The organism is Halomonas sp. DP8Y7-1 (genome assembly GCF_019801685.1).
In the GTDB taxonomy this organism is placed as follows: domain Bacteria; phylum Pseudomonadota; class Gammaproteobacteria; order Pseudomonadales; family Halomonadaceae; genus Halomonas; species Halomonas litopenaei_A.
In genome coordinates, this window is sequence record NZ_JAHVIN010000005.1 from 748264 (window position 1) to 928221 (window position 179958).

Here is a 179958-nt window from a genome sequence, read left to right on the forward strand (position 1 = left end):
CTTGCCCGTCGATGTCTTGAGGAAGTCGGCTCCGCCGGCGATGGCCTGCTCGCTGGCGCGGCGAATCAGTGCCGGGTCCTTCAGCTCACCGGTCTCGAGGATGACCTTGAGGGTGCGGTCACTGGCGGCCGCCTTGCACATTTCCACCAGTTCCTGGCCGATCGCGTCGTCCCCTGCCAACAGCGCGCGGTAGGGAAAGACCACGTCCACTTCGTCAGCGCCTGAGGCGACGGCTTCGCGTGTGGCGCGTGCAGCCGCCATGATGTCGTCACCGCCATGGGGAAAGTTGGTCACGGTAGCAATCTTGACCTGCCCGCTGAGGTTATGGGCAGTCAGGGCGCGGCGTGCCGGCACCACGAACTGGGGGTAGACGCAGACCGCGGCCACGTTGCCCAGTGGCGTCTTGGCACGCTGGCACAGGGCTTCGACGACGGCATCGGTATCGTCATCATTCAGGCTGGTCAGGTCCATCAGGGAAAGGGCTTGACGGGCAACAAGATGGGGATTGAAGGTCGGGGTGGACATGAAAACGTGCTCCTGAAGCCACCAGGACCGCCATCGCGGCGGTCGGGGCATGAATGAAGGGAGAGGATCCGCCAGGCGTCAGGCGCCCAACGTCATGAAGAAGCCGGCGATGCAGGCCGACATCAGGTTGGAGAGGGTGCCGGCGAGGACGGCCTTCAGGCCCAGGCGGGCGATATCGTGCCGCCGACTGGGCGCGATGCTGCCCAGGCCCCCTAGCAGAATGGCGATGGAGGACAGGTTGGCGAAACCGCACAACGCGAAGGACAGTACCGCCGCCGTGTGGCCACTCATGGCCTCGCCGGTGGCAGCGACCATTTGCTCGCCGTCGATGTATGGCGCGAGGTTGATGAAGGCAACGAACTCGTTGACCACCAGCTTCTGGCCGATAAAGGAGCCTGCCAGCGTCGCTTCCTCCCAGGGAATTCCCAGCAGGAAGGCCAGCGGAGAGAACAGCCAGCCAAGGATCATCTCGAGGCTCAGACTGCTCATCCCGAACCAGCCACCGACACCACCCAGGATGCCGTTGAGCAGGGCAATCAAGCCGATGAAGGCCAGCAGCATGGCCCCCACGTTGGCGGCCAGCTGCAAGCCGGACGAGGCACCACCGGCAGCAGCGTCAAGCACGTTGGCGGGCTTGTCGTCTTCTTCGATGACGTCGGACACGCTGTCCGCCTTGTCCGCATTGGGATCTGTCTCGGGCATGATCAGCTTGGCAAACAGCAGGCCGCCTGGGGCGGCCATGAAGGAGGCGGCCACCAGGTATTCCATTGGAATGCCAAGCGCGGCATAGCCGGCGAGCACGGAGCCCGCGACCGAGGCCAGTCCACCGCACATGACGGCAAACAGCTGAGACGTTGTCATGTGGGCAATGAAGGGGCGGACCACCAGCGGCGCTTCCGTCTGGCCGACAAAGATATTGGCGGTAGCGGACAGCGACTCAGTGCGTGAGGTGCCCAAGAGCTTCTGCAGCGCACCGCCCAGTAGCCGGACGACCCACTGCATGATGCCGAGATAGTAGAGAACCGCGGTCAATGACGAGAAGAAGATGATGACCGGCAGCACCTTGACCGCGAACACGAAGCCCACGCTGTCCACGTTGGCGAGCCCGCCGAACAGGAAGGCGATGCCGTCATTGGCGTACAACACCACCTGGCTAACGGCGTCGGATACCGTCTTCAGCACCTTCTGACCCACAGGGACATACAGCACGAAGGCACCGAGGCCTGCCTGGATAAGGAAAGCGCCACCGACGGTTCTCAGCCGGATGGCACGACGGTTGTGGGAGAACGCAATGGCGATGGCAATCAGCGTGACCATGCCGACCAGGCTCATGAGCAATGTCATAGGTGTTTACGCCTTGGAAAATGTGACTTGGACAGCGCGATGGAAAGGAGCGGTCGTTGTCCTAACTCTCGAGCCTTCCATAGAGAGTAGATCATCGCACCGGCCGTCACGGGCGTGTGTTTGCCGCTGAGACAGATGCAGGTCATGAGTACCCTGAAGGGCCCTGGCATGCCATTGCCATGGGGGCGAAGAAATGACCTGGGTCACCGCTTGCCGCACCTGAGTCCAGAAGTTCGCGATGCATGATGATGGATTGGCCAGGCGTCGCTGCAGCGATCTGGCTGTCAATGGGATCATGTTAACATTTAATGTGAGAAAATTAACATTTGTGCAGTGGCGTTTTCTTCAACGCCGATCGCTGGCTGAACCCTGTAGTTCAGTGCATGCTTATTGAAAAACCATAACAGAAGGGCACGATGACGGTCCGCGCGGGGGCAAACGTAATGAATCAACGTAGTGTGCAACGGCAGGAGCGCTTGCTACAGGCGCTGGCTGGCGGTGGAAGCCTTCGCCTGGCCGACGCGGCCATGCTGTGTGGCGTTTCGGAAATGACGTTGCGTCGAGACGTCTCCTCCAAGGGCAGCCCCTTGATGTTGATGGGCGGGCATCTGGTGCGTCGTGACGATCCTCACTTTTCTCCCGTATACGACCTGGAGACCCAGCGGGATCGCGGTGTCGATATCAAGACCCGGCTTTGCCAGCGTGCCAGCAGCTACGTCCAGGATGGCGATACCCTGTTTATTGACTGTGGCACCACCTTGGTACCTATGGTGGCCGAGCTGGGACAACGCCGCCATCTGACCGTGGTCACCTATGCCTTGAACGTGGCCAACGCGGTCAGCCACCTCGACGGCGTCAGGCTGATTCTGCTGGGAGGCCTCTATCAGGGCGTCTCGCAATCCTTCGATGGTGAGGATGTGGCCCGTCAGATACGCAGCCTAGGCATCAATCGCGCCTTTCTGTCGGCCGCCGGCGTGCACCTCGAGCGGGGGCTCAGCTGCTTTCACTTTCATGAAATCATTCCCAAGCAGGCGGCCATCGAGACGGCGGCCCAGCGCATTCTAGTGTTCGATGACAGCAAGTGGGGCGTTCTGCGCCCGGCTTTCTTCGGGACGTTGTCCGATGCCGATATCATCGTCACCCACGGGGAAGCTGCTGCCGCAGCGTCGGCATCCCCGGAGATCGCGGCGCGAGTCGACAGCCCGCGCTGATCCTCCATGCTCCACCACGCAGCGTCGACGCCTTCGCCAGCCAACGGCACCCGCTGCCGCCAGTCTTGGGACTGGTAGTTGCCGGCTTAGTGTGCCGCAGGTGGCACTCGGCAAGTACCCAGTACCCAGTACCCAGTACCCAGTACCCAGTACCCAGTACCCAGTACCCAGTACCCAGTACCCAGTACCCAGTACCAAGTACGAGTGCGAGTGCGAGTGCGAGAGTGAGGGTAAGGGGAAAGGGAAAGGGAAAGGTAGGGGTAAGAGTCAGGGCCAAAGGGCATCGGACAGCGGGTCCCGTCAGATGGCCTCCCTGATGACAGCTGTCCGCCGTGGTGGAACCATTAACGCCTTTCCGCTGTCACTTGCACGGCACCTTGCGGTCACGCGCGTTGGTCTTCGTGGCAGCCTTTCTCTCTCGCCCTCGCTGGCCTTGGCTCTCGGCTTCTCACTCGGCTTCTCACTCGCCTTCTTGCGCGCGTTCTCTCTCGCCTTCCTACGCGGGCACCTTGAGGCCTGTGACGTGAGGTCGCATCCTCTGTGATCCTCGTCAAGGCTATGGCCCGAAGGCCGTGGCCTCGAGACATGACCCTGAACTGCATCAAGGAAAGGTGCGACACCCTGCGGCAAATCGTCGCTTCTCAAGTCGGGCTCTGCTGTCGACAATACGCACCGGTCGCGTTCCATCTCCTTTTTTGTCCTCGTAACGATCTCGTGTCGTGGTACTCGGATGAGTGGGGAGCGCGAGTTTCTGCGGGTTTCGATTGCGGATCGGCACATTTCATGCAGCTTTTGTGAAAGATGCATGCAATGTCTCTCCTCGTCGGGCCTGCATGTCCTGCGAGCCTGGGCTCGCTACCTATGGTCTTCCGCCGCCCTGACGAGGTTGCTACATGAGAAGAAAGTCGTACCTGCGCGTGCTCGGCCTAGTGCTGTTGCTGGCGCTGCCCCTGCTGTTGGCGGGCTGTGAGTCGGCGCTGCTCGACCCGAAAGGGGAGATCGGCCGTGAACAGCGTACCTTGATCCTCACCGCCTTCGGTCTGATGCAGATCGTGGTGATTCCGGTCATCGTACTCACTCTTTGGTTTGCCTGGCGTTACCGCCGTGGCAACACCGATGCCACCTATTCACCGGACTGGGCTCATTCCACCAAGATTGAGGCCATCGTCTGGTTTATTCCCTGCGTCATCATCGTCTTCCTGGCGCTGCTGACCTGGTACACCTCCCATAGCCTCGACCCGCACAGGACCCTCGAGGCCAAGGAAGGTCAGAATGAACCCATGGAAATCCAGGCAGTATCGCTGGACTGGAAATGGCTGTTCATCTATCCGGAACAGGGCATTGCCACGGTCAATGAGCTGGCCTTCCCCGAAGATACCCCCGTGCGCTTCCGGGTGACGTCGGGTTCGGTGATGAATGCCTTCTTCATTCCGCGCCTGGGCAGTCAGATCTATGCCATGGCGGGTATGGATAACGATGTCCACCTGATCGCCGAAGAGCAGGGCGTCTACCCCGGCCGCTCCACCAACTACAGTGGTGCAGGTTTCTCCGGGATGACCTTCGATGCCCACGTGGGCTCTGAAGCAGACTTCGAGGAGTGGGTCGAGAAGGTACGTTCATCCTCTCAGACGCTGACCTTCCCAGAGGAATACTACGACCTGGCCACGCCCAGCGAGGACAACGAGGTCGAGTACTTCTCCGAGATCACCCCGGCGCTCTACGAGCGCATCATCAAGAGCTTCCTGGCGGGCGGCAAGCACGCCGAGTTCGTCGAGACCTACGGCGGCGTTGTTCATGGTCATGGCGCAGGTGGTCACGGCGATGAGGACGAGTCCCATGGCGAGTCGCATGGTGAGTCCAGCAGCGCGGAGGCAGCGGAGTAAATCATGTTTGGAAAACTGACGTTAGATTCGATTCCGATCCAGGAACCCATCATCATGGTGGTGGCGATCGGTATTGCTCTGGGCGGCATTGCCGTCGTGGGCGGTCTGACCTACTTCAAGAAGTGGGGCTATCTGTGGCGCGAATGGATCACCTCCGTCGACCACAAGAAACTGGGCATCATGTATTTCCTGGTGGCCCTGGTGATGCTGATTCGCGGCTTCGCCGACGCCATCATGATGCGGACCCAGCTGGCCATGGCATCTGCCGGGGCCGAGGGGTATCTACCGCCTCACCACTATGATCAGATCTTCACCGCGCATGGTGTGATCATGATCTTCTTCGTCGCCATGCCCATGGTCATCGGCCTGATGAACCTGGTGGTGCCGCTGCAGATCGGTGCTCGCGACGTGGCCTTCCCGTTCCTGAACAACCTCAGCTTCTGGCTGTTCGTTGCCGGCGTCATTCTGGTCAACGTATCGCTGGTGGTGGGTGAGTTTGCCGCGACCGGGTGGTTGGCCTACGCGCCATTATCGGGGATAGAGTACAGTCCAAGCGTCGGCGTGGATTACTGGATATGGGCATTGCAGATATCCGGGATCGGCACGACCCTGACGGGCATCAACTTCTTCGTCACCATCCTGAAGATGCGTACCAAGGGCATGACCCTGTTCCGCATGCCCATCTTCACCTGGACGTCGCTGTGCGCCAACGTGCTGATCATCGCGTCTTTCCCGATTCTGACCGCCACCATCGCGATGCTGACGCTGGATCGTTACCTGGGGACGCACTTCTTCACGAACGACTTTGGCGGCAACATGATGATGTACGTCAACCTCATCTGGGCCTGGGGCCATCCTGAGGTGTACATCCTTATCCTGCCGGCCTTCGGTGTGTTCTCCGAGGTGATCGCGACCTTTGCGCGCAAGCGTCTGTTTGGATACGGCACCATGGTGTGGGCAACCATCGCCATCACCTTCCTGTCGTTCATCGTTTGGCTGCACCACTTCTTCACCATGGGAGCAGGGGCCAACGTCAACGCCTTCTTTGGCATCATGACGATGATCATCGCCATCCCCACAGGGGTGAAGGTGTTCAACTGGCTGTTCACCATGTACCGCGGTCGCCTGGAGTTCACCTCCCCGGTGCTGTGGACCATCGGCTTCATCATCACCTTTACCCTGGGTGGCATGACCGGTGTGATGCTGTCGGTGCCTGCGGCCAACTTTGTGCTGCACAACAGCCTGTTCGTTATCGCGCACTTCCACAACGTCATCATCGGTGGCGTGGTGTTCGGTATGCTGGCGGGTCTGACCTACTGGTTCCCGAAGGCCTTCGGCTTCATGCTCGACGAGAAGTGGGGCAAGCGCTCCTTCTGGTTCTGGATTACCGGCTTCTATGTCGCCTTCATGCCGCTGTACGTGCTGAGCTTCTTCGGCGCCGTGCGTCGCATGCAGTCCTATGACAATGGTGCCTGGCAGCCCTGGATGATCATCGCCTGGGTCGGCGCCGTGCTGATCCTGTGTGGCATTGCCTGCACCGTGATCCAGTTCTACGTCAGCATCCGTGATCGCAAGAAGAACCAGGACGTCACCGGGGATCCTTGGGACGGGCGTACCCTGGAGTGGGCAACTTCCTCTCCGGCGCCGTTCTACAACTTCGCGCATCTGCCGGAGATCAAGGACATCGATGACTTCTGGAACCAGAAGCAGGCCAACGGTGGCAAGGCTGGCGTGTCCAAAGGGCCGTACAAGGACATTCACATGCCCAAGTACACCTGGGAAGGTCCGGTGATCGGTCTGATTTCCGCGGTCTTCGGCTTCGCTCTGGTGTGGCATATCTGGTGGCTGGCCATCGTGGCCGCACTGGGCATGTTCGCTACCTTCATCGCGCGTGTCTTCAACACTGACGTCGACTATTACGTGCCCGCTGCGGAAGTCGAGCGTATTGAGCGCGAACACCAGAACCGTGTGGAGATGCAGGCATAACCATGGCTACCGATACACTCAATCAGCAAGGTCATGCCTCCGGGCATGACCATGATCACGACCACGATCATCACGATGCCGCGGGCACCAAGGTCTTCGGTTTCTGGGTCTACCTGATGAGCGACCTGGTGATCTTCGGATCACTGTTCGCCACTTATGCCGTGCTCCTTCGGGGCACGGCGGATGGTCCGACGCCGGGCGAGATCTTCGAGCTCCCGTTCATTCTGGTCGAAACCTTCCTGCTGCTGTTCTCGAGCTTCACGTACGGCATGGCCGTACTGGCCATGAACGCCAACCAGACCCAGAAAGTGCTGAAGTGGCTGGGGATCACCTTCCTGCTGGGCGCGGCCTTCGTGGGCATGGAGATCTACGAGTTCGCTCACCTGATCCATATCGGCTACGGTCCTGATCGGTCGGGCTTCCTGTCCGCCTTCTTCACCCTGGTCGGTACCCACGGTCTGCACGTGACCTTCGGTCTGATCTGGATTCTGGTGATGCTGATTCAGGTGAAGCAGCGCGGTCTCGACGATATGGTGCGCCCGCGCATCATGTGCTTGAGCCTGTTCTGGCACTTCCTGGATATCGTCTGGATCTGCGTCTTCTCCTTCGTCTACCTGATGGGAGTCCTGTGATATGAGCGGACACGCCAACGACCATCACAGCCATGGCAGCGTCAAGTCCTATGTGATTGGCCTGATCCTGTCCATCGTGCTGACTATCATCCCCTTCGGGGCGGTGATGACCGGTGCTTTCGACACCGGGGCGACCCTGATCCTGATCGTCGGTACCGCGGTGGCTCAGGTGCTGGTGCAGCTCGTGCTGTTCATGCACATGAACACCAAGGCTGATGAAGGCTGGAACTTCATGTCCTTCGTCTTCACCGTGGCGATCCTGGTTCTGGTCATCGGAGGTTCCCTATGGATCATGTACCACCTGCATCACAACATGATGATCGGCTGACGCCGACACCCATGATGTTCAGGGACACTCTTAAGGACTACCTCACGATCACCAAGCCGGGCATTATCGGCGGCAACGTGATCTCGGTACTGGGCGGCTACTTCCTGGCCGCCCAGGGCCAGTTCGATGTGGTGGTGTTTCTGTCAGCGTTGCTGGGCCTGGCCCTGGTCATTGCCTCGGGCTGTGCCTACAACAACGTTATCGACAAGGACATCGACGCCTTGATGGAGCGCACCCGCACCCGACCCCTGGTTCAGGGGCGGGTGAGCGAGGCGGCCACGCTGCGTTTTGCCACCTTGCTGGGTCTGGCCGGGTTCGGCCTGCTGGCGTTGGGGACCAATGCGCTGACGGTCGGTCTTGCCGCTTTCGGCTTCGTTATCTATGTAGGAGCGTACAGCCTCTACATGAAGCGTAATTCGGAATTCGGCACCCTGGTCGGCAGCCTGTCCGGGGCCGTACCGCCGGTCGTGGGCTACTGCGCGGTGACCGGTAGCTTCGATACCGGCGCCCTGACGCTGCTGGTGATCTTCAGTCTGTGGCAGATGCCGCATTCCTATGCGATTGCGATCTTCCGCATGGAAGACTACAAGGCGGCCAATATTCCGGTACTGCCGGTAGTTCGCGGTATCGGTACAGCCAAGCACCACATTCTTGGCTATATCCTGGCGTTCATCGGCGCGGCGCTGTCGTTGAGTCTTGCCGGCTATGCCGGGCCTGGCTACTTCATCGTGGCACTGGTGCTGGGGGTCTATTGGCTGTATATCGCGGCCAAGGGCTACCGCACGGACGACAACGTGCGCTGGGCCAGGCAGGTGTTCGGCATCTCGATCCTGACCATTACGGCGCTGAGTCTGATGATGTCACTAGACGCTACGCTGATGCCCAGCACGCCCATGTGGACCTCGCTGGCTGGCTAGAGCGATCCTCTGAGCCAAGGGCTGACACCGGTCCTTATGTACGTCTCAATGCCCCGCATCACATCAGTGATGCGGGGCATTGTCGTTGATGGAAGAAGAAAAATATTAGCCACAACTTGTACAGTATGTGTACAGGATGTACCTTTGATCGGGTAGCGAACCGAAAATTCGGTTCTATACTGCAAGTTATGGACAACGGAGACCCGTGGATCGAGCACCGATGCCGGGGCTCATTTCAGCGGTAGCAGGGGGGAGTCAGTATGCTGACACATGTCTGGGGATTGATGGCCCATCCGAATCGCGAATGGAGACAGATCAAAGAAGAGAGGGAGACGATAACGCATCTGTATGCGCATCACGTCCTGTTGCTGGCCGCCATACCGGTGATCTGTTCGTACATTGGTACGACGCAGGTGGGTTGGAGTCTTGGAGGTGGTACCACCATCAAGCTCAGTTACCTGGATGCGTTGGGGGCGGGTATCGCGTTCTACATCGTGATACTGGCGGCGGTGTACATCGTCGGCAAGACGATACGCTACTCGGCCAAGCGCTTTCCCAAGACCCCAAGCCAAAGCCAGTGCATCATCTTTGCCGGCTATGTGGCGACACCGATGTTCCTGAGCGGCATCGTCGCGGTCTATCCGATCATCTGGCTGTGTCTGTTGGCCGGGGTGATTGGCCTGTGTTACACCGCCTATCTGCTGTATCTGGGGATTCCCTCCTTCCTCGACATCAGCCGGAAGGAAGGCTTCGTGGTCTCGAGCACCACCCTCGCCGTCGGTGTGCTGGTGCTGGAAGCGCTGCTTGGCATGACAGTACTGCTGTGGGGCTACGGCGAGCGCATCATCCTGTCGTTGATCGGCTGAGAGTCAACCCGTGCAAGACCGCAGTGAGCACAATAGCGAGTACCATCAAGAGGGCGACGCGGCGGCGTCGCCCTCTTGCATTGCCCTCTTGCGTTGTCCTGTCGGGAAAGCCAAAAGATGAGCGATGGCTGACCCGTGGGCCAAGCCCTATCCCTTGATGCTGTCGAGGGCCTGCCGCAGGCTGGCGATGCTGCGCTCGGGCCGGTGCAGCTTGTCGAGGCCAAACAGGCCGATACGGAAGGTCTGGAAGTCGTCGCCTTCATCGCACATCAGAGGCACGCCAGCCGCTACCTGAAGGCCAGCGCCGGCAAATTTACTGACCAGGGCCGGGTCATCGTGGTAGCAGACGACGACGCCGGGAGCCTCGAAGCCGTTGGCAGCAACACTCTTGAAACCATACTCGGCCAGCAGCGCGCGAACGCTCTTGCCCAGGGCCCACTGTTCTTGCTTGACCTTGTCGTAGCCATAGGCGTCGGTCTCGCGCATGATCTCGCGCAGGCCTCGCAGGCTGTCCGTCGGCATGGTGGCGTGGTAGGCATGGCCGCCCTTTTCGTAGGCCTCCATGATGGTCAGCCATTTCTTCAGGTCTGCCGCAAAGCTGGTGCTCTGGGTCTCCTCGATGATTTCCCGCGCCTGGGCAGAGAGCATGACCATGGCGCAGCAGGGGGAGCCACTCCAGCCCTTTTGAGGCGCGCTGATGAGCAGGTCGACCCCGGTGGCTTCCATATCCACCCACACCGTTCCAGAGGCGATGCAGTCCAGCACCATCAGGCCGCCGTAGGCGTGCACCGCGTCGGCGACGCGCCGAATGTAGTCATCCGGCAGGATCATGCCTGACGATGTTTCCACGTGTGGTGCGAAGACGATATCGGGCTGCATCCGCTCGATGGCTTGCTCGACGTCTTCGATCGGGGCCGGTGCAAACGGTGAGGTAGGGTCGTTGTCGTCGAGGCGACGGGCCTTTTGCACGTTGAGCTCTGCCGGGATGTTGCCCATCTCCAGAATCTGATGCCAGCGATAGCTGAACCAGCCATTGCGGAGGACCAGAGCGCTGCGGTTCTGGGCAAACTGGCGTGCCACCGCTTCCATGCCGAAGGTCCCGCTACCGGGCACAATCACGGCACTATGCGCGTTGTATACCTGTTTCAAGGTGGTCGAGATGTCGCGCATCACGCCTTGAAAACTCTGCGACATATGGTTCAGGGCGCGGTCGGTGTAGACCACGGAAAATTCCAGCAGGCCATCGGGATCTACGTCTGGGAGCAGGCCAGGCATGAGGCACATCCTTTGAGTGGGCGTTGAACAAGCCGGGGCGCAGGGAGCCTCCGGTAGCGGCACCGGTCGACGATGCTCCGGTGCTCATTATTCTTCACAGCATACGGTCAAAGCGGTTCGACGACCAGTGGCCACAGGCACCGCAGAGGCCCATGGCGACCGACCGTGCGCAGTGATTCAGGCACGGTTATTCCATCTGGTGCTTTTTATCCTGCCTATCGGTCTAGCAGGGATTTCCGTTGAGTTATCAGCTGCTTCGTCGTTCGGGGCAGGGCACTGGGCAGGGTCCGGCTGGCGACCAAAGCAAACTTTGATCATGCTCAATGAGGCCGTGGAGGGGGATGAGCGGGGTTGAGCGGGAATGAGTGTGAGTCCAGCGGCGGCCCCACAAGCGTCACCCATATTGCGATGGCGATGGCCCGAAGAGCTCTTACTTTTCGCTTGGCGCGTATTCCTCCTTTGGCCTGCGCAAGACCAGGATCGTCGGCACCGCTGAAAAGCATGACGATGCCGATGAAGTGGACGCATCAGATCGAGGATGTCGATCATGAACGAGACACTGACATGCGCCTGTGACCACGGCGATCCGTCGTGGGAGGCGCTGGAACGACAATGGGTGGAGTGGGGACGGCGAAACCCTGAGCAGGCGACATGGCTGCTGGCCAAGATGGGCGAGCAGACATCGACGGGCGAACAGGGCCTGCAGGGAGCAACGCCGCCTGAAGATCTGGCGGCCGCAGGCCTGGGGCCTGACGGAGCGCCGCTGGTCGGCGCATCACCTGACGTCATGCCGCTGGCTCGTGTCGAGCTGAGCAACGGCAACACCATCGAGTTTGTCGGGGTGCGCGGTGACAGCAAGGAACCTGAAGTAGGCATGCGCGAGCTGGGACAGCTCGACCGTGCCACCGGCGCGACCTTCGCTGCCGAGAGGGACGTGACGGCGCTGGAACTTTATCTGCGACTTGCCCCCAAGGATGCCCCGGTACCCGACATGCTGCTGGAGCTGAATCCTGCGGTAGAGCGCAAGGCGTTCAAGCATCGTACGGTGGAGAGGGTCGAGGACGCCATCGAGGTGGACCTGGATGAACTGGGGATTGCGCCGGACATCGCCCGGGCCGGCCCCTCCTCGGGGGGCGGCCCCGGCCAGTCCTACTGCGTGCCCGGGGATGGCTATGACCTGTTTCGCAACCACAACTGCGAAACGGTGTCGTTTCCCAGTAACACCTGGTGGTGGTGCGATCCCGCTGCCCATTACTATCACCGGGATCGCTGGACCTCCAATCACAAGCGCCGCAACTCTGTCGGCGTCACCAGCGCATGCCACGGACCGGCAGCCACCCTGCACTATTACAAGAATGCCTTCGGCAACTGGAGGCACTTGCATACCTGGCATCTTGCTTCAGGGTACTGGCAGTGGACCCGTTACGAAGGCTTGTCCAAGCGTGATCGCTGGATTCGCCATCGCTGCGTGACCGGCGGCGGCAGCAGCTTTGTTCGCTGTGTCAGTTTCTTCTTCAACTGACGCCTTAGCCCCACAACGCTGGGCACCATCTAGGGTGTCCAGCGTCTTGCTGGCGGGCTTGTTCAAAGCCGACATCGCTCACCATCAGGCTATCGGTTGTCGGTGCTCTGTGGTGTCCTCGCCGGTGGCGTCCGACTCCGGCAAGGCGCCCTGATTGATGCGGGCAATGGCGGCTGCGGCGCGCTCCAGGGCGGGAAGGCAGTCCAGAGCACGCTGGCGGTCCATACGCATGACCGGGGCCTGAATGGCCAATCCCACATTGGAGACCCCGGCCGGATTCGGGGCAAGCACCGCGATGCACAGCAGACCTGGAAGAAACTCCTCATCATCGAAGGCGTAGCCGTCACGCTTGATCTGTTCGATTTCGGCTTCGATGGCATCGATGTCCGTCAGGGTGTTGCGGGTGAAGGCCTCCAGGGTGGCATCGGCCAGCAGACGCCGTCGCTGGGATGCGCCCATCTGGGCCAGAAACAGCTTGCCGCTGGCAGAGCAGTGGGCCGGCACCCGTGAACCTGGATGCAGGTAGAAACGCAGCGGTGCAGAGGTCTCGACGCGATCCAGGTAGAGCACCTCGCTGCCGGACAAGGCGGTGATGTTACAGCTTTCTCCCACCTCCCTTACCAGCTCGGCCAGCACCCCGTGGCGTGCCCCCTGGACCGTGTCGTTCAGCAGCAGCGTTTCGGCCAGACGGCGTAGGCGAGAGCCCTTGCTGTAGTGACGGTTGTCTGCCTCCCGCTGCAACATGCCGGAGTTCTCCAGCTGCTGAAGCATGCGATGCAGCGTCGGCTTGGGCAGTCCTGTTTCATCTACCAGGCTTTGCAGAGTGAAGTACTGGTCTTTCTCCGCGATGACCTCGAGCAGTGCCAGCAGGCGCTGAGCCGGGGTATCGCCTTCAATGATGCGCGTGTCGGCGCCGAGTGTGGTCATGGCAGGCCTCCCTATGCCGTGAAGTTTATCTGTTTCTGAAAAGAACGCAATTCGTACCGTTTTTTGAAATTCGTGTTGACTCCTCACCACTCGGCGGCTACCTTTGCCTCAAGTTCTAGAAAACGGAACTTATCGTATCGAAAAGCTTGATTTGGCTATCCAGAGCCTCGAGCCAAGACACAGGCCGCCAAGGCCGCCAGCACCCATTCTGTTCCCTGGAGGAGCTCCATGAGTCACAACGACAACACCCAAAACCGCCAGGTTGTGAAGGGCAAGCAGAAGATGACGCCCTCGGAAGCCTTCGTCGAAACCCTCGTTGCCAACGACGTGACCGACATGTTCGGCATCATGGGCTCGGCCTTCATGGACGCCATGGATATCTTTGCCCCGGCCGGGATCCGTCTGATTCCGGTGGTGCACGAGCAGGGTGCCGCCCATATGGCTGACGGCTATGCTCGCGTTTCTGGACGCCACGGCGTGGTCATCGGCCAGAACGGTCCCGGTATTTCCAACTGTGTGACGGGCATCGCGGCGGCTTACTGGGCCCATAGCCCGGTGGTCATGATCACCCCGGAAACCGGCACCACCGGCATCGGCCTGGGCGGATTCCAGGAGTGCAACCAGCTGCCGATGTTCCAGGAGTTCACCAAGTACCAGGGCCATGTGACCCATCCTGCGCGCATGGCCGAGTACACCGGTCGCTGCTTCGATCGCGCCATGGCCGAAATTGGCCCGACCCAGCTGAATATTCCGCGGGACTATTTCTATGGCGAGATCGAAGCCGAGATTCCCGAGCCCCGGCGTATCGATCGCGGTCCCGGTGGCGCCCAGTCGCTGGATGAGGCGGCTGCGCTGCTGGCCGAGGCCAAGTTCCCGGTGATCGTCTCCGGTGGCGGTGTGGTCATGGCCGACGCGGTGGAACAGTGCAGGGCCCTGGCCGAGCGTCTTGGCGCACCGGTGGTCAACAGCTACCAGCACAACGACTCCTTCCCGGCCAGTCATCCGCAGTGGTGTGGTCCGCTCGGGTATCAGGGCTCCAAGGCGGGTATGAAGCTGATCTCCCAGGCTGACGTGGTGCTGGCCCTCGGCACTCGCCTTGGCCCGTTCGGCACCTTGCCGCAGCATGGCATGGACTACTGGCCCAAGGACGCCAAGATCATTCAGGTCGATGCCGATCACAAGATGCTGGGGCTGGTGAAGAAGATCTCCGTGGGCATCTGCGGCGATGCCAAGGCTGCTGCCATCGAACTGAGCCAGCGCCTTGAAGGCCGCAACCTGGCCTGCGATGCGTCCAAGGATGAGCGCCTGGCCAAGATCAAGGCCGAGAAGGAAGCCTGGGAGAAAGAGCTCGACGAGTGGACCCACGAGCGTGATCCGTTCAGCCTGGATGCCATCGAAGAAGCCAAGGACGAGAAGCCTTTCTCCGGCGGCGAGTATCTGCATCCGCGTCAGGTCCTGCGTGAGCTGGAAAAGGCCATGCCGGAAGATGTCATGGTCTCCACCGATATCGGCAACATCAATTCGGTGGCCCACAGCTACCTGCGCTTCGAGAAGCCACGCAGCTTCTTTGCCCCCATGAGTTTTGGTAACTGCGGCTATGCGCTGCCCACTATCATCGGAGCCAAGACCGCTGCGCCTCATCGTCCGGCCATTGCCTACGCCGGTGACGGCGCCTGGGGCATGAGCCTGATGGAAACCATGACCGCCGTGCGTCACGGTATTCCGGTGACCGCCGTGGTGTTCCACAACCGCCAGTGGGGTGCCGAGAAGAAGAACCAGGTCGACTTCTATAACCGTCGCTTTGTCGCCGGTGAGCTCGACAACGAGAGCTTTGCCGAGATCGGCCGCGCCATGGGCGCCGAGGGTATCACCGTGGACCGCCTGGAAGATGTAGGCCCGGCCCTGAAGAAAGCGGTCGACATGCAGATGAATGAAGGCAAGACCTGCATCATCGAGATCATGTGTACCCGCGAGCTGGGCGACCCCTTCCGCCGCGACGCCTTGAAGAAGCCGGTCCGTCTGCTCGAGAAGTACCAGGACTACGTCTGATACCGGAGGCGGCGGACCCTGGAGTCTGATCGCCAAGCAAGACTCTCTCGTCCGGTATGACGACATTGCCCTGGCCTGGTGCCAGGGCTTTTTTTCATGTTCGTGATGCGCCACGACCGAGTCTGTCGACCCCTTTACCCCTGGGAGAGCGGTTGCGATGAAAGCGCTGAACCATATTCGTGAGATGGCCCGGCAGGACCCGAAACGCATCGTCTTGTGCGAAGGCGATGACCCCCGAGTGCTGAGGGCCGCCCTGACAGCGAGCGCAGCAGGCTACGCGCGCATTCAGCTGGTGGGCGAGCATAAGGTCATCCAGTCCCGGGCCGAAGCCGAAGGGCTTGAGCTGGATGCCATAGAGCTGATTGACCCCGCGGATTCCGAGCACACCGAGGGTCTGGTGGCGCTACTGCTGGAGCTGCGAGGGGCGAAGGGCATGACCCCTGAGGATGCCGCCACACGGGCGCGGGATCCGTTGATCTTTGCCAACCTGATGGTGCGCGCCGGGCTTGCCGACGGCAGCGTGGCTGGTGCCGTCCACACCACCGCCGATGTGGTTCGCGCCGCGATCCAGTTGATCGGCATGGCCCCTGGCGCCACCCTGGTATCCAGCTTCTTCTTGATGATGCTGTGCAAGGAGTTCCACAGCCTCAAGGGCGGCATGATCTTCTCTGACTGCGGCTTGGTGGTGGACCCGGATGCCGGGGCACTGTCCGAGATCGCCATGGCGGCTGCCGATAGCGCCGAAGCCCTGCTGGACGAGCCGGCCAGGGTAGCGATGCTGTCCTTTTCTACCAGTGGCAGTGCCCATCATGCGGCGGTGGACAAGGTTGTCGAGGCGGCGCGTCGGGTCAAGCAGGCGCGCCCGAGCCTGGCCATCGATGAAGACGTGCAGCTCGATGCTGCCATCGTGGCGGAGATCGCCGAGCGCAAGTTGCCGGAGTCCAAGGTCAAGGGCAATGCCAATGTGCTGATCTTTCCAGACCTTGAGGCAGGCAACATCGGCTACAAGCTGGCGGAACGCATCGGCGGGGCCGAGGCCATCGGGCCGCTGCTGCAGGGACTGTCGCGGCCTGCCAACGACCTGTCGCGAGGCTGCAGTGAGCAAGATATCGTCAACGTCATTGCGGTGACCACCGTCCAGGCCCAGCGCCTGTCGGTAGCGTAAACGGTATGGGGACGGCCAAGGAGGGGAGATGACACTGGTTCCTGAGGGAATGGCGCTGTCCAGTCTTGCGGCGGTGGTAGCGATCACCTTGCTGGCCGGCTACCTGCATACCGTGGCTGGCTTTGGTATCGGCATGATCATCATCGGAGTGGCCAGCGGTCTGGAACTTGTCAGCGTTGCCACCCTGGTGGCCGTTGTCAGCCTGATTACCCTGGTCAACAGCGCCGTGGCGCTACCTGGCAAACTGCATCACCTGGATGGGCGCCACGTGCTGGCGCTGGGTCTTGGCATCGTACCGTCCATCGGACTTGGCGTGTGGGCGCTGAACTGGCTGAGCGTCAGCGCTGAAGCTCTACTGATGCTGATGCTGGGGGCACTGGTGTTTTACGGAGGTCTCAGCGTTGGCCTCAGGCCCCGTCCGCGCGCACAGGTCTCGGCTCCTGCCGGCTTCGCCGTCAGCGGTGCGATGACGGGTCTGCTGGGGGGCATGTTCGGCATGCCGGGGCCGCCGGTCATCTACCACTGCTACCGCCAGCCGTTGCCTCGCGAGACGATTCGTCTGCTGTTGATCGCGTGTTTCGCCATGACCTCCGGGGTGCGCACCCTGTATGTCGGTGCCGGCGGCGGCCTCGACGCTCAGGTGTGGCTGCTGGCGCTGTGGACCCTGCCAGCGGCGGCACTGGCCACCTGGGCAGGGCGCCGCTATCCACCACCCTGCAGTGCTGAACTGCTGCGACGGGTCGCGATGCTGACCTTGATGATCATCGGCACTGGGCTGGTGATCGATGGCGCCATGGCGCTATGGCAGTACTGAATCGATGCCAGAGCTTTGCCCTGAGCCGACGGCATCCATACATCTATCGAATGCATCTGGAGCTGGCCTGTGAGAGCCAATATAGAAGAGGCGCCGCTGGGGGTGCTGTGCCTGGATTCGTCCTTTACCAAGCCCCTGGGACACCTGCGCCATCCCGATAGCTTCCGCCATCCGGTGCGCTACCGCGTGCTCGAGGGCGTTGATATTCCCAGGCTGCTGCACGCGCCCGGCGACGCCTTGCGCGACCTGTTGCTTGAGCAGGCACGGCAGCTGGAAGCGGAGGGGGTGTGCGCCATTGCGGGCAGCTGCGGCTTCATGGCGAGTTATCAGGATCAGGTCGCCGAGGCAGTGTCGGTGCCGGTGGTGCTCTCCAGCCTGACCTTGTTGCCCTGGCTTGCCGTCGTGCACGGGGGCCTTGGGCGGGTGGGGGTGCTGACGGCCGACGCAGGGGCATTGAAGGCGCAACATTTCCTGGGAGCGGGCTGGCAAGGGTCTCTTCCCGCGCTTGAAGGTCTCCAGGACGGGAGCGAGTTTCGGCAGGTGATCCTTGAGGGACAGCGTGATGATCTCGACATGGCGGCGATGGCGGAAGAGGTCGCGACTGCCACACGACGGCTGATGCGCAAGACCACGCTGGATGCCATCGTGCTTGAGTGCACGGACCTGAGCGCCTTTGCGGATGTGGTGCGCCGGGAGGCGCGCTGCCCGGTCTACGATATTGTCCCGGCGCTGGATCTGATCATTCGGGCCTGTGGCGGCAGCAGGTGAATATGCTTAGCCCGGTGTGCACCGTTCCGGCACGCCACGGTGTCCCTGCTCAGGCGTGAAGGGGCGCCAGGGCGCGCTTATGCCAGTGGGCCAGCCCCTTCTCGAGATAGGGCAGGAAGCGCTGGCATTGACGGGAGCTTGGATGAAAGCGCGGGGTGATGATGGCGATCTCCAGGTCGATGGCCGGCTCGAAGGGCACGATGGCCACGTCACAGTCCCGGCGCAGCAGGAAGCCCGCGGCAGAAACCGGGTCCACCAGCGCATGACCGATGCCAGCGCGCACCAGGCTGATGGCAGACGGAAACAGGTGTGTCTCGGCGGCGACATGCCAGCGGGCATCGGCCTGGCGTAGTGCCTGCTTCAGCTTGAGCGTGCTCTGGTGGTGCTCGTCCAGGGTGATCAGCGGCATCCCGTCAAGGTCCTTGGCCCCGACCACGGTGGCGGTAGCCAATGGGCTGTTCGCCGGTACCGCCAGATGCATGCGCAGGGTCAGATGCTTGACCTCCAGGTCACTGAGATCATCCTGACGTTCAATGACGCCCACATCGAATTGGCCTTCGGCCACCCAGTCGCGAATCTTGCCTGAGCTGAAGGTCTGCAGGGACAGCCGCGTATCGGGAAAGTCACTGAGATAGTCCGCCATGATCTGGGGCAGGGCGCTCGGTGAGAGTCCCGGCATGCAGCCGACAATCAGCTTGCCGGCGCGGCCCTGGCGAAGACCTTCGGCCAGCTCGTCCAGATGTGACACCGACGCCAGCACCCTGTCGACACCCTCCATCAGGTAGCGAGCCTCCGGCGTCAGCTCGGTGCCGTAGTTATTGCGACGGAACAGTAGAAAGCCGGCCTCCTGCTCCAGGTTGGCGATGGCGGAGCTCACTGCCGGCTGGCTGAGATCGAGTCGTCGTGCGGCCTTGCTGAGACTGCCGGTGTGCACGACCTCGCGAAATATCTGCAGCTGACGAAGAGGGTAGCGCAGCTTCATTCAGGGACTCCTGGGTAGGGTGGTGTAGGACAGGCTTCGCCGCGATGTGGCATGGGCCGATGTGGCTTCGCTTGCACTGCTGTCTGCGGTGCTGTCTGCGGTGCTGTCTGCGGCGTCGTTCGCGGCGACATGGTTTGGGCTCTTCCGCGGGAGGCGAGGGCCGCTAAAGCGCACGCGATATGGTCTAAGTTTTATCTATAGGTTCATAGGTAGATCAAAGTTGTTTTTATGACAAGGGTCGTCGAAGCTGACACCACCCCCCTACAACCATAACGAGGGTAGTTGCATGAATCCGATCGACCTCTGCGGACTGCTGCTGTACTTCGCGATACTGATCTACATCGGCTATCGCAGTGCCAAGAAAGTCTCTGACAGCGCTGACTTTGCGGTTGCCGGCAACAAGATCATCTGGCCGGTATTGTTCGCCACCTTGGCGGCGTCCTTTCTTGGTGGCGGTGCCTCAATGGGCCGTGCCGGCAAGTCCTTTGATGAAGGCTATGCCTTCATGTTCGCCGCTTCTGCCTTTCCCATTGCCACGGTGCTTGCCGGACTGTTTATCGCGCCCAGGCTCAAGCGCTACGTCAATGCCCATACGGTTGGCGACATCATGGCCCAGCACTTTGGCGCCAGTGCTCGCCTGTTTACCGGGATCTTCTCGCTGGTGTTCTGCGTCGGCATTCTAGGGGCTCAGGCCCTGGCCGTGGGCACCGTGTTCAACGCCATACTCGGCATCGACGTTGCCACTGGTATCTTGATCGGCATGGCCGTGGTGCTGGTGTATTCCACCATCGGTGGAATGTGGGCGGTCATCCAGACCGATGTAGTGCAATTTCTGATGTTGGCGATCTTCCTACCGGTCACCATGTTGATTGGGCTGCATGACCTCGGGGGACCTCAGGCATTGATCGAGCGCCTGCCGGAGGGCCACTTCAGCCTGATGGGTGACTATTCGCTGGGCATGTTCCTGTCGATCTTCATCGCCTTCCTGCTGGGCGAAACGCTGGTTCCCCCCTACACCCAGCGAGCCCTGTCGGCGCCGGACTCCCGCCATGCACGGATCGGCTATTCGGTGGCCGGTGGCTTCGGTTTCCTGTTCTATCTGGTCAGTGCCACCATCGGGCTGGTGGCGTTGGTGCTCTATCCAACGATCTCACCTGATCAGGCCATGCCGACGCTGATTCGTGATGCCCTGCCGGTGGGCATTACGGGGCTGGTACTGGCATCGCTATTGGCGGTGGTGATGTCGACCGCCGACTCCTACCTGAACTCCGCCGCAGTGATCTTCGTCAGTGATATCTACAAGCCCTTCATCGAGCCCACGGTCAGTGAGCAGAAGCGGCTGTGGATCGAGCGTCTGGTCAACCTGTTGATCGGCCTGGGTGCGGTAGTGTTCGCTCTGTACGCGACCTCGATCATCGATGCGCTGCTGCTCAGCTATGCGCTGTGGGCGCCGACCATTCTGCTGCCGTTCGTGTTCGCCGTGCTGTTCAACTTGCGCTGCACCCGCTCAGCTGTGGCGGCGATGCTGGCGGGCGCGTCGGTCACGATCCTGTGGAAGTGGGGGCCCTTTGACCTGCAGGCGGCTACTGGCTTGACCGCTCTGATCGCCGGTGTCATCGCCAATGTCTCGGTGTTTGTACTGGTCTACCAGCTGTTCCGTTCGGCTCCCGATGCTCCCGTCGTCGCCAAGACTCAATAAAGGAGACTCCCATGACCCTGTACGCTCTTGCCCTGTATGCCGTCAGTGCCGTCAGCATCCTTACCGCGGTAGGGGTGGGGATCGCCTCCTGGCGCTTCTACCGCGATAACTGAATCCCCGCTATCCACGCTATGCGCGTCCGGCCTGAACCACGGGCCGGACGTCAGTGTCCCCAAGGAGACATTGCATGAACACCATCGCCGTTGTGGGGGCAGGCATTGTCGGTCTGGCCGTGACGAGATCGCTCGTTGACGCCGGCTACCAGGTGCAGCTCTTCGATCCGGGAGCACCGGGGGAGGGCACCTCCCTTGGCAATGCAGGACTGATTGCCAACTACGCGACCTCGCCCATGGCCAGTATCGAGACCTTGAAGGCCCTGCCCAGGGAACTGGTCCGGCGTGACGCATCGTTATCGATTGATCCCCGCTATCTGTCGCGGCTGGCCAGTTTTGGGCCGCGTTTTATCCAGGCCGCCACACCCTCCCGCTTTGCCCGCCACAAGGCGGATCTGGTGGCGCTGATACAGGACGCCGTCAAGGCGCAACACCGCTTGCTCGAATCGCTTGACGCACCGGGCCTGTACGCGGATACCGGCTGCCTGCAGCTGGCGTATCGTGGGGATACGCTGTCTCAGTCGCTCGAGGCCTCTGCCGAGGCCAAGCGGGCCGATGGCGTCGACTGTCGCGCGCTGACGGCCGCTGACGTTCGCGACCTGGAGCCTGAGCTCAGCCCTGAGCGCCTGGAAGGTGCCTTGTTCTTTCCCTCCACACGTCACCTGAAGGACCCCTTGACCGTCAGTCGCACCCTGTGGCGCCGACTGGAGCGCGCCGGTGCGGTATTGCACCGTGCGCGCATCGAGGGACTGGCGCCTTGTGTCGATGGCGGGTGGCGTCTGGTCAGTGCTCTGGGGGAGCACCATGCCGATCAGGTGGTCATGTGCGCGGGCATGGCTAACCAGGCGTTGATGAAGTGGCTGGGGATGTCGCTGCCGGTGGTCAGCGAGCGTGGTTACCACGTGCGGCTCGACACGTCGGTATCGCTGACACGACCTGCGGGCTGGCTGGCCCACCATTTTTACGCCACACCGATGGAGGGCGGTGTGCGCCTGGCGGGCACCACCGAGTTTACCGCGCCGGAACGGCGTGCCGACCAGCGCCGCTGGGACCGCCTGAAGGGGTGGGGAGACGCCATGTTCGGTCGCTCTCTGACGCTGAGCGAGCGCTGGATGGGCGTTCGTCATTCCACCCCGGATGGTTTGCCTGTGGTCGGTCCCGTGGCCGGCAGGGAAGGGCTGTATCTGGCCTACGGGCACGCTCACCTGGGGTTGACCCTGTCCGCCCAGACCGGTGAGTTGATCCGCGCCATGATCGATGGCAACCCGCTGCCTGACTACGCACAACGGCTGTCGCCGGCGAGGTTCTAGAGAGGGCGCTCGTTTCCGTGAGCAGTGTCGATGGACACAGAGATTTTTTCTGGGAAATTTCGCGGTAGCCGGGGTTCGATACTCTTGGGCGAAGTTCTGAGGAGGTTAGTGTAGACCGTAGCCTTCGAACGTGATTCGCCTGTTGTTCCGCTGCGCTTCGATTTCAAGGCTAGTCAGGCGTCTGGGCAGGCTTATGGATGAGAATTCACTCCATAAGCTCCTGTGGACAGAGTGCTGCCCGCTTGACGTCCGCATCAGCATGGTTGGTGTAGATCAATCCATGAACCTGATCTCAAGGCTTGTACCGGCTGGATAAAGCGGATCTGCGGGGAGCTACTCGCACGAACATTGCAAAATGTGTCTAGTACGAGGGCTTTGGTGCCGAATGGCGGGGGGAAGAGCCAAGCGGTCATCTCTCGCTATCACCAAGTAAGTTAATCCCGAGACGTCTATGAATGACTCGAGGGTGAAATCGCGAGGAAGATACTAAAGTATTAGGAGATAATTTATATGACGGTTTTACGTGATTGTTGGTAGCAAGGTCGTGAGAGGATCAATTTGTCATGATGAGGCAGGTTACGACGTTGAAACTATGACGCGTGAGACATCGCCTGTATATGGCTGGTGCGTCTTGCATAGACGAAAAGACGTTAAAAGCTGAACTCATGTCGAGTAATGCTAAGCATTTAATTCTGTGTAGTGGTGAGGAGCCACTAGACGGGTTCACCCCCCCCCCTCCGCTTACTTGATTTGATTTCTGGGGTAGAGGAGGGGTGCGATCTTTTACATGGTGTTAGAAGTGTCGATTTGCATTTTAACTTCAGAGGTCGCTTCTCGTGAGGCAGTCAGCGTTATATAGGTTGGCGGTGCGTCTAGTAGGTTAATGAGAGTCCCACTATAGTGATTTTCGTACGCGAACAATAGGTAGTTTATCTGCGGTTTTCGGCTTTGAAATAGTGATTTTTACATCTTGTTGTTAAGGCAATGAGCGCAGTGATAGTGTTGCTCGAAGGCCGCGCCGCTCTGATCTCCGCCGCCGTCACCGGAAAAACCGATGGACGTTGCTGGCGAGCCGGTCAGTATGTGTACCACCTCAAGATTGCCATGGCGGCCATAGCGCGAGCCACTGACTGTTAAGACAAGGAGTCGGCTAATGAAGTTTGAAACCTTTCAGGCAGGGCAGTGGCTGCCCCAGTATCAGTACAAAAGCTTCAGCCCGGTGACGGTGAACAGAGAGTGGAGCTGGGAGGCCCCCCAGATCAACACCTTGCTGGAACGCGCTTCCCGCGCTTTGGCGGAGCTGGATGCCTTTACCTTGATCGTTCCGGATGTGGATTTATTCATCCAGATGCACATCACCAAGGAGGCCAACAACTCTTCTCGTATCGAAGGCACGCAAACCGAGATGGATGAGGCGGTACTGGATAGCAGCCAGTTGGCACCCGAAAAGCGCGATGATTGGCACGAAGTACAGAACTACATTCAGGCGATCAACGAAGCGGTCGAGGAGCTGGAGCGTCTTCCGTTATCCAACCGGCTACTCAAGCATACTCACGCCATCCTGATGCAGGGGGTACGTGGTGAGCACAAGTCTCCCGGGGATTTTCGTATCAGTCAGAACTGGATAGGTGGTAGTAGCTTGGTGGATGCAGCCTTTATCCCGCCTCATCCCAGTGAGGTGCCTGAGCTGATGGGGGATCTGGAACTCTTTTGGCACAACGATAGTGTCAACGTGCCGGAGCTGATCCGGATCGCTATAAGTCACTACCAATTTGAGACCGTCCACCCCTTCCTGGATGGGAATGGCCGTATCGGGCGGCTGCTGATCACCCTCTATCTAGTTAGCAAGGGCCTGTTACGCAAGCCCTCGCTGTACCTGTCAGACTTCTTCGAGCGCAACCGAGCCAGCTACTACGATGCGTTGACTCGTGTGCGGATGTCTAATGACATGGTCCATTGGGTCAAGTTCTTCCTATCGGCCATCATCGAGACCGCTGGTAAGGGCAAGGCCACCTTTACCGGGATCCTCGAGCTGCGCCAGGAAATGGATCGCATGGCCTTTGGCTACGGCAAGCGGGCCGAGAATGTACAGACTTTGCTCAGACACCTCTACAGGCGTCCTGCGGTAACGGCAGGACAGGTCAGCGAACTGCTGGAGGTGACGCATCAGACCGCCTCTGCGCTGCTCAACAGGATGGTCGAGGATAAGATGTTGAACGAGATAACTGGCTACCAGCGTAACCGGATATTTGTCTTTGAGCGTTACCTGCGGCTATTCCGGTCATGACTCTTCGAGAAAGTGTTTGTGTAACGCAGCGCCGACAAAACTGATAGACGTGACTCCATGTGTAAAGGTGCCAGCTTTTTCTTTACATATAACTGGCATGTGTAAGGCGAGGTGAAGTTGCTTCGCAGAGGGATGCCTACTCTGGGCATATCAAGGTCGCACACCCTGATAGCGGAGACGGGGTGGCCCGGGGACGTAGCAGTTGGCTCTGCCAGTTGGATGACACGCCCATTAGCCTGATCTTGTCCATCAACAGCGTGCACTTCTTGATTGGCGTTGAGCTATTAAGGACGACGCTTCAGGCTTGAAACTCGGTGACCACTTCACGCTGACCTCATCGCTTAAGACGGACGGGGATGGTATCGCAAGGCCTTACCTGGCGCTTGTCCCCCAAGCCTAATACCGCCGCTTCGACAGCATCAGCTCCACCACGTCATCCAGCAGGGTATTGTCCAGGGTCTGACCGATGTCGATGACTCGGTGTCTCGGATAGTAGGGGCTCAGGTCGAGACCGACGCCGAGGCCAACGATATCTATGGGGCCGGAACGACGACCGTTGCCGCCGCTGTACGTCGCCACCACCGAGCGCAGGTGGTGGTCGAGGTAGTGACGATCGTTGGCCAGGTTGGTGGCGCTATCCGAGGGGCTGCCGTCGGAGATCACGACCAGCAGGCGGCGGTTGACGTCGGCGCTCATCAGCCGCTGACAGGCCCATTGCACGGCTTCGCCGTCGATCCCTTCCTTGTAGATATCGGCCTTGAGCAGGGCCGCCAGTCCCAGCCGGGCGCGGCGCCAGGGCTGGCTGGCGTCCTTGATGATCAGATGGCGTGCCTCGTTGAGGCGTCCCGGGGCCGCGGGTCTGCCTGACCTGAGCCAGTCCCGTTGGGCACGGCCCCCATTCCAGGCGCCGGTGGTGAAGCCCAGCACCTCGCTGCTTACCCCCGCCATGTCCAGCGCCCGGGCCAATAGCTCCACCAAGGTAGCGATGGCTTCACCGTGGACCTTCATGGAACCGGAGCAGTCGATCAGCAGGCTGACTTGAGCATCGCTGACGGGTCGATGGCGTTCGCGGAGAAAGACGCGGCGCTCCTGGGGCGATGTCACGATCTGCGACAGTCGGCGCCCGTCGATCACGCCGCTTTCTTCGCCGTCGTTCCAGCCATCTCTCTCCACCACCGACAGATGACGCCGAAAGGCCCGGGCCAGCCGGCGCACGTTGACCTTCTGGGCGGCGAGCCGCTGATCCAGACGGTCGCGGTACTCCACCAGCAGCGCGTGCCGGACCAGGCTGTCGGCACGCCTTTCGCTGTCATAAGCCGTGGTGAAGGCGCGGTAGCGGTTGGCGTCATCTTCCAGTAGACGGCTTTGCCCGCTGAGCGCGACCGGGATCTCTTCCTCCAGGTCATCTTCACTGTCCAGCAGCAGGGCCAGGGCACGGCGAGGATCCTTGTCCTCCTGCTCGCGATCCTGCTGAGGCTCAAAGCCTTCCAGCTGGGCAGCTATCCAATCGGCGATGGCGTGGGCGTGACGCTGGAAGGCCGCTTGATCGTGACGCTCGCGTCGCAGTCCCGCCAGGGCGTGGCCGAGGGCCGGTACGATATTGGCCCGGGTGGCCTCCAGCATGTCCTCGAACGCTTCCAGCATCGGTGCCGCCATCAGCCGCGAGCGACTGATCTGAATCACGCAGAACAGCAACAGTCCGAGGGCAGTTTCGGTGAATTGCGCGTGATGGTAGTCCAGCGACCACTGTCGGAAGCGCTGTTCGAGGTTGCTCGCCATGCCCGGTGCCCCGGGGCCCAGCAAGGCTTCCACGCGGCACTGCTCCAGCCAGTCGTAGATCAGCCGTGGTTCGGGCTCTGCTGGCCGTAGGTGCTGGTGAAGCGCGTCGTTGCTGAAGCGCTCGCGCAGGGCCAGGGCATCGCTGACCGCGCGATAGCCCGTAATCGACAGGCAGTCATCGGCAAGCTTGAGGTGAGGGGCCCGCAGGGGGACTCGTCGTTGCCCGTGGTAGAGACGACGGCTGGCGTAGAACCAGCGGCTGTCGCCGGTGTGGGCTCGCAGTACCGCCGCCTCGATGTCTTCGAGATATTGCTGGCGCCGTGTTCTGGCCAAGGCGCTGGCGTGGGTCGCATCGCCTGGGGTCGTCATGATGCTGTACTGCCACCGTCGCCGCGGGCGATGGACTCGCTCAGTTCCTCATCGAAGCAGCGTTGGTAGAACTCCGCGACCAGAGCGCGTTCGTGCTCGTCGCACTTGTTAAGAAACGACAGGCGAAATGCCAGCGCAGGATCGCGGAATATCTCGCAGTTCTCGGCCCAGGTAATCACCGTGCGTGGCGACATCAACGTCGACAGGTCGCCGTTGGCGAAGCCCTTTCGGGTGAGTTCGGCCACCGCCACCATGGCGTCCACATGGCGCCGGCCACGCTCGTTGTCCTTGCTCGGCACCCTGGCGAGCACGATGTTCACTTCCTCGTCCCGCGGCAGATAGTCGAGCTTGGCGACAATGTTCCAGCGATCTACCTGGGCGTGGTTGAGCAGCTGGGTACCTTGATAGAGGCCGTCCTGGTTGCCCAGGCCCACGGTATTGGCGGTGGCGAACAGGCGAAACATCGGGTGTGGACGGATGACCCGGTTCTGATCGACCAGGGTGAACTGGCCATCGCGCTCGAGGATGCGCTGGATGACAAACATGACGTCGGGTCTGCCCGCGTCGTACTCATCGAAGATCAGGGCGACCGGCCGTTGAAGTGACCAGGGCACGATGCCCTCCTGGAATTCTGTGACCTGCACGCCGTCTCGGATCACGATGGCGTCCTTGCCCACCAGGTCGAGGCGACTGATGTGACCGTCCAGGTTGACGCGCACGCAGGGCCAGTTGAGGCGCGCCGCGACCTGCTCGATATGGGTCGACTTGCCGGTGCCATGAAGCCCTTGAACCATCACCCGACGGTTGCGGGTAAAACCCGCCAGGATCGCCAGGGTCACGTCCGGGTTGAAGCGATAGGCCTCATCCATGGCGGGCACATGATCGTCTCGCTGCGTGAATACCGGCACCTTGAGGTCCGAATCGATACCGAAGATCTCCCGGGCGCTGTGCCATTGCTGGGCGGGGAGGCTGTCATCGAGCAGGGAAGGGGCATCGGCCATGGTCGTGTGTCCTGGTGCGCTGCTGTGAAAGTGATGACACTATAGACGTGTTTTAAAAAATAACGCAAATTGTATCGAAAAATGAGATTTCAATGGTTTCTGGCCATCTTGGGATGAGTGGGGCGCCGTGAACAAGGGGGAGAAGCACATGCGGGATGTGATCGTGGTGGGTGGAGGCGTCATCGGCATGATGAGTGCCTGGCGTCTGGCACAAGCCGGCCTGACGGTGACGCTGGTAGAGCGGGGTCGTTGTGCCGGAGAGGCTTCCTGGGCCGGTGGTGGCATCGTTTCGCCGCTGTATCCATGGCGCTACAGCGCGCCTGTCTCTGCGCTGTCAGCGTTGTCTGAAGGCGTCTACCCGGCGCTGTGCCGCCAGCTATATGACGAGACCGGGGTCGACCCGCAGTTCACCCGGCATGGCCTGTTGTATCTCGCGGTGGACGATGCCGAGGACGCGCGACAGTGGGCGCAGCGCTTCGGCAAGCCATTGGAGGACATCGACGCCGATGCCATTTGCGGCCTCGAGCCAGGGCTCGCCGAGACCGATTGGCTGCGTCGGCAGCAGGGCGGGTTGTGGATGCCCACACTCGGCAGTTTGCGTAACCCGCGCCTGGGGCGTGCCCTGCGCGCGCGGCTGGAACGGGATCGCCGGGTCGAAGTCCGGGAGGATTGTGAGGTCATTGGATTCAGGCGCCGAGGCGATGACGTGGTCGGGGTAGAGACCGTGCAGGGTCGCATCGATGGGGGGCGCATACTGGTCTGTGGTGGAGCATGGAGCGGCGAACTGCTGCGGCGAGCCGGGGTTGGTCTGGCAGTCAACCCGGTCAAGGGACAGATGATGGTGCTCAAGCCCCCTTATGGTACTCGACCGCTCTCACGGGTGGTGCTGGCGGATGGGCGTTACCTGATCCCGCGTCGGGATGGACGCATTCTGGTGGGGTCCACCCTGGAGCACCAAGGCTTCGACAAGACCACCACCAGCGCGGCACGGGTGTCGCTGTATCGCAGTGCGGTGCGGCTGTTGCCAGCGCTTTCCAGGGCCAGTATCGAGCATCACTGGGCCGGCCTGCGACCTGGCTCTCCTGGCGGCATTCCTTTTATCGGGGAGGTGCCTGGCTGGGCTGGACTCCACGTCAATGCCGGCCATTTCCGCAATGGTCTGGTGCTGGCGCCCGCGGCGGCTCGACTCGGCGTGGAGTTGCTGTTGGGTGAGCGACCCTGCGTGGACCCGGCACCCTATCGGCTTGGGCACGACGCACACCATGTGCAGGATTCGGCGTCACCCGCAGGGCTGGCCCAATCGACAGCGAGCAACTGGTGCTAAGGGACGAGCGCTCGGGGCCTTTAGGCTCGGGGGTAGACGAGGCCAAGAGGGCCTCGCCAACACAATAACGATACTGCTCTAGGCGCTCAGTCGCGCTGTGAACAACAAGGAGAACCTCCATGAGCCAACCCGACGCCCAGTTTCTCGCCGATTTCGCCGATGCGCTCAACCGTCACGATATCGACGCGGTGATGTCGATGATGACCGACGATTGCGAATTCCATGCCGTGGCTGGCCCAGAACTGCTGGGCAAGACCTTTCATGGTCAGGAGCAGGTTCGCGCTGGACTCAGGGCGGCCTGGGAAAATGCCCCGGATGCCCAGTGGCTTGACGGGGTGCATCAGGTGATTGGAGATCGCGGCTACAGCGAGAGCACCTACTGTGGGACCACGGCCGATGGTATGCGCTCCGAGGCTCGCATGATCGATGCCTTTACCTTCCGCGACGGCAAGATTGCGGTGAAGAATGCCTTCCGCAAGCAGCGGCCGGCCACGCCGACTCGTCAGGGCTGAGGGTACCCCATTCGCGATCCGGGAGGAGCGACATGCTGGAGCTAAAGACCGCGGAGCAGCGAGCGTTGGATGCCACCGGCCAGGGGCCGCTGCAAGGCAAAGGTGCGGCGACGTCTGCGCGCGCCCCTTATGATCCTGCCTATGACCCGCTGACGGCGAAGCAGGTGGGTACCGGCTGTGACTATGCGCCCACTTACTGGGTCGCCACCGCCGGCGAGCCACCTGCCGACGACGGCCCCATTGAGTGCGATACCGATGCCGACGTGGTCATCGTTGGCTCGGGTTTCACGGGGCTGACCGCGGCGATCTTCCTGGCGGAGCGCTATGGCATCAAGGCCACGGTACTGGAAGCCAATCGGGTGAGCTGGGGCTGCAGCACGCGCAACGGTGGCCAGGCTCAGTGCGCCTCAGGGCGCCTCAAGCGCTCCCAGTGGATTGCACGTTACGGTCTCGATACGGCGCTCAAGCTGCATCGGGAATGCGTCGAGGGCATGCAGACGTTCAAGTCCCTGATCGCCGACATTGACTGCGATCCACAGCCCGGCGGGCATCTGTATATCGCCCACAAGGATCGGATGATGCCGGGCCTGGAGAAAGAGGCGCGACTGCTGCGGGACACCTTCGACTACGATGCGCGGATCATCGATGGCGACACCGTCAAGCGTGAGTGGGTGGGGGACAGTGAGGCGGCAGGCGCCATGCATGAGCCTGAGGGCATCGGTATTCATGCGGCAAAGCTGGCCTTTGGTTACCACCGCAAGGCACGTGCTCTGGGCGTCAAGGTACACCCGGCAAGTCCGGTTCTGGGCTGGGAGACCCGCGGCGACACGCACTACCTGCGCACACCGGGCGGTCTGGTCAAGGCGCGGGCGGTCGGGATTGCCACCGGGGGCTATATCACCGGTCAGCTCCACCGTTCGCTGCATAATCGGCTGCTGCCGATCCTGTCGAATTCCATGGTCACTCGCCCATTGACGTCCGACGAGATCGAGGCGACCGGGTTTCGCACGCGCCAGGTGCTCACCGACACGCGCATCCTGCGCCATTACTACCGACTGTTGCCCGACAATAGGGTGCAGATCGGCAGTCGCAGCGCGATTTCAGGTCGTGATGCGCCGAAAGAACGCTACGCCGCCATGCTCAAGGCCGATCTTGAGCGCAAGTTTCCGGCGCTGGCCGGTATCGAGATCGACTACTCCTGGTGGGGCTGGGTCGATGTCAGCCACGACATGATGCCGCGGATTCACCAGCCTGATCCCCGGGAAAGCGTGTACTACGCTCTCGGTTACGGTGGAAATGGGGTGATGTACTCGGCCCAGGCCGGCAAGCGGCTGGCACAGTGGATCGCAGGTGAGGGCGCTACCCTGGAGTTGCCGATCTTTACGTCCAAGCTTCCGTTTCCCAATCTGAGAGAGCGCATCGAGTCGCAGGCGTTTGCCCCTTTCCGCCGCGCTGGCCAGCGTTTTCTCTACCGCTACTACTACGTCAAGGACGAATTGCTATGACGACATTCGGCGACGCCGGTACCACGCTCTTGTAACGTGCGCTGTTGCCTCGCTGGGTCAAGGGAGCCAGGCCGTGCCCATCGGGACGGCCTGGACGTCGTTGTGATGTGGGGCGGCGGACTCGCCATCCCGTTCGCTCTAGAGTGGTCGGACGCGTAAGGCGTCGAACCCTCAATGCTCTGGCGGCAGCTGCTTGTCGAGCCGCTGCAGAAAGGCCGTTTGTACCGGCGTCAGCTCCCCTTCGCGCCAGGCCACTTCCGTGACCAGACTGTGTTGCACGCCTTCCAGGGGCACCATGGTTACCCCCTTGCGCAGGTAGTTGCTGGCGCACTCCAGATGCACGGTGACGCCAAAGTCACAGGCCACAAAGGCGAAGATCGTCTCACTGTTGAAGGTTTCCTGCGCCACCTTGGGCTCAAATCCCGCCTCGCGGCAGATCAACTCGAGCTTTTGACGGAAGTGGTGCCACATGCTGTGTGCGCCGAGAATGAACGGCTCGTGGGCGAGCTCCTCCAGGCGGATACTCCGGCGCTGTGCCAGGGGATGATGCTCGCTGACCGCAGCAATGAAACGGTCGCGCTGGATAGGACGTGAGCACAGGCCTGGGGTCAGCACAGGCCCGGTGACGAAGCCGAAATCCAGATGGCAATCCGTCAGATCCTGTAGCTGTGATGCCGTTGAACCGAAGTGCAGGTCAAAGTGGATATCCGGGTGCAGCCGGCGAAAGTCATCCAGCAATGCCGGCAGTTCCCCGGTGATGGCAAAGTCGGTGTAGCCAATGGCAAGGCGTCCCAGCTCCCCCCGTCCCGCTCGCTGTGTCTTGAGCACCGCCTCGTCCAGATGGCGCAGGATCTGGCGACTCTCCTCCAGCATGACGCGTCCGGGCTCGGTCAACCTGACCTGGCGGTTGTTGCGTAGCAGCAGGGTCTCGCCGATGGCCTCTTCCAGCTGAGCAATGGTGCGGCTGAGAGCAGGCTGTGCAACGTTGAGCCGCTCAGCGGCATGACGAAAGTGCAGGCAGTCAGCCACGGCGACAAAAGCGGAGAGATGGCGAAGTTCTATGCGCATTGATGCCTCATCGGTATCGCATGAAACCTAATTGATATTATACGAGCAACGACGGTGGTCCTAGGCTGAGAACATCCGCTTCACTTCCAATAACAACCGTCGGGTGACTCCATCATGCAAGATTCCTTTCACGGGGTAACTGCCTTTGCGCTGCTGGCCTTGATGCTATGGCTTGGCAGTCAGCTGCGCAGCCGCCTTGGCTGGCTGCGAGCCTCGCTGGTTCCCGCCAGCATTGTCGGTGGTCTGCTGGGTTTCTTGGCGCTGTCGCTGGGCCTGCTGCCTGGCTATGAGCCAGGAGATTTCACCGCGCTGACCTTTCACTTTTTTACCCTGAGCTTCATGTCCTTGTGCCTGACCGGAAGCGGGCGCCAGAGCGAGGCCGGCGGTGGCAGCATCTTTCGCGGCGGCATGTGGATGACCCTTGCCTGGAGCATCAGCCTGGGCCTTCAGGGCGTGATCGGTTTCCTCGTGGTCAGCGGCTACGACGCGGTGACCGGCAGCGAGATCAGCGCCTTTCTCGGTGCCATCGTCACCCATGGCTTCACTCAGGGGCCCGGACAGGCGCTGACCTACGGCACTATCTGGGAGAGCGAGTACGGCATCGCCAATGCCGCCCAGGTGGGACTTATCTATGCCTCGCTTGGATTCCTGATGGCCTTCGCACTAGGCGTGCCGTTGGCGCGACGCTATCTGTCCAAGGGACTGAACGCCAACCGCGCCTCACGCCTGGACGACAACTTCCGTCGCGGCTTCTTCACCCGTGCCGGCGAGGCGGCCGACGCGACCTCCTTGCCATCGATGGGGCGCATGATCTCCCACCCTGGCAATCTGGACTCCCTGGCCTATCACCTTGGTCTGCTGGCGATTGCCTATGTCGTCACGCACCTCTGGCTGACCTTTATCCAGGGGGTGATCGGTGACGCCACACCCTTCGGCATCAACGTGGGGGTGCTGTTCAGTCACAACCTGTTCTTCCTGCACGGTCTGGGCGTCTGCGTGCTGATGCGTATGCTCATTGACCGTCTTGGCCTCGCTCATCGGGTCGATGATGAGACGCTCAAGCGGATTACCGGCAGTTCGGTGGACTTCATGGTGGTGGGCACCCTGATGAGCATCCAGTTTGCCGTGCTTTACGCGCTGCTGGTGCCCATCCTGCTGGTCACGCTGGCCGTCACCTTGTCGACGCTGCTGGGGTGTCTGGTCATGGGGCGGCTGAGCGGCGAGCTAGGACCGGAGCGAACCGTGACGTCCTTTGGCTGCTGCTGTGGTTCCACCGGTACCGGGCTGCTTCTGCTGCGAATGATGGACGCCGACTTTTCCACCTCCGTGCCCAAGGAGCTGGCCTTCTTCAACCTGGCCATCGTGCTGGCGACGCTGCACCTGCTGATGATCTTCGCGCCGATCGCGCCGTCTCTGGGGGCAGGCACTTATCTGCTGGCCTTTGGTGGCACGGCGCTGGCCCTGGTCGCCTGTATCCCGCTGATGCTGATGTGGGGCCGCCACGGGCGAGATAGTTCGCCATCGTCAGGTTGGGCCGCCAGCGTCGACCAACCTGCATACACCAGCTCACCCGCCAGCCTTTCATCGACCGTGACCAAGGGAGCGTCTCGCTCATGAGTATCGTTGTCTATCCTGCTCGCCGCGTGCTGACCATGAATCCATCCCAGCCCCGGGCCACCCACGTCGCCGTGCACGATGACCGAATCCTGGCGGTGGGCGGCGCCGAGGATATGCCGAGCCATGCCCGCACCGATGATCAGTTTGCCGACAAGGTGATCCTGCCGGGCTTCGTGGAAGGCCACAGCCATGCCCTGGAAGGCGCGATGTGGGACTACCTGTACCTTGGATTCTTCCCGCGCCAGGATCATCTTGGCCAGCAATGGAGCGGCCTTGAGACCATCGCCCAGGTGCAGCAGCGCCTGCGCCAGCATGCGGCCACGTTGGACGAGGGGGAGCCGCTGATCGCATGGGGGTTCGACCCGGTCTACTTTCCAGGGCAGCGACTGAGTCGTCGAGAGCTGGATGAGGCCGTCGCAGACCGGCCGCTAGTGATCCTCCACGCCAGCTTTCACAGCATGACGGTTAATAGTGTGATGCTGGAGCTGAGCGGGATCGAGCAAGGCCCGAGGGTGGAAGGGGTACGACTGGATGACCAGGGACGGCCAAACGGTGAGCTGCAGGAAATGGCGGCCATGTTCGTGGTGTTCGATGCCATCGGCAATAACCTGTTCAATGCGGTGGCCTCGCCTCAGGCGCTCAAGCGATACGGCGATATTGCCAGTGCCTGTGGCGTGACCACCATCACCGATCTTTACAACCCGATGACCGACGAGGCCATCGAGGCCATGCGGGAGGCGACCCAGGCCGCCGATTTCCCGGTGCGGCTGGTGCCTGCCATGGGGGTATTGGGTTGGTCGGCGGAGGAGGGGATCGCGCGTCTACAGCGTGCCAAGACCTACAGTCATGACCGACTGGTGTTCGGCCCGGCCAAGCTGATGACAGATGGCTCGATTCAGGGCTACACCGCCCGCCTGAAATGGCCCCACTACCATGACGGCCACGCCAATGGCATGTGGAATGCCGACCCCGCCGCCTTGACGGAGCTGGTACAGGCGTACCATCAGGCGGGATTGCAGCTGCATATCCATACCAATGGAGATGAGGCCGTCGAACTGATGCTGGAGGCTCTGACCCAGGCGTTGACGCTGTGGCCGCGCCCCGATCATCGCCATACCCTGCAGCACTGCCAGGTCATCGACCACGCCCAACTGAGACGGGCTGCCCGGCTGGAGCTGTGTCTCAACATGTTCGCCAACCACATCTACTACTGGGGCGACATCCACTTGGAGCGCACGCTGGGGCCTTCTCGCTGCCAGCGACTGGAGCCACTGGCGTCTGCGCGACGCCTGGGCATCATGACCGCGATCCATAGCGATGCGCCGGTGACTCCTTTGGGGCCACTGTTTACTGCCTGGTGCGCGGTGAACCGCACCACCGCCAGCGGCCGTCGGCTTGGTGAGCAGGAGGCCGTCAGCGTTGAGGCCGCCCTTGAGATGATCACCCTGGGTGCCGCCTTCACCCTGGGGATGGATGATCGCGTGGGCAGCCTGGAAGTGGGCAAGTTTGCCGACATGGCCGTGCTGGATCAGGACCCGCTTGAACAACCGGCCGAAGCCCTGCGAGACATCAGGGTACATGCCACCATGCTGGGCGGGCGTATCCACCAACGCAAGGCAAGCCACACAGGATGAAGGTTGCTGACTCCGTCGCTGGCGACAGGGTGCCCGGCAAAGGGCAAGAGAGCGCGATGGATACGGCCGCCTGCAATGGGCATCAACAAAGGTAGATGAGATGGTCCATGACGATCTGGCAAGTGGTCCCATGGGGGCTGAGAGGATAGAAGGGGCTGAGGGAATAGTTCGGACTGAGGGAATAGTGCGGGCTGAGGCAATGGAAGCCGCCAGGGACAGCCTTGAGCCCGCAAGCATCCGTCCGCGGGGCTCAGCGCAGCGCAGTGCCCTCGAGGCGGTTCCGGTCACGGTCATCGCCGGTTTCCTGGGGGCAGGCAAGACCACCTACATCAATCGACGCCTGGCGGCGGGTGACGTGGTGGATGCGCTGATCCTGGTCAACGACGTCGGCAAGGTCAATGTGGATGTGGCATCGATCGATTACCGGGACGATCGCGTGCTGTCGTTGGCCAATGGCTGCGTCTGCTGCACCCTGGGCGGGACCCTGGCAGAGCAGCTGTCCCAGGCGTTGCGGCTGAAGGCCAGGCCCAGTGAGATACTGATCGAGGCCAGCGGTGTCGCCAACCCTTGGCGCATCGGCGACATCGCTCGACTGGCGCCGGGCTTGAGCCTTTCCGATACCGTGGTGCTGGTCGATGCCAGCCAGGCCCGGCGCCTGGCCCAAGACGTTCAGGTCAGTGACCTCTGGCACGCTCAGTTGTCGTCGGCGCGGCGCTTGTTGGTGAATCGTCTACCTCGGGACGAAGAGGATAGAGAACGCCTGCTGGCCTGGTTGGGAAAGCTGGCGCCAGGAGCCACCCTGGTATCGGAAACCGGGGCCTGGGACGATGGCGATGTCGCCGCTCAGTCATGTGGCGGCGCTGACAGCCAGCTTGACCGCACGATGGCGGGGTCTTCTGAGCATCCGGCGGGCGCCGACGCGTCAGGGGGCCACACAGATCACTCCGGGCTGAGGCAGCGTACCCTGCACTTCACCGGAGCGGTGGCGGCCGATCGACTGGTGACGGTGCTGGAGCGCTACCGCGATTGCCTGTATCGGGCCAAGGGCTTTCTCAGGCAGGCCGCGGGCGAAGGTGGCTGGTACAGCCTCCAATACAGCGGATCGCGAGGTCGTTGGCACCCCCATGGCCGTCCGGTGACTGGAGCGGTGTTGGTCTGTATCGGCCGCCAGAGCGAGGCATTTGACGGTCTGATCAAGGAGATTGAACAGCTCGAAGAGCCGCTTGAACATCTGATCGACCACCCATAGATCGCCACGCGGCCAGCCCGCCAGGGGACACCTGCATCAATGGCTGCGCCGCCGATTCGCTGCGTCGCGGGCGCCTAGCGCCTCATACCGCTTGGCTGGTGTATTCAGCGCTGCCCTAAGGGGCGATGGTGTGTGGAGCCGACGCTTAAGCGGATGTGCGTTCAGCCGCGATGCACCGGCGTACTTGCCTCTTGCCGCAGTGAGGGCAGCAGTGAGGCCAGACGCTCGATGCCGGCTTCGATGCGTGACTCGTCGATGGCAGAAAAACCCAGGCGCAGCGTGGGACGTGTCGGCTGGGTAAGGAAATGCACGTCTCCCGCTTCAAACAGCACGCCTTGCTCCTGGGCCAGACGCTTGAGCAGCCCGACGTCGGTGCTCTCGGGCGCTTCCAGCCAGAAACACGAGCCGCCAAAGGTGGAGCGGATCTGGAACTGAGGAAGGTGCGCTTCCAGGGCATCCCGCATCAAGTGCCAGCGACGTTGATAGGTCTGGCGTATCTGGCGCAGCAGAGCGTCGTGATAGCCCCGGTCGAGAAACAGCGCCACACTGCGCTGATTGTTGGTCGCTGGATGGCGAAGCATGAGGCGACGCAGGGCGCGCGCTTCAGCGATGAAGGCAGGGGGCGCCACCATGTAGCCGAGCCTCAAGCCAGGCGCCAGCGTCTTGGACAGACTCCCCACATAGATGACCCGACCGCTGGTATCCAGACTCTTGAGGGCGGGGGTCGGGTTGTCGATGAAGTTGGTCTCGCTCTCGTAGTCGTCTTCTATCACCAGGAAATTGTCGTGGTCGGCGCGTTCGAGCAGCTGTCGGCGACGCTCCAGCGGCAGGGTGACGCCGGTAGGGGATTGATGGCTAGGCGTCACATAGGCCAGATGGCAGCCGGCAAGTCGGTCATCGATCACCAGCCCCTGGTCGTCCACGTCCACCGCCAGAATATCGTCGGTAAAGGTGCGCGCAATGTTGACCATGTCGACGTAACCGGGGTTTTCCATGGCAAAGCGGCGCTGTGGCCCCAGGGTCAGCATCGCGCTGATCCACAGCGCCTGCTGCGCGCCCACCGTCACCAGGATTTCCTCGGGTCGTGCCCAGACGCCGCGGCGTGGCAGCAGGCGTTGATGAATCTGTTCGACCAGCAAGGGGTCGTCTTCACTCAGGTGGTCGGCAGACCAGCGGCGAATCGCCGGCACGCTCACCGAGTCACGACTGCACTCGCGCCAATGCTGGGTAGGGAAGAGGTTGGGATCGATCTGACCGTAGAGGAATGGGTAGTCGTAGTCGAGCCAGTCGGTCGGCTTGGTGATGCAGGGCTGCTGGGCGAGCCGGCGCGTCAGCAGTGATTCCCAGGGCAGCTCGGGTGCGGCCGCAGTGCGTGCGGCAGCGTGATTGTCGGCCCCGGTGGCGGCAACGCGCCCGGCCAGAATGTCAGGATTGACGAAGTAGCCGCTGCGTTCTCGGGCCACCAGATAGCCATCATCCAGCAGCTGGTCATAGGCCAGCATGACAGTATTGCGCGCGACGCCCAGCTCCTTGGCCAGGCGCCGGCTAGAGGGAAGCGCTTCTCCAGTAGGCAGATGGCCTTCGATGATCGCGCGGGCGATCTGCTCGCGCAGCTGGCACTGCAGGCTTTCCTTACGGTCGGCGTTGAGTCGAAACAGGGGGGCGCTCATTCCGCTGGTGCATTCCTGATAGTCATTATTGGCATTGTGGGGCGACGAAGAGATTCGCTACCGCTGCTTACGATCCTACAGACAACGCACGCTGTCGAGAGGAGCCGGGGGGCTGGCCCAAACGATGGCGGCGCGTTGGTCCTATGGGGTGCGCGTTTGTCGATAGAGAGTAAGCATCATGGTGAGGCGGCGAAGCCAACATGCCGCCGACCGCCCCTGAAATGAAACACCCGACACAATATTCCGCTCGATGCGGTACAACAATGATGGGAGTTCCTCATGCATTACCAGGCACCCTATACGCACCCCAAGTCCTCACGCGTTCTGCCGCGCGGGCTGGTTACCGGCTTGTCACTGGCGCTGCTGAGCGCTGGGACCACTGTCCATGCGGCGACCTGGAAGATGGCGCTGGGTGATGCCGCCGGTGGCACCCAATATGAGCTTGGATCGACCTTTGCCACCCTGATCGAGGAAAAGTCAGGGGGTGAGATCAACGTCGACCTGTTCCCCAACGGTCAGCTTGGCAGCGAGCAAGATACGGTCAACAACGCCAGCATGGGGCTGCTCGACCTGTCGGTGCTGGCGATCAACAATATCACCCCCTTTTCGCCAACGGTGGGGGTAATGACACTCCCCTATGTCATTCAGAGCCCCGAAGATGCCCGCACCCTGACCCAAGGCGCGATCGGCCAGGAAATGGTGGAGAACACCATTCGCGATGCTGGCGTGCGCATCCTCGGTTGGGCCTATTCGGGATGCCGACGGCTGACCAATTCGTCCCATCCGGTAGCAACCCCGGACGATCTGGATGGGCTGGTCATTCGCGTGCCCAAGAACGAGATCATGATCGCGGCCTATCAGGCCTGGGGCATCAACCCCAATCCTCTGGCCTGGTCGGAGACCTTCACGGCGCTGCAGCAGGGCGTGGTCGACGGTCAGGACAATCCCTACATCACCATTGATGCGATGAAGTTCTACGAGGTCCAGGATCATGTGACCGACAGCTGCTATGTGTTCTCCATGGAGCCGCTGATCATCAGCGAAGGCAAGTTCCAGAGCCTGTCCGAGGAACAGCAGCAGTGGGTGTTGGCAGCGGCTCAGGAGGCCACCGACCACAGCTATGACTACCTGCTTGCCCAGGAAGACGCCATCAAGACGCGCCTGGTAGAAGAGCACGGCATGGAAATCACCGAGCCTGCCGATGGCGAACAGGCCTGGATCGAACAGGCCACTGCCATCTGGCCCGACTTCTACGACAGCATTGGCGGCAAGCAAAAACTGGATGCCGCCCTGGCCGCTCTAGGACGTGACCCCGCTCCCTGAATAGCGTCCCTCGCCTGAATGTCCTTGAACCCTCCTGGTGCCCGGTGTCGGGCACCATGGCCGCCGACTCCACTGGCAGGGGCGGCGGCGACTGCTCGGAGGTCGTCGTGATGAAATGTGTCTGGAAGATGGTGGACAATCTCGAGAACTGGCTGTGTCAGTTACTGCTGGTGACCTTTGTTGTTCTCCTTTTCGCGCAGATTCTGCTGCGCAATCTGTTCAGCTACTCGCTGCCCTGGGCCGATGAGCTGGCGACCTACGCCTTTGTCTGGTTTGCCTATCTGGGCGCGGTGTACGCCGCCAAGAAGTCTGCCCATAACCGGGTGACGTTTCAGTTTCGCTTCCTGCCCAGGTGGGTGGGGCTTGCCTGTGGTGTGCTGACCGATCTGATCTGGGTCGGCTTCAATCTGGTGTTCATCTGGCTGAGTTACGACTTCGTGTTCCATCGGATGAACGACTTCTGGAAATCCCAGACCCTTGGGGTGCCGATGAAGGTGTTCTACCTGATCCTGCCGCTGGCATTCGTGCTCATGACGCTACGTATCGTGCAGAACAACTATGTGCGCTTTGTTCAGCATCGGGAGCCGGAAGACCCGGAGGCCGAAGCCATTGAGGAAGCACGGATGGCCGCACTGTCACCCTCGGCCGAGGAGAAGTAGCGATGGAGACCAGCCTGATCTACGTGCTATTTGGCGTGTTCTTTCTGCTGCTTCTGCTGGGGGCTCCGATTACGGTGTCGCTGGGTGTCGCCGCCCTGGCGACGTACCTGTGGCTGGGGGAAAACCCCATGGCCTTCGTCCAGATTGCCTTTACCTCGGTAGGCTCATTTCCGTTGATGGCATTGCCAGCCTTCATACTGGCGGGAGCATTGATGGAGGCTGCAGGCATATCCCGACGCCTGGTCGATATCGCGGAAGCCTTCGCGGGTCCGGTGACGGGGGGGCTTGCCGCCGCCACGGTATTTGCCTGCATGTTTTTCGGGGCCATCTCCGGATCGGGGCCCGCCACCACCGCTGCCGTGGGCATGCTGATGATCCCTGCCATGGCCAATCGTGGTTATGACCGCGGCTATGGTTCCGCCATCACCGCCTCGTCCGGTGGCTTGGGAGTGGTCATTCCGCCGTCGATTCCGATGGTGATCTTCGGGATTTCGGGCATGGGGCTGCAGCCCCCCGCCGAGGCCGTGGCGCAGCATGGCGCCTTCCAGAGTCTGTCGATTCCGAAGCTGTTCATCGCCGGTATCGTGCCCGGCATGGTCATTGCCGGTTGCCTGTTGACCATCAACTATGTGATCTCCAGACGCCGTGGCTATTCGGGGCTCAGTGATACCTGGTCCTGGGAGACCATTGGCCGCAGTCTGAAGCGCGGTGTGTGGTCGATTCTGGCACCGCTGATCATTCTGGGAGGTATCTACAGTGGACTCTTTACCCCCACGGAATCCGCCGTGGTGGCCATTGCCTACACCCTGATCGTCGGCATCTTCCTGCACCGCGAGCTGAAATGGAAACCCACGCTGAAGACCCTGGAGACGACTACCTGGATCACTGGCCGGGTGCTGCTGATCCTGTTCACCGCGACCGTCTTTGGACGACTGCTGGTCGAGCAGCGGGTTCCTGCCATCATTGCCGAGGGCATGCTGGGATTGACCGACAATCTGTATCTCATCTGGGCCATGGTGATCGCCTTCCTGCTGTTTGTCGGCATGTTCATGGAAACCCTGGCGGCCATCATGATCCTGACGCCCGTTCTGCTGCCCATCATGTACATGCTGGGCATGGATCCGGTGCATGTGGGCATCGTAGTGGTGTGCGCACTGGCCATCGGCTTCCAGACGCCGCCTCTGGGGGAGAACCTGTTCGTAGCGTCAGGTATCGGAGGATCGTCGATCGAGGAAATTTCGCTGAAGGCGCTGCCATTTGCCGCCGCATCGGTATTCGCGCTGTTCCTGATTGCCTACTTCCCGGCACTGTCGCTGTGGCTACCCGGGCTTCTTGGCTATTGACGTCGTGCAGGTGCCGCCGGGTCATGGCGGCGTCGCGGGCGCCAGTGTGAGTGTCGCCCTCTGAACTAGCCCTCTGAACTCGCCCTCTGAACCTCGCCGGGAACCGCCACGCCAGCGTCCCGGCCTGACACCCCATAGAGAGGTTGCCATGCCTACCACCATCTCACGTGTGCTGTGTTGCCTTGGGCTCAAGGATGACTGCCGTCAGGTCCTGGCCCATAGCCTCAGCCTCGCCAGCGCCTGCCAGGCAGAGGTTCACGTGTTGCACGCCGTCAAGTCACTCTCGGACGATGTGATGCAGACCCTCAAGGCCAACATTCGCGAACGACGCACTCTGGATGCGTTGATGGAACAGCGACGCGAACAGGCGGCACAGCGCCTAGATGAGTTTATCGAGGCGCTGCAGCAGGACTGGCTGGGGAGTTACCCGGCAGACAGCGAACTAAGCGGCCGACAGCGCGGTGACAAGGTATCCGCCGACTCGCCGAGCCACATGAGCCTGATCACCGCTCGTGCCGTGGTGGAGGGATATCCGGCGTCGGAAATCATCCGTTATGCCACCCGACATGATTGCGACATGATCGTCATGGCCACCAATAAACGGGGGTTCAGCGCGTCCTACGCCGGCAAGGTCACCAAGGGCGTGATCAAGCGTGCCAGCGTTCCAGTGGTGGTGGTGCCACCGGTGTGATCCTGTGGAAACAACCTGTTTAAAGAGCTCGTTAAAAAAGCCCTTTAAAAGAGCCCGGTGCAGCGTCACGTCTCGTCACGTCGCGCAGCGTCGGGCTCTTCATGTCGTCGAGCCCAGGGCCTCTCAAGATGAGACGCTGCTGGACCGCTTCTCAGCGCTGAAACGTTTCTTGCAGCTGGCCGGCGATACGGCGCATCAGCGGGGCCCACTCCATCAGCGAATCAATGGTGTGGCGCAGTCGCGGGGCGTGAATGGCGAGCGTCGCCTGGATACGGCCCGCTGTGTCGTAGATGGGCACTGCGATAGCCACCATGCCCTGAATAAACTCTTCGTTGTCGGTGCTCAGCTCGTTGGCGGCGATGTTCTCAAGGCGGCGTTCGAGTTCGTCGGCGTCGGTGGCGGTGTAGGGCGTGTAGGCCTCCAGCGGCAAGTGCTTGAGCAGCTGGCGGCGTTGGTTGGCGCCCATCAGGGCAAGAAACAGCTTGCCGCTGGCGGTGCAATGCAGTGGGATGCGAGAGCCCGGGGGCAGCTGGATGCGTACCGGCCAGTTGGTCTCCACCCGTTCGTAGTAGAGCACCTCGTGACCCTCCAGCAGGGTCAGGTTGCAGGTCTCGTTGACGTCTTCGGCGAGACGCTTGAGCAGCATCCGGCGCGGAGCCTTCAGGCTCTCGTTGGCGAGGACCCCCATGGCCATCTGATGCAGGCGATCTCCCGGCAGCAAGTGACGGCCCTCTGGGTCCCGCACGATCAGATCCTGTTCCTCGAGCTGCTTGAGCAGTCGGTGGAGCGTCGGCTTGGGGATGTCCAGCTGTCGTTCCAGGTCGGCGGCACTGACGCCATGCACGGCGGTGGCGATGCTCTCGAGCAGCATCAGACCCCGTTGCAGCGTGGAATTGGTCGTGTTGCGGGAGCTGTCGTTGGTCGGCATAGGCGATCCTTGGCGACGTCGAAATGAAAAACCTGACGTTCATGATAACGCGGCAAGCCCGGAGAGGCTTGCCGCGTCAGCGTGCACCGGTTCAAGCGATGTCATCCCACCAGCATCAGCGACAGGGCAGGCCATAGCGAGATGGCAATCCAGCAGCTGATCAACGCGATAAAGTAGGGAATAACGAACTTCACCAGTCTGAGGTAGGGAATGCCGGTGATACTGCTGGCGACGTACAGGTTGAGACCGAAGGGCGGCGTGACGAAACCGATGGCGGCACCGACCAGGAAGATCACGGCGAAGTGTATCGGATCGACCCCCGCATTCTGGGCGATTGGCGCAAGAATCGGGGCCAGGATGATGGTCACCGGCAGACTCTCGAGAATCATGCCCGCCAACAGGATCATCAGCATGCATGCGCCGAGGATGACGTAGTAGTTGCCCAGCCCGCTGAGCAGGGTCTCCAGCGCCTGCCCCGCACCCAACACCGACAGAAGCTGCTGCATGACCACCGAGATGGCGATCAGCGGTGCCAGCATGCCGGCGATCTGGCCGGAGCGCAGCATGATCGACGGCAGTGCCGTAAAGCGGATCTCGCGGGTGATCAGCAGCCCGGCAATCAAGGTGAAACCGACCGTGATCGCTGCCGCCTCGGTGGGCGAGAACTTGCCCGAATAGATGCCGTACAGCACCACCCCGATAGTCGCGAAGCCCAGGTAGGCGCGGCGTGCGAAGCGAGCGCTTTCTCCGCCCTTGAAGGGAATCAGCGTGCCCCAGCCGTGGCGCCGTGCGACCAGGTGGCAGGCCACCATCATGCCCAGCACCATCATCGCTCCGGGAATCATCCCGGCGATGAACAGATCGCTGATCGACAGGTTCATCATGAAGCCGTAGACGATAAAGATGATCGAGGGGGGGATGATGATACCTACGGTGCCGCCAGAGGCCGCGGTGGCCGCCGAAAAGCGCTCGTCATAGCCGTTCTTGACCATCTCAGGCTGCATGATGGAGCCAATCGTGGCCGTTGTACCGGCGTTGGATCCCGAGATCGCCGCAAACAGGCCGCAGGCGCCCAGGGTCGCCATGCCCATGCCGCCGCGCAGCCAACCCAGTACCGAGTAGGCAAAGTCGGACAGCCGCTTGGCAATGCCCGCGGCATTGATCAGGTCGCCGGTAAGGATAAACAAGGGAAGCGCCAACAGCCCGAAGAAGCTGAGCCCCTGGAACAGGGTGACGCCGACGTTGGCGAGGGTGAAGTCGATGATCAGGCTGGTGCCGACCACCCACAGCCCGATCACCAGAAAGATCGGGACCCCCAGCAGAAAGATCGTGGTACAGCCCGCCGTGACCAGGCCAATAAGCATGCCGTCAGTCATCACGCTTCTCCTAGTCCATGATGGACGGTTGCAGGTTGAAAGGTTCGCCTCGGCGGAAACGTGCGACGTCGGTCGCCAGATTCTGGAGGACGCGGTAGATGATCAGCACCCAGGCCAGCGGCGTGGCCAGGTAGAACCACCACTGCATGACATTGTCGGTGCCAGGCACAATGGCGAAGTTCATGTGCGCCAATTGCACTTGGATGAGGGTGAAATGGATGACCAGGGCGCCGAAGGCGATCCACAGCACCGCATCGAGGACCTGACAGGCGAACTGGCCTGAGTAGGGCAGGCGCATGCGAATCTCGTTGAGCGAGAGGTGGGTACGCTGCTTGACGTTGAGCGACGCGCCGAACCAGGTCAGCCACAGGAACAGCAGCACCGGAATACTGGTACTCCAGGGGGCTTGCAGGCTGAAGAAGAAGCGGCGGATGACCTCGACGAAGATGATGCCTGCCATTCCGCTGTAGGACACCAGAATGATGACCTTCTCCAGGTTGGCATCGATCCACTTCAGAGGCAGCAGCCAGGCGGGAGTCGAGCGGTTGGCGACGTCAGACGACGTCGCCTCAGCCGCGGTGGCCTTGTGATCGGTCATTACGCCCTCCACCAGCGCTTCGGCGCTACATTGACAGCCGCCATATCGCGGGGGATTTCGCGAGCAATGGTGTGAATCTCCTGGTAGATATCGATGTCGCCCGCCCAGCCATTCAAGCGCTCACGCCATTGCTCCCAGGGGCCCGGGTTGAACTCTGGCGCACATAGCTGCTCGGCCTGGGCGCGAATCTCATCGGATAGCGGCGCGACTCTCACATTGTTTTCTGCAAAGACGGTGCCCGCGGCAGGGTGTTCACTGGCGCCGACAATCTGGTAGCGACCGGCCTCGTTCATGCCCTGGGTAAAGATCTGCGCGGTATAGGCAGATTCCATCACTTGCTGCTGAAGTTCTGCGCCGAGGCTTTCGAACTTGGACAGATTCATGGCGGTATGCTCGGTGCCCGCAAAGAAGCGCAGGTCGACCGCTTGGGAGACCACCGGCGCCATGCCCGCGTAGGCCACCGCACTCATCCAGGTTTCCGCGCCATCCAGCAGCCCCTGCCGCAGTCCGTCCAGGGTCTCTTCCCAGGCCACCGGAACCGGATTGAGACCAAGCTGTTCCATGGCGATACGACCGAGCTGAGTGCCTGTCACCCGGTTCTTGGTGCCTTGCAGCACTTCCAGGCTGTCGACCAGCGGACGGTCCGCCCAGCTCTGGCCCATCATCAGTCCGCGCAGGTCGCAGTGGGTGAACAGGAACTGCAGGTTGTGGCGCTGGCGCATCGGTTCGCGCAGTAAGGCCTCGCTGCGGTGGTCGTAGAAGAAATGGAACATCGAGGCGACGCTCGGGAACATGTAGGCGAAGTCCAGCACGTTCAGGTAGGGCGCGCCGCCGGCGGAATTCTGGGTCGATGCCGAGAAGATGTCGACGATGCCCTGTTGTGCCTTGCTGACACAGTCGAGCTGGTTGCAGACCTCGTTGGACCCCATGAATTCGACGCGAATAGCGCCGTCGGTGCGCTCCTCGAGGTCCCGGGCAAAGAACAGCTGACCGGATTTCTGAATATCCAGGTTGCGCTCATTGAAGCCGGAGGCGCCGAAGCGTAGCTGGAACTTTGGCTCGCTGGCGTAGCGGCGCTGCTGCTCGGACTCCGCGGCGCGGGCAAGACTCGATGCGGTCAGGCCCGCGCCGAGGCCGCTGGCGGCCAATAGGGTAGACGTCATGCCGAAGCGACCGGAGATGTTGAGGAAGTCACGGCGAGACAGACGTGAGGGGAGAAGGCGTGAACTCATGTGTTGCTCCCAATGTTGTGGTTGGTGTCGGGATGCAGAAGGAGGCAGGCCATGGCGGGGCAATGCCTCCGGGCCGTTTTTCGGCCTTGACCACACCATAGATCGCCTTTTGGGTGTTGGCAATAAAATTGATTCTATTTGTCTCGATGTTGATATTTTTAGAAATGGGTCTACGATGTTTTGAGACAAAACGTCTCGTTTGAGTGAGAGCCATGACAACGACAACACCATCGTCAGACGTCTTCGACTACATCGTCGTGGGAGCCGGTTCCGCCGGCTGCGTACTGGCGAACCGTCTCAGCGAAGACCCGGAGGTTTCCGTACTGCTGCTGGAGGCAGGGGGATCGGACTGGAACCCTTGGATTCACGTGCCGGTAGGCTACTTCAAGACCATGCACAACCCGGCGACCGACTGGTGCTACCTGACGGACCCGGATGACGGCATCGATGGTCGGCGGCTGCAGTGGCCCAGGGGCAAGGTCCTGGGGGGATCGAGCTCGTTGAACGGTCTTCTCTATATAAGAGGGCAGCGTCAGGACTATGACGACTGGGCGGCCATGGGCAACCAGGGGTGGGATTACGCCTCGGTGCTGCCCTATTTCAAGAAGTCCGAGTGCCAGGAGCGCGGGGCCAATGCCTTTCATGGCACCGATGGGCCGCTCAAGGTGTCAGACCTGCGACTGCGTCGCGAGATCGCCGAGCGCTTTATCGAGGCCGCCAAGGCGGCGGGTATCCCCGAGAATCAAGACGTCAATGGCGAGACCCAGGAAGGAGTCGGCTACTTCCAGCAGACATCGTACAAGGGCTTTCGCTGCTCCACGGCCAAGGCATTCCTGCGCCCCGCGTTGAAGCGCCCCAACCTGACCCTGGTCAAACGGGCCCATTGCCAGCGCCTGCTGCTGGAAGGAAAGCGGGTGGTCGGCGTCGAGTACCGCCAGGGCAATGTGCTTCGTCAGGCCAGCGCTACTCTTGAGGTGCTGCTGTCGTCGGGTGCCATAGGCTCGCCGCAGATCCTGCAGTGCTCGGGTATCGGTGACCCACAGCACTTGGCCGATGTCGGCGTCGACTGCCTTCACGAGTTGCCTGGTGTGGGGGAGAACCTGCAGGACCATCTGCAGATTCGCCTGGTGTTCAAGACGCGTTGCCGAACGCTCAATGATGAGGTGCGCCATCCACTCAAGAAGCTGGCGGTGGGCACCCAGTATGCGCTGACCCGCACCGGGCCGCTGACCCTGGCCGCCAGTCAGGTGTGCATTTTCACCCAGTCGCGGGAAGGGCTGGACCGCCCTGACATCCAGTTTCATATGCAGCCGCTGTCCGCCGACAAGCCGGCGGAAGGGGTGCATCCGTTCTCGGCCTTCACCTCATCGGTGTGTCAGCTCAGGCCGACGAGTCGCGGACGCATCCGTATCACCAGTCCGGACCCGGCGGTCTATCCCTCCATCCAGCCCAACTACCTGAGCACCGATGAGGACTGCCGAGTGGCAGTAGACGCCATCAAGGTCGCCCGGCGTATCGCCGAGCAGGCTCCCCTCGCCGATGTGATTACTGACGAGTACGTGCCTGGACGTGCCTATCAAAGCGATGAGCAGTTGCTGGACGCCGCTCGCCGCTATAGCCAGACCATCTACCACCCGGCGGGCACCTGCAAGATGGGCAACGACCCACTGGCGGTGGTGGATGATCGCTTGAAGGTGCATGGGCTCCAGGGGATCAGGGTCGTCGACGCTTCGATCATGCCCATCATCGTGTCGGGGAATACCAATGCACCGACCATCATGATCGCCGAACGCGCGGCGGACATGATCAAGGCCGACCGCCAGACAAGGACGCAGGTCGCCTGAGTACGGCGCGCCGCCAGGACGTCTAGCTGGACTCATGCAAGGCCCGGCGCTGGTCCTAACTCCACCGCAGCGCCTGGGACAGCATGTGCTGCATGCAGTGCCGGCCGCAGCGGCCCCCGTATTGCTCACACCATGAAGACGCTGCCACGACGTGGCGATATCAACGACAACAGAGGACACGTCATGTCCCAGCCAACGACCCACGCCCCGAGCGACGCCCCAGACAGTGGGTGGAGGCGGCATCTGGAGCCCGCCAGGGCGCGTATGCCCGGCGTACTGATCTGTATCACCATCGCCCTCGCGACGACCTTCATCGCCGATCACTATGGTGGTCCAACCCTGCTGTACGCGCTGCTGTTCGGCATGACGCTGCACTTTCTCAGCGAGCAGGGCCCCTGTCTGCTGGGCGTCGAGTTCGCGGCTCGCACCATCCTGCGCCTGGGCGTGGCCTTGCTGGGCGTGCGGATCACGCTGGAACAGGTGGCCGAGCTTGGCATCGGTCCGGTGGTAACGGTAGTGGCCGGGGTCATCCTGACCATCGTCGCGGGTGGGGTGCTGGCGCGGCTGCTTGGCCTGCGCAATGACCTGGGCCTGCTGACCGGGGGATCGGTCGCCATCTGCGGTGCATCGGCAGCCCTGGCGCTGTCGGCGGCGATGCCTCGTAACGAGGTGGCCGAGCGCAATACCATCCTGACGGTGGTTGGCGTGACCACGCTATCCACGGCGGCCATGGTGCTGTATCCGCTGCTGGTGGGAGCGCTGGAGCTGAGCGACACCCAGGCGGGTATTTTTCTGGGCGGCACGATACATGATGTGGCCCAGGTCGTCGGTGCCGGCTATATGATCTCGGACGAAACGGGCGATATCTCGACCTTCGTCAAGCTGCTGCGGGTCGCCATGCTGGTGCCGGCGGTGATGGTCTTCATGCTGCTGTTTCGGCGAGCCAGGATGGCGGAAGGCGGTGCGGATGGCGCCAAGGTCCCCATGTTCCCGAGCTTCCTGATTGCGTTTGTGGTGCTGGTACTGATCAATAGTCTCGGCGTGATACCCCCGGTGATGGTGGAGGGTATGACGGACCTGTCGCGCTGGTGCCTGGTGACGGCGATTGCCGCGCTGGGGATCAAGACGTCGTTTCAGAAGCTGGCCGTGGTGGGGTGGAAACCGGTCATTCTGATGATTGCCGAGACGCTGTTCCTGCTTGGCCTGGTGCTGGTGTGCCTGTATACCGGTATCGCGGAGTGGTGACCGTGGAGGCAGGCGTGGCAGACAACCTAGCCCCGGCAACTCCGGGGCTAGGTGGTATCAGCGCCGAGATGCGGCGATCAGGACGCCAGTGGCGGCATTGACGTGACGGGAAACGTCGGCGGGCCGCTATTGTCCAGCCTGTATCGCCGTCAGCGCAATCGTGTAGACGATGTCTTCGACCAGGGCGCCCCGTGACAGATCGTTTACCGGCTTGTTGAGGCCCTGCAGCATGGGGCCGATGCTGACCACCCGGGCACTGCGCTGGACCGCCTTGTAGGTGGTGTTGCCGGTATTGAGGTCAGGGAAGACAAACACCGTAGCGCGCCCTGCCACCGGCGAGTCCGGTGCCTTTTGCCGGGCCACGCTGGCGATCGCCGCAGCGTCATATTGCAGAGGACCATCGATGGGCAGGTGTGGGGCTTTCTGGCGGGCGATGCGGGTGGCTTCTCGGACTTTGTCAACGTCAGCACCGGTGCCTGACTCGCCGGTGGAATAGCTGATCATGGCGACCCTGGGCTCGATGCCGAAGGCCTCGGCGCTGGCCGCACTCTGCAAGGCAATCTCGGCCAGCGCGTCGGCGTCCGGGTCAGGATTGACCGCGCAGTCGCCGTAGACCACCACCTGATCGGGCAGCAGCATAAAGAAAACCGACGACACTTGAGCATATCCGGGGGCGGTCTTGATCAGCTGAAAGGCCGGTCGAACGGTGTTGGCGGTGGTGTGTATCGCCCCTGATACCAACCCATCGACCTCGCCTTCCGCCAACATCATGGTGCCCAGAACCACACTGTCGTGAAGCTGGGCCTCGGCGGTCAAGGGGGTCAGCTTGCCCTTGCGCCGTTCCACCATGGGGGCGATGAAGCGGCAACGTTCGCTGTCGGGGTCGAGAATCTGCAGATCATCGGGCAATTCCAGGCCGCGGGCCTTGGCCACTTCCACAATGGCCTGGCGCTTACCCAGCAAGACGCAGTTGGCGATGCCGCGGCGTTGGCACAGGATGGCTGCTTCCAGGGTGCGTGGCTCATCCCCTTCGGGCAGCACGATGCGCTGGCGCTTTTGCTGGGCCATGCTGACCAATTGATGGCGAAAGGCCGCTGGAGACAGTCGGCGCTGGGTCTCGTCGTCCATCAATGCCAGCAGCCATTCTCGATCGAGGTGATCCGCCACAAAGGCGCTGATGGCCTCCGCCCGTTCCTGGTCATCCACCGGAATCCCACCGGGGATGTCGGTCAGTTTGGCTACCGTGGTGAAGCTGTCGGTATCGACGGACAGGACAGGCAGGCCGGAGGATAGTGCTGGCTGGCAGACGTCGATCAGCTGCTTGCTGGGGGTTTCGCCGTGGGTTAGCAGGAGGCCCGCCAGGGGCACCCCGTTCATGGTGGCGAGGGCAGCAGCCAGCAGGGTGTCGTCGCGATCACCAGGGGACACGATGAGTTCGCCCGGGCGCAATGCATACAGCAGATGCTCGGCGCTGCGGGCACCCAGGGTGGTATGGGCGACGCGACGTCTATCAGCATCACCGTGATGCAGGATCCTGGCGCCGAGGGCGCGGGCCACATCCAGGGTCCGCGGCGCGGTCAGCGCGGCGCGATAGGGTACCGCGGCCACTACCGGCAGGCTCTGCTCGGATGCCGTGGCCAGTTGGTCCTGCCAGTGCTGGCGGTGGGCGCTGGCTTCACGATCACTGACGGAGGCCAGGGTCTGATCGCTGGCCGAGTCATCGCCGTCACTGGGCAGGCGCATCAGAATGGTGCCGAGGGTACGCCTGGAACCCACCGCGTCGATGCTCTGGCGATGGAAGGCCAGGCTCTTGGCCAGCTCCTTCAGGTCGCTCGTCTGGCCATCGGCGACCAGAATCACCTGGGCGTCCAGGGCGCTGGCAAGACGTACATTGAGATCCAGGGCGTAGGCGTTCTTGCGCAGGGGGCGAATGCCTTCCACGACGATGAAGGCCGGCCGCTTGCCGGTCGCCGGTTTGGCGACCCGTGAATGGCGTTCGACGGCAAGCTCAAGCAGACCGTCGCTGTCATTTCTGCCCAGGTAGTGCTCCACGTCTTCCCGGGGCACTGGACGAGGCGAGCCGATGCCCAGGGTGCTGGCGACCAGCGAGCGAGCCCTTTCGGCGCTGTTGCTATCGTCATCGATGCCCTCTGCCTGGCTGAATGGCTGCAGGAAGCCTGCCTCCAGGCCCAGGGTATCCAGTGCGCGCAGCATTCCCAGCGCCGCAGAGGTCAGGGCGACCCCCTCATCCACCGGGATCAACAGCAGGGTACGGGGTTGCAGGCTCATACGGCTTCCTCGGACCTGTCGGCCAGTGCCAGACGGGTGATCAGTGCTCGGGTCTGGCTGGCGATATAGCCTTCTTCATCGGTGGGAATGACGCGGATTTCCGGCGAACCGGACTCGCTGGCGTCATGGATGGCACCTTCGCTGCCGCGCGCAAGAGCGCTGTTGGCAGCGCTATCGAGATGCACGCCCAGCGCCTTGAGGTGGCCCAGCGTGCGGGCCCGAATCAGCGACGAGTTTTCTCCTATGCCGCCAGTGAAGGCGATGCCATCGACCCGAGGAAGCGCGCAGGCGAGACCGGCCAGGGTCTTGGCCAGGCGATAGCAGAACACTTCGATGGCCAGGGTCGCGCCGGGGTGTCCTGCGCCTGCGGCCTGCTCCAGCTCGCGCATGTCATTGGTCAGGCCAGATACGCCGAGAAGGCCGCTCTTCTGGTTGAGCAGCAGGTCAATCGATTCCAGCGACATCCCTAGCTGGCGGGCCAGATGGAGGTGCAGGCCCGGGTCGACGTCGCCACTGCGTGTGCCCATCACCAGCCCCTCCAGGGGCGTCATGCCCATGCTGGTATCCTGGCTTTCGCCTTCCCAGACTGCGGTTGCGGAGCAGCCATTGCCGAGATGGGCGATCAGCCAACCTCCGTGTCCCCGCTCGCTGACCTCGGCCAGGCGCTCGCTGACGTAGGCGTGACTGGAGCCGTGGAAGCCGTAGCGCCGGATGCCGTGGCGCTGATACAGGTCTTCGGGAATCGCATAGCGGTAGGCGTGGGCCGGCAGGGTCTGGTGGAAGGCGGTATCGAATACCGCCACCTGGGGCAGGTGCTCGAACAGACGTCGGGTGGCGGTGATGCCATCCAGGTTGGCCGGGTTATGCAAGGGTGCCAGGCTGACGGTCTGGCGAATGGTGCGGACTACCGTGTCGTCCAGCAGCGTGGCGCAGGTGAAGCGCTCGCCGCCGTGGACCACCCGGTGCCCGATGCCGACGGGACGTTGATCACCCAGGTGGTCGAGGATGGTCTTGAGCGCCAGGGCGTGGGTGGCTCGAGGTAGCGAAATGTCACGCCGGTTGCCGTGCTCTTCTTCCAGCTTCAGGCAGGCATCGTGGCTGCCCAGGCGCTCAGCAATGCCTGATATCCGAGGTGCGCCAGGGGTCTGATCGACCAGCGCAAACTTGATCGAGGAGGAGCCGCAGTTGATCACCAGTATCGGGGCTTTCATGCCATCTCCAGAGAAAGACGCCTTGTTAAGGCGTGTAAACGGGGGGGGGGATGGCGGCGAATCTAGCACCGCGGCCGGTGCCTCATAATTGTCCTGGGGAGGTAGGGAGGGCCAGTTGCTGGTGGAACAGCACAGCTTGTGACGACCATCAAGTGACAGGGCAAAGAGGTTAGACTTTGGTAGCAATTTGTGCGATGCAGCGTGAAGGCTGCCGGCGGCCCTGAATCTCCGCCGCAGCATTCGCTTTGCGGCAGCCTCCTTCCCGCCCGCGGGGCCGCGGGCGGGAAGGAGGCCGTGATGGGCTTGCGTCAGACTTCCTTGTACAGGGCACCGCCTTGCTGGCGGAAGGCTTGTGCCTGCGCCTCCATGCCCGCCATGACCGCCTCGCTGTCGCCGTCCAGGCCGTTGTCGCGGGCATAGTCTCGGACTTCCTGGCTGATCTTCATGGAGCAGAACTTGGGTCCGCACATGGAGCAGAAGTGGGCCACCTTGGCCGCGTCCTTGGGCAGCGTCTCGTCGTGGTAGGCGCGGGCCGTGTCCGGGTCCAGGCCCAGGTTGAACTGGTCCTCCCAGCGGAACTCGAAGCGTGCCTTGGACAGCGCATTGTCCCGGCGCTGAGCGCCGGGGTGCCCCTTGGCCAGATCCGCCGCATGGGCGGCGATCTTGTACGTGATGATCCCGGTCTTGACGTCGTCCTTGTCGGGCAGGCCCAGGTGCTCCTTGGGGGTGACGTAGCAGAGCATGGCGCAGCCGTACCAGCCGATCATCGCCGCGCCGATGCCTGAGGTGATGTGGTCATAGCCGGGAGCGATGTCGGTGACCAGCGGGCCCAGGGTGTAGAAGGGCGCCTCGTCGCAGTACTCGAGCTGCTTGTCCATGTTCTCCTTGATCAGGTGCATGGGCACGTGGCCGGGCCCTTCTATCATCACCTGCACGTCGTGCTTCCAGGCAATGTGGGTCAGCTCGCCCAGGGTCTTGAGTTCGGCCATCTGAGCTTCGTCATTGGCATCTGCCACGGATCCCGGGCGCAGCCCATCGCCCAGCGAGAAGGCCACGTCATACTGCTTGCAGATCTCGCAGATCTCCTCGAAGTGGGTGTAGAGGAAGCTTTCCTGGTGGTGATAGAGGCACCACTTGGCCATGATCGAGCCCCCCCGCGAGACGATGCCGGTGACTCGGCCAGCGGTCAGCGGCACATAGCGAAGAAGCACACCGGCGTGGATGGTGAAATAGTCCACCCCCTGTTCCGCCTGCTCGATCAAGGTGTCGCGAAAGACCTCCCAGGTCAGGTCCTCGGCCACGCCCTTGACCTTTTCCAGCGCCTGATAGAGTGGCACGGTACCGATTGGCACCGGTGAGTTGCGGATGATCCACTCACGGGTTTCATGGATGTTCTGTCCAGTGGACAGGTCCATGATCGTATCCGCCCCCCAGCGAATCCCCCAGGTCATCTTGTCCACTTCCTCTTCGATGGAGGAGGTCACCGCAGAGTTGCCTAGATTGCCGTTGATCTTCACCAGAAAGTTACGCCCGATGATCATCGGCTCGGCTTCGGGATGATTGATGTTGGCCGGGATGATGGCACGTCCGGCGGCCACTTCCTGGCGCACGAACTCGGGGGTGATCTCATCCGGCAAACGGGCTCCGAACGACTGGCCGGGGTGCTGGTGGCCAAGTATCGCTTCGACCTCGTCACTGCCACGATAAGGGTCCTGAAGGGCCTGTCGACGTTGATTCTCGCGAAGTGCAATGAACTCCATTTCCGGTGTGATGATGCCGCGCCGCGCGTAATGCAATTGGGTGACGTTGCCCGGGCGGCCATCGGCGGTCCTGGTGGCGCGGCGTGGTGTGCGCGTCAGCTCGAAGCGCAGCGGTGCCAGCAGTGGGTCATTGGCACGCCGGCGGCCGTACTCGGAGGTGGGACCGTCGAGCCACTCGGTGTCGTTGCGCTCCTCAATCCAGGGCCTGCGCAACTCGGCCAGTCCCTTGCGCAGATCGACCTGTATCGCCGGGTCGGTATAGGGGCCTGAGGTGTCGTACACCAGTAGCGGTGGATTGGCTTCGTCGGCGCCTGAAGTGCGCGTCGGCGACAGGGTGATTTCGCGAAATGGCACCCGCAGGTCGGGGCGGGAGCCCTCTACATAGACCTTGCGAGAGCCTGGCAGGGGAGTGACGGCGGCCTGGTCGACCCTGGCCGTCTCGGCCAGGAAGTGGGCGTCATGGCGGGATCTCGGATGAGACGAGGGATGGTCGAGTGACATAGGTGGTTTCCTCTCACGGCGGTGCAGGGCAAGTGGCGTCGCCCTGATGGTGGTAATGGCACGTCGCGAGGGAGAAGGGGGCGTCGAGGCCGTGGCCGTGAGCGCTTGATCCCTACGCTGGTCCTCGCCTCGATGCCGTAACATCGGGGGTATCCCCAGATCAGGTTCAACGGGTCTCATGCGCTGCATGATCTCAGCCGCTGGCTGCGGCACCCCGTCAAGCGTTGCTGTTGTCAGCTTGTCTGTGTTGTCGAGCGCGATCGCCCAGGTCGATCGCCCAAAGGCGTCGCCAAGGTCAGTCGCTCAGCTCCAGTCCCATCTGCCAGAAGTCGGTCTCGAGACGGGTCGCGTCGCTAAAGATGCGCGCCAGCCGGTCGAAACGAGCGCTCGATACCTGGCTGAGCTGGTCGTCGAGCCAGTGCCTTTCGCGCACGGCCGAGGCCTGAAAGTCAGGGCTTGCGTACATGGTGATCCAGGCATCGTAGGGATTGTCGCCACCACGCAGCGTCTCGGGATGATCCGCCAGCCAGCGACCGATATCGGCGTAGCCGACCATGCAGGGCGCCAGGGCAACGTGCAGGTCCAGCAGATCACCACGACTGCCGGTGTCGAGGACGTAGCGGGTATAGGCCAGGGTGGCACGTGCCTCCGGTAGACGGCTGAGCTCGCTGTCGTCAATGCCCCATTCTCGGCAGTAGGCAAGATGCAGGCCCAGTTCGACCTCGAGGATCGTCTGCATCCCCTTGAAGGCCCCCTGCAAGCTCTCCAGGTCCTGGCTCTTGTAGGCAGCAAGGGCGTAGGCGCGTGAAAACTGCAGGAGAAACAGGTAGTCCTGCTTCAGATAGTGGCGAAAGCTGGCGTCATTCAGGTCGCCGCGCCCAAGTGCACGAACGAAGTCGTGCTCGGTATAGCGCCGCCAGTCGTCGCGGCAGGCAGCGATCAGATCGTTGAAGCAATAGCCCATGATAGCTCCGGCATAGTGGATCCGGTGGGCGGGGCAGAGAAGGACGGCGGGGAGGAAGGGCAGGCCCCCGCAGGGAAGGCGTGCCACCGCCTGATTCCCTACGCCGGTTCAAGGTGTGAGTCCACACCGCACCCGGATCAGGTTCCACGGGATCGGTGCTGTCGGGCCGCTACACCACGCTGGCCCTGCACCATCTCAGCCGGATTGACCGGCACCCCGTCAAGCGAGTCGACCGCAGTCTAGCACGCCCCTGCGGCTTTGCCAGACACCACTTTCGGATAGCATCGGAAGGGGGCGTCAAGGGAGGTTGTCGAGAGAGACTACCTAATGATGACGCCGCGGCCATGAGGGTCACGGCCGCGGCGTCCTGCACCGACGCTGATGATGGCTTATGATGGATCAGCGACGATCTGGCGTGGGGGTGTCGATCGGGTGGCCAGGGTCGCTGTGCACCTCAGCCGATTGATGGGGGCGTCGGAAGGACTGCACAGGCATGTCTCGGGGACGCTCGCTGGGGGGAGCGGCCGGCGCGCCCGATGAGGGTAGCTGACTCTCGATGTGTAGATCGGCGACGACCCTGGGGGGGCGTGTCTCACTGGGTACCAGCAGAAGCCCGGCGCGGGCCAGGCGGCGGCCGATGGTCAGGCTGGAGCTCCAGCGCACCAGCGGAGCCGCCAGCACCAGGCCGAGCCAGACGGGCGTCAGCCAGAGAAAGAAGCTCGGAGTGTAGGCCCAGGTGACAAGAGCCCACACCGCACCAATCAGCGACCACAGCCAGGTATGGCGGAAGGCTTCCCGCCAGGGCAGTGCCCGCCCCTCTCGGGATTGCGGGTCCCAGGCAACGGTACGACCGGTCAGCACCTGGATCACGAAACGGCTGTGGAAGACCATCATCAGCGGTGCGATCAGCATGGCGAACAGGGTCTCCACCAGCATGCTCAAGACCAGTTTTGGGCGTCCCCCGTAGCCCTCTGGATCCCGCATGAGACCAAGTATCAGTCCCAGCACCTTGGGCATCAGCAGCATGCCCAAGGTGCCGATCAACAAGGGAATGATCAGGTTGGGCGGAGCGATGGGCCAGTCAGGGAACAACTGCGAGCTGGCGGTGAAGAAGTTCGTGGGAACGAGAGCCCTGATCAGCGCATCGATGGTACTGATGACCAGGATCGCCAGCCACACCAGCGACGACAGGTAGGCCAGCGCGCCGAAGAAGAAGTGCAGACGGCTCAGCACATGCAGGCCGTGGCCATTCAGCAGGCGCAGATGCTGCAGGTTGCCCTGTACCCAACGTCGATCACGCTTGGCATAGTCGAGAATGTGGCTGGGCATTTCCTCATAGCTGCCGCCCAGGTCGGTGCGCATGCGCACCTGCCAGCCGGCTCGGCGCAACAGCGCTGCCTCGACAAAGTCATGACTGAGGATATCGCCACCCAGGGGCGGCTTGCCGGGGAGCTCGGGAAGGCCACAGGCGTCGGTGAACGCGTCCACCCGAATGATGGCATTGTGGCCAAAATAGTTGGCTGCGGTGGCGTGCCAGAAGCTCAGCCCTGCCGCCAGCATGGGCGAGTAAAGCGCGGCAGCGAATTGATTGCAGCGCCCGAACAGACTTTGCTGGCGCACGGGAATGGGCACCGTCTGAAGGAGCCCCAGTCGAGGATTGGCCATCATCTCGTCGATGAGCTCGACCACCGTGGTACCGCTCATCAGACTGTCGGCGTCGACCACCAGCATATAGTCGTAGTGGCTGCCCCAGCGGGTGCAGAAGTCGCCCAAGTTGCCTGCCTTGCGTCCTGCGTTGCTGTCCCGGTGGCGATAGTGCAGCCGGCAGTGGCCCTCGAGTCGCTGCTGCAGCGCTGCCATGGCGGCCTTTTCTTCCGCCACGACGGCGTCGTCGGTGCTATCGCTGAGCACGAAGGCCTCGACGTCGATGCCCTCCGGCAGCTCGCCAAGGTCCATGCAGGTCGTCTCGAGCCCAGCCGCGACCCGGGCCACGTCCTCGTTGTGGATCGGCATGACCAAGGCGGTGCGAGAGCGAGAGCCGGCGGGCCTCATCGGTCCGGGGCCACGCCGCTTGAGGCTCAAGGGGTCACGCCCAGTGAGGTGAAGCACAAACCCGATCACGGCGCTCCAGAAGGCCATGGTGATCCAACCGAAGGTGATCGCAAACAGCCCCAGGATGGCCATTTCCAGGGGAGTGATGCCCTCGACATACAGGATCTTGAACATGGTCCAGACACCCAGCGCGGTGGTGGCGGCAATGGCCATGCCTACCAGCGTTCTGCGCCACCGGGGCCAGGGGACTTCCGGGGTATGCTCGTTCATCGGGGACTCCAGATGCTGTTCCAGGTTTCGCTCAGGCGCTGGTCGCGCAGCATCAAGGTCAGGCGCAGGTCTGCCGGCGTTTCGCCGTCAGGCAGCAGCTTGAAGCTGGCCCGCCAGGTGTCTCCATCGGGCAGCGCTGTCACCTTGGTTTCCGTCGTCTCGCCACTGGACGTGGTCAGGTGCACGCTGACCGGCTGGCTCGCATCGAGACCCTCGAGCTCGCCGCCGCGGAAGTCGATGATGAACTGCCTGAGCTGTTCGTCGGGGGGATTGCTCTGACCGGGAATGCCACCCCAGCCCTGGCGTGACCTGACGACCCGCGCCAGGGGTTCCTCCATGGGGGTGTCAGCGAAGGTCCAGGTCTGATACCGATAGGTGCGTGACTCTCCCGCCTTGAGGGGCGAGGAGGGGACCCAGTAGGCCGTGATATTGTCGTGGGTCTCGCTGTCGGTCGGAATTTCGATCAATTCCACGTGGCCTTCTCCCCAGTCGCCAGCGGGCTGTACCCACTGACTTGGGCGGCGTTCGTAGCGGGCTTCCATGTCCAGATAGGCATCGAAGTGGCGCGGACGCTGGACCAGGCCGAAGCCCCTGGGAGAGGTATCCTGCAAGCCAGAGATCTGCAGGTCTGCGGGATTATCGAGAACGCGCCAGGTCCATTCGCCAGAACTGGTGGCCATCAGCAGCCCGCTGGAGTCATGCACGCGGATGCGATAGTCATCTTCTTCCTGCCGATCCATTTCGCCATGCAGGAACATGCTGGTCAGCGGGGCGACCCCGAGCTTTTCGACATCGCTGCGGGCGAACAGTCGCGCTTCGGTGTCGACGACAGTGTTCTTGCCAGGCGCAATCTCGAAGCGGTAGGCCCCGGCCAGCGACGGGCTGTCCAGCAGCGCCAGAACCGTCATACGATTGGCGTCAGCCTCAGGCTGGACCAGCCAGAACTCGCGAAAGGAGGGGAACTCTTCGCCCTGGGGCATGGCCGTATCGATCGCCAAGCCTCTTGCGGAGAGCCCGTAGCCCTGGTTTCTGCCCACCAGGCGGAAGTAGGAAGCGCCGAGGAATACGGCAAACTCGTCGTCGACATCCGCTCGGTTGAGCGGGTAATGCAGACGGAAGCCGGCATAGCCCTGGTCGCCGAGATCCAGTTCGGCCAGCTCAGCAGCATCGTCGTCGTAGCGAAAGCGCTGCTGCTCGAAGGGCAGGGTGCGCACCTCACCATCTTCGAGAAGATGGATATCGACCGGCTGGTCGTAGAGAAAGCCGGGATGGAACAGCTCCACCTGAAAGTTGCCGTGATCGCGCCAAAGCGCCTGTTCATCGCGGTAGCGAATCTGCCGGTAGCGGTCGTAGCCCATCTCGGCCACGGCGTCAGGCAGTGTACTCTCTGGCGCTTCGTAGGGCGCTTCGGCCAGGGTTCTCGCCTGATCGGTCACCTGTTCGAAAAGGCTGTCGGCATCCACCGCCAGCGCGGGTGCGCTGACCAGCATGCCGGCCAGTGCCCATGATGCAGCGGCCTTCCAGTGGGGGCGGCCGCGTCCACTGACGCGGGCTGACTCGGCTGGGTAGGCAGTGGGCGGTGTCGACCGTCCGCAGATGACTCGGGTGTTCACGTTCGCTCTCCTTGCGGCCTGATGGCACCGAACTGCCAGTGCTCTGTCAGGCGGAACCAGTGGGACGTTGGGCAGTGGGCGTCGGGACCTGTCACGGCTATCGCGGAGCCATCACGGTCTGCCGCGGATCGCCGTGATACGTGACCATCGCCGCGACTGCCGTTGCGGCGATGGTCGAGAGGCGGTCAGCCAGCAGGTCGCGTGTCTCACTTTGCCCATATTTGTGCTGAAACGGCTATCCATGCTCTCCACACTCTAGCCTATTGTCTGATGGTAAAGATGCAATAGATGGGTTCTACCTGCCTTTGAGAGGAGGTGGAAAGTGAGGTTCCGTGTCGTCTTCTGGCGACAAAATTGCGAAGAAATGTATCCCTGCGGATACATGTCGCAGGGGCAAGGGCAGGAGAGAAGGGGAAGGGGAAGAGACAGGGACAAGAGAATAGACAGGAGAAGAGACTGATTCGGCAGGTAAGGCGCGAGGCAGCAGGGGCGCCCGCGTTGGCGGGTGTCGGCTCGGCTGCGTCAGATGGCTACCACAGCCAGCTGTCCAGCCGAGGCGGCGGCAGCCGCCGGTGTAGCGCGCGCCAGCCGATGATGCAGCGAATCACGAACCAGGCACTGACCAGCAGTGGTGGCAAGGCCAGGCCGATGACCAGAACCGTCAGCACCGCCGCGGCGGCCCCATACACCAGGCCGATCCAGAAGGTTCGAATCAGGTAGTGATAGTGGGCCCGAAGCCACGGCGGGGCATCCTTGCGGTACACGTAGGCCACGATCAGCGCGATCAGCAGGGTCAGGAACCCGGTGACCAGGCCCGCCAGGTACATCACGTACAAGGCGTGCCCTACATGGGTGTCGCGGGAGATCGAGTCCTGAGGACGGGTCACTTCATATTCCTCGAACTGTACAGCCGGTGGCGGCGGAAGTCGGGATCGCCGCGCTGCTCTTCCAGGGTCTTGGTGAAGCGCTTGTACTCCCATTGGTACTGGGCGGGTTCGAGCGCGATGACCTCTTCGATGCTGGCATTGACACCGGTACAGGAGGTCGTCTCGTCGGCATCGTAGACCCGCTCGTCGGCGGCCAGGAAGTGCAGGGCAAACCCTCGCCCGGGTAGGCGCAGGGCGACGCCTGTCACCACCCGTGCTTCGGTGCGTCCCACCAGCTTTGGCAGCAGGGTGGCGGTATAGGCCGGGCGTCCGAAGAAGGGAGCAAAGACACCGCTGCCCCAGCTGGGCTCCTGGTCCGGCAGGATGCCGACGGCCTCGCAGCGCTTCAGCGCCTTGAGCAGGGCGGCGACCCCTCTTGGATTGGTCGGCACAAGGCTGGCGCCGCAGCGCTCACGTCCCGCACGGATGATGGGATCCAAGGGTGCCAGCTTGGGCGGCTCGTACATGGCGGTGAAGGGAAAGTGGCTGGACAGCCAGAAGTTGAGCACTTCCCAGTTGCCAAAGTGAGGCGCCAGGATGATGACCCCCTTGCCTTCGGCGCGGGCGTCATCCAGCAAGGCTCTGCCATGCACCTCGACGATGCTGTCAGCCACGCGCTGCGGGTCGCCTTGCCAGGAGAAGCCGAGCTCGAGCATGGTGGCGGTCGAGTGCGTGAGGCTGTCGCGAGCCAGCGATTCCCGCTGCTGCGGGCTGGCGTCGGGGTAGACGACCTCCAGATTCAGCCGAGTGACCGCGCGTTCGCGCTTGAGCAAGGGGTACGCCAGGCTGACGAGAACGCGGCTCAGCCGCCACAGTGAGGCGGGCGAGCAGTGCGACAGGAGGGTCCACAGGCGAGCGACGGCAAAGGCCTGCAGACGTTGTTGCCAGGGGAGTTGCATGATCAGATCAGCCAGCTTTCCAGGTTGTCCGGGGCACGCTTTTCCTGCAGGGCCTTGAAACCCTTCACACAGCGGACGATCAACCATACCGCCAGCGCCAGCAGCAACGGCAGCCCGATCAGGACGAAGGTCAGCAGGGAGGCGACGACCGCATAGACCAGTCCGATCCAGAAGGTGCGGATCTGGTAGCGATAATGCTGGTCCAGCCAGGCGGGGCCCTTGCCCTTGTACACATAGGCGATGACCACGCCGATCACGGCGGTGAAGCCGGTGACCAGGTTGGCCAGCAGCAAGGCGTAGCCGACCATGGCGATGGTGGTGTCGGCGCCAAAGCCCTCCGGCTCGGGGGGCGTGACGTGGGGAGACTGGGGCTCGAGGTCGCGCTGGCTCATCCGTGTTCCTTTCTGTGCATGTAAAACGGCTTCGCTATGATACCCAGCCTGTGCCGCAATGCCATGATGAACGGGGGAGATTCGTCGCTGGATCTTACTCGTTCCTCGGCCTCATCCCGCTCTAGACCTCACCGTGCTCCTGGGGTTCTCGCAGTGGGCGGCAGATCTCCAGCAGGTTGCCGTCGGGGTCTCTCAAGTAGAGCGACTCGATCTTGCCGGTGGCGCCCTGACGAGTCACCGGACCGAGCTCGATATCGACCGACAGTGCCTCCAGGTGTTGCTGGACGTCAGCAAGGGGCAGCTGGCTCTTGAAACAGATATCGAGGCTGCCGGGCGTCGGTGTGGCGGCGCGCGGGTGGACGTCGGTCGCGGTCCAGTGCAGACGCAAGGCCAGCTCGCCCAGCATCAGGTCGACACGTTCACGGTCTCGGTAGCGGACATCGAGTCCAAGCACGCGCGTGTAGAAGTCAACGGCGCGGGAAATATCGGTCACGGTGATGACCAGGTGATCAAGACCTGACAGCATGCCTTTCTCCACAAGTGAATCAAGCCTCAGAGAATACGACGATGCCGAGCTGTCCGCTATGCACAAACCCGACGACCCAGCATTTTCATTGGGACGGACAGCGCGACTACTTCCGCTGTCCGCGCTGTGACCTGATTGCCGTGCCGCCGGCTCAGCGTCTGGCGCCAGCCGCGGAAAAAGCGATCTACGACCAGCACGACAACCGCCCCGACGATCCCGGCTATCGGCGTTTCCTGGGACGGCTGTTCGGTCCCTTGAGCGAACGATTGCCTGCCGGGGCAAGTGGGCTGGATTTTGGCGCTGGCCCTGGCCCCACGCTGTCACTGATGTTCGAAGAGGCCGGCTTTTCGATGCGGATTCACGATCCCTACTACCACCCCTTCCCGCAGTGGGCAGAGGCGGAGTACGACTTCATCACGGCCACCGAGGTGGCTGAACATCTGTACGCCCCCGGTGAGGTACTGGCCAGTCTGGTGCAACGCCTGCGTCCCGGTGGCTGGCTGGGGTTGATGACCAAGCGCACACCGGATGACTTTGCCGGCTGGCACTATATCCGCGACCCTACCCATGTGGTGTTCTTCAGTGACGCGAGCTTTCGCTGGTTGGCCAAGCGGCTGGGCGTCACGCTGGAACTGGTGGGCTCGGATGTCGCGTTGCTGCAGCGGCCAGCGCGCTGACGTGGCTGTAATTTGTGCTTTGTCAACAAGGCGTTGCAGGAGCTCTGCAAAAGCGGCTCGAAAGCCGTTGACAGACGGACAAACGGGGGTATATTCGCCGCCCAAGAGTCGTCAATAACGCACCGCGACGGACGGACTCGATATGCCATCACTCACCCGCCGTCGTCGTCCGCGTCGTCCGCATCGCTGGAGCCCAGACCTGTCATGTCTCCTCAGCTTCTGGCCATGGCTCTGCCCCCTGTTCTGGGGCTGTTCATCCTTGGTATCGGCAATGGTTTTCTGTCGTCGCTGATTACCCTGCGGCTCGATGCTGCCGGGGAATCCCCGGTCGTGGTCGGCTGGGTATCTGCCGCCTATTTCATTGGCCTTGGGCTGGGGGCGCTGTTCAACGATCGCCTGCTGCTGGCCATTGGCCATATCCGCGCTTACGGCAGCTTTGCCTCGTTGGTCGCCGTGACCGTGCTGCTGCAAGGCTTGATGCTGGACCCGGTGGCCTGGTTCGGCTTACGTCTGATCGGTGGCTGGGCCACGGTGGGGGTCTTCCTGGTCATCGAAAGCTGGCTGCTGGCGTCCGGTGACTCCCAGGTTCGCGGTCGCCTGCTGGCGCTCTACATGATCGCGCTTTACGGCTCTGGCGTGCTCGGGCAGCTGTTGCTTGGCGTGACCCAGAACCTGGGGGACACCGCACCGTTCATGGTGGTGGGGGCGCTGGCTTCACTGTCGGTGCTGCCGATGGCGATGATTCCCCGCGTGACCCCGCTTCTGGACAAGATCGAACCCCTATCGCCGTTCCGGCTGATGGTGTTGACGCCGACAGGGGTCGTGGGGGCGTTTGGCTCTGGCATGCTGGCCGCTGCCGTCTATTCGCTGCTGCCGCTATACCTTCAGCGCAACGGTTTTGGCGTCGCGGATGTTGGCCAGCTGATGGCGGTCACGGTGCTGGGCGCCATGTTGCTTCAGTACCCGGTCGGACGCTGGTCTGATCGTCATGACCGGCAGACCGTGCTGATTCTTATCGGGATCTTCTGTCTGGCGATCTCACTGACGGTGCTGTTGGTGCCGTTGCCTTCCTGGGGGCTTGCGGCGCTGCTGTTCCTGCTCGGGGGTGGGGTGTTCTCGCTGTATCCGGTGTCCGTCGGTCACTCAGCTGACCGCGCCCCGGCCGGTGCCCTGGTGCCGATGAGCCAGGGACTGCTGCTGATCAGCGCGCTGGGCTCGTCGGTGAGTCCGCCTCTGATCAGTCCGGTCATGGCTGCGCTTGGCGACACGGCGCTGTTCATGTCCTTTGGTGCCTTGGGAGCTGCCCTGGTGCTGTTCTTCGCCTGGCGTCGTCTGGTGCGTCCTGCTCCGGTGCCTGTGGTGCCGTTCTCTGCGGCCACCCCGCTGTCCTCGGTGGGCGCGGAGCTGGTGGTCACCGACGAGTGGGTGCAAGGCGCCAAGGAGCACGAGCACATGGAAGACTTGTCAGACGTGGTGCCTGACGTGGATGTAGCCGAGCCTATCGTCGGGCCCCCGGTCGAAGAGGGACAGTACGTGGCCTACTTTGACGACGCCGGCTTCCACGATGGGGTGCTGCATCATCACGAGGCCACCGAGGCCGTCGATGAGCACGAGTCCGAAGCGGTCAAGGACACGACGGGGCCGGAAGCAACGTCCAGCGATCCGTCCACCGGCCATCCAACGGCGTCAGACTCTGCCTGCGGCAAGGCCAGCGGCACCTGACGTTCGGCGCCTGCGCTAGCGTGGGTGTCATCCGCCGCCCTTCGTTTCCCACTCAGCTACCTGAAAGACCGCGGGGGTGAAAGACGGCGGGGGTGAAACACGGCGGGGGTGAAACACGCCGGGGGGAGAGACGGCGCGGGGGTGGTCATTGCTCGAACAGCAGCTTGAACAGGGCGCGCCGCACTGCCGGCGTGGCCTGCTGGCGCGCATAGGCGAGCAGCAGGTCGTGGTGGTTGGGGTGGCGGGCGTTGCGGACCAGAATCTTGCGAGCTTGCTGAACAGGGGTGGTAGTCATGGGCGTTCCTCCGGGGACAAGGCCCATCGTGGGCCCTGGCATGGGAGGTAGTCGTCGCGAGGGACCTATCCTTGACGTTGCGCCCTGTGCTGCAACGCTAACAGGGCGGACAGGGCCCGCCACAGCGCCCCTGCGGCGGGTGATGGGTGATCAGTCGCTGTTCCCGTCGGCTGTCCTGTCCAGCTGTGCACGCCAATCCATGATGCGCTTGAAGCGCTCTTCCTGGCCGTAGTCAGACGGCTGATAGAACGCCTGAACGGGTAGCTCCTCCGGCCAGCAGTCGTGCTGGCTACCCGCTGGGTATCCGTTGGGTTCATTGTGGGCATAGCGGTAGCCGTCGCCATGGCCGAGGGACGCCATCAGTTTGGTCGGTGCGTTACGCAGGTAGGTGGGCACCTCCAGGCGTGGTTGTGACGCGACGAATGCCTGCGCCTTTTTCCAGGCCTGGTCGATGGCGTTGCTCTTGGGCGCCACCGCCAGGTGGATCGCGGCATGGGCGATAGCGCGCTGTCCCTCGTAGTCTCCCAGGCGCAGATAGGCGTCCCACGCCGACATCACCAGGGGCAGGCAGCGCGGATCGGCATTGCCGACGTCCTCCGAGGCAATCGCGGCCAGTCTGCGCACCACATCAAGAGGGTCACCACCGCCCTGAATGAACCTCGCCATGTACAGCAGGGCAGCATCTGGACGGGAAGATCGCACGGACTTGTGGATGGCCGATAACAGGTCATAGTAGGCATCTCCCTGCTTGTCGAAGGCGCTCGCCGTGTGGCCGATAACGTCGTCGAGCACCCCGGCCTCAAGCCGTTCTCCCGGGCCCTGGGGCGCGCTGGAGGGAACGGTGAAATCGCAGGCGGTCTCGAGCAGGCCTAGGGCGCGGCGTGCGTCGCCCGCGGCGGCCCTGGCCAGGGTGGCCAGTACCTCATCGTCGACCTGGATATTGCGCTGGCCAAGGCCTCGCTGTGTATCGCTCAGCGCTCGGCGCATCACCTGGATCAGGGCGTCGTCATCCAGGGCCTTGAGCACATGGACTCGCGCTCTGGACAGCAGCGCCGAATTGACCTCGAAGGACGGATTCTCCGTGGTGGCGCCAATCAGCGTCAGCAGGCCTGACTCCACGTGGGGCAGCAAGGCATCCTGCTGGCTCTTGTTGAGGCGGTGAATCTCATCCAGAAACAGCACCGTGGTCTGGCCTTGTCCCTGGGCCGCCCGGGCCCGCTCGACGACCTCGCGAATGTCCTTGACCCCAGCCATTACCGCAGACAGGTGTTCCAGGCGTGACTGGGAGGCGTGTGCCAGGATGTCTGCCAGGGTGGTCTTGCCGACTCCCGGGGGGCCCCACAGGATCATCGAGCGAAGTTGTCCGGCTTCCACCATGCGCCGCAGAGGCTTGCCCGGGCCCACCAGCGATGGCTGTCCCAGGTAGTCGTCGAGGGTTCTCGGGCGCATGCGCCAGGCCAGCGGCGCTGCGTCTTCCTGGTGGGCCTGTTGAAACATGTCCATCGCCGACTCCTGCTCAAATGGAAAAATGCGCCAGAGGTTAATGCTTAGGCGGATTGTAAGAAATCGTTCATTACTTATGTGGTGGAATTCGTCGGGCAGAAACGTGATTATGCGTCTAGGGTGATACATTCCGGTGTGTGATCGATCCGGAACCTGATCCGAGAAGGCCAGTCTAAGCTAGGGTGCCTTCAGCTCACGCTGACCACAGGAGGTTTCCGTCATGCCCATGCTAAAGCAACTGCGACGGGATCACGCCAACATGGCGCGCATACTGCACGTCCTGCAACTCAAGCAAAAGACCCTCGCTCAGGGAGAGCGGCCCAATTTCCAGCTTGTCAGGGAGGTGGTCGATTACATTCTCGACTACATGGCAGGCTTCACGCTGCCGCTGGAACAGATCTGCACCGATCGCCTCAGGGAGGTGGCGCCTGCCAGCGAAGACATCGCCGAGCGCCTCTCCGGAGACTACCGCAAGCTCAAGGCAAGGCTCTCCCGCCTGTCTCGCGACATCGACATGATTCTGATGGACGTCGCTGTTCCCATGGACCAGTTCTCCAGCGACCTGCGCGACTACCTCGACAGCCACCGGACCTACCTGCGCCAGGAGCGAGAAGAGCTGTTTCCGCTGATCAGCGAGCACTTCTCTGACGAGGACCTCGAACGGCTGGCGCATGCCTTGCCGGAACACGCCACCTCTGAGCTCGAGAGGCTGCAGGGGGCCTACCCGGAACTCTACGCAGAGCTCAGGGAAGAACCCATGCCGGCCTGACAGTCGGTGCGCCCGCAACCTTCCATCTGACACGTCACTCCAGGGTAAATGGCGGTAACGGCGGTGGCGCTTGACTCGCGCTGCTGCTGACTCCGCTGCATCCTCTCGGGTAGAATGGCGCCATGATGATCATGGCGCCATATCCTGTGTCTGCTCCCGTTCAATATCTTCTTCGTCGCCGTACCAAGGGCCCATCGTCGCCGAGGATGGGCCTTCGTGTGATCGTTGATGGCGTGGGGGACTGATGGCGGGTCCTGTACTGGTTTTCGACTCAGGGGTTGGCGGGCTGTCGGTGGTTCGGTCGCTGCGCCAGCACCTGCCCGAGACAGCAATGGCGTATTGCTGTGACAACGCCATGATGCCCTATGGCATCCGCCCTGATGACTGGCTGGTCCAGCGTATCGTTACGGTGTGTGCTGCCGCCGTCGACGCGACCTCTGCAGATACCCTGGTGGTGGCCTGCAATACCGCCAGCACGTTGGCGCTCAACGAGCTTCGTGAACGTCTTGCGCTGCCCGTGGTGGGTACCGTACCCGCCATCAAGCCTGCTGCGTTGGCATCACGCAGCGGCTGTCTGGCGTTGTTGGCCACCAGTGCGACGGTATCAAGGCCGTACACGCAGCGACTGATCGATAGCTACGCCCCTCATTGTCGGGTAAAGAAGGTCGCCGCAGATGCGCTGGTGACCCAGGCTGAGCACCAGCTGGCAGGGCGAGCGGTGGATCTTGAGGTGGTGCGTCACGCCCTGGCGCCGCTGATCGACGATCCGCTGGTGGATACGGTTGTGCTCGGCTGTACCCATTTTCCCCTGCTGTTGCCTTGGCTGGACGAGGTCATGCCGCGAGCCATCACCTGGATCGACTCGGGGGACGCCATTGCCCGGCGCACGGTTCAAGTGATGCAGCAACCCGATGCGCGCCAGGGAGCGCAGTGCGCCTGGCTGACGGCATCGTCGCCGGCGCTGGAGCCTGGGCTGTCGCGCTTTGGTTTCGACGCGGTTCGCCAGCTGCCGACGGTGTAAAGCGTCTGCCTGACGTGGAGCCTGTGCGTGCCAGCCTTGAGGCTGTCCGGCGGGGTCGGGCAGCGCTGGGCCGGGTTGCGCTGGGTCGGATAAAGCAGAGCCGGACATCCAATGTCGTCTTGATGTCGCCCTGATGCCGTCTTGATGTCGCCTTGGTCGCTGCTCGTTCTGGCAGTTCTTGATGAGAGCGCTTTATGACAGCGCTTTATGACAGCTCGTTTTGACGGTTCTTGCTGACAGCGCTTGCTGCCGACGCTGTCTGTCTACCCTGTTTTTCTCTGGTTTCTCTACTATCCAATGTTTGTTGCGGAGTCATTGTGGCCATACCTGTTGTTGACCCTGAACGCTATACCGAACAGCTAGACGCCAAGCGCGAGCGCCTGGAAGCTCAGTTTGCCCGCTTCTCGCCGCCGGCCCTCGAGGTCTATCCGTCACCGCCGAGCCACTATCGCCAACGCTGCGAGTTCAGGGTGTGGCACGAAGGGGATGATCTCTACTATGTGATGTTCGAGGTCAATCCCGACGATCCTTCTGACAAGGCGCTGGTGCGTATGGATCAGTTCGCCGTGGCCAGCGAGCGGATCAACGCCCTGATGCCAGCCCTGCTGGATGCCATACGCGACAACCCGGTGATGCGACGCAAGCTGTTTCAGGTCGAGTTTCTCTCGACGCTGGCGGGGGAAACCTTGGTCAGCCTGATCTACCACCGCCCGCTGGAGGACGACTGGGAGGCGGATGCGCGCGCGCTGGAGCAGGCGCTTGGAGTGATGATCATCGGCCGATCGCGCAAGCAGCGTATTGTGCTGACGCGCGATCACGTGTGGGAGCGTCTGGAGGTGGATGGCCGTACCCTGCACTACCAGCAGGTCGAAAACAGCTTCACCCAGCCCAATGCACAGATCTGCTCCGCCATGCTGAGCTGGGCCCGCGATGTCACCGCCGGGAGCCAGCACAGTGACCTGGTAGAGCTCTATTGCGGCAATGGCAACTTCACCATCGCGCTGGCCGAGAACTTCCGTCGGGTCCTCGCCACCGAGATTTCGCGCACATCAGTGGCCAGTGCCAAGGTCAATCTGGAGGCCAACCAGGTGACCAACGCCGTCGTCGCCCGGATGTCTGCCGAGGATTTCTCGGCTGCGCTGAAAGGGGACAAGGGCGGACGACGTGTCGACGAAATGGCCCTGGACGGCTATGACTTCTCGACAGTGCTGGTCGATCCCCCGCGGGCCGGCCTGGACGCCGACAGCTGCGCACAGCTGAGCGAGTATCAGCGTATCGTCTATATTTCCTGCAACCCTGACACCCTGGCCGACAATCTTGAACAGCTGACCCAGACCCATGATGTGGTGAGGTTTGCTCTGTTTGACCAGTTTCCTTTCACCCATCATTGTGAATGTGGCGTACTGCTGGAGCGCCGCTAGCACCAAGGCGCAAGCTGAGGCCGCTGTCAAGACCGATGCGCAACCGTCATGCTCCATGAGAAGGCGGGCATCTGGATGGGGGAGAGGAAGGGATTGCCGTAAGCTTGGCGACCATGCACTACGCTCGTCATAACCGTTCAACTGGCCACAGTGAAGTGGCCGCCGCCAACCGAGGTGAGGATGTTACACGTCGCACAGGATGACAGTCGCGAAGATCTGCTGAAGCAGCTCGAGGAAAGGCTCGAGGGGCGACTCGATCAGGACAAGGCCGGCCAGGTGAGTAACTTCGCTCGTCACTTCTACTCCACGATTCCGCTGGAAGATCTGACCGAGCGTCGCCTGGACGATCTCTACGGCGCCACTCTCTCGGTATGGCACTTCCTGCAGCAGTTTGACTCTGCCTCGCCCAAGGTCAAGGTGATGAACCCTGACTTCGAGGAGCACGGCTGGCAATCGACCCACACCTTCGTGGCCGTGTTGCATAAGGACATGCCGTTTCTGGTGGATTCCGTGCGTATCGAGCTGAATCGTCGTGGCATGACGGTGCATGCGATCCACAACTCGGTGCTGTCGGTGGCCCGGGACGAGCAGCACCGGGTGGTGCGCCTGGCCTCTCCGCGTGACAAGGACGCACCGGAGCAGCGCGAGTCGCTGATCGCCATCGAGGTCGACCGCCACTCCGATCCCGCCGAGCTGGCCGCCATCGAGCAGAGCCTGCAGGAAGTCTTGCAGGAAGTCCGCACTGCCGTGGCGGATTTCGAGCCGATGCGTGCGCGCATCCGCGAAGCCATCGATGAGCTGAACACCTGCTGCCCCGGACCGGTGAACAAGGACGACCACGCCGAGGCGGTGGCCTTCCTGGAGTGGATGCTGGAAGACAACTTTACCTTCCTGGGCTATGACGAATTCAGCGTCGATGGGTCCAATGGGGGGCAGAGTCTCAATCAAGTGGACGGCAGCGAACTAGGACTGTTCCGCCTGTCCGAGGCGCAGTATCGCCAGCGTATCCGCACCGACCAGGGGGTCGAGGGGGATCGTTACGTCCTGGTTCCGCAGCTGCTGTCCTTTGCCAAGAGCGCATTTCATGCGCGGGTGCACCGTCCGACCTACCCGGACTACGTCACCATCGATCGCTACGACGACCAGGGTAACGTGATCGGCGAGCGCCGCTTCCTTGGCCTGTTCACGTCCGGGGTGTACAACGACTCTCCGCGCCACATTCCGATCCTTCGGCGTAAGCTCAAGGCGGTCATGGACATTGCCGGCTTCAACCCCAAGGGCCATAACGGCAAGCAGCTGACGCAGATTCTGGAGGTCTATCCGCGCGATGACCTGTTCCAGATCGACACCGACGAGCTGGCGCAGACGGCACTGGGCATTCTCGACATCCGCGAGCGTCGCCGCGTGCGTCTGTTCATTCGCGAGGATCGCTTCGGCCAGTTCTACTCCTGCCTGGTGTTTGTGCCTCGTGATGTGTTCTCCACCGAGCTGCGACTGCGGCTGCAGCGCGTGCTGTGCGAGGAACTCGACGCTACCTTCGGTGACTTCAATACGTACCTGTCCGAGTCGGTGCTGGCACGTATCCAGTTCATCCTGCGCTTTAACGGAGAGGCGCCAAGCGACTACGACATCAAGGCGCTCGAAGAGAAGCTGGCCCGACTGGCTCGCAACTGGCGTGATGATCTGCTCAATGCGGCCATCGATGGATACGGCGAGGAACAGGCCAATCATCTGCTGGCCCGCTTCCGTGACGCTTTCCAGGCGGGTTACCAGGACGATTTCAGTGCCCGCACCGCGGTCTATGACCTGCAGCACATCGGCGAGCTCGACAACGGCAAGCCGCTGGCACTGTCGCTGTATCGGCTGATCGAAGAAGAGGGCAGCGGCGTCAATCTCAAGCTGTTCCACAAGGGCAGCCAGATTCCGCTGTCTGACGTTCTTCCGATGATGGAAAACCTTGGCCTGCGAGTGATCGGTGAGCGACCCTACGAGGTCGAAGCCGTGGATGCGAGCTACTGGATCCATGACTTCGATCTGGAGCATCACACGGCCACCGAGGTCAATCTGCAGGAGATGCGCAAGCCGTTTGTCGAGGCTTTCCAGCGTATCTGGGCCGGTGAGGCGGACAATGATCGCTTCAACCGCTTGATCATTGGTGCCAATCTGGATTGGCGCGAGGTCGCGATGCTGCGCTCCTATGCGCGCTACCTCAAGCAGATTCGCTTCGGCATCTCTCAGAATTTCATCGCCAATACGCTGGTCGCGCATCCGCACATCACCCGCGAGCTGGTGACCCTGTTCGAACTGCGCTTTGACCCAGAGGATCGTCCTGACGAAGGCGAGGTCGAGGCATGCGTCGAGCGCATCAACACCCTGCTCGACGATGTGGCCAGCCTCAATGACGATCGTCTGCTGCGCCGCTATGTAGAGCTGATCATGGCGACGCTTCGGACCAACTATTACCAGAAGACCGACGAGGGCGGCTTCAAGGACTACCTGGCCTTCAAGCTGGAGCCGTCCAAGGTGACGGGCATGCCCAAGCCGCGCCCGATGTTCGAGATCTTCGTGTGTTCTCCCAGGGTTGAAGGGGTCCACCTGCGCGGTGGCAAGGTGGCCCGCGGCGGCCTGCGCTGGTCCGATCGCCACGAGGACTTCCGCACCGAAGTGCTGGGGCTGGTCAAGGCGCAGCAGGTCAAGAACTCGGTGATCGTGCCGGTCGGTGCCAAGGGCGGCTTTGTCTGCAAGCGCATGCCCGAGGGGGCCGATCGTGAAACGGTGCAGAAGGAAGGCATTGCCTGCTATCAGACCTTCATTCGCGCCTTGCTGGACGTGACCGACAATCTGGTCGGCGGCGAGGTAGTTCCGCCCCAGAACGTGGTGCGCCATGATGACGCCGACCCCTACCTGGTCGTGGCGGCGGACAAGGGCACGGCAACCTTCTCTGATATCGCCAACGAGATTTCCCTGGAGTACGGCCACTGGCTGGGCGATGCCTTCGCCTCCGGCGGTGCCAACGGCTATGACCACAAGAAGATGGGGATCACCGCCAAGGGGGCCTGGGAGTCGGTCAAGCGTCACTTCCGCGGTCTTGGGGTCGACACCCAGTCCGACGAATTCAGTGTCGTCGGTATCGGCGACATGGCGGGCGACGTGTTCGGCAATGGCATGCTGTTGTCCGAGACCATTCGCCTGGTCGGGGCCTTCAACCACCTGCATATCTTCGTCGATCCGACGCCGGATGCCGCGTCCAGCTTCAAGGAGCGCAAGCGTCTGTTCGAGCTGCCTCGCTCCAGCTGGCAGGACTACGACGAGAGCCTGATCTCCGAGGGCGGTGGCATCTTCTCCCGTGCGGCCAAGTCCATCAGCATCACGCCGCAGATGAAAGACGCCTTCGGTATTACCGAGGACAAGCTGGCACCCAATGACTTGATTCAGGCCATGCTGCGCTCCCGCGTCGACCTGATCTGGAACGGCGGCATTGGTACCTACGTCAAGGCCAGTACCGAAACCGATGCCGAGGTCGGTGACAAGGCCAACGACGTGCTGCGCATCAATGGCAATGAGCTCAACTGCAAGGTAGTGGGCGAGGGCGGTAACCTTGGCCTGACCCAGCGTGGGCGCATGGAAGCTGCCACTCGGGGTGTGCGGGTCAACACCGACTTCATCGACAACGCGGGCGGGGTCAACTGTTCCGATCACGAGGTCAACATCAAGATCCTGATCGATGAAGTGGTGGCCAACGGCGACATGACCGAGAAGCAGCGTAATCAGCTGCTGGCGGACATGACCGAGGAAGTCAGTGAGCTGGTGCTGACCGACAACTATCGTCAGACCCAGGCGCTGGATCTCTCCGAGCGTCTGTCGCTGCAGGGCATCGGTCCCTATCGTCGCTTCATCAGCGAGCTCGAAGCCGCAGGTCAGATCGACCGTGAGCTGGAGTTCCTGCCGTCCGACGAAGAACTTCAGGAGCGGGCCGCCAACGATCAAGGCATGGTGTTGCCGGAGCTGTCGGTGCTGATCTCTTACGCCAAGAGCACCCTCAAGGGCGATTTGATCGCCTCGGACGTGCCTGACGACGAAGTGATTGCGCAGCATGCCGCGCGGGCCTTCCCCCAGAGTCTGGTGGAGCGCTACCGTGACCAGGTGTTCAGCCACCGCCTCAAGCGTGAAATTGTCGCGACCCAGCTGGCCAACGATCTGGTCGACCATATGGGCATCGTGTTCACGCGCCGGTTGATCGACTCCACCGGGATGGGACGTGCCGATATTGCCCGTGCCTACGTGATTGCCCGAGACAGCTTCCAGTTGCCGAAGCTGTGGGAACAGATCGAGGCGCTGGACAACAAGGTGTCCACGGACATCCAGTACAGCATGATGCTGGACCTGATGCGGATGATCCGCCGGGCGTCACGCTGGTTCCTGCGTAACCGTTCTGGCCAGTCTGCCGCGGATTGCATCGAGTACTTTGCACCGCGCATCGCTCAGCTGCAGGAGAACATCGGCAAGCGCCTGCGCGGTGAAGACCTCGAGGCCTGGCAGGCCCGTCGTGATGAACTGGTCGCCGCAGGAGTGCCTGAGGCGCTGGCATCGACCGTCGCCGCCACCGATAGCCTGTACACGGCGCTGGGTATTATCCAGACCGCGCGCCAGGTCAACGAGAAGCCGCAGAAAGTGGCCGAGGTCTGCTACGAGATCGGGGCTCGCCTGGAACTTCCCTGGATGATCCAGCAGGTGACCGCTCTGCCGGTGAAGGATGGCTGGCAGTCCAAGGCCCGCGAGACCTTCCGCGACGATATCGAGCGTCAGCAGATGGCCTTGACCGCCAGCGTGTTGACCATGGAAAGCGGTGCGCGTGATACCGCCGGGCGTGTCGAGCAGTGGCTCAAGCATCATGAGTCGATGCACAAGCGCTGGTGTCGTCTGATCAACGAGGTCGAGAGTGGCGCCCAGGGTGGCTTCCCGCTGTTCGCCGTGGCTGTGCGCGAACTGGTCGACCTGGCAGAGAGCAACAGCGAGGTGTAACCGCCATCACCCGCGCGCCGTCGAGGGCATCATACTGATGCCCTCACTGCCGCTGCCTGTTGGCAGTCGTTATGGTAGACGGCTGATGGTAGACAGCTGATGGTAGACAACAAGAAGGGCGCCCCTCGGGGCGCCCTTCTTGTGTCATGGCCGTTGCTGGAATGCTGATATCAGCGGCAGCTGATGCTCCAGATCGCCTTGAACTCGGCACTATCGTCGTTCAGCGCGGCCAGGTTGGTGTCCTCGCTGACGGTGCCGCCTTCGACCATGGCCTCAGCGCGTTCGCGCTTCTCGGCGCTGGTGTTGGGACCCAGCACTTGCTGCTCTTCAATGATGAACTCATCACGATCCTGGGCCTCGCACTGCTCCAGTGCGCGTTCCTTGGCCTCTTCCAGCGCCTCCTGACGATCATCGCCGAGTCCGGTGACGATGTAGTCGGTGCTCTGTTTTTCCATTGACGCGCTATCGCTGGCACAGCCAGCCAGGCCTACCAGAGAAGCGGCGCCCAGCACGAGCATCATGGAGCGGGTCTTGGTCATCATGCGGTCTCTCCTTTTTCCGTTCGGGACAGTGCAGACCGGCGCAATATCCGTGCGCCTTGGTGACCATGCTAACGAATACAGCAATCAGCACAAGAGTAGAGAGATTGCGACGCTATATGTCGCTTAAAGGAGACAGATGGCTGCCGTGGGTAACGAGGCGGTGCTGGGCATGAATTCGCGGCGGGCGATACAGAGCACAGGCCATCACCGGCCATCACCGCCAGAGAGGGGACCGCTCGCCCCACCCAGCCCGCAAGGGCTTGGTGGGGGCGATGCGGGTTAGAGCAGGAAGATGGTCGCCAGACCCAGGAATGACATGAAGCCGATGACATCCGTGACCGTGGTCAGGATGACCGAGCCCGACAGGGCCGGGTCGATGTTCATGCGCTTGAGAATCAGCGGAATCACGATGCCGCAGACGCCGGCAGCCAGCATGTTGATCACCAGGGCGGCGGCGATGATGGCGCCAATGGCCATGCTCTTGAACCAGAGGACCGCCAGTACGGCGACTACCAGCGCCCACACCACGCCGTTGAGCAAGGCGATGCCGACTTCCTTTCTGAGCAGCCAGTTGCTGTTGGTCTTGCTGATCTGTCCCAGGGCCAGACCACGGATGGCCAGTGTCAGAGTCTGACTGCCGGCGATGCCGCCCATGCTGGCGACGATGGGCATCAGCACCGCCAGCGCGACCACCTTCTCCAGCGCATCTTCGAACTGCCCGATGACCCACGCCGCCAGGAAAGCCGTCAGCAGGTTGATGCCCAGCCACACGGCACGGCGTTTGGCGCTGGGCAACACCGGGGCGAAGAGGTCTTCCTCTTCATCCAGGCCGGCCATGTTCATCAGCGCCTGTTCGGAGTTTTCCTGGATGACGTCGACGATATCGTCGATGACGATACGGCCGAGCAACATCCCATCGTTGTCCACCACGGGTGCCGACGTCAGGTCGTGGGTCTGGAACAGGGTGGCGACGTCGCGGGCTTTCATATCCCCCTGGATGACGTCGACGTCGGCGTCCATCAGCTCGACCACCGACGTTTCCTGGTCGTGGGAGACCAGTCGGGCCAATGGCAAGACCCCAACGAAGTGGCCGATGCGGTCCACCACCATCAGGTTGTCGGTGTTGTCCGGAATCGACTCCTTCCAGCGCAGGAAGCGCTGTACGGTTTCCAGCGTCACGTCCGAGCGCACCCCAATGGCGTCGGTGCGCATCAGGCGACCGGCGCTGTCTTCCTCGAACGACAGCGTCTCCTGCAGGCGTGTGCGCTGCATTTCGTCCATGGTACGCAGCATGTCCTCGGCCACCTGCTTGGGCAGGTCCTCGAACAGCTCGGCCAGGTCAGCGGTGTCCAGCGAGGCGGTGGCCGCCACGATTTCCTCTGGATCCATGTCCTCGATGAGGGTGCTGCGGACCTCATCGTGAACGTGCAGCAGTACTTCGCCATCGTCCTCTGATGGCACCTGTTCCCACAGCTTTATGCGCTCGCTCAGCGGCAGCGACTCAAGCAGCAGAGCTACCTCGGCAGGTTCGAGATCCTCGAGGACATCGGAGACTTCCTGCGAGTTTTCATCTTCCAGGGCCAGGTGGATGCGCGACAGCTGGCTTTCAAAGGTCTCGGTCACTTCTGTCATGGTCCCTCCCGGCATATGTTGCTGACTGACAAGGCAACGTTCGTGTCCTACGTTGATTGGGCAGAAGTCCTTTGCCACCAACGTGTGAATCAGGACACCAGTAGACCACAACTGTTTGCAAAGAAAAGGAGTTGCACATGGCCGGATCGAGCGAGGGCTACCATGAGCCGGTGGAAGAGCTGACGGCTCAGACCCGTGATTACCATCGCGCCATCGTGTCGCTGATGGAGGAACTGGAGGCGGTAGACTGGTACAACCAGCGCGTAGATGCCTGCAAGGACGACGATCTACGCAAGATCCTCGAACATAACCGCGATGAGGAGAAGGAACACGCTGCCATGACCCTGGAGTGGCTGCGTCGCAAGGATCCCGTCATGGACAAGTATCTGCGCGAGTTTCTGTTTACTGACGGCGATATCGGCCATTGAACGAGCGTTGACTGCCCCGGGGAGGAAAGCTCGCTGGGGCAAAATTCATGACCCTTGATGCAGGGCGTCGTCGTAAAGGCGTGGCTGCGCTATACTCGCGCCCGGCCGCACGCCCTCGTCTTTTTCTCGTTCCGGAGATGTCATGTACGATCTCGCCCGCTCTCTGCTGTTTCGCCTCGACCCTGAACGGGCTCATGACCTCTCGCTTACGTCACTGGACTGGGCGGCGCGGGTCAAGGCCACGCGATGGATGGCGGGAGCGCCGGTAGATGACCCGACCACCGTGATGGGGCTGACCTTTCCCAATCGTATTGGTCTGGCGGCCGGGTTGGACAAGAATGCTGACCACCTCGATGCGCTCGGGGCGCTGGGCTTTGGTTTCGTGGAAGTAGGCACCGTGACGCCGCGAGCGCAGTCCGGTAACCCCAAGCCGAGGCTGTTCCGGCTGCCGGAGCGCGGCGCGATCATCAATCGCATGGGCTTCAATAACCACGGTGTCGACCATCTGGTGGAGCGGGTCAAGGCCAGCCGCTATCGCGGCGTCATCGGCATCAATATCGGCAAGAACCTGACCACGGCGGTGGAAGACGCTGAGGCCGACTATCTCTACTGTCTCGAGCGAGTCCACGATCACGCCGACTATGTGGCAGTGAACATTTCGTCCCCCAATACGCCGGGATTGCGCAACCTGCAGTTCGGTGACCACCTGGACCGCCTGCTGGCCAGTCTGCGAGAAGCGGGAACACGCCTGGATAAGCGTAGCGGGCGCCGGGTGCCGCTGGCCGTCAAGATTGCGCCGGACATGGATGAGGATGAGGTGCGTCTAGTGGCCGGCGCGCTGGCCAGCAACGGTATCGATGCGGTCATTGCGACCAACACTACGGTATCGCGTGAGGCGGTGGCGGGGCTTGAACATGCCGACGAGCAAGGTGGCCTGTCAGGATGTCCGGTGCTGGATGCGTCCAACCGCGTCATCGCTCAGCTACGCGAGGCGTTGCCGCAGCTGCCCATCATCGGTGTCGGTGGTGTGGACAGCGGTCAGGCGGCGGTGTCCAAGCGGCAGGCTGGCGCGGATCTGGTGCAGCTCTATTCCGGCTTTATCTATCGTGGCCCGGCGCTGGTCCGTGAAACGGCCAGGGCGCTGGCGTCCAGCCGCTAGCGGAGCATCGCCAGGCAGGTTGTCTGGCGGGGCCGCGGGCAAGAGCGTGACGATGTTGCTGAAACAAGTGCTGCAGAATGTGGCAGCAAAAAGCCCATGGCACTGACGGCCATGGGCTTACGGGGTCTTTCCCTTACCTCAACAGTACAGCGTTATCAGAGCACCATGGGGTTCTTGTGAATGCCGGACACTCCTGTCATGCCCGACCACTGGTCCCCACGACCTTCACGCCAACCGCTCATCCAGTACTCCCGTAGATTGATGTCCTGGCTGGGGCAATCGTCTCGGGATCTACCCGAGAGGCCTGCCTTATAGCCGTGTACATAGGCGCGCTGGAAGCGATCACGTTTCTGTCGTTTCATGGGTCTACCTCGTGACAAAGGTACCAATCCGACCCGCTCCCGCCGTACATTGGGGAAGAGCGTGGAACGGGCCCGTGATGCCCAAGCCTTGCGATGTGCGTTCTAGCGTGAGAAGCACGAAATGAAGGCTTGTTGACAGGATCACATGTGTCGTATCTCGTAGCTACCATTTCATTGATAGCGTAAGCCACGAGCCGTTGTCGACGTTTGTTTTGTAACAACCTGTTCATCCAGCGGTCATTGAACGATTAGCCAAAAAATGACTCGCAGGATCATCATCACAGTAGGAGAAGCAAGTGCCTGAGAAGTTAGACCTTCTGGCGACCTGTCCACGCGGCATCGAGCAGTTGCTGGCCACTGAGCTTGCGACATTCGGTCTCGCCCCTGGTAAGTCCACCGTGGCGGGAGTCAACGCCGAGGGTGACCTCGAGGGTGCCTATCGAGCGTGTCTGTGGTCGCGTCTGGCCAATCGGGTCATCCTCTGCGTGGCTCGCGTCGAGGGGGTGGAAACTCCCGATTCCCTGCGCGACGCGGCAGCGGCCATTGACTGGCAGCGCCATGTCCGCCCCGGGGCGACCATCGCGGTGGACTTCCATGGTCGCAGCGAGCAGATCCGCCATACCCGTTTCGGTGCGCAGACGGTCAAGGATGGAGTGGTGGATCGCCTGACCGCCTCGGGCCAGGCGCGCCCCGATGTGGATACTCGCCAACCCGACGTGCGTCTATATGCACACCTTCACCGGGGGCGCCTGGTGCTGGGGATCGACCTGTCCGGCGATAGTCTGCATCGTCGCGGCTATCGTCGTGACACGGGCCATGCTCCGCTCAAGGAGAACCTGGCGGCGGCCCTGCTGGTACGTGCCGGCTGGCCTGAGTTGGCCAAGCAGGGCGCGCCCCTGATCGACCCCATGTGCGGTTCCGGGACGCTGCTGATCGAAGCGGCGCTGATGGCGGCGGACATGGCTCCCAACCTGTCTCGTGAGCGTTTCGGTTTCCATCGCTGGGCCGGGCACGACCGAGCTCTGTGGCAGGAGGTGCTGCGGGAGGCCCAGGCGAGAGCAAGCTTTGGGCGCAAGCGCGCGCAGTCGTCGATCTTCGGCTTTGACCAGAGCCCGCCCGCTCTGACGGCCGCCAAGACCAACGCCATGCGAGCCGGCATTCCGGCACTGATTCACCTGGATGGTGCCAGCGTGCAGCGTCTGTCACGTCCGCGGGTACTCGACCCTGAGCTGCCTGGACTGGTGATCAGCAACCCCCCTTATGGTGAGCGAATCGGCGAGCTGCCGGAACTGGTCAGGCTGTACTCGGATCTTGGTGTGCGCCTCAAGGCGGAATTTTCCGGCTGGCGGCTGGCGCTGTTCACCGGCAACCCAGATCTGGGACACCGCTTGGGAATGCGTGCCCACAAGCAGTATGCGCTGCGCAATGGGCCGTTGGACGCCAAGCTGCTGCTGATCGACATTGGCCAGCGTCGTGAGGGCGATGCATCTGCATCAGCGGAAGGGCTGACAGACAAGGCGACGGAGGCGAGGCCTGCGTCATCCTTCGACGATGCTGCGCACAATCCCCAGGGCAGTGCCAGCGCCGAGCCTAAAGGCGCACAGCCGCATCCAGGGCAGGGGCCAGAACACTCCAGTGCAGAGCGTGACTCCCGTCGAGAGGCAGGCGAGGCCGACAGCCAGGCACAGCCGGCTCGTAGTTCAGGCGCGCAGATGTTCGCCAACCGTCTGGAGAAGAACCAGAAGAAGCTGCGCAAGTGGCTCAAGCGAAGCGGTGAGCGTTGCTATCGCTTGTACGATGCCGACATGCCCGAGTACGCCCTGGCCATCGATGTCTACGGTGACCATGTGCATGTACAGGAGTATGCGCCGCCCAAGTCGATCGATGCCTCCCAGGCTCAGCGTCGGCTCTATGATGCCCTTGGCGTGATACCCGATGTGCTTGGCGTGGAGCCCGGCAAGGTCGTGGTCAAGCAGCGCCAGCGCCAGCAGGGCAAGTCGCAGTACGAGAAGCAAGGTCGCAGCGGGCAGCGTTTTCAGGTGAGCGAGGGGCAGGCGAGTTTCTGGGTCAACCTGCGTGACTACCTGGATACCGGTCTGTTTCTGGATCATCGTCCGGTACGTCGGATGCTCGGGGAAATGGCCGCGGGCAAGCGCTTCCTCAACCTGTTTTGCTATACCGCGACGGCGACGGTGCAGGCGGCACTCGGCAGTGGCAAGGAGGGTCAAGCCGGTGCCAGCGACAGTGTCAGTGTCGACATGTCCAACACCTACCTGGAGTGGGCCCGGGACAACTTCGCGCTCAACCGTCTCGACCCGTCACGCCACCGGGTCGTGCGTGACGACTGCCTGCGCTGGCTGGAGACGGCCAAGGGCGAATTTGATCTGATCTTCATGGATCCGCCGACCTTCTCGAACTCCAAGAAGATGGACGACACGCTGGATATCCAGCGTGACCATCCCCGCTTGGTCGAGCTGGCGATGGCGCGACTGGCCCCAGAGGGCACTCTGGTGTTCTCCAACAACCAACGCCGGTTCAAGATGGATGAGGCGTTGGAGCAGCATTTCGAGATCAAGGACATCTCACGCCAGACGTTTGATCCGGACTTCAGCCGGCGCCCCGACCTTCACCACTGCTTCTTGATTCGCCATCGGGCATCGTGATGGGGCGCTGGGTGATGATCACCACGCTGGGTTGCCACCTGTGCGAGCAGATGGCGGCGCTGGTCAAGACGCTGTCGGTGGAGGACATTGCCATCGACAGCGTCGAGATCAGCGACGATGAGGCGCTGCTGGAGCGCTTTGCCGAGCGCATCCCTGTATTGATCGACGAGACGCGCCCCGATGATGTGCTGGAGGGGCGTGTCGACGCCGACAGCGTGGCTCGTTGGCTGGATGCTCGCGGTCTGCTTGATCACAGCGCGTGGCGGGCGCTGGTCCAGCAGACTGAAGCGGGTGAGGCAGACCATGTCGTCGGCGCAAGGCTGGTACGGGGTAGGCGGGTATTCGGCGGTCGCTGACCAAGGTCATCGCCGACTGGCCAGGACGGCGGCTAGCTCCTGGCGGTAGGCCTGCGGGTGATCGTCCTGATGCTCGGGAAAGCGCCCCAGGGCAACGGCCAGGCTGAAGAAGCCGGGTCCAGGCAGGTGAGGGGGCTGGCGGCTGACCACCAGAGTGGCCAGCAAGGGGCGGCCCGCTGCCACGTCTTCGTGGATGGTGACTTCCAGCGCCTCGGCAACCCGGCGAATGGTCCGTGGTGGCATCAGCCCCAGTGCCTCGGCAGCCTGCTGGTAGGTCAGCGGTAGCTGGTGGGTCTCAGTGGCCTCCAGCAGGGCTCGCAAACGTGCTGCCAGTGCGTTGCTGGTGGTGGAGGCGTCAGCTGCCGGCATGTCAGTTGGCGTCCAGCAGCGACAGTTGACCGACGGCCTCACGCCCTTCAGGGCTGTGGTCATCGGCTTCCAGGACCTTGCTGAAACCGCGCGAGGTCAGGATGGTCTTTTCGTCTTCCAGCCACATCATGGCCTGGGCATAGTCATCGGCCAACTGATGCTTGAGCCCGCCGAACTGGGTGCCGATCTGCCCCCAGGCACGGCTGAAGATCCAGTCGCCGAACATGTCCTGATGCACATGCACAAGGACATAGTCATGGTCGGTTTCCCAGCGGACGATCACGGCGACTCCCGTCTATCAGCAGTGGTCGGCACCTGAGGGCCTCAAGCACCGTCTTTTTTCGGTTAAGATGGCCATTGTAAGCCCTTGAGGCTCATCCACAAATAGCCCGATCTTGGGTCGGGCTGTCGATTGCCCTGCCGCCAGGAACCGTTCATGAAGATTGTCGTCGACGCCAACGTGCCCGCTGCCGATGCTTGTTTTGGCCCGCTGGGAGAGGTGGTGCGCGTACCGGGACGCGAGATCAATGCCCATCACCTGGCTGATGCCAGCGCGCTGGTGATTCGTTCCATTACCCAAGTGGATGAGGCGCTGATCAACCAGGCGCGGTCGCTGGGATCGCCCTTGTCCTTCGTTGGCAGCTGCACCATCGGCACCGATCACGTCAGTCTCGAAGCCCTGGCGTCGAGTGGAATAGCCTTTGCCAGCGCGCCTGGCTGCAATGCCGAGCCAGTGGTGGATTATGTGCTGTCCGCTCTGGCCCTGGCCTGCGAGCGACGGGCCGAGTCGCTGCTCGATAAACGGGTGGGCATCCTGGGTGTCGGTAATGTGGGGGGGCGTCTGGCGGCGCGTCTGGCCGCCATGGGAGTGGCCCACGAGCTGTGCGATCCTCCCCGGTCAGACCGAGAAGGTCAGCAAGGGTTTGTCGATCTGGATACGCTGATCGAGCGCTGTGATGTGCTTTGCCTGCATACCCCGCTGGTCAAGGAGGGGGCCCACGCCACCCGACACCTGCTGGATGCAGGGCGCATCGAGGCCTTGAAACCAGGCAGCCTGCTGCTCAACGCTGGGCGCGGTGACTGCGTCGATGGGCAGGCGCTGAGCGCAAGGCTCGCGCGCGATAACGATATGACCGCCCTGCTGGATGTATGGGAGCGGGAGCCGGCCATCGATCTGACGCTGGCTCGCCAGGTAATGCTGGGCACTCCTCATATTGCAGGGCACAGCCTGGAGGGCAAGCTGCGTGGCACTCACCAGATCTATCAGGCCTTGGTCGAACACCTTGGTGTGGATGAGGTCGTCACGCTCCAGGAGCTGTTGCCTCCACCCGCGTTGGCGCGCATGACCTGGCAGCGAGCGCTGCCGGTCGAGGAGGTGCTGCGCGCCTGCATGCGCGCGGTGTATGAGCCCAGACGCGATCATGACCGGCTGGCCCAGGCGCTCGCTACCAGCTCGCCGGCTCAGGGGTTCGACCAGTGCCGCGCCAGCTATCCGCTGCGCCGCGAGTTCTCGACCCTGAGCGTCGAGTTGACGGGCGAAGCACAGCGGTTGGCCAAGGTGCTGTCAGGCGCAGGCTTTCGCATAGTGTGAGGCTGAGGCTGAGGCTGAGGAGGCAAGTCAAGCCGGGAGGCCATGGCCTTTGAGCACCCGTGGCCGGGAGCCTTGGGCACGCCTTTTTGGGCACGTCCCGCCTTGAAGGGCGGCGGGACGCATCCGGTGCGTGGTGGAGGTATCGTCGGGGACTGTCTTGGCCTGTTTCGGCCTGCCTTCGTCCTTTATAGCCCCATGGCAGAAGAGGTGGAGCGTCGTGGGTCGGCTCCGCCGTAGAAGGTGCCGTCCTCGATCATGATGGACTGAGCGGCGCCCATGGCTTCCTGCAGGCTGACGCTGTGGCCCATGTTCTCGAGCAGCTGGATGGTGTCCGGGCTGATTCCCTGCTCGATGCGGATCTCGTCAGGCAGCCACTGATGGTGAATGCGCGGCATGCTCACCGCAGCCTGGATGTTCATGCCATGATCGATGACATTCATCAGCACCTGCAGCGTGGTGGTGATGATCCGCGATCCGCCCGGACTGCCGGTGATCAGGAAGTTCTCGCCATCCTTCTTGACGATGGTGGGCGTCATCGATGACAGCATGCGCTTTTCAGGCTCGATCTTGTTCGCTTCGCCGCCGATCAACCCGTAGGCATTGGGTACCCCCGGTTTGGCGGAGAAATCGTCCATTTCGTTGTTGAGCAGGAAGCCTGCGCCATCCACCACGATACCCGAGCCATAGCTGAAGTTGATGGTGTAGGTATTTGAGACCGCGAGGCCGTTGCCGTCGGCGATCGAGAAGTGGGTGGTCTCGTTGGACTCGTAGGGCAGCGGGTTGCCGGGGGCGATATCGGCACTCGGCGTAGCCTGATCGGCGGCGATCTCGCTGCGCAGTTCAGCGGCATAGTCTTCTGAGGTCAGGCCGGCCAGGGGGACGTCGACGAAGTCGGTATCTCCCAGGTACTGCGAGCGATCGGCATAGGCGCGCTTCATGGCTTCGGACATCAGGTGGATGGTGCTGGCGGAGTTGAAGCCCAGCGCTCCGATGTCGTCGCCCTCGAGCATGTTGAGTATCTGCACGATATGGGCGCCGCCGGAGGAGGGTGGGCTCATGGCGTAGACATCATAGCCCCGGTAATTGCCGTGCACCGGCTCTCGCACCGTGGCCTGGTAGCTGGCCAGGTCTTCCAGGGTCATCATGCCATCGTGGCGTTCCATTTCGGCCGCAATCAACTGGGCGGTCTCGCCCTCGTAGAATTCCCTGGGTCCCTGTTCGGCAATTCGCTTCAGGGTGGCTGCCAGGTCTGGCTGGCGGTAGATGTCGCCTACCTCGTAACGAGAACCATCTTCCTTGAAGAACTTGGCGCGACTGGCTTCCCAGGGCTCAAAACGTTCACTGGCGCTCTCGATGCCATCGACGAACCGTTGCGGCACAGCGAAACCGTCCTCGGCGAGCTTGATGGCGGGCGCCAGCGTCTCGGCCAGCGTCATGGTGCCGTACTGCTCCAGCGCCAGGGCGAGTCCGGCAACCGTTCCGGGCACGCCGGCGGCGTTGTGGGTATAGCGGGACAGCTCGGCTACGGCGTCGCCGCTGTCATCCTGAAACATCGTTTCGTAGGCCGCCTTGGGGGCCTTCTCGCGATAGTCGATGGCGATCACATCGCCGCTTGTCTCATCGGAGATCAGCATGAAGCCGCCGCCGCCGATATTGCCCGAACGTGGCTGGGTGACAGCCAGGGCAAAGCCTGCCGTGACGGCGGCATCCACCGCGTTGCCACCGTTGGCCAGCACGTCGCGGGCCACCTCCGAGGCCAGGAAATGGCTGGTCGCGACCATTCCCCTGGTGCTCACTTCCGGATGGAACCGTTCGCCTTCGAGAATGGCTTGGCTGTCACTGAGCGCTGGGCTCGCGCTCAGGCTCAGTGATAGACCGATGGCTGAACCAGTGATGGTGGTGCGTAAACGGCGGGAGATCGACATGGCGTACCCCTCAGGTTGTCGGATCGTTGGGTGATGGAATGGTGGCACTGTCGAATGGTGCTGCGGCCATCAGGCATGACTCGCCGTTTTACTATTGACGCCCATGGACCACAGCGCAAATAGGGTTGGGCGCCAACAAGAGAGGTGTGCGGGTGTCGAAGGGAGCTGAGGGCGACCGGTACAAGCGCAGTGGCGAGGAGCCGGGGCCGTGGCAAGCACGACAAGAGGCGCGGTAGACCACAGCAAAAAATGATGCTGAAAAAGAAACACCCCCGCCGGCGGGACCGGCGGGGGTGTTGGCAGGACGGCGCTTTCGTCACTGACGGTAAGCGGCTTCCTTGAGGGCGCGAATACGATCGTCCAGCGGCGGGTGGCTGGCGAACAGTTTCTCCATCAGCTTGCGAGTCTGGCCGGTGGTAATGGCGAAGGCGGTCAGGGTATCCGGCATCTGATCGGGCATCTGGGTCTCGGCCTTGAGGCGTGCCAGGGCATTGATCATGGCGCCGGAGCCCGCAAGCTTGGCTCCTGCAGCGTCGGCACGGTACTCACGGAAGCGGGAGAACCAGGCGGCAATCATCGAGGCGAGAATGCCGAACACGATCTCGGCGACCATGACCACGGCGAAGTAGCCGAAGAAGCCAAGGCCTTCGTTGTCATCGCGGCGCAGGAAGCTGTCGACCAGCTGTGCCACCACCCGAGCGAAGAACATCACGAAGGTGTTCAGCACGCCCTGAATCAGCGCCAGGGTGACCATGTCACCGTTGGCCACGTGACCGATCTCGTGGGCCAGCACGGCCTTCACTTCTTCCGGCTGCATGCGGTTGAGAAGTCCCGCAGACACGGCGACCAGGGCGTCGTTCTTGTTCCAGCCGGTGGCAAAGGCGTTGGACTGCTGGGCCGGGAAGATACCGACCTCAGGCGTCTTGATGTTGGCCTCGCGGGCGAGTTCGGCCACGGTGTCGAGCAGCCACTTTTCGGTGGCGTTGGACGGGTTCTCGATGATCACGGTGCCGGTGGAACGCTTGGCCATCCACTTGGAGATGAACAGCGATACCATGGACCCTGCCATGCCGAACACAAAGCAGAAGATGAGCAGGCTGTTAAAGTTGATGCCCTGGGCGTTGAGGTACGGCTCCACGCCCAGCAATCGCAGGGTGATACTGGCGACCAGGATCACCGCCAGGTTGGTGCCCAGAAAGAGCAGGATTCTCATCATTGCCGACATTCTCCGTAAGGAAGGAAACCTGAAGAGCCCAGTGGCTCGACGGGGGAATCAGATGCTTAGATAAGCCCTGGGGCGCCAAGTTTCAAGCGCCCAGGCGTTGATCGCTCCATCGCTTGTCGAGCGAAGCGCAAGTGCCTGTCGGTTTGCGCCTGCCAGTGCGTGCCTGTGCTTGCCGATTTACTGGCGATAGCGCGACAGAAAACGGGCAAAGCGATCCAGCGCATCACCCAACTGGTCCGCCCAGGGCAGGGTAACGATGCGGACATGGTCCGGATCCGGCCAATTGAAGGCGGTGCCCTGTACCAGCAGGATCTTTTCCTGCAGCAGCAGGTCGAGTACCAGCTGCTGGTCATCCTGAATGTTGTAGACCTTGGGGTCCAGGCGCGGGAAGGCATACAAGGCGCCCTTCGGCGTGGTGCAGCTGACCCCCGGGATGGCATTCAGCTTTTCTACGGTAATGTCCCGCTGTGCCAGCAGTCGCCCACCGGGCAGGACCAGATCATTGATCGACTGATAGCCGCCAAGTGCTGTCTGAATGGCATGTTGCGCAGGCACATTCGCGCACAGGCGCATCGATGCCAGCATGGTCAGCCCCTGAATGAAGTCATTGGCTCGCTGCCGGGCGAGCGTGCCGGATAGCGTCATCCAGCCGCTGCGAAAGCCGGCGCAGCGATAGCTCTTGGACAGTCCATTCATGGTCACGACCAGCTGATCTTCACTGGCCAGCGCCCCGGTGGCCACGTGCACGGTGTCGTCGTAGAGAATCTTGTCGTAGATCTCGTCGGAGAACACCACCAGGTTGTGTTCGCGGGCGATGTCGAGCAGCTCGCGCAGTACCTCGGGGGGATAGACGGCGCCGGTCGGGTTGTTGGGATTGATGATGACAATGGCACGGGTGTGGCTGGTGACCTTGGCCCGGATATCATCCATGGCGGGCGCCCAGTCCGCCTGCTCGTCACACAGGTAGTGGACGCCACGGCCACCGGACAGATTGACGGCGGCGGTCCACAAGGGGTAGTCCGGGGCCGGAATCAGCACTTCGTCACCGTCGTTCAGCAAGGCCTGCATGGCCATGACGATCAGCTCTGACACGCCGTTGCCGATGTAGATATCCTCGATGCCAACGCCGGGGATCTCCTTGCGCTGGCATTCCTGCATGATGGCCTTGCGTGCCGAGTACAGTCCCTTGGAGTCGCAATAGCCCTGGGCCGTGGGCAGGTTGCGCATCACGTCCTGAAGAATCTCTTCCGGCGCTTCAAAGCCGAACGGGGCTGGATTGCCGATATTCAGCTTCAGAATGCGCTGGCCTTCGTCCTCGAGGCGCCTGGCGTGCTCCAGCACCGGGCCGCGAATGTCGTAGCAGACGTTATCCAGCTTGTGTGACTTTGAAAGGGTAGGCGTGTCCATGGCGCGGGTCTCGCAGAATCCGTTGTAACGTGCCCGCTGAGGGCGGGCCGGTCGTGTAGCCGTGTGTGGCAGGTCGTGATGGCCGTCTGCCGGGTAGTCAGTCTTCCGAGGTCGCACCACCCGATGCCGAGCTGTCGTCTGCTTCAGCCGGGGAGGCCTCGGCGCTGATGTCGTCGTCGGCAGGGGCATCCACCGGGATGTCATCCGGGGTTTCCAGCGTCAGTCGGCCGAGCTTGCCATCACGCAGCTCATGCAGCAGCACTTCGGCGCCACGATGCAGGTCAATTTCCCCGCCGGCACGCAGTCCCCCACGCTTGGCGGCGATATCCGCCAGGATGGCGTGGCCGTCGAAGCCAGCCTGGGCCATGAGGTCGGGACGCTCGTCACCATCTGCGTCGACCTTGTCCGCGTCAGGATGCGCGTCGTAGGCAGGCAGTGACGTCAATTTATAGCGTGACCTGAGGGCTTCTGGATAGCGCTTCGCCAGTTCGGCAGCGGTAATCAAGGCCACATCGACATAGTCGATAGCGGTGTCTCGGATGGCGCCGCTGGCGGCCAGGCGGTAGGCACTGGCCTGGTCCTCGATCTTGGGCCACAGCACGCCGGGAGTGTCGGTCAGGGCAACGCGACCCTGAATGCGCACCTTTTGCTGACGCTTGGTGACGGCTGGCTCGTTACCGGTCTTGGCAATGGTGCGGCCAGCCAGTCCGTTGATCAGCGTCGACTTGCCGACGTTGGGGATGCCCATGACCATGACCCGCACATCCCGGTCTGCGCGAACCTGACCGGCCAGTTCGTGACATAGCTTGGGGATGCGCTTCAGCTCGCGGGTGTTGGTCGTGGTCACCGCCAGCGCGCGGGTGTCTGGCTGTGCGTCGAAGAAGGCGGTCCAGGCGCGGGTGCCCTCCGGGTCAGCGAGATCGGCGCGAGACAGAATCTTCAGCACCGGCTTGTGGCGGGTCAGACTGGCCAGCATCGGGTTCGCGCTGGAGTAGGGCAGGCGGGCGTCGAGCACCTCGATCACCACGTCGATTTCCGGCAGCGCCTCCAGTATCTGACGGCGCGCCTTGTTCATGTGTCCCGGAAACCAGCCCAGCATCTCTTTCTCCTGCCTACTCTATAAGCGCAAATGACGCTCCATCTTAGGGAAACCCGAGTCAAATGTCGTCAGCAGAGATGCGGGCAGGCTGCTGAAGCTCGAGTCGATGCAGTAAGTGGGCGACCACGAGCCGCCGGGGTGGCCGTGGTCGCCAAGGGGCGGAAAGGGCGTGCTAGGTGCGCCAGGCGCTATTCACCTTCGTGAAAGTTCAGTGCCAGTGAGTTGATGCAGTAGCGCTGGCCGGTGTGTGTAGGGCCGTCGGCAAAGACGTGGCCGAGGTGGGCGTCGCAGCGCTGGCAGCTGACTTCGGTACGGCGCATGCCGTGTCGATGGTCGTCATCGAGCTGGATGCAGCTCTCGGACAGCGGCCGGTCGAAGCTTGGCCAGCCACAGCCGGCATCAAACTTGTGCTCATTCTCGAACAGGGGCGCGTTGCAGCAGGCGCAGTGATAGATGCCGTGGGTATCGGTGACGTGGTAGTCGCCGCTGAAGGGGCGCTCCGTGCCTTTTTCGCGAGTGACGTGATATTGCTCCGGGGAAAGCTGTGTCCGCCATTCGGCATCGGTTTTCTCGATCTTCTTGCGCATGGATGTTCTCCCGTGAGGTTCGACGCAGGCGCTCACTTCAAGCTAAGACGTTTATGGCCGTTTGACCAACCCGACGGTTTCACGCTGACCGTTCCATGGTGTACGTGGGGCTTACCTGTGAATACTGCGCTGGGTGTCGGCCTCATACGAGGCCCGTGTGTCTATGTACGTGTGCCTGTGTATGGGGCAAGCAGGACGGGTAATAGGGTGGATATATAGAGAAGGGCGTTGAATCGAACAGGAAAATCGTGACTCGGGGTTGACACTTTTCAGGGTGCTCAGTAACATACGCGCCACCTCGAGAGAGACGAGGCCGATGCGTCCCATTCGTCTAGTGGTCTAGGACACCGCCCTTTCACGGCGGGAACAGGGGTTCGAACCCCCTATGGGACGCCACTTCGACTCTTGAAAGGCCGGAATGCGGGAATAGCTCAGTGGTAGAGCACAACCTTGCCAAGGTTGGGGTCGCGAGTTCGAATCTCGTTTCCCGCTCCAATGCGTCCCATTCGTCTAGTGGTCTAGGACACCGCCCTTTCACGGCGGGAACAGGGGTTCGAACCCCCTATGGGACGCCACTTTCCGGTACAATTTGCGATGCGTTTGCGGGAATAGCTCAGTGGTAGAGCACAACCTTGCCAAGGTTGGGGTCGCGAGTTCGAATCTCGTTTCCCGCTCCATGCGTCCCATTCGTCTAGTGGTCTAGGACACCGCCCTTTCACGGCGGGAACAGGGGTTCGAACCCCCTATGGGACGCCACTTCGCAACGCAGCAGAGGGACGTCGACAGCTGTCGCGGTCTCTGCATCGATAGAGCGGGAATAGCTCAGTGGTAGAGCACAACCTTGCCAAGGTTGGGGTCGCGAGTTCGAATCTCGTTTCCCGCTCCAAAAATTATTGGCCTGTTGCCTCGGCGGCAGTGCCTGACAAAAAAAGGGCCCCCGGGCCCTTTTTTTGTGCTTTCTGGATGGTCTGACTCGCTGTGCGTATCTCTTGTCATGCGCCGTCAGCCGCTAGGGGGGGGGGCGACGCTTGTCTGATGATGTGCGCCAGCCCCCCTTTGACCTCAAGTCACCTATGTCACGACAGTGACGGGGCCATGATCGTCACAGTGATCCCCATGAGGGTGGTGCAGGTGGCCATCGACGAGGTAGTCGATATGATCCCCATGAGGCACTGGTTCATGACCGCATCCGGGGCCATGCACATGATCTGCGGCATGGCCTGAACACTGGTGGTGCGGCGTGCAGTCTGCCGGGTTTTGATCAGTTACCTCGATGGTGTGCTCATCCACGTGGTCGCCGTGCATGTGGTGCAGGTGCCCGTCGTGCAGGTAGTCGATGTGCCCGTTATGTTCTATCGCCGTGTGACCACACCCAGGCCCGTGCTGATGCTCATGATGTGGGTGCTTGTTGCAGGTCGTCATGGCGTTGTCCTCGTAGTGGTTAAGACTGTTTAGCTTAGGCTGCGTTCAAGGGGGCGGCCACTGACCTCCGTCATGCTTTGATGGACGTCGGCTCTCGCCTTTGGTCCCTCGTCTCTCACCAAAGAGGCGTCAGTGGTAGGTTGGGCGGCGTTCGACACGTATGTCCAGGCGCTCTCGGGGCATCGTGTTGCCCTCTAGGTTACACGCTGCTGGCAGCGGCAAGGCGGGTGGCTCGGTTGAAGATGTGGCTGAGTGACCCCATATGGTGAGCCTTCTATCTATTTCCCCTGACACCCACACCAAGGATCCCTCATGGCCGAACCGGCTCTGTCCATTCGAGGCCTGACCAAGGTCTACGGCAATGGTTTCAAGGCTCTCAAGGGCATCGACCTCGATGTTCAGGAGGGCGACTTCTACGCGCTGCTGGGTCCCAACGGCGCCGGCAAGTCCACCACACTGGGCGTGGTCTGTTCGCTGGTACAAAAGACCGCGGGCCAGGTATCGATCTTCGGCATCGATATCGACAAGGACTTTGCCCGTGCCAAGTATCACCTCGGGGTGGTGCCCCAGGAATTCAACTTCAACCAGTTTGAGCGAGTCATTGATATCGTGCTGGCGCAGGCGGGCTACTACGGGATGTCCCGGCGCGAAGCGCTGCCGCGGGCAGAGAGCCTGCTCAAGGACTTGAGCCTGTGGGACAAGCGCAACGGCAGTGCGCGCATGCTGTCTGGCGGGATGAAGCGGCGGCTGATGATTGCGCGGGCGCTGATGCATCGACCCAAGCTGTTGATTCTCGATGAGCCGACCGCCGGCGTAGATATCGAGCTGCGCCGCAGCATGTGGGAGTACATGCGTCGCATCAACCGGGAGGAGGGCACCACCATCATCCTCACCACCCACTACCTGGAAGAGGCCGAGAGCCTCTGTCGCAACGTGGGCATCATCAACCACGGGGAAATCGTGCGTAACACCAGCGTGAGAGAGCTGCTGGCGGAGCTCGACACCGAAACCTTCCTGCTCGACCTGGCAGAGCCGGTGTCCGAGGCACCGGCCATCGAGGGCTTCGAGGTGGGCAAGGTCGACGATGCCCAGCTGTCGGTCGTGGTCCATCGTGGGCAGTGCCTCAATGACGTGTTCGACGCGCTGAAGCGGGACGGCATCAAGGTGCTGTCGATGCGCAATCGTGCCAACCGGCTGGAGGAGATGTTCGTCTCCATGGTGGAAAGCGGCAATGCAGACAAGGAGATGCGTGGATGAATCCGAGCCAGATAGCGATCGCCCTATGGACCCTGGTGATCAAGGAAATTCGTCGCTTTACCCGCATTTGGCCTCAGACGCTGTTGCCGCCGTCGATCACGATGACGATGTACTTCATCATCTTCGGCAACCTGATTGGCTCGCGCATTGGCGAGATGGACGGCTACAGCTACATGGACTTCATCGTGCCGGGGCTGATCATGATGTCCGTGATCACCAACAGCTATTCCAACGTGGCGTCGTCGTTTTTCTCCAACAAGTTTCAGCGTAGTGTCGAGGAAATGATGGTGTCGCCCATGCCCAACTGGGTGATGCTGGCGGGCTTCATTCTGGGCGGCATGGCACGTGGGCTTGGGGTTGGCATCATCGTCACCGGGGTGTCGCTGTTCTTTACCCGGATCGAGGTCGCGCATCCTCTGTTGACCATCGGCGTGGTCATTCTGACCGCGGCACTGTTCGCCACGGGCGGTTTCATCAATGCGCTGCTGGGCAAGAAGTTTGATGACATCTCCATCGTGCCGACCTTTGTGCTGACGCCGCTGACCTACCTCGGCGGGGTGTTCTACTCGATTTCCCTGCTGCCGGACTTTTGGCAGGGGGCGTCGATGCTCAACCCGATCCTGTATATGGTCAACGTCTTCCGCTACGGCTTTCTTGGGGTGTCGGATATCCCGGTGGGCTGGGCCCTGACCGCGATCTTTGGCTTTATCATTGGTCTATTCGCCATTGCCCTGTGGATGCTGGAAAATGGCAAGGGCATTCGTAGCTAGCGCCGCGTCATCGCGGCGTTTGCCGTGACCCTTTTTCTTGATTCTTTTGTGTTCAGGTAGCGTGCATGAGTCACTCGTCCGATCATCCTCACCATCGCCCCGCGACCTTGGCCGACGCCCCGCTGGGACGAGAGTCGGCCTACCCCGACCAGTACGATCCGGGGCTTCTCTTCCCCATCGAGCGGGCGGCCAACCGGGCGCCTCTGGGCATCGCGGAGGATGCACTGCCATTCGTGGGAGAAGACGAATGGCACGCCTTCGAGCTGTCCTGGCTGACGCCCAAGGGCAAGCCATGCGTTGCCGTGGCGCGCTTTCGTCTGCCAGCGAGCTCACCACGTCTGATCGAGTCCAAGTCGTGGAAGCTGTACCTCAACAGCCTGAACCAGACGCGCGTGAGTTCGCGCAGTGAGCTCATCGCGACCCTGGAGCGGGACCTTGGCGAGGCGGCAGGGGCGGCGGTGAGCGTCGAAATTCTCGACGTCGAGGATGAGCAGCTGTCACCGCGCCGCCTGCCGGGTGAGTGCATCGACGACCGGGATATCGAAATTGCTCGTTATACACCCACTCCCGATCACCTGACGGTGAGCGATGAGATTGTCGAGGAGACGCTGACCTCGCACCTGCTCAAGTCCAACTGCCCGGTTACCGGACAGCCCGATTGGGGCAGCGTCATGATTCGCTACCGTGGGCCCAGACTCGATAGAGATGGCCTGCTGCGCTACATCGTCGGTTACCGTCAGCATCAGGACTTTCACGAACACTGTGTCGAGCACATGTTCGTGGACCTGATGGAGAGGGCCCGCCCTGAACGCCTGCTGGTGTTGGCGCGCTACGTGCGGCGCGGTGGTCTGGATATCAGCCCCTGGCGCGGCACCCCCGGCGAGACGCCTCCCACGCCGCTGCGCCTGGCGCGGCAGTGACCAGCCGCACGCAGTGGATGCGGCGCGCTAGATCGCGGGGAATGTTTCTAGGATAGGTTCCTGGGATCGTTCCTGTGGATCGATCCTTGGGAGAGATCGTGTAGATAGATTGTTTAGAAGGATCGCGGCGATAGAGGGTGCCGCAGGGACAATACCTGAGTGGTCTGGTAGGGTAATGCGAAAGCGTCTCAACCATTGAATTGTGACAGGGCATTCGCCCTCTGGAGTGACACGATGGATGCCATGACATTGCTGCATGAACGCAGCTCCATGGGCAAGCTGGCGGGGCCTGCTCCGTCCCGTGAGCAGCTCGATGCCATGTACCGAGCCGCGCTGCGCGCGCCGGATCACAAGGAACTCAGGCCTTGGCGCTTTATCGAGTTCTCCGGTGAAGGCCTCGACCGGCTGGGCGAGCTGTTCGCCGAGGCCGAGTTTCGCGAAGACCCCAAGGCGACCGACGAGTGCCTTAACAGCGCACGGATGAAACCCAAGCGCGCACCGATGATCATCGGCGTCGTCGCTAAGGTGGACCCGGACGTGCCCAAGGTACCGAAGATTGAGCAGGTGATCTCCGCAGGGTGCGCCGCCCACGGTATCTTGCTGGCCGCTCATGCCCAGGGGCTTGGCGCCATGTGGCGCAGTGGCAAGTACGCCTTCGACGACACTGTGCGCAAGGGGCTCAGGCTGGGAGAGCACGATGAGCTGGTCGCCTTCATCTACCTGGGCCAGCTGGGTGGTCGTCACAAGCCCATTGCCGAGCACCGGGTAGAGGATTACGTCGAGGTATGGGACTAAGCGCCGTTGCGCTTGGGTCAGCTGACACGGGACGCACGTTCATGGATGACATGACAAGACAGGTTGGCCACGCGCATCTCCGTCCAGCGCTGCCGCCGACAGGTGTGCCAGAAGACCTGAACGGTTTTCTTGACTGGCTGGGGGAGGCCATCCCCCTGGTGGGATCGCTTGGCATCCAGCGCATGCGGGAAGAGGGTAACGCTCTCGTGTGGGAGCTCGATCTGCGTCCCAACCTCAATGACAAGGGCACCGGTTTTGGCGGTTCGTTGACCGCTCAGACCACCCTGCAGGGCTGGTGCTGGACGACGCTGTGGCTTAGGCGTCGCAGGATCAACCAGGATGTCGTGGTAGCGCAGGCTAGCCAGCGTTTTGTGGCGCCGGTGACCGGGGACTATCGCTTGATCTGCCGGCCGGAGGCGCCGGGCGACGACCGAGCAATGCTCGACAGTGCTATCGCCGGGGAGACATCGCCCGAGGATGGGCTGGAGCGTCGCCTGGCCGAGCGAGGGAAGGGGCGAATCGCCCTGGTTCAGGAGCTGTGGTGTGGTGAAACGCTGTGCCTCGAGGCGCGTGGTGACTACGCCGTGCTACCCAGCGAGCCGCCAATCGCCGTCTAGGCACCAAACCGATCTTCCATATGGGCAAAGTAGCAAAAAACGGCTTGCAATCGAGAACTTAAGGCGATAAAGTATGCGCCGTCTTGAGGGATAAGCACCGCGCAACGCGGGCAACGTGTTCTTCAAGATGACAATGCGGAGGGGTGTCCGAGTGGTCGAAGGAGCACGCCTGGAAAGTGTGTAAGTCGAAAGGCTTCGAGGGTTCGAATCCCTCCCCCTCCGCCACGAATTGATGAAAAGCCCGCTGAGAGATCAGCGGGCTTTTTCTATATGGGTGGTGTTTACCCTGATCTTGTTTACCTGGCCTTGTTTACCTGCTCTTGGAAACCGTCATCTGTTGACCTGTCACGCGAGGTGGTCCCGGGGACTTGAGCCAAGGGCTAAGCCTGCATCGTCCCGCCCCATAGATTCTGAACACGAGCAGTGAACGGCGGCTATTTCGCTGATGCTGCCTGGAGCGTATCGTCTGCGCCCCACGAGAGCGAATGGATCCCCAAGTTTCGCACCAGGCACCGAGCTCTGATCAGATCGAGGATGTGTTCCTGTTCGACCGCGCTCTAGGAATTTTTCTCAAGCGTGGCACCTGCAGCGCTATAGTGTTTGGTGTGAAACCTCCTCATCAGTGCCGGGATAGAGACATGCATCTCAAAAGGCTTGGGCGACTGAAATACGGACTAATGGGCGGCCTGTTGCTCGTGATGGGTCTGCTGGCGACGGGAGCGGAGGCAGGCTGCCCACAAGGGCAGGAAGCCTTCACCTCCTGCCAGATGGAAGGCCTCGGTACCGAAGTCTTCGTGTGTTTCGATAGCCAGACTGCCACCTACAGCTACGGCCCGATTGGCGGGCCAGCGGATCTCTCTCTGTCAGAACCCATTGAACGCGTTGATTTTGAGCCATGGTCGGGGCTTGGCAAGGCGATCAGCGAGTCAGTCACCTTCTTCAATCAAGATTACGGTTATAACGTTGTGGGCGGCTTTGACCGTCCGTTTTCCGAGGAGGAGATGCAGCGTTCGATAAGGCGCTTTGGGTGGGTTGAAGTGACCGAGGGGGGCGAGCGGATCGCCAGGCTTGAATGCATCCCTGAGACCGTAAGCTATGGCTTTGGCGGCGGGCTCCATGATGTCAAAGTGGCCGCCGGCCAGACGTGGGATTGGGACTCCCAGACCTGGATATCGGATGCTGTTTCATCGGCCTCCATACCGCTTCTGCTAAAAAACCATCAATATAGCGACGAATTTGATTGCCTTCCCCCATCGGAGCTTCGCCTCAATGGGATAAAGATGGGCGCGCCAGTGGGCGCACTCAGCAAGTTCGGAACACCGAAGGCCACCGACGCAACCTCGTTCAGTGATGAGCCAATTGACCGGATAGCCCTGATTGGCGCGAATATCGATTTTTTCCGAGATGTCGTTGTCAATATGTCCACCATCTCGCCGAATTGGCAGACGCCCTCGGGCATCAGGGTTGGTCTGACCCGTGGGGAAGTAATCCGCATTCTTGGACGCGTGCCCTCAGGATATACCGCCAGATCGCAAGAATTCGTTATCCCGGCCTGCCCCGACATTTCCGGTACCCATTCTGAGGATGCTTACCGGGAATGGTTTACTCTGATCGAATTCGGACAAGATAAGCGCGTGAACCGAGTCGTCTTATTGACGTCAACAGAATAGATGACCGCGCAGCGTCAGACACGCGCTTCGGCGGTCTCAATGACCCAGCGCGGCACGTGACCGATCAAGGTCTATAATGCAGGCCTACCGGCCTCGTCGGAGGCGATATTGGCCTCGCCAGCGTCCCTAGCTGCACCCGGACGGGGCTCTTCGAGGTGTTGATCTACTTACTGCGCAGGTACTGGTCTCCGCGACGGATAGCCAGCACACATGAAGCGTACGTCTCTAGCGACTCACGCCGGCAGATTTCACATGAGGCCATCTACAACGCGCTGAAGTGCCCCCTCTCAAGCTGCACAGGCAATAGCGCAGCTATCGGGAGGGTGAAATCAGCAACGAACCTCCCGTCGACCCCTGAACTGTGAACGACGAACAGGGATACTCAAAAAGCTGTGGTTACTGACATCTTGAAAGGCAAGGTCACTGTCGCTAAATGGCGCGCCAGCGCGATTTCACCTCCTCCTTGCTCTGAGGTGGATCGATAAGCTCTAGTGCGTTGTAAAACCGGGTGAGAAGTCGTTGAAGGATCTCCGCAAGCAGCACGACGCTGCACCGCGGTAGACCAACGCCGAGCAGGCCTGAGGCCATCGGCGCCCGGCCGGCCGAAGGGTTGTATGCTCCCAGGTGATAGACGGGCGGGAGCCGACATCAACTATCAGGCGGGAAGAATATAAGCGCCCTGTGCGATGGCGCAGGGCTCGCTTTCGCTGTCATCCATCCACACTGATACGCTGCCGATCATGGTTCTGCCTCCACTCTTGTTGAGGTCGGCCCGGGCGATGATCCGCTGGCCGACAGCCGGCGACAGATAGCGAATCGCCAGGTCAGAGGTCAACGCCATGGCCTGTGGCGTTTCACGGCCAGCAGAAGCCAGAAACCACAGTGCTGCGTCGGCCGCGGCAAACAGGGCAGGGCCACACACATAGCCACCGGGCCGCAGGTCCTCGTCTCGCACCTCGACCGTGGCAATGGCGTGGCGCTCGGCAAGCTCGAGACAGGTAAACGGACAGCTTGGCCAGTGTGTTGCCAGCATGCGGTTGATATCGTCGGCGGTGGTCATGGCGATGGTCTCGTTGTGAAGATGATCCTGAACAGCGCCTACGATACACACTGGCCGAAGGCTGTCACTATTGGGTCGCTACACACCTGCAGCGATGGGCCAAGCCGGGGCGAGTTCAGGTGCGCACATCGGAGGAAAAGCGTGCTGCATTTTCTTTGAGAAACTCGCTTTCGTCGGCGTCACCCCAGAAGGCGGGCTGTGCCTTCGGGATGGTCAAGGCCTTCTGAATCTTGGGGCGCGCATCGAGCCGCTCGAACCAGGCCTTCAGGTGGTCGAGACCCTCGACCGACACCTTGGCCCAGACGTAGGCGCGTGCCCAGGGGTAGGTCGCCATGTCGGCGATGGTGTATTGATCCCCCGCCAGCCACTCGCGGCCTTCCAGGCGGGTGTTCAGGACCTCCAGCAGGCGACGGGACTCATCCACGTAACGCTTGATGGAGAAGGGTTCCTGCTGGCCGTTGGGGGCGGCGATGCGCTGGAAGTACATGGCCTGGCCCATCATCGGACCGATGCCCCCCATCTGGAACATCAGCCACTGCAGCGTTTCGCTGCGGGCCTTGGCCTCTCTGGGCAGGAACTGGTCGTACTTCTCGGCCAGGTACCACAGGATGGCGCCACTCTCGAACACGGCGAAGTCGTCATTGCCTCGGTCGACAATGGTGGGAATGCGCCCGTTGGGGTTGAGCTTGAGATAGTCGGGCGCCTTTTGCTCCTTCTTGCCGAAGTCGATGAAGGTCAATTCGTAGGGCACCTCCGCCTCTTCGAGAAAGATGACCGGCTTGTAACCGTTCATGGTGGCGGCGGTGTACAGGTGAATATCCGGCTGTGACATAGGGAACGTCCTCATGGGGTAACGCGATGTAGGGCGTTGCTCGCCGGGCCCGCTACCCTCGTGCATCGGGCCCGACGCGCATTTCCTGTTGCCTGTGGACGGTCACATCTGACGGTCCCAAAGGCTCTCCTGGTAGCGCTTTACGTCTTCCTCGAATCGTGCGGGATGTACGTTGCGGAAGGCGTGCTCGTCCAGCGGGATGAGGCGCACCATCTCATCGATCATGGATGAGGGGTCAAGCTGAAGGTCGTCCCCGGCGAACAGTTGCTGGGTCTCTCGGATCGGCGCCTCAGGGGTGAAGTTTGTCTCTGGGTCGTACCACTGGTCGAGGGTGTCGTACATGCGGTCGTTGAAACCGGTGCGGAAGGGGCCCGGGTTGATGGTGGCGACCTTCACGCCCAGCGGTGCCAGTTCTTCGTGGAGCAGCTGGGAAATACCTTCCAGGGCATGCTTGGACGCGACATAGGGCGCGAGGTACGGGAAGGTAGTGAAGCCGGCGATGGAAGATACCAGCACGATCTTGCCCTGGCCGCGGCTGGCAAAGGTCTTGGCGTAAGGCTGGACGAACTCGAGGGTCGAGAAGACGTTCGTCTCGAAGACCTTGCGCACGCGCGACACGGGGATTTCGGCGATGGGGCCGGTCTCGCCGATCGCCGCATTAGCCACCACAACATCCACCTCGGCGCCGTAGCGCGCAAAGATGCTGTCGCGATCCTGAGCATCGGTGATGTCGAGCTTTTCGACCTCCAGGCGAACCCCCAGCTGCTGCGCCTTCTCTTTCAGGGCCGATACCTGTGGCCAGATCTCCACCGTGGCAATGACCCGGTGTCCTTGCTGCGCCAGTCCCAGTGCGGCACCTTCCGCCAGACCGCTGCCGGCCCCTGTCATCAGAATGGTTTTCATCGTCTCTCTCCTCGAGATAAGTGGGGTTACGCCAGGTCGTCGCGATCCAGGCGTTCGAAAATGATGGCCTCGACGGAAGTCGCGCCAACGTTGGTCACCTGGTGGGCCCAGGCCTCGTTATGCATGACGTCCCCTGCTACCACGTCACGCTCTACGACATCGCCACTTTCCAGCGCGATGCGCAGGCGGCCGGCAGAAAGGAAGTAGACGATCTCTTCGGGATGGCGGTGAGGCGCATCAGCGGCGCCGGGGGCCATGGTCATGTGTACCAGGCGTGTCTCACCGGTGTTGATGAGCTCGCGGTAGAACTCCGGAGAGGCCTGGTCGGCCAGCGGAACCGGGTGCCCAGCGTCAGGCCATTGAGGTGTTGTCATGGGGTGTTCTCCTGAAGGTGACGGAGGCATCATCCGAAGACGCGCTCGAGGTGGGCATCGAAGCGTGCGAGGTCGCTGTCGATGTCGGGGTTCTTCATCACGTCGAAGGCGCCGAAGGTCGGCAGTGGGCTCATGTCGAAGAAGCGTGCGTTCAGATGCACGGGAGCGACCAGGTCATCCAGCGACTTGCCGGCGAAGAAGGGTTCCTCGGGGTCATCAAAGGCTTCGGCCGGAGCATTGAGGGTGACGCTGAGCATGTAGTCGGTGCCGGTCAGGGTACCGCCCAGCCCATAGTTCTCTTTCGGTTTCTCGGCGGTGCGACCGTCGCCGTTGCAGAAACGGCCGTCCATGCCGGCGGTGTAGACCTCATCCATGTACTTCTTGAAGGACCAGGGCACCATCATCCAGTTGATCGGGAACTGCATGATCACGACGTCGGCCCACTGGTGATCGGCGATCGCCTCCTCGACGTCATACCCTTCGGCGATGCGGCTGACGCGCACCTCGTGTCCTTGGTCGGCTAGCCGGGAGCGCGCGCGCTCAGCCAGGCTGTCGTTGAGTGTGCCCTTGGCAAATGGATAGGGATGGTGACCGTTTATGATCAGTACGTTACGCATAAAAATCTCCGTCTTGAGTGGCAATGAGTCATGGATCTGCAGGCTCTTCAGGAGTTAAGATGAAGCGAGCGGTATATAAAAACAACTAGTATACTTTTGGTAACCTAGTCGCTGGACAGCAGCGTGACATCCCGGCGGACGTGTTGACGCCTTGTAAGAGACGTCTTGGAGGCGACGCGCTGGTGGAAGGCGCCCTGGTAGAGGACGCCCTGGTAGAGGAGAGCGGCCAAGGCGCCGTCAACGCCATGACTCGAGCGGGGACTGGGTCAAACTGACAGGAGATATGACATTGGAAGCGTCTGTGACGGAAGATTCGAAAGGCCGGCGTCGTGTCGCGTCGCCCTGTCTGGAGCCGTGTGCCATCGAGAAGGGCATGCGAATTCTCGGGGGCAAGTGGACAGGGTCCTTGCTGTGGCACATCAACGAAGGGCCGGTGAGGTTCAATGACCTTGCTCGCATGGTGGGGGGCGCCAGCAAGAAGATGATCACCGAGCGCCTGCGTTTTCTCGAGACAAAGGGACTGATCTCCCGGCACGTGCGCGAGACGTCGCCGGTCGTGGTCGAATACGCGATCACGCCACTTGGCGAGACGGCCATCAGGGTGCTCGATGAACTGCGTGAATGGAGCGAGTCATTGCCGGAAGGGGTCGTGGACCAATGATGAGGGTGTCTCCGGGCCGCTCTCGCGGGGTGTCGGGCGTTCCCACCGCACGCTCCGGAACCCAGTGCGAGGCACGTCAGTGACCAGAATGATCCAGTCGGTGTCGCGCAGCTTTCTGCTGCTCGAGGCGTTGCGACGCGCCGACAAGCCGCAGACATTGGCCCATCTCAGCGCTGAGGTGGGCTTGGGCAAGACCACCGTTCACGGATTGCTGAATACCCTGGTGGCATTGGGCTACGTCCGGCGCCTGGCCGAGGGCTACTGGCTTGGGTTGCGTCTTGACGAGCTGGCTGAGCCTTTAGCACAGGAGCGTGAGCAACTGCGTCATCATTACCGCGGACTACTGGAAGAAGCCGCGGCGCTGAGTGATGAGACGGTCTATCTGGCCGCGCCCTGCGGCAGCCAGCAGTACCTTTATCTCGAGGCCGTGGAGGGACGACAGCCGCGGCGTGTCCAGAGTCCGCGAGGACGCCGGGAGTCGCTGCGGCATTCGGCGATCGGCCATGTCTTCCTGGCCAACGATGACGACCTGCTGCGCCAGGTCAGGCGCGATGGCCCCCTGACCGATGCGCAGGAGGCCCGGCTTCGGGAGGTCAGCCTCCAGGGCTTTGCACTGGACCTTGAAGCCGTGGAGGCAGGTCTTTGTTGCCTGGCGATTCCGCTGCGCCAGCGCGGTGAGTGCGTGGCCGCTTTGGGCATGGCGGGTCCCTCATCGCGCTGGACGCAGGCGCAGCTGAGCCGGTTGGCGAAGCAACTTCTAGCGCGCTGACCCTCCTGTACTCCTCGCCGTTCGACATTGTCGAATCTTGATCGGCATCCGCCGCTCACCCCTGTGCCTGCCTGCGCGGCATCGGCATGCTCCTCATCGCGTCGACGACGACGCTGCTCTTGTCTGTATTCATGAGGAGAATGACATGCAACTTGACGATGCCCATCACGTGATTGCAGGAATTCGCGAGGCCGCTGCCGCTGAAGGGTTTGCCGTCTCGCTGGCCATCGTGGACGCCAGCGGGCTTCAGGTCGCCTTCGAACGCATGGATGGCGCGGTTCCCGGCAGTATCGATGTCGCGATCAAGAAGGCGCGCACGGCCTCGCTGTTTCAAGCCGACAGTGCACAACTCGGTCAGATCGCCGCTCCCGGCGAGGCCGTCTATACCCTGGAAAACACCAACGGTGGCCTGATCAGCTTTGGCGGCGGAGTGGTACTGCGCGATGCACAACGGCGGGTGGTCGGGGCGGTCGGCGTGGCCGGCGCAACCGTCGAACTGGACGAGACCCTTGCCCAGCTGGGGCCGCGCCTGATGGCTCGGGAGGCGGCATGATGCGCGGCCAGCATCCTGCCGTGCTGGCACTGGCGGTGGCTGCCTTTGCCATCGGCATGGCGGAGTTCATCGTGGTCGGGGTGCTGCCCACCATCGCCAGTGATCTGGGCGTCACCCAGGATCGCGCCGGTGCCCTGGTGAGTGGCTATGCACTGGCCCTGGCGATCGGTACGCCGCTGCTCATGCTGACCTTGTCCCGCTTCCCGCCGCGTAGGGTGCTGACGGGGCTGATGGCGCTCTTCCTGGTCGGCAATCTGTTGGCGGTCATCGCCCAGGACTTCACCAGCCTGATGTTCGGCCGAGTGATCACGGCCGTGGCACATGGCGCCCTGTTTGCGTTAGGGGCGACGGTGGCCAGTCGGCTGGCGCCACAAGGGCAGGCAGGTAGTGCCATTGCGCTGATGTTCTCGGGGCTGACGCTGGCCATGGTGATTGGTGTACCTGTCGGAAGCCTGCTGGGTAACGGCGTGGGGTGGCGGGTCCCCTTCGTGGTGATTGTGGTACTGGCGAGCATGGCGCTAGTCGCGCTGTGGCGCTGGGTGCCGGCGCATCTGGACGCCCAGCCGACAGGCAGCTGGCGAGAGCAGCTGTCGGCGCTCGGCCATCCGGTCATCGTGGTGACCATGGCGCTGACGGCGGTGGGCTTCGGGGCGACCTTTCCGCTGTTCACCTACATCAGTCTCTGGCTGACCGAGCAGTCGGGTTTCTCCACGCATATCGCCAGTGGACTGCTGATCGTCTTCGGTGGCGCGACCCTGGTTGGCAACCTGATGGGCGGTCGCATGGTCGGCGCCATGGGCTGGCGGCGCACGGCCGCCTGGCTGCTGGTTGGATTGGCGGCGATCCTGGCGATCATCCATGCCTGGGGAGAGATAAGCGCGTTGATGCCGATATGGCTGGCGGTGTGGGGTGCCTTGGCTTTTGGTCTGTCGCCCGCGTTTCAGTCAGGCATGCTGGCGTCTGCCGAACAGCATCGGCCGCGGGCGGTGGCGTTTGCCTCGGCGCTTAATATCTCGTCGTTCAATATCGGTATCTCGGCCGGCTCCGCCGCGGGCAGTGCGCTGGTCGCAAGGGAGGCGCTGGCACTCACGCCATTGGCCGGAAGCGGCCTGGCGGTGCTGGCGCTGGGCATCCTGTGGCTTCAGGGCAAGGTGAACCGCTCTCGTGTTGTCGAGGCGGCGGCGTGATGGAGTCGCCATTTCGCCCGCCCCCGCCCCCTTGGTGAAGGGGCGGGGGCGGGTATGTTCTTGATCGATGCGCCTCTATCAGGCGTCGACTGGGTCGATCAAGCGAATGTCGGCATGGGTGACCCAGTCTGCCGTGGCGTCGCGAAAGCGCGCCATGTGCGGGGTATCCATGTGGGCTTCCAGTGCCGCACGGGAGGACCAGGTTTCGATGACGGTGACCGTATCGCTACGCGCGGTGTCGTCATGGGTCAGGCCTCTTGGGGCGTCGATGGCCGGCTGATAGCGCAGGCAGCCCTCTTCCTGTTGAACCGTTGGGGCTACCTCAAGCAATGCATCCAGCACGTTCTGGGCGTTGCCCGGGGTTGTGGTGATCGTCGCAATGACCCACAGCATGGTGACACTCCTCTGGTCTTGATCTGGTGGACGGGCCCCGGCCGGATTGTCGGGGCCGTAAAGCGCTCAAGGAAGCGCGGCATCAATGCCTGCACGGATGAGTCGCTGCGTCGCCCACTGCGCGAAGGCTCTACCTGACAGCATCGAGGCCTTGGATGCTGGGCTTCGGGCGCTGACGCGTCGTTCCGCACGGCTAATGACGGCAGCGTTTGCTCAGGCTTCGGTGGTCGAGAACAGCGCGAGCAAATGTTCGCGATATTCGGCGACATGGGTATCGATCGCGGGCGCCTTGATCACGTCGTTGGCGAGGTAGGTGGGCAAGCCTTGCATGCCGAGGAATTCCATCGCCTTGTGGACCGGGAAGTAGACGCCGTCGACGCCCTTGCCCTCGAAGAAGTTGCCTTCCTCATCGAAGGCTTCTCTGGGTGCATTCCAGGTCAATGACAGCATATAGCGGCGCCCCTGCAGGAGCCCGCCACTGCCGTACTGGAGAGACGGATCCTTGCGCGAGCGGCCATCGCTGGCGTAGAGGCTGCCATGGCCTTCGGTTAGTACTTCGTCCAGGTAGCGTTTCACGATCCACGGCGGCCCCATCCACCAACCAGGCATCTGCACGATGATGGTGTCTGCCCACAGCCACTTGTCGATTTCGGCCTGAAGGTCGTAACCCTCGTCGATGCGGGTCTCCTGAATCTGGTGACCCAGCTCAGCGAGGACGCCTCGGCCCGCGTCATGCAGAGTGTCGTTGTAGCGGCCGCCGGAGTGAGCGAACGCCTTGCCGCCGTTAAGCATCAGAATGTTCATGGACTGTCCGATTCGTCTAAAAATGGTCACGCGGTACAGTGGGGGCTCGTGCACGCTTGGACAATCGGTATGAGTGCAAAACACTTTCTCGCTAATGATGTTGCACGTTGGCGCCAAGGAGCAGCCAAGAACTGACGGCAGGAGACCCGTGAGCGATACGACATGATCGGTTGACCGTAAAGCGAGAGGAGGAAGTCGAAGAAGAGAGACCGCAGATCAGCAGGATCGGTGAGAGAGGGGAGAGAGGGGAGAGCGAGATAGTGCGAGAGAGGGATAGCGAGATAGTGCGAGAGAAAGGGAGAGCGAGATAGTGCGAGAGAGAGGAAGAAAGAGCGTGAAGGAGGGAGAATGAGCGGGAGAAAAGAGGGAAGAAGGGCGAGATGACAGGGGAGAGCTGCTAAGCGAGCGAGGCCACCGAGCAGCCACGGGCAGCCAGGGCTGCCCGTGGATATGCCGTGCGCTATCAGCCGAGGATACCCTGGCTGCGCAGATAGTCGTCGTAGCTACCGCTGAAATCGACGATGCCATCGTCCTTCATTTCGATGACGCGAGTGGCCAGCGAGCCGACGAATTCTCTGTCATGGCTGACAAAGATCAGGGTGCCGGCGTAGTGCTCCAGGGCCAGGTTCAAGGCCTCGATGGACTCCATGTCCAGGTGGTTGGTGGGCTCGTCCATGACCAGCACGTTGGGATTTTGCAGTGACAGCTTGCCGAACAGCATGCGGCCCTGTTCGCCACCGGAGATCACCTTGACCGACTTGCCGATATCGTCGTTGGAGAACAGCATTCTGCCCAGCGCCCCTCGTACGATCTGCTCGCCAGACGTGGTCCATTGTTGCATCCACTCAAACAGCGTCTCGCCACCCTCGAAGTCGGCTGCGTGGTCCTGGGCGAAGTAGCCCACCTCGGCAGCGTCGGTCCATTTGACCTCGCCCGCATCGGGCTCCATCGAGCCGACCAGGCAGTTCAGCAGCGTGGTCTTGCCGATTCCGTTGGGGCCGATGATGGCAACGCGTTCACCGGCTTCGATGCGCAGACCAAAGCGCTCGAACAGCACGTTGTCATCCCAGGCCTTGGTCAGCTCCTCGACCGCCAGGGCATGGCGATGGATCTTCTTGTTCTGCTCGAAGCGAATGAACGGGCTCACCCGAGACGAGGGCTTGATCTCATCCAGCTTGATCTTGTCGATCTTGCGCTGGCGTGAGGTGGCCTGCTTGGCCTTGGAGGCATTGGCCGAGAAGCGGCTGACAAACTGCTTGAGCTCGGCGATCTCCGCCTTCTTCTTGGCATTCTCTGCCTGCAGACGCTCACGGGCCTGGGTGGCGGCCGTCATGTACTCGTCATAATTGCCGGGAAACAGCTGCAGTTCGCCGTAGTCCAGATCCGCCATATGGGTGCAGACGCTGTTCAGGAAATGGCGGTCGTGGGAAATGATGATCATCGTCGAGGAGCGCGCCCTGAGCACATCTTCCAGCCAGCGAATGGTATTGATGTCCAGGTGGTTGGTCGGCTCATCCAACAGCAGCACGTCGGGGTCGCTGAACAGCGCCTGAGCCAGCAGCACGCGAAGCTTCCAGCCCGGTGCTACCACACTCATCGGTTGATCGTGCTGTTCGAGCGGAATGCCCAGGCCCAGCAGCAGCTCTCCGGCACGCGCCTCGGCGGTGTAGCCATCAAGCTCGGCATAGCGGACCTCCAGGTCGGCCACCGCCATGCCATCTTCTTCGCTCATCTCCGCCTGGGCATAGATGCGCTCGCGCTCCGCGGCCACCTTCCACAGTTCTTCATTACCCATGATCACGGTATCGATGACGCGTTCGTCCTCGAAGGCAAACTGGTCCTGGCGCAGCTTGCCCAGCCGGGTGGTGGCGTCCTTCATGACTTGACCGCTGGTCGGCTCCAGGTCACCGCCAAGGATCTTCATCAGGGTGGACTTGCCACAGCCATTGGCCCCGATCAGGCCGTAGCGGTGCCCCTGTCCAAACTTGACAGAGACGTTTTCGAACAGCGGCTTGGGGCCAAACTGCATGGTGATGTTGGCGGTAGAGAGCACGGCAGGGAATCTCGCGGAAGCAGCATGAATGTGAGACTTGGGCCGGCACGACAGGAGGTTTCGACCAAAGTGGATCGCGCATTGTACGCGTCCGACCCGGGGGGTATCCACTCGGTGAGCGCCCAGCGCTGCCTGTCCGCAGCGTCAGGGTTTGCATGGCCGCATGTCAGGCAGCCAGAACTGAAAAGCCCGGATCCACAGGGATTCGGGCTTTTCGCATCAGCGACGGGACAGACGAGAACGAGGTCGATAGGGATCGCCCGGCTCACGGAACAGCGATAGCAGCACCGCAAGGGTCATCACCAGAATGACGACGCTGACCGGCAGCGCCGCAGCGATCAGTGCTGTCTGCAGCGCAGAGAGCCCGCCGACAACCAGCAGCACCGCCGCCACCAGGCCGATGATGACGCCCCAGAAGACGCGGAACAGCTTGGGCGGATCGTCATCGCCCAGGGACAGAATGGTGGTCAGCACCAGGGTGCCCGAGTCTGACGAGGTGATGAACCAGCTCATCAGCAGGAACACCATCATCGCCGACAGCACCCAGCCGAATACGCCGGAGCCGACGATACCGTCTGCGGTGGCAAACAGCGCCGAAGGCAGGTCCCAGGCACGCACCATGTCCATGATGCCGGCGGAGCCGGCGCCACCGGCCGCGTTCAACTCCTGATGGATCGCATTGCCGCCGAAGATGACCAGCCAGATAAACGCCAGCAGGGTCGGCACCAGCAGCACACCGAGCACGAACTCCCGCAGGGTGCGGCCTTTCGAGATGCGGGCAATGAACAGACCGACAAACGGAGCCCAGGCGAGCCACCAGCCCCAGTAGAAAATGGTCCAGGCCTGTTGCCATTCGCTGGTGCCTGCCTTGTCGGCATACCAGAGCCCCATCGGAATTACTTCGGTGGCGTAGTCGGCCAGCGTTTCACCGAAGGTCTTGAACAGCCATAGGGTGGGCCCGCCGAACAGGAAGATGCCGATCACCACCGCCGACACCCAGATGTTGAGCACCGAAATGATACGGATACCGCGCTGGACACCGCTGACGACCGAGATGATCGACAGGGTCGAGATGACCGCAATCAGGGCCAGCTGAGTGGGCAGGCCATCACTGATGCCAAACAGCTTTTCCAGCCCGACGCCCATCTGGCTGACCCCGAGTCCGAGGGATGTGGCGACGCCAAACACGCAGCCCAGTACCCCGAAGATGTCGAACAGATGGCCAAGGGGACCAAAGATGCGATCGCCGATGAACGGATAGAGGGCTGACCGCAGCGCCAGGGGCAGTCCCTTGCGGTAGGCAAAGTAGGCCAGCGACATGCCGACGATGACGTAGATGGCCCAGCCGTGTAGGCCCCAGTGAAAGACGGTGACCCGTAGCGCATCGATGGCGCGCTCGTGGCCGATCTCGGTGGCCCCGGCCATGTCGGCATGGGGGTTGTTGGGATAGCCGAAGGCACTGGAGTTGTCGAGATAGAAGATCGGTTCGGCAACGCCAAAAAACAGAATGCCGATGCCGATACCCGCCGAGAACAGCATCGAGAACCAGGCAAAGTTGCTGAATTCCGGGCGGCTGTCATCGGTACCCAGGCGGATATTGCCGTAGCGACTGCAGACAATAAAGGCACAGACGACGAGCAGCGCGACCACGGAAATCAGGTAATAGCCGCTGAAGGTGCTTTCGATCCAGGTGCGGGCGGTGCCGAACACCACGCTTGCCGTGTCCGAACTAAGGCCGGTGAACAGCACAAAGAGCAGAATCAGCGCACCAGAGGTGATGGTCATGCCGCGGTGCATGCCCTGGAAAGGACCGCCCTGGTCGAGCTCTGTGACCATGTAGTCGGTGCCCATCACCGCATGGGGATTGTCGTCGGGGGGAGAGTCGGAAGACGCCGTGCTGGCGGCTGCCGTGGAGGGTGAATCTGAAGTAGCGATAGTCTCGTATCCTCTTGAGCCGGGCCACGGGCCGGCGATCCCGCTGTCACTCCAGCTACGAGCGACCTCGTGGCGCGAAGACTGAGAGCAAGTCATCGTGCCTGGACGTTGGCGAATGGGACGCACCAAGCTCGCTCGCCCGTATGGTAAGCGAGGGCCGGTGCGCGGTCGCAAACGCCAGCAATGCTGGAAAGAAGGTGGCGTCGGGCCACCAAAGCGTTGCATATCATACACTTTTTAGTGGCGGCCGTGGCGCAGGACATAGCTTGACGAGACGTCTCTGGGTGCGTCGACGCTACGTTTAGCCTCAAGCGCTCCACCATCGCTGCGCGTCATGGGGCCCGGGAGAACTGCCCCGGCGCTTCGGGTGCGGGCGCAGTTCATCCCTCTAGGAGTGGGTTGACAGTTACATTGCCCCCTACGAGTAGGCTATCGCTGGCTGAGTAGCTTCAAGTTATTGCGAAGCTCCTGTGGCACATCTTCGATCAATACGAGAGTGACCTCTTGCTCCCCACCTTGTGTACTCGTGAGACTGTCGCCCAGATAAGTGTTTATCTCATCCGGGGTCAACGAGTACATGGCCCCTGTTAATGGGTCGACGATTAACCAGCCAATCAATCCCCCAAAAATTAAGTTGCCTCCTACATACCAGCCGTTGGCATGGCTGGTAATCTCTATAGAGCGACTCTGAAAACCATCTTTACTGATGGTGACGACATAATCCTTTCCGCCAAAGTAGGAGCCGTCAGCCTTTTTGAGCGTTACACTGGTTGGCGTGCTTCCCTCGAAGACTTGCTTCCCCTTTTCGTCGACGATTGTAATGTCTGCATGGGCTGGAGCACTGTTGATGGTGATTGCCTGATCGCGATCACCAACGATACTGGCACAACCACTGAGCATCATGGCACTTGCTACAGCAACAGATAGTAGGGTACTCGTTCGTTTCACTTGGCGTTACTCCCGTGCGTAAATATTCATATCATTCAACAGAACGTTTTTATTTATTATTGAAGTCTGATGGTATGAAGCCCAACTGATGCCATCAAGCGGTCACTGTAATCTTGCTGTTCATTAGCGCGCGGGAAATAGAAAACCTTGCCGTATATCAGAGGTTGAGAAGGAACTTCTTAGTCAGAGGAGAGGAGTCGCTCACCGCAGGCGCAGGGCTCTCGACTCATCGGTGCGCCGCTTGACCCGGCCCGGAAGGTCATGTACGTTGCTAGTACCAACTAAACTACCAAAGACCCAATGTCTCTCCATAGCGATAGCACCCAAAAAAGCGACAGCGACAACTCCCGAGACCTCCCTAGCGGCGAGAACCTCGACCGGGATGCCCGAGCGCTCTATGACGCGCTCAATCAGTTGATTCGGGTCCACCAGTTTCGAGATCGAGATCGCATTTGCGGCTATGACCTTTCTGTGGCCCAGTGTTATGCCCTGGAGACTCTGGTCCATCAAGGGCCATTGCGCCTGCAGGGGTTGGCTAGCGAAATGTACCTGGACAAGAGCACGGCGAGTCGCGTGGTGGACGCCCTGGTCCGCAAGGGACATGCCGACCGGATCGCCGATCCGGCAGATCGACGTGCCGCGCTGATCCGGCCTACAGTGCAGGGAGAAGCGTTGTACCAGACGATTCGCGCCGACCTGATCGCCGAAGAGCGGGCAATGCTCGAAGGGCTCACTCCGGATATGCGTCGGGCGGCGCTGACCCTGATACGGCAGTTGACCCAGGCAGCGCATCGGCGCTGTGGTCCAGGCCCTCGGCCCTGAGTTGTAATGAGGACGAGACCTGAGTTTTTTTGTACGCATTGTTGGTACTGACAACTAATTTCGGATGTGAGGGCGCGTCCGCCAAGGTACCACTCTCTCAAGGAGCGATAGATGAATCAGACAAGTGGCAGGATCGCGATCATCGGAGGCGGTCCTGTAGGGCTTGCCGCCTGCGCCCACGCGCTAGCGCATGGACTCGATCCGCTGGTTATCGAAGCGGGCAAGGGCGTCGGTGAGCATCTGCGGCAGTGGGGGCATGTGCGAATGTTCACGCCCTGGGAATGCAACCTTGATGATCACGCTACCTCACTATTGAAGGCCAATGGATGGCTGCCGCCGGATGGCAATGCTTGCCCGACCGGGCAGGAGCTTGTGGATCACTATCTGGAACCTCTGGCGAATCTGCCCGAGTTCCGAGACCGCGTGTACCTGCAAAACCGCGTGCTGGGAGTGAGTCGGTCCGGTATCGATGTGCTGAAAGACAAGGGGCGCTTCGAGGCGCCGTTCGTGCTGAGGATCGAAGACCCCGATGGTGAGCGGGATCTGTTGGCCGATGCGGTTATCGATGCCTCCGGTACCTTTGGCCAGCCCAACTGGATGGGGGGGCACGGTATGCCAGCGCTGGGGGAGGCGCGACTGGCACAGAGGGTGACCTACGGACTGCCATCGGTGCTGAAGGAGGGGCGTGATCGCTACGCCAACCGGCGTGTACTGGTCGTCGGAGCCGGGCATTCGGCCTTCAATCTGCTACGTGATCTGGCTGAGCTCGCCAAGGCGGCTCCGGACACCAGGGTGCTGTGGGCAATTCGTGGAGATTCACCGGCCAGAATGTTCTGCGGTTGCGCCGACGATCCTCTCGAGGAACGCGGTCGGCTGGGGCTTGAGGTCCAGCTTCTGGTGAGCGATGGCAGGATCGAGGTCTATCCCGGGGTCAGGATCGAGCGACTTGAGGAACGGGCCGATGGTCTGGTCATCCAGGGTCAAGGGCATGGCTTGCCGCCGGTGGACGAGGTAGTCGTCGCTACCGGCTTCCGGCCAGATCTGTCGCTGTTGTCTGAGCTTCGCCTCGAGCTGGATCCCGCCACCCAGAGCCCGGTTCGTCTGGCGCCATTGATCGACCCCAACGTACATAGCTGTGGCTCGGTGCCCTCCCACGGCGCCGAGGAACTCCGTCATCCGGAGCAGGGGCTGTTTATCCTGGGCATCAAGAGCTACGGCCGTGCTCCCACCTTTCTGTTGAGGACCGGTTACGAACAGGTGCGCTCGGTGGTCGCAATGCTGGCGGAAGGAGCGGCACGAGGTAGCTTCGGCCATCGATAGAGCGACGATGCTTGCGAGGATAGCGAGGATAGCGAGGCTAGGGTACGTGCCCGACCGCATCGATCTGTCTGACACAGCCAGCCCCCGGTAGTTGAAGAATTACTTACCAGGGGCTGGTAGGTCCGGCGACGGTGTTTCAGGCGGTGGTCACTGGCGCCGAGCGTTGCAGCGTCAGCAAGGTGTCCTCGTCGCGCAGCCGGTACAGGGTGTAGCAGGCCGCCAGCATCGGCAGGGCGGCGAAGAACAGCATATGGCCAAAGGGGTCTGTCACCATGGCGGGAATCGTCACCAGCGTCGAGATGCCGTGAATGGCCAGCACGCCTGCGTACGTCATGCGCTTGTAAAGGCCCGCCACGAACGCCAGGATCAGGGCTAACTCCAAGGCGCCGAGCACCATCACCACGGTGGTGTCCACGCCCGCGACGCCGAAGTACTTGTCGATAATGCCGCTGCCCTGGGCTGGGTTGATGAATTTGCTTAGCGTCCACACCAGTAGCACCAGGAAGATGCCGACACGCATCGTCAGCAGCCCGCCTTTTAGTCCTGACATATCTGTTTCCTCTCCTTTCCTGAGGTCATTCCGCACGGTGGCGGTCACGAGATGGTGGTCTTGGCAGCCCGTTGGCAACCTGTCGCGAATGCGCAGCTGCACAGTCGAGGCCGCGCCGGTTTGCGTCGGCCGGTGTCGCAAATCCTTACAGACCTTGTCGGCGAGCATAATGCTGGGTCGGACAAGAGGAGGGGAGAAACGCTGTGAGCAGGGCTGTATGCGTGTCTGTAAGTAGGGCCGGGCTGAAGGTGGGGTGTATCGACGGGGGCTGCGCGATAGGCCGGGGAAGCCTGGCGATGGCCTTTTCTGCTCACCGCTTCTGCTTCCCCGGTCGTGCTGCGTCAGTCCAGGCAGGCGATGGCGCCGCTGACCAACGCTTCGATCCCGGTGCGCAGGGTCACGGGGTTGCCCGGAAAGTAGTGGGGAGAATGCGGCATCTCCAGGTGCCGCATCTTGTCTGCCACCGTGCTGCCCGGCGTTGCTGCCCAGCGCTCTGCCGGGGTGGCGCCGATGAACCAGTAGGCGCAAGGGATATCATCGCCGCCGAAGCCTCCCGCCTTGGCATCACCGAAAAGCGGAAAGTCCTCGCTGCCGTTGAGTCGGTGCATGTCGTAGAGCGCATCCTGGCCGAAATGCTCGCCATGGGCGCGGCGAAGGCGTTCGACCAGGCCCGTGTCGTTGTATAGTGCGATGGTGTCATTGATCACGCGAATATCCGGCGGGCGTGGACAGCGTCCAGCGTCGCATTCCGCGCGCACGATGCGCTCGATCGCTTCGAGCAACTGGCGGTGCAGGCTGTTGTCGAAGCTGCGGATATTGATGTCCAGCTCGGCATGGTGAGGAATGATATTGGACTGGGTGCCGGCGTGCAGCCGGCCCACCGTGACCACGGCGGTCTCTTCCGGCGGGACTTCTCGCGACACGATGGTCTGCAGCCGGGTCACCACGTGGGCGGCGATGACGACCGGATCGATGGTGTGAGCTGGCATCGAGCCATGGCCGCCAGCGCCATGAATAGTGATGGCCAGATTCGAGGCGGCGGCCATGGCACGTCCGGCAATGTGCCCGACGTTGCCGGCCAGTGCTGGCATATTGTGCTGGCCGAGCACGATATCCGGGCGCGCGAATCGGCGATAGAGACCATCCTCCAGCATCGCCTTGGCCCCACCGAAGATTTCCTCGGCGGGCTGGCAGATCAGCATCAAGGTCCCTTGCCACCGGTCGCGCATGGCGGCCATCACCGTGGCGGCGCCGACGATGCAGCTGCTGTGCAGGTCATGTCCGCAGGCGTGCATCAGCGGCACGCTGCCGCCGTCAGTGTCGGCGGTCTCCGTGCTGGCAAAGTCGACACCGGTGTCTTCCTTGATCGGCAGCGCGTCCATGTCCCCGCGAAGCATCACGGTAGGACCATCCCCGTTGCGTATCAGGGCCACGACGCCCGTGCCGCCGACGCCACGAGTGACCTCCATGCCTGGGGTGTCCCGCGCTACCGCCTCCAAGGCGTCGGCCAGGCGGGCGCTGGTCTGATGTTCCTGAAAAGGCAGCTCCGGGTGCTGGTGCAGCTGGCGGTAGAGCGAGCCGATACTCTCAAGCGTCTGCTCTGCGTGGGTGCGGATAGCCTGACTTAGGTCAGCGCTGATGTGAGTGGTCATGGGGCGTCTCCTTATGGATGTCACATCAGTTGGCGAGGGATGGGGTATCGGCGGCCGGCTGGATGAAGCGCTGACAGGCGGTGACCATCAGCACGTTGAGCAGCATGGCCCACAGGCCGGAATGCCAGCCCAGTGGCGAGGACCACACGAACTCCATCAGCAGGTAGGCAACGCTTCCCGCCATGGCGCCTGCCAGGACGCTGAGGCGTCGTAGCGTCGGCAGGAAGACCGCGCCCATTACCATCGGCAGCAACTGGACGATCAGCCCGTAGGCGACAAGTAGCAGCATGACCAGTGACGACGGGTTGGCCAGCGCACAGGCGTAGGCAACCAGTGACAGCCCCACCACACTCCAGCGGGTGGCACTGACCACGGTCTTTTCACTGGCGCCGCGCATGACCGTCGGGCCCAGCACGTCTCTGACCAGTACGATGCCTGCGGTGTGGGCCAGGTTGGCCCCGGTAGACATGGCGGCGGCGAGCGCGCCAGACAGCATCACACCGATGACCCAGGGCGAGTAGTCGGCCACGTCAAGGACGAGCTTCAGCAGGACCGTATCCGGTCGCGCCAGCGGTTCCTCGGCAAACACGATGATGCCCGCAAAGCCGATGAACAACAGAGGAACCAGCAGGTAGGCGTAGAGGGGATAGAAGACGCTGACCTTGCGTAACGTGCGACCGCTGTCGGCGGAATAGAACTTCATGAACAGATGTGGCCACATGGCGCCGCCGAAGGCACTGACGAGGATAGCGGTGCTGAAGTAGCCCCAGCCCATGTTGGTGGCGCCGGGCAGGGTCAGGTATTCGGGAGCGCTCTGCTGGATCTGGCTGAACATCTCGCCGACCCCGCCATAGAGGCGCTCGGAGAGGCTGATACCCAGGTACCAGGCAATCACGATCATCATGATGCCCTGCAGCAGGTTGGTCCAACCGATGCCCTTAAGGCCGCTGGTGAAGACGTAGGCAGCGACCACGATAAAGGCGAGCAGCGCACCAAGCCACAGCGGCACCAGGCCATCGGTGGCGGCCTGGAACAGCATGCCAGCCCCGGCGATCTGGATGGTCAGGTAGGGCACCATGGCGGCGACGCCGATGATGCCGGCGATCATGCCGAGGGGTTTGCTGCGGTAGTGATGGGCGATCATGTCGCCCTGGGTCAGGTAGCCCCGCTCTCGTCCCAGTTTGGCGACCCTTGGGCCAAGCACCCAGATCGAGATCGGCACCAGCGCCAGATAGGCCAGGATATAGAGGGCTGGCGCGCCCCTCTCATACGCCCAGCCGGGGGTGCCGAGAAAGGCGAACGCCGAGAAGATCTCGGCGCCAAGGATGAAGAACAGAATGATCACCCCGACGTGGCGACCACCGGCCACGTAGCCTTCGAGGCTGGAGCTGTGCTGACCACGGGCGCGGATGCCCACCCACAGCACTACGCCCAGGTAGGCGAGGGTGATACCGACGACGATGAAGGCATCATTCATGGCGATCCCCTCCGTGTCGCACTACAAAGGCGATCCACATGCCGGCGAACAGAATCAGCATCCACAGGATGTACCAGAAGAACAGGAACGGCAGGCCCAGTACCATCGGTTCAATGCGGTTGGCGATCAACGCGCCGGGCCAGATCATGGCGAGCGAACACACGGCGAAGTGCAGCCCGGTCAACAGGTGAAAGGTCTTGTTCATGGAACGTTCCTTGGCCTTGGGGGGCGCGGGAAGGGTGCTGCGCATGAGCGTTTCCCGGTGCCGCCTGCGGGCGGTTATTGAAATTGTGCCTTTACTATGGGATAGCTCTTTCGATACAAAAAATATGGCTTTTTGATAGCAGCAATATCGATATGGCATGGGAGCGGGGTGATTGCCGTCTCCGTCGTCAGCGCCGTCTAACGTCGAGGGAGGCATTAACGTCATGGAGTTCCGACAGCTGAGCTATTTCGTGGCGGTGGTGGAGGCCGGGACGATTACCGAGGCCAGTCGCCGGGTGCATGTGGCGCAACCGGCGCTGACTCGCCAGATTCGTTTACTCGAGGAAGACCTGGGCACCCGCCTGCTGGACCGTCACGCCAGGGGCGTCCGACTGACCATGGCCGGGCGTGCGTTGTATGAGGAAGCTTTGCTGTTGCTGGATCAGCGTTCGCAGATCAAGGCCCGTCTTACGGCCTTGGGCAGCGGTCGCACGGGCACATTGCGCCTGGGCATCACGGTGGCCCACCTATGGGTGCCCGAAGTGGCGCGGATGATGGGGCAGTATCGAGCGCAGTATCCGGGCGTGGCCTTTGAGGTCTTTCCCTTGCTCTCTGGCCCGCAGCTAGAACGGTTGTGCGAAGGCACGCTGGACGCTGGCGTGGTGTATCTGGATGGGCCGGACTATCCCGGGCTCGACACCTTGCCGCTGAAACACGACAGCCTGGTGCTGGCGCTGCCGGAGTCCTCTCCGTGGGCCAAGTGCCCGCCCCAGTGTCTGGCGGACCTGCAGGAAGAGGACTTTGTGTGGGGCTTTCGCAGCGCGTCGCCGATGTACTACGACCGCATGCTGTCGCACTTCAAGCGCCTGGGCTTTGCGCCACGAGTCGTCCAGTACGGCGCCGACAACATCACCATTCTCAGCATGGTGGCGGCAGGTCTGGGCTTTGCCATCGTCACCTCAGCGAGTCGGCATCACCCCTTGCCCGGCGTGCGCTTTGTCAGGTTGCCCGAGCTCGATCGCTGCGATATGCCGCTGTGGCTGGCATGGCGCCATGGCAATGACTCACCGACCCTGTGCAACTTGATTCAGCAGGTACAAGCCGAGCTATCGTCCGGGGCCTGATGGTTCGCGTCCCTGTTCTGGCGCCCCGGTTCTGGCGCCCTGGTTCTGGCGCCCTGTTCTGGCGCCAGCGCGGTGGGGGCTGTCCGAATAGCTGCCGAGTCAAGGCACGAGCAGGCCTGCGGTATGTCTACTGGGGCTACGGTGCTAACGGTGAGGGCTAGCCGTTTTCATAGATGAGGAGGTGCCACCCACAATGGGCAAGGTAGGCTCTGTTTATTGATGCTCATTCAAATGATTTTGTTTCTCATTCTTGACTTTGTATGACCTAATCCCGAGAATTTGGTTGCTCTGCGAACCATCACAATAACCAGACTCCATAACGATTTCTCGGGATGTATCACATGAACACTTTGCTCTACCGTTTCGTGGGCCGGGCGGGGGCCTGTCCGCGTGCGCTGACGGCCGTCTGTTGCCTGGCTCCGGTGTTGTCGTTTCCGGCACTGGCACAGGAAGCCGACAGCGATGCCAAGGATGAGGTCTATCGGCTGGCGCCCATCATCGTCAATGCCAAGGCGGTGGCTGACGATGATGCCAACGCCATTGTTGCCCAGGAGCTCTGGGTCGGTGGCAAGGTTGCCACCAGTATTCTGGATACTCCCGCATCGGTCTCGGTGATCACCCAGAAAGAGATCGAGCAGCGTAATGCCAGTACCACCGAAGAGGTGCTGCAGTACACGCCTGGCGTCATCACCGATTACTTTGGCACCGATGATCGCAACGACTACTTCCAGATTCGCGGCTTCCAGGCCACCACGTATCGGGATGGCATGACGCTTGGGTCGATGCGTGGTGTCAGAGAAGAGCCGTTCGCCTACGAGCGTATCGAGGTGCTGCGGGGGGCCAACTCCACGCTGTTCGGGCCGGCCGACCCGGGTGGATCGGTCAACTTTGTCACCAAGCGCCCGCGCTTCGAGCGTTTTGGCGAGGCCTACGCAAGCTACGGCTCCTTCGACCACCTGGAAACGGGCGTCGATTTCGGTGATGTGCTGGATGACAGTGGCACCCTGGCGTATCGGATTACTGGCAAGGTGCAGGACAGCGATCGCGAATACGACCACTCCCGCGACGACAACGAGTTTGTCATGGCAGGGCTGGCCTGGGAGCCCACCGACTTCACCACCACCAGCCTGATCATCGATCACCTGGATCGCGATGACACACCCAATAGCGGCGGTTATCCACTGGACCGTGACTACTCGCGTGATGAGTTCTTCGGTGAGCCGGACTTCAATTACCACGATGTAGAACGTACCAGCGCGACCGGCCAGTTTACCCATGATTTCGACAATGGCCTGGTACTGCGGGGCAACCTGCGCTATAGCGATCTGTCCGATGACTTCGGCTACATCTATCTGACCGATTCCGCAGCTCGCACGGGCTCCATCGTGGACCGCGACTACTTTGGCACCGATACCGATGCCCACGAAGTGATCGGTAACCTGATGGTGCAGTACGACGCCAGATTCGATGGTTTCGACAGCAGTACACTGGTGGGCACCGAGTACCGAGACGCCTCAACCGACGATAGCTCCATCTATGGCGATTCACAGCCGATCGACCTGTCCAACCCGACCTTCAGCGGCGGGCCGTCCAGCCTCAACGTGTATAGCACCAATGACCAGGACTATGAGACCCGCTCGGTCTTCCTGCAGCAGAACCTGTCCTTCGACGATCGCTTCATCGTCACCGCAGGGGTACGCAATGACGATATGGACCTGTCGAGCAAGGGGGTGTCCTGGGGCGCCGCCTTCGACGACAGTGATGATTTCTCGGAAACGTCCTTCCGTGGCGCCTTGACCTATATCATCAATGAAGAGCTGTCTTCCTATGTCAGCTACGTCGAGTCGGTGGCACCGCCTTCCATCGGTGTGACGCCCGAGCGTGGCGAGCAGTATGAAGTGGGGCTGAAGTACGCTCCGATCGGTACCAACGCCCTGTTCTCGGCATCGGTGTATGACCTCAACCAGGACGACATCACCATCGCAGTGGTCCAGGACAGTGGGATCATCGAGCGTGAAACCATCGGGGAGTCGCGGGTAAGGGGACTGGAGCTTGAGGCCAAGGTAGAGCTTTCCGACAACCTCAGCGTGATCGGCGGCTACTCTTACATGGACTCTGAAGTGGAGCGTGGCACGCTGCGCGACGGCAGCTCCATCGAGGGCAACGAACTCACCACCACGCCGGAGCACATGGCCTCACTATGGACTCACTACACGCTGCCTGACCTGAACATGAGCGTAGGGCTTGGGGCGCGCTATACCGGTGAGTACTACTTTGATACCGCCAACACCATCAAGAGCGAGTCAGCGACCATCTTCGATGCATCGTACAGCTACCAGTTCGTGCAGAACACTGACCTCTCTCTGCATGTCAGCAACCTGTTCGACGAGAAGCACGTGGTCGGTTCCGGGACGGCGGATTACTACAACCCAGGACGCGAGGTGACCGCCAAGCTCAGCTATCGCTGGTAAAGGCTTACCTCGACGTTGTCGTGTGATATGCCGTACTCGTGAAAAAGGGGCACCGTCTAACGGTGCCCTTTTTTGATGATGTATGATGGGACAGCGCGCCACGAGACGTTGGAATCAGCGAGGTAGTAAAGAGAAAGAGGATGGTGCCAGAAGATGATGCTTGCCTGCCGTAACGGTCAGAGATGGGATGTTGTGATAGTGTCTCAATAGCTCCTATGAACGATTTTCTTCATCACGTCCTTGTGACGAACCTCATGAGTAGCCGTGGTGAGTGGAAAAGCCCTCCCTCGCCGTCAATGTCCTGGGCTGTTCAACAATGTTCCGCGACTGTGCCGTTGTTGGTAAGCCATGTTCTTGAATCTTTGCCGACGGCGCCATACCAAAAAAAGTGTATGACATGATGTTGCTATGATGCTCTAGCCTTCCTCTGCAATGTGAATGCAGTTTCCATTTAGAGGAAAAGCGATGCCACTTTTTTCCGTTTCCAAGTTGAATGTTGAAGATGCAAAGGCACTGACCGTCACGGCATACGAACTCGCGCTATATTCTAATTCTGCTGATGATGACGCTGGCTTCTCGGCGGTTGATGTGCTCGAAACCATTAACCATGTATCAGGGCCGGCACTGGAAAGTGAGCATAAAATACCATCCGGCTGGCGTGAAGTGTCCGCTGCTGAGCTAGGGCTTTCTGCTTCCATTGTTGATAAAGACGGTTACATCACACTGAGCAGTCCTTTGCTGGGAGGTGTCTCGGGAGGGCCACAGCTGAAAGTTCTTGCGGAACATGACTCGCTAGGTAATATCAGCCGTGTCTGTGTCTCCTATGCCGGCACCAATAATCCGGTAGATATTGTCGACTATTTTTACTTGAATGAGGGCAATCAGATTGCCGACACCATGGAGCCGGTGTTGGCAAGTGTGGCCAGTTACATGAGTGCACATGGCTTGAGTGGAGACGATGCCATCATTACCGGCTACAGCCTGGGCGGAGCCCTGACCAATATTCAAGCGCGCTTCTCTGGTCAGTTGGCAGATGGCTTCTTTGCAGAGAGCAATTACATGGGCTATGCATCGCCCTTCATTTTTGAGGCTGATAATGTCCTGAATGTCGGGTTTGAAAATGACGCGGTGTATCGCTATGTGGGGGATCACGAGGACCTGGAGACGGCCATCGGCAATCTTGATGGCGCCTTGGAGAACAATGATGGCAACTACTCAAGCTCCGTAGATAACCTCGTTATATTTGATGATGTTTATGCCAGTCTGACACTTTCCCTATCGAATCACTCCGTGCTAAATCCCTTTGCATGGAGTGCCCATCTTAGTGGAAGGACTGCCGATCTGGTTTCGCGAATCGTTTCGTCGTCGTTCTACGAGTGGATGAGCCAGGATAGTGTGGTCGTGGTTGCCGCGCTGGGTGAAGATGCCAGAGGCATCTATTGGGTGGGCGACATCTGGTCGCCGACGTCTGACCACTATGGTGATCCCGCCTTTATCGTGGGGAGCCACTTTGCTGACCTGCTGGCTGGCAGCGCTGCCAACGATTACATCGATGGCCTGGCTGGGGACGACCGGATACGCGCCTCCAGCGGATACAACCGGGTAGAAGGGGGAAGCGGTGACGATGCTCTGATTCTCGAAGGACGGGGTAGTGATTACGACGTCTTCAAGCTAGATGACGGTAAGGTGGCGGCATTGGGTAACGGGGGGCTGACCATCGCCCAAGGTATCGAGACGATCGAGTTCACCCGCGGTGGTGGCTGGTTCCACTCTGGTCCAGGGGTCAACTATGTCGTGCAGGACTCCCACCTTGAAGACGCATACAAGTTTTCCTGGTTTGACCGCGATATTGCCTACAGCAAGGCCACGCTGGGTGATGCTGGGGATAACGTGATCAAAGGAAAGGTCGTTTTTGCTGGCGCTGGCAACGATCACCTGAGCGGAACTTCGGGTCAGGACGTCCTGGTCGGCGAGGAAGGTCGCGACTGGCTCAATGGCGGTGGCGGCAGTGACCTGCTTTACGGCGGGGAAGGCAATGACGTGATTGTGCTGTCGGCCGGAAACGATCGTGCCAATGGTGGGACTGGGCAGGACCTCTTCGTGGTGAAGGACGGTGCTGCCATGCACGCGGTGATCGAAGACTTTGCGCTGGAAGGGGAGCAGAAGGATATTCTCGATCTGCGTGATGTGTTGTCGGACGATGCTGCCTTCGAGCGTTCACTGGTTCAGGTTGGCGATGACAGTGTCGTGCACTTTGCGGGGGGCACGGTCAGGCTGGAAGGCGTCGATGCAGCGTCGCTGATGCATGGCGCGGTGTTGACGGGGCAAGTCGACTTACCTGACGCGCTCTCCGTCGTCTGATAGGACGCCTGCGACCGCTCGGATCCGCCGAGCGGTCGTCAGGATGGAGGCGACGCCAATGGCGATGGCTATGCCTAAGCGCAAGCCAAGCGGCCTAGCTATCCACGCCCGCCTGGTGATCTTCGTTCACCATCTCGCTTGCGACCTGTCGCAACACTTCCTGATAGTTCTCAACGCCCTGGGCCCCGGTGACCAGGTAGCGGCGGTTGAACACCATGGCAGGTACCCCGCTGATGCCCTGTTGTTGCCAGAAGGCCTGGCGCTGGCGTACCGATTCACCGCGCTCGCCCGACTCGAGTATTGCCACGACCTCATCGCGGTCATGGCCAAGATCCGCCGCCACATCGGCCAGCACGTCGATCTGGTGAAGGTCGCGGCGCTCGCTGAAGAAGGCGCTGAACAGGGCCTGCTTCATGCGGTGGCCTTCGTCTGGCGAACGCTGCTCCGCCCAGTCGATCAACTGGTGGGCGCGGAAGGTGTTCACCATGCGCATGTCATCGGTGTAGTGGAAGGCAAAGCCGAGCTCGGCGCCCATCTGGGTGAGCCGTTCCCGAGCCGCTCGTGAGTCCTCTTCGCTGGTGCCGTACTTGGCGGCGATATGCTCGCGCAGGTTTTCGCCTTCCTCGCCCATCTGCGGATTGAGCTCGAAGGGGTGCCAATGGACGTCGATATTGATGCCGGTCTGACGCGACGCTTCGGCGAGCTGACGATAGCCGATGACGCACCAGGGGCAAACCACGTCGGAGACGATGTCGACGGTAATCGTGGCGTCGGTAGTGTGGTCGCCGCGACGGCTGTCGGGGTGAGCAGTCATATCAGTCTGTGCTCCTGAAAGGATCGAGTACGGCGTTGGTCGTTAGCAGAGCAATTACCTTACACCCCGCAGGTCCTTGAGGACCACCACACGCAGGCGGCCGTAGTGTCACTTTCCGGGCGGCTGGCCTGCCTGATGCCCGATAGATGAGATGCCCCCTCAATGTGAAGCCCGACAGAGGAAATTCCTGATAGGTCGGGTGCGCCGGGAGGCGATAGCCGATAGCGGACGAGGCCTATCGGCCAGCAGTCCAACCCTCGCAGTAAGTCACTTGTGCCTATTGTCACGCACAAGAAAGGTCAGCAAGTACGGCGCGCCCAGTACGCCGGTGACAATGCCCACGGGGTAGCGCGCTGGGAGCAGGTGTTGGCCGATAAAGTCGGCCGCCAGTACCAGCAGCGCGCCGACCAGCATGGCCGGCAGCAATACTGAGCCCTGGTGCTGGATAAGGCGAGCAGCGATGGGACCGCTGAGAAAGGCGACGAAGGCAATCGGTCCCGTCACCGCGGTGGCAAAGGCGACCAGGCCGACAGCCGCCACCACGACGACCAGGCGCAGCAGCGATAGGCGAATACCGAGGCCGCGCGCCACATCATCTCCCATGCGCATGACCTCAAGATGGCGCGCCAGACACAGCAGGGGAATGCCAAGTAGCGCCAGTGCCAGCAATAGCGGGAGACCTTGGGCCAAATGCACGCTGTTGAGGCTACCTGCCATCCAGCGCAGCGCTTCCTGCAGTGACCAGGCCGGTGCTTGGGTGAGCAGATAGGCGATAGCACTCTGCAGCATCGCGGAAAGGCCGATACCCACCAGAATCAGGCGAGTGTCGGCGATCCCCTTGCGCCAGGACAGCAGGTAGATACACAGCGCCACACCGAGCCCGCCGATGATGGCCATGAGCGATACCAGTGCCCCGCTGAGGGACAGCCCGATGATCGCGAACACCGCACAGGCACTGGCGCCGGTACTGATGCCGATCACGTCCGGGCTGGCCAGGGGGTTGCGCAGCATGGTCTGAAAGGCCGCACCACCTAGCCCAAAGCAGGCACCGGACAGCACGGCGACCAGGGCTCGTGGCGCACGCAGTTCCCATAGAGTGAAGGAGGCGCCAGCGATGTGCTCTCCAGAGAACACCGCCAGGATGGTGGCGGGCGACAGATAGGACTGCCCGAGCATCAGGGTGATGGCGACGCCTGACATCACCGCGGTCACCAGGGCGACGATAATGCGCGACCGCCGTCGGTCTGAAGGGGCGCTGGATAGCGATGCGGTTGTCACAGTGACCTCAGCTGATGGCGACGAACGATCGCAATGAAGACAGGGCCGCCCACCAGGGCGGTGACGATGCCCACGTCGAGTTCCGCCGGGCTGACCAGCACGCGGCCTAAGGTATCGGCCAGGGTTACCAGCAAGGCGCCGCCAAGGGCCGAGAGCGGAAGCAGCCTACGGTAGTCGCTACCCGTCATCATGCGCAGGGCGTGTGGCACCACCAGTCCGACGAAGCCGATGGGCCCGCAGGCGGCCGTGGTGGCTCCGCACAGCAGGATGGCGCCCGATGCCGCGAGCCAGCGCGCCTGGGCAACCCGTTCACCCAATCCTGTGGCGGTATCATCGCCCAGGGCCATCAGGTTGAGTCGGCGCGCCGAGCTGAGCGTCAGGATCATGCCAAGCACCATCAACGGCAGCACCGGCAGGATGCGATCGAGGGTGGCACCGCCAACGCCGCCGATCAGCCACGAGTGCAGCAGTCCGGCGATATCTGAGCGGGGCAGGATGATGGCCGAGGTGAGCGATGCCAGGGCGGCGGACATGACGGCGCCACTCAAGGCCAATCTCAGCGGCGTGGGGCCGCCGCGGCTGAGGCTGGCAATCAGGTAGACGACCAGTGCGCTGATGGCGGCACCGAGAACGGCGACCCACAGATACTCGGCAACATGCTGCATGGCAAACCAGGCAATGCCGATGACTACCGCCAGCGAGGCGCCGGCGTTGACCCCGAGAAGGCCTGGATCCGCCAACGGGTTGCGGGTCAGGCCCTGCATGCCGGCTCCAGCCACCGCCAGTGACGCACCTGCCAGGATGGCCAGTAGCGTGCGTGGCAGGCGACTGGCCACGGCGGCTTCTGCCATGGAGTCGACGCTACCGTCGGTCAGGCCCAGCAGGGTGGTCCAGCCGGTGTCCCGGGTGCCAATGCCGATGGATAACAAGGCCGCCGCCACGAGGGCGGCGGCGAGCCACCAGGTCAATGCACCTGGTGGCGTCACGCGATGGAGGCTCATGCCAGAACGCTCACTCCTGCTCACGTTTCAAGGCGGCCTGGGACAGCTGGTCGACGTAGGTATCGAGCACCCAGGGTATGGACAGCGGGGTAGGGTTGGCGGCAGTGCCTTGCGGATCGTTGCCCAGCAGCACCAGCGCATCCTGCTCGACCGCTGGCAGCCGCGAGGTCAGCATGTGTTGGTTGAGCCGGTCCACCAGTGGCTGACCGCCATAGGTGACAATGATATCCACGTCGGCAATGTCATCGATACGCTCTGCGCTGATGGAGCCGCCGAAGCGACCGTCTACCGAACTGTCCGTGACGAACTGAGGTGATGTCAGGCCGAGCTCGTGAAAGAAGCGAACCCGCGCGTCGTTGTCGTTGTAGAAGTTGATTTGGCTCAGGTCGGTGGGTTTGATGTGGCTGATCAACATCGCGCTTTTGCCCCTCAGCTCCGGGTGTGACGCGATCTGTTCATTGACCTGGGCCTCCAGGCGCTCGATCAGCGCCTCGCCTTCCTCCGCCATTCCCATGCCGGCACTGTTAAGCCGGATCATGTCACGCCAGCCCGATGACCAGGGCGCCTCGGGATAGGCGACCACCGGGGCGATCTTGCTGAGGGTGTCATAGTCGGCCTGACTCATTCCCGAGTAGGCCGCGAGGATGACGTCAGGACGGCTCGCCGCCACCGCCTCGAAGTCGATCCCATCGCCTTCGTTGTACAGCGTGTAGGGGCCTGCATTCAACTCGTCCAGGCGCTCTTCCACCCATGGCTGGATGCCATCGCCGTCGTCGTCGCCGAAGGACATGGCAGCAAAGCCCACCGGCACGACGCCAAGTGCCAGAGGCACTTCGTGGTTGGCCCAGGAGACCGTGGCGATCCGTTCGGGCTGTTCCTCGATCACGGTGACACCGAGTGCGTGCTCGATTTCGATCGGGTAGTCGTCGGCGAGCACCGGCGGGGCGATGGCCATCAGCAGGCCAAGGGACAAAGGCGCGTGTCGCATGAACATCTCATCTTCCTTCTGGCGGTAGTCGCCGGCGAGCATGCGCCAGCGTGACAATCGGGAAACGTGGGACGGGCGCCGGAGGAGGCGCCCGTCGTCGACCCTGATATGACTTAGAAGTCGTAGTTCAGGCTCAGCAATGCGCTGCGGGGTTGGCCGTAGATACCCTGGCTGTAGAAGCCCAATTGAGAATAATACTCTTCATCAAACAGGTTGGTTACATTGAGCTGCGCGCTCAGGTTCGCGTTGATGCGGTAGCGCGCCATGGCATCGGCAACGAAGACATCGCCTTGGCCAATCTTTCTGGTTCCCAGCGGAGTATCGTTGTCGCGATAGGTATCGCCCTGCCAGCGGGCGCCGCCGCCTACGGTCAGATCCGACCAGCGTCCCGGCAGTTGCCAGCTGGCAAAGACCTTGGCCTGCTGGCGCGCATAGCTGGTATTGAGCTGATTGCCGTCGGCATCCTCGGCATCCACCAAGGCATAGCTGGCGGAAAGGTTGACGCCTGCGGCAACTTCACCGGCAATTTCCACCTCGAAGCCTTCGACCTCAGCACCATCGGTGGTGGTATAAGCCTGATCGGTGGTGCCAGCGACAAAGACGCCGGGAATTTCCACGGCCAGGTTGTCCTGCTGGCTCTGGAAGACGGCGAAGGACAGGTCGGCGCGGTCGTCGAACAGCTCTGCCTTCAGCCCCAGTTCGTAGTTGATGCCCTCCAACGGATCCAGCAGCGCGCCGCTGGGGGAGCGCTCGCTCTGGGTGTTGAAGATCTCGGTGTAACTGGCGTAAGCGCTGAGATCATCGGTGATATCAACAATCAGACCCGCATAGGGAGTGAGCTCGTTGTCATACTCGTACTCCCGTTCGCCGCGATAGTCCTGATCGATCTTCCAGTCGGTCATGCGCGCGCCGACGATAAAGTGCACCGGGTCCGCCAGCGAGAAGCGAGATACTGCGTAGTAGCCGGTCTGCTCGGTCACCGTATCATCGGTCAGTCCCCACTCACCCCAGGCGGGCTCGGCCAGCGCTGGGTCGTTGCGGTCGCTGAAGCTGCCCAGTGCCGGCACATCACCGGCCGGGCCGCGGCTGCGAATTTCGTAGTCTTCGTTAAGGTCCATGTAGCCGAAGCCCAGCTGGTGCTCGCGACCGAACAGTTCGAACGGGCCTTCCGCGCTGAGGTGCAGGTTCTTCTGGGTACGGTCTCCGCGATAGTCGAGCAGGTAGGACTCAGTGGCGTAGGAGGGCGTGTAGTAAAGCACGCCGGTCTCGCGGTCCGGGTAGCCGCCACGGTAGTTATAGGTAAGGCCGTAGTTGGCGTCGCCGTAACTGTAGGCGGCGCGGGCCTTCCAGCCGCTGTCGAAGTGGTGGGTCAGGTCGACGAAACCACGCGTGTTCTCGGTAAAGAAATTGGCCCACTCGGTGTTGTTGGCGGTAGAGCGGTCGTAGTCGGTGCGTCCGCCATCCAGGTAGTACTGAGGCACACCGATGTAGGCGCCATCCTGATCATAGTGCTGATACTCGACCCCGAGGGTGAGTTCTGTGCGGTCGGTCAGCTCAGCGGTAAGAACGCCATAGAGGGTCTCCCGGTCGTGCTCGACATCATCCATGAAACTGTCGGAGCGGTCCTTGGCGGCGACAAAGCGCACGCCGACTCGGCCTTCACTGTCCAGAGGCGTGCTGACGTCGACCACGCCACGGCCACGGTCCCAGCGACCCACCGCCGCACTGACGCTGCCGGCGGCCTCATCCAGCGGCTTCTTGCGCACGAAATTGACCGTGGCAGAGGGATCGCCGACCCCGGTCATCAGTCCGGTGGCGCCGCGTACGACTTCCACTCGGTCGTAGATGGCGGCATCCCACTCGGCATCGCCGAAGGGCCAGAACGGACTGGTGTTGCTCTGAAGTCCATCGAACTGGAAGTTGCGGATGGAGTAGCCGCGGGACTGGAAGTTGGTGCGTGTGCCATCCAGGCGAATGGCCGATACCCCCGGGAGCCGTTCGACCGCTTCGGTGGTGCTGGTGATCGCCTCGTCATCCATCTGTTGGCGAGTCAGAAAGCTCATTGACTGGGGCGTTTGACGAGGCGTCAGCGTCAGGCCGCTGGCACTGGCGCTGGATTCGACCCGGTAGGTGTCGCTCAGCTCGGTAGTGGGGCGCAGGTCCTCTCCCACCACGGTGATACTGCTTAGCTGCTCGGTGTCTTGAGCGAACGTCGCACTGGAGATCGGCAGCAGGGTGCCAGCGGTAAGGCCGATAGCCACCGTCAGAGGGTGCAGGCGAGGGCGTGAGAGGTGAAGGGCCGCGTTGGAGCGAGCGTGGTGTGCCACTGTGTCAGTTCCCTGGAATGTATTTATGAATGCGAATTATTACTGTTTTTGTTTTTGCGCGTTTATGCACAACGCCACGCTTGCTATGCGGCGTGCCATAAATGAGCGTCGCCGGGGAACGTTTCCTGGAAATCGAGAATGGGGGAGCCGACGAGCGGGGAGAAGCAGGGGATCGTCGGATATCAGGCCTTTATCGTGTAGGGCCCCCTAGGTCAGGGCTGAATCCATCCGTTGAGGGAAATGATGGGCCCAGTGTTTACCGCGCAGACGTCGATGCACCTTGGGGGAGGTGAGACGTTGGAGCCGGTCGCCGTGCGGGGACATCGTCGCGCGGAGATGGAAGGGCGACTTCCTTTGCTCGCGTGAGCGGTAGCAGGGTGGTGCGTGAGAGTCAGCCAGCGGGGATAGGAGAGGCTAGGACAGGGTAAGGCTTGCACAAGGTGAAGCTTTGATAGCGTGACGACAGGTGACGCTCCTGTCGATGTATCGGCACCTTTATTGAAAGATAACTTTGCTCCACGTTAGGCAGGTTGGACATTTCAGTTCTGGCTCAGTAAGGTATGTGTCTTGCGTCGCATGGAGATCTGCCTTTTTCGCCGGAAAAGCACGCCAAATGGATTTTCTGTCGACGTACTAAACATAAAATGTTGCTGGTGTTATCGAAAGTTCCACTGGAGATTTCTGATGAGGTAAGTGAAAAACTCGACCAATTCCAGGTTGGGTTTTCGCGTTATTTCTTGACGAAACCTCCCGTTGAAAGGTTCGTGTCGTTTCCTTGTCGATATAGAGGATGAACATGTCGCCTCATTACTCCGACCAGGGTCGTTGCATGCCCCGTCGACCTCCTCCCTCCTGCCCTTAGGGAGTGGTGCCAGCGTGCTGACCTGAGCACGTGACTCAGCGATGATGGCTGTGCAACTGCCCTTGGGATCAGGTTTCCGGCAGCTGGCGACGGGTGACGCCCTTATTGCATCGCCTAATTAAGCCGGCCTTGATGTCGTCGCGAGCTTGATGTCGTCCTGAGTGAGTCCGCGGCCAAGTCGCTCTGAGCTCGCCATGGTGAGAGTCAGGCAGACGGCATGTTTCCAGGCGGAAACGACCTTCCCCTCCCTGCCCCTATGTTGCCCAACGCTATGCTATGCGCCGCCGCACGGTGCTGCGGTGTTGTGGGCCACTTTCCCGTTCCCTGTTGGACGTCGCAGCCCTTGCTTCGCGGGTGCTGGCTAGCATGCCATGCATCTGGCGCTCGCCGGTGGAGACTGCGCGCCTTCCATAGCGGAACTCGACGGCATGCCACTGGAAACGCTGCGTAAATGTTTCGATTGCGGTCGTTTATGCGGTGTTTCCCTGACGCGACACAAATCGGCATGCCTGTGTTCAACTCACAATAGGATTGCCCTTGAACAGTTCTTCGCTTTACCAGTTTTCGACCTGGACCGTCATCCTGTTGATGGTCGCTTTTTATGGCGGTACCTACCTGCTGACCCTCGGCATCCGCAAGAAGAAAGAAGACGCCGACGCCTTCATGGTCTCGAACCACCGGGTCGGTTTCGGCATCGGTGCCGCCAGCATGACGGCCACCTGGATCTGGGCCGCCTCCTTCTACGCCGCTGCCACCTCCGGTTATACCTATGGTGTGTCCGGCCCGATTCACTACGGGCTGTGGGGCGCGCTGATGATCCTGTTCATCTATCCCTTCGGCCGTCGCTTCCGCAAGCTAGCCCCCAACGCCCACACCCTGGGCGAGCTGATCCATGCGCGCCACGGCTCCTCCAGCCAGCTGATCCTGGCGCTATCGAATCTGCTCGGCAGCATCATCAGCCTGATGGTCAACTTCACTGCCGCTGGCGCGCTGGTGTCGGTGCTCTCGCCGCTATCGTTCCAGGCCGGCGTGATCATCGCCGGTGTCGGGGTGTTGCTGTACACGCTGTGGTCGGGCTTTCGCGCCTCGGTGCTGACGGACTTTGCTCAACTGGTCGCGCTGATGGCGATCGCCGTGGTGATCATTCCGGCGGTGTTCTTTTCCATGGGTGGGCCGACCGAGCTGGTGGCAGGTCTCGATAACCTGACGCCTGAGCAGGCCGATTTCTTCTCCATGGACGCTATTCTCAACCAGGGCGCGCCCTTCTTCGTGGCGGTACTGGCCTATGCCATCGGTAATCAGACCATTTCCCAGCGCCTGTTCGCGGTGAACGAAGATCACATCAAGCCGACCTTCCTCACCGCTACCGTGGGGTATGGCGCCATCGTCATCGGCCTTGGCATGATCGGACTGATGGCGCTGACCCTGGGGGTCGAGCCCCTCAACGGAGACATGAACAACCTGATCCCGCAGATGGTATCGAGCTACCTGCCGCCGGTGTTCATTGCGGCCTTCTTCATCCTGGTGATCGGCTCATTGTCCTCGACCGCCGATTCCGACCTGTCGGCCCTGTCTGCGATCATGATGGCCGACGTCTACGGCAAGAACATTGCCCGTGGCAAGGCCGACCCCCGCCGCATGCTGCTGGTGGGCCGCCTCACGATGATCGTGGCCACCATGATCGGCATCGTCTTTGCGAGCTTCTCGCTGGATATTCTGGTGATGCTGGTATTCGTCGGCGCGCTATGGGGCGCCATCGTCTTCCCGGTCATTGCCAGCTGCTTCTGGAGCCGGGTCACCAACGCTGCCTTTACCACCTCGGTGCTGGTGGCCATGGTGGCCTTCTGTGCGGCGCGCTTCGAATGGCTGCCGATGACCGGCATCACCGGGCTTGGGTTCGAGCTGCTGGCCAGTATCGGCGGCGGCATCATCATCGCGCTGATGGTGTTCGGCTTCCTGGGGCGGGTGGCCGGCGCGGTGGCTGGACTTGCGGCCTTTGTTGCCATGCTGGTATTCGCTACCGGCTTCCTGCGCGAGTACACGGTTCTGCTGGCGTCATTGACGGCCTATGGCACCAGCACGCTGGTCTGTGTGGCGATGAGCCTCGCCAGCCGTGAACGCTTCGACTTCGACTGTATTGCAGAGCGTGTCGGCAACTATGACGCCGCCGAGGCCGCGCCGGTAGCCGACGAGCACCCGCGCAAGCCCGCCCCGGCAGGACTTGCGACCCAGCGCTGAACCCTTGTTTGACGGGCGCCGCAGGCTGGCGGCGCCCACCGATGGAGATTCCCCATGACCCTGCTCTTTGGCCTTTACGTATTGATCTGGCCTGCCCTCACCCTAGGCGTGCTGCTGCTGATCTGCCGCGCCGTTGCCCGCGACCGTCGTGAGGCGAAAAAGGACCACCGCACCCTGGTGTGAGACGTGACGCGCACTGACCTGTTGCGTTACCTGACCTCGATGCGAGGGACAGGCCACAACGCAAGAAGCCGCCCCTCGGGGCGGCTTCTTTCGCTAAGGCTGGCCTTATGGGGCTGGCCTTATGGCTGGCGGCAGGGAGGGGAGGTCCCTTCAGCGCCGCGCCATGCCATGCCAGATCAGATCCGACACAGGACTCAGTCTTCCTCTGTCTCGTCTGCTTCTTCTGTCTCGGCATCGCCGACCCAGACTTTGAGGATGGCGTAAGGCGCCTTGCCCTCATCGTCCCCACCGGTGAACGGCGGTGCCTTGTGCAGCTGATTCACCGCGACATAGAGCCAGCCATCGTCAGCAAGACGCACACTGTCAGGCCAGTCCAGGCGTTCGTCGCGCACGAGTGGCTCCAGGCGTCCATCCATGGTCAGGATGTCAACGCCATTCTCGTTGAGGTTGGTGAAGAAGTGGCGCCCATCCTCGACGGTGTCGGCGCCGTCAGATACCGGCTTGTCACCCACCCGGGTGATGGCATTTGCCAAGTCGTCACGCTCCGCGTCCTCGACCAGCAGGTCCGTAGGCATGGCGTACCAGCTTTGACCATTCATGGCGCCGTAGAACAGCGTTTCACCGTTAGCGGACAGGGTGATGGGGTTGACTCCGACGCTGGCCGGTTCGCCGCCAAACTGGATGTCTTCGCCGTTGATGGTGAGCGTCGCGGACGCCTCAGCCTGCAGCGAGGGATGATCATCAAAGCGGTGAGCCTCGCCGCTCTCCAGGTCGAGGGTGATGATGCCCGGCGTGGCGATATCTGCCAGGTAGGCAACACCACGTTCGCGGTCGACTTCCAGATCCTGGACAAAGCTGCCCTCAGGGGCGATGTCCTGGGGCAAGGTAATCTTGTCGATCAACTCGCCGGAGGCAATATCAAACCCCCAAAGTCGCGTCTTGCCCAGGTGGTTGCCCATATCCGTGATCCACAGGCCCCCTTGGCCATCCAGGGCAATGCCCAGCGGTGAATCGATGGTGTCGTCGGTGTAGTCACCACCATGGGTCTGCACCTGTGGCGATGGCCAGGCCCGGTAGCTGTGGGGACCGGTGATCTCGATCAACTGGACGTCGTGATCGCCGTCCATGGGATGGACGGTGGAGAAGATGCGACCTTCGGCAGTAACGGTGACGTTGCCTGGGCGCAATGGAAGTTCGGCAACGCTTCTGATCTCGCCGCGATACAAAGGCTCTGCGGCAGACTGATAGTGACCCTGGAGGGGGTCATGGGCGACCGCGGTGACGGGCAGGGCGGCGGCCATCAATGCGGACAGCAGCAGTGAACGGGGAAGCTCGCGCTGGGCACGGCGACGGGCGGTGGACATGGGGCGACCTCGTAATAGCGATAACTTGAGCGACTGCTCAATGCCCAACCCTAGCATGTTTTGTGCTCACCCCAAGACGTCACCGGGTGAAAACTGGATAATGCGCCTCAATGGCGTGGTCACGTGACCAAGGTTGACCACCCCCACCCATTACTCCGGTGCTGACTCCATGGAAATCAAGGTCAATTTTCTCGACAACCTGAGGCTCGAGGCCAAGTTCGACGACTTCACCGTCGTCACCGACCAGCCCATCCGCTACAAGGGTGACGGCTCGGCGCCGAGCCCCTTCGACTATTTCCTGGCGTCGTCTGCTCTGTGCGCCGCGTATTTCGTCAAGGTGTACTGCGTCGCGCGGGACATTCCCACCGAGAATATCCGCCTCTCGCAGAACAACATCGTTGACCCGGAAAATCGCTACAACCAGATCTTCAAGATCCAGGTCGAGCTGCCGGAAGATCTGTCCGACAAGGACCGCCAGGGCATCCTGCGCTCAATCGAACGCTGTACCGTCAAGAAGGTGGTGCAGACCGGTCCCGAGTTCCAGATCGAAACGGTGGAGAACCTCGACGAAGACGCCCAGGCGCTGCTGATGGCCGAACCGCCGGAGGGAGAGCGTACCTGGATCGAGGGCAAGGACCTCCCTCTGGAGCAGACCATCGCCAACATGACCGGCATGCTGGCGGAGCTCGGCATGAAGGTCGAGATTGCCTCCTGGCGCAATATCGTGCCCCATGTCTGGTCGCTGCATATCCGTGACGCTGCCTCGCCCATGTGCTTCACCAACGGCAAGGGGGCGACCAAGGAAAGCGCGCTGTGCTCGGCACTGGGTGAGTTCATCGAGCGCTTGAGCTGCAACTTCTTCTACAACGACCAGTTTTTCGGTGAGGAGATCGCCTCGAGCGAGTTCGTTCACTATCCCTGCGAAAAGTGGTTTCAGCCAGGGCCCAACGACGAGCTGCCCAAGGGCATTCTCGACGACTACTGCCTGGAGATCTTCGATCCGGACGGTGAGCTTCAGGGCTCGCACCTGATCGATACCAACTCCGGCAAGGTCGAGCGCGGTATCGTTTCGCTACCGTTCGTGCGTCAGTCCGATGGCGAGGTGGTCTACTTTCCGTCGAACCTGATCGAGAACCTGTATCTGTCCAACGGCATGAGCGCCGGCAACACCCTGGCCGAAGCCCAGGTACAGTGCCTGTCGGAGATCTTCGAGCGGGCGGTGAAACGCCAGATTCTGGAGCAGGAGCTGGCGCTGCCAGACGTGCCCGACGAGGTGCTGGCCAAGTACCCGGATATCGTTGAAGGCGTCAAGGCGCTGGAGGATCAGGGCTTTCCGGTACTGGTGAAGGATGCCTCGCTTGGCGGGCAGTTTCCGGTAGCCTGTGTGACCTTGATGAACCCCAAGACGGGCGGCGTGTTCGCCTCCTTTGGCGCTCATCCGAGCTTCCAGGTCGCCGTGGAGCGCAGTCTGACCGAGCTGATGCAGGGTCGCAGTTTTGAAGGCCTGAATGACTTCATGCCACCGACCTTCAACTCCCTTGCCGTGACCGAGCCGAACAACTTCGTCGAGCATTTCATCGACTCCTCGGGCCTGGTGTCCTGGCGCTTCTTCAGTGCCAGGGCGGATGTCGAGTTTGTCGAGTGGGACTTCTCCGGCAGCAATGACGAAGAAGCAGCGACCCTGTTCGGCATTCTCGAAGAGCTTGGCAAGGAAGCCTACATGATGGTCCACGAGGATCTCGGGGCGCCGGTCTGTCGCATCCTGGTGCCAGGCTATTCCGAGGTCTACCCCGTCGAGGATCTGGTCTGGGACAACACCAACGTGGCGCTTGAGTACCGCGAGGACATCCTCAACCTGCACCGGCTCGACGAAGAGCAGCTCAGTGATCTGCTCGAACGTCTCGACGAGAGCCAGCTCGATGAGCACATGGATATCATCACCCTGATCGGCATCGAGTTTGACGAGAATACCGTGTGGGGCCAGCTCACCATTCTCGAGCTCAAGCTGATGCTGAATCTGGCGCTGGGCCAGCATGAAGAGGCCCTGGATCGGGTCGAGATGTTCCTGCAGTACAACGACAACACCGTCGAGCGTGGCCTGTTCTACCAGGCGGTGCGGGCGGTACTGGAGATCGAGCTCGATGAGGAGCTTGAGCGCGATGACTTCCTCTACAACCTACGCCGCATGTTCGGTGAGGACACCATGGACACGGTGGTGCGGGCCGTTGACGGTGAGCTGCGCTTCCCGGGGCTTACGCCCACCAGTATCCAGCTGGAGGGCCTGGAGAAGCATCAGCGTCTGATCGAGAGCTACAAGAAGCTGCACGCGCGCCGGGCTAGGCTGGCGGCTGAAGGCTGACTCGGCGGCGACTGCGAGTTCAGTGAGGCCAGATGAACAAAGCCCCTCTGCCGTTACGCTGCAGAGGGGCTTTTTTACGTCAGCGGCGCACATCGAACTCTGAGGCCGTACCTATGCCGTACCTACGAGCAACGTCGTGGCCATCAGGCGGGCTGTCGCGTTGCCGCGATGGTCACGTCGCGGATGTTGATATGCTGAGGCTGCTGATACATGTAGAGCGCGGCTGCGGCGATATCATCGGCATGCAGTACTCCTCCCATGGAGGCTTTCCACTGTTCGTAGCCTTCTATGATGTCGGGGTCTGTGGTGTGTCCCAGTAACTCCGTATCAACCGCGCCTGGATGAATGGCCATGACGCGGACGCCACTGTCGGCCACTTCTTCACGCAGGTTTTCGCTGATGGCACTCGCCGCGAACTTGCTGCCAACGTAAGCCGCGTGGTTGGGGAAGCTCTTCTTGCCGGCGATGGAACTGATATTGAGAATGGTGCCCGCACCGCGTTCACACATGCCGGCCAGCACGGCTTGGGTTCCATGCAACAGGCCCAGCACGTTGACGTCGAGCATACGCTTCCACTCTGCTGCATCCTGAGTCGCGAGCTGGCCCAGCAACATGACCCCCGCGTTGTTGACCAACAGGTCTGTGGGCCCGAATGTCTTCTCTGCCTCGCTAATGGCGTTGGCCAGGGCGGATGGGTCGGTCACATCGACCTGTCGGCACAGGCTGTCGGGAAGGTTCATCGCTTGCATGGGTTCGAGTCGGCGCGCCAGCAATAGCAAGGGGTGTTCGGCGCTGGAGAAATGGCGGGCGATTGCAGCACCGATGCCAGAAGAGGCTCCGGTAATGACAACGAGGGGCTTGTTCATGGTGTCACCTTTGCGTGTGAAAAGCCGTGCGAGACGGCCTTTGTGAATCGACAGGGGCGCATTCTGGGGCTTGCCGCTATGATGAAAAATCCATCCATTGAAAAATGACTGTTCACATTTTATGAACAATATCCCTTGGCGCTGGACGCGTGCCTTCCTGCTGGTCGCTGAGCACGGCAGTTTTACCGCGGCAGCCCATGCTTCTGGCCAGTCCAAGGCGAACCTCAGCCAGCAGATCACCGAGCTGGAACGCGCGCTCAAGGTGCAGTTGCTTCACCGCACCACGCGCCGCTTGCGCCTCACCAGCGTGGGGGAGGGATACTTCGAGCGCGCGACTCTGGCGTTTCAGCAGCTCGATGCGGCCACCGAGTGGGCCATGCAGTCGACGCGAGAACTCAAGGGCGTGATTCGAATGAATGCGGTGGGTGGTCTGGTAGGCGAAGAGCTCATTGCACCGCTGGTGTTTCGGTTCCAGCAGGCGAATCCCGGGGTCGAGGTGGAGTTGGACTTCTCCAGCCTGCGGGTAGACCTGCTGACGAGCCGCTACGATCTGGTGATGCGCATGGGCGAGCTGGAAGACTCAACGCTGGTGGCCAGGCGGTTGCACCAGGTCACCACGCGCTATGTGGCAAGTCCGGAGTTGCTTGAGCAACACGCTCCCGTGCGCAGGCCTGAAGATTTGCAGGGGCTGCCGTTGATCTACGGGAGCGTTGATCACTGGTTATTGAAGCGGGGGGATCAGCAGCGGGTAGTGCAGGCCCGCGGAGGCTTCAAGATCGTCAGTGGCCATGCGATGCGTCAAGCCGCGTTGTCTGGCCTTGGTGTCACCCGCTTGGTCGATGTCTACGTCGAGGCGGACATCGCCCGGGGTGACCTGGTCGAGGTGTTACCTGATTGGTCTGATACGACTCCCTTGTCGCTGGTCTGCCCGCCCCATCGCTATCAGCTTGAGCGAGTGCGCGCGCTGATGAGCTGGTTGATCCAGGAGTTTCCTGACGTGTACACCCGGGCCCTGCGCGAGGGGCTAGCGGCAAAGCGCGTGCGTTAGGAGGCTGCATTGCGGGCGCCGTGTGGGCGACCCGCCTGGATCCACCTTGTAGGGCTGTCGTTACCGCCCCATCCATCCTCCATCGACCGTCATGACGGTGCCGTGCATATAGTCCGAGGCGCGGGAGGCGAGAAATACGACAGGTCCCTTGAAGTCATCGGGGCTGCCCCAGCGTCCAGCGGGGATTCGGGCCAGGATGTCTCGGGATCTGTCGGAATCTTCCCGCAGTGCCTGGGTGTTGTCGGTGGCGATATACCCGGGCGCGATGGCATTGACGTTCACGCCATGGGCCGCCCATTCATTGGCGAAGGCCTTGGTCAGCTGGGCAATGCCGCCCTTGCTGGCGGCGTATCCCGGTACCGTGATGCCGCCCTGAAACGACAGCAGTGAAGCAGTGAAGATGATCTTGCCGCTGCCCCTGTCGACCATGTGTCGACCGATCTCCCGGGTCAACACGAAAGGTGCACTTAGATTGATGTCGATCACCCGGTCCCACAGCGCGTCCGAGTGTTCATGGGCTGGCGCGCGCTCGATGGTGCCGGCGTTGTTGATCAGGATATCGATACGTCGCTCACCAAGTCCCTCCACCAGCGTCATCAGCGCCTTGCGGTCAGACAGGTCGCAGGCGATACCCTCGAAACGTCGTCCCAGCTTGCGCACCTGTTCACCCAGCTCGTCGCCATCGCTGGCCATGCTGGCGCTGACGCCGATGATATCGGCACCGGCTTCAGCCAAGGCCAGCGCCATGGCCGCGCCGATGCCTCTGCGAGCCCCTGTCACCAGCGCCGTCTGTCCAGTCAGGGAAAAGTGGCTAAGCATTGTCATCCTGTATCTCCTTGAGCCTTGTGCTTCCGTTGGTGGTGACGAGCAGCTTCTCATCTCGACATGGTGAGGTGCCATCTGCGATCCATCCGCAGGGGGGAACAGACGTCGTGTCGACTCTGTGGCCTTTGTTAATACAAATATTGCCTTGTTATACCTATGTCTAATCGCCAGGACGGCGTCGCTAGTTGACGTGCTGATGCTTCATAAAAAATGTTGTATTTCAATGTATTATTGATTGAAACTGAAAGCGGTGTAACGTGTTTCTTGGCTCTGAAGAGGTGTGGGGATAGATAAGTTGTAAAAAGTTGTTTGAAAAGCGGCAGGGCGATTTCTATAGTGACCACGTCACTTACCGGCCCGGTGGGCCCAGAACAGGCGAAGCCCATGAGCATCATCAACGATTACCCCCACCCCGAGTTGTCCAGCCTGACCCGTGAGCGCCTGATGCGCGCGTCGACGGCATCGCTGCACACCTTGCTGCACAAGCGTGGCCTGAAAAATACCTACATCCAGAACGTCGGACGCATGAACACTGCCCAGGTCAAGATGGTGGGGCAGGCGTACACACTGCGCTATATCCCGGCCCGGGAAGATCTCGACACGGTCGCTGCGTTTCGTGATCCAGAGCATCCCCAGCGCCTGGCCGTCGAGACAGTGCCACCGGGGCGTGTCCTGGTGTCCGACTGCCGTCAGGATGCCAGCGCCGCCAGTGCCGGGAGCATCCTGCTGACCCGGTTACAGGTGCGCGAGTGCGCGGGCTTTGTGTCCGACGCGGGAGTGCGTGACTCGGAGTACGCCGAGACCATGTCGATGCCGGTGTTTTGCACCAAGCCCAGTGCCCCGACCAACCTGACCAAGCACCATGCCGTGGACATCCAGCAGCCCATCGGCTGTGGCGGCGTCCCGGTCTACCCGGGCGATGTCCTGGTGGGTGATGGTGACGGCGTCATGGTCATTCCGCTGGAGCTGGCTGATGAAGTCGCAGAAGAGGCGGCAGGTATGGAGGCTTTCGAGGCCTACGTGCTGGAGAAAGTCAGCGCTGGGGCCAAGGTTATCGGCCTTTACCCGCCCAACGAGCAGGCCCAGGAGGAGTATCAGGCCTACCTGCGTCAGCAGCAGTCGCGTTGAGGTTGCAGCACTGATGCAGCCGCGCTGACGCCTCACTGCAACACGATGACTGGTCACTTCCAGTGGCCACTCATTCGACTATCACAATCAATAATGAAAGGAGCCGCCATGACTGCTCACACCTTGCTCTCGACTCGCCAGTGGTCACGCCTTGCTTCCGTCACGACCGGGGGTACCCTGGCAAGTGTTCTCCTGGCTGCCGCAGTCGCCGTGCCTGTGGCCCAGGCCGACTTCCCCCAGCGCGACGTGCGAATGATCGTGCCGTGGCCGGCGGGAGGTGGTGCCGATGCTATCTCGCGCAAGATCAGTAATCTGGCCGAGCAGGCGCTGCCGACCTCTGTCTACGTCGAGAATATCGGTGGTGCTGTCACCGCGACCGGCCTGATGCAGCTGGCCAAGGCGCGTCCTGATGGCCACACCATCGGAGTGCTGACCTACGATAGCGTGGTGACCTTGCCGCGGGGCAATATGGTCCCGGGCTACTCGCTGGATAAGCTTGAACCCTTCGCCCGTGTGACCCAGGAGGCCGATGCCATCGTGGTGTCGAAGCAGTCTGGTTACGGCTCCTACGAAGAGCTGATCGAGGCGGCCCGAGCAAACCCCGGTACTGTGCGCATTGGTGTAGCGCCGGAAGGGTCTGGTCCTTACCTGGCGGTGCGCCGACTGGAGGCCGCGACCGGGGTGAGCTTCAACGTGATCTCCTATCCGGGATCCTCCACTGCGGAGGCCGAAGCCCTGTTGTCCGGAGAAATCGACGGAGCGATTTCTAGCCTGGGAGACTTCTCCGGCATCCTGTCCTCCGGCGATGCGCTGGGTGTGGTCGAACTGTCCGGTTCACAGAATCCTGCGTACCCGGAGGTCCCGCCGATCTCCGAGTTTGGCATCGATCTCGAGACCGGCAGTTTCATTGTCCTGGCGGCCCCCGCGAATACACCCGAGGACGTGATCGACACGCTGGAGTCCGCCTATCAGGACGCCTACGAAAGTGATGAGTTCCAGCAGTGGGTCACCAGCATTGGAGTGACGCCAGGGTGGCTGGGCAGCGAGGAGGTCGACGACTGGATCGCCAGCTACCAGCAGAGAACCTTTGCCGCGATGGATGAGCTGAACCTGTAAGCCTGACGCGAAGGTCGCCAGCATCTGCGGATCTTCGCCGATCGCCACCCACGGAAACGGATTAGAGGACCTTGGGAAGCGCTGAATACATCAGCCGAGCGCAATGAGAGGCTAGGCGCCCGCAGCGCAGCACCCGGAGCCTATGCGGTATAGGTGAGGAGTCGAGCAGCGCGCAACGCAGCGACTCGTCCGCGCAGGCATGTATGCAGTGTTTCCCTTACGTCGCTGTCCGTTTCCGTTCCTACCCAATGATCATTGTGTGGTCGGCTCCTGGTTGCGGGGGCCGAGAGAGGTTCCCTATGTCCCGATTTTCTGTCCCCACGATGGCGCGTGCACTGGGCACCGGCGCCGCCTGCTTTCATGGTGTCCTGGCGCTGATGTCGCTCGGTTACCTCATCGTCACCTTGACCATGGGGCCACCGCTGCAGAATGGCAAGCTGACGCCGTCCTTCTTTCCTTTACTGATAGGTGCGCTTGCGAGCGTGCTGTGCCTGTTGCAATGGCGTTCTGCGGTTCACGAGAACCTTGCAGCGACAGCCTCGGACGCACCGCAAGCGACGGTGCAAGCGCGGGCACATCGCTTTTCGCCTGAGCTTCTGTTGATGCTCGCAACGCTGGTGTATGTCCTGGCCTTTCAGGGGATTGGCTACCTGCTGTCTACCCTGATCTACGTGCTGACGGTGATGATGCTGTTCTCTGGCGTCGATAGGTGGCTGTCAAAGGTAGCGATCGCCATGGCCATCACTGGGGTGGGCTACCTGTTGTTCCAGCAGATTTTCAATGTACGTCTACCGGCGCTATGGGGGTGAGCCATGGATTTTCTGACACAAGTGGTAGCGAGCTTTGCTCTGCTGCTCAACCCCACCGTGCTGTTCTACGTGGTGGCCGGCTTTCTGATCGGCACGGTGTTTTCGGCCATTCCAGGACTCACCGCCACCCTGGCGTTGGCGCTGCTGCTGCCGCTGACCTATAGCCTTGACGTGACCACCGCGCTGATGGCCTGTGCCAGCATTTACATGGCCGGCATGTGCGGCGGCAGTATCACCGCCACTACCATCAACATTCCCGGTGCTCCCTCGTCGATGATGACCGCCCTGGAAGGCTATCCCATGCAGCAGCGGGGCGAAGGGCCTCTGGCGCTGGGGCATGCCTCCTTCGCCTCGATGATCGGGGGCGTCTTCGGAGCGGTACTGCTGGTGCTGCTGGCGCCCTTGATCGCTGACCTGTCGCTGCTGGTGCAGACCACTGGCAAGTGCGCGCTGATCCTGTTTGCGCTGATCGTGATTGTCATTGCCCAGCGGGGCAACGTCCGCCGTGCCGGCATTGCCGCGTGCCTCGGGTTGATGTTGGCGACGGTGGGGCTCGATGCCATGGTGCCGGTGGCCAGGTTCAGCTTTGGTAGCGGCGACCTGGCGGCAGGTATCGATCTGATGCCCGTCATTATCGGCACCTTTGCGATCAGTGAGCTACTGACCCAGTTGGCCGAGAACGACAAGGCCTTGAGTATTCGTGAGAAGTTGAAGGGGGTGGCAAAGATTCGCCGTCGCGACTTCATCCCTTCGCGCTCGGCGATTCGTCGTATCGGCGCCGCCTGCTACCTGAAATCCTCGACCATCGGCTACCTGGTCGGCACCCTGCCCGGGGCAGGTGGCTCCATGGGGGGCTTTCTGGCCTACGTGGAAGCCGTACGCACCTCAAAAGAGCCTGACACTTTCGGCAAGGGCAATCCTCAGGGAATTGCCGCAGCGGAAAGCGCCAACAATGCGGTGTGTGGCGGTGCCCTGGTGCCGATGCTGACCTTCGGTATACCGGGTGATCCGATTACCGCGATCGTGCTTGGCGTGCTAGTGATCAACGGCATCCAGCCCGGACCCCAGTTGATGGAGTCCCAGGCCGGGTTAATCGCCCCGATGCTGGCGGCCCTGATCTTCAGCGCCTTGATCCTGATCCCGTTGACGATGTATCTGCTGGGTCCGTACTTCATCCGTATTGTGCGCATTCGCCGCGACGTGCTGTTCGGCTCGATCGCCATGCTGGCGGTGGTGGGCAGCTATGTGGCCACTTACTCCACCTTCCAGATGATGATGACCCTGATCATGGGGGTGCTGGCCTTCTATCTGCGCAAGCACGGCTACCCGGTGGTAACCCTGCTGCTGGGTTTCATTCTCGGCCCAGGCCTGGAAGAGTACCTGCGGCGTGCGCTGACGTTGTCCAATGGCGACCTGACGGTGTTTGTGACCCAGCCTGATAGCCTGTTCTTCTTGGTGCTGACCGGCGTCTTTGTCTACTTCCTGGCAATCCGCAAGCCAGTACAGCTCAAAAGTCGCGAAAGCACCGGCTGAGGGCGTCGATACCTGGCATACCTTCGCGCCTGATCCTGTCACGTCGACGGGGTCAGGCGTTTTGTTGCACGACCCCGAAGGCACGGCCGTGGCTGAATCAACTCGCCTTTGGGGGGAGCGAGAAGGGGCCATGGGCCGCCAGGCACCGATGACCGCTATCAACAAGAAGGCCCTCGCCGGTGGCGAGGGCCTTCTTGTCTTCGTGGTGGCGGTCTTCTCTTGGGTTCCGCGATCCTGGCAAGCGTGGCGGTTAGGCCTGTCTTTCGAAAGGCCTAGCCCTGGCGCTTGCCGTTGACCTGGCGTGGCAGGCCCAGCGGGTTGTCGGCCTTGAGACTGTCCGGCGCCAGCGCCTCGGGCAGCGCCTGATAGCACACCGGGCGCAAGAAACGCTGGATAGCGGCACTGCCCACCGATGTGGTGCGCGTGTCGGAGGTCGCGGGCCAGGGGCCGCCATGGACCATGGTGTGACACACCTCGACGCCGGTGGGCCAGCCGTTGAACAGGATGCGGCCAGCGCGGCGTTCGAGCAGTGGCAGTAACCGCTCGGCTAGCGCATGGTCGGCCTGGTCCAGGTGGACCGTGGCGGTTAGCTGGCCCTCCAGGGCGCTCAGCACCTGTGTCATCTGTTCTACCGACGCACATTCGACGATCAGTGCGCAGGCGCCGAACACCTCGTCGTGCAGGGCGTCATTGCCGATGAACGCGCTGGCGCTGGTGCGGAAAAGGTGCGGCTGACAGGGGCAGGCGAGGTGCCCGGTATCCTTACCCTTGGCGACCAGGGCAACGTCCGGCTGATCGGCAAGTTGGGCTACGCCTTGCTGGTAGGCGGCGTGAATGCCAGGAGTCAGCATCAACTGGGGGCCCGCCTCTCTGACCGCCTTGCCGGCCTGGTCGACAAAGCGTTCCAGGGCATGGCCGGACAGTGCCAGGATCAGGCCCGGGTTGGTGCAGAACTGCCCGGCTCCCATGGTCAGAGAAGCGACGAAGGCCTCACCCAGATCCTCAGCTGCCGTTTCCAGCTGGTGTGGCAACAGCAAAACAGGGTTGATGCTGCTCATCTCGGCGTAAACCGGGATCGGCTGCGGGCGCGCCTGGGCGGTGCGAAGCAGCGCAGTACCCCCAGTGCGTGAGCCGGTGAAGCCAACCGCCTGGATGCGTGGGTCTCGCACCAGGCCCTGACCGAGTTCGCGGCCGCTGCCGTAAAGCAGCGAGAAGACTCCCTCGGGCATGTCGCACTCCCGCGCGGCTTGCTGAACGGCACGTCCGACCAGCTCCGAGGTGCCTGGATGAGCGGAGTGAGCCTTGACGATCACTGGACAGCCCGCTGCGAGGGCAGAAGCGGTGTCGCCTCCTGCCACTGAGAATGCCAGCGGGAAGTTACTGGCGCCAAATACCGCCACGGGACCCACTGGCACCTGCTGCTGAGCCAGCGCTGGGCGTGGCATGGGCGTGCGTTCAGGAAGGGCATCCTCCATGCGCACGCCCAGGAATTCGCCACTGCGCAGCACCTCGGCGAACAGCCGGAGCTGCCCGCAGGTGCGGCCGCGCTCGCCTTCCAGTCGGGCCTTGGGCAGGCCGGTCTCGGCCATGGCGCGCTCGGTCAGAGCATCACCCAGGGCATCGATGTGGTCGGCGATGGTGTCCAGAAAGCGGGCTCGATCGGCAAGTGGTAGCTGTCGGTATGGCAGGAAGGCATCTTCCGCCAGCTGGCAAGCTCGCTCGATCTCGGCGGCCCCCGCGCTGGGGTAGGTGGGTGACAGCATGTCTCCCGAGGCGGGATTGATGGCGGCGATACCGCGTTCGCCAACATCGCCTGCCAACGACCGGAAGCCGATCAACTGGTGTCCTTCAAGTGTCATGACCATCTCCTGTTCGAAGGGGCGCTCAGGGGCACATCTGGCCGCCGTTGACGTCGATCACCTGGCCAGTGATGTAACCGCTGGCGGCGTGGGAGGCCAGGAACAGGAACGACGGCGCCACTTCCTCGGAGGTGCCAAGGCGACCCATGGCGATGGTGGAGGCGATCTTGGCCTTGACCTCATCGCTCTTGTCGGCGTGGAAGGCGGTGTCGATGGTGCCCGGTGCGACGATGTTGAAGCGCACCTTGTCCTTGGTGAATTCCTTGACCCAGTTGCGGTGGAGGTTATGCAGCATGGCCTTGGAGCCGCCGTACAGAGAGGCGCCCAGGCCGCCGCCTTCGCGTCCGGCGATGGATCCGGTGCTGATGACGCTGGCGGTCTCTCCGCGCTTCTCGGCAGAGGCCTTCAGGTGCGGCATGGCGAAGCGGGTGGTCATGATCACCGAACGCAGGTTCAGGTCCATGACCAGGTTGAAGTCGTCGTCTTCAAGGGACTCGAGACCCTTGCGTACACCCAGGCCGCCGGCGTTGTTGACCAGCACGTCGAGGCTGCCGAACTGCTCGACGAATTCGTGGACCAGGGCCTCGCACTCGCCGCTCTTGGTCAGGTCGCGCTCATAGTAGGCGAAGCGCGCACCTTCAGACTCCAGCTGGGCGATCAGCTCCTCGGCGGCGGCGTCCTTCTGGCTGCTGTTGATGCCGACGATGGCACCTTCGCGAGCGAAGGCGACGGCGGCGGCGCGTCCGATGCCCTTGGTGGAGCCGGTGATAAGGACGGTCTTGTCGTTGAGGTCGGCGAACATGAAATGCTCCTGAACTAAGCGGGCCTGCGACAGGCCGCATCATGGGATGGTTCGGTGCGGGGAGGGCGCAGGGCGCCACCCTCGATGTTGTGCAGCCAACCTTAGCCCAGAGTCTTATGGTCTTCAAACAAATAAGGACAAGTGAGGCTCGTACTTTGGTCTTGATGGGGTGGTGAGTGGAGAGGTCCAGTGCTGTGGCAGGCTTGCGAAGCGTTTTGTTTTCAATTGTATAAGATGCTGTTTTATAACATTGTTTGTCGATTATTTGTGCGGATTTTTAAGCGCATTTGCGTCTAGATGATGCGTTTGTCATGTCCCCGTTAGCATAAAGTATAAGTTGTAATAACTTGTCTGTTTTTCGGTCCGAGGGCACTCTTGCAAGCGTTCATTCCGGTGCCGAGCAAATGCGTTGACGCCGGAGCTTCCGACGCTAGCTGACAAGAGAGATAACCCATGCGAACGCTTCCACGCCTGCTATGTGCTTCCCTGCTGGTGGCGACCTCCTCGGTCGCGGTCGGTGACGACTATCCCACCAAGCCGATCACCCTGATTGTGCCCTGGTCTGCCGGCGGCGGCACCGACGCCGTGGGTCGACAGTTCGCTGCCGGGCTGCAGCAGGAGCTGGGGCAACCGGTCAATGTGGTCAACCGCACCGGCGGCTCCGGTGTGGTCGGTCACATGGCGATGAAAATGGCGCGTCCCGATGGCTACACCCTGGGCCTGGGTACCGCCGAGATCGCCACCTACCAGCACATCGGCACCGCGGATCTGTCCTACGAAGACTTTACCCCGATCGCGCTGCTCAACCTCGACTACGCCGCCTTTACCGTCAACGCCGAGGCCCCTTGGCAGAACCTGGAAGAGGCGCTGGCGGATCTGGCCGAGTCACCCAACGAGTACACCGTGTCGGGCTCCGCGCCCGGCGCTGCCTACCACCTGTCCTTCGCCGGCTTCCTTGATCAGCAAGGCATCGATCCCAACACCGTCAACCTGGTGCCCAGTGAGGGGGCGGCGCCAGGTCTGCAGGAGCTGGCTGCGGGCGGTGTCGATATTGTCTTCTCGTCGCTGCCGGAAACGGAGTCCATGCGTGAGTCTGATCGTGTGCGCACGCTGGCGGTGCTATCCAGCGAGCGTGAGGACGCCTTCCCCGATATTCCCGCCGCTGGCGAGGTGACCGGCGATGACTGGTCCCACGGTTCCTGGCGTGGTCTGGTCGGCCCCGAGGGGCTGCCAGAAGACGTCACCGAGCGCCTGCTGAGCGCGGCTGAGGCCGTGTGGAACTCCGAGGATTTCCAGGCGTTCATGGAAGGCCGCGGTTTCGGTGCGGTATGGGAAGGACCGGAAGGCTTCGAGGCGTTCATGGCCGAACAGGACGCCAACAACGCATCCATCATCGACAAGCTGGGCCTGGCCCAGTGATCGACCTTCGGTCTTCACCTGCTGATGGTGGGTGGGGACCGCCAGTGACACTTTGTAGAAGCGCCGCTTGGGCGGCGCCTCTCCGCTGATGCGTCTGCATCAAGGAGACATGTCTCATGCGTACCAGTGATGCAATATCAGGAACCATGGCGGCGGCCTTGGGGGCTGCCCTCATCGTGGCTTCTGCCGATTTGAGCCCATTGCCGCGGCAGGTCTACGGCGCCGGGACCTTTCCCAAGGTGGTCGGCGGGCTGTTGTTGCTGATGGGGGGGCTGTTGATCCTCAAGGGCTTGCGACAGCGCCAGGCGTTGGTGCGCTGGTCGGGCAAGGTGGTCGGGCGCCCCTTCCTGCTGGCGCTCGGTGCGGTGGTGGCGAGCGTCATTGCCTATGTGCTGCTGACTCCGGTGCTCGGCTTTCCGGTGGTGGCGGTGACGCTGTTGACGCTGCTGTTCCGGATGTATCACCGCCGCGGCTGGGGCCGCGCGCTGCTGATCGCGGTGATGGCGACGGCAGTGATCTGGATGCTGTTCGCCCAGGTGCTGCACGTCCCCCTGGCTCCCGGACTGCTTGAACAGGTGCTCTACTGATGAACGAATTACTGCAAGCTGCCTCCATGGTGCTCGACGCCGAGGTGATCCTGGTGATCATCGCGGCCTCCCTGTTCGGGCTGTTCATGGGCGCTATTCCTGGTCTTACCGCGACCATGGCGACCGCCTTGCTGGTGCCGGTGACCTTTTTCATGGAGCCGCTGCCGGCGATCGCCGCCATCGTCTCAGCCACCGCCATGGCCATCGTCGCGGGTGATATACCTGGGGCGCTGCTGAGGATGCCGGGTACGCCGGCGTCTGCGGTCTATGCCGACGAGGCCTATCTTCTGGGCAAGAAGGGCAAGTTGGGGCTTGCCCTCGGCATCAACGTCACCTGCTCGATGCTGGGTGGCATTATTGGCGTAGCGGTGCTTGCCCTGTTTGCCCCGCGGATCGCTGAATTTGCGCTGCAATTCACCAGTGACGAGTATTTCTGGCTGGCCTTGTTGGGGCTGTCCTGCGCCATCCTGGTGGCCGGTGGCGATCCGCTCAAGGGCGCTATTTCGATGCTGATCGGCCTGTCTCTGGCGATGGTCGGCATGGACAGCGTGTCCGGCCAGATGCGCTTCACCATGGGCAGCTATGACCTGCTTGCCGGTATCTCGTTGCTGCCGGTGCTGATTGGTTTGTTTGCCATTACTGAACTGCTGCGCAGCCTGCCTGGGGCGGGACAGAGCGCCGCTAACGTGGAAACTCCCAAGGGCAAGCTGCTGGACGGCGTTGCCGGGACAACCTGGCGCTACAAGGGTGGCGTTGCCCGAGGGGGCCTGCTTGGCACCATGATCGGGGCGCTGCCCGGCGCCGGCGCCGATATCGCGTCCTGGATCAGTTATGCCATCAGCCGCAAGCTGTCCCGTGAGCCACAGAAGTACGGTACCGGTCATCCAGAGGGGCTGGTCTCGGCCAGCGCCGCCAACAACGCGGCCCTGTCCGGCGCCTATATCCCGGCGCTGGTGTTCGGCATTCCCGGGGATACCGTCACCGCTATCATCATCGGCGTGTTGACCACCAAGGGCATCACCCCGGGCCCGGACGTCTTCACCGAGCAGGGTGCCCTGGTCAACGCCATCTTCATGGTGTTCGTGCTGGCCAATCTGCTGCTGCTGCCGCTGGGGCTGATGGCGATCAAGGGGGCCGGCAGGTTGCTGGCGGTGCCCACAGGGGTTCTCTACCCATTGATCCTGATGTTTTGTATCGTGGGTGCCTTCTCTGCCAACAACAGCATGTTCGACGTCTGGATCATGCTCGGCCTGGGGCTGGTCGGGGTCTTCCTGATGGAGAACGACTTCCCGCTGGGTCCGCTGATTCTGGCCTTTATCCTCGGCCCCATCATCGAGAGCAACTTCATGCGCTCGATCCTCAAGTCCGACGGCGACCTGATGGCCTTCGTCGACCGGCCCATCGCCATGGTGCTGGCGGGGCTGGCGATTCTGACCTGGACTCTGATCATCGCCAACGGCATCTGGAAGGGGCGTCAGGCAGGCAGGCCTGGCAAGGCCAAGACGGTGGCCTGAGCGGGGAAATGCGCCAGTGTTAGGGCAAGGAACGGCGAAAGGCGCCCGGGTACGACCTCAAGGTCCAGTGCAGGGCGCCGTTTGCGATGGTAAAAAGGGAGGGGGCCACGGCGGAGTGACGAGCCGGACGGGCAACTTCCAGGGAACAAGAGATCCGGAGCAAGGCAAGATGGCATTAGAGGCGAAATTTTCACTGGCTTCGGCGGTCTACGAGAAGATTCTGGAAGCGATCATCGAAGGCCAGTACCCGGTCAATGAGAAGTTGCCCACCGAGGCGCAGTTGTGCCGTCGCTATGAAGTCTCTCGTCCGGTGCTGCGCGATGCCCTGGCCCGACTCAAGGAGGATGAGCTGGTGGTGTCCCGGCGCGGCTCCGGCAGCTTTGTCATTCGTCAGCCTGACAGCGCGGTACTCAAGTTTGCGCCTATCTCCAGCATTGCCGACATTCAGCGCTGCTTTGAGTTTCGCACCAACGTCGAAGCGCGGGCAGCACATCTGGCGGCGTTGCGACGTACCCAGGAACAGCTCGACCAGATTCGTCGCTGCTACGACATCATCGATGAGGCCAATGCTCGCCACGATCTGGCTACCGACGAAGACTATCGCTTCCATCTGGCGATTACCGAAGCGGCCAGCAACCACTACTACACCACCGTATTGAAGTCGCTCAACGAGAGTATCAAGGAAGGGATGAACCTGACTCGTGGGCTGTCGCTGATGGCGTCGCAGGCGCGCCTGCGACTGGTACAGGACGAACATCTGGCCATCGTCGACGCCATCGCCGCCAAGGATGGAGAGGCTGCGGAAGCCGCCATGCGCGCCCATATCGACAATGCCCGACATCGGATGTTTGAAGGCACGCGTTAGCAACTCGTCTGGCGTGCGCCTGGCAGGCTCCATGGAATCGATGAACCCTCAGCAGCCGGCTATCGCCAGAACGTCCACCAGCGACGCTCCTTGCTCGTCGGGCGCTGGACGTGCAGGGCATCGATGAAGGGATTGATGTCGTGAGTCAGGGTGAGAAAAGCCCGATCCACCGCAGCGCTCCCATATTGCGCTTCCAATTCGGCCCACCTGGCCTCTGGCAGCACGCTGAAGGCCAGGGTATCGCTGCCTTCCGACTCCCATACCATCCTGATGCTGTAGTCAGGGGCCATCAGTTCGTTAATCGTCATCAACGTGATGTGCCGGTCCCCCGGTGACTGGGTCAGCGGCACTGCCCGTGACCGTTCTGCGTAGGTGATGGTCAGCACGTCGTCGACCCAGTGGGAGCCCAGCATACCGGTGTGGGCGACGGCCTCGCAGTAGTCAGCCAGCACGGCGTCGTCATCTCGCCAGTCGACCCAGAAGACCTCTTTGTCATCGGCCAGCAGAAGATCAAAGATATCATCGGTCGGTTCAGCGATGAGTTTCTCTACCAGGTCCATGGGATGCCTCCATGTCAGAGAGGGGCTGGTGATCGCAGGCTGGAGATTGTCGAGGCCGTCAGAGGTCAGGCAACGAGAACGGGGTGAGTGTCGATGTTTCCTGCTGCATGAGAGGAGAGTGATACTCGAGTCTACCGCCGGGCAGGGGCGATAGAGCAAGCTTGGGAACGAGATCTCGGCGTTGCCGCATAGTTCCTGCGAACGTTGCCAGGGTGGCTTCAGATGTTGGCTCCCGCTACGTGTACCTGGGTACGAGACAAGTATCTGGCTGGGTAGCGAGTGCTGAATCCCGAGGCGAGTGTCGGCACTGCGTCGATAAAGAAGGCTCCGCCGGGAGACTGCTGCGGGACGGAGCCTTGTATGGATTGCGGACGGGCCTAGAGCCAACCGAACAGCAGCGGGTCCAGCAAGCCTTGCGGGTAGGTCAGGGTGAGGAAGGTTGCCATGCTGACCAGGAATCCCGTCACCCCCATGGCCATCAGCAGGGCCAACCACCACCGCAGCTTGGCAACGGCCAGCAGGAAGACCAGAGTGAACAGCGTGGCGGTGGTGATAAAGCCGATCGAGAGCATGGCACCGACCAGCGCAAAGAACCCGATGAGCCAGACGCTTTCACGCTCCAGACTTTGCTGCTGCCAGCGGGGACGGCGAATCACGCTGCGCGCCACTTCCGCCAGACAGGCCACGGCCATGATGGCGATGGCCAGGCGGGGCATGATGCCGCCGATGAGTGACAGCTCGGAGACGTTGATCCAGGCGCTGGCCGCCAGGACCAGCAGGGCCACCAGCAGGATGATGTCGATGATGCCGAGCTGGTGCGGCGCCACGTCGTCGCTAGTCTGGGTAGCAGCGGCCCCGACAGACATGGCCTGGCGGCGTTTCTTGACGCCGGCACCAATGATCGGGATGAACAGCGCAGCCAGGATCATGGCGCCGATGATCAGCACACCGGGACGCAGGAAGGCGTCAGCACCCTGAAACTGTACCGCCTGGTAGAAGTAGGCCTCAGCCCCTGGGGCGAGGACGAAGCCGATCAGGAAGGCGGGGCGTGACCAGTTGGCGCGCTTGAACAGCACGCCGATGACGCCGATGGCACCCAGCGCCAACAGATCACCGGTGGCTCGCGTCGCCTGGAAGGCGGCGAAGATGATGAGCACGGTGATCAAGGGAGCCAGGGTGGCGAAGGGCACCCGGGTCAGGTTGGCCACCGGGCGTGCCAGGAGCAAGCACATGGCGGCACCAAGGATGTTGGCAAGGGCCAGTGACCAGATGATGGTGTACGTCAGATCAAGATGGGTCTCGATCATGCCAACGCCAGGTTGCAGGCCCAGCAGCAAGAGACCGCCGAGAAACACGGCGGCAGTGCCCGAGCCCGGTACCCCGAACAGCAGTGTTGGTACCATGGCGCCGCAGGCGCAGGCGTTGTTGGCGGATTCCGGGGCGATGACGCCACGAATGTCGCCCTTGCCAAATGCGGACTTGTCCTTGGCGGTTTGGACCGCATGACCATAGGTCAGCCAGTCGACGACAGAGCCCGCCAGGCCAGGAATGGTGCCCACCAGACTGCCGATGGCGGCGCAGCGGGCGACCAGGCCACGCTGTTGGCCAACATCCTGGATGCCGCGGCGCCAGCCTTCACCAAGGCGGCAGGGCTTTTCGGCGATAGCGCCACGTTTGACCAGCAGGTCGATGATCTCGGGCAGGGCGAAGATGCCCAGGCCGACAACGACCAGAGGCAGGCCATCAAACAGGTAATCGATGTCCAGATTGAGACGAAACTCACCGGTGGCCGGGGCCATGCCGATACCGCCTACCAGCAGGCCGAGCCCGCAGGCGGCAAGCCCCTTGAACAGATCTGCGCCTGACAGCACCGCCACCATGGACAGGCCAAGCAGCGTCAGCATGAACAGCTCTGATGACGAGAAGGACAGTACCAGCGGGCGGGCGATCAGGATAAATCCGGTCAGCACCACCGCACCAATCAGGCCACCGATCATGGAGGACAGGAAGGCGCTGGACAGGGCCCGGGCTGCCTGGCCCTTCTTGGCCAACGAGAAACCGTCGATAACGGTGGCTTGAGAAGCGCTGGAGCCAGGGATGCCGAGCAGCACGGAGGCAAAGGTGTCGCCAGTCGGGATGACGGCGACCAGTCCCATCAGCATGCCCAGTGCCACCGTAGGCTCCATGCCGTAGAGGAAAGGGAGCAGCAGGGACATGCCAGCGATGCCCCCGAGTCCGGGAATGATGCCGACGATCAGGCCGACCATCACCCCCAGCAGCATGAACAGCATATGGGACAGGGTGAACAACTGTCCCAGGCTGGAGAGGAAGATATCAAGCATGGCGTTGGACTCTCGTATTGTCGTAGCGCTGAGGCGTGCCCCCAGCGCTGTTGTCGTCACGTTGTTGTGGTCGATCTGTAAGCCGAGCTGTGAGCCGAGCTCCTTTCGGCAGTCCTAATAGAGAAGCTGCGGTTAGTCGCTGATAGCGCCGGAGTCCGCTGGTATCTGGAGGAGGACTGCGCGGCGCTTGCGCCATTCAGATCTGGGCGTTGTGTTTTTCCTTCAGCCAGTGGGTGAGCCACTCACGGGTCGCATCATCAATGCTCATGGCGTCTTCCAGGTGGCGCTGGATAACCTCGCCGACCACCGGATCATAGGGTCCCAGCTGAGCTTCAGCGTCCTGCTTGAAGGCGTCGGTAGCGATGAACTCGCGTGCTGCGTCACGATAGGTCTCGATCAGGTCTGCCGGGGTGTCCTTGGGGACCACAATCAGCTTCTGCAGCGCGTAGCCCGAGGCGAAGAACTTGCGAAAGGCTTCGTAGGCAGGGCCTGTTGGCGCTTCGCCGTGGCGGGCGGCGTAGACTTCATTGAAGGTGGGCAGGTCGGGGAAGGCGGGGTCACGTACGATCTCGCCTTCATCGTTAAGCAGCCCCAACGAAAACAGCGGGACCGCCTTGCCGGACTCCACCAGCGGCAGGACGTTGCTCAAGTAGGCTGAACTGGTTTGAAAGTCGATGTCGGCCTCACCCCGCTCGAAGGCCAGTCGACCTTCGCCACGGCTGCGCATGCCGAATACGGCCTGGACGTCGGCGCCCAGCAGATCCAGAGCGATCAGTACTGGCAGTTCCAGGCCGGTCGGGTTCTGGGCGGCGATCTTGACCTGCTGGTCGAGCATCGCATCAATAATGGCGTCGGCGTCTTCGCCGAGACTCGGCTGGCCGTAAACCACGCCGCCAGTAGGCGTGGCCAGGATCGGCGTCCATTCCTGGTAGTCGTAGCGAACACGGCGGTCATCCAGCATGGCCGGGTACTGAGTCGATGCAGAGGTGCCTAGCCAGTGGGAGCCATCCGTCTTGGCACGCATGGCGAACAGGTTGGCTCCGTTGATCGAGCCTCCACCTGGGACGTTATCAATCATGATGGTGGGTTCGCCGGGCAGGTAATCGCTGAGCCAGGGCGCGAAGAAGCGAGCCCACACGTCGGTGCCGCCACCGACGCCAAAAGGCACTGTCCATTTGATGTTGCCAGGAACATCGGCGTCATCTGCGTGGGCCGTGCCGCAGAGCGTCGCAGCGGACACCGCGAGGCCTAGGAGGGTGGCGCGGGCCATGCCGCGAAGCCGAAAGACTGAGGGTGATGACGTCGAGGAAGACGGCTGCGACGAGACGTTCTGTAGCGAGAAGTGCTGGAGCGAGAGGTGCTGGAGCGAGAGGTGCTGTAAAGAGACAAGCGTTGGCTTGGTCATGGCGTGGTTCCTTCTGTGTTGTCGTTATCAGGGGCCTGCCGTTGTCGGCAGTGCCCGTAGCGCTGACATCATCGTCATGCGACGAGGCCAGAGCGAAATCGGGTTGAGTCGGATCAATCGGGCAGGGCGTAGAACAGGGTGCCGGCCATGATCTTGCGCGCGGTTCGGATCAGCGAGACGCGCGCGATGTCGGTGGCGTTGCTGCCGCGGTGTTCGACTTCCAGATCAATGAAGCCCGATGGGTGTTCGATACTGACCCGGTAGGCCAGCTCGTTGGCTTCCAGTGATCCCGCGCCAACGGCGATCAGATTCGCTACGGTTCCCGGCACGCTGACTGACGACGCGACGGCGATGGCGCCGGTCACGGCGATGGCCTTATGGCAGCGATGGGGCACGAAATAGCGGGCGCACAGGGTGCGTCCCTGTTCCAGTGCAGGGGACACCAGCACCGGCTTTGGCAGCACGCTCTGGCTGACATCGCCCAGGCCCATCAGCTCGCCGGCGTGTCGGCGGAGGCGCTCTATACGCGCCAGCAGCTGACGGTTCGCGTCCAGCTGGTCAGGGGACTCGTGCCCTGTCAGCCCCAGCTCTTCCGCTCTGATCATGATGATGGGCGTCGCCGCGTCGAGGCAGCTCACGGCGACGCCATCGATCAGATCCACCACATTGCCGGTGGGGAGAAGGCCACAGGTCTTGGTCCCGACGATATCAAGAAAGCTCAGTTGAATGGCCGACGAGGTCCCGGGAACGCCGCTGATACGGGTGTCGCCATCGTAGAGAACCTGGCCGCCCTGGGTCGGGACATGGCACTCGATCAAGCGCTGCGTATTCAGGTTGCGCACCCTTACCAGCGTGAAATCCTGCTGCGGTTCCACCAGGCCGGACTCAATGGCGTAGGGCCCCACCGCCGACAGCATGTTGCCGCAGTTGGGATTGAAGTCGACGCGGTGATTGAGCACGTCGACCTGGGCAAACAGGTAGTCCACGTCGGCATCGGGATGCGCCGAGCGCTCAACGATGGCGACCTTGCTGGTCAGTGGGTCGCCACCCCCTATGCCATCGATCTGTAGGGCATGACCGGATCCCATCAGGCTGATCAGGATATCTGCCCGAGCCTTCTCATCCTCGGGAAGGTCTGACATGCGCAGGAAGGGGCCTCTGGAAGTGCCGCCTCGCATGATCATGCAGGGGATGCTGTTCATCATGGTGATGTCACGTCGTTGTTGGAGGTCACGACAGCAGCTTGTCACCAGGCGTTTGATGCTTCAAATGCAAAGAGCTTTATGTATCAATGCGAAAGACGGATTAATGCGCTATGGTTATCAGTAGCTCACCGATCATGCAAGAGTAGAGATATGCTGCACAGGCTGGAATTTCTTGATCTACAAGCGTTTATTCAAGTCGCCGAGCTGGGGTCGTTCCACGAAGCGGCACAGCGTCTGCACCTCTCGCAGCCTGCGCTCTCGCGGCGAATTCAGAAGCTCGAGGAGTTGCTGGAGGTCAGCCTGCTGGAGCGCACCACGCGGCGTACTCGCCTGACGGCCATTGGCGCCGATTTCCTGCCGAGGGCTAGACGCATGATCGAGGAGTACGAGTCCTCGATTCTCGGCATTCGCGAGCTGGCCACCCACCAGACCGGCACGGTCACGATTGCCTGTCTACCGACCGCCGCATTCTACTTCTTGCCGAGTGTGATTCGTGAGTTCAGCGAGGCCTGGCCGGGTATTCGGATTCGCATACTCGACGTCAGCGCCAATGAAGGGCTGGAGAAGGTCATCAGTGGTGAGGCGGACTTCGGCATCAACATGTTCAGCGCTCAACGCCCTGAAGTGTCGTTTACGCAGCTACTGAGAGACCCCTTCGTACTGGCGCTGCGATCGGATCATCCGCTGGCCGCCAAGACGCAGATCGCCTGGGCCGATCTGGAGCAGGTAAGGCTGATCACCGTCAGTCGCGATAGCGGCAACCGCACCCTGCTGGATAGCGCCCTGTCAGCCGAAGGCATCCATCTCAACAGCTTTTACGAGGTGCAGCATCTATCGACGTCGCTGGGGCTGGTGGAGTCTGGATTGGGGGTGGCGATACTGCCGCGCATGACCATGCCGGGCCCGGACCACGAGATCTTGTGTTCGCGCGAACTGCCCGAGCCACGCATTCTGCGCACCATCGGCCTGGTGCGCAGCAATCTGCATAGTATCTCGGGGACTGCCCAGCTGTTTATCGACCTGCTGCTGGAGAAGTGGACTCACTCGTGAGCGGGAGGATACTCCCTGCGTGCTTGCGGCTGATTCAGCCTGGATTCAGCTAGCCGCGCTATAACGGCTACCTTCATCCCACTATGGAAGGACGATGTCATGCGTAGCACACTGATGGTGTTAGCCCTTGGTCTGGTGTCGACTCAGGCGTTGGCGGGTGCCGGCCACGCTCAGTCGTCAATGATTGATCCCGCGCACGCAGAGCGCACCATCGCTGTCGAGGCTGGCGATATCTGGTTTGATCCAGAGCAACTGAGCGTTGCTCCTGGCGAAGTGGTCGCCTTCGAGGTCACTAACAGCGGCCAGTTGGAGCACGAATTCGTGATCGGCTCTGCCGAGGCTCAGGATGAACACCGCAAGATGATGCGTGAGATGGCATCTGGGGGAGGACATGGCATGCATGGGGACGGTCACGACATGAGCCAGATGCACGGGGCCATGGAGATGCCGGCAGTTACCCTGGCGCCGGGAGAGACCAGGACGCTGGTCTGGCAGGCGCCGGAACAGGGGGCATCGCTGACCTTCGCCTGCAATATCCCTGGACATTTCGAGGCGGGCATGCACGGCGCTCTGAGTGTGGGACCATAGGCGTCAGTCAGGGCCACTCCTTCCAGCTTGGCTGGGGCGTGGCAGGACGGAGACAGGCCGGGAGATGATGGTGATGAAGCTGTTGCTGGTCGAGGATGATGACCTGCTCTGCGAGAGTCTGAAAGATGCCTTGGATGATCATGGCTATCGCGTTGACGTTGCCGAGCGGCTGAGCGTGGCAAAGGCGCTGTTGCACAGCGAAGAGTATGCGCTGATGATCCTGGACATCGGCCTGCCCGATGGTTCGGGGCTCGATTGGCTGGAGTTCCAGCGAGACCAGGGTCTTGGTCTTCCGGTGCTCTTGTTGACGGCTCGCGATGCCTGGCAGGACAAGGTAGATGGCCTTCGTCGAGGGGCCGATGACTATCTCACCAAGCCCTTTCACGAACAGGAGCTGCTGGCGCGGGTCCATGCGCTGTTGCGCCGGCGCACGGAATTGACGGCAAGGCTCATCGTCAACGGCGTCCGCCTCGATGAGGATCAGCGTCAGGTCAGCTGCGCGGGAGGACCATGGCAGCCGCTAACCGCCACCGAGTTTTGCCTGTTGCGCTACTTGATGTACCACCCTGACCGGGTGCACTCCAAGACGAAGCTGCTCGATCAACTCTACGCCCTTGAGCAGGATGCCCCGGCGCCCAATCTGGTGGAGGTCTACATCGCTCGTTTGCGTCGCCTACTGGGCAAGCACATCATCCAGACGCGTCGAGGCCAGGGGTACGTGCTTGTTTCGCATTAGACGCAACAGTCTTCGTCTGCGCCTGCTGGTCAGCCTCGGGGCGGTGTCCCTGCTGGTCATGGCGTTGACCTGGTTTATGCATGGTCTGCTGCTGCGCGAGACCGCGCGGGACTTTCTCGGTGACCGACTGCGTCAGGAAGCGGAGTATCGCCTGGCACAACTGCGTCAAAACGCTGACCCTGTACCGGCTCCCACCTTGCCCTCGAGCCTGTCGGCCGAGGTCTTTCATCACCTGTACGTGCTCAAGCGCGGAACGCGCCTCACTACCTCGCACCCCGCTTGGTTGCCAGCATTGGCCCCGCATCTAGATGGGCCTGACGAGTCGTTGCTGGATGTGCACCTGGAAGGGCGTCACTTGCTTGTGTTACGGCGTACCTTCTCACTAGAAGGCACGGCAGGCGTACTGCTTATTGGTGAATCCTTCGACAGCGTCGAGGAAGGCCTCGCTGCTCTGCACTGGTGGATTGGCGCCATCGCAGGCCTGGTGCTGCTCGCTCTTTCACTGCTTAACGGTTTGGCGGTCAATGCCGCCCTGCGGCCACTGGATCTATTGCAGCGCCAACTGGCCGAGCTGAGAAATGGTCAGCGCCAGCGACTCAGAATGAAGGTGCCGCAGGAATTCCGGCCCTTGGTCTCTCAACTCAACCGCCTGATGGACAGCCAGGAGCGCCGACTGGTGCGTTCACGTAACGCCGTGGCGGATTTGTCACATGCGCTCAAGACCCCGCTGACGGCGGTGATGCAGGCCCTGCGCGGCAAACGCGAACTGGACGAAGCGCGTCGTGAACGTTTGCTTACACGACTGACCCTTATGCAGGAGTTGATGGAGTCCCATCTGCGTCAGGCGCGCCTGGCGGGCCCCGGTGGCGGCCAGCACACCCGGATCAAGAGGGAACTCGACCAGCTTTTTGACATGTTTCGAAGTCTGTACCCCGACAAGCACTTCAACATGGCTCTCGGGGACGCGGAGGATGTCTGCATCGATATGGAGCGGCAGGACTTCCTGGAAATGATTGGCATCGTGCTCGATAACGCGGGTAAGTGGGCCAGCGAGTCGGTGTGGCTCGCGCTAACGCTGAACCAATGTGTTGAGCTGAAGATCCAGGATGATGGTCCGGGAGTACCCCCGGAATGGCTGCCACTATTGGGGCGGCGAGGCCAACGGTTGGATGAAGGGCGACCCGGCAATGGCATCGGCCTGTCGATACTGCTTGAACTGGTCGAGCAGTATCAGGGTGAGGTCAGTTTTCAGGCGGCTTCCACGGGTGGGCTTGAAGTGACCATTCGCTTGCCGCTGGCAATGCTCTCCGCGAAGCCGCCTATTGGTTAGGGATTCAGCTGGCTTTCAGCTTGACGATGGAAGATGGCAGAAGTTCATCGCACAGGAAGACAGCACCCATGTCGACGACTCTTCTGCCGCCACATCGGCTATCACGACGAGGCTTCATCAAGGGAAGCGCAGCCCTGGGAATCGGCACCGCCGCCCTAGGCCTGGCACCTGCCTGGGCCAACCCCTGGGGACAGACCTCGAGTTACCCCAAGGGGGTGGAAAACGGCCCGGATATCTCGCTGGCCATTCGTCGCCAGAGCGTGCCCATTGCTGGCCAGCCTGCACGGCCTATCACCCTCAACGGCACCAGCCCTGGCCCACTGATCCGGCTCAAGGAAGGGCAGGACGTGACGCTGCGGGTCACCAATCTGCTGGACGAGCCCACCTCGATTCATTGGCATGGCATCCTGCTGCCGCCGGAGATGGATGGCGTCCCCGGCGTGAGCTTTGCCGGTATCATGCCGGGCGAAACCTTTACCTACCGCTTTCCCCTCCGTCAAAGCGGCACCTACTGGTACCACAGCCACTCAGGCTTGCAGGAGCAGGTTGGTCATGTGGGCCCCCTGGTCATCGACGCCGAACAACGCGAACCCTTTCGCTATGACCGCGAGCACGTGCTGCTGCTGACCGACTGGAGCTTCGAGGACCCCTCGACCATCTTCCACAACCTGAAGACCGGTGAGGGGTACTACAACTTCCAGGAGCGCACCCTGGGAGACTTCATCGACGATGTGGGGCGACAGGGCTTCGCTTCCACCTGGGAAGCACGTGCCATGTGGGCACGGATGCGCATGAGCTCTCGTGATATCGCCGATGTCACCGGCGCCACCTACACCTACCTGCTCAATGGCCACTCGCCCGATGACAACTGGACTGCCTTGTTTCGGCCCGGTGAGACCCAGCGGCTGCGCGTGATCAACGGCTCCGCTATGAGTTACTTCGACGTACGAATTCCGGGGCTCGAAATGACGGTGGTGGCGGCTGACGGTCAGCCGGTGCGACCCGTGCCTGTCGAGGAGTTTCGTATCGGAGTAGCGGAAACCTATGACGTCCTGGTTACGCCGAAGGAGGAGGTGGCCTACACCATCTTTGCCGAGTCCATGGACCGAAGCGGCTTTGCCAGAGGGACCCTGGCGCCTCGTCTGGGTATGGCGGCGGCGGTGCCGGAACGCCGACGCATCGCCGATCGAGGAATGGAGGCCATGGGAGCCCATGAAGGTATGGATCACGGCTCGATGACCGCTATGGATCACTCGAGCATGGCGGGTATGGATCACGGCGCGATGACCACTATGGATCACTCGAGCATGGCGGGTATGGACCACAGCCAGATGGAAGGCATGGACCACTCGAGCATGACGGGCATGGACCACGGCTCGATGGCCGCTATGGATCACTCGAGCATGACGGGCATGGATCACGGCTCGATGACTGCTATGGACCACTCGAGCATGGCGGGCATGGATCACGGCCAGATGAACGATATGGGCCGCTCTACTGGTGCCGCCATGCTGCCGGTGGGAGCGGCGCAGCCTGGCTCCCGCCTCGATCAGCCAGGGATCGGCCTGGATGCCCGTGATCGTCGTGTGCTGGTGTATCGGGACTTGAAGGCCATCGCGCCATGGCCTGACCGCCGTCCTCCTGGTCGCGAACTCGAGCTGCATCTGACCGGTAACATGGAACGCTACATATGGTCCTTCGACGGCAAGAAGTTTAGTGAGGTTTCGGGCCCGATCCACTTCGACAAGGGCGAGCGTCTGCGCCTCATCCTGGTCAACCGCACCATGATGGAGCACCCGATCCACCTGCATGGCATGTGGATGGAGTTGGAAAATGGCGCCGGTGAGCTGATTCCGCGTAAGCACACCCTGAACGTCAAGCCAGGCGAGCGCCTTTCTGCACTGATCACGGCGGATGCCGAGGGCAGCTGGGCCTTCCACTGTCACCTTCTGTACCACATGGACGCCGGCATGTTCCGCGTCGTCAAGGTTGCCTGAGGAGAGATGTCGCATGGAATCTCGTAAGAGACTTGTTGTGTTGGCGGCGATATCGGGCCTGGGGATGTCATCGGTAGCGCTGGCTGAGGATGGCTACGACGCACCAGATCACTGGCCGTCGCCCATGCAGGAGCATCTGCGTGGCTCGGTGATGATCGACCGACTGGAATATGCCTGGCCATCTGAAGACAGCGAGGCGGTGTCCTGGGATTTTCAGGCCTGGTACGGAGGCGATGTTCATCGCGTCTACCTGAAGGGGGAAGGGGACAATGCCCAAGGGGATGGCGAAGATGCAGAATTTGAATCGCTGGATCTACTCTACAGCAGATTGATTGCCGACTTCTGGGAGCTGCAAGGCGGTCTGGGCTATCAAGGTGGGCTTGGCAGCGACGACCATCCCGAGCGCTATTTCGGCGTGGTCAGTCTTCAGGGGCTGGCGCCTTACCGGCTGGAAACCGAGCTGGACCTTCGTGTCAGCGATGATGGTGATACCTCCTTGGGTCTGGAGCAGGAATATGACCTACGACTGACCCAGCGGCTGTACCTCCAGCCTCGACTGGAAATGGAAGTGGCGTTCAATGATGCAGAGGAGTTCGGTGTAGGGGAGGGATTCAATTCCTTGCGCACCGGCCTGCGCCTTCGCTATGAGCTACATCGCAAGTTCGCACCCTATATCGGCGCCTATTGGCAGAAACTCTATGGTGATACTGCCGATATGGCACGTGATGAAGGTGATCAAACGGAAGACACCGCAGTGGTTGCCGGGGTGCGCGTCTGGTTTTGATGCCTCTGTCCATGGCTGCCACGCAAGGAAAGCCCGCCAGGCATTGTCTGGCGGGCTTTTGCTGTACCTCTGGAGTCGTCGGGTCAGTCGCGTGCTACATCAGTAGCGCCTTGGCCGGCATCCATAAGCCCATCAGCAACATGATCAGGTTCTCGCTCAGGGACACGAAGCCCAGGGGAACGTTGCTGTTGCCGCCGACGCAGGCGCACTTGAGCTCGCGCTTGTCGATGTAGACGGCCTTGAACACCGAGATGGCTCCCACCGCCCCGATGAATAGGGCCACAGGCGCGGCGATCCAGATCAGGCTGCCTGCCAGCATCAGTATCCCGGCCAGTGTTTCGGCGTAGGGGTAGATGTAGCCATAGCGCACTTCTCGTTGGGCGAGTAGGTCGTAGTTCAGAAACATGGTGCTGAAGCTTTCCACGTCCTGCAGTTTCTGAAGACCTAGCAGCACCATGGCGGATGCCACGGCAGATTCGAGAGTGTGCAGCGATACGAGCGCCTGCCCGCTAGCCCAGCTGACGGCAAGACCGATCAACAGTGCCGTGGCAAAGATGGCGATGACAGGGCGGTAGCTGACGTCCTTGTCGCTAGGGACACTCATGCCGAGGTGGCGTCGCAGATCCTCGTAGCCGCCGACTCGCTCGCCTCCGATGTAAACCTGGGGCGTCGTCTCGACGCCGGCTTCCTGCTTAAAGCGGTCGATGGCTTCCCTTGAGGTCAAAGTATGATCGTTAACCTGGTAGCCCTTACGCTTAAGGAGCGACAGTGTTTTCAGACCGAAGGGGCACAGGTGGTGATCCGTCTTCATCCGATAGACGTCGGCGGTGGGGGAGGATGTCTCATGCGCGTGGCGTGTGGCCGTGTTGCTCATCGGTTCCCTCCGTGGTGGCATGAAAATAACCCCGGCGAACGTATTGCCGTGTAGATACGAGCAATCAGCCCATTTCCGGGACTCTCACCACAGACTAGAACCTTGGTGCAGCACAAGGGTCAAGTCGGCGCTGCACAATAGTCGCGCAAGAGCTGAAAACAGGGCTTGTGCAGTGGCGATTCCGCCATCTTGTTTGAACCGGCCGAGATCTTGTCGATGCTTGTTCGACGGAGCGGGACCCGATGATGCATCAGGCTCTGCTTGTACGGCTACCAGCCTTCCATGGCGTCATGTACGTCACGTTTCGTTACGTTCAAGCGGAGCACGAGCGTCCAAGTGTCTCGCAATTTGGGGCAGCTTCTTGTTGATTCCCCTGTCGACCATGCCTGGTACAAGACCATTGAGCGTGTCGAACAGGCGCTCGGCTGCCCCCAGGCGCCTGCGCTGTTGGCCGCTTTTCAGTTGCGCGACGATGGCATCGGCAACGGCCTCGGGGGTGTCGACCTCGTTGCCGAGGGAGGCGTTCATTGCCTCGGCCGTCTTGTCGTTCATGCTGGTGCGGGTGGCCCTTGGAGCCAGGTACTGGACGCGCACCGAGGTGGCTGCCAGCTCTCGCCCCAGTGCCTCGGTGAATCCCTTGAGCCCGGCCTTGCTGGCGCAGTAGGCGGCGTATCCCGGATGGCCGATGTGGCCAAGTAACGAGCCCACGAAGTAAAGCGTCGCGGCCGGTTGTTCAAGGAAAAGAGGTAGCAGCGTGTGGGTCAGCAGAAGGGTCGACGTCAGGTTGGTGTTCAGGATGTCGGCGATGTTCTGTTGTGGGTGGTGCTGAAACCACCCCAAGTGATTGATGCCGGCCAACTGTATCAGCGTCGAGGGTCGCTGCTCCAAGGGCGTCTCCTGCAGCCAGGAAAGTACCCGTTGGCGCCCGGCGGGAAGGGTAAGGTCGACCTCGCCCAGTAGGCGGTGCCGGGGCAGGTCGCCACCTAGCTGTTTGACGAGCGCGCGCAGCTTGCCGGTATCTCTACCCACCAGCCAGAGGGTGGCTCCCTCCTCATCAAGTTGGCGGGCAAGCGCTGAGCCGATGCCGCCGGAAGCCCCGGTGAGCAGCACCCGTTGATTGCACAAGGTGTTCATGGTGCGTCCTCGCAAACCTGCCCCTGCCAGTGGATGGCGTCCTGGAGCGCCGCTTCATGCACGGCGCCATAGAGGCGATAGAAGGCCTTCGCCGCATGGATGATCTGGGCCTGGTCATCTGGCGACGTCAGCGTGTCCATCAGCTTGGCAAAGAAGGCCATGTGCGAGACGTCGAGCTCACCGTGGGAGAACAGATAATGGAAGGCATCGTCGCCGAGCCCCAAACTGTCGCGGATGGCACGGCCTGCCTGACTGGCAGCCGATGTGCTGGTGCCTTCCAGTACCAGCACCATGCCAAGCATGGTGAGGGGATGGCGTCTGCGAATGCTGTCGTAGGCGTAGGCGACCATCAGCTCGGTCTCGTGTAGCGGCGGCCGTGAGCGAGCTACCTCGCGATCAATGCCGGTCGCCTCAAGATCATCGAGAATCCAATGCTCGTGGCCCTTCTCTTCCTCGATGTAGTCGGTAAGCGCATTGGCTAGCGCCTGATAGCGATGATGTCCTAGCGCTGGTGCGTACCGGCTAAGCTCGCTGCCACAGGCCATCATCAAGGTGACGGTGTGGCTGACATGGTGATAGGCCTGGGCCAGGAAAGCACGGTATTCCCCCAGGCTAAGTTCACCCGCCAGGCCTCGCGTGACCAGTGCTCCGTTCATCAGCCTTTGCCGCTCGCCCTGGGTGGCGTCAAGCAGCGCCTGATAGAAGCCCGGCTGGGCACCGGTGTCTGGCAGGGGGGTTGCCGGGGCAGGTACTGCGTGCATGGGGTTATTCATCGGATGGCCTTCCTGGCTGTCGGGTAACACGTTGAGGGGAGAAGCGGTAAAGCGGTTCAACAAGGGAGTTGGTGACGCTATCTGCGCTGTCGCCAGGCATTGAGTGCAAGGGATCGCATGGAGTTTGCTCTGGCGGGGGCGCTTCACAGAAGGTTTGCTCCGCCAGGCGCTGCATATCGCGATGCCTGCGCAGGCGAACACCGTCACGGCGCAGTCGGCCGTTGCTGGTCAGTTCGTGACTGGCTTCTGACAGTGGCGTGGGTAGCCCGGGCAGCGCGGCGGTCAACGCTGCCCAGCCGCGGATCCTGGCGTAATCTGGTAGCCGTTGGTTGAGTGAGGCGATGGCCGAATCGATGGCCGTCGTATCTACTTGGCAGGATGACAGAGAGATCAGCGCCAGTAGGCCTGGCAGGCCATCGCCAAAGACAAAGGCTCGGTCGATACCGGCAAGGGTTGCCAGTTCGGCCTCTATCCACTCGGGGCTGAGGTTGCGTCCCGTCGACAGGATGATGACATCGCGTTGACGTCCGCTAAGGTACCAATGCCCGCCATGGCGCTGCTCACCCAGATCACCGCTGGGCCAGGGCACATCCATTGGGCCAGGCCCTGTATCAGTCGCCTCGCCCAGATAGCCGAGCATGCGTGGGCCATGCACGAGTAACTGCCCCGATGGGTCTGTGGTGATATCACGTCCTTTCAGCGGGCGCCCGACGCGGCCATCCTGGGGTTCATCGGGGCGACTCAAGCAAACCACCGAGCCCATTTCGGACATCCCGTAGCCCTGTGCGACGGGCAGCTTCAGCGCTTTGGCATCGGCAAGCAGTACCGGAGGTACATGGTCACCGCCTACGGCAACCAGGTTCAGCGATGTCATCCATGGGGCGTCGTCTTCTTGTCGAGCTATCTGGCACAGAGCCGCCAACAGGGCGGGGACGAGGATCAAGCTGTCGGGTTGGCGACCGGCTAGCCAGCGCTGCCAGTGGGGGCACGATAGGTTGCCACTGCCCTCGAGACCGGTCACCTGAGGAGGGTCGATGATCACTTCTGCCCCTCTCCAAAGCGCGTACAGAGCCCCTGCCAGATGCTCAAGAAGCACCGCCAATGGCAGCACGACGCCATGTCGTGTCAGCTCAATGCCCTGCAATCGGTCGTCCAGTCCGAGTAGCACCGACTCAAGGTGGGGGCCCGATAGACAAACGCCTTTCGGGGTACCCGTGGTGCCGGAGGTGAAGGTGATCAAGCGTGTTTCCGCGGGCATTGGAGCGGGAATGCTGGCCCGCTGAAACAGGGCCACGTCGGGTTCGACGCCGATGCCGTGGGGCGGTTGCTGTTCAGGTAAGAGCCCGCGGTCGAAGACCGGCAGTAGGCGAGCGTCGACCCAGCGGTCAAGTGAACTGCCGTCGGTGATCAGGATGCCATCCAGGCCCGTGGTGGAGAGCAGGTGGGTCACCTGATCATCGCTGAAGAAGGAGGGTATCGGGGTGACAGGTAATCCTGCGCGCCAAGCCGCCAGTTGAGCGACCAGCCAGGAGGGGGAGTTGTGGCCGGCAATACCGATATGACGAACGCCTGTCTGGGCAAGCTGCTGTGCCAATGCGGTGACGCTATCGTGCAACTGGCGGGCATCCAGCGCCACCAGTTTGCCGCTGGCAGTAGCGCCTCGCAGGCTCGCTGAACGTGGCGCGAGGGTCGCCCGTTGTTCCAGCCGCTTCAGCAGGTTATCCATGGCAATGGAACTCCGGAGCTGGCACTGGCGGCAGCGCCGGAGTAGGCGTCACGGCGTGGGCGGGTAGCCGAGGGGCACTGGACAAGAGCATGTTGCCCATTGGCGTCGAGCGCATGCTCAGCGCGACCTGCAGAGGCCGAATGACCACGACCCTCGGGTCCCCCTCGTAGTAGCGTCCCCAGTTCTCGGTGGCAGGCAAGCAGTGGCGGCGAGCGCTGCCAAGAGGCGTTAGCGCAATGCCCAGGCGCCCGAGACCATTCCTGACGTCACGTGACGCAGTGACGACTAGCCATTCGATGTTCAACTGTTCCAGTACGAGGACCAGAGCCAGCATCAAGCGTCGGCCAGCCCCGGGGGAGGCACTCGACAGGGCGCCCACTTCCATGATGGTGTGACGTGGCGGGGCCGACGTGGCCGACGTGGCCAAGCCCTGGGAGGCGAGCACCTGGTCGACGGGGGCAGACAGGTAGCGCTCTACCATCAAGCTGCCCTCATCCGCCCGCTTCAGGCCAGTGGTCGCCAGCAGCTCACCGCTGTCAGCGTAGAGGGCCAGCAGGCGAGCATACTGGTGGCGGACGACTGCATTGTGCCGACGTTGGAAGGCGGTGCTCACCAGGTGGGCTGCTTCCAGGCTGTGCTGGCCGGAAAGCCAGGCCAACGTCTTGGCCGAGGCGCAGGCAGCAGGGACCGTGACACCCACCGCGATGTTTGTCGGCGGTGTGGCTGTGGGGCCCTGGTGTTGGTCTAGCGCGGGCCTGAAGAGGGCCTGCCTCGAGGCTGGGAGTGGTGTGGCCATGTCATCGCGTCCATGGGGAAAGGCATGGCCATCACTGTAGGTGTCGAAGCTTATCGAAAGCTTAATCTTCCTTGTCGAACTGTTGCGAATCGCCTTTTGGCAGCGCAGTGCTGACCCTGGGCCATCGTTCTGCTGGCCCGGGGCAAGAAAGGGTGGTCATCTCACGCGTCGAGTAGACGTCGTACCTCCGCGATGGCGGTGGCACTTTTCAGTAGCGACAGGGCCTGTTCCATGTCCTGATGCAGCGGCCGACTTTCGTCATAGTGATCGATACGCTCTCTGACCAGGCGCCGTGTGAGCTCGGCTCCCAGGCCAAAGCCCGTGTTCGGAATCAAGTCCAATGCCTGCACGGCCAGTAACAGCTCGATACTGAGCACGCGAAGAGCGCCTTCCAGCGCCTGGTCGAGCTTGAGGGCGGCGCTGTCGCCGAAACTAAGGTGATCTTCCTGCAGGCCAGAGGTGAGATAGTTATCGACCGATGCGGGCAGAGCCAGCCGCTTGACCTCTGCCGCCAGCGACGCTGTCGTGTACTGGGCAATCATCAGTCCGGACTTCACTCCGCTGTCACGCGTGAGAAAGGCGGGAAGCTCGCTGGCCTGGGGAGTGACCAGGCGATAGCTTCGACGCTCCGAGATCGATGCCCACTCACACACCGCCATGGCGAGGCTGTCACAGGCCAGGGCGACCGGCGCCCCATGAGGATTGGCCTGTGACACGATTCTGGCATGGGTGCCTTCGTCGATCACCAGAGGGTTGTCGGTAGCTGCGCTGATCTCTCCGTCGACCAGGCGTATCGCGTGCTCAAGCTGTTCTCGGCAACTGCCATGGACCTGGGGCATGGCCCGCAGGCTGAGCGCATCCTGCAGGTGGTGGCCCTGACACTGCTGCAGGTGCTGGCTGTCGGCTAGCAGTCGCCGTAAGTTGGCGCCACTGCGCACCACGCCAGGCTGACCCTTCAGCGCCAGCACCTCAGGCGTGAAGGCAGCCTGCTGGCCTGACAGCGCCTCGAAACTGGCAGCGCCGATGGCGTCGGCCCAGTCGGCAAGCACATGGGCATCGTCCAGGGCGATACAGGCAAGCCCTGTCATGGCGGCGGTGCCATTGACCAGACTGAGCCCATCCTTGGGACCCAGCACGACGGGTGTCAGCGCATGCTGAGCGAGCACGTCGCTGGCGGGGCGTCGTTCACCGGCATGGTCGACCTCACCGACGCCCAGCAAGGCCAGACCAATATGGGCCATGTGTGTGAGGTAGCCCACAGACCCCCGGCCTGGCACCACCGGGGTGATGCCCATATTAAGAAATGCCAGCAGTCCCTGGACGATGCCCGGGCTGATGCCCGAATGCCCATGGCTCCAGTTGATGACCGCGCAGCACATGATGGCACGGACCTGTTCGACCCGCAGGGGGGCTCCGACTCCGCAGGCATGGCTCATCAGGGTATTGCGCGACAGGTCTCTTAGTTGTTGGCGATCCAGCACCACGTCACACAGCGCTCCCAGACCGGTGTTAATGCCATAGTAGGGAGTGCTGGCATCCGCCATCTGCTCGACCACCTGGCGGGCCCGCTCGATGCGTGCCCAGCGACCCTCATCCAGCGTCAGCTCGCGTCCATGGCGGGCGACGGCGATGACCTCCAGCCAGCCGGGGGCTACGTCTGAGACTACGACCGGGTTACTCATTCACGCCTCCCGTCACCGGCTGAGAGACTTCGGCCGGCTGCTTAGCAGCACCTTGGGGGGAGCGAGTCATGAAGGTTCGCACGGCGCTGATCAATATCAGCACGAACAGGAAGACCACGGTAAAGCCTCCCGCTGCGGCAAGATACTTGATGCCATCGACGCCTTGGGCGCCCCCGCCGAAGGCCACCATCACATAGGCGATAGCCGCGATCGACAGACCCCACAGAATCTTCTGCTGCTTGGGCGACTCCTCTTCTGCGGACATGTTGCTGGTGCAGATGGTCGCGATGGTCGATGACATGGAGTCTGCCGCCGTTGCAAACGAAATGACCAGGGTGAAAATCGCCAGCGGTACCAGCAGGCTGGCCATGGGCAGGTGCTGGAGGAAGCCCCAGAGTCCGGATACCGCGCCGCTGTCATTGATGATGCTGATCAGATCCAGCGTTCCATCCATCTGCCATTTGAGGGCGGACCCACCCCAGATGGCAAACCAGACCAGGCCGAAGACCGAGGGCAGAATCCAGTTGATGATGAGAAACTCCCTGAGCGTTCTGCCGTAGGAGATACGGGCCAGAAACAGTCCCATGAGGGGGGCGTAGGCGATCCAGATCGACCAGTCATACATCGTCCACCAGGTGACCAGCGCTTCGCCACCAGACTCCTTGGTATCGAAAGCCCAAAGGAAGAAGTTGTCTGCCCAGTAGCCGAGGCTTGTCACCGACAGGCTCAGAATATAGTTGAGGGGCCCGACAATGATCAGAATCGCGACGAAGGCATAGAAGATATAGGCGTTGATCGATGACAGCACGCGGATGCCGCGTTTCAATCCCGAGACAGCGGAGGTGATGAAGATCGCCGAGATGGCAATCGTCAGCACCAGCCAGGTCATGGCGTTGGATTCGATGCCGTACTGTGCCTCGATGCCTGAGCTGATCAATGCCAGACCTGCGCCAAGAGAAGAGGCCAGGCCGAGCGCGATGGCCAGAACGGAAATGATATCGATCAGGGACCTTACCCAGATCTTGCTGCCGTGCCTGCCCAGTACGGGGCTTACGGTTGAGGAGATCGAGAAGCGTTCTCTGCGGTTAAAGTGCATGTAGCCGATCATCAGCCCCACGATGGAATAAAGTGCGTAGGGAATGAATGACCAGTTGTGGAAGCTTCTTGCCAAGGCAAAGATGGCGGCCTCGCCACTGCCGGGAGCGAAGCTTTGATGACTGATTTCGCCGTAGATGTTGCCTAGATAGATGATCGGTTCATTGACGGAGTAAGTGACGACTCCCGTGGCAATCCCCCCCGTCAGCGCCATGGCGAAGGTGGCAGCGAAGGAAAAGGTAGGCGTTGCATCCTTGCCACCCAGCCGAATATCACCGGCCCGGGAGAAGAAGATGAAGCCCGACACCACCAGGGCCGTTACGGCAATCAGCTGATACAGCCAGCCAAAGTCAGACAGGGAGATGTAGAAGACCCCTTTGGCAACATCGACCAGCATGTCGTTGTTGATGAGGCCAGTGGCCACGGCCACCATGATGATGGAAAAGGTGGGTATGAAGACGGCTTTTCTTAGCGGCCTTCTGCTGGAGGCGGACATATTCTTGTTCTCCACGGGTGATGGCGTTACCAGGTGGCGCAGTGGATCAGCATTGTCGGGTGTTGTCATCGGCCGATCTCACAGATGCGTGTGGCAGGCTTAGGGAAACGCTGCACCGATGCCTGAGCGGAGGTGCTCAGCGCTTCCTTGGCGAACCGCTGATGCGGTCCGTCAATCCGTCATAATGTATATACAATAAAGATCGAAAAGGCTAGAGCCGAGTGAGCTGGCGATCGCGTCAGCTCCCTTTCATGATGAAAGATAGATCACTCTTATATTAATTTATTTTTGATAAACAATACGTTGAATGTCCTTCTAAGCGTCGATCCGATAATGGGTAGTACCAAAGTAGGGGGTGGTAACAAGGTAGACGAGAGGGTCAGGACAGAGGGGGAGAATGGGCGAGAGTCACAGCGGGAAGGCAAGCAAAGCCCGAAGCCATGAAGGTCGAAAGATGTCGCTTAAATGTGTATACATTTAATTGGTGAAGGGGCCGGGGCGCGATAGGGTTGTCGCGGCGTGTGCCAGGATGGCAAATCAGGGTAGGCCCTTTCACCTGCTTGATACCCGCTGTCTTGTTCCGGGCAAGGTGATGGGCTAAGGTCGAGATCGCATGACACGGGGTGTCCTGGCTGAGCCAGGGCTGAGAAATACCCGTCGAACCTGATCCAGTTCATACCGGCGAAGGGATGTCAGCGCAGTCGTCTGTCCCTGGCTCGACGTGCGTTCCCCGCCTCGACCAAGGACTCATCGCATGACCGCTCCCGATACCTCTCCTGTTGTCGACCCCATTGCGCCTGATATCTCCGCTCAAATTGTGCTGATTACCGGCGCAGGACGTGGTCTGGGCGCTCACCTGGCGCGCGCCTTCCTGCGAGAAGGCGCTCGCGTGGTGGTCAACTACCGCCGCAGCGAAGAAGGCGCCCGGGCGCTGGTCGCTGATTACCCGGAACACGCCTTGGCCGTCGCTGCGGATGTGTGCGATCGGGATGGCGTGGAGGCCATGTTGGCGAGGGCCTGTGAGCGCTTCGGTGGGCCTGTGACTACCGTGGTCAACAATGCGCTGCCGGACTTTGCATTCAATGGGGACGCACGGCCTGGGCCTGACTCGCTGAGCTGGGAGCATCTGGACCATCAACTTCAGGGTGTGGTGCGTGGTGCGCTCAACACGGTTCAGGCAGCGCTTCCCGGCATGCGCGAGGCGGGTGTCGGGCGTGTCATCAATATCGGTACCAACCTGTTCCAGAACCCGGTGGTGCCGTATCACGACTACACCGCGGCCAAGGCGGCGCTGCTGTCGCTGACGCGTACGCTGGCGCAGGATCTCGGCCCAGACAATATCAGCGTCAATATGGTGTCCGGCGGCTTGCTGCGCACGACGGATGCTTCCAGGGCCACACCAGACGCGGTGTTTGACCTCATCGCCGCCAACACACCGCTGCGACGGGTGACCACCCCGCAAGAGTTTGCAGACGCGGTACTGCTGTTGGCTTCTCCGTGGGCCAGGGCCATCACCGGGCAGAATCTGATTGTCGATGGCGGACTGGTGAAAGGCTGATGACCTCCATGCACTTGAATCTCTTCATCCTGGGTTGCGGTCATCACAAGGCGGCCTGGCGACACCCTGGTTCCAGCGTCGAGCGATTGGCGGATATCGCCTACTACGAAGAGCTGGCCAAGCTTGCCGAACGCGGTCGCCTGGATGCGGTTTTCTTTGCCGATGGCCATGCCGCGGGCAATGTCGCAGACGGTCCGCTGTGGACCTTGGAGCCGCTGACAATGCTTGCCGCGATGGCGCGTGCCACACAGCATATCGGCCTGATCTCGACCGTCTCCAGCACCTTCTATACGCCATTTCATGCGGCTCGCATGCTGGCATCGCTGGACCATATCTCGGGCGGACGGCTTGGGTGGAACCTGGTGACGTCAATGTTCGACAGCGAGGCGCGCAATCATGGCCTGGAAGGCATGCCGGGCCACGCGCAGCGCTACGCTAGAGCGGAAGAGTTTGCCAATACCGTGCTGGCGCTGTGGGACTCCTGGAGCGATGGCGCGCTGCTGCGAGATCGCCACGGCGATTATGCGGATGCTGCTCAAGTGCAACCGATTCATCACCGCGGCGAGCATTTTCTGGTCGATGGCCCCTTGACGGTGCCTCGCTCGCCACAGGGCCATCCCGTGCTATTTCAGGCCGGGGCATCAGAACAGGGGCGAGACCTGGCGGCACGCTATGCCGAAGCCATTTACGCGGTGGCCTACGACCTGCCATCGGCCCAGGCTTACTGCGCTGACCTCAAGGCGAGGGTGAAAGCCGCAGGCCGTCCAAGGGTGGCGATCATGCCGGGGCTTGTGACCTACGTCGGGTCTACCGAGGAAGAGGCCCGACGCAAGCAGCGTGAACTCGACGAGTTGCTGCCGGTAGAGGCCTCGCGGCGACAGTTGAGCCAGTTTATCGGCCAGGACGTCAGTCACTGGGAGCTGGATGCGCCCGTGCCCGCGCTGCCGTCGCTGGAGGCCTTTACAGGACCGAAAGGACGCTATGCCACCATCCTGCGCATTATCGAGGCTGAACGGCCAACCCTGAGACAGCTAATGGGACGGCTTGCCGCTGGAGGTGGGCACTGCACGATGGTCGGCACGCCGGAGGGAATTGCCGATGAGATGCAGCGCTGGGTCGAACAGGGTGGGGCTGATGGCTTTAACCTGATGCCACCCTCACTGCCTCACGGCATCGAGGACTTCGTCGAGCAGGTCGTGCCGGAATTGCAGCGACGTGGGGTCTTCCGCCGGGAATATGAGGGCAAGACGCTGCGCGACCATCTTGGATTGTCACGCCCCAGCTGCTGAGCTGGCGTCTTGTTCACACTGCTGCTAGGCACGACAGCCTCTACAGACATCCGCCATAACAGCGGGGGAGCTCGCCCCGCCGTTATGGTTTCGGTTCAGTGGCGTCGGTTTGATTGCCTTAGGGAAACACTGCATAAATTACTGCGCTCGATATCTCGGCTGCTGGCGGTGCTCAAGATCCTCATTTAACCGCATGTAAACTCCGGTCTTTCCGCTCCGGCAGCTACCGACCTGTCATCGCTCGAAACATTTATTCAGCGTTTCCTTAGTTCTGGAAGCGTCTCACCAGGCCGCTCATTCGGTCAAAGTCGTAGCTCTCCCGAGATGGCATCAGCTTCATCAGGACGAGAGATACCAGCACCGGAACAAAGGCAGCCAGCAGGAAAGATTCCAGGAGTGTCGCGGTGCCACCGTTAGGCGAGGGGAACATCCACAGTCCGGCCAGCAGACCTGCTGCGGTACTGATCACTGCATTGCGACCGTGATAGCGGCGGTTGAACAGGCCGAAAAACACCGGAAAGGCTGCGGCAGAGCACAGCAGGTCTGCCAGCAGGAACAGGTAGAGGACGCTGTAGCCCTGCGCAGCGACCCACGTCACTGGTATTGCAGCGACGACGATGAGCCAGCGTGCCATTCTCATCAAGGCCGCCTCACTGGCCTGGGGCAGCAGCCTGTGCATGTCGACGGCGATAATGCTGGAGGTGGCATTGATCGTTGTGTCGGCGCTACTCATTACCAGCGCAAGGCCAAGAGGAATCAGGGCCAAGGCAAACCACAGAGGCACGTCGGACAACAATACGCTGAACAGAGCGACGGAGCCGTCTCCCTCAAGTCCCAGGCCGATGAACGCCAGACCGAACAGACCCATGAGCACGATGACCGGGAAGTTGAAGAGTCCCGCGATCCAGAAGCCACGCCTGAGCACGCGAGTATCCCGGGCCGCATAGATCCTCTGCCAGGTTCCTTGGTAGAACAGACCCGTCAGCATCACCGCGAGAAAGAAGGTCAGGCCAGCGCGCAGGCCGCCAGCATCGGTGATATCCAGCAGTTGCGGAGCACGCTCGCGCAGCCCCTCGAGCGTCGGCGCAACGCCACCCGCCGCCTGCCAGCCAAACATGAGCAAGAGAGCCAGCAGTGGCAGGATCACCAGCATCTGCACCTTGTCAGTGAAGATGGTGGTGCGCAGGCCGCCGTAAAAGGTGTAGAGCAGGGTAGCGACCATCACCACGCTGGCGGTCAGCCAGAGGGGGATGGGGGCCAGCAGGGTCACCATATGGGCGATGGCGGTCAGCCCTGCAGCCAGAGAGATAAACAGGTAGAACAGCATAATCGCCAGGGTGAACGCATACATCGTGCGGCCGTAGCGGTGGATCACGAACTCGGTCAGGCCGTGGCCTTCGGGAATCAGCTCCCGCATGCGTCGACCAAGAGGAATCATCACCAGGCGAGGCACCATGGAGCCGAGCGCGTAGCCAATGACCGCCGCGATACCGCCCCAGGTGGCAGCCTGGGCCGGTCCAAACAGGATCCAGGTGCCCAGTGTGGTGGCAATCAACGTCAGCACCGTGGCACGAGTGTTCTGACTGTTACGTGCGGAGATGTAGTCATCAAGGCCGCCCCGACGGCGTCGGGCGTAGAGCAGGCCTGGAATGGCAAAGATGGCAGCGCACAGCAGCAGCCACAGCGCCGTCCAGAGAGGGTCGAGCATCATCGAGAGAAACCTCTTTCTTATCGTTGTCCGCAGGGACCAGTGGACATCGGGACGGACGGCGGGCAGGAAGAAAGAGGGAGTGCGGCAACCATCCTTCCCTTCGCCGGCATGACCCGGATCAGGTTCAAAGGGTTACCGCGCAATGCGGAATCTCAGCCCCGTGCTATGGCCTTGGTGCGATACAGCACTGTCGCGGCGCTGTCACGACCTGTATGGCCAATAGGGCTCCCCTAGGAAGAGGTCCAGACTAGGGCCGGCTCGCGGGGCTGTCAATTGCAGAAAGGTAGGGCGCTCGTTGCGGAAGCATCGCGCCGCTAACGCCCCTCGAGTGACAGTGTTTGGCAGGCCCGATCCAGCCAGTGGGTCGTCTCCGAGAGCCTGGGGTGGGGGTTGTTGTTGCAGTCGAAGCAACCCGAGCTCTTCGCCACCTCTGCCAGCGACGTATCAGAGGTAGCGTTCAGCACGAGGGTGCGCCGATGCCCTCCGCCGCCGGCAAGAAAGTGGGCAGCTTCAGCGTGCTGGACTTCCATGGGAAAGGACAGGTCTGACATGGGAAAGGACAGGCCTGACGTGGGAGTGTCTGGTGAGACAGTGTCCTCGGCAAGCGCAGTGCCTGGCTGGCCTCTGCACCAGATGACTTCGAATCCCCTCTGATGGGCATGCAGGCCAATGCGATGTACGTCCCTGATCTGCCCAGCCATTACCAGGCGCAGCGCAGGTTGGACCAGCAGCGCAAGCAGCTGATCGCATTGCTGTACCAGTGGCTCATGTTGCTCGGCACGCCTCAGTCGGGCGGGGGAGCCATTTAAGTTGATAAGGCGAACCAGCGAAGGTTGTCCGAGCAGCGTCGCGTGCAGGACTTCCAGATGGGTCTGTGTCGGGCTGTCCGGCAGCAGTAGTTCCGCGACGTGGTCGCGACCCTGGCTGACATGGACTGTCGTCAGGGGGGAGTGATGGACGTCGGCGTGCTGGCGCTGGTCCTTAAACGGATGCGGTAGTCGGTAGGCGTTGCCGTCGTCGTCAACCGGCTCCGCTTGAGTGGTCTGCATACGGTAATCCACAAGACCGTAAGCGCTGCCCAGTTGAGTCACCAGCCAGGCGGCATGTCCTTGGTACGTGAGCGAGAGAGCTCTCTCGATCGCCATCAAGTTCTGGTAATACATGGCATTCGCCTCTTGAGCACCGTGAGCGAACGTGCTGTCCACGCAGCGTGGAAAATTCTGATGCATTCAACCATACAAACAGCCAAATTCATTAGCAGGCCAGAAGGATGCTTGTGCGTCCTATCACGTCAGGGGAACGACCAGGAGAGCCAGCATGGACCAGTATGCCTGGGTGCGAGAAGCATTGACGCTTGCCGGGACGGTACTCGTCAGGGTGTCGCCAGCGGCGGTGGTGCTAGACGTGGCCGGCGATTGTGCGTCGGTGTTGGGAGGATCTCGCGATGAGGTTGTCGGACGTTCGTTGTCGGAGCTGCAGGGGCACTCCGCCAGGCTTGCAGAAGCCATGGCGGGTGCGGGCAGGCAGTGGGATGAGCAGGGAAGGGGGCAAAGCCGTAGCTCGGCTTACGTGATGCTGCCTGATGGCAGCATGGTGCTGCGTCTGCCGATGCAGCAACGACCTGACCATGGTGTGGTGGCTCGGCTAGCGGATCATCTTCCAGTCATGGTGGCCTACGTGGATCGAGACCTGTGCTTTCGCTTCAACAATCAGGCATATCAGGACTTCATTGGCCTTACGTCGTCTGAATTGGCAGGTCAGCCAGTGGCATCGGTGCTCGACGCCTCCTCCTATGCGAAGATTCAGCCGCGCTTCGCGCGTGCCCTGGCGGGGGTAGAGGTCAGCTACGAGGATTCACTGGTATTGCAGGACGGCAGGAGAGCATTTTTCAAGGTGAACTACTTGCCGGATATCGTGGATGACGGTGTCGCGGGCTTCTACGCCATCATTCAGGACGTCTCTGAATACCGATCGATGATTCAGCTGCTACGGGATGTGCACACCGGCGTTAACCGCACGGATATCGAGACGTCCGAGATTGTCGACATGCTGCTGCGAGATGCCCTTGTTTACCTGGGCCTGGACATCGCGCTGGTCAGCGAGGTGGTGGGTGAGCAGTACAGCGTGCGCTGGGCGGCCAGTGATGGGGCGCCGGTAGGTCCTGGGGATACCTTTCCTCTGGGGGATACGTATTGCCGTCTTACCCTTGATGCGTGTGACGTCTTTGCTACCCATCATGCCAGGTGTGATGAGCGTGTTAGCGGGCACCCCTGTTACCAGGCGTTTCAGTTGGAAACCTATATTGGTGCGCCCATTTGGATAGAGGGCTCCGTCTGGGGAACGCTTAATTTTTCCAGCGCTAGACCTCGTCGCCAGCCCTTTTCAGAGGTTGATATTGAGCTGGTGCGTCTGCTGACCGGTGCAGTAGAGCGAGTGATTACCAACGAGCTGGACGTAGCGCGGATCAAGAGAGAGCGCGACGAGCTGGAAGATCAGGCATTGCGTGACCCGCTCACGGGATTGCCCAATCGGGCGCAGCTCGATCGCTATGTCGACGAACTTATAGAGGAGTGCACTTCACGGGGGACGGGCTTTGCCCTGGCTGTGCTGGACATCGACTTCTTCAAGCAAGTGAATGACCACTATGGGCATGTGGTAGGAGACCAGGTCTTGGTGTGGCTCGGTCAGGCCGTTGAGCAGTGTCTGCGTGATGGTGACCTGGTGGCCCGTACCGGAGGCGAGGAGTTCGTTATCGTCATGCGTCATGCCGCATTGGAGGAGGCCATGAGCGCGGCGCAGCGTGTATGTCAGGCCATCAGCCAGAGCCAGATCGAACTTGCAGACGGTCAGCAGTTGAACATCACCATCAGCATGGGCGTCGGTGCGTACACCAAGGGGGAGACGTTTACGTCGCTATTTGAGCGCGTGGATCAAGAGCTGTACGCCGCAAAACACGCCGGACGCAACCGGGTATGTGGCAAGCGTCATATGGCCTAAACAGAGGCTGGTCTTTGGATGGTCTTTGGATGGTCTTCGCTTTCGGCGCGCTAGTGCTCGTTCCCTGCAAGGTGTCTTGCGAGGCGTCTTGCGAGGTCTCTTGCCAGGTGTAGTGGCGTGAAGGCCTTGGCGATGCCAGGGCCTTTTGCGTGCTGATGCCTTGCGACGGTGTATGGATGTGGCAATGACGGCGACTAAAGGTGGGTCCCCGCGAACGTTATGGCGAGGACATAACAGAGCCGTCATGCGCTGATGAGTTTTTTTGATTCAGGCTATTGCCAAGCTGCCTCGAGATCCGTAAAGTACGCATCCGCTGCCGGCGACGAGCAAACGTCACAGGCGGTGAAGAGTGGTAAAAGTAGTTGATTTGAAAAGGCTTTTTTAAGCTTCTCGGAAAAGTCACTGCTTGACGAGCAACGAGAAATCGGTAAAATGCTCGCCACTTGATCGGAGTCGCCGACAGGGCATCGAAAGATGCACTAAGGCACGCTTCGCTCTCTTTTGAAGTCTGCGAGCATCGCTTGCGGGACGCAAAAGAAAGCGCTTGACGAAACGCTTCGATTCTGTAGAATACGCCTTCCTCGCAGGGCGCTGAGCAAAACGCTCGGGTCGATGATTCGAGCTGCGGTGCAGCAAAGCGAGACGCTCATTGAGCTAACTAGAGTCAAGAGCACGCTCTTTAAAAATTGATCAGGTAATTCATGTGGGCGCTTGCCGATGAGTCAGTGACAATGTCACTGAAATATCAAGGCAAGCGACTCGTCAAACGAGACGTT

At 61.6% G+C, this 179958-nt stretch carries 147 protein-coding genes, 7 tRNA genes and 4 riboswitches (1 of these 158 only partly in view); of the genes, 82 read left to right on the forward strand and 72 right to left on the reverse strand.

All coding sequences use genetic code 11. From position 1 onward, the window contains the following. Both deoC and KUV41_RS08570 read right to left on the reverse strand, forming a co-directional pair. A protein-coding gene (gene deoC, locus KUV41_RS08565) for a deoxyribose-phosphate aldolase (protein ID WP_206942846.1) crosses the window boundary here: on the reverse strand, nucleotides 1-525 show its 5' portion. Its footprint begins 264 nt before the window's first position; 525 of the gene's 789 nt are visible here — the first part of the coding sequence; it begins with the start codon at nucleotides 523-525; the stop codon falls past the left edge of the window. 78 nt (nucleotides 526-603) lie between these two features. Next, the gene (locus KUV41_RS08570; protein WP_222485578.1) at nucleotides 604-1869 is read right to left on the reverse strand and encodes a NupC/NupG family nucleoside CNT transporter; all 1266 of its coding nucleotides are present in this window, start codon (nucleotides 1867-1869) and stop codon (nucleotides 604-606) included. A gap of 443 nt (nucleotides 1870-2312) precedes the next feature. Between KUV41_RS08570 and KUV41_RS08575 the strand changes: the two genes are divergently transcribed. From KUV41_RS08575 to KUV41_RS08605, 7 genes are all read left to right on the forward strand, one after another. After that, nucleotides 2313-3080 (forward strand): DeoR/GlpR family DNA-binding transcription regulator, encoded by a 768-nt coding sequence (locus KUV41_RS08575; protein WP_222485580.1) that lies wholly within the window; start codon nucleotides 2313-2315, stop codon nucleotides 3078-3080. An 893-nt stretch (nucleotides 3081-3973) separates the two neighbouring features. Next, nucleotides 3974-4963, forward strand: coding sequence for a ubiquinol oxidase subunit II (gene cyoA, locus KUV41_RS08580; protein ID WP_222485582.1), 990 nt, complete (start codon nucleotides 3974-3976; stop codon nucleotides 4961-4963). Nucleotides 4964-4966: 3 nt separating this feature from the next. Continuing rightward, nucleotides 4967-6949, forward strand: a complete 1983-nt coding sequence (cyoB, locus tag KUV41_RS08585; protein WP_222485584.1) for a cytochrome o ubiquinol oxidase subunit I — start codon at nucleotides 4967-4969, stop codon at nucleotides 6947-6949. Nucleotides 6950-6951: 2 nt separating this feature from the next. Then, nucleotides 6952-7581, forward strand: a complete 630-nt coding sequence (cyoC, locus tag KUV41_RS08590; RefSeq protein WP_206942836.1) for a cytochrome o ubiquinol oxidase subunit III — start codon at nucleotides 6952-6954, stop codon at nucleotides 7579-7581. 1 nt (nucleotide 7582) lies between these two features. Beyond that, the gene (gene cyoD, locus KUV41_RS08595; RefSeq protein ID WP_206942834.1) at nucleotides 7583-7909 is read left to right on the forward strand and encodes a cytochrome o ubiquinol oxidase subunit IV; all 327 of its coding nucleotides are present in this window, start codon (nucleotides 7583-7585) and stop codon (nucleotides 7907-7909) included. An 11-nt stretch (nucleotides 7910-7920) separates the two neighbouring features. Continuing rightward, the gene (gene cyoE / locus KUV41_RS08600) at nucleotides 7921-8826 is read left to right on the forward strand and encodes a heme o synthase (RefSeq protein WP_261395958.1); all 906 of its coding nucleotides are present in this window, start codon (nucleotides 7921-7923) and stop codon (nucleotides 8824-8826) included. A 260-nt stretch (nucleotides 8827-9086) separates the two neighbouring features. Then, nucleotides 9087-9692: a Yip1 family protein gene (locus KUV41_RS08605; RefSeq protein WP_206942832.1), complete on the forward strand. Its 606-nt coding sequence runs from the start codon at nucleotides 9087-9089 to the stop codon at nucleotides 9690-9692. A 147-nt stretch (nucleotides 9693-9839) separates the two neighbouring features. On the opposite strand, the gene KUV41_RS08610 is transcribed toward KUV41_RS08605, so the two are convergent. Continuing rightward, nucleotides 9840-10967 carry an aminotransferase class V-fold PLP-dependent enzyme gene (locus KUV41_RS08610; RefSeq protein ID WP_206942829.1) on the reverse strand — a complete coding sequence of 376 codons (1128 nt, stop codon included), beginning with the start codon at nucleotides 10965-10967 and terminating at the stop codon, nucleotides 9840-9842. A 547-nt stretch (nucleotides 10968-11514) separates the two neighbouring features. Between KUV41_RS08610 and KUV41_RS08615 the strand changes: the two genes are divergently transcribed. Then, a complete protein-coding gene (locus tag KUV41_RS08615) occupies nucleotides 11515-12489 on the forward strand; it encodes a hypothetical protein (RefSeq protein ID WP_222485586.1) in 975 nt (324 codons plus the stop codon). Between the two features lie 84 nt (nucleotides 12490-12573). On the opposite strand, the gene KUV41_RS08620 is transcribed toward KUV41_RS08615, so the two are convergent. Further along, nucleotides 12574-13416: an IclR family transcriptional regulator gene (locus KUV41_RS08620; RefSeq protein ID WP_222485588.1), complete on the reverse strand. Its 843-nt coding sequence runs from the start codon at nucleotides 13414-13416 to the stop codon at nucleotides 12574-12576. Nucleotides 13417-13644: 228 nt separating this feature from the next. On the opposite strand from KUV41_RS08620, the gene xsc reads away from it, so the two are divergent. The 4 genes from xsc (at nucleotide 13645) to KUV41_RS08640 (ending at nucleotide 18212) form a co-directional block, all read left to right on the forward strand. Next, a complete protein-coding gene (gene xsc, locus KUV41_RS08625) occupies nucleotides 13645-15465 on the forward strand; it encodes a sulfoacetaldehyde acetyltransferase (RefSeq protein ID WP_261395959.1) in 1821 nt (606 codons plus the stop codon). Nucleotides 15466-15622: 157 nt separating this feature from the next. Further along, nucleotides 15623-16630, forward strand: a complete 1008-nt coding sequence (pta, locus tag KUV41_RS08630) for a phosphate acetyltransferase (RefSeq protein ID WP_222485590.1) — start codon at nucleotides 15623-15625, stop codon at nucleotides 16628-16630. A 28-nt stretch (nucleotides 16631-16658) separates the two neighbouring features. Next, nucleotides 16659-17444 carry a TSUP family transporter gene (locus tag KUV41_RS08635; RefSeq protein ID WP_222485592.1) on the forward strand — a complete coding sequence of 262 codons (786 nt, stop codon included), beginning with the start codon at nucleotides 16659-16661 and terminating at the stop codon, nucleotides 17442-17444. A gap of 69 nt (nucleotides 17445-17513) precedes the next feature. Continuing rightward, a complete protein-coding gene (locus tag KUV41_RS08640) occupies nucleotides 17514-18212 on the forward strand; it encodes an aspartate/glutamate racemase family protein (protein ID WP_222485594.1) in 699 nt (232 codons plus the stop codon). A gap of 49 nt (nucleotides 18213-18261) precedes the next feature. Here KUV41_RS08640 and KUV41_RS08645 read toward each other — a convergent pair whose 3' ends face one another. After that, complete coding sequence (locus KUV41_RS08645) at nucleotides 18262-19194, reverse strand: LysR family transcriptional regulator (RefSeq protein ID WP_206942817.1); 933 nt, start codon at nucleotides 19192-19194, stop codon at nucleotides 18262-18264. A 286-nt stretch (nucleotides 19195-19480) separates the two neighbouring features. Between KUV41_RS08645 and KUV41_RS08650 the strand changes: the two genes are divergently transcribed. The 3 genes from KUV41_RS08650 (at nucleotide 19481) to KUV41_RS08660 (ending at nucleotide 24603) form a co-directional block, all read left to right on the forward strand. Then, complete coding sequence (locus tag KUV41_RS08650; RefSeq protein ID WP_206942815.1) at nucleotides 19481-20893, forward strand: sodium:solute symporter; 1413 nt, start codon at nucleotides 19481-19483, stop codon at nucleotides 20891-20893. A 187-nt stretch (nucleotides 20894-21080) separates the two neighbouring features. After that, the gene (locus KUV41_RS08655) at nucleotides 21081-22316 is read left to right on the forward strand and encodes an NAD(P)/FAD-dependent oxidoreductase (protein ID WP_222485596.1); all 1236 of its coding nucleotides are present in this window, start codon (nucleotides 21081-21083) and stop codon (nucleotides 22314-22316) included. Between the two features lie 1153 nt (nucleotides 22317-23469). After that, nucleotides 23470-24603, forward strand: a complete 1134-nt coding sequence (locus tag KUV41_RS08660; RefSeq protein ID WP_222485598.1) for a Fic family protein — start codon at nucleotides 23470-23472, stop codon at nucleotides 24601-24603. 396 nt (nucleotides 24604-24999) lie between these two features. On the opposite strand, the gene KUV41_RS08665 is transcribed toward KUV41_RS08660, so the two are convergent. Then, the gene (locus KUV41_RS08665) at nucleotides 25000-26751 is read right to left on the reverse strand and encodes a cobaltochelatase CobT-related protein (RefSeq protein WP_222485600.1); all 1752 of its coding nucleotides are present in this window, start codon (nucleotides 26749-26751) and stop codon (nucleotides 25000-25002) included. After that, nucleotides 26748-27752 (reverse strand): AAA family ATPase, encoded by a 1005-nt coding sequence (locus KUV41_RS08670; protein WP_222161987.1) that lies wholly within the window; start codon nucleotides 27750-27752, stop codon nucleotides 26748-26750. Before KUV41_RS08670 ends, KUV41_RS08665 begins: the two co-directional genes overlap by 4 nt. 148 nt (nucleotides 27753-27900) lie before the next feature. Here KUV41_RS08670 and thiO point away from each other — a divergent pair, with 148 nt between their 5' ends. The 3 genes from thiO to KUV41_RS08685 all read left to right on the forward strand — a co-directional run bounded on the left by thiO (nucleotide 27901) and on the right by KUV41_RS08685 (nucleotide 31093). Further along, nucleotides 27901-29076 (forward strand): glycine oxidase ThiO, encoded by a 1176-nt coding sequence (thiO, locus tag KUV41_RS08675; RefSeq protein ID WP_222485602.1) that lies wholly within the window; start codon nucleotides 27901-27903, stop codon nucleotides 29074-29076. A 119-nt stretch (nucleotides 29077-29195) separates the two neighbouring features. After that, nucleotides 29196-29588, forward strand: coding sequence for a nuclear transport factor 2 family protein (locus KUV41_RS08680; RefSeq protein ID WP_222237375.1), 393 nt, complete (start codon nucleotides 29196-29198; stop codon nucleotides 29586-29588). A gap of 32 nt (nucleotides 29589-29620) precedes the next feature. Then, nucleotides 29621-31093, forward strand: a complete 1473-nt coding sequence (locus KUV41_RS08685; RefSeq protein WP_222237376.1) for an NAD(P)/FAD-dependent oxidoreductase — start codon at nucleotides 29621-29623, stop codon at nucleotides 31091-31093. 171 nt (nucleotides 31094-31264) lie between these two features. On the opposite strand, the gene KUV41_RS08690 is transcribed toward KUV41_RS08685, so the two are convergent. Then, nucleotides 31265-32161, reverse strand: coding sequence for a LysR family transcriptional regulator (locus KUV41_RS08690; RefSeq protein ID WP_206942799.1), 897 nt, complete (start codon nucleotides 32159-32161; stop codon nucleotides 31265-31267). Between the two features lie 114 nt (nucleotides 32162-32275). Here KUV41_RS08690 and KUV41_RS08695 point away from each other — a divergent pair, with 114 nt between their 5' ends. The 3 genes from KUV41_RS08695 to KUV41_RS08705 all read left to right on the forward strand — a co-directional run bounded on the left by KUV41_RS08695 (nucleotide 32276) and on the right by KUV41_RS08705 (nucleotide 36661). Continuing rightward, a complete protein-coding gene (locus KUV41_RS08695; protein WP_222485604.1) occupies nucleotides 32276-33778 on the forward strand; it encodes a sodium/glutamate symporter in 1503 nt (500 codons plus the stop codon). Beyond that, the gene (locus tag KUV41_RS08700; protein ID WP_222485606.1) at nucleotides 33775-35412 is read left to right on the forward strand and encodes an amidohydrolase; all 1638 of its coding nucleotides are present in this window, start codon (nucleotides 33775-33777) and stop codon (nucleotides 35410-35412) included. Before KUV41_RS08695 ends, KUV41_RS08700 begins: the two co-directional genes overlap by 4 nt. A gap of 199 nt (nucleotides 35413-35611) precedes the next feature. Then, the gene (locus tag KUV41_RS08705) at nucleotides 35612-36661 is read left to right on the forward strand and encodes a CobW family GTP-binding protein (protein WP_222161993.1); all 1050 of its coding nucleotides are present in this window, start codon (nucleotides 35612-35614) and stop codon (nucleotides 36659-36661) included. A gap of 161 nt (nucleotides 36662-36822) precedes the next feature. On the opposite strand, the gene KUV41_RS08710 is transcribed toward KUV41_RS08705, so the two are convergent. Next, entirely contained in the window at nucleotides 36823-38331 is a 1509-nt protein-coding gene (locus KUV41_RS08710) for a PLP-dependent aminotransferase family protein (protein ID WP_222485608.1), read from the reverse strand. 279 nt (nucleotides 38332-38610) lie between these two features. On the opposite strand from KUV41_RS08710, the gene KUV41_RS08715 reads away from it, so the two are divergent. The 4 genes from KUV41_RS08715 to KUV41_RS08730 all read left to right on the forward strand — a co-directional run bounded on the left by KUV41_RS08715 (nucleotide 38611) and on the right by KUV41_RS08730 (nucleotide 42347). After that, on the forward strand, nucleotides 38611-39654 hold the full coding sequence (locus tag KUV41_RS08715) for a TRAP transporter substrate-binding protein (protein WP_222485610.1): 1044 nt from the start codon (nucleotides 38611-38613) through the stop codon (nucleotides 39652-39654). Nucleotides 39655-39710: 56 nt separating this feature from the next. Further along, the gene (locus KUV41_RS08720) at nucleotides 39711-40313 is read left to right on the forward strand and encodes a TRAP transporter small permease (protein ID WP_261395960.1); all 603 of its coding nucleotides are present in this window, start codon (nucleotides 39711-39713) and stop codon (nucleotides 40311-40313) included. Between the two features lie 2 nt (nucleotides 40314-40315). Further along, nucleotides 40316-41656: a TRAP transporter large permease gene (locus tag KUV41_RS08725; RefSeq protein ID WP_222485612.1), complete on the forward strand. Its 1341-nt coding sequence runs from the start codon at nucleotides 40316-40318 to the stop codon at nucleotides 41654-41656. 148 nt (nucleotides 41657-41804) lie between these two features. Beyond that, entirely contained in the window at nucleotides 41805-42347 is a 543-nt protein-coding gene (locus KUV41_RS08730; protein WP_222485614.1) for a universal stress protein, read from the forward strand. A 151-nt stretch (nucleotides 42348-42498) separates the two neighbouring features. Here KUV41_RS08730 and KUV41_RS08735 read toward each other — a convergent pair whose 3' ends face one another. The 4 genes from KUV41_RS08735 to KUV41_RS08750 form a co-directional block, all read right to left on the reverse strand. Then, on the reverse strand, nucleotides 42499-43275 hold the full coding sequence (locus tag KUV41_RS08735) for an IclR family transcriptional regulator (RefSeq protein ID WP_206942781.1): 777 nt from the start codon (nucleotides 43273-43275) through the stop codon (nucleotides 42499-42501). 101 nt (nucleotides 43276-43376) lie between these two features. Next, the gene (locus KUV41_RS08740; RefSeq protein WP_222161997.1) at nucleotides 43377-44651 is read right to left on the reverse strand and encodes a TRAP transporter large permease; all 1275 of its coding nucleotides are present in this window, start codon (nucleotides 44649-44651) and stop codon (nucleotides 43377-43379) included. A 10-nt stretch (nucleotides 44652-44661) separates the two neighbouring features. Then, a complete protein-coding gene (locus tag KUV41_RS08745; RefSeq protein WP_222237384.1) occupies nucleotides 44662-45249 on the reverse strand; it encodes a TRAP transporter small permease in 588 nt (195 codons plus the stop codon). Beyond that, nucleotides 45249-46481: a TRAP transporter substrate-binding protein gene (locus KUV41_RS08750; RefSeq protein WP_206942775.1), complete on the reverse strand. Its 1233-nt coding sequence runs from the start codon at nucleotides 46479-46481 to the stop codon at nucleotides 45249-45251. The genes KUV41_RS08745 and KUV41_RS08750 overlap by 1 nt, the downstream gene beginning before the upstream one ends. A gap of 212 nt (nucleotides 46482-46693) precedes the next feature. On the opposite strand from KUV41_RS08750, the gene KUV41_RS08755 reads away from it, so the two are divergent. Next, entirely contained in the window at nucleotides 46694-48325 is a 1632-nt protein-coding gene (locus KUV41_RS08755) for a GMC family oxidoreductase (RefSeq protein ID WP_222485616.1), read from the forward strand. Nucleotides 48326-48508: 183 nt separating this feature from the next. After that, nucleotides 48509-49570, forward strand: a complete 1062-nt coding sequence (locus KUV41_RS08760; protein ID WP_242520863.1) for a YeiH family protein — start codon at nucleotides 48509-48511, stop codon at nucleotides 49568-49570. Between the two features lie 126 nt (nucleotides 49571-49696). On the opposite strand, the gene pta (KUV41_RS08765) is transcribed toward KUV41_RS08760, so the two are convergent. The 10 genes from pta (KUV41_RS08765) to KUV41_RS08810 form a co-directional block, all read right to left on the reverse strand. Next, nucleotides 49697-51859, reverse strand: coding sequence for a phosphate acetyltransferase (pta, locus tag KUV41_RS08765; protein ID WP_222483765.1), 2163 nt, complete (start codon nucleotides 51857-51859; stop codon nucleotides 49697-49699). Next, nucleotides 51856-53070 (reverse strand): acetate/propionate family kinase, encoded by a 1215-nt coding sequence (locus tag KUV41_RS08770; RefSeq protein WP_222483767.1) that lies wholly within the window; start codon nucleotides 53068-53070, stop codon nucleotides 51856-51858. The genes pta (KUV41_RS08765) and KUV41_RS08770 overlap by 4 nt, the downstream gene beginning before the upstream one ends. A 308-nt stretch (nucleotides 53071-53378) precedes the next feature. Further along, entirely contained in the window at nucleotides 53379-55331 is a 1953-nt protein-coding gene (gene thiC, locus KUV41_RS08775) for a phosphomethylpyrimidine synthase ThiC (RefSeq protein WP_261395961.1), read from the reverse strand. Nucleotides 55332-55423: 92 nt separating this feature from the next. After that, nucleotides 55424-55558: riboswitch (TPP riboswitch) on the reverse strand. A 68-nt stretch (nucleotides 55559-55626) separates the two neighbouring features. Further along, the gene (gene tenA, locus KUV41_RS08780; RefSeq protein WP_222485618.1) at nucleotides 55627-56295 is read right to left on the reverse strand and encodes a thiaminase II; all 669 of its coding nucleotides are present in this window, start codon (nucleotides 56293-56295) and stop codon (nucleotides 55627-55629) included. A 77-nt stretch (nucleotides 56296-56372) separates the two neighbouring features. Beyond that, nucleotides 56373-56524, reverse strand: a riboswitch (TPP riboswitch). A 170-nt stretch (nucleotides 56525-56694) separates the two neighbouring features. Beyond that, the gene (gene mdoH, locus KUV41_RS08785; protein WP_206942765.1) at nucleotides 56695-58617 is read right to left on the reverse strand and encodes a glucans biosynthesis glucosyltransferase MdoH; all 1923 of its coding nucleotides are present in this window, start codon (nucleotides 58615-58617) and stop codon (nucleotides 56695-56697) included. Next, nucleotides 58614-60230 carry a glucan biosynthesis protein gene (locus KUV41_RS08790; RefSeq protein ID WP_315900565.1) on the reverse strand — a complete coding sequence of 539 codons (1617 nt, stop codon included), beginning with the start codon at nucleotides 60228-60230 and terminating at the stop codon, nucleotides 58614-58616. Before KUV41_RS08790 ends, mdoH begins: the two co-directional genes overlap by 4 nt. A 530-nt stretch (nucleotides 60231-60760) precedes the next feature. Continuing rightward, nucleotides 60761-61117 carry a hypothetical protein gene (locus KUV41_RS08795; protein ID WP_315900566.1) on the reverse strand — a complete coding sequence of 119 codons (357 nt, stop codon included), beginning with the start codon at nucleotides 61115-61117 and terminating at the stop codon, nucleotides 60761-60763. Beyond that, nucleotides 61114-62055: a lysophospholipid acyltransferase family protein gene (locus tag KUV41_RS08800; protein WP_206942763.1), complete on the reverse strand. Its 942-nt coding sequence runs from the start codon at nucleotides 62053-62055 to the stop codon at nucleotides 61114-61116. Before KUV41_RS08800 ends, KUV41_RS08795 begins: the two co-directional genes overlap by 4 nt. 2 nt (nucleotides 62056-62057) lie before the next feature. Continuing rightward, the gene (locus KUV41_RS08805; RefSeq protein ID WP_261395962.1) at nucleotides 62058-62447 is read right to left on the reverse strand and encodes a DUF4870 family protein; all 390 of its coding nucleotides are present in this window, start codon (nucleotides 62445-62447) and stop codon (nucleotides 62058-62060) included. A gap of 121 nt (nucleotides 62448-62568) precedes the next feature. Further along, nucleotides 62569-62973 (reverse strand): VOC family protein, encoded by a 405-nt coding sequence (locus KUV41_RS08810; RefSeq protein ID WP_206942759.1) that lies wholly within the window; start codon nucleotides 62971-62973, stop codon nucleotides 62569-62571. Between the two features lie 41 nt (nucleotides 62974-63014). On the opposite strand from KUV41_RS08810, the gene KUV41_RS08815 reads away from it, so the two are divergent. Further along, nucleotides 63015-63650 (forward strand): class I SAM-dependent methyltransferase, encoded by a 636-nt coding sequence (locus KUV41_RS08815; protein WP_222485620.1) that lies wholly within the window; start codon nucleotides 63015-63017, stop codon nucleotides 63648-63650. A 204-nt stretch (nucleotides 63651-63854) separates the two neighbouring features. Beyond that, a complete protein-coding gene (locus KUV41_RS08820; RefSeq protein WP_222485622.1) occupies nucleotides 63855-65372 on the forward strand; it encodes an MFS transporter in 1518 nt (505 codons plus the stop codon). A 145-nt stretch (nucleotides 65373-65517) separates the two neighbouring features. Here KUV41_RS08820 and KUV41_RS08825 read toward each other — a convergent pair whose 3' ends face one another. Next, nucleotides 65518-65667, reverse strand: a complete 150-nt coding sequence (locus tag KUV41_RS08825) for a hypothetical protein (protein WP_206942753.1) — start codon at nucleotides 65665-65667, stop codon at nucleotides 65518-65520. A 150-nt stretch (nucleotides 65668-65817) separates the two neighbouring features. Next, nucleotides 65818-67170, reverse strand: a complete 1353-nt coding sequence (locus KUV41_RS08830; protein WP_222485624.1) for a replication-associated recombination protein A — start codon at nucleotides 67168-67170, stop codon at nucleotides 65818-65820. Nucleotides 67171-67396: 226 nt separating this feature from the next. Here KUV41_RS08830 and KUV41_RS08835 point away from each other — a divergent pair, with 226 nt between their 5' ends. The 4 genes from KUV41_RS08835 to KUV41_RS08850 all read left to right on the forward strand — a co-directional run bounded on the left by KUV41_RS08835 (nucleotide 67397) and on the right by KUV41_RS08850 (nucleotide 75403). Beyond that, the gene (locus KUV41_RS08835) at nucleotides 67397-67939 is read left to right on the forward strand and encodes a hemerythrin domain-containing protein (RefSeq protein WP_206943167.1); all 543 of its coding nucleotides are present in this window, start codon (nucleotides 67397-67399) and stop codon (nucleotides 67937-67939) included. Nucleotides 67940-68183: 244 nt separating this feature from the next. After that, a complete protein-coding gene (murI, locus tag KUV41_RS08840) occupies nucleotides 68184-68960 on the forward strand; it encodes a glutamate racemase (RefSeq protein WP_222485626.1) in 777 nt (258 codons plus the stop codon). A 317-nt stretch (nucleotides 68961-69277) separates the two neighbouring features. Beyond that, nucleotides 69278-70381, forward strand: coding sequence for a tRNA (uridine(54)-C5)-methyltransferase TrmA (gene trmA, locus KUV41_RS08845; RefSeq protein WP_206942748.1), 1104 nt, complete (start codon nucleotides 69278-69280; stop codon nucleotides 70379-70381). A gap of 180 nt (nucleotides 70382-70561) precedes the next feature. Next, nucleotides 70562-75403, forward strand: coding sequence for an NAD-glutamate dehydrogenase (locus KUV41_RS08850; protein ID WP_222485628.1), 4842 nt, complete (start codon nucleotides 70562-70564; stop codon nucleotides 75401-75403). Between the two features lie 170 nt (nucleotides 75404-75573). On the opposite strand, the gene KUV41_RS08855 is transcribed toward KUV41_RS08850, so the two are convergent. Further along, nucleotides 75574-75945, reverse strand: coding sequence for a hypothetical protein (locus KUV41_RS08855; RefSeq protein ID WP_206942744.1), 372 nt, complete (start codon nucleotides 75943-75945; stop codon nucleotides 75574-75576). Nucleotides 75946-76224: 279 nt separating this feature from the next. Then, complete coding sequence (gene mgtE, locus KUV41_RS08860; protein ID WP_206942742.1) at nucleotides 76225-77577, reverse strand: magnesium transporter; 1353 nt, start codon at nucleotides 77575-77577, stop codon at nucleotides 76225-76227. 137 nt (nucleotides 77578-77714) lie between these two features. On the opposite strand from mgtE, the gene KUV41_RS08865 reads away from it, so the two are divergent. Next, nucleotides 77715-78005 carry an encapsulin-associated ferritin-like protein gene (locus KUV41_RS08865; RefSeq protein WP_206942740.1) on the forward strand — a complete coding sequence of 97 codons (291 nt, stop codon included), beginning with the start codon at nucleotides 77715-77717 and terminating at the stop codon, nucleotides 78003-78005. 142 nt (nucleotides 78006-78147) lie between these two features. Beyond that, on the forward strand, nucleotides 78148-79164 hold the full coding sequence (locus KUV41_RS08870; protein ID WP_222485630.1) for a quinone-dependent dihydroorotate dehydrogenase: 1017 nt from the start codon (nucleotides 78148-78150) through the stop codon (nucleotides 79162-79164). Nucleotides 79165-79319: 155 nt separating this feature from the next. Here the strand turns inward: KUV41_RS08870 and rmf are convergent, their stop codons facing one another. Continuing rightward, the gene (gene rmf / locus KUV41_RS08875; RefSeq protein ID WP_045994893.1) at nucleotides 79320-79526 is read right to left on the reverse strand and encodes a ribosome modulation factor; all 207 of its coding nucleotides are present in this window, start codon (nucleotides 79524-79526) and stop codon (nucleotides 79320-79322) included. 296 nt (nucleotides 79527-79822) lie between these two features. On the opposite strand from rmf, the gene rlmKL reads away from it, so the two are divergent. Then, on the forward strand, nucleotides 79823-82189 hold the full coding sequence (gene rlmKL / locus KUV41_RS08880; RefSeq protein ID WP_222485633.1) for a bifunctional 23S rRNA (guanine(2069)-N(7))-methyltransferase RlmK/23S rRNA (guanine(2445)-N(2))-methyltransferase RlmL: 2367 nt from the start codon (nucleotides 79823-79825) through the stop codon (nucleotides 82187-82189). A 14-nt stretch (nucleotides 82190-82203) separates the two neighbouring features. Continuing rightward, on the forward strand, nucleotides 82204-82545 hold the full coding sequence (locus KUV41_RS08885; RefSeq protein WP_206942734.1) for a glutaredoxin family protein: 342 nt from the start codon (nucleotides 82204-82206) through the stop codon (nucleotides 82543-82545). A 6-nt stretch (nucleotides 82546-82551) separates the two neighbouring features. Here KUV41_RS08885 and KUV41_RS08890 read toward each other — a convergent pair whose 3' ends face one another. Both KUV41_RS08890 and KUV41_RS08895 read right to left on the reverse strand, forming a co-directional pair. Then, on the reverse strand, nucleotides 82552-82914 hold the full coding sequence (locus tag KUV41_RS08890; protein WP_222485635.1) for a hypothetical protein: 363 nt from the start codon (nucleotides 82912-82914) through the stop codon (nucleotides 82552-82554). A 1-nt stretch (nucleotide 82915) separates the two neighbouring features. Continuing rightward, on the reverse strand, nucleotides 82916-83197 hold the full coding sequence (locus KUV41_RS08895) for a hypothetical protein (RefSeq protein ID WP_206942730.1): 282 nt from the start codon (nucleotides 83195-83197) through the stop codon (nucleotides 82916-82918). Nucleotides 83198-83350: 153 nt separating this feature from the next. On the opposite strand from KUV41_RS08895, the gene pdxB reads away from it, so the two are divergent. Then, nucleotides 83351-84505, forward strand: a complete 1155-nt coding sequence (gene pdxB, locus KUV41_RS08900; RefSeq protein WP_222485637.1) for a 4-phosphoerythronate dehydrogenase PdxB — start codon at nucleotides 83351-83353, stop codon at nucleotides 84503-84505. A gap of 185 nt (nucleotides 84506-84690) precedes the next feature. Here the strand turns inward: pdxB and ggt are convergent, their stop codons facing one another. The 5 genes from ggt to msrB all read right to left on the reverse strand — a co-directional run bounded on the left by ggt (nucleotide 84691) and on the right by msrB (nucleotide 90748). After that, on the reverse strand, nucleotides 84691-86430 hold the full coding sequence (ggt, locus tag KUV41_RS08905; protein ID WP_222485639.1) for a gamma-glutamyltransferase: 1740 nt from the start codon (nucleotides 86428-86430) through the stop codon (nucleotides 84691-84693). A 316-nt stretch (nucleotides 86431-86746) separates the two neighbouring features. Then, complete coding sequence (gene htpX, locus KUV41_RS08910) at nucleotides 86747-87646, reverse strand: protease HtpX (RefSeq protein ID WP_206942725.1); 900 nt, start codon at nucleotides 87644-87646, stop codon at nucleotides 86747-86749. A 186-nt stretch (nucleotides 87647-87832) separates the two neighbouring features. After that, entirely contained in the window at nucleotides 87833-89062 is a 1230-nt protein-coding gene (locus KUV41_RS08915; RefSeq protein ID WP_206942724.1) for a pyridoxal phosphate-dependent aminotransferase, read from the reverse strand. Nucleotides 89063-89159: 97 nt separating this feature from the next. Next, nucleotides 89160-90161 (reverse strand): ribosome biogenesis GTPase YlqF, encoded by a 1002-nt coding sequence (gene ylqF / locus KUV41_RS08920; protein WP_222162015.1) that lies wholly within the window; start codon nucleotides 90159-90161, stop codon nucleotides 89160-89162. A gap of 188 nt (nucleotides 90162-90349) precedes the next feature. Next, nucleotides 90350-90748: a peptide-methionine (R)-S-oxide reductase MsrB gene (msrB, locus tag KUV41_RS08925; protein WP_206942722.1), complete on the reverse strand. Its 399-nt coding sequence runs from the start codon at nucleotides 90746-90748 to the stop codon at nucleotides 90350-90352. Nucleotides 90749-91068: 320 nt separating this feature from the next. Here msrB and KUV41_RS08930 point away from each other — a divergent pair. The 14 genes from KUV41_RS08930 to KUV41_RS08990 all read left to right on the forward strand — a co-directional run bounded on the left by KUV41_RS08930 (nucleotide 91069) and on the right by KUV41_RS08990 (nucleotide 98199). Further along, nucleotides 91069-91144, forward strand: a tRNA-Glu gene (locus tag KUV41_RS08930). Nucleotides 91145-91168: 24 nt separating this feature from the next. Then, nucleotides 91169-91243 (forward strand) — tRNA-Gly (locus KUV41_RS08935). 4 nt (nucleotides 91244-91247) lie between these two features. Continuing rightward, nucleotides 91248-91323, forward strand: a tRNA-Glu gene (locus KUV41_RS08940). A 27-nt stretch (nucleotides 91324-91350) separates the two neighbouring features. Further along, nucleotides 91351-91425 (forward strand) — tRNA-Gly (locus KUV41_RS08945). 3 nt (nucleotides 91426-91428) lie between these two features. Then, nucleotides 91429-91504 (forward strand) — tRNA-Glu (locus KUV41_RS08950). Between the two features lie 55 nt (nucleotides 91505-91559). Continuing rightward, nucleotides 91560-91634: transfer RNA gene (locus KUV41_RS08955), tRNA-Gly, on the forward strand. Nucleotides 91635-91843: 209 nt separating this feature from the next. Beyond that, the gene (locus KUV41_RS19510; RefSeq protein ID WP_261395963.1) at nucleotides 91844-91972 is read left to right on the forward strand and encodes a hypothetical protein; all 129 of its coding nucleotides are present in this window, start codon (nucleotides 91844-91846) and stop codon (nucleotides 91970-91972) included. Nucleotides 91973-92482: 510 nt separating this feature from the next. Beyond that, complete coding sequence (locus KUV41_RS08960; protein ID WP_206942721.1) at nucleotides 92483-93427, forward strand: ABC transporter ATP-binding protein; 945 nt, start codon at nucleotides 92483-92485, stop codon at nucleotides 93425-93427. Beyond that, on the forward strand, nucleotides 93424-94197 hold the full coding sequence (locus KUV41_RS08965; protein ID WP_206942720.1) for an ABC transporter permease: 774 nt from the start codon (nucleotides 93424-93426) through the stop codon (nucleotides 94195-94197). Before KUV41_RS08960 ends, KUV41_RS08965 begins: the two co-directional genes overlap by 4 nt. 65 nt (nucleotides 94198-94262) lie before the next feature. Continuing rightward, on the forward strand, nucleotides 94263-95117 hold the full coding sequence (gene queF / locus KUV41_RS08970) for an NADPH-dependent 7-cyano-7-deazaguanine reductase QueF (protein WP_222485641.1): 855 nt from the start codon (nucleotides 94263-94265) through the stop codon (nucleotides 95115-95117). Nucleotides 95118-95351: 234 nt separating this feature from the next. Next, nucleotides 95352-95912, forward strand: a complete 561-nt coding sequence (locus tag KUV41_RS08975; RefSeq protein WP_222162019.1) for a nitroreductase family protein — start codon at nucleotides 95352-95354, stop codon at nucleotides 95910-95912. A 50-nt stretch (nucleotides 95913-95962) separates the two neighbouring features. Continuing rightward, nucleotides 95963-96529, forward strand: coding sequence for a YiiD C-terminal domain-containing protein (locus KUV41_RS08980; protein ID WP_222485764.1), 567 nt, complete (start codon nucleotides 95963-95965; stop codon nucleotides 96527-96529). Between the two features lie 137 nt (nucleotides 96530-96666). Further along, nucleotides 96667-96754: transfer RNA gene (locus KUV41_RS08985), tRNA-Ser, on the forward strand. A gap of 260 nt (nucleotides 96755-97014) precedes the next feature. After that, complete coding sequence (locus tag KUV41_RS08990; protein ID WP_222485643.1) at nucleotides 97015-98199, forward strand: hypothetical protein; 1185 nt, start codon at nucleotides 97015-97017, stop codon at nucleotides 98197-98199. Nucleotides 98200-98854: 655 nt separating this feature from the next. Here KUV41_RS08990 and KUV41_RS08995 read toward each other — a convergent pair. The 5 genes from KUV41_RS08995 to KUV41_RS09015 form a co-directional block, all read right to left on the reverse strand. After that, the gene (locus KUV41_RS08995; protein WP_222485645.1) at nucleotides 98855-99259 is read right to left on the reverse strand and encodes a PaaI family thioesterase; all 405 of its coding nucleotides are present in this window, start codon (nucleotides 99257-99259) and stop codon (nucleotides 98855-98857) included. A gap of 115 nt (nucleotides 99260-99374) precedes the next feature. Then, nucleotides 99375-100091: a glutathione S-transferase family protein gene (locus tag KUV41_RS09000; protein WP_222483794.1), complete on the reverse strand. Its 717-nt coding sequence runs from the start codon at nucleotides 100089-100091 to the stop codon at nucleotides 99375-99377. A gap of 102 nt (nucleotides 100092-100193) precedes the next feature. Then, nucleotides 100194-100994, reverse strand: coding sequence for an SDR family oxidoreductase (locus KUV41_RS09005; RefSeq protein ID WP_222485647.1), 801 nt, complete (start codon nucleotides 100992-100994; stop codon nucleotides 100194-100196). A gap of 26 nt (nucleotides 100995-101020) precedes the next feature. Continuing rightward, nucleotides 101021-101368 (reverse strand): cupin domain-containing protein, encoded by a 348-nt coding sequence (locus tag KUV41_RS09010; RefSeq protein WP_172977712.1) that lies wholly within the window; start codon nucleotides 101366-101368, stop codon nucleotides 101021-101023. Nucleotides 101369-101397: 29 nt separating this feature from the next. Next, nucleotides 101398-101985: an NAD(P)H-dependent oxidoreductase gene (locus KUV41_RS09015; protein WP_222485649.1), complete on the reverse strand. Its 588-nt coding sequence runs from the start codon at nucleotides 101983-101985 to the stop codon at nucleotides 101398-101400. Nucleotides 101986-102358: 373 nt separating this feature from the next. On the opposite strand from KUV41_RS09015, the gene KUV41_RS09020 reads away from it, so the two are divergent. From KUV41_RS09020 to KUV41_RS09035, 4 genes are all read left to right on the forward strand, one after another. Beyond that, on the forward strand, nucleotides 102359-102646 hold the full coding sequence (locus tag KUV41_RS09020) for a winged helix-turn-helix transcriptional regulator (RefSeq protein WP_261395964.1): 288 nt from the start codon (nucleotides 102359-102361) through the stop codon (nucleotides 102644-102646). Nucleotides 102647-102734: 88 nt separating this feature from the next. After that, nucleotides 102735-103415: an IclR family transcriptional regulator gene (locus KUV41_RS09025; RefSeq protein ID WP_224851834.1), complete on the forward strand. Its 681-nt coding sequence runs from the start codon at nucleotides 102735-102737 to the stop codon at nucleotides 103413-103415. 145 nt (nucleotides 103416-103560) lie between these two features. Continuing rightward, nucleotides 103561-103968, forward strand: a complete 408-nt coding sequence (locus tag KUV41_RS09030; protein WP_222485651.1) for a GlcG/HbpS family heme-binding protein — start codon at nucleotides 103561-103563, stop codon at nucleotides 103966-103968. Then, complete coding sequence (locus KUV41_RS09035; protein ID WP_222485653.1) at nucleotides 103965-105155, forward strand: MFS transporter; 1191 nt, start codon at nucleotides 103965-103967, stop codon at nucleotides 105153-105155. The genes KUV41_RS09030 and KUV41_RS09035 overlap by 4 nt, the downstream gene beginning before the upstream one ends. 78 nt (nucleotides 105156-105233) lie before the next feature. On the opposite strand, the gene KUV41_RS09040 is transcribed toward KUV41_RS09035, so the two are convergent. The 5 genes from KUV41_RS09040 to KUV41_RS09060 form a co-directional block, all read right to left on the reverse strand. Further along, complete coding sequence (locus KUV41_RS09040) at nucleotides 105234-105548, reverse strand: putative quinol monooxygenase (protein WP_206942698.1); 315 nt, start codon at nucleotides 105546-105548, stop codon at nucleotides 105234-105236. A 213-nt stretch (nucleotides 105549-105761) separates the two neighbouring features. Further along, entirely contained in the window at nucleotides 105762-106352 is a 591-nt protein-coding gene (locus tag KUV41_RS09045) for an NAD(P)H-dependent oxidoreductase (RefSeq protein ID WP_222162038.1), read from the reverse strand. Nucleotides 106353-106815: 463 nt separating this feature from the next. Next, entirely contained in the window at nucleotides 106816-108405 is a 1590-nt protein-coding gene (locus KUV41_RS09050) for an ABC-F family ATPase (protein ID WP_206942694.1), read from the reverse strand. A gap of 219 nt (nucleotides 108406-108624) precedes the next feature. Continuing rightward, nucleotides 108625-110436 carry a BCCT family transporter gene (locus KUV41_RS09055; RefSeq protein WP_224851779.1) on the reverse strand — a complete coding sequence of 604 codons (1812 nt, stop codon included), beginning with the start codon at nucleotides 110434-110436 and terminating at the stop codon, nucleotides 108625-108627. 333 nt (nucleotides 110437-110769) lie between these two features. Next, the gene (locus KUV41_RS09060; protein WP_315900567.1) at nucleotides 110770-111288 is read right to left on the reverse strand and encodes a hypothetical protein; all 519 of its coding nucleotides are present in this window, start codon (nucleotides 111286-111288) and stop codon (nucleotides 110770-110772) included. Nucleotides 111289-111588: 300 nt separating this feature from the next. Here KUV41_RS09060 and KUV41_RS09065 point away from each other — a divergent pair, with 300 nt between their 5' ends. Both KUV41_RS09065 and KUV41_RS09070 read left to right on the forward strand, forming a co-directional pair. After that, entirely contained in the window at nucleotides 111589-112110 is a 522-nt protein-coding gene (locus KUV41_RS09065; RefSeq protein ID WP_222485654.1) for a MarR family winged helix-turn-helix transcriptional regulator, read from the forward strand. A gap of 111 nt (nucleotides 112111-112221) precedes the next feature. Then, nucleotides 112222-113430, forward strand: a complete 1209-nt coding sequence (locus tag KUV41_RS09070) for an NAD(P)-binding domain-containing protein (RefSeq protein WP_222485656.1) — start codon at nucleotides 112222-112224, stop codon at nucleotides 113428-113430. A gap of 136 nt (nucleotides 113431-113566) precedes the next feature. On the opposite strand, the gene KUV41_RS09075 is transcribed toward KUV41_RS09070, so the two are convergent. The 4 genes from KUV41_RS09075 to KUV41_RS09090 form a co-directional block, all read right to left on the reverse strand. Next, nucleotides 113567-113980, reverse strand: coding sequence for a hypothetical protein (locus tag KUV41_RS09075; protein ID WP_222485658.1), 414 nt, complete (start codon nucleotides 113978-113980; stop codon nucleotides 113567-113569). A gap of 341 nt (nucleotides 113981-114321) precedes the next feature. Then, a complete protein-coding gene (locus tag KUV41_RS09080) occupies nucleotides 114322-115632 on the reverse strand; it encodes an amidohydrolase (protein WP_222485660.1) in 1311 nt (436 codons plus the stop codon). 25 nt (nucleotides 115633-115657) lie between these two features. Then, a complete protein-coding gene (locus KUV41_RS09085) occupies nucleotides 115658-117109 on the reverse strand; it encodes a sodium:solute symporter (protein ID WP_222485662.1) in 1452 nt (483 codons plus the stop codon). Then, nucleotides 117102-117359, reverse strand: a complete 258-nt coding sequence (locus KUV41_RS09090) for a DUF3311 domain-containing protein (protein WP_261395965.1) — start codon at nucleotides 117357-117359, stop codon at nucleotides 117102-117104. Before KUV41_RS09090 ends, KUV41_RS09085 begins: the two co-directional genes overlap by 8 nt. A 178-nt stretch (nucleotides 117360-117537) precedes the next feature. Between KUV41_RS09090 and KUV41_RS09095 the strand changes: the two genes are divergently transcribed. The 3 genes from KUV41_RS09095 to KUV41_RS09105 all read left to right on the forward strand — a co-directional run bounded on the left by KUV41_RS09095 (nucleotide 117538) and on the right by KUV41_RS09105 (nucleotide 123269). Next, nucleotides 117538-118437 carry a LysR family transcriptional regulator gene (locus tag KUV41_RS09095; protein WP_222485664.1) on the forward strand — a complete coding sequence of 300 codons (900 nt, stop codon included), beginning with the start codon at nucleotides 117538-117540 and terminating at the stop codon, nucleotides 118435-118437. Nucleotides 118438-118778: 341 nt separating this feature from the next. Next, entirely contained in the window at nucleotides 118779-120908 is a 2130-nt protein-coding gene (locus KUV41_RS09100; protein WP_222485666.1) for a TonB-dependent siderophore receptor, read from the forward strand. 465 nt (nucleotides 120909-121373) lie between these two features. Next, on the forward strand, nucleotides 121374-123269 hold the full coding sequence (locus KUV41_RS09105; protein WP_222485668.1) for a calcium-binding protein: 1896 nt from the start codon (nucleotides 121374-121376) through the stop codon (nucleotides 123267-123269). 94 nt (nucleotides 123270-123363) lie between these two features. On the opposite strand, the gene KUV41_RS09110 is transcribed toward KUV41_RS09105, so the two are convergent. The 5 genes from KUV41_RS09110 to KUV41_RS09130 form a co-directional block, all read right to left on the reverse strand. Next, nucleotides 123364-124083 carry a DsbA family protein gene (locus KUV41_RS09110; protein ID WP_222483824.1) on the reverse strand — a complete coding sequence of 240 codons (720 nt, stop codon included), beginning with the start codon at nucleotides 124081-124083 and terminating at the stop codon, nucleotides 123364-123366. A gap of 267 nt (nucleotides 124084-124350) precedes the next feature. Next, on the reverse strand, nucleotides 124351-125361 hold the full coding sequence (locus KUV41_RS09115; protein WP_315900568.1) for a FecCD family ABC transporter permease: 1011 nt from the start codon (nucleotides 125359-125361) through the stop codon (nucleotides 124351-124353). Next, nucleotides 125358-126362, reverse strand: a complete 1005-nt coding sequence (locus tag KUV41_RS09120; RefSeq protein WP_222485670.1) for a FecCD family ABC transporter permease — start codon at nucleotides 126360-126362, stop codon at nucleotides 125358-125360. The genes KUV41_RS09115 and KUV41_RS09120 overlap by 4 nt, the downstream gene beginning before the upstream one ends. A gap of 10 nt (nucleotides 126363-126372) precedes the next feature. Continuing rightward, a complete protein-coding gene (locus KUV41_RS09125; protein WP_261395966.1) occupies nucleotides 126373-127356 on the reverse strand; it encodes an ABC transporter substrate-binding protein in 984 nt (327 codons plus the stop codon). Nucleotides 127357-127463: 107 nt separating this feature from the next. Next, complete coding sequence (locus KUV41_RS09130) at nucleotides 127464-129677, reverse strand: TonB-dependent siderophore receptor (protein ID WP_222485672.1); 2214 nt, start codon at nucleotides 129675-129677, stop codon at nucleotides 127464-127466. 1399 nt (nucleotides 129678-131076) lie between these two features. Between KUV41_RS09130 and KUV41_RS09135 the strand changes: the two genes are divergently transcribed. Beyond that, on the forward strand, nucleotides 131077-132777 hold the full coding sequence (locus KUV41_RS09135; protein WP_222485674.1) for a sodium:solute symporter family protein: 1701 nt from the start codon (nucleotides 131077-131079) through the stop codon (nucleotides 132775-132777). A 54-nt stretch (nucleotides 132778-132831) separates the two neighbouring features. Then, nucleotides 132832-132960 (forward strand): putative transporter small subunit, encoded by a 129-nt coding sequence (locus tag KUV41_RS09140; RefSeq protein ID WP_222162054.1) that lies wholly within the window; start codon nucleotides 132832-132834, stop codon nucleotides 132958-132960. A gap of 194 nt (nucleotides 132961-133154) precedes the next feature. On the opposite strand, the gene KUV41_RS09145 is transcribed toward KUV41_RS09140, so the two are convergent. Beyond that, a complete protein-coding gene (locus KUV41_RS09145) occupies nucleotides 133155-134324 on the reverse strand; it encodes an L-dopachrome tautomerase-related protein (protein ID WP_222485676.1) in 1170 nt (389 codons plus the stop codon). 169 nt (nucleotides 134325-134493) lie between these two features. Here KUV41_RS09145 and KUV41_RS09150 point away from each other — a divergent pair, with 169 nt between their 5' ends. Beyond that, nucleotides 134494-136683: an OsmC domain/YcaO domain-containing protein gene (locus KUV41_RS09150; RefSeq protein WP_222483827.1), complete on the forward strand. Its 2190-nt coding sequence runs from the start codon at nucleotides 134494-134496 to the stop codon at nucleotides 136681-136683. Nucleotides 136684-136826: 143 nt separating this feature from the next. On the opposite strand, the gene KUV41_RS09155 is transcribed toward KUV41_RS09150, so the two are convergent. After that, nucleotides 136827-137549 carry an SDR family oxidoreductase gene (locus tag KUV41_RS09155; protein WP_222485678.1) on the reverse strand — a complete coding sequence of 241 codons (723 nt, stop codon included), beginning with the start codon at nucleotides 137547-137549 and terminating at the stop codon, nucleotides 136827-136829. 121 nt (nucleotides 137550-137670) lie between these two features. On the opposite strand from KUV41_RS09155, the gene KUV41_RS09160 reads away from it, so the two are divergent. Next, nucleotides 137671-138597, forward strand: coding sequence for a LysR family transcriptional regulator (locus KUV41_RS09160; RefSeq protein ID WP_222485679.1), 927 nt, complete (start codon nucleotides 137671-137673; stop codon nucleotides 138595-138597). 60 nt (nucleotides 138598-138657) lie between these two features. On the opposite strand, the gene KUV41_RS09165 is transcribed toward KUV41_RS09160, so the two are convergent. Continuing rightward, nucleotides 138658-139422 (reverse strand): SDR family NAD(P)-dependent oxidoreductase, encoded by a 765-nt coding sequence (locus KUV41_RS09165; protein WP_315900569.1) that lies wholly within the window; start codon nucleotides 139420-139422, stop codon nucleotides 138658-138660. A gap of 384 nt (nucleotides 139423-139806) precedes the next feature. Between KUV41_RS09165 and KUV41_RS09170 the strand changes: the two genes are divergently transcribed. From KUV41_RS09170 to KUV41_RS09185, 4 genes are all read left to right on the forward strand, one after another. Continuing rightward, nucleotides 139807-140550 carry a ribonuclease activity regulator RraA gene (locus tag KUV41_RS09170; RefSeq protein WP_206942665.1) on the forward strand — a complete coding sequence of 248 codons (744 nt, stop codon included), beginning with the start codon at nucleotides 139807-139809 and terminating at the stop codon, nucleotides 140548-140550. A 108-nt stretch (nucleotides 140551-140658) separates the two neighbouring features. Further along, nucleotides 140659-141666 carry a Bug family tripartite tricarboxylate transporter substrate binding protein gene (locus KUV41_RS09175; protein WP_206942664.1) on the forward strand — a complete coding sequence of 336 codons (1008 nt, stop codon included), beginning with the start codon at nucleotides 140659-140661 and terminating at the stop codon, nucleotides 141664-141666. A 299-nt stretch (nucleotides 141667-141965) separates the two neighbouring features. Next, nucleotides 141966-142475, forward strand: a complete 510-nt coding sequence (locus KUV41_RS09180) for a tripartite tricarboxylate transporter TctB family protein (RefSeq protein WP_222483834.1) — start codon at nucleotides 141966-141968, stop codon at nucleotides 142473-142475. A 3-nt stretch (nucleotides 142476-142478) separates the two neighbouring features. After that, nucleotides 142479-144008, forward strand: coding sequence for a tripartite tricarboxylate transporter permease (locus tag KUV41_RS09185; protein WP_222485681.1), 1530 nt, complete (start codon nucleotides 142479-142481; stop codon nucleotides 144006-144008). Between the two features lie 272 nt (nucleotides 144009-144280). On the opposite strand, the gene KUV41_RS09190 is transcribed toward KUV41_RS09185, so the two are convergent. Continuing rightward, nucleotides 144281-145867 (reverse strand): aldehyde dehydrogenase (NADP(+)), encoded by a 1587-nt coding sequence (locus KUV41_RS09190; protein WP_222485684.1) that lies wholly within the window; start codon nucleotides 145865-145867, stop codon nucleotides 144281-144283. Between the two features lie 25 nt (nucleotides 145868-145892). Next, nucleotides 145893-146669 carry an SDR family NAD(P)-dependent oxidoreductase gene (locus KUV41_RS09195; protein ID WP_222485686.1) on the reverse strand — a complete coding sequence of 259 codons (777 nt, stop codon included), beginning with the start codon at nucleotides 146667-146669 and terminating at the stop codon, nucleotides 145893-145895. A gap of 453 nt (nucleotides 146670-147122) precedes the next feature. Here KUV41_RS09195 and KUV41_RS09200 point away from each other — a divergent pair, with 453 nt between their 5' ends. From KUV41_RS09200 to KUV41_RS09215, 4 genes are all read left to right on the forward strand, one after another. Then, nucleotides 147123-148088: a Bug family tripartite tricarboxylate transporter substrate binding protein gene (locus tag KUV41_RS09200; RefSeq protein ID WP_222485688.1), complete on the forward strand. Its 966-nt coding sequence runs from the start codon at nucleotides 147123-147125 to the stop codon at nucleotides 148086-148088. Nucleotides 148089-148204: 116 nt separating this feature from the next. Continuing rightward, entirely contained in the window at nucleotides 148205-148675 is a 471-nt protein-coding gene (locus KUV41_RS09205) for a tripartite tricarboxylate transporter TctB family protein (RefSeq protein ID WP_222485690.1), read from the forward strand. Then, the gene (locus KUV41_RS09210) at nucleotides 148675-150189 is read left to right on the forward strand and encodes a tripartite tricarboxylate transporter permease (RefSeq protein ID WP_242520858.1); all 1515 of its coding nucleotides are present in this window, start codon (nucleotides 148675-148677) and stop codon (nucleotides 150187-150189) included. Before KUV41_RS09205 ends, KUV41_RS09210 begins: the two co-directional genes overlap by 1 nt. 169 nt (nucleotides 150190-150358) lie before the next feature. Continuing rightward, nucleotides 150359-151054 carry a FadR/GntR family transcriptional regulator gene (locus KUV41_RS09215; RefSeq protein WP_206942652.1) on the forward strand — a complete coding sequence of 232 codons (696 nt, stop codon included), beginning with the start codon at nucleotides 150359-150361 and terminating at the stop codon, nucleotides 151052-151054. A gap of 59 nt (nucleotides 151055-151113) precedes the next feature. Here the strand turns inward: KUV41_RS09215 and KUV41_RS09220 are convergent, their stop codons facing one another. The 4 genes from KUV41_RS09220 to KUV41_RS09235 all read right to left on the reverse strand — a co-directional run bounded on the left by KUV41_RS09220 (nucleotide 151114) and on the right by KUV41_RS09235 (nucleotide 156566). Continuing rightward, on the reverse strand, nucleotides 151114-151614 hold the full coding sequence (locus tag KUV41_RS09220; protein WP_222485692.1) for a hypothetical protein: 501 nt from the start codon (nucleotides 151612-151614) through the stop codon (nucleotides 151114-151116). 377 nt (nucleotides 151615-151991) lie between these two features. Continuing rightward, complete coding sequence (locus tag KUV41_RS09225; RefSeq protein WP_222485694.1) at nucleotides 151992-153956, reverse strand: tripartite tricarboxylate transporter permease; 1965 nt, start codon at nucleotides 153954-153956, stop codon at nucleotides 151992-151994. A gap of 196 nt (nucleotides 153957-154152) precedes the next feature. Further along, nucleotides 154153-155361 carry a Bug family tripartite tricarboxylate transporter substrate binding protein gene (locus KUV41_RS09230; protein WP_261395967.1) on the reverse strand — a complete coding sequence of 403 codons (1209 nt, stop codon included), beginning with the start codon at nucleotides 155359-155361 and terminating at the stop codon, nucleotides 154153-154155. A 113-nt stretch (nucleotides 155362-155474) separates the two neighbouring features. Then, nucleotides 155475-156566 (reverse strand): 4-oxalomesaconate tautomerase, encoded by a 1092-nt coding sequence (locus tag KUV41_RS09235; RefSeq protein WP_222485696.1) that lies wholly within the window; start codon nucleotides 156564-156566, stop codon nucleotides 155475-155477. Nucleotides 156567-156716: 150 nt separating this feature from the next. Here KUV41_RS09235 and KUV41_RS09240 point away from each other — a divergent pair, with 150 nt between their 5' ends. From KUV41_RS09240 to KUV41_RS09265, 6 genes are all read left to right on the forward strand, one after another. After that, nucleotides 156717-157616, forward strand: a complete 900-nt coding sequence (locus KUV41_RS09240) for a LysR family transcriptional regulator (RefSeq protein ID WP_222485698.1) — start codon at nucleotides 156717-156719, stop codon at nucleotides 157614-157616. 99 nt (nucleotides 157617-157715) lie between these two features. Beyond that, nucleotides 157716-158204 carry a plastocyanin/azurin family copper-binding protein gene (locus KUV41_RS09245; protein WP_222485700.1) on the forward strand — a complete coding sequence of 163 codons (489 nt, stop codon included), beginning with the start codon at nucleotides 157716-157718 and terminating at the stop codon, nucleotides 158202-158204. A gap of 64 nt (nucleotides 158205-158268) precedes the next feature. Then, nucleotides 158269-158940 carry a response regulator transcription factor gene (locus tag KUV41_RS09250; RefSeq protein ID WP_261395968.1) on the forward strand — a complete coding sequence of 224 codons (672 nt, stop codon included), beginning with the start codon at nucleotides 158269-158271 and terminating at the stop codon, nucleotides 158938-158940. Further along, the gene (locus KUV41_RS09255; protein ID WP_242520856.1) at nucleotides 158927-160270 is read left to right on the forward strand and encodes an ATP-binding protein; all 1344 of its coding nucleotides are present in this window, start codon (nucleotides 158927-158929) and stop codon (nucleotides 160268-160270) included. The genes KUV41_RS09250 and KUV41_RS09255 overlap by 14 nt, the downstream gene beginning before the upstream one ends. Before the next feature lie 68 nt (nucleotides 160271-160338). Continuing rightward, complete coding sequence (locus tag KUV41_RS09260; RefSeq protein ID WP_222485702.1) at nucleotides 160339-162267, forward strand: copper resistance system multicopper oxidase; 1929 nt, start codon at nucleotides 160339-160341, stop codon at nucleotides 162265-162267. 13 nt (nucleotides 162268-162280) lie between these two features. Further along, complete coding sequence (locus KUV41_RS09265; RefSeq protein WP_222485704.1) at nucleotides 162281-163051, forward strand: copper resistance protein B; 771 nt, start codon at nucleotides 162281-162283, stop codon at nucleotides 163049-163051. A 94-nt stretch (nucleotides 163052-163145) separates the two neighbouring features. On the opposite strand, the gene KUV41_RS09270 is transcribed toward KUV41_RS09265, so the two are convergent. From KUV41_RS09270 to KUV41_RS09300, 7 genes are all read right to left on the reverse strand, one after another. Then, entirely contained in the window at nucleotides 163146-163925 is a 780-nt protein-coding gene (locus KUV41_RS09270; RefSeq protein WP_222485706.1) for a glutaredoxin family protein, read from the reverse strand. Nucleotides 163926-164222: 297 nt separating this feature from the next. Beyond that, nucleotides 164223-165059, reverse strand: a complete 837-nt coding sequence (locus KUV41_RS09275; protein ID WP_222485708.1) for an SDR family oxidoreductase — start codon at nucleotides 165057-165059, stop codon at nucleotides 164223-164225. Next, the gene (locus KUV41_RS09280) at nucleotides 165056-165832 is read right to left on the reverse strand and encodes a TenA family transcriptional regulator (RefSeq protein ID WP_222485710.1); all 777 of its coding nucleotides are present in this window, start codon (nucleotides 165830-165832) and stop codon (nucleotides 165056-165058) included. Before KUV41_RS09280 ends, KUV41_RS09275 begins: the two co-directional genes overlap by 4 nt. After that, complete coding sequence (locus tag KUV41_RS09285) at nucleotides 165825-167558, reverse strand: AMP-binding protein (protein ID WP_222485712.1); 1734 nt, start codon at nucleotides 167556-167558, stop codon at nucleotides 165825-165827. The genes KUV41_RS09280 and KUV41_RS09285 overlap by 8 nt, the downstream gene beginning before the upstream one ends. Then, nucleotides 167551-168354 carry a thermostable hemolysin gene (locus KUV41_RS09290; RefSeq protein ID WP_261395969.1) on the reverse strand — a complete coding sequence of 268 codons (804 nt, stop codon included), beginning with the start codon at nucleotides 168352-168354 and terminating at the stop codon, nucleotides 167551-167553. Before KUV41_RS09290 ends, KUV41_RS09285 begins: the two co-directional genes overlap by 8 nt. 161 nt (nucleotides 168355-168515) lie before the next feature. Further along, the gene (gene hutH, locus KUV41_RS09295) at nucleotides 168516-170036 is read right to left on the reverse strand and encodes a histidine ammonia-lyase (protein WP_222485716.1); all 1521 of its coding nucleotides are present in this window, start codon (nucleotides 170034-170036) and stop codon (nucleotides 168516-168518) included. After that, on the reverse strand, nucleotides 170029-171696 hold the full coding sequence (locus KUV41_RS09300; RefSeq protein ID WP_261395970.1) for a BCCT family transporter: 1668 nt from the start codon (nucleotides 171694-171696) through the stop codon (nucleotides 170029-170031). Before KUV41_RS09300 ends, hutH begins: the two co-directional genes overlap by 8 nt. Nucleotides 171697-172236: 540 nt before the next feature. Further along, nucleotides 172237-172334: riboswitch (TPP riboswitch) on the forward strand. 47 nt (nucleotides 172335-172381) lie between these two features. Here KUV41_RS09300 and KUV41_RS09305 point away from each other — a divergent pair. Both KUV41_RS09305 and KUV41_RS09310 read left to right on the forward strand, forming a co-directional pair. Further along, on the forward strand, nucleotides 172382-173185 hold the full coding sequence (locus KUV41_RS09305) for a 3-oxoacyl-ACP reductase (RefSeq protein WP_222485718.1): 804 nt from the start codon (nucleotides 172382-172384) through the stop codon (nucleotides 173183-173185). Then, complete coding sequence (locus KUV41_RS09310; protein ID WP_261395971.1) at nucleotides 173185-174474, forward strand: LLM class flavin-dependent oxidoreductase; 1290 nt, start codon at nucleotides 173185-173187, stop codon at nucleotides 174472-174474. The genes KUV41_RS09305 and KUV41_RS09310 overlap by 1 nt, the downstream gene beginning before the upstream one ends. A 265-nt stretch (nucleotides 174475-174739) precedes the next feature. Here the strand turns inward: KUV41_RS09310 and KUV41_RS09315 are convergent, their stop codons facing one another. Further along, on the reverse strand, nucleotides 174740-176185 hold the full coding sequence (locus KUV41_RS09315; RefSeq protein ID WP_222485720.1) for a sodium:solute symporter family protein: 1446 nt from the start codon (nucleotides 176183-176185) through the stop codon (nucleotides 174740-174742). A gap of 78 nt (nucleotides 176186-176263) precedes the next feature. After that, nucleotides 176264-176427, reverse strand: a riboswitch (TPP riboswitch). Between the two features lie 72 nt (nucleotides 176428-176499). Next, complete coding sequence (locus tag KUV41_RS09320) at nucleotides 176500-177348, reverse strand: hypothetical protein (RefSeq protein ID WP_222162083.1); 849 nt, start codon at nucleotides 177346-177348, stop codon at nucleotides 176500-176502. A gap of 154 nt (nucleotides 177349-177502) precedes the next feature. Here KUV41_RS09320 and KUV41_RS09325 point away from each other — a divergent pair, with 154 nt between their 5' ends. Continuing rightward, nucleotides 177503-179182 carry a diguanylate cyclase gene (locus KUV41_RS09325; RefSeq protein ID WP_222162084.1) on the forward strand — a complete coding sequence of 560 codons (1680 nt, stop codon included), beginning with the start codon at nucleotides 177503-177505 and terminating at the stop codon, nucleotides 179180-179182. Nucleotides 179183-179958 lie beyond the last annotated feature (776 nt).

Coding starts and splice junctions, on each gene's coding strand:
- KUV41_RS08885 (WP_206942734.1), top strand. CDS start 82,204: ATGATCACCACGCTGGGTTGCCACCTGTGCGAGCAGATGGCGGCGCTG.
- KUV41_RS08960 (WP_206942721.1), top strand. CDS start 92,483: ATGGCCGAACCGGCTCTGTCCATTCGAGGCCTGACCAAGGTCTACGGC.
- KUV41_RS08575 (WP_222485580.1), top strand. CDS start 2,313: ATGAATCAACGTAGTGTGCAACGGCAGGAGCGCTTGCTACAGGCGCTG.
- rmf (WP_045994893.1), bottom strand. CDS start 79,526: ATGAAACGACAGAAACGTGATCGCTTCCAGCGCGCCTATGTACACGGC.
- KUV41_RS09100 (WP_222485666.1), top strand. CDS start 118,779: ATGAACACTTTGCTCTACCGTTTCGTGGGCCGGGCGGGGGCCTGTCCG.
- KUV41_RS08725 (WP_222485612.1), top strand. CDS start 40,316: ATGGAGACCAGCCTGATCTACGTGCTATTTGGCGTGTTCTTTCTGCTG.
- KUV41_RS09105 (WP_222485668.1), top strand. CDS start 121,374: ATGCCACTTTTTTCCGTTTCCAAGTTGAATGTTGAAGATGCAAAGGCA.
- KUV41_RS09055 (WP_224851779.1), bottom strand. CDS start 110,436: ATGACTTGCTCTCAGTCTTCGCGCCACGAGGTCGCTCGTAGCTGGAGT.
- KUV41_RS08660 (WP_222485598.1), top strand. CDS start 23,470: ATGAAGTTTGAAACCTTTCAGGCAGGGCAGTGGCTGCCCCAGTATCAG.
- KUV41_RS09065 (WP_222485654.1), top strand. CDS start 111,589: ATGTCTCTCCATAGCGATAGCACCCAAAAAAGCGACAGCGACAACTCC.
- KUV41_RS08740 (WP_222161997.1), bottom strand. CDS start 44,651: ATGACTGACGGCATGCTTATTGGCCTGGTCACGGCGGGCTGTACCACG.
- KUV41_RS09085 (WP_222485662.1), bottom strand. CDS start 117,109: ATGAATGATGCCTTCATCGTCGTCGGTATCACCCTCGCCTACCTGGGC.
- KUV41_RS19510 (WP_261395963.1), top strand. CDS start 91,844: ATGATCGTCACAGTGATCCCCATGAGGGTGGTGCAGGTGGCCATCGAC.
- KUV41_RS08655 (WP_222485596.1), top strand. CDS start 21,081: ATGAACACCATCGCCGTTGTGGGGGCAGGCATTGTCGGTCTGGCCGTG.
- KUV41_RS09110 (WP_222483824.1), bottom strand. CDS start 124,083: ATGACTGCTCACCCCGACAGCCGTCGCGGCGACCACACTACCGACGCC.
- KUV41_RS09270 (WP_222485706.1), bottom strand. CDS start 163,925: ATGAGCAACACGGCCACACGCCACGCGCATGAGACATCCTCCCCCACC.
- KUV41_RS08800 (WP_206942763.1), bottom strand. CDS start 62,055: ATGCAACTCCCCTGGCAACAACGTCTGCAGGCCTTTGCCGTCGCTCGC.
- KUV41_RS09005 (WP_222485647.1), bottom strand. CDS start 100,994: ATGAAAACCATTCTGATGACAGGGGCCGGCAGCGGTCTGGCGGAAGGT.
- KUV41_RS08685 (WP_222237376.1), top strand. CDS start 29,621: ATGCTGGAGCTAAAGACCGCGGAGCAGCGAGCGTTGGATGCCACCGGC.
- KUV41_RS08735 (WP_206942781.1), bottom strand. CDS start 43,275: ATGCCGACCAACGACAGCTCCCGCAACACGACCAATTCCACGCTGCAA.
- KUV41_RS09180 (WP_222483834.1), top strand. CDS start 141,966: ATGTCCCGATTTTCTGTCCCCACGATGGCGCGTGCACTGGGCACCGGC.
- mgtE (WP_206942742.1), bottom strand. CDS start 77,577: ATGACAGAAGTGACCGAGACCTTTGAAAGCCAGCTGTCGCGCATCCAC.
- KUV41_RS09075 (WP_222485658.1), bottom strand. CDS start 113,980: ATGTCAGGACTAAAAGGCGGGCTGCTGACGATGCGTGTCGGCATCTTC.
- KUV41_RS09280 (WP_222485710.1), bottom strand. CDS start 165,832: ATGAATAACCCCATGCACGCAGTACCTGCCCCGGCAACCCCCCTGCCA.
- pta (WP_222483765.1), bottom strand. CDS start 51,859: ATGAGCCTGCAACCCCGTACCCTGCTGTTGATCCCGGTGGATGAGGGG.
- KUV41_RS08705 (WP_222161993.1), top strand. CDS start 35,612: ATGGAAGCCGCCAGGGACAGCCTTGAGCCCGCAAGCATCCGTCCGCGG.
- KUV41_RS09145 (WP_222485676.1), bottom strand. CDS start 134,324: ATGTCCACCGCCCGTCGCCGTGCCCAGCGCGAGCTTCCCCGTTCACTG.
- KUV41_RS09265 (WP_222485704.1), top strand. CDS start 162,281: ATGGAATCTCGTAAGAGACTTGTTGTGTTGGCGGCGATATCGGGCCTG.
- murI (WP_222485626.1), top strand. CDS start 68,184: ATGGCGGGTCCTGTACTGGTTTTCGACTCAGGGGTTGGCGGGCTGTCG.
- KUV41_RS08770 (WP_222483767.1), bottom strand. CDS start 53,070: ATGAAAGCCCCGATACTGGTGATCAACTGCGGCTCCTCCTCGATCAAG.
- KUV41_RS09155 (WP_222485678.1), bottom strand. CDS start 137,549: ATGAACAAGCCCCTCGTTGTCATTACCGGAGCCTCTTCTGGCATCGGT.
- cyoA (WP_222485582.1), top strand. CDS start 3,974: ATGAGAAGAAAGTCGTACCTGCGCGTGCTCGGCCTAGTGCTGTTGCTG.
- KUV41_RS08760 (WP_242520863.1), top strand. CDS start 48,509: ATGTCCCAGCCAACGACCCACGCCCCGAGCGACGCCCCAGACAGTGGG.
- KUV41_RS09120 (WP_222485670.1), bottom strand. CDS start 126,362: ATGAGCCTCCATCGCGTGACGCCACCAGGTGCATTGACCTGGTGGCTC.
- KUV41_RS08745 (WP_222237384.1), bottom strand. CDS start 45,249: ATGACCGATCACAAGGCCACCGCGGCTGAGGCGACGTCGTCTGACGTC.
- KUV41_RS08830 (WP_222485624.1), bottom strand. CDS start 67,170: ATGGACATGTTTCAACAGGCCCACCAGGAAGACGCAGCGCCGCTGGCC.
- KUV41_RS09285 (WP_222485712.1), bottom strand. CDS start 167,558: ATGGATAACCTGCTGAAGCGGCTGGAACAACGGGCGACCCTCGCGCCA.
- KUV41_RS09315 (WP_222485720.1), bottom strand. CDS start 176,185: ATGATGCTCGACCCTCTCTGGACGGCGCTGTGGCTGCTGCTGTGCGCT.
- KUV41_RS09200 (WP_222485688.1), top strand. CDS start 147,123: ATGCGAACGCTTCCACGCCTGCTATGTGCTTCCCTGCTGGTGGCGACC.
- KUV41_RS09300 (WP_261395970.1), bottom strand. CDS start 171,696: ATGACAACACCCGACAATGCTGATCCACTGCGCCACCTGGTAACGCCA.
- KUV41_RS09325 (WP_222162084.1), top strand. CDS start 177,503: ATGGACCAGTATGCCTGGGTGCGAGAAGCATTGACGCTTGCCGGGACG.
- KUV41_RS08605 (WP_206942832.1), top strand. CDS start 9,087: ATGCTGACACATGTCTGGGGATTGATGGCCCATCCGAATCGCGAATGG.
- msrB (WP_206942722.1), bottom strand. CDS start 90,748: ATGCGCAAGAAGATCGAGAAAACCGATGCCGAATGGCGGACACAGCTT.
- hutH (WP_222485716.1), bottom strand. CDS start 170,036: ATGAGTAACCCGGTCGTAGTCTCAGACGTAGCCCCCGGCTGGCTGGAG.
- KUV41_RS08820 (WP_222485622.1), top strand. CDS start 63,855: ATGTCTCCTCAGCTTCTGGCCATGGCTCTGCCCCCTGTTCTGGGGCTG.
- queF (WP_222485641.1), top strand. CDS start 94,263: ATGAGTCACTCGTCCGATCATCCTCACCATCGCCCCGCGACCTTGGCC.
- cyoC (WP_206942836.1), top strand. CDS start 6,952: ATGGCTACCGATACACTCAATCAGCAAGGTCATGCCTCCGGGCATGAC.
- KUV41_RS09310 (WP_261395971.1), top strand. CDS start 173,185: ATGACCTCCATGCACTTGAATCTCTTCATCCTGGGTTGCGGTCATCAC.
- KUV41_RS09020 (WP_261395964.1), top strand. CDS start 102,359: ATGCGAATTCTCGGGGGCAAGTGGACAGGGTCCTTGCTGTGGCACATC.
- KUV41_RS09245 (WP_222485700.1), top strand. CDS start 157,716: ATGCGTAGCACACTGATGGTGTTAGCCCTTGGTCTGGTGTCGACTCAG.
- mdoH (WP_206942765.1), bottom strand. CDS start 58,617: ATGAACGAGCATACCCCGGAAGTCCCCTGGCCCCGGTGGCGCAGAACG.
- KUV41_RS09215 (WP_206942652.1), top strand. CDS start 150,359: ATGGCATTAGAGGCGAAATTTTCACTGGCTTCGGCGGTCTACGAGAAG.
- KUV41_RS09025 (WP_224851834.1), top strand. CDS start 102,735: ATGATCCAGTCGGTGTCGCGCAGCTTTCTGCTGCTCGAGGCGTTGCGA.
- thiC (WP_261395961.1), bottom strand. CDS start 55,331: ATGTCACTCGACCATCCCTCGTCTCATCCGAGATCCCGCCATGACGCC.
- KUV41_RS08620 (WP_222485588.1), bottom strand. CDS start 13,416: ATGACCACACTCGGCGCCGACACGCGCATCATTGAAGGCGATACCCCG.
- KUV41_RS08825 (WP_206942753.1), bottom strand. CDS start 65,667: ATGACTACCACCCCTGTTCAGCAAGCTCGCAAGATTCTGGTCCGCAAC.
- KUV41_RS09140 (WP_222162054.1), top strand. CDS start 132,832: ATGACCCTGCTCTTTGGCCTTTACGTATTGATCTGGCCTGCCCTCACC.
- KUV41_RS08750 (WP_206942775.1), bottom strand. CDS start 46,481: ATGAGTTCACGCCTTCTCCCCTCACGTCTGTCTCGCCGTGACTTCCTC.
- KUV41_RS09275 (WP_222485708.1), bottom strand. CDS start 165,059: ATGAACACCTTGTGCAATCAACGGGTGCTGCTCACCGGGGCTTCCGGC.
- KUV41_RS09035 (WP_222485653.1), top strand. CDS start 103,965: ATGATGCGCGGCCAGCATCCTGCCGTGCTGGCACTGGCGGTGGCTGCC.
- cyoD (WP_206942834.1), top strand. CDS start 7,583: ATGAGCGGACACGCCAACGACCATCACAGCCATGGCAGCGTCAAGTCC.
- KUV41_RS08665 (WP_222485600.1), bottom strand. CDS start 26,751: ATGACGACCCCAGGCGATGCGACCCACGCCAGCGCCTTGGCCAGAACA.
- KUV41_RS08835 (WP_206943167.1), top strand. CDS start 67,397: ATGCTAAAGCAACTGCGACGGGATCACGCCAACATGGCGCGCATACTG.
- KUV41_RS08700 (WP_222485606.1), top strand. CDS start 33,775: ATGAGTATCGTTGTCTATCCTGCTCGCCGCGTGCTGACCATGAATCCA.
- KUV41_RS08805 (WP_261395962.1), bottom strand. CDS start 62,447: ATGAGCCAGCGCGACCTCGAGCCCCAGTCTCCCCACGTCACGCCCCCC.
- KUV41_RS09185 (WP_222485681.1), top strand. CDS start 142,479: ATGGATTTTCTGACACAAGTGGTAGCGAGCTTTGCTCTGCTGCTCAAC.
- KUV41_RS08645 (WP_206942817.1), bottom strand. CDS start 19,194: ATGAAGCTGCGCTACCCTCTTCGTCAGCTGCAGATATTTCGCGAGGTC.
- pdxB (WP_222485637.1), top strand. CDS start 83,351: ATGAAGATTGTCGTCGACGCCAACGTGCCCGCTGCCGATGCTTGTTTT.
- KUV41_RS08810 (WP_206942759.1), bottom strand. CDS start 62,973: ATGCTGTCAGGTCTTGATCACCTGGTCATCACCGTGACCGATATTTCC.
- KUV41_RS09095 (WP_222485664.1), top strand. CDS start 117,538: ATGGAGTTCCGACAGCTGAGCTATTTCGTGGCGGTGGTGGAGGCCGGG.
- KUV41_RS08615 (WP_222485586.1), top strand. CDS start 11,515: ATGAACGAGACACTGACATGCGCCTGTGACCACGGCGATCCGTCGTGG.
- KUV41_RS08995 (WP_222485645.1), bottom strand. CDS start 99,259: ATGACCACCGCCGACGATATCAACCGCATGCTGGCAACACACTGGCCA.
- KUV41_RS08915 (WP_206942724.1), bottom strand. CDS start 89,062: ATGGACACGCCTACCCTTTCAAAGTCACACAAGCTGGATAACGTCTGC.
- KUV41_RS09220 (WP_222485692.1), bottom strand. CDS start 151,614: ATGGACCTGGTAGAGAAACTCATCGCTGAACCGACCGATGATATCTTT.
- KUV41_RS08965 (WP_206942720.1), top strand. CDS start 93,424: ATGAATCCGAGCCAGATAGCGATCGCCCTATGGACCCTGGTGATCAAG.
- KUV41_RS09080 (WP_222485660.1), bottom strand. CDS start 115,632: ATGACCACTCACATCAGCGCTGACCTAAGTCAGGCTATCCGCACCCAC.
- KUV41_RS09125 (WP_261395966.1), bottom strand. CDS start 127,356: ATGTTCATGCGACACGCGCCTTTGTCCCTTGGCCTGCTGATGGCCATC.
- cyoB (WP_222485584.1), top strand. CDS start 4,967: ATGTTTGGAAAACTGACGTTAGATTCGATTCCGATCCAGGAACCCATC.
- htpX (WP_206942725.1), bottom strand. CDS start 87,646: ATGATGAGAATCCTGCTCTTTCTGGGCACCAACCTGGCGGTGATCCTG.
- KUV41_RS08855 (WP_206942744.1), bottom strand. CDS start 75,945: ATGATGACCAAGACCCGCTCCATGATGCTCGTGCTGGGCGCCGCTTCT.
- KUV41_RS08570 (WP_222485578.1), bottom strand. CDS start 1,869: ATGACATTGCTCATGAGCCTGGTCGGCATGGTCACGCTGATTGCCATC.
- ylqF (WP_222162015.1), bottom strand. CDS start 90,161: ATGCTGGGCTGGTTTCCGGGACACATGAACAAGGCGCGCCGTCAGATA.
- KUV41_RS08990 (WP_222485643.1), top strand. CDS start 97,015: ATGGATCCCCAAGTTTCGCACCAGGCACCGAGCTCTGATCAGATCGAG.
- KUV41_RS08815 (WP_222485620.1), top strand. CDS start 63,015: ATGCCGAGCTGTCCGCTATGCACAAACCCGACGACCCAGCATTTTCAT.
- thiO (WP_222485602.1), top strand. CDS start 27,901: ATGCGGGATGTGATCGTGGTGGGTGGAGGCGTCATCGGCATGATGAGT.
- KUV41_RS08670 (WP_222161987.1), bottom strand. CDS start 27,752: ATGGCCGATGCCCCTTCCCTGCTCGATGACAGCCTCCCCGCCCAGCAA.
- KUV41_RS08975 (WP_222162019.1), top strand. CDS start 95,352: ATGGATGCCATGACATTGCTGCATGAACGCAGCTCCATGGGCAAGCTG.
- KUV41_RS08710 (WP_222485608.1), bottom strand. CDS start 38,331: ATGAGCGCCCCCCTGTTTCGACTCAACGCCGACCGTAAGGAAAGCCTG.
- KUV41_RS09190 (WP_222485684.1), bottom strand. CDS start 145,867: ATGACACTTGAAGGACACCAGTTGATCGGCTTCCGGTCGTTGGCAGGC.
- KUV41_RS08890 (WP_222485635.1), bottom strand. CDS start 82,914: ATGCCGGCAGCTGACGCCTCCACCACCAGCAACGCACTGGCAGCACGT.
- KUV41_RS09305 (WP_222485718.1), top strand. CDS start 172,382: ATGACCGCTCCCGATACCTCTCCTGTTGTCGACCCCATTGCGCCTGAT.
- KUV41_RS09070 (WP_222485656.1), top strand. CDS start 112,222: ATGAATCAGACAAGTGGCAGGATCGCGATCATCGGAGGCGGTCCTGTA.
- KUV41_RS08730 (WP_222485614.1), top strand. CDS start 41,805: ATGCCTACCACCATCTCACGTGTGCTGTGTTGCCTTGGGCTCAAGGAT.
- KUV41_RS08980 (WP_222485764.1), top strand. CDS start 95,963: ATGACAAGACAGGTTGGCCACGCGCATCTCCGTCCAGCGCTGCCGCCG.
- tenA (WP_222485618.1), bottom strand. CDS start 56,295: ATGGGCTATTGCTTCAACGATCTGATCGCTGCCTGCCGCGACGACTGG.
- KUV41_RS09290 (WP_261395969.1), bottom strand. CDS start 168,354: ATGGCCACACCACTCCCAGCCTCGAGGCAGGCCCTCTTCAGGCCCGCG.
- KUV41_RS08865 (WP_206942740.1), top strand. CDS start 77,715: ATGGCCGGATCGAGCGAGGGCTACCATGAGCCGGTGGAAGAGCTGACG.
- KUV41_RS09160 (WP_222485679.1), top strand. CDS start 137,671: ATGAACAATATCCCTTGGCGCTGGACGCGTGCCTTCCTGCTGGTCGCT.
- KUV41_RS09250 (WP_261395968.1), top strand. CDS start 158,269: ATGATGGTGATGAAGCTGTTGCTGGTCGAGGATGATGACCTGCTCTGC.
- KUV41_RS09240 (WP_222485698.1), top strand. CDS start 156,717: ATGCTGCACAGGCTGGAATTTCTTGATCTACAAGCGTTTATTCAAGTC.
- KUV41_RS09225 (WP_222485694.1), bottom strand. CDS start 153,956: ATGCTTGATATCTTCCTCTCCAGCCTGGGACAGTTGTTCACCCTGTCC.
- KUV41_RS08650 (WP_206942815.1), top strand. CDS start 19,481: ATGAATCCGATCGACCTCTGCGGACTGCTGCTGTACTTCGCGATACTG.
- KUV41_RS09170 (WP_206942665.1), top strand. CDS start 139,807: ATGAGCATCATCAACGATTACCCCCACCCCGAGTTGTCCAGCCTGACC.
- pta (WP_222485590.1), top strand. CDS start 15,623: ATGAAAGCGCTGAACCATATTCGTGAGATGGCCCGGCAGGACCCGAAA.
- KUV41_RS09230 (WP_261395967.1), bottom strand. CDS start 155,361: ATGACCAAGCCAACGCTTGTCTCTTTACAGCACCTCTCGCTCCAGCAC.
- KUV41_RS08870 (WP_222485630.1), top strand. CDS start 78,148: ATGTACGATCTCGCCCGCTCTCTGCTGTTTCGCCTCGACCCTGAACGG.
- xsc (WP_261395959.1), top strand. CDS start 13,645: ATGAGTCACAACGACAACACCCAAAACCGCCAGGTTGTGAAGGGCAAG.
- cyoE (WP_261395958.1), top strand. CDS start 7,921: ATGATGTTCAGGGACACTCTTAAGGACTACCTCACGATCACCAAGCCG.
- KUV41_RS09000 (WP_222483794.1), bottom strand. CDS start 100,091: ATGTCACAGCCGGATATTCACCTGTACACCGCCGCCACCATGAACGGT.
- KUV41_RS09015 (WP_222485649.1), bottom strand. CDS start 101,985: ATGCGTAACGTACTGATCATAAACGGTCACCATCCCTATCCATTTGCC.
- KUV41_RS09090 (WP_261395965.1), bottom strand. CDS start 117,359: ATGCGCAGCACCCTTCCCGCGCCCCCCAAGGCCAAGGAACGTTCCATG.
- KUV41_RS08715 (WP_222485610.1), top strand. CDS start 38,611: ATGCATTACCAGGCACCCTATACGCACCCCAAGTCCTCACGCGTTCTG.
- KUV41_RS08720 (WP_261395960.1), top strand. CDS start 39,711: ATGGCCGCCGACTCCACTGGCAGGGGCGGCGGCGACTGCTCGGAGGTC.
- KUV41_RS09195 (WP_222485686.1), bottom strand. CDS start 146,669: ATGTTCGCCGACCTCAACGACAAGACCGTCCTTATCACCGGCTCCACC.
- KUV41_RS08610 (WP_206942829.1), bottom strand. CDS start 10,967: ATGCCTGGCCTGCTCCCAGACGTAGATCCCGATGGCCTGCTGGAATTT.
- KUV41_RS09235 (WP_222485696.1), bottom strand. CDS start 156,566: ATGATGAACAGCATCCCCTGCATGATCATGCGAGGCGGCACTTCCAGA.
- KUV41_RS09040 (WP_206942698.1), bottom strand. CDS start 105,548: ATGCTGTGGGTCATTGCGACGATCACCACAACCCCGGGCAACGCCCAG.
- KUV41_RS09205 (WP_222485690.1), top strand. CDS start 148,205: ATGCGTACCAGTGATGCAATATCAGGAACCATGGCGGCGGCCTTGGGG.
- KUV41_RS09320 (WP_222162083.1), bottom strand. CDS start 177,348: ATGTATTACCAGAACTTGATGGCGATCGAGAGAGCTCTCTCGCTCACG.
- KUV41_RS09150 (WP_222483827.1), top strand. CDS start 134,494: ATGGAAATCAAGGTCAATTTTCTCGACAACCTGAGGCTCGAGGCCAAG.
- KUV41_RS09175 (WP_206942664.1), top strand. CDS start 140,659: ATGACTGCTCACACCTTGCTCTCGACTCGCCAGTGGTCACGCCTTGCT.
- KUV41_RS09210 (WP_242520858.1), top strand. CDS start 148,675: ATGAACGAATTACTGCAAGCTGCCTCCATGGTGCTCGACGCCGAGGTG.
- ggt (WP_222485639.1), bottom strand. CDS start 86,430: ATGTCGATCTCCCGCCGTTTACGCACCACCATCACTGGTTCAGCCATC.
- KUV41_RS08695 (WP_222485604.1), top strand. CDS start 32,276: ATGCAAGATTCCTTTCACGGGGTAACTGCCTTTGCGCTGCTGGCCTTG.
- KUV41_RS08755 (WP_222485616.1), top strand. CDS start 46,694: ATGACAACGACAACACCATCGTCAGACGTCTTCGACTACATCGTCGTG.
- KUV41_RS08690 (WP_206942799.1), bottom strand. CDS start 32,161: ATGCGCATAGAACTTCGCCATCTCTCCGCTTTTGTCGCCGTGGCTGAC.
- KUV41_RS08635 (WP_222485592.1), top strand. CDS start 16,659: ATGACACTGGTTCCTGAGGGAATGGCGCTGTCCAGTCTTGCGGCGGTG.
- KUV41_RS09010 (WP_172977712.1), bottom strand. CDS start 101,368: ATGACAACACCTCAATGGCCTGACGCTGGGCACCCGGTTCCGCTGGCC.
- KUV41_RS09260 (WP_222485702.1), top strand. CDS start 160,339: ATGTCGACGACTCTTCTGCCGCCACATCGGCTATCACGACGAGGCTTC.
- KUV41_RS08850 (WP_222485628.1), top strand. CDS start 70,562: ATGTTACACGTCGCACAGGATGACAGTCGCGAAGATCTGCTGAAGCAG.
- KUV41_RS08680 (WP_222237375.1), top strand. CDS start 29,196: ATGAGCCAACCCGACGCCCAGTTTCTCGCCGATTTCGCCGATGCGCTC.
- KUV41_RS09165 (WP_315900569.1), bottom strand. CDS start 139,422: ATGACAATGCTTAGCCACTTTTCCCTGACTGGACAGACGGCGCTGGTG.
- KUV41_RS09045 (WP_222162038.1), bottom strand. CDS start 106,352: ATGAACATTCTGATGCTTAACGGCGGCAAGGCGTTCGCTCACTCCGGC.
- KUV41_RS09030 (WP_222485651.1), top strand. CDS start 103,561: ATGCAACTTGACGATGCCCATCACGTGATTGCAGGAATTCGCGAGGCC.